Annotated in this window: 212 protein-coding genes, 1 tRNA gene, 3 pseudogenes and 1 riboswitch (2 of these 217 only partly in view); of the genes and pseudogenes, 102 read left to right on the forward strand and 114 right to left on the reverse strand. The window is 71.9% G+C overall.

Annotation, left to right across the window (positions count from 1 at the left end; genetic code table 11):
• Positions 1–816 carry the 3' portion of a hypothetical protein gene (locus QUY26_RS27385; protein WP_289951171.1) on the forward strand. It extends 825 nt beyond the left edge of the window, so only the last 816 of its 1,641 coding nucleotides appear in the window; its start codon lies off the left edge, out of view; its stop codon occupies positions 814–816.
• 357 nt (positions 817–1,173) lie between these two features.
• Here the strand turns inward: QUY26_RS27385 and QUY26_RS27390 are convergent, their stop codons facing one another.
• The 3 genes from QUY26_RS27390 to QUY26_RS27400 all read right to left on the reverse strand — a co-directional run bounded on the left by QUY26_RS27390 (position 1,174) and on the right by QUY26_RS27400 (position 3,125).
• On the reverse strand, positions 1,174–1,905 hold the full coding sequence (locus QUY26_RS27390) for a hypothetical protein (RefSeq protein ID WP_289951173.1): 732 nt from the start codon (positions 1,903–1,905) through the stop codon (positions 1,174–1,176).
• 351 nt (positions 1,906–2,256) lie between these two features.
• On the reverse strand, positions 2,257–2,481 hold the full coding sequence (locus tag QUY26_RS27395) for a helix-turn-helix domain-containing protein (protein ID WP_289951175.1): 225 nt from the start codon (positions 2,479–2,481) through the stop codon (positions 2,257–2,259).
• Positions 2,481–3,125 (reverse strand): DUF2975 domain-containing protein, encoded by a 645-nt coding sequence (locus tag QUY26_RS27400; protein ID WP_289951178.1) that lies wholly within the window; start codon positions 3,123–3,125, stop codon positions 2,481–2,483. The genes QUY26_RS27395 and QUY26_RS27400 overlap by 1 nt, the downstream gene beginning before the upstream one ends.
• Positions 3,126–3,291: 166 nt before the next feature.
• Between QUY26_RS27400 and QUY26_RS27405 the strand changes: the two genes are divergently transcribed.
• Genes QUY26_RS27405 through QUY26_RS27415 form a run of 3 tightly spaced genes read left to right on the forward strand, consistent with a single transcriptional unit; the run spans position 3,292 to position 4,765 of the window.
• On the forward strand, positions 3,292–3,612 hold the full coding sequence (locus tag QUY26_RS27405; RefSeq protein ID WP_289951179.1) for a hypothetical protein: 321 nt from the start codon (positions 3,292–3,294) through the stop codon (positions 3,610–3,612).
• A 36-nt stretch (positions 3,613–3,648) separates the two neighbouring features.
• A complete protein-coding gene (locus QUY26_RS27410; protein WP_289951180.1) occupies positions 3,649–4,494 on the forward strand; it encodes a peptidoglycan-binding protein in 846 nt (281 codons plus the stop codon).
• Between the two features lie 28 nt (positions 4,495–4,522).
• The gene (locus QUY26_RS27415) at positions 4,523–4,765 is read left to right on the forward strand and encodes a hypothetical protein (protein WP_289951183.1); all 243 of its coding nucleotides are present in this window, start codon (positions 4,523–4,525) and stop codon (positions 4,763–4,765) included.
• Positions 4,766–4,846: 81 nt separating this feature from the next.
• Here QUY26_RS27415 and QUY26_RS27420 read toward each other — a convergent pair whose 3' ends face one another.
• Complete coding sequence (locus QUY26_RS27420) at positions 4,847–5,050, reverse strand: hypothetical protein (RefSeq protein WP_289951185.1); 204 nt, start codon at positions 5,048–5,050, stop codon at positions 4,847–4,849.
• Between the two features lie 113 nt (positions 5,051–5,163).
• Here QUY26_RS27420 and QUY26_RS40970 point away from each other — a divergent pair, with 113 nt between their 5' ends.
• From QUY26_RS40970 to QUY26_RS27555, 27 genes are all read left to right on the forward strand, one after another.
• On the forward strand, positions 5,164–6,084 hold the full coding sequence (locus tag QUY26_RS40970; RefSeq protein WP_354670709.1) for an Eco29kI family restriction endonuclease: 921 nt from the start codon (positions 5,164–5,166) through the stop codon (positions 6,082–6,084).
• 212 nt (positions 6,085–6,296) lie between these two features.
• A complete protein-coding gene (locus QUY26_RS27430) occupies positions 6,297–6,809 on the forward strand; it encodes a hypothetical protein (RefSeq protein ID WP_289951188.1) in 513 nt (170 codons plus the stop codon).
• Positions 6,810–7,034: 225 nt separating this feature from the next.
• Positions 7,035–7,367 carry a hypothetical protein gene (locus QUY26_RS27435; RefSeq protein ID WP_289951190.1) on the forward strand — a complete coding sequence of 111 codons (333 nt, stop codon included), beginning with the start codon at positions 7,035–7,037 and terminating at the stop codon, positions 7,365–7,367.
• Between the two features lie 23 nt (positions 7,368–7,390).
• Positions 7,391–8,482, forward strand: coding sequence for an AAA family ATPase (locus QUY26_RS27440; protein ID WP_289951193.1), 1,092 nt, complete (start codon positions 7,391–7,393; stop codon positions 8,480–8,482).
• 31 nt (positions 8,483–8,513) lie between these two features.
• Positions 8,514–9,644, forward strand: coding sequence for a PD-(D/E)XK nuclease family protein (locus tag QUY26_RS27445; protein WP_289951195.1), 1,131 nt, complete (start codon positions 8,514–8,516; stop codon positions 9,642–9,644).
• An 85-nt stretch (positions 9,645–9,729) separates the two neighbouring features.
• Positions 9,730–10,740: a helix-turn-helix domain-containing protein gene (locus QUY26_RS27450; protein ID WP_289951196.1), complete on the forward strand. Its 1,011-nt coding sequence runs from the start codon at positions 9,730–9,732 to the stop codon at positions 10,738–10,740.
• Between the two features lie 104 nt (positions 10,741–10,844).
• The gene (locus QUY26_RS27455; protein WP_289951198.1) at positions 10,845–11,291 is read left to right on the forward strand and encodes a hypothetical protein; all 447 of its coding nucleotides are present in this window, start codon (positions 10,845–10,847) and stop codon (positions 11,289–11,291) included.
• A gap of 70 nt (positions 11,292–11,361) precedes the next feature.
• Positions 11,362–12,015, forward strand: coding sequence for a hypothetical protein (locus QUY26_RS27460; RefSeq protein WP_289951199.1), 654 nt, complete (start codon positions 11,362–11,364; stop codon positions 12,013–12,015).
• Positions 12,012–12,224, forward strand: coding sequence for a hypothetical protein (locus QUY26_RS27465; protein ID WP_289951201.1), 213 nt, complete (start codon positions 12,012–12,014; stop codon positions 12,222–12,224). The genes QUY26_RS27460 and QUY26_RS27465 overlap by 4 nt, the downstream gene beginning before the upstream one ends.
• Complete coding sequence (locus QUY26_RS27470; RefSeq protein ID WP_289951203.1) at positions 12,221–12,370, forward strand: hypothetical protein; 150 nt, start codon at positions 12,221–12,223, stop codon at positions 12,368–12,370. The genes QUY26_RS27465 and QUY26_RS27470 overlap by 4 nt, the downstream gene beginning before the upstream one ends.
• A gap of 64 nt (positions 12,371–12,434) precedes the next feature.
• Positions 12,435–12,917: a hypothetical protein gene (locus tag QUY26_RS27475; protein WP_289951206.1), complete on the forward strand. Its 483-nt coding sequence runs from the start codon at positions 12,435–12,437 to the stop codon at positions 12,915–12,917.
• 73 nt (positions 12,918–12,990) lie between these two features.
• Positions 12,991–14,490, forward strand: a complete 1,500-nt coding sequence (locus tag QUY26_RS27480) for a DNA cytosine methyltransferase (protein WP_289951209.1) — start codon at positions 12,991–12,993, stop codon at positions 14,488–14,490.
• The gene (locus QUY26_RS27485; protein WP_289951211.1) at positions 14,487–14,906 is read left to right on the forward strand and encodes a hypothetical protein; all 420 of its coding nucleotides are present in this window, start codon (positions 14,487–14,489) and stop codon (positions 14,904–14,906) included. The genes QUY26_RS27480 and QUY26_RS27485 overlap by 4 nt, the downstream gene beginning before the upstream one ends.
• 339 nt (positions 14,907–15,245) lie before the next feature.
• Positions 15,246–15,431: a hypothetical protein gene (locus tag QUY26_RS27490; RefSeq protein WP_289951213.1), complete on the forward strand. Its 186-nt coding sequence runs from the start codon at positions 15,246–15,248 to the stop codon at positions 15,429–15,431.
• Positions 15,432–15,658: 227 nt separating this feature from the next.
• Positions 15,659–15,886 carry a hypothetical protein gene (locus tag QUY26_RS27495; RefSeq protein WP_289951215.1) on the forward strand — a complete coding sequence of 76 codons (228 nt, stop codon included), beginning with the start codon at positions 15,659–15,661 and terminating at the stop codon, positions 15,884–15,886.
• A gap of 123 nt (positions 15,887–16,009) precedes the next feature.
• Complete coding sequence (locus tag QUY26_RS27500) at positions 16,010–16,318, forward strand: hypothetical protein (RefSeq protein WP_289951216.1); 309 nt, start codon at positions 16,010–16,012, stop codon at positions 16,316–16,318.
• A 74-nt stretch (positions 16,319–16,392) separates the two neighbouring features.
• Complete coding sequence (locus QUY26_RS27505; protein WP_289951217.1) at positions 16,393–16,872, forward strand: hypothetical protein; 480 nt, start codon at positions 16,393–16,395, stop codon at positions 16,870–16,872.
• 102 nt (positions 16,873–16,974) lie between these two features.
• Positions 16,975–17,322 carry a hypothetical protein gene (locus tag QUY26_RS27510; RefSeq protein ID WP_289951218.1) on the forward strand — a complete coding sequence of 116 codons (348 nt, stop codon included), beginning with the start codon at positions 16,975–16,977 and terminating at the stop codon, positions 17,320–17,322.
• Positions 17,323–17,353: 31 nt separating this feature from the next.
• Positions 17,354–17,626: a hypothetical protein gene (locus QUY26_RS27515; protein WP_289951220.1), complete on the forward strand. Its 273-nt coding sequence runs from the start codon at positions 17,354–17,356 to the stop codon at positions 17,624–17,626.
• A 29-nt stretch (positions 17,627–17,655) separates the two neighbouring features.
• The gene (locus QUY26_RS27520; protein WP_289951222.1) at positions 17,656–18,219 is read left to right on the forward strand and encodes a hypothetical protein; all 564 of its coding nucleotides are present in this window, start codon (positions 17,656–17,658) and stop codon (positions 18,217–18,219) included.
• Between the two features lie 101 nt (positions 18,220–18,320).
• Entirely contained in the window at positions 18,321–19,376 is a 1,056-nt protein-coding gene (locus tag QUY26_RS27525) for a hypothetical protein (protein ID WP_289951224.1), read from the forward strand.
• A gap of 111 nt (positions 19,377–19,487) precedes the next feature.
• Entirely contained in the window at positions 19,488–19,676 is a 189-nt protein-coding gene (locus QUY26_RS27530; protein ID WP_289951225.1) for a DUF4314 domain-containing protein, read from the forward strand.
• 60 nt (positions 19,677–19,736) lie between these two features.
• Positions 19,737–20,249 (forward strand): hypothetical protein, encoded by a 513-nt coding sequence (locus QUY26_RS27535; protein ID WP_289951227.1) that lies wholly within the window; start codon positions 19,737–19,739, stop codon positions 20,247–20,249.
• Between the two features lie 500 nt (positions 20,250–20,749).
• Positions 20,750–21,727, forward strand: a complete 978-nt coding sequence (locus QUY26_RS27540; RefSeq protein ID WP_289951229.1) for a trypsin-like serine peptidase — start codon at positions 20,750–20,752, stop codon at positions 21,725–21,727.
• A 1,055-nt stretch (positions 21,728–22,782) separates the two neighbouring features.
• Entirely contained in the window at positions 22,783–23,016 is a 234-nt protein-coding gene (locus tag QUY26_RS27545) for a type II toxin-antitoxin system VapB family antitoxin (protein ID WP_289951230.1), read from the forward strand.
• Complete coding sequence (locus tag QUY26_RS27550; RefSeq protein WP_289951232.1) at positions 23,013–23,420, forward strand: PIN domain nuclease; 408 nt, start codon at positions 23,013–23,015, stop codon at positions 23,418–23,420. The genes QUY26_RS27545 and QUY26_RS27550 overlap by 4 nt, the downstream gene beginning before the upstream one ends.
• 345 nt (positions 23,421–23,765) lie before the next feature.
• Positions 23,766–24,242 (forward strand): NUDIX hydrolase, encoded by a 477-nt coding sequence (locus tag QUY26_RS27555; RefSeq protein WP_289951235.1) that lies wholly within the window; start codon positions 23,766–23,768, stop codon positions 24,240–24,242.
• A 69-nt stretch (positions 24,243–24,311) separates the two neighbouring features.
• Here the strand turns inward: QUY26_RS27555 and QUY26_RS27560 are convergent.
• A pseudogene (locus QUY26_RS27560) lies at positions 24,312–25,262 on the reverse strand (MFS transporter).
• Positions 25,263–25,267: 5 nt separating this feature from the next.
• Complete coding sequence (locus tag QUY26_RS27565) at positions 25,268–26,623, reverse strand: NAD(P)-binding domain-containing protein (protein WP_289951237.1); 1,356 nt, start codon at positions 26,621–26,623, stop codon at positions 25,268–25,270.
• Between the two features lie 62 nt (positions 26,624–26,685).
• Here QUY26_RS27565 and QUY26_RS27570 point away from each other — a divergent pair, with 62 nt between their 5' ends.
• The 4 genes from QUY26_RS27570 (at position 26,686) to pstS (ending at position 29,081) form a co-directional block, all read left to right on the forward strand.
• On the forward strand, positions 26,686–27,207 hold the full coding sequence (locus tag QUY26_RS27570; RefSeq protein WP_289951240.1) for an NAD(P)-binding domain-containing protein: 522 nt from the start codon (positions 26,686–26,688) through the stop codon (positions 27,205–27,207).
• The gene (locus QUY26_RS27575; protein ID WP_289951242.1) at positions 27,198–27,335 is read left to right on the forward strand and encodes a hypothetical protein; all 138 of its coding nucleotides are present in this window, start codon (positions 27,198–27,200) and stop codon (positions 27,333–27,335) included. The genes QUY26_RS27570 and QUY26_RS27575 overlap by 10 nt, the downstream gene beginning before the upstream one ends.
• Before the next feature lie 50 nt (positions 27,336–27,385).
• Positions 27,386–27,763: an ArsR/SmtB family transcription factor gene (locus QUY26_RS27580; RefSeq protein ID WP_289951244.1), complete on the forward strand. Its 378-nt coding sequence runs from the start codon at positions 27,386–27,388 to the stop codon at positions 27,761–27,763.
• Positions 27,764–27,992: 229 nt separating this feature from the next.
• Entirely contained in the window at positions 27,993–29,081 is a 1,089-nt protein-coding gene (gene pstS / locus QUY26_RS27585) for a phosphate ABC transporter substrate-binding protein PstS (protein ID WP_289951247.1), read from the forward strand.
• An 18-nt stretch (positions 29,082–29,099) separates the two neighbouring features.
• Here the strand turns inward: pstS and QUY26_RS27590 are convergent, their stop codons facing one another.
• From QUY26_RS27590 to QUY26_RS27600, 3 genes are read right to left on the reverse strand one after another with little or no spacing between them, the layout of a single operon-like run.
• On the reverse strand, positions 29,100–30,164 hold the full coding sequence (locus QUY26_RS27590) for an ArsO family NAD(P)H-dependent flavin-containing monooxygenase (RefSeq protein WP_289951248.1): 1,065 nt from the start codon (positions 30,162–30,164) through the stop codon (positions 29,100–29,102).
• Positions 30,161–31,255 carry an ACR3 family arsenite efflux transporter gene (arsB, locus tag QUY26_RS27595; RefSeq protein WP_289951250.1) on the reverse strand — a complete coding sequence of 365 codons (1,095 nt, stop codon included), beginning with the start codon at positions 31,253–31,255 and terminating at the stop codon, positions 30,161–30,163. The genes QUY26_RS27590 and arsB overlap by 4 nt, the downstream gene beginning before the upstream one ends.
• A complete protein-coding gene (locus QUY26_RS27600; protein ID WP_289951251.1) occupies positions 31,252–31,560 on the reverse strand; it encodes an ArsR/SmtB family transcription factor in 309 nt (102 codons plus the stop codon). The genes arsB and QUY26_RS27600 overlap by 4 nt, the downstream gene beginning before the upstream one ends.
• Before the next feature lie 91 nt (positions 31,561–31,651).
• Between QUY26_RS27600 and QUY26_RS27605 the strand changes: the two genes are divergently transcribed.
• Complete coding sequence (locus QUY26_RS27605) at positions 31,652–32,074, forward strand: arsenate reductase ArsC (protein ID WP_289951253.1); 423 nt, start codon at positions 31,652–31,654, stop codon at positions 32,072–32,074.
• A gap of 586 nt (positions 32,075–32,660) precedes the next feature.
• Here the strand turns inward: QUY26_RS27605 and QUY26_RS27615 are convergent.
• Positions 32,661–33,047: an ArsR/SmtB family transcription factor gene (locus tag QUY26_RS27615; RefSeq protein WP_289951255.1), complete on the reverse strand. Its 387-nt coding sequence runs from the start codon at positions 33,045–33,047 to the stop codon at positions 32,661–32,663.
• A 165-nt stretch (positions 33,048–33,212) separates the two neighbouring features.
• Here QUY26_RS27615 and QUY26_RS27620 point away from each other — a divergent pair, with 165 nt between their 5' ends.
• Entirely contained in the window at positions 33,213–33,893 is a 681-nt protein-coding gene (locus tag QUY26_RS27620) for a low molecular weight phosphatase family protein (RefSeq protein WP_289951257.1), read from the forward strand.
• A gap of 7 nt (positions 33,894–33,900) precedes the next feature.
• On the opposite strand, the gene QUY26_RS27625 is transcribed toward QUY26_RS27620, so the two are convergent.
• The 11 genes from QUY26_RS27625 to QUY26_RS27675 form a co-directional block, all read right to left on the reverse strand.
• A complete protein-coding gene (locus QUY26_RS27625; protein WP_289951259.1) occupies positions 33,901–34,701 on the reverse strand; it encodes a winged helix-turn-helix transcriptional regulator in 801 nt (266 codons plus the stop codon).
• Positions 34,702–34,759: 58 nt separating this feature from the next.
• A complete protein-coding gene (gene pstB / locus QUY26_RS27630; RefSeq protein ID WP_289956087.1) occupies positions 34,760–35,611 on the reverse strand; it encodes a phosphate ABC transporter ATP-binding protein PstB in 852 nt (283 codons plus the stop codon).
• 83 nt (positions 35,612–35,694) lie between these two features.
• Positions 35,695–36,606: a phosphate ABC transporter permease PstA gene (pstA, locus tag QUY26_RS27635; RefSeq protein ID WP_289951262.1), complete on the reverse strand. Its 912-nt coding sequence runs from the start codon at positions 36,604–36,606 to the stop codon at positions 35,695–35,697.
• Positions 36,606–37,556 carry a phosphate ABC transporter permease subunit PstC gene (gene pstC, locus QUY26_RS27640; RefSeq protein WP_289951263.1) on the reverse strand — a complete coding sequence of 317 codons (951 nt, stop codon included), beginning with the start codon at positions 37,554–37,556 and terminating at the stop codon, positions 36,606–36,608. Before pstC ends, pstA begins: the two co-directional genes overlap by 1 nt.
• Positions 37,553–38,530: a PstS family phosphate ABC transporter substrate-binding protein gene (locus QUY26_RS27645; protein ID WP_289951265.1), complete on the reverse strand. Its 978-nt coding sequence runs from the start codon at positions 38,528–38,530 to the stop codon at positions 37,553–37,555. The genes pstC and QUY26_RS27645 overlap by 4 nt, the downstream gene beginning before the upstream one ends.
• Positions 38,531–39,364: 834 nt before the next feature.
• Positions 39,365–39,664 carry a hypothetical protein gene (locus QUY26_RS27650; protein WP_289951269.1) on the reverse strand — a complete coding sequence of 100 codons (300 nt, stop codon included), beginning with the start codon at positions 39,662–39,664 and terminating at the stop codon, positions 39,365–39,367.
• Positions 39,665–39,856: 192 nt separating this feature from the next.
• Positions 39,857–41,173 (reverse strand): Na+/H+ antiporter NhaA, encoded by a 1,317-nt coding sequence (nhaA, locus tag QUY26_RS27655; RefSeq protein ID WP_289951272.1) that lies wholly within the window; start codon positions 41,171–41,173, stop codon positions 39,857–39,859.
• A gap of 288 nt (positions 41,174–41,461) precedes the next feature.
• On the reverse strand, positions 41,462–41,836 hold the full coding sequence (locus tag QUY26_RS27660; RefSeq protein ID WP_289951273.1) for a GNAT family N-acetyltransferase: 375 nt from the start codon (positions 41,834–41,836) through the stop codon (positions 41,462–41,464).
• The gene (locus QUY26_RS27665) at positions 41,833–43,026 is read right to left on the reverse strand and encodes an acyltransferase family protein (protein ID WP_436840414.1); all 1,194 of its coding nucleotides are present in this window, start codon (positions 43,024–43,026) and stop codon (positions 41,833–41,835) included. Before QUY26_RS27665 ends, QUY26_RS27660 begins: the two co-directional genes overlap by 4 nt.
• A 136-nt stretch (positions 43,027–43,162) precedes the next feature.
• Positions 43,163–44,191, reverse strand: coding sequence for a hemolysin family protein (locus QUY26_RS27670; protein WP_289951274.1), 1,029 nt, complete (start codon positions 44,189–44,191; stop codon positions 43,163–43,165).
• Positions 44,188–45,522, reverse strand: a complete 1,335-nt coding sequence (locus QUY26_RS27675; protein WP_289951276.1) for a hemolysin family protein — start codon at positions 45,520–45,522, stop codon at positions 44,188–44,190. Before QUY26_RS27675 ends, QUY26_RS27670 begins: the two co-directional genes overlap by 4 nt.
• A gap of 668 nt (positions 45,523–46,190) precedes the next feature.
• On the opposite strand from QUY26_RS27675, the gene QUY26_RS27680 reads away from it, so the two are divergent.
• Positions 46,191–46,646 carry a tellurite resistance TerB family protein gene (locus QUY26_RS27680; protein WP_289944824.1) on the forward strand — a complete coding sequence of 152 codons (456 nt, stop codon included), beginning with the start codon at positions 46,191–46,193 and terminating at the stop codon, positions 46,644–46,646.
• Between the two features lie 199 nt (positions 46,647–46,845).
• Positions 46,846–47,130: pseudogene (locus QUY26_RS27685) on the forward strand (TerD family protein); the annotation flags it as partial.
• 313 nt (positions 47,131–47,443) lie between these two features.
• Here QUY26_RS27685 and QUY26_RS27695 read toward each other — a convergent pair.
• The gene (locus QUY26_RS27695; RefSeq protein WP_289951278.1) at positions 47,444–48,361 is read right to left on the reverse strand and encodes an ion transporter; all 918 of its coding nucleotides are present in this window, start codon (positions 48,359–48,361) and stop codon (positions 47,444–47,446) included.
• A 409-nt stretch (positions 48,362–48,770) separates the two neighbouring features.
• On the opposite strand from QUY26_RS27695, the gene QUY26_RS27700 reads away from it, so the two are divergent.
• The 4 genes from QUY26_RS27700 to QUY26_RS27715 all read left to right on the forward strand — a co-directional run bounded on the left by QUY26_RS27700 (position 48,771) and on the right by QUY26_RS27715 (position 57,671).
• On the forward strand, positions 48,771–49,385 hold the full coding sequence (locus QUY26_RS27700) for a hypothetical protein (RefSeq protein WP_289951280.1): 615 nt from the start codon (positions 48,771–48,773) through the stop codon (positions 49,383–49,385).
• A 78-nt stretch (positions 49,386–49,463) separates the two neighbouring features.
• On the forward strand, positions 49,464–51,476 hold the full coding sequence (locus QUY26_RS27705) for an SPFH domain-containing protein (protein WP_289951282.1): 2,013 nt from the start codon (positions 49,464–49,466) through the stop codon (positions 51,474–51,476).
• 133 nt (positions 51,477–51,609) lie between these two features.
• The gene (locus QUY26_RS27710; RefSeq protein ID WP_289951283.1) at positions 51,610–56,478 is read left to right on the forward strand and encodes a DNA repair ATPase; all 4,869 of its coding nucleotides are present in this window, start codon (positions 51,610–51,612) and stop codon (positions 56,476–56,478) included.
• 131 nt (positions 56,479–56,609) lie between these two features.
• On the forward strand, positions 56,610–57,671 hold the full coding sequence (locus QUY26_RS27715) for a PucR family transcriptional regulator (RefSeq protein WP_289951284.1): 1,062 nt from the start codon (positions 56,610–56,612) through the stop codon (positions 57,669–57,671).
• A 137-nt stretch (positions 57,672–57,808) separates the two neighbouring features.
• Here QUY26_RS27715 and QUY26_RS27720 read toward each other — a convergent pair whose 3' ends face one another.
• The 16 genes from QUY26_RS27720 to QUY26_RS27795 all read right to left on the reverse strand — a co-directional run bounded on the left by QUY26_RS27720 (position 57,809) and on the right by QUY26_RS27795 (position 78,636).
• The gene (locus QUY26_RS27720) at positions 57,809–59,728 is read right to left on the reverse strand and encodes an NAD(P)-binding protein (RefSeq protein ID WP_289956091.1); all 1,920 of its coding nucleotides are present in this window, start codon (positions 59,726–59,728) and stop codon (positions 57,809–57,811) included.
• Between the two features lie 427 nt (positions 59,729–60,155).
• Positions 60,156–61,115, reverse strand: a complete 960-nt coding sequence (locus tag QUY26_RS27725) for a sigma-70 family RNA polymerase sigma factor (protein WP_289951287.1) — start codon at positions 61,113–61,115, stop codon at positions 60,156–60,158.
• Positions 61,116–61,136: 21 nt separating this feature from the next.
• Positions 61,137–62,336: an NAD(P)/FAD-dependent oxidoreductase gene (locus QUY26_RS27730; RefSeq protein ID WP_289951289.1), complete on the reverse strand. Its 1,200-nt coding sequence runs from the start codon at positions 62,334–62,336 to the stop codon at positions 61,137–61,139.
• A gap of 172 nt (positions 62,337–62,508) precedes the next feature.
• Positions 62,509–64,029, reverse strand: a complete 1,521-nt coding sequence (locus QUY26_RS27735) for a medium chain dehydrogenase/reductase family protein (protein ID WP_289951290.1) — start codon at positions 64,027–64,029, stop codon at positions 62,509–62,511.
• Positions 64,030–64,416: 387 nt separating this feature from the next.
• Positions 64,417–64,809, reverse strand: coding sequence for an STAS domain-containing protein (locus tag QUY26_RS27740; RefSeq protein ID WP_289951292.1), 393 nt, complete (start codon positions 64,807–64,809; stop codon positions 64,417–64,419).
• Positions 64,810–65,678: 869 nt separating this feature from the next.
• Positions 65,679–66,242: a hypothetical protein gene (locus QUY26_RS27745; RefSeq protein WP_289951294.1), complete on the reverse strand. Its 564-nt coding sequence runs from the start codon at positions 66,240–66,242 to the stop codon at positions 65,679–65,681.
• 367 nt (positions 66,243–66,609) lie between these two features.
• The gene (locus tag QUY26_RS27750; protein ID WP_289951297.1) at positions 66,610–69,729 is read right to left on the reverse strand and encodes a hypothetical protein; all 3,120 of its coding nucleotides are present in this window, start codon (positions 69,727–69,729) and stop codon (positions 66,610–66,612) included.
• 81 nt (positions 69,730–69,810) lie between these two features.
• Positions 69,811–70,203, reverse strand: coding sequence for a hypothetical protein (locus QUY26_RS27755; protein ID WP_289951299.1), 393 nt, complete (start codon positions 70,201–70,203; stop codon positions 69,811–69,813).
• A 59-nt stretch (positions 70,204–70,262) separates the two neighbouring features.
• Positions 70,263–71,501 carry a DNA-binding protein gene (locus QUY26_RS27760; protein WP_289951300.1) on the reverse strand — a complete coding sequence of 413 codons (1,239 nt, stop codon included), beginning with the start codon at positions 71,499–71,501 and terminating at the stop codon, positions 70,263–70,265.
• A gap of 81 nt (positions 71,502–71,582) precedes the next feature.
• Positions 71,583–72,692, reverse strand: a complete 1,110-nt coding sequence (locus tag QUY26_RS27765) for a pyridoxal-phosphate dependent enzyme (protein ID WP_289956095.1) — start codon at positions 72,690–72,692, stop codon at positions 71,583–71,585.
• Positions 72,613–73,854, reverse strand: a complete 1,242-nt coding sequence (locus tag QUY26_RS27770) for a GHMP family kinase ATP-binding protein (protein WP_289951302.1) — start codon at positions 73,852–73,854, stop codon at positions 72,613–72,615. The genes QUY26_RS27765 and QUY26_RS27770 overlap by 80 nt, the downstream gene beginning before the upstream one ends.
• Complete coding sequence (locus tag QUY26_RS27775) at positions 73,851–74,672, reverse strand: Rossmann-like domain-containing protein (protein WP_289951304.1); 822 nt, start codon at positions 74,670–74,672, stop codon at positions 73,851–73,853. Before QUY26_RS27775 ends, QUY26_RS27770 begins: the two co-directional genes overlap by 4 nt.
• A complete protein-coding gene (locus QUY26_RS27780; protein WP_289951305.1) occupies positions 74,669–75,583 on the reverse strand; it encodes a methyltransferase in 915 nt (304 codons plus the stop codon). Before QUY26_RS27780 ends, QUY26_RS27775 begins: the two co-directional genes overlap by 4 nt.
• The gene (locus QUY26_RS27785) at positions 75,556–76,461 is read right to left on the reverse strand and encodes an ABC transporter ATP-binding protein (RefSeq protein ID WP_289951307.1); all 906 of its coding nucleotides are present in this window, start codon (positions 76,459–76,461) and stop codon (positions 75,556–75,558) included. Before QUY26_RS27785 ends, QUY26_RS27780 begins: the two co-directional genes overlap by 28 nt.
• The gene (locus QUY26_RS27790) at positions 76,458–77,612 is read right to left on the reverse strand and encodes a FecCD family ABC transporter permease (RefSeq protein WP_289951310.1); all 1,155 of its coding nucleotides are present in this window, start codon (positions 77,610–77,612) and stop codon (positions 76,458–76,460) included. The genes QUY26_RS27785 and QUY26_RS27790 overlap by 4 nt, the downstream gene beginning before the upstream one ends.
• Positions 77,602–78,636, reverse strand: a complete 1,035-nt coding sequence (locus tag QUY26_RS27795; RefSeq protein ID WP_289951312.1) for an ABC transporter substrate-binding protein — start codon at positions 78,634–78,636, stop codon at positions 77,602–77,604. Before QUY26_RS27795 ends, QUY26_RS27790 begins: the two co-directional genes overlap by 11 nt.
• Before the next feature lie 329 nt (positions 78,637–78,965).
• Here QUY26_RS27795 and QUY26_RS27800 point away from each other — a divergent pair, with 329 nt between their 5' ends.
• From QUY26_RS27800 to QUY26_RS27820, 5 genes are all read left to right on the forward strand, one after another.
• Positions 78,966–80,204, forward strand: coding sequence for an MFS transporter (locus tag QUY26_RS27800; RefSeq protein ID WP_354670767.1), 1,239 nt, complete (start codon positions 78,966–78,968; stop codon positions 80,202–80,204).
• The gene (locus QUY26_RS27805; protein ID WP_289951315.1) at positions 80,197–80,976 is read left to right on the forward strand and encodes a TauD/TfdA family dioxygenase; all 780 of its coding nucleotides are present in this window, start codon (positions 80,197–80,199) and stop codon (positions 80,974–80,976) included. The genes QUY26_RS27800 and QUY26_RS27805 overlap by 8 nt, the downstream gene beginning before the upstream one ends.
• Positions 80,977–81,212: 236 nt before the next feature.
• Positions 81,213–81,608, forward strand: coding sequence for a TOBE domain-containing protein (locus QUY26_RS27810; RefSeq protein ID WP_289951317.1), 396 nt, complete (start codon positions 81,213–81,215; stop codon positions 81,606–81,608).
• Positions 81,609–81,639: 31 nt separating this feature from the next.
• Complete coding sequence (modA, locus tag QUY26_RS27815) at positions 81,640–82,509, forward strand: molybdate ABC transporter substrate-binding protein (RefSeq protein WP_289951321.1); 870 nt, start codon at positions 81,640–81,642, stop codon at positions 82,507–82,509.
• Positions 82,510–82,624: 115 nt separating this feature from the next.
• Entirely contained in the window at positions 82,625–84,691 is a 2,067-nt protein-coding gene (locus tag QUY26_RS27820; protein ID WP_289951322.1) for an ABC transporter permease, read from the forward strand.
• Positions 84,692–84,867: 176 nt separating this feature from the next.
• Here the strand turns inward: QUY26_RS27820 and QUY26_RS27825 are convergent, their stop codons facing one another.
• Both QUY26_RS27825 and QUY26_RS27830 read right to left on the reverse strand, forming a co-directional pair.
• On the reverse strand, positions 84,868–86,370 hold the full coding sequence (locus QUY26_RS27825) for a GAF domain-containing protein (protein WP_289951323.1): 1,503 nt from the start codon (positions 86,368–86,370) through the stop codon (positions 84,868–84,870).
• Between the two features lie 47 nt (positions 86,371–86,417).
• Positions 86,418–87,455, reverse strand: a complete 1,038-nt coding sequence (locus QUY26_RS27830) for a rod shape-determining protein (RefSeq protein WP_289951325.1) — start codon at positions 87,453–87,455, stop codon at positions 86,418–86,420.
• A gap of 257 nt (positions 87,456–87,712) precedes the next feature.
• On the opposite strand from QUY26_RS27830, the gene QUY26_RS27835 reads away from it, so the two are divergent.
• The gene (locus QUY26_RS27835) at positions 87,713–89,062 is read left to right on the forward strand and encodes an MFS transporter (protein WP_436840415.1); all 1,350 of its coding nucleotides are present in this window, start codon (positions 87,713–87,715) and stop codon (positions 89,060–89,062) included.
• Positions 89,063–89,069: 7 nt separating this feature from the next.
• Here the strand turns inward: QUY26_RS27835 and QUY26_RS27840 are convergent, their stop codons facing one another.
• A complete protein-coding gene (locus QUY26_RS27840; protein ID WP_289951327.1) occupies positions 89,070–89,306 on the reverse strand; it encodes a hypothetical protein in 237 nt (78 codons plus the stop codon).
• 71 nt (positions 89,307–89,377) lie between these two features.
• Here QUY26_RS27840 and QUY26_RS27845 point away from each other — a divergent pair, with 71 nt between their 5' ends.
• Positions 89,378–93,175, forward strand: coding sequence for a S8 family serine peptidase (locus QUY26_RS27845; protein WP_289951328.1), 3,798 nt, complete (start codon positions 89,378–89,380; stop codon positions 93,173–93,175).
• Between the two features lie 422 nt (positions 93,176–93,597).
• Here the strand turns inward: QUY26_RS27845 and QUY26_RS27850 are convergent, their stop codons facing one another.
• Positions 93,598–95,139, reverse strand: a complete 1,542-nt coding sequence (locus tag QUY26_RS27850; protein ID WP_289951329.1) for an acyl-CoA synthetase — start codon at positions 95,137–95,139, stop codon at positions 93,598–93,600.
• A 397-nt stretch (positions 95,140–95,536) separates the two neighbouring features.
• On the opposite strand from QUY26_RS27850, the gene QUY26_RS27855 reads away from it, so the two are divergent.
• Positions 95,537–95,908: an acyltransferase family protein gene (locus QUY26_RS27855; RefSeq protein WP_289951331.1), complete on the forward strand. Its 372-nt coding sequence runs from the start codon at positions 95,537–95,539 to the stop codon at positions 95,906–95,908.
• Between the two features lie 324 nt (positions 95,909–96,232).
• Here the strand turns inward: QUY26_RS27855 and QUY26_RS40975 are convergent, their stop codons facing one another.
• Entirely contained in the window at positions 96,233–96,505 is a 273-nt protein-coding gene (locus tag QUY26_RS40975; protein ID WP_354670710.1) for a hypothetical protein, read from the reverse strand.
• A 69-nt stretch (positions 96,506–96,574) separates the two neighbouring features.
• Complete coding sequence (locus QUY26_RS27860; RefSeq protein ID WP_354670711.1) at positions 96,575–97,852, reverse strand: serine/threonine-protein kinase; 1,278 nt, start codon at positions 97,850–97,852, stop codon at positions 96,575–96,577.
• A 216-nt stretch (positions 97,853–98,068) separates the two neighbouring features.
• Here QUY26_RS27860 and QUY26_RS27865 point away from each other — a divergent pair, with 216 nt between their 5' ends.
• On the forward strand, positions 98,069–98,980 hold the full coding sequence (locus QUY26_RS27865) for an ATP-grasp domain-containing protein (RefSeq protein ID WP_289951332.1): 912 nt from the start codon (positions 98,069–98,071) through the stop codon (positions 98,978–98,980).
• Between the two features lie 41 nt (positions 98,981–99,021).
• On the opposite strand, the gene QUY26_RS27870 is transcribed toward QUY26_RS27865, so the two are convergent.
• From QUY26_RS27870 to QUY26_RS27915, 10 genes are all read right to left on the reverse strand, one after another.
• Positions 99,022–99,741: a hypothetical protein gene (locus tag QUY26_RS27870; protein WP_436840416.1), complete on the reverse strand. Its 720-nt coding sequence runs from the start codon at positions 99,739–99,741 to the stop codon at positions 99,022–99,024.
• Positions 99,722–100,546 (reverse strand): FkbM family methyltransferase, encoded by an 825-nt coding sequence (locus tag QUY26_RS27875; protein WP_289951337.1) that lies wholly within the window; start codon positions 100,544–100,546, stop codon positions 99,722–99,724. Before QUY26_RS27875 ends, QUY26_RS27870 begins: the two co-directional genes overlap by 20 nt.
• On the reverse strand, positions 100,543–100,800 hold the full coding sequence (locus QUY26_RS27880; protein ID WP_289951340.1) for a Trm112 family protein: 258 nt from the start codon (positions 100,798–100,800) through the stop codon (positions 100,543–100,545). The genes QUY26_RS27875 and QUY26_RS27880 overlap by 4 nt, the downstream gene beginning before the upstream one ends.
• Positions 100,800–101,717, reverse strand: a complete 918-nt coding sequence (locus QUY26_RS27885) for a hypothetical protein (protein ID WP_289956102.1) — start codon at positions 101,715–101,717, stop codon at positions 100,800–100,802. The genes QUY26_RS27880 and QUY26_RS27885 overlap by 1 nt, the downstream gene beginning before the upstream one ends.
• A gap of 14 nt (positions 101,718–101,731) precedes the next feature.
• The gene (locus tag QUY26_RS27890; protein ID WP_289951342.1) at positions 101,732–102,517 is read right to left on the reverse strand and encodes a class I SAM-dependent methyltransferase; all 786 of its coding nucleotides are present in this window, start codon (positions 102,515–102,517) and stop codon (positions 101,732–101,734) included.
• A complete protein-coding gene (locus QUY26_RS27895) occupies positions 102,514–103,941 on the reverse strand; it encodes a condensation protein (RefSeq protein ID WP_289951344.1) in 1,428 nt (475 codons plus the stop codon). The genes QUY26_RS27890 and QUY26_RS27895 overlap by 4 nt, the downstream gene beginning before the upstream one ends.
• Positions 103,938–108,611 carry a DUF3367 domain-containing protein gene (locus QUY26_RS27900; protein ID WP_289951346.1) on the reverse strand — a complete coding sequence of 1,558 codons (4,674 nt, stop codon included), beginning with the start codon at positions 108,609–108,611 and terminating at the stop codon, positions 103,938–103,940. Before QUY26_RS27900 ends, QUY26_RS27895 begins: the two co-directional genes overlap by 4 nt.
• Positions 108,608–109,327 (reverse strand): class I SAM-dependent methyltransferase, encoded by a 720-nt coding sequence (locus tag QUY26_RS27905; protein ID WP_289951348.1) that lies wholly within the window; start codon positions 109,325–109,327, stop codon positions 108,608–108,610. Before QUY26_RS27905 ends, QUY26_RS27900 begins: the two co-directional genes overlap by 4 nt.
• Complete coding sequence (locus QUY26_RS27910) at positions 109,324–110,496, reverse strand: glycosyltransferase family 4 protein (RefSeq protein WP_289951349.1); 1,173 nt, start codon at positions 110,494–110,496, stop codon at positions 109,324–109,326. The genes QUY26_RS27905 and QUY26_RS27910 overlap by 4 nt, the downstream gene beginning before the upstream one ends.
• A gap of 302 nt (positions 110,497–110,798) precedes the next feature.
• Complete coding sequence (locus QUY26_RS27915; protein ID WP_289951354.1) at positions 110,799–111,830, reverse strand: DUF3068 domain-containing protein; 1,032 nt, start codon at positions 111,828–111,830, stop codon at positions 110,799–110,801.
• Between the two features lie 251 nt (positions 111,831–112,081).
• On the opposite strand from QUY26_RS27915, the gene QUY26_RS27920 reads away from it, so the two are divergent.
• The 3 genes from QUY26_RS27920 to QUY26_RS27930 all read left to right on the forward strand — a co-directional run bounded on the left by QUY26_RS27920 (position 112,082) and on the right by QUY26_RS27930 (position 114,570).
• Positions 112,082–112,234 carry a hypothetical protein gene (locus QUY26_RS27920; protein WP_193560699.1) on the forward strand — a complete coding sequence of 51 codons (153 nt, stop codon included), beginning with the start codon at positions 112,082–112,084 and terminating at the stop codon, positions 112,232–112,234.
• 50 nt (positions 112,235–112,284) lie between these two features.
• Positions 112,285–113,547, forward strand: coding sequence for a helix-turn-helix domain-containing protein (locus QUY26_RS27925; RefSeq protein ID WP_289956104.1), 1,263 nt, complete (start codon positions 112,285–112,287; stop codon positions 113,545–113,547).
• Positions 113,548–113,775: 228 nt separating this feature from the next.
• Positions 113,776–114,570, forward strand: a complete 795-nt coding sequence (locus QUY26_RS27930; protein ID WP_289951357.1) for an SCO2400 family protein — start codon at positions 113,776–113,778, stop codon at positions 114,568–114,570.
• A 55-nt stretch (positions 114,571–114,625) separates the two neighbouring features.
• Here QUY26_RS27930 and QUY26_RS27935 read toward each other — a convergent pair whose 3' ends face one another.
• Complete coding sequence (locus QUY26_RS27935; protein ID WP_289951358.1) at positions 114,626–115,072, reverse strand: MarR family winged helix-turn-helix transcriptional regulator; 447 nt, start codon at positions 115,070–115,072, stop codon at positions 114,626–114,628.
• Between the two features lie 132 nt (positions 115,073–115,204).
• Here QUY26_RS27935 and QUY26_RS27940 point away from each other — a divergent pair, with 132 nt between their 5' ends.
• Both QUY26_RS27940 and QUY26_RS27945 read left to right on the forward strand, forming a co-directional pair.
• Complete coding sequence (locus QUY26_RS27940) at positions 115,205–116,239, forward strand: NADP-dependent oxidoreductase (protein WP_289951359.1); 1,035 nt, start codon at positions 115,205–115,207, stop codon at positions 116,237–116,239.
• Positions 116,240–116,362: 123 nt separating this feature from the next.
• A complete protein-coding gene (locus tag QUY26_RS27945) occupies positions 116,363–116,791 on the forward strand; it encodes an organic hydroperoxide resistance protein (protein ID WP_289951360.1) in 429 nt (142 codons plus the stop codon).
• A 191-nt stretch (positions 116,792–116,982) separates the two neighbouring features.
• Here QUY26_RS27945 and QUY26_RS27950 read toward each other — a convergent pair whose 3' ends face one another.
• The 4 genes from QUY26_RS27950 to QUY26_RS41220 all read right to left on the reverse strand — a co-directional run bounded on the left by QUY26_RS27950 (position 116,983) and on the right by QUY26_RS41220 (position 120,713).
• Entirely contained in the window at positions 116,983–117,342 is a 360-nt protein-coding gene (locus QUY26_RS27950) for a hypothetical protein (RefSeq protein ID WP_289951361.1), read from the reverse strand.
• A gap of 130 nt (positions 117,343–117,472) precedes the next feature.
• A complete protein-coding gene (locus tag QUY26_RS27955; RefSeq protein WP_217171192.1) occupies positions 117,473–117,688 on the reverse strand; it encodes a hypothetical protein in 216 nt (71 codons plus the stop codon).
• A 254-nt stretch (positions 117,689–117,942) separates the two neighbouring features.
• Positions 117,943–119,066, reverse strand: a protein-coding gene (locus QUY26_RS41215) for an IS630 family transposase (protein WP_436840417.1) whose coding sequence is annotated in 2 segments (ribosomal slippage) — positions 117,943–118,619 and positions 118,619–119,066 — 1,125 coding nt in all. Because the reading frame shifts where the segments join, the coding sequence is not laid out codon by codon here.
• A 1,374-nt stretch (positions 119,067–120,440) separates the two neighbouring features.
• A complete protein-coding gene (locus QUY26_RS41220; protein ID WP_436840418.1) occupies positions 120,441–120,713 on the reverse strand; it encodes a DUF7848 domain-containing protein in 273 nt (90 codons plus the stop codon).
• A gap of 271 nt (positions 120,714–120,984) precedes the next feature.
• Here QUY26_RS41220 and QUY26_RS27970 point away from each other — a divergent pair.
• Positions 120,985–121,089, forward strand: a pseudogene (locus QUY26_RS27970) (ATP-grasp domain-containing protein); the annotation flags it as partial.
• A gap of 126 nt (positions 121,090–121,215) precedes the next feature.
• Here QUY26_RS27970 and QUY26_RS27975 read toward each other — a convergent pair.
• Entirely contained in the window at positions 121,216–123,789 is a 2,574-nt protein-coding gene (locus QUY26_RS27975) for a M14 family zinc carboxypeptidase (protein ID WP_289951368.1), read from the reverse strand.
• 167 nt (positions 123,790–123,956) lie between these two features.
• Here QUY26_RS27975 and QUY26_RS27980 point away from each other — a divergent pair, with 167 nt between their 5' ends.
• Entirely contained in the window at positions 123,957–124,784 is an 828-nt protein-coding gene (locus QUY26_RS27980; protein ID WP_289951369.1) for an EI24 domain-containing protein, read from the forward strand.
• Here QUY26_RS27980 and QUY26_RS27985 read toward each other — a convergent pair.
• Both QUY26_RS27985 and QUY26_RS27990 read right to left on the reverse strand, forming a co-directional pair.
• Positions 124,771–126,054, reverse strand: a complete 1,284-nt coding sequence (locus QUY26_RS27985) for a pyroglutamyl peptidase (protein ID WP_436840419.1) — start codon at positions 126,052–126,054, stop codon at positions 124,771–124,773. The two genes, QUY26_RS27980 and QUY26_RS27985, sit on opposite strands and share 14 nt — an antisense overlap.
• A 137-nt stretch (positions 126,055–126,191) precedes the next feature.
• Positions 126,192–127,151, reverse strand: coding sequence for a LysR family transcriptional regulator (locus QUY26_RS27990; RefSeq protein WP_289951372.1), 960 nt, complete (start codon positions 127,149–127,151; stop codon positions 126,192–126,194).
• A gap of 58 nt (positions 127,152–127,209) precedes the next feature.
• Here QUY26_RS27990 and QUY26_RS27995 point away from each other — a divergent pair, with 58 nt between their 5' ends.
• Positions 127,210–128,181 carry an NAD(P)-dependent oxidoreductase gene (locus QUY26_RS27995; RefSeq protein ID WP_289951374.1) on the forward strand — a complete coding sequence of 324 codons (972 nt, stop codon included), beginning with the start codon at positions 127,210–127,212 and terminating at the stop codon, positions 128,179–128,181.
• Positions 128,182–128,236: 55 nt separating this feature from the next.
• Positions 128,237–128,626, forward strand: coding sequence for a RidA family protein (locus QUY26_RS28000; RefSeq protein ID WP_289951377.1), 390 nt, complete (start codon positions 128,237–128,239; stop codon positions 128,624–128,626).
• Here QUY26_RS28000 and QUY26_RS28005 read toward each other — a convergent pair.
• The gene (locus QUY26_RS28005; protein ID WP_289951379.1) at positions 128,601–129,512 is read right to left on the reverse strand and encodes an SGNH/GDSL hydrolase family protein; all 912 of its coding nucleotides are present in this window, start codon (positions 129,510–129,512) and stop codon (positions 128,601–128,603) included. The genes QUY26_RS28000 and QUY26_RS28005 overlap by 26 nt on opposite strands.
• Before the next feature lie 352 nt (positions 129,513–129,864).
• On the opposite strand from QUY26_RS28005, the gene QUY26_RS28010 reads away from it, so the two are divergent.
• Positions 129,865–130,359: a DUF3145 domain-containing protein gene (locus QUY26_RS28010; protein ID WP_289951381.1), complete on the forward strand. Its 495-nt coding sequence runs from the start codon at positions 129,865–129,867 to the stop codon at positions 130,357–130,359.
• A 144-nt stretch (positions 130,360–130,503) separates the two neighbouring features.
• Here the strand turns inward: QUY26_RS28010 and fabF are convergent, their stop codons facing one another.
• The 5 genes from fabF to QUY26_RS28035 form a co-directional block, all read right to left on the reverse strand.
• Positions 130,504–131,766 (reverse strand): beta-ketoacyl-ACP synthase II, encoded by a 1,263-nt coding sequence (fabF, locus tag QUY26_RS28015; RefSeq protein ID WP_289951383.1) that lies wholly within the window; start codon positions 131,764–131,766, stop codon positions 130,504–130,506.
• A gap of 117 nt (positions 131,767–131,883) precedes the next feature.
• The gene (locus QUY26_RS28020; RefSeq protein ID WP_030358543.1) at positions 131,884–132,132 is read right to left on the reverse strand and encodes an acyl carrier protein; all 249 of its coding nucleotides are present in this window, start codon (positions 132,130–132,132) and stop codon (positions 131,884–131,886) included.
• Between the two features lie 72 nt (positions 132,133–132,204).
• Complete coding sequence (locus tag QUY26_RS28025) at positions 132,205–133,206, reverse strand: ketoacyl-ACP synthase III (RefSeq protein WP_289951388.1); 1,002 nt, start codon at positions 133,204–133,206, stop codon at positions 132,205–132,207.
• Positions 133,207–133,228: 22 nt separating this feature from the next.
• Positions 133,229–134,140, reverse strand: coding sequence for an ACP S-malonyltransferase (locus QUY26_RS28030; RefSeq protein WP_289951389.1), 912 nt, complete (start codon positions 134,138–134,140; stop codon positions 133,229–133,231).
• An 89-nt stretch (positions 134,141–134,229) separates the two neighbouring features.
• Positions 134,230–135,456, reverse strand: a complete 1,227-nt coding sequence (locus QUY26_RS28035) for a PucR family transcriptional regulator (RefSeq protein WP_289951391.1) — start codon at positions 135,454–135,456, stop codon at positions 134,230–134,232.
• Between the two features lie 61 nt (positions 135,457–135,517).
• Between QUY26_RS28035 and QUY26_RS28040 the strand changes: the two genes are divergently transcribed.
• Positions 135,518–136,171 (forward strand): pirin family protein, encoded by a 654-nt coding sequence (locus QUY26_RS28040; protein ID WP_289956110.1) that lies wholly within the window; start codon positions 135,518–135,520, stop codon positions 136,169–136,171.
• Between the two features lie 32 nt (positions 136,172–136,203).
• Here the strand turns inward: QUY26_RS28040 and QUY26_RS28045 are convergent, their stop codons facing one another.
• Entirely contained in the window at positions 136,204–137,019 is an 816-nt protein-coding gene (locus QUY26_RS28045; protein ID WP_289951392.1) for a serine hydrolase domain-containing protein, read from the reverse strand.
• A 234-nt stretch (positions 137,020–137,253) separates the two neighbouring features.
• On the opposite strand from QUY26_RS28045, the gene QUY26_RS28050 reads away from it, so the two are divergent.
• Positions 137,254–137,709, forward strand: a complete 456-nt coding sequence (locus tag QUY26_RS28050) for a MerR family transcriptional regulator (protein WP_289951394.1) — start codon at positions 137,254–137,256, stop codon at positions 137,707–137,709.
• 147 nt (positions 137,710–137,856) lie between these two features.
• The gene (locus QUY26_RS28055; RefSeq protein ID WP_289956112.1) at positions 137,857–138,798 is read left to right on the forward strand and encodes an aldo/keto reductase; all 942 of its coding nucleotides are present in this window, start codon (positions 137,857–137,859) and stop codon (positions 138,796–138,798) included.
• Positions 138,799–138,934: 136 nt separating this feature from the next.
• Here QUY26_RS28055 and QUY26_RS28060 read toward each other — a convergent pair whose 3' ends face one another.
• The 3 genes from QUY26_RS28060 to QUY26_RS28070 form a co-directional block, all read right to left on the reverse strand.
• A complete protein-coding gene (locus QUY26_RS28060; RefSeq protein ID WP_289956114.1) occupies positions 138,935–139,810 on the reverse strand; it encodes a DUF4429 domain-containing protein in 876 nt (291 codons plus the stop codon).
• A gap of 66 nt (positions 139,811–139,876) precedes the next feature.
• Positions 139,877–141,088 (reverse strand): alpha/beta hydrolase, encoded by a 1,212-nt coding sequence (locus QUY26_RS28065; RefSeq protein ID WP_289951396.1) that lies wholly within the window; start codon positions 141,086–141,088, stop codon positions 139,877–139,879.
• Between the two features lie 337 nt (positions 141,089–141,425).
• Positions 141,426–142,058 carry a TetR/AcrR family transcriptional regulator gene (locus QUY26_RS28070; protein WP_289951398.1) on the reverse strand — a complete coding sequence of 211 codons (633 nt, stop codon included), beginning with the start codon at positions 142,056–142,058 and terminating at the stop codon, positions 141,426–141,428.
• 142 nt (positions 142,059–142,200) lie between these two features.
• On the opposite strand from QUY26_RS28070, the gene QUY26_RS28075 reads away from it, so the two are divergent.
• Together QUY26_RS28075 and QUY26_RS28080 are read left to right on the forward strand one after the other, a co-directional pair.
• Positions 142,201–143,835: an MFS transporter gene (locus tag QUY26_RS28075; protein WP_289951399.1), complete on the forward strand. Its 1,635-nt coding sequence runs from the start codon at positions 142,201–142,203 to the stop codon at positions 143,833–143,835.
• A gap of 252 nt (positions 143,836–144,087) precedes the next feature.
• A complete protein-coding gene (locus QUY26_RS28080) occupies positions 144,088–144,501 on the forward strand; it encodes a peptidase inhibitor family I36 protein (protein ID WP_289951400.1) in 414 nt (137 codons plus the stop codon).
• Here QUY26_RS28080 and QUY26_RS28085 read toward each other — a convergent pair.
• Positions 144,482–145,291 (reverse strand): potassium channel family protein, encoded by an 810-nt coding sequence (locus QUY26_RS28085; RefSeq protein ID WP_289951401.1) that lies wholly within the window; start codon positions 145,289–145,291, stop codon positions 144,482–144,484. The two genes, QUY26_RS28080 and QUY26_RS28085, sit on opposite strands and share 20 nt — an antisense overlap.
• A 102-nt stretch (positions 145,292–145,393) precedes the next feature.
• Positions 145,394–148,141: a pyruvate dehydrogenase (acetyl-transferring), homodimeric type gene (gene aceE, locus QUY26_RS28090; RefSeq protein WP_289951404.1), complete on the reverse strand. Its 2,748-nt coding sequence runs from the start codon at positions 148,139–148,141 to the stop codon at positions 145,394–145,396.
• Between the two features lie 452 nt (positions 148,142–148,593).
• Here aceE and QUY26_RS28095 point away from each other — a divergent pair, with 452 nt between their 5' ends.
• The 6 genes from QUY26_RS28095 (at position 148,594) to QUY26_RS28120 (ending at position 153,553) form a co-directional block, all read left to right on the forward strand.
• Positions 148,594–149,025 (forward strand): DUF3052 domain-containing protein, encoded by a 432-nt coding sequence (locus QUY26_RS28095; RefSeq protein WP_289951406.1) that lies wholly within the window; start codon positions 148,594–148,596, stop codon positions 149,023–149,025.
• Positions 149,026–149,424: 399 nt separating this feature from the next.
• The gene (locus QUY26_RS28100; RefSeq protein WP_030358528.1) at positions 149,425–149,883 is read left to right on the forward strand and encodes a peroxiredoxin; all 459 of its coding nucleotides are present in this window, start codon (positions 149,425–149,427) and stop codon (positions 149,881–149,883) included.
• A 115-nt stretch (positions 149,884–149,998) separates the two neighbouring features.
• Positions 149,999–150,574: a TerD family protein gene (locus QUY26_RS28105; protein WP_289951411.1), complete on the forward strand. Its 576-nt coding sequence runs from the start codon at positions 149,999–150,001 to the stop codon at positions 150,572–150,574.
• A gap of 147 nt (positions 150,575–150,721) precedes the next feature.
• Positions 150,722–151,297 (forward strand): TerD family protein, encoded by a 576-nt coding sequence (locus QUY26_RS28110; RefSeq protein WP_030358526.1) that lies wholly within the window; start codon positions 150,722–150,724, stop codon positions 151,295–151,297.
• Between the two features lie 145 nt (positions 151,298–151,442).
• Positions 151,443–152,585, forward strand: a complete 1,143-nt coding sequence (locus QUY26_RS28115) for a DUF475 domain-containing protein (RefSeq protein ID WP_289951413.1) — start codon at positions 151,443–151,445, stop codon at positions 152,583–152,585.
• Positions 152,586–152,806: 221 nt separating this feature from the next.
• The gene (locus tag QUY26_RS28120) at positions 152,807–153,553 is read left to right on the forward strand and encodes a TerD family protein (RefSeq protein WP_289951415.1); all 747 of its coding nucleotides are present in this window, start codon (positions 152,807–152,809) and stop codon (positions 153,551–153,553) included.
• Between the two features lie 43 nt (positions 153,554–153,596).
• Here the strand turns inward: QUY26_RS28120 and QUY26_RS28125 are convergent, their stop codons facing one another.
• Positions 153,597–154,493 (reverse strand): TerD family protein, encoded by an 897-nt coding sequence (locus QUY26_RS28125; RefSeq protein WP_289951417.1) that lies wholly within the window; start codon positions 154,491–154,493, stop codon positions 153,597–153,599.
• A gap of 345 nt (positions 154,494–154,838) precedes the next feature.
• Between QUY26_RS28125 and QUY26_RS28130 the strand changes: the two genes are divergently transcribed.
• The 4 genes from QUY26_RS28130 to QUY26_RS28145 all read left to right on the forward strand — a co-directional run bounded on the left by QUY26_RS28130 (position 154,839) and on the right by QUY26_RS28145 (position 159,853).
• The gene (locus tag QUY26_RS28130; RefSeq protein WP_289951418.1) at positions 154,839–156,005 is read left to right on the forward strand and encodes an HpcH/HpaI aldolase/citrate lyase family protein; all 1,167 of its coding nucleotides are present in this window, start codon (positions 154,839–154,841) and stop codon (positions 156,003–156,005) included.
• A 29-nt stretch (positions 156,006–156,034) separates the two neighbouring features.
• Positions 156,035–158,707 (forward strand): phosphoribosyltransferase, encoded by a 2,673-nt coding sequence (locus QUY26_RS28135; protein ID WP_289951419.1) that lies wholly within the window; start codon positions 156,035–156,037, stop codon positions 158,705–158,707.
• Between the two features lie 119 nt (positions 158,708–158,826).
• Positions 158,827–159,570 (forward strand): HAD family hydrolase, encoded by a 744-nt coding sequence (locus QUY26_RS28140; RefSeq protein ID WP_289956116.1) that lies wholly within the window; start codon positions 158,827–158,829, stop codon positions 159,568–159,570.
• A 61-nt stretch (positions 159,571–159,631) separates the two neighbouring features.
• On the forward strand, positions 159,632–159,853 hold the full coding sequence (locus QUY26_RS28145; RefSeq protein WP_289951420.1) for an FmdB family zinc ribbon protein: 222 nt from the start codon (positions 159,632–159,634) through the stop codon (positions 159,851–159,853).
• Positions 159,854–159,936: 83 nt separating this feature from the next.
• Here QUY26_RS28145 and QUY26_RS28150 read toward each other — a convergent pair whose 3' ends face one another.
• The 5 genes from QUY26_RS28150 to QUY26_RS28170 form a co-directional block, all read right to left on the reverse strand.
• Positions 159,937–160,911, reverse strand: coding sequence for a sugar kinase (locus QUY26_RS28150; RefSeq protein WP_289951422.1), 975 nt, complete (start codon positions 160,909–160,911; stop codon positions 159,937–159,939).
• 17 nt (positions 160,912–160,928) lie between these two features.
• Positions 160,929–161,552 (reverse strand): bifunctional 4-hydroxy-2-oxoglutarate aldolase/2-dehydro-3-deoxy-phosphogluconate aldolase, encoded by a 624-nt coding sequence (locus QUY26_RS28155; RefSeq protein ID WP_289951424.1) that lies wholly within the window; start codon positions 161,550–161,552, stop codon positions 160,929–160,931.
• Positions 161,553–161,610: 58 nt separating this feature from the next.
• Complete coding sequence (locus QUY26_RS28160; RefSeq protein WP_289951427.1) at positions 161,611–162,132, reverse strand: DUF4383 domain-containing protein; 522 nt, start codon at positions 162,130–162,132, stop codon at positions 161,611–161,613.
• A gap of 204 nt (positions 162,133–162,336) precedes the next feature.
• Positions 162,337–163,797, reverse strand: a complete 1,461-nt coding sequence (locus QUY26_RS28165; protein ID WP_436840420.1) for a hypothetical protein — start codon at positions 163,795–163,797, stop codon at positions 162,337–162,339.
• 71 nt (positions 163,798–163,868) lie between these two features.
• Entirely contained in the window at positions 163,869–164,651 is a 783-nt protein-coding gene (locus tag QUY26_RS28170) for a DUF4097 family beta strand repeat-containing protein (protein ID WP_289951429.1), read from the reverse strand.
• 270 nt (positions 164,652–164,921) lie between these two features.
• Between QUY26_RS28170 and QUY26_RS28175 the strand changes: the two genes are divergently transcribed.
• Positions 164,922–164,993 (forward strand) — tRNA-Val (locus tag QUY26_RS28175).
• Positions 164,994–165,669: 676 nt separating this feature from the next.
• On the opposite strand, the gene QUY26_RS28180 is transcribed toward QUY26_RS28175, so the two are convergent.
• Positions 165,670–165,978, reverse strand: coding sequence for a hypothetical protein (locus QUY26_RS28180; protein WP_289951431.1), 309 nt, complete (start codon positions 165,976–165,978; stop codon positions 165,670–165,672).
• A 94-nt stretch (positions 165,979–166,072) separates the two neighbouring features.
• Positions 166,073–167,143, reverse strand: a complete 1,071-nt coding sequence (locus QUY26_RS28185) for a GlxA family transcriptional regulator (protein WP_289951433.1) — start codon at positions 167,141–167,143, stop codon at positions 166,073–166,075.
• Between the two features lie 176 nt (positions 167,144–167,319).
• Here QUY26_RS28185 and QUY26_RS28190 point away from each other — a divergent pair, with 176 nt between their 5' ends.
• Entirely contained in the window at positions 167,320–168,189 is an 870-nt protein-coding gene (locus QUY26_RS28190) for a S1 family peptidase (RefSeq protein WP_289951435.1), read from the forward strand.
• Positions 168,190–168,258: 69 nt separating this feature from the next.
• Entirely contained in the window at positions 168,259–169,299 is a 1,041-nt protein-coding gene (locus tag QUY26_RS28195; protein WP_289951439.1) for a GlxA family transcriptional regulator, read from the forward strand.
• Here QUY26_RS28195 and QUY26_RS28200 read toward each other — a convergent pair.
• The 3 genes from QUY26_RS28200 to QUY26_RS28210 form a co-directional block, all read right to left on the reverse strand.
• Positions 169,250–169,888 (reverse strand): hypothetical protein, encoded by a 639-nt coding sequence (locus tag QUY26_RS28200; protein WP_354670712.1) that lies wholly within the window; start codon positions 169,886–169,888, stop codon positions 169,250–169,252. The genes QUY26_RS28195 and QUY26_RS28200 overlap by 50 nt on opposite strands.
• A 108-nt stretch (positions 169,889–169,996) precedes the next feature.
• Positions 169,997–170,329, reverse strand: coding sequence for a hypothetical protein (locus QUY26_RS28205; RefSeq protein ID WP_289951441.1), 333 nt, complete (start codon positions 170,327–170,329; stop codon positions 169,997–169,999).
• A gap of 245 nt (positions 170,330–170,574) precedes the next feature.
• On the reverse strand, positions 170,575–170,931 hold the full coding sequence (locus QUY26_RS28210) for a hypothetical protein (RefSeq protein WP_289951442.1): 357 nt from the start codon (positions 170,929–170,931) through the stop codon (positions 170,575–170,577).
• A 134-nt stretch (positions 170,932–171,065) separates the two neighbouring features.
• On the opposite strand from QUY26_RS28210, the gene QUY26_RS28215 reads away from it, so the two are divergent.
• A complete protein-coding gene (locus QUY26_RS28215) occupies positions 171,066–171,290 on the forward strand; it encodes a DUF2277 domain-containing protein (protein ID WP_289951445.1) in 225 nt (74 codons plus the stop codon).
• A 127-nt stretch (positions 171,291–171,417) separates the two neighbouring features.
• Here the strand turns inward: QUY26_RS28215 and QUY26_RS28220 are convergent, their stop codons facing one another.
• The gene (locus QUY26_RS28220; protein WP_289951447.1) at positions 171,418–172,047 is read right to left on the reverse strand and encodes a DedA family protein; all 630 of its coding nucleotides are present in this window, start codon (positions 172,045–172,047) and stop codon (positions 171,418–171,420) included.
• Between the two features lie 275 nt (positions 172,048–172,322).
• On the opposite strand from QUY26_RS28220, the gene QUY26_RS28225 reads away from it, so the two are divergent.
• Entirely contained in the window at positions 172,323–172,865 is a 543-nt protein-coding gene (locus tag QUY26_RS28225) for a superoxide dismutase family protein (protein WP_289951448.1), read from the forward strand.
• Positions 172,866–173,018: 153 nt separating this feature from the next.
• Here QUY26_RS28225 and QUY26_RS28230 read toward each other — a convergent pair whose 3' ends face one another.
• The 4 genes from QUY26_RS28230 to QUY26_RS28245 all read right to left on the reverse strand — a co-directional run bounded on the left by QUY26_RS28230 (position 173,019) and on the right by QUY26_RS28245 (position 178,486).
• A complete protein-coding gene (locus QUY26_RS28230; protein ID WP_289951449.1) occupies positions 173,019–173,480 on the reverse strand; it encodes a DoxX family protein in 462 nt (153 codons plus the stop codon).
• Positions 173,481–173,551: 71 nt separating this feature from the next.
• A complete protein-coding gene (locus tag QUY26_RS28235; protein WP_289951450.1) occupies positions 173,552–175,660 on the reverse strand; it encodes an FAD/NAD(P)-binding protein in 2,109 nt (702 codons plus the stop codon).
• A 316-nt stretch (positions 175,661–175,976) separates the two neighbouring features.
• Positions 175,977–177,728: a DUF7800 domain-containing protein gene (locus tag QUY26_RS28240; RefSeq protein WP_289956123.1), complete on the reverse strand. Its 1,752-nt coding sequence runs from the start codon at positions 177,726–177,728 to the stop codon at positions 175,977–175,979.
• A gap of 110 nt (positions 177,729–177,838) precedes the next feature.
• The gene (locus QUY26_RS28245; RefSeq protein WP_289951454.1) at positions 177,839–178,486 is read right to left on the reverse strand and encodes an HNH endonuclease family protein; all 648 of its coding nucleotides are present in this window, start codon (positions 178,484–178,486) and stop codon (positions 177,839–177,841) included.
• Between the two features lie 576 nt (positions 178,487–179,062).
• On the opposite strand from QUY26_RS28245, the gene QUY26_RS28250 reads away from it, so the two are divergent.
• Both QUY26_RS28250 and QUY26_RS28255 read left to right on the forward strand, forming a co-directional pair.
• Positions 179,063–179,641: a TMEM165/GDT1 family protein gene (locus QUY26_RS28250; protein ID WP_289951456.1), complete on the forward strand. Its 579-nt coding sequence runs from the start codon at positions 179,063–179,065 to the stop codon at positions 179,639–179,641.
• 205 nt (positions 179,642–179,846) lie between these two features.
• The gene (locus QUY26_RS28255) at positions 179,847–180,503 is read left to right on the forward strand and encodes an HAD-IA family hydrolase (RefSeq protein WP_289951458.1); all 657 of its coding nucleotides are present in this window, start codon (positions 179,847–179,849) and stop codon (positions 180,501–180,503) included.
• A 70-nt stretch (positions 180,504–180,573) separates the two neighbouring features.
• Here the strand turns inward: QUY26_RS28255 and QUY26_RS28260 are convergent, their stop codons facing one another.
• Complete coding sequence (locus QUY26_RS28260) at positions 180,574–181,626, reverse strand: peptidoglycan-binding domain-containing protein (RefSeq protein ID WP_289951460.1); 1,053 nt, start codon at positions 181,624–181,626, stop codon at positions 180,574–180,576.
• A gap of 123 nt (positions 181,627–181,749) precedes the next feature.
• Here QUY26_RS28260 and QUY26_RS28265 point away from each other — a divergent pair, with 123 nt between their 5' ends.
• Positions 181,750–183,792 (forward strand): MDR family MFS transporter, encoded by a 2,043-nt coding sequence (locus QUY26_RS28265; RefSeq protein ID WP_289951461.1) that lies wholly within the window; start codon positions 181,750–181,752, stop codon positions 183,790–183,792.
• A gap of 223 nt (positions 183,793–184,015) precedes the next feature.
• Here the strand turns inward: QUY26_RS28265 and QUY26_RS28270 are convergent, their stop codons facing one another.
• The 4 genes from QUY26_RS28270 to QUY26_RS28285 all read right to left on the reverse strand — a co-directional run bounded on the left by QUY26_RS28270 (position 184,016) and on the right by QUY26_RS28285 (position 186,119).
• Positions 184,016–184,522, reverse strand: coding sequence for a GNAT family N-acetyltransferase (locus tag QUY26_RS28270; RefSeq protein WP_289951462.1), 507 nt, complete (start codon positions 184,520–184,522; stop codon positions 184,016–184,018).
• Positions 184,523–184,654: 132 nt separating this feature from the next.
• On the reverse strand, positions 184,655–185,146 hold the full coding sequence (locus tag QUY26_RS28275; protein WP_289951464.1) for a hypothetical protein: 492 nt from the start codon (positions 185,144–185,146) through the stop codon (positions 184,655–184,657).
• A 187-nt stretch (positions 185,147–185,333) separates the two neighbouring features.
• Positions 185,334–185,651, reverse strand: a complete 318-nt coding sequence (locus QUY26_RS28280) for an antibiotic biosynthesis monooxygenase family protein (RefSeq protein ID WP_289951465.1) — start codon at positions 185,649–185,651, stop codon at positions 185,334–185,336.
• Positions 185,652–185,714: 63 nt separating this feature from the next.
• Positions 185,715–186,119, reverse strand: a complete 405-nt coding sequence (locus tag QUY26_RS28285) for a DUF1992 domain-containing protein (protein ID WP_289951466.1) — start codon at positions 186,117–186,119, stop codon at positions 185,715–185,717.
• Positions 186,120–186,225: 106 nt separating this feature from the next.
• Between QUY26_RS28285 and QUY26_RS28290 the strand changes: the two genes are divergently transcribed.
• Positions 186,226–186,627, forward strand: a complete 402-nt coding sequence (locus QUY26_RS28290; protein WP_289951467.1) for a hypothetical protein — start codon at positions 186,226–186,228, stop codon at positions 186,625–186,627.
• Between the two features lie 31 nt (positions 186,628–186,658).
• Here the strand turns inward: QUY26_RS28290 and QUY26_RS28295 are convergent, their stop codons facing one another.
• Together QUY26_RS28295 and proP are read right to left on the reverse strand one after the other, a co-directional pair.
• A complete protein-coding gene (locus QUY26_RS28295; RefSeq protein ID WP_289956124.1) occupies positions 186,659–187,333 on the reverse strand; it encodes an O-methyltransferase in 675 nt (224 codons plus the stop codon).
• 324 nt (positions 187,334–187,657) lie between these two features.
• Positions 187,658–189,091: a glycine betaine/L-proline transporter ProP gene (gene proP, locus QUY26_RS28300; RefSeq protein WP_289951469.1), complete on the reverse strand. Its 1,434-nt coding sequence runs from the start codon at positions 189,089–189,091 to the stop codon at positions 187,658–187,660.
• 468 nt (positions 189,092–189,559) lie between these two features.
• Between proP and QUY26_RS28305 the strand changes: the two genes are divergently transcribed.
• Positions 189,560–191,842, forward strand: coding sequence for a bifunctional glycosyltransferase 87/phosphatase PAP2 family protein (locus QUY26_RS28305; RefSeq protein WP_289951471.1), 2,283 nt, complete (start codon positions 189,560–189,562; stop codon positions 191,840–191,842).
• Here QUY26_RS28305 and QUY26_RS28310 read toward each other — a convergent pair.
• Positions 191,799–193,430 (reverse strand): hypothetical protein, encoded by a 1,632-nt coding sequence (locus tag QUY26_RS28310; protein ID WP_436840421.1) that lies wholly within the window; start codon positions 193,428–193,430, stop codon positions 191,799–191,801. The two genes, QUY26_RS28305 and QUY26_RS28310, sit on opposite strands and share 44 nt — an antisense overlap.
• 222 nt (positions 193,431–193,652) lie before the next feature.
• Positions 193,653–194,897 carry a cytochrome P450 gene (locus QUY26_RS28315; RefSeq protein ID WP_289951474.1) on the reverse strand — a complete coding sequence of 415 codons (1,245 nt, stop codon included), beginning with the start codon at positions 194,895–194,897 and terminating at the stop codon, positions 193,653–193,655.
• A gap of 342 nt (positions 194,898–195,239) precedes the next feature.
• Here QUY26_RS28315 and QUY26_RS28320 point away from each other — a divergent pair, with 342 nt between their 5' ends.
• A complete protein-coding gene (locus tag QUY26_RS28320; protein WP_289951477.1) occupies positions 195,240–196,409 on the forward strand; it encodes a steroid 3-ketoacyl-CoA thiolase in 1,170 nt (389 codons plus the stop codon).
• 170 nt (positions 196,410–196,579) lie between these two features.
• Here QUY26_RS28320 and QUY26_RS28325 read toward each other — a convergent pair whose 3' ends face one another.
• The 6 genes from QUY26_RS28325 to QUY26_RS28350 form a co-directional block, all read right to left on the reverse strand.
• Entirely contained in the window at positions 196,580–196,999 is a 420-nt protein-coding gene (locus QUY26_RS28325) for a transglycosylase SLT domain-containing protein (protein ID WP_289951479.1), read from the reverse strand.
• A gap of 346 nt (positions 197,000–197,345) precedes the next feature.
• Positions 197,346–198,167, reverse strand: coding sequence for an ECF transporter S component (locus QUY26_RS28330; protein ID WP_289951481.1), 822 nt, complete (start codon positions 198,165–198,167; stop codon positions 197,346–197,348).
• Entirely contained in the window at positions 198,160–199,893 is a 1,734-nt protein-coding gene (locus tag QUY26_RS28335; protein WP_289956126.1) for an ABC transporter ATP-binding protein, read from the reverse strand. The genes QUY26_RS28330 and QUY26_RS28335 overlap by 8 nt, the downstream gene beginning before the upstream one ends.
• Before the next feature lie 2 nt (positions 199,894–199,895).
• The gene (locus tag QUY26_RS28340; protein WP_289951482.1) at positions 199,896–201,092 is read right to left on the reverse strand and encodes an energy-coupling factor transporter transmembrane component T; all 1,197 of its coding nucleotides are present in this window, start codon (positions 201,090–201,092) and stop codon (positions 199,896–199,898) included.
• Complete coding sequence (locus QUY26_RS28345) at positions 201,085–201,786, reverse strand: SCO2322 family protein (protein ID WP_289951484.1); 702 nt, start codon at positions 201,784–201,786, stop codon at positions 201,085–201,087. The genes QUY26_RS28340 and QUY26_RS28345 overlap by 8 nt, the downstream gene beginning before the upstream one ends.
• Complete coding sequence (locus QUY26_RS28350; RefSeq protein ID WP_289951487.1) at positions 201,783–203,021, reverse strand: prenyltransferase/squalene oxidase repeat-containing protein; 1,239 nt, start codon at positions 203,019–203,021, stop codon at positions 201,783–201,785. Before QUY26_RS28350 ends, QUY26_RS28345 begins: the two co-directional genes overlap by 4 nt.
• A 138-nt stretch (positions 203,022–203,159) precedes the next feature.
• Positions 203,160–203,233, reverse strand: a riboswitch (cobalamin riboswitch).
• A gap of 263 nt (positions 203,234–203,496) precedes the next feature.
• Between QUY26_RS28350 and QUY26_RS28355 the strand changes: the two genes are divergently transcribed.
• Positions 203,497–204,264, forward strand: a complete 768-nt coding sequence (locus QUY26_RS28355; RefSeq protein WP_289951488.1) for an SDR family oxidoreductase — start codon at positions 203,497–203,499, stop codon at positions 204,262–204,264.
• A gap of 65 nt (positions 204,265–204,329) precedes the next feature.
• Here QUY26_RS28355 and QUY26_RS28360 read toward each other — a convergent pair whose 3' ends face one another.
• Positions 204,330–205,394: an MBL fold metallo-hydrolase gene (locus QUY26_RS28360; protein WP_289951491.1), complete on the reverse strand. Its 1,065-nt coding sequence runs from the start codon at positions 205,392–205,394 to the stop codon at positions 204,330–204,332.
• A 137-nt stretch (positions 205,395–205,531) separates the two neighbouring features.
• On the reverse strand, positions 205,532–206,173 hold the full coding sequence (locus QUY26_RS28365; RefSeq protein ID WP_289951492.1) for a DUF6461 domain-containing protein: 642 nt from the start codon (positions 206,171–206,173) through the stop codon (positions 205,532–205,534).
• Between the two features lie 255 nt (positions 206,174–206,428).
• On the opposite strand from QUY26_RS28365, the gene QUY26_RS28370 reads away from it, so the two are divergent.
• From QUY26_RS28370 to QUY26_RS28395, 6 genes are all read left to right on the forward strand, one after another.
• Complete coding sequence (locus tag QUY26_RS28370) at positions 206,429–207,907, forward strand: aldehyde dehydrogenase (protein WP_289951494.1); 1,479 nt, start codon at positions 206,429–206,431, stop codon at positions 207,905–207,907.
• Positions 207,907–208,140: a ferredoxin gene (locus QUY26_RS28375; protein WP_289951497.1), complete on the forward strand. Its 234-nt coding sequence runs from the start codon at positions 207,907–207,909 to the stop codon at positions 208,138–208,140. The genes QUY26_RS28370 and QUY26_RS28375 overlap by 1 nt, the downstream gene beginning before the upstream one ends.
• Positions 208,141–208,343: 203 nt before the next feature.
• Entirely contained in the window at positions 208,344–211,160 is a 2,817-nt protein-coding gene (lanKC, locus tag QUY26_RS28380) for a class III lanthionine synthetase LanKC (RefSeq protein WP_289951499.1), read from the forward strand.
• Between the two features lie 66 nt (positions 211,161–211,226).
• Positions 211,227–211,352, forward strand: coding sequence for a SapB/AmfS family lanthipeptide (locus tag QUY26_RS28385; protein WP_289951503.1), 126 nt, complete (start codon positions 211,227–211,229; stop codon positions 211,350–211,352).
• A 108-nt stretch (positions 211,353–211,460) separates the two neighbouring features.
• A complete protein-coding gene (locus tag QUY26_RS28390) occupies positions 211,461–213,383 on the forward strand; it encodes an ABC transporter ATP-binding protein (protein WP_289951505.1) in 1,923 nt (640 codons plus the stop codon).
• Positions 213,380–215,245: an ABC transporter ATP-binding protein gene (locus tag QUY26_RS28395; RefSeq protein WP_289951508.1), complete on the forward strand. Its 1,866-nt coding sequence runs from the start codon at positions 213,380–213,382 to the stop codon at positions 215,243–215,245. Before QUY26_RS28390 ends, QUY26_RS28395 begins: the two co-directional genes overlap by 4 nt.
• Here QUY26_RS28395 and QUY26_RS28400 read toward each other — a convergent pair whose 3' ends face one another.
• Entirely contained in the window at positions 215,246–215,857 is a 612-nt protein-coding gene (locus QUY26_RS28400; protein WP_289951511.1) for a response regulator transcription factor, read from the reverse strand.
• Positions 215,858–216,187: 330 nt separating this feature from the next.
• On the reverse strand, positions 216,188–216,826 hold the full coding sequence (locus tag QUY26_RS28405) for a TetR family transcriptional regulator (RefSeq protein WP_289951516.1): 639 nt from the start codon (positions 216,824–216,826) through the stop codon (positions 216,188–216,190).
• 280 nt (positions 216,827–217,106) lie between these two features.
• Here QUY26_RS28405 and QUY26_RS28410 point away from each other — a divergent pair, with 280 nt between their 5' ends.
• The 3 genes from QUY26_RS28410 to QUY26_RS28420 are packed head-to-tail and all read left to right on the forward strand — an operon-like array spanning position 217,107 to position 220,407.
• Positions 217,107–218,573 (forward strand): glycosyltransferase family 4 protein, encoded by a 1,467-nt coding sequence (locus QUY26_RS28410; RefSeq protein WP_289951518.1) that lies wholly within the window; start codon positions 217,107–217,109, stop codon positions 218,571–218,573.
• Entirely contained in the window at positions 218,567–219,337 is a 771-nt protein-coding gene (locus tag QUY26_RS28415; RefSeq protein WP_289951520.1) for a class I SAM-dependent methyltransferase, read from the forward strand. Before QUY26_RS28410 ends, QUY26_RS28415 begins: the two co-directional genes overlap by 7 nt.
• Entirely contained in the window at positions 219,334–220,407 is a 1,074-nt protein-coding gene (locus QUY26_RS28420) for a prenyltransferase (RefSeq protein ID WP_289951521.1), read from the forward strand. Before QUY26_RS28415 ends, QUY26_RS28420 begins: the two co-directional genes overlap by 4 nt.
• A 42-nt stretch (positions 220,408–220,449) precedes the next feature.
• Here the strand turns inward: QUY26_RS28420 and QUY26_RS28425 are convergent, their stop codons facing one another.
• Positions 220,450–220,677, reverse strand: a complete 228-nt coding sequence (locus QUY26_RS28425; protein ID WP_289956129.1) for a hypothetical protein — start codon at positions 220,675–220,677, stop codon at positions 220,450–220,452.
• 285 nt (positions 220,678–220,962) lie between these two features.
• Between QUY26_RS28425 and QUY26_RS28430 the strand changes: the two genes are divergently transcribed.
• The 4 genes from QUY26_RS28430 (at position 220,963) to QUY26_RS28445 (ending at position 224,312) form a co-directional block, all read left to right on the forward strand.
• Positions 220,963–221,490: a hypothetical protein gene (locus tag QUY26_RS28430; protein ID WP_289951523.1), complete on the forward strand. Its 528-nt coding sequence runs from the start codon at positions 220,963–220,965 to the stop codon at positions 221,488–221,490.
• A 253-nt stretch (positions 221,491–221,743) separates the two neighbouring features.
• Complete coding sequence (locus QUY26_RS28435; RefSeq protein WP_289951525.1) at positions 221,744–222,256, forward strand: hypothetical protein; 513 nt, start codon at positions 221,744–221,746, stop codon at positions 222,254–222,256.
• A gap of 161 nt (positions 222,257–222,417) precedes the next feature.
• Positions 222,418–223,596: a sensor histidine kinase gene (locus QUY26_RS28440; RefSeq protein WP_289951528.1), complete on the forward strand. Its 1,179-nt coding sequence runs from the start codon at positions 222,418–222,420 to the stop codon at positions 223,594–223,596.
• The gene (locus tag QUY26_RS28445) at positions 223,593–224,312 is read left to right on the forward strand and encodes a response regulator (RefSeq protein WP_289951529.1); all 720 of its coding nucleotides are present in this window, start codon (positions 223,593–223,595) and stop codon (positions 224,310–224,312) included. The genes QUY26_RS28440 and QUY26_RS28445 overlap by 4 nt, the downstream gene beginning before the upstream one ends.
• Positions 224,313–224,767: 455 nt before the next feature.
• Here the strand turns inward: QUY26_RS28445 and QUY26_RS28450 are convergent, their stop codons facing one another.
• The 4 genes from QUY26_RS28450 to QUY26_RS28465 all read right to left on the reverse strand — a co-directional run.
• Positions 224,768–225,781, reverse strand: a complete 1,014-nt coding sequence (locus QUY26_RS28450; RefSeq protein WP_289951531.1) for an LLM class F420-dependent oxidoreductase — start codon at positions 225,779–225,781, stop codon at positions 224,768–224,770.
• 151 nt (positions 225,782–225,932) lie between these two features.
• A complete protein-coding gene (locus QUY26_RS28455) occupies positions 225,933–226,820 on the reverse strand; it encodes a hypothetical protein (RefSeq protein ID WP_289951532.1) in 888 nt (295 codons plus the stop codon).
• Positions 226,821–227,101: 281 nt separating this feature from the next.
• A complete protein-coding gene (locus tag QUY26_RS28460; RefSeq protein WP_289951533.1) occupies positions 227,102–228,127 on the reverse strand; it encodes an N-acetylmuramoyl-L-alanine amidase in 1,026 nt (341 codons plus the stop codon).
• 10 nt (positions 228,128–228,137) lie between these two features.
• Positions 228,138–228,716, reverse strand: partial view of a class I SAM-dependent methyltransferase gene (locus QUY26_RS28465; RefSeq protein WP_289956132.1) — the 3' portion only. 27 nt of this gene lie beyond the right edge of the window; the window shows 579 of its 606 coding nt (coding positions 28–606); its start codon lies beyond the right edge, outside the window — the gene reads right to left on this strand; the stop codon is at positions 228,138–228,140.

The raw sequence follows: 228,716 nt of genomic DNA on the forward strand, positions 1-228,716 counted from the left end.
GACTGGGTGTCCGTGACCGCGGTGCAGACCGGGCTTGTCACCGTCGACAACCTCGCCGTGGGCTCCGTCCGTGCCGAACACCTGGACGCGGACGCCATCAACGGCAAGACCGTCACCGGCGCCGTCGTCCAGACAGCGACCAGCGGGCGGCGCCTCGTCATGAACCCGGCGACACGCGACGGCCAGCCCGCCCTGGAGATGCACTCCGGATCCCGGGCTGAGATCGCACCCGGACGTGTGCGCTCAGAGGTCCTCGACATGGGGTCCTGGCTCCAGCCGGAAATCTCCGTCGAGTCCCCTCTTGTCGGTGGATCACGCGCTGGCATCACACTCCGCTCGCCAGAAGTGGACGGGCAGGGCCGGGTGAGGATTGAGCCCTCCGGCCAGACCGACGGGCACGCCCACGTCACCGTGGAGAACGGTGGCCCCGGCGCCGACTCGACAGTCACGCTGTATGGATCACGAGGCAGTAGAGCGGGACGCGGCTACCACTCCGTCATCGTCAAGGGCAGCGGCGTCACCGTTCACGGCGGCACGCGCCAACTGCGCTACGTCGAGGGAGTACTGAGCGTGCCCAGCATCGCGACGGGTGCCGTCACGATCACGCCGACTCCGAACGTGCCGACATCGGTGACCGTGAGCGGCCTCGACGTCGCAGGTAAGGCCCATCACGGGTTCGTGACCGCGGCCTCTTCCGTGCCCGGCACCGTCGAGGAGTGCACGGTTACCAACGTGAGCGAAAGGGGCCTGACGGTGTGGGTGAGACGCAGCAACAGCACGGCCACGAACATTGCCTACCTGATTATCGGGAGCTGACAGCGTGACTTACGCCGCCGAACTGCACGACTGGCCTTCAGTCCTCTTGGTAGCCACCTGCCGAACACTCGGCTGTCCGGCGGAGGGCACCCCTTATGAGGGCCTGTACTACGAGAACCGGGAGCCTCCGACATATCGAGGCCAGTGCGGTCAGTGCCAGCGCCCCGTCAATGACCTGTCCCCACCGAGAGGGACGCCAAATCGCCTACCTGGAGCATGAGTTGAGCTAGGCTCGGCGAGTGGTTCTCATGGGCGTCTGTTAGCCCGCCCTATTCCAGGCACCCGCCATGGAGCGGGTGCCTGGAATACAAAGGATCAGGTTGCCTCGGGTGAGACACCGGGGCAACCGATGAGAGGTTAGGCGTTCTTAAGGTAGTCGTATCGGAAGCCGGTCTCATCGCACCGTACGTGCTGCCGCTTGTCGACTTGAACCGTAAGACCAGAAACGGTGATCTTCCCATTCCAGGTAACGTATGCAAGGGCGTTACCCGCCTTGGAGATCCACTGCTCCTCTGGCTGGTTGTCGATAATCACGCCAGGGTTCCAGTTCTTTATCCTGGCTGCCACGTTGTAAACCTTGGTTACCTTGCTTGAACTTGCGCGGTACCACTGGTCCAACTTGTATGTGGTCACCTTGATGCCGAAGACCTTCTGGCTTCGGTGGGACCAGCATTGCCAGTCGCCAGCCGTCCCTGCGGCGCTCAACTCGCCCTGGCTCGGCGCTGCAGTCTGCTTCGCGCCGGTCTCCGCCTCTAGGGTGACGTCCCCGCCGGCGAGCTCGACCTTAGAGGCAGGGGCAGCCTCCGTGGCGGCATCCGCCATGGCCTTGGCTATCGCTGAATCGTTGAGGTAGCCGAGGAACTTCTGCTGATTCTGCGGGGACAGTTCCTTGAACTGGCGCGCGATCTCGTCGGCTTCGGTGGATTGCTGAGCGGCAAGCCAGGCGACATATGATGCCGATTCGGCAGACATCGGGCTGTCAGCCGCCGAGGCTGGCGCGACGGAGGTCGCGACACTAGCGACGAGCGTAGCGGCGATGAGGGCTGCCTTGCCTGCAGCGCGGGGACGTGCGATGGTGCTGACTCTCACGGGTGCCCTTTCAAAGGGGTGTCTGTTGCCCCGTGGCGTCCTACCGCCACGGGGCCCTTTTTGCTCGCACGACGAGATGAAGGGCATTCCAGGGCGCAGGACGCGCGGCAGTGCACGCACGTATCCCGAAGCTTCGATGTATCCCCCTCACCCGGCCGGTCGTGCCGAGCAGGGAAAACTTAACTCACGGCCTAGTCCGTGGTGAAGCTTTTGTGAGAGAAGCGGCTTGATCTTAATGATCTTTCCTGGCGATCTTGGACAAACTCCCCATCTGGTGGCGGTGTTACCTCAAGGGGGCCTCAAATAGTGGTGTCTGGATGGCCGATTCAACTCTTTCGGACCGCGAAGCGTTCAACGTTGATGGCTGAGCAGATCGCCGGGCTGGCAGTCCAGCACCTCGCAGAGGCGGGTCAGGGTGCTGAATCGGACAGCCCGCGCGTGGCCGTTCTTGAGGATCGAGAGGTTCGCGTGCGTGACACCTACATGGTTCGCAAGCTCAGTGAGAGTCATGCCTCTCTCTTCGAGCAGCCTGTCCAGATGGACCTCTATCCCGTGCTCCTTCTTGTCCTGCCCCATCAGACTGTTCCGGCAAGGTCTTCACGCATGCTCACCCCGATGCGCATGATTCGGGCGAACGAAAAGATGCCGAGCCCGGTGAAGATTGCCGTGAGCGGGAGGTCCCACATCCATAGTCCGGAAGCGGCGAGTACGCCGCTGTCGCGGCTCAGCGAAGCGGCAAGGGCCGTCTCGGTCACGGAGCCGACAATCGCGGCAAGCACGCTTCCGGCCAGTAGCCACCATCCGAGTGTGCGCAGCCGTCCCGCAGTCTGCGCGGTGTAGAGACCGTCTCGCTCTGCCCCTCTGATCAACCGCGTGATCAGCAGGAGGGCGCCAAAGAAGTAGACGAGGGGGGCCAGTTGATGTGCCGAGCTGAGCAGGCCCTGGAGTGCGCTGGGGTCTTTCGTGCAGTAGCGGGGGTGGGCGGAGAGGGTCACTGATGCTCCGGGGGCTGGCTGGACATCATCAGTGAAGGGCTTCTGGCCGGTGCTGATTTTAGTGGCTTGATCAGTGGCGCAAACGGATTCGCCGCCGATGCCGAGCACGGTGATGTTGACGAAGGGTGCAGCCAGCAGAGTTGCGACGATCAGGGTGGCAACCACGGTCACAACGATCCTCACTGTCGTTGACATCGGCTCCAGTGGATTGCGCGGCGTTGTCATCGGGCCACTCCATCACTCTATCGTTTTTCGATGTTATCGATAAACGATAGAGCGTCGTGGGTGTCGCTGACAACCTCTGGTCCTGCTGGACGTGGGCTTAGCAGGTTGGGCTGCTCGTGAGAGCCCCTAAGCTGAGAGACGGCGTGGGGCGCGATGGAGGGCTCACGTGACTGCGCCTAACCAAGACCCCACCCCTTGGGAGCTGCTGCGCGCCATGCAGCAGATGCGCGACGACCTGCGTGCCGACTTTGCTGAACTCGGGGCACGGCTCGCGGAGATGGTCACGAAGATCCAGTACGACGCCGACCGGCGTACTGACGAGATCCGGATCAAGAACCTCGAAGACGACGTGGCGGATCTGGGGCGTGCCTGGGAGGCAGAGCGAGAGGCCGCCCGCGGCGCTCGCCGCCTGGCGCTCACTGCCCTCGTCGCCCCGGTCGTCGTTGGCGTTGCCGTGGCGATCCTCGTCAGCGTGCTCGAACTGTAAGTCCACACTCGGCGCGGGGGAGAAGCAGGACGCGCCATGCCGGAGCTCTGGCTCCCCAGCGCCGAGCGGCATCCGCTCGGCGACACCGCACCGACCGACGCCCAGTACGACCCCCGGGTGATCTGGCACATCACCTGGGACAAGAACGGTTCGCCCACGAAACCGCTGGACCGTGTGCCGTTCGACAACCTCGTCCGGTACTTCACCGGCGCAGGCAAGAGCGCCGCCCCGCACCTGCTGTGGGACCCCTTCACCGGCCGCACCGCCCAGTTCTACCCCGCCAACAGCCGCTCGAAGTCCGTCGTGGACACCGCCGGCGGCACCCGCACCAACCGCACAGGCCGCGTCGTCCTCCAGGTGGAGACCCTGTTCTTCCCCTACTGCCGAGTGGGAGGCATGACCTACCGCACCGTCAGAGAAACCCCCGGCAAGGGCCTCGACGAGATTCTGAAGTGGGCCCGGAGTTGGGGAGTGCCCGACGTGTGGCCGATGGGCACGCCCACCTGGAGCGCGAAGCGGAGCGAGAGTGTCTGGCGGCGCCAGGGCGGTCACTACGCCCACGCTCACGTGCCCGAGAACAGCCACACCGACCCTGGTCCGATGCCGAAGTGGCCCACCAAGGGACCTAAGCCCAAGCCGGGGAGGCCTGCGTTCCCTGGCCGGGACTCCTTCGGACCCGGCAAGTCGAACGCCTCGGTGCTCCTCCTGGGGAAGCAACTCGTCCGCCGGGGCTTCGGCAAGCACTACCGCGTCGGCCCCTCCCGTGAGTGGGGCGAGGCGGACCGGCGCAACGTCAGGGACTTTCAGCTTGCTCAGGGGTGGAGCGGGGCGGATGCCGACGGGCTCCCGGGGCCCGAGACCTGGCGCCTGCTTTTTGCCTGACCGGCCCTACCGAACAAGGAGACACCCTGTGAACCTCTACGCCTCCCTCATCCGAACCGGGGTCCCTGCCGTCGCCGGCTGGCTCGTAGCCGTCGCTTTGCGGTACGGACTCAATCTGGACGAGGCCGCTGTCACCAGTGTGATCACGCCGGTAGCGATCTTCATCTACTACGCCGTGTTTCGTTTCGCGGAAATGCATCTGTCCCCGCGCTTCGGGTGGCTTCTCGGCTACGCCCGCCCTCCAAAGCAGGAGCTCCCCGCGATCCGATAAGACGCCTGCTGGTGGGCGTCCGACGGTGAGGGCCTGTCCAGTGAAGCCTGGACAGGCCCCGCCTGGTCTCGTGGTCAGCGATCAGGCCATGCGGATCACGAGGCCCGCCATCGAGGCGCTCAACGCCAGACAGGCCCCAAACGCGGTACCAGCCTTCATCAGAACCGCTGGCAGGCGGTTGCCGCCGAGGTGGTGCAGGAAGCCTGCGATCCCTCCGCAGATCAGAGCCAGGAGCAGGGCCACTACCGCGCTCAATACCCAGATAGCGACGTACTCGTGCGACACCATTGCCTCCTTCGTCGATGTCCGGACCCACCCTCCCCCCGAGATCGGCAGTTTTTGTTCACGGTGTGCAATGCTGGACAGAATTGAACACGGTGAGGCCGCAGGGAAGGTGCATGGAGAACGACCCGCTGTCTCAACTGGCAGATCGGCTCACGGAGTTGCGGCTCAAGAGAGGCTGGAACGTCAAGGAGCTCGTTGCCAGGTGCGCGCCCCTGAGTCGCGGGACAGTCAGCAAGGCTCTCAACGCCGGTAGTGGGGGAAAGGTCCCAACAGCGGATACGGTCGTCAGGATCTGCCGAGCTCTCGGAGCTGACTCGGCTCCCTTGCTTGAGCTGGTCAGGCAGGCTAGGGAGGATCGGCGGACCCCTCCCCCCGGGCCGCGGGCAGAAGACCGCAGTAGGCAGTTCACGCGAGAGCCCGAGGTGGAGCCCGATGGCACGGAAGGCGCCTTCGCCCTCTTCAATCCGCTGCGACGTGAGAATTTGGAACGAGCGGTTCAGTGGGCGCTTGAAAGCGCGCCCCCCGTTCCACTCGTCTCGTTTCCAGAAGCGCCCATCGACGGTCTCTACGCGCTGTACTACACGGGGCCACACCCGCTGTACCGCCCGGTGTCGTCGCCAGCCTGCACTGTCCCTGTCTATGTAGGCACGGCCAGACCGGGGTGGAACTCTCGTGGCCAGCTGGGCCTGCGAGGCCATATGGGCCGAAGACTGGAGCAGTACCGTAAGTCACTCGATGAGGTCGAAGACCTCGATGCTCAGGATTTCCAGGTGCGCTACCTGCCTGTGGAAGAGATCTGGATGGATGGCCCAGAGCGGCTCATGCTCGGTGATCACCGCCCGGTATGGAACATCGTCGTACGCGGCCTGGGAGTCCACCCCCACGGTGCCGGGGCACGAGCGGGCCCTCGGACGCAATGGGATGAGCTGCACCCGGGCAGGTCGCGGAGTAAGGGGCAGGGTGTGGCCAGACTTAGCCGCGCGGAGCTGAGGCAAGCGGTACGGCAGCACTTTGCCAGGACAGCGAAAGAGTAAGGGCTGAAGGAAGAGGGCCCCCGCCTCACGGCGGGGGCCCTCGACCTCTTGGAAGCTCCAGGGTACCAACGGACGAGAGACGTAGGACACCACTCGGCGCCTGGTTACAATCTATATGCATAAGGCATCTTGACTGGGAGGCAACGGTGGCAAGCGGGGACGCGAGGATGGGAAGGAAGCCGTACCTGGCGGGTGGGGCTGAATTCGCTGCCTTGTACGGCGTCAAGCGGCTCCAGGTCAGCCAGTGGATCAGCCGGGACCAGACGCTCGACTACCGGTACGCGAAGATCATCAGCGGTTCGCCCTACTGGCTTCTCTCCTTCGCCCGGCGATTCGGGGAGACGACTCCGCGCCCGCGGCAGCTCAATACGGTGGAGCTCGCGCGCCTGGAGGCGGAGCAGTCGCCCGGTCGCTGGGTCAGTGAGGTCAGTGAGCTTCCCCCGCTCGTCGGTCAGGCCGAGCTGGTGGAGCTGTTCCGTCTGCCGTCCAGCGCGCTTCTGCGGAACGCCGTGAAGTCGGGCCGGTTCCGGCCTGCCGACTACACGCTGTCGGGGTCGCCGATCTGGCTTCTGGAGCCCATCGTCGACGACGTGCCAGCTCTCCAGGCAGGGGCGCGTGCGGTGGACTGGTCCATGGAGGAGAAGATCCTTGCGGTCTTGCGAGATGGGACCTATGACGGTCCCGGCTCGAAGATCATGCCGCGCGGCCGCGCGGCGAATCGCTGAGTAAATAATCGCAGGTCAGGATCATTTGATCTTGATCTGTAACCTCTGTGCATATAGAATGAAACTGCACTGGATGGGGTGCTTGCTCGCTCGTATGGAGGGGTGTCGTGTCGCGCTGTAGGGGTCCGCCGGGGACTGGTTCGGTTGGTTGCTGATCGACATTCCGCCTGATCGAAGATAGATTCCAACACTCCACGGAGTGCGTACTATCTCTGAGGGGGAGCCGTGATTGACCAGCCTCCGTTGTTCGGCACGATCCAGCCCGTTCGTCATCCCGAATCCGCCGGTATCCAGCAGCGGTTCGAGGCCTTCCATGCACTGAACCCCTGGGTCCTCAGGGCGTTGGCCCGGCTGACCGCCGACTGCGCCGACAAGGGGTTCGGCCGCATCAGCATCGGGATGCTCTTCGAGCTCCTGCGCTACCAGTACGGGGCGGCGACCAAGGGTGACGAGTTCGCACTGAACAACGACTTCCGCTCCCGGTACGTGCGGCTCCTGCTGGCCGAACACCCGGAGTGGGCACCGCTTTTCGAGGTCCGCGCCCTGCGCGCGGACTGACCACGACCTCTTGGAGCCAGATCGTGAACGCACCAGCGGGCAGCGCGACACCGCCCGCCATCAAGATCAAGTCCCGCAAGCCGACCGGCATCGTCCCGTGGCCCCTTCTGCTTATCGAGGGCGAGGAAGGCGCAGGCAAGACGTACGCGGCCGCCGAGTTCTCCCGCAGTGACCGAATCGGGCAGATGTACTGGATCGACCTCGATGAGGGATCGGCCGACGAGTACGCCGCCATCGAAGGTGCCAACTACCTGATCATCGTGCACGACGGCACGTACCGAGACATCCTCGAACAGGTGGAAGCGGTACACGCCGAGGCCCGCCGCGTCGCTGCTGCGGGGGAGCCTCCGGTCGTGCTGGTCATCGACTCGGGATCCGCGCTATGGCGCATGCTCACCAACTGGACCTACGAGCGCGGCCGCAGGACGCGGAAGAACCGCGCGCTGCTCCAGGAGGACCCGGACGCTGCCTACGACATTGGCCGGAACCTGTGGAACGACGCACTGGAGCGGTGGAGCCGGGTCATCTACCTGTTGCGCACTCTGCCGGGCATCGCCATTGTGCTGGCCCGGGGCAAGCAGGTCAGCGCAACGGATGACAATGGACAGCCGATCCAGAACAAGAGTGAGTGGAAGGTCGCGGCCCAGAAGGACCTGGGCTTCGACTCCACCTGCTGGGTGCGGATGAAGCGCAACGCGGACCCGCAGATCATCAAGGTCCGGTCCCTGCGGATGCGCGTAGAGCAAAGGAAGCCGCTGACGATACGGGACTTCAGCATCGAGGACCTGGTCTTCAACGGTCTCGGCTGCTCCATCGAGTCCCAGCCGCGCATCATGCCCGCGCTCTCCGGTGACCTGGTCCAGCCGTGGCTGAGCCGCATCTCCGAACTCAAGGACAAGGAAGCCCTCGGCGCCCTGTGGCGCTCCGTCCCGGACCCGGCCAACCACCTCAGCCGGGAAGAGATTGCCACTGTCCGGGCCGCCGCCGAGCAGAGGGCCGCCGAACTGGACAACCCACGCCCAGAGATGGGTGACGGGCCACTGACCGACGCCGACAAACTCCGCGCGGCAGCCAAACGCAAGGCCGCTGAGCAGGACGCCGCCGCCGAGCAGTGATCAGTCCGCCCTCACCTCTTGGAGTACTTCCATGCCTGTAGTCACCATCGCTGACGGCGGCGCCCCGTCCATCTGGAGTGCCGCACACGACGTCGACGCCCGCCGCCCTCGCTCGCGGCAGACCCAGCTCGGGGCGTCCGACACCGTGTGCGGTCGACGCGCCGCGTACATCCTGCACGGCGCCACGCCGACCGATCACCCCGACAAGCGGGCCGCGATCCTCGGCACCTACATTCACCACGGTCTTCTGGAATCGGCGCGCACCGAGTACGGATGGCTGGTCGAGCGCAGTGTCCAAGACGCCCTGATCCGAGGGCACGTCGACGTCGTCCAGCTCGACAAGGCGACCGCGGCCGATCTGCCCGCCCGCCACAGACCGGCTGTGCCCGCCGACGTGCTCACCGTGGAGGACGTGAAGACGAAGTCCACGTACATGTGGGACCGCGTCCGGCGCTACGGCGCTACGGTCGCCGAGCTCCGGCAAGTCCACCTGTATGCCGGGGCGTTGTTTGAGGTCGGGTTCGAGGACATCCCAGGCCAGAGGTACCTGTCGCGCCTTGGTCCTCTCGACATCCAGCGACTGCGCTTTCGCTTCATCAACCGCGACAGCGGCGAGGAGCACGTCCAGGAGATCGAATTCGACCCCCAGCGCGCGGCGGAGGCCCAATGGTGGGTGGAGCGTGTACGGGAGATCAGCGATCCCGAGGAGATGCCCCGTGACTTCCACGGCCCGGGCCTGGACACCATCTGCGACTACTGCCCCTTTCGTTCCAAGTGCTGGCCCGGTACGGCGCCAGGAGTGCCGGAACAGGCCGCCCTCATCCACAACGACGTAGACCGCGCGCAAGCCCTCGCCGACTACGTGAAGGGACACGAACTGGCCAGCGAGGGCGACCGGATCAAGAAGTTCGCCCGCAAGAAGCTCGACCAGTCCCCAGCCGGAACCTACGGCACCAACAAACTCTCCTGGCGTGGCGGCAACGACGAGGAGAAGGACGACCTGGAGGCGATGGTCGACCTCCACGAGGTCGCCGACATACCGGTCCCGATGAAGCCGGACGCCGACCGCATGGTGAAGAACCTGAAGGCGGCAGGCCTGCCCGTCCCGCGACGGAAGACCGGCAGGAAGACACCCGCGGTCATCAGCATCGCGCCGGCCTGACCCCGGTGTTCGCTTCAGCCCCGCCCGGCAGGACCGGGCGGGGCGCCCTGTCCTGCCGCCACTCCCGCACCGCCCAAGGGGACCCGTGTCCATCCAACTGATGATCGCGGCAGCGTACTTGCCGCCCGACGTGCTCAGCCAGAGCCAGAAGCTCGCCCTCATGAAGATCGCCGACAGCGCCGACGATGAGACACGCCTCGCGCGGCCCGGCCTGACCCGCCTCGCGGCATGGGTCGGTGTGACGGACAAGCGCGCCATCACCATCGTCACTGAGCTGGTAGCCAAAGGCCTCGTCGAACGCGTCGAGACAGGAAAGGCGGGGCGCGCAGCGGTGTATCGCGTCTTCCCGCTCGGTGTACCGCCCACGCCCACGACTCCGGAGCTCAAGTCGGCCGCGGAGGCGCGCAGGGCAGCCCCGAAGAACCCTTCCAAGGCTCGCTCCGGCGTGACGCGCTCAGCCCCGGCCAAGCCTGCCATGACCTACCAGGACGTCGAAGCCAGGCAAGCGGCCCGCGCGCAGAGCACCGAAGAGCCGCAGACCCCGGCAGGGTTCCACCAGGAGCACCCTGTGAGCGGGCAAGGGTTCCACTCGGGGAACCCGGCCGAACCAGGGTTCCACGGCGGGAACCCAGAGGCCGAGAGAGACAGGGTTCCGCCGGGGGAACCCGAGAGGTTTCACGGGGAGAACCCACTGGGTTCCTCGGGTGGAACCCCTTCCTTTCCTGGTCCTTCCTCTGATCTTCCTGTCCCCCCTACCCCCACGGCTGGCGCCGTAGGGGAGCCTGCTGCCGCTGGCATGAGCAGAGGGGGCACCGGCGGTGAGGTGGTGGCGATTGGGTGCGAGCGTCACAGAGGGCGTCCCGCCGCTTCCTGCCGTGGATGCGGCACGAACCCACGCGCAGGACGCCAGAGGCAGCAAGAGGCGCTCAAGACGGTGGACCGTGAGCGCGTTAAACGCTTCTGGGACGAGTGGCACCAGGGCGCGAGCAGCCGCCGCCAGCAGGCCGGGGAGCGCGCCGAGACCGCGGAGGCGGCGCGCCGGGAGGCGCGCGATGCACTGCTGCGGGCCAAGGGGGACAGGCGGAAAGAAACCTAGCCCTCTGGGCGATCTTTTCGCCAGGAATCTAGACATCCCCACTATTGCATATAGAATAGAAACATAAAGAGGGGGAGGAGCCCCCTCTTCGGCGGAAGGATGACATGACCTACCTGCCCACAATCCGGCGCGAACACAAGGGTGCGCTCGTGCTCGATGGCGGCGCCGCCGCCCACGAGCAGATCCGCCTCCTCGCCGACCTGTACCGCGAAGACCCTGAAGGTGTCGGCGACGCGCTCACCGAGATCGCCGACCTCGAGAACCAAGTCGAGCGTGAACGCTGCCTCGACGGACTCGGCCACGCCGAGCACAGGCGAGACGAGATCGTTCAGGAGCTCCTCGACGAGATCGGCGGTGCCGAACTCCACCTCGACCCCCGCGAAAGCCATCACGCGCTCATGCAGGCGCGCAGTCTCGCCCACCATGCCCAGTTCATCGCCGACGCCGCCCGGCGTCGCGCCGACGAGCTGGCGGCACTGACCGCCATCGCCCGGCAGGTGCGAGAGCAGGGGCGCCGTCCGCTGCCCCTGGTCCCTCGCCTCGCCCGCTGAGTGTTTCCGACTGTTCCAAGATAGATCCCAACTCTGTACTGTTCGTGGCACAAGACCTCTTGGAGAACCCGTGAGCAACTTCCTGATGGCCCCCCTGCCGGAGCACGGCCAGACCAGCGACCCGCTGTGGCTGAAGCTGTGGCACGCCTACGAGCCGCTCATCACCTCGCTGCGCTGCCTGCCGCTCCTCACCAACGTGGAGATCAGCGGCGGAATGTTCGGCATCACCACCGAACTCAACGACGGCTCGCACCTGTGGATCTCCTCGGTCGCGGACCTTCCCCTCAACCCGGCCGAGGCCGAGGGCTTCCAGGTCACACGGCGACACTTCGACAACCCGACCGTCGACGAGCTGATCTACGACTCCACAGAAGACGGGGCGCAGTCCGAGCACCGCAACAACCCGGTGCCTCTCCTGCAGGCCGTCGCCGCCTTCGTCAGGGACCGTCAATTCGGGCCGGAGATCATCGACCTGTACTCCGTCTACCTCCAAGCGGTGACGGCGAAGCACGAGCCGCTGAACACGGTGGTGTGCGGGCGCGCCGACGACCGTCAGCAGGCGTTGGCCTGCTACGAGGGCTTCATCGACAAGGAGATGACCCCAAAGGGCTGGCGCCGGATCCACGAGCAGGGCGGCACCGAGTGGCCCGTGTCCGTGTGGGAGTGCGAGGGCGAAGTCGTCACCGTGTCCATCGTCCGCGACGGCGAGGCCATCCTTCGATGAGCGCCGCAGACAAACAGGAGACCGCAGCGGAATCCGTCGGCGGGCGCTGTCACTGCCTCATCGCGCACGCGCAGAACGACAAGGAGCGCGCCGAAGTCCAGACAGGCTTGGACAACGCGCTCCGGACGAACGACGCCCACGCCGTCCTGGTCGCCTGCCTTCAGCTCATGGCGCCCTGCCCGGCTCGCGACGAGCAGGTGACGCGGTGAACGTCATACACGCGCTGCTCGTGCTCGCCGTAGCCACTGCCTCTGGCCTGCTCGTGCTCGTCGCCGACGAACTGCGCTGGCAAGCCCGCAACCGGCGCCCCCGCTGCACATCGTGCGGCCAGCACCACCGCAACTCCCACCGCTGAACCCCTGTCCGGCCCGGCCCCGAACAGCCCGGGCCGGACAGGCCCACCTCTTGGAGAACACCTCGTGGGATACGCCATTTACATCCAGACCCCCGACGGCAAGGACGCTGAAGGAGACGAGAACTACTTCTGCTTCGCCTCGACGGCGATGCCGCGCACTCTCGACGCGATGACCAACTTCGGGATGCTCGTCGACCTGCCCATCCCGACCTTCCCAAAGCTGTCCGAGTACCAGCTGAAGCGAGCGGACTTCCTGCCCCGCACAGAGCCCGACAAGGACATCGCCGGCCGCGTCGCCGCGTACCGAGCCGCATACCTGGCGGTCAAGGACGCCTCGGAGCCCGAACCGACGGGCATCCCCGCGTACAAGCTGGAGCACAACGACGGCTACCTGGTCACCGTTGCGGAGATTACCGCCGCGCTGACCAACTACGAGGCGAACGCGAACGTGGACATAGCCGAGATGCCCGTAGGCGACCTGACATGGCCGACCTGGACGGCCTTCCTGCGCCGAGCCAAGTCGCTCGGCGGCCTGCGCACCTACTGACCCGGCTTCTTCGCCCGGCCCCGCCGACGCGGGGCCGGGCCCCCGCGCGAACTCTTGGAGAACGACCACCACCATGGCCACAGTCATCGACCTGCTGTGTGGCGCCGGAGGCAGCAGCACCGGCCTCGTCGAAGCCGGGTACGAACTGATCCTCGGGATCAACCACTGGCAACTCGCGATCGACACCCACTCCGCCAACCACCCCAACGCCGAACACGCGACCATCGACATCTCCGGCTTCCCCATGCGCTACCTGCCCAACGCCGACGTGCTCTGGGCGTCGGTCATCTGCACGGAGATCAGCCCCGCGGGCGGACGACGCAGGGAGACCCACCAGCTTGACCTTCTCGATCTGCTCCAGGAGGAGCAAGACGAGTGGGCGACCCTGACCAAGGACGCCTTCGAACGGACCCGCGTCACCGGCTGGTGCGTCGTACGCGCCGCCGAAGCCAAGCGGTTCAAGGCGATCGTCGTGGAGAACGTCGTCGAGTTCGGTCTCGAATGGATCCTGTTCCCCAAGTGGCTCGAAGCCATGGAACTGCTCGGCTACCAGTACCAGATCGTGTGCGTGAGCAGCGCACATATCGGCGACGACACCAACATGCGCGCCCCTCAGTGGCGCGACCGCATGTACATCGCCTTCACCCTCAAGACCATGCGCAAGCCCGACCTGGAACCCAGGCCCCTCGCTCCTTGCGCCGACTGCGGCGAGGACGTGCACGCCGTCCAGTCCTGGAACGTCGAGGGAGTCCGCATCGGGAAGTACCGTCGCGACTACCTCTACCGCTGCCCCAACACCCGCTGCCGCCACGCCATCGTCGAGCCGTACGTGCGACCGGCCAGCGACATCATCAACTGGCACGACCTCGGCACGCGGATCGGCGACCGCAAGAAGCCACTGGCGGACACCACGATGGACCGCATCCGCGCAGGCCTCGCCAAGTTCCCCTACCGGCCCAGCTCCATCACCCTCACACACGGCAAGGACGGCGGAGACAGGGCATACGCCGTCGAGGACCGCCCTCTCCCCACCCGCACAGCCAAGCAAGGCGACGCCCTCCTGGTGCCGACCGGCGGCTCGTGGAACACCGACGCGGCGCCGGTCGACGTGCCGCTGCGCACCCGCACCACCCGCGAGAGCGAAGCTCTCGTCACGGTGAACCCGTTCATCGTGGAGTTCCGCAACCACTCCACCGCCAGTCCGGCCAGCAACCCGCTGGCCAGCGTCACCGCCCAGGGCAACCACCACGGCCTGGTGACCCACAACGGCCGCGTCCCCGACCAGGCGAGCGCCACCCTCGTCGTCCCCTACCGCAAGGCCGCCGTCAAGACGGCCGCAGAGCCCGTCCATACCCTGTCCACCCGCGACTCGGCCGCCCTCGTGCGCAGTGCCCCGACCATCGACGACTGCTATTTCCGGATGCTCAAGCCCCGCGAACAACTCCTTGGACAGAGATTCCCGGAGAAGTACGTCGTCTACGGCAACCAGGCCGAACAGACCATGCAGGCAGGCAACGCGGTCAGCGTCAACGTCGCCAGGTGGATAGGCAAGCGATTGGAACCCGTCCTGTGACCGGATTGCGCAGCGCCCTGCACGGCACCCACGTCACCGAACACGCCCCCTGCTGGGGCGACCCCGACTTCGCCGTGGCCGACGACCGATGGAACACCAGCGAGGACCTAGTCGCCATCTGTGAACCCGTCCTCTACGTCTGCGGACACTGCCCCTACCGCGCTGCGTGCATCCGGCAAGTCATCCCGGCGAAAAGCGGGTTCACCGGTGTCTGCGGCGGCCGCATCTGGCTCAACGGGACGATCATCGACGCCCTGCCGGAGGCGGCCCACGGCGAACTACCGCCGCCCGTGATCCGCAAGTCGTGCGGCACGGCAGCCGGAGTCCGCGCTCACCGGCGCGCCGTCGAGCAACAGTGCCGCGAATGCCTGCACTTCCGCGATGCGCCCAACCAGCTCGAACTCCCCACTCCTTGACCGACACGGAAGAGACCACATGACACACCACCGCCCGATACGCGAACTCCTGGGCTCTGTCGCGGCCGTGGCCCTGCCCGTCACCGCCTGCACATCCCTGGACCCGGCGCTTCTGCCGGCGTGCCTGGGCACCATGCTTGCCGCGACCGGGGGAGCGGTCTGCGTGCTCGCGCAGGGAGGCCGCCGTTGAACAGCCCGGCGACGTACACACAAGATGAACTCCGGCACGATGTCGCTGACCCCCACGCGTGGACAGTGCGCGTCTGCTCGGACCGGTGCAGCACCTGCATCTTCCGGCCGGGCAACCTCATGGTCTTGGAACCCGGGCGAGTCGCGGGCATGCTCAAGAAGGCCCTCGCCGAGGAGGGGCACATCGTCTGCCACAAGACCCTCGACACCGTTGCCCCGGCGATCTGCTCCGGTTTCGCCACCCATCCCCACGGAATCGCAGCGTCGCTGGCGCTGCGTCTGGCCCAAGCCGGAGTGCTGAGGATCGTCCCCATCCAGCCGGATCAGAAGGGGTGACGATGACTCGGACACGCACGAGCAGCGATGGGCCTGCGCCCGAAGAGGCCCCCGCCGAGGAGTGGTTCGAGGGCTTGCCCGGCCGACGGTTCAGGGTGGCCCTGCCCCCACGGCTGCTACTGCTCAACGCGAACCAACGGTTGAGTCCGTTCAGGCGCGCGGAACTCACGAGAGTCCTGCGCCGCGCGAGCTGGGCAGCCTCACGCGGCGTTCCACCTCTGGAGCGTGTGCACATCATCGGCGTACTCCACCCGCAGAACCGGCAGCGGCGAGACCCGGCCAACTGGTACCCGAGCTTCAAGGCATGCGTCGACGGGCTCGTGGACCAGGGGATCTTGGAGGATGACGATCACACCCGTGTCGTGGGACCGGACATGCGGCTCGGGCATGTGGTGGAAGGCGCGCGCCTCGTCCTCCACATCCGCGAGCTGCCACCGGCGGGAACAGGGCCGTGACCTGCAGAAATAGGGTCATCCTTGATCGAAAATCTCTCCGGAAATCTTGCCTTCACCCTCAATGCATATAAAATAGAAGCAGAAGGAAGGGGGAAGCCCTTCCGATATCCCATGGGAGCGACCGTGACCGACCCCTTCAGCCTCGCGGGCATCCGCCAGCGGCTGAGCGCCGCCCACATCAGCTCGGACCAGGCCGACCGACTTGCTGAAGTGATCGTGGCCTCGCTCCAGGAAACGTGTGCCAGCTCCTTCCCGGGTGCCAACTACGACAACTGGCGCCAGATGCTCCCCGAATCGCTCCTTGACCTCCTCGTCGAGGTCCTCGCCTGGACCGACGACGGACTGATCGCAGCCGACCCGATGCCGACCGGAGCGGCCAGTCGCATCCTCGAGGACCTCTGGACTAAAGGACTCATCTCCCCGGCCTCCTGACCCCGCCGGGAAATCCCGGCGGTCGGGAGCGGCCACTCCCGACCGCCGGGCGACCCCGCACCAAGGAGGTGTGCATGTCCCCGCTAGACCCATGCCCTCTCGCTGACCGCCAGGTCTGCCAGGCCACCCGTGACCTCGCGCGAGCCGTCCTGCGGCGCCTCGGCGAGACGGCGGCCAAGGTCGAGCCGCGCATCAAGACGATCGTCGTCACCAGGATCGACGCGCCCTCGCGCCACGTACTGTGGCGCCTGCACGGTGATGACGGGCGGCTCCTGCTCAAGTTCGACCCCCTCCGGACCCCCGGTGCCGTATGGGGTGGGCTTGCTGCCGACGCGTCCTTCCTCGCTGCGCTGGCCGACCTTCGGGCCCATCCGCCCGGCTACTACTACGTGCACCCCATGCCCGACCCGCGCGATCTCGCGATCCCGCTCCCCGACAACCCGCGGGGCCTCGCCCCGCGCTCCGTGGGGCTGCTCAATGGGCTGACCGCCTTCGATGAGGGCGAACGCGCCGCTGGCGTCGTCGTCACCCGTGCGGACTGCCCTCGCGCCTGATCCGCTCTGCCGCCTCGGGGGAGGATACCCATATCTCGAATGCATATAGAAAAGAAGTTTTCGAGGGTGTTCGCCCCCCTCACTCACACACCTGGAGAACCCATGCCCCCGCGCCCCGCGATCCCGACGATCGAGACACCCGACCACCACGTCGGCGCCATGCTCCTGCTCTTCCTCACCCGCGCCCCCGACGACGACCTCCTCCGCGACGCAGCCCGCCTCGTGGACCACGCCACGACCGCTGCATGGGCCCTGCGCCCGGGCGACCTCGCGACGCTCACCGTCGAGCAGTACCGGCAGCTCCTCAACTACACCGGCGCACCCCAACTCCTCGACCTGGCCCTGTACCTGCGCGGAGACAAGCGCCGCATCCGCACGCTCATCGACCACATCACCCGCGCCATGGCCGACTTCCTCGCCCACTACCCCTCGCCGCCCACACAGGGCTGAACCCGCCCTACCCGACGCCCCAAGGAGAACCGTGAACAACCCGAACACAACGCAGTGGTGGGTCACCTACCGCGAGCCGAACCCCGCCCAGATGGACATCGTCGCCGTCGAGCCCGCCCCGGAAGACGACACCGCACGAGACGAGCGCAACGCCGAACTGGAACGGACCGGACAGTCCGCCTACAGGGTCACCGCACCCGACAAGGACACCGCGGGCGACATCGCCGCGCGCCTCTGGTCGGAGGACCTCGTCGCCAACCCCGAACGACGGGCCGCCGCAAACGCCCACATCGCTCAGCAGTAACACCGCGACACCGACCTCTTGGAGACCCCGTGAACCACAACTCGATCGCACTGAAAGCCCTGCGTGCCCGCATCGCCCGACGGCACGGCATCCACCCCGACATCGTGGAGAACGCACAGCGCATCACCCTCAAGCACTTCCACGCCGAAGCCCAGGAACCCGCCGTCGCCCTCGCCGGACACGCCTGCGACCACTACCTCCGCCTGGCCATACCCACCACCCGCTTCGCCGCCACACTCACCTCCAGCTCCCTGCTGATCGCGGACCGAGAGGCCGATGGCCGCCTGCACTGGGAGGCATACGTACAGCGGGAAGCCGCCGCCGCGACAGCCATCCACCGCGCCCTACCCAAGACCGCGCTCCTCGGCAACTCCGAAGCCGTCCACCGCATCGGTCGGACCTTCGGCCTCACCAAGGAAGCGACGAACGAGCTCACCGCCGAGATTGTGCTCACCCTCGCCGTGGGGCACCCCTACCGCCCCGCAGACCAAAGACACCTCACCCTGGCGGACACCCTCACCCAGATCACCGACGACGACCTGGCCGCGCTACTCGTCCAGGGCGTCCTGATGGCTCTCAGGCGCACCGACTAGGCCCGCCGCGCCGAACGCGCGATGGGAAATCACTGACCGCTAGCCCGTGTCGGCCCGTACTCGGCGGGCCGACACGGGCGCTCACCGCGAGGAACCGTTGCATGAGCCAGCTCGACCTGTTCGCCGAAGACTTCGACGAGCCACCTCCGTCACCTTCCGCCCCCGCCGCCGCGCCCCGACGATCCCTCGTCGACCTTCCGCCGGCGCCCGCCCCCGTGACCATCGACCCACCACGCCGGCCGAACCTCACACCGGTCAGGACCAATCTTGGGCACTACCGCCCCGTGCACCGCAACCCCCACGAGACCGCCTTCGACATCGCCGAAGCCGTCAGCTACGCCTGGCACCACAACCAGGGCGGCGACAGCATCGCAGTCCCCCTGGGCGTCGTCGCCACCCTCGCCCTGTGGCCACTGCGGGGCCCGGACGCGTACCTTGCCGCCGACTGGTGGCTCAGCCTCGACGACACCCAGCTCCTCACTGCCTTTCGCGAGTGCTGGGCCCGCTGGTGGATCATTCGCCCCGACCTCATCGACAGGGCCACCCCCCTGCACAGATGGGTCGACGATGAGGAGCCAGACTCCAGGCGCACCTGTGCCGTACGAGCAGTCGTCGAAGCCGCCGTGACCCGGGGCCTCCTGCACCTCACCACCAGCGGCGACGCCTACCTCCGCTCCACCACGGACATTATGGGCGCCCTGCTGACCATCATGCGCTCACCGGGTGCTCACGACTCACTCGCGGAAGTCCACACGCCGCCCGACATGGCCGAACTGATGGCGCGAATGATGCTCGACGTCAAGGACATCCAGACCAGCATGACCTTCGACGAACCCGCGGGCGGGACGGGCGGAATGTACCGAGCGGCTGCGCAGGTCCTTCGGGACAACGGTGTCGATCCGCACGGATTCGGGTGGTCGCTGACGGACATTGACCCGCTCGCTGCGGCCGGGGCCGCGGTCAACGCAATCCTGTGGGATCTCGGACCGCACGTGCTGGTCGCGTGTGGCGACACGCTGCACGAGGGCAACGTCTACGCGAGAGCATCCAAGGAGGCACGCGAGTCCCTGGAGCGGCGCGACCAGCTGCAAGCGCAGGCGGCCATCCTCACGGCGGTGCGGAAAGTCCAGGCGCTGCTACAAGGTATAGCTGCCTGACCTGCGGAAATCTCAAGAATTGCTTGGAGAAGATCTTGCCCCTGCCCGCAATGCATATAGAATAGAATCGGAAGGAAGGGGGGAACCCCTCCGTGAATCAAGGAGCGACACATGCCCTACCAGCCCGGCGACCGCATCGCACTTGTCCGCACTGCCGACCGATACACCGAACTCGCTCCGGGGGACGAAGGCACCGTCAAGAGGTACAGCGCCACCCTCCGCCAGCTCGACGTCGACTGGGACAGCGGCTCCACCCTCTCGATGCTCCTCAGTGAGGGCGACAAGGTACGCCCCGCCTAGCAACACAGGGCCCGCCCGAACAGGGCGGGCCCACCCCAGCAGACCTCTTGGAGGAGCGCCATGCTCATCACCGACGCCGCAGTCCGAGAAACGGCGATCACCCTCACCCAACGCCTCGAAGGCGACTGGACCCTCGACCCCAACGCACCCAACGACGGCGCAGCCCACCTGATCTACACCGACGGACGAGCCATCAGCTTCCGCCCCGTCTTCGGCGGAACCGCCGTCCAACTGTGGATCACCGGAAGCGCCGTGCCCGCGCAACAAGACGCCCCCGCCCCAACCAAACGAGCCACTCACGAAGCCCGCACAGCCGCCCGCCTTCCCGAAGGGCACCGGTACAACAAGGCGACTTCCCTCCTCAGCGAGGACGACGAGGATCCCACCGACATCATCCTGCGCACCCTCGAAGACCACCTCCTCCCCGCCTTCGAATACAAGCCCCGCTACGTCGGCCACCGGCCATGGGTCGACCTCTTCGACAACGCCTTGGCCACAGTCACCGCCGGGCGTGGCAGCCCTCCGGCCGTCCCCGGGGAGGGGGGGCGAAGCCGAGCCCGCACCAGAGTCTGACGGTGAACCCAAGGTGCAGTTCGATTCCGAACCGAACTCCGTAGCCAGCGCGTTGAGCGAGAGTGTGCGTCTGGGAACCGATTAGAACGCGGGAGCGCGCGCGGCAGCGGGCAGGGGGAATGAGAGCCACCAGCCTGGCCACAGGCCAGGCTGGTGAGGTGCCGCTGCAGCTGTGCCGCTTCGATCGACCAGTCACGGCGCCGCTGTCTCGTTCAGGCCATACCCATACCTGCGGGAACGGTCGGACTCCGCGCTGCTCACGGGGCGTCGGCATGCCCGGCTCCTACGTTGCGGGGCATGCCGCGACGTGCCGACCGGCCGAGTTGCAGTCTTGGAGCTGCGGCGGATTGACGCGATCGCCCACTGCGTACGTTCGAACGATTTCGCTACGTTACGGATGCGAAGCACCTGTCGGCTCGTTCAAGAGTCGCCGTCCTGCCCTCTATTGGAAAGGTAAGGCTCAAGTGCGCCGATTAAGACATGCCCTCTTGTCTCCCTTCGTGGCTACACTGCTCGTCCTCGGGTTAGGGGGACCCGCCGCCTCTCAGCCGAGCGCCGAGCCACCGTCTCTCGGATCAGACACAGTCGAAGCCGTTCCGGAACTCTCAGATGGCACCGACGTCGACACAGTCGATGCCGCGCAGTCGGTCGAGAAGTATTGGACTCCGGAGCGGATGGAGAACGCCATCCCTGCCGACGCCCCGTCGGCCGACGCCTCGGATCCGTCGATGAACGACGATCAGGAGGATACTGACGGAACCCCAGAATCTACGCCTCCCGCACCGCCAGTCGCCGATGCTGGCGACTCGATAGCCCTGGAGGAGACGAGTTCCGTTGGCAAGGTGTTCTACACCAAGTCTGACGGCAAGGAATACGCTTGCTCGGCAAGTGCCGTCAACAGCCCGTCGAAGCAGATGGTTGTGACTGCCGGACACTGCGTCAATGAGGGCGGCAAGAACGGTCGGAAAGGGAAATGGGTAAAAAACTGGACCTATGTCCCCCAGTATCGAGCAGGCGCACGCCCCCATGGCACATTTGCGGCCAAGGAGTTCAGGGCCTTCAACGGCTGGATTGAAAAGAGCAACCTGCACTGGGACCTGGGTATGGTCACCACTTGGCCTCGAAATGGCAAGAAGCTCATCAACGTCACCGGCGGAAATGGGTTATCGTACAACTATAGTCGCAACCAGAGCGTAACTGCTTGGGGGTACCCCATCAATCGTGACTTCGGAAGAATTCAGTGGTGGTGCAAAGACACCACGAAGCGTGTCGGCCTCTTGGATGGCCGAATTGAAATTGATTGTAACTTCGGGGGTGGGGTGAGCGGCGGGCCATGGCTGCGCGAATACAACGCTAGTACTGGGCTGGGATACATCAACGGTGTATTCAGTACGACGGTCAGTACCGGCTGGAACCGAAGCCCCTATTTCGGTAAGAGCGTCCACAAGATGTTCAAGGCGCAAGGAAGCGAAACCTAACCCCGACCGCAACAGCCAGCCGTCATGACGGTCTCGTCAGTGGCCACGCGCGCACCCTGACACTACGCTGTCAGCGGCCCACCCGGGAGGAAAGCCATGGGACCCTCCAAAAAGCGAAAGATCGCTCTGACGGCAGGAGTTGCTGTCGCGCTGGTCACAGCAGGAGTGCTTTGGCGAGCGACAGCAGTCGGCACCAACGGGAACACGCCCCCATCGCCTGACAGCGGCAGCACAAGTGTACGCACGAACCCCGACCCCGACTCTGTCGAGAGGTACTGGACGCAGGAGCGGATGGATAGGGCCGAGCCGGCCCCCATGCCGGAAGACGACTGAGGGGCGCAGCGTGTTCTTGTAGTCTGGTTAGGCGAACTTGGCCTGCTAGAGCAGGCATTGAGGCTCCGCCCGGTGACCCAGGGCGGAGCCTCTTCGCTTTGGAAAGGGAATCCGCCGCGCGGAGGTTCATGACCCCTGGCTCATCGGGAGCGATGCCCGTGGCCTCCACGCGAAGGCGTCCAGCCAGGACGTATTCGGGACACGTTCCGGACGCAAGGAGAGGAGCAGACCGACAAGGGTCCATGAGGGCAGGAACAGCGCATGCCTTCTGACCTGGTAAAACGGCCAGTTTCGGCGATGATCGACAAGAGCCGCCAAGATCCTCGAAGGACTCATAATCCGTCGGCCGTGGGTTCGAGTCCCACCCGCCCCACAGAAGTACTTACGAAGAAACGTTCTGACCTGCGGAAATGCGGCAGGGCGGTTGTTTTGCGTGAGGCAGTTGCCTCACCTCGGTGAGGCAATCGTGCGCCTGTGCGGCCTGCCGGGTCTCTGATCCCCTTGTGGCCTGGGGCTTTGGGGGTACACCTCGGTGGGGGCTGTGGTTGACGGTCCCACGGCTCATCCATGAAACATCTGTGCCCCCGGCCCTTCCGGTGAAATGGCCGTTTCGTCCGGGCGGTCGGATCGCGTCTGTCTCGTGCGTGGGGGGCTGTCGCGAGGAATGTTGGTGATGTAGCTTGGTTATGTACATCATGGACTCGCGGTGAAGGGTGGCCGGTATGTCTGTTACCCAGATCGATCTCGATGACGAGGCGCTGGCCGAGGCGATGCGGCTGATGGGTGTCTCGACGAAGAAGGAGACCGTCAACACGGCTCTGCGGGACTACGTGGCGCGGATCAAGAGGCTTGAGGCCGCCGAGAAGCTGGCCGCGCGGGGTGAGCGGGGCGAGTTCGAGGCCGCTGCTGCTGCTCATGGCGCCGCCAAGGACGCCCGGCGGGCAGCCTTCGAGTGATCACGTACCTTCTCGATACTTCCGCCTTGTGGCACCTCTTCCGTACGCCGGGGGCGTTGCGGCCCTGGGAAGGGCACATCGCCGCCGGCGTGTTCCATATCTGTGAGCCCACGAGGGCGGAGTTCCTCTACTCGGCGACCAGCCCGGCCCACCGGGATGAGCTGGCCGAAGAGCTGGACGCTCTCTGCCAGTTCTCGCCGGTGCCCAAGAACGCGTGGCGCTGGGTCGATACGGCGCAGTACAAGCTCACCCAGCGGGCACAGCACCGGGCCGCCGGAGCCGTCGATCTTCTTGTGTGCGCGACAGCGGTCCATCACGGCCACACCGTGCTCCACGTGGACAACGACTTCGCCACCGTGGCGGCGGTCCTCAAGGAAGTGCAGCAGCGGGACGTACGCGCCTGACCGCTGGCCATCTGCTCATGGCCGGCGTGGGTCGACAGGAACTCACGGACCGCGAGAGGCGGTTGCTGGCCCTGCTCATACCCTCACGCTGGGATCGGTCGCTCACCTGTGGACGACGGGAAGATCCTCAACGGCAGAGTCTCTTGGGGCCCGTCATCCGCGCGATGGGATCGCCGCGCCCGGGGCCGCAGCGGCGATCGCGCCCTGTGCCCCCGGCCCGCGCGCCGAACGTAGATGGCTGATCACTTCCCTGATCAAACCGCCCGAGCTGAGCCGTGCTTGAGATGTCGATCAACGCAGCTCAGGCCTTGATCGATGTTTCGAGTGCCCCATAGCGTCAGGGTGGTGGAAACAACGCACCGGCCCGCGGCCCGGGTCATCTGTCTGGACGCCGCCCATCGCCTGCTTCTTCTGCGCTGGCGTGATCCGTTCGACGGGACATGGCTCTGGGAGCCGCCCGGTGGCGGCATGGAGCCGGGCGAGACGCCGCTGGAGGCGGCACGACGTGAGCTGGGCGAAGAAACCGGACTCGATCCGGCTGCGGTACGTGATCGGTATGTGCTGGTTGACCGTGATGTGCGGTGGAACGGCAAGCGGTACACCGGGACGGAGTATTTCTTCGTCGCGCAGTTCGCCGGCGAACGACCCTCGCTCGTGCGGACCGGTCTGCTCCCCGATGAGCAGACCAATTTGGACACGCACGTGTGGATAGCGTGGTCGGATCTGGGCTCGCTGGCAGACCCGGTTGAGCCGCCGCAGTTGCTGGCCGTGCTGGGCGCCCTGGTGCCGGGCGGCCCGTGGGTTGATCGTGCTCGTGCATGACCAGCGGTCCCACCAGGCTGCCGACCCGATGGCATTGATCGTTTATGAGGCCGGGGGTTCGCTGGGGCGTCATCTGCGCCCCCGTGTGTTTGCGGCCGTCGCGAGTGCCGCACCGGCGGCGGAGACACCGGCGAGGAGAGCGAAGAGGCCGGGGTGGCCGCCGAGAGGCCCGGCGATGGCCGCACCCGCGAACGGGGCGAGGGCCGCACCCGCGAACGGGGCGAGGGCGCTGGCGATGGTGACGGGTGCGGCGGGGATGCCCGAGAGGCGGCCGTAGTTGGTGGTGCCCCAGCGGTCGGTGACGGCGGTGGCGTGGAGGCGGGTGAGGTTGCCGCGGACCAGGCCTGCTGTGATGGCCAGGAGCAGTAGGAGTGGGTACGGGCCCGGTGTGATGGCCAGAGCTGCCGTGGTCATGCCTCCTGCGGCGATGAGGGCGTGGGCGGGGACGGTCACGACGGCGAGGATCAGGGCGAGGACGGTGTACGTGGTGCGCCGGCCCGGGTGTTCGGCGAGCACGGCCGTCAGGGTGCGAAGGCGGTGGAGGCCAGGCCGCCGGCGAGGGTGACGACCGTGAGCGCGCGGACGCGGTTCTCGCCTCACCGGCCGGTGAGGGCGGCGAAGGCGGGCTGAGAGAAGGTGGTGGCCATGGTGACGCCCGCAAGGAGCCAAGCCGCTGTGAAGACCGCCAGGTTGGGAGCGCGCGCGAGGCTGAGCACGGTGGTGACGCCGAGCACGGAGCCGGTGGTCATCACGGCGCGCGGGCCGCGGCGGTCGAGGACGCGGCCGGCCCGCCGGGGTGCCGACGGCGGCCGAGCCCAGGAGCGCCGCGGAGAATGCCGCGGTGGTGCTGGTCGCGGACCAGCCGGTGTCGGCGGTGATGCGGGCGTTGAGGACCGGGAAGGCGTGGTGGACGATGCCCCAGCTCGTGATCTGCGTGGCGCAGAGGGCGGGCAGGGCGGCGCGAGGGCGCGACCGGTCCCCCGTTCCGGTCGCGTCCTCGCGGGTGCCGAGGTCGGTCACGACGGTCAGCAACTCCCAGAGGTGCCGGCCGCGCCGCCGATCTGCAGGGTGGCGGGAGCGGCGCAGCAGCCCCCGGCCTGCTCGGTGTTCTCGGGTTCGTCGAAGAGGCCCGCTCCGCCGCAGACCCCGGTCTCGGGGAGGGTGAGCTCGACGCGCTCGGCGGCCTCCTGGTCACCGGCGAGGGCGGCGGCGATCGAGCGCACCTGCTCGTAGCCGGTCAGGGCCAGGAAGGTGGGGGCGCGGCCGTAGGACTTCATCCCGACCAGGTAGAGGTCCTTCTCCGGGTGGGAGAGCTCCGCCACGCCGTGGGGGTAGACGGTGCCGCAGGAGTGGACGTTGGGGTCGATCAGCGGGGCGAGCGCGGTCGGTGCCTGGAGGCGTTCGTCCAGGCCGAGGCGGACTTCGGAGAGGAAGGTCAGGTCGGGGCGGAAGCCGGTGAGGACGATGACCTCGTCGACCGGGTCCAGGCGGCGGCCGTCCTCTGCGACGAGTACGACCTGGTCGCCGTCCCGGTCGACTGCCTCGGTGCGGAAGCCGGTGACCGCCGACGCGTGTCCGTCGTCCACCGCGGCCTTGGCCCGCAGGCCGAGTGCGCCGCGAGCCGGGAGCTGGTCGGCCGTGCCGCCGCCGAAGGTGTCGGCGCCGAGCCCGCGGCGCAGGATCCACACGGCGTGCGTGTCCGGCTCCTGCTCGGCCAGGTCGGCGAGGTAGGCGAGGGCGGTGAAGGCGGAGGCGCCGGAGCCGACGACGGCGGTGCGCTTGCCCGCGTAACGGGCGCGCACGGCTGGGTCCTTGAGGTCCGGGACCTGGTAGGAGACATGGTCGGCGGCCGCGCTCTCGCCGAGGGCGGGCAGGCCGTTCGCGCCGAGTGGGGAGGGTGTGGACCAGGTGCCGGAGGCGTCGATGACGGCACGGGCGCCGATCCGCTCCTCGCCGCCCTCGGCGGTGCGGATGTGGACGGTGAAGGGCTGCTCGGCGCGGTCGGCATCGACGATCCGGTCCCGGCCCGCGCGGGCCACGCCGGTCACCGTCGCGCCGCAGCGGACCCGCTCGCCGAGGACGTCGGCGAGCGGCTGGAGGTACTGCCCGGCCCAGTCGCCGCCGGTCGGGTACGTGGCGCCGTCCGGGCGCACCCAGGTGGTCGGAGCCAGGAGCTTCTCCGCGGCCGGGTCGACCACCTCACTCCAGGGGGAGAACAGCCGGACGTGCGACCACTCCCGCACGGCGGTGGCCGCCGACGGTCCCGCCTCCAGGACCAGCGGTTCGAGGCCGCGCTCGACGAGGCGGGCGGCGGCCGCCAGGCCGACCGGTCCGGCACCGATGACCACGACGGGCAGCTGATCGTTAGTGGGCGCGCTCACGAGATTCCCCTTTGTTTCGACTTCTGTCGATGTCTTGCGCGGTCAGCATGCCACCTGATTCGATGAGCGTCAACATAGACATCTATCGAATCAGCGAGGTGTGCTTCATGGGGCACGTGGACGTGGTGGTGATCGGGGGCGGCCAGTCGGGGCTGGCCACCGAGCACTCCTTGCTCGGGGTGGGGCTCGAGCCGGTGGTGCTGGAGGCGTCCGAGCGGGCGGCGGGATCGTGGCCGCGCTACTACGACAGCCTCACGCTCTTCTCTCCCGCCGGGTGCGGTTCCCTGCCCGGGATGCCGTTCGGTGGCGATCCGGATCGCTACCCGCACCGGGGCGAGGTCGCCGCCTATCTGCTGCGCTACGCGGACCGCCTGGACGCTGACATCCGGACGAGGGCCCGGGTGCGCGAAGTCCATGCCGAAGGCGGCGCGTTCACGCTGGCGCTGGAGGACGGCGAGCGGCTGTCGGCCCGGACTGTGGTGGCCGCGTCCGGAGCCTTCGGGCATCCGTACCGCCCGGCGCTCCCGGGCCTGGAGGGCTTCACCGGCACCCTGCTGCACGCCATCGCGAAGGGGTGTCGCTGACGCACCCCGGCCTCGCGTACGTCGGCCTGGAGTGGCAGCGCAGCCTGTCGTCGAACTCCTTGCGCGGGGTGGGCCGGGACGCGGAGCGGGTCGCCCGCCGCCTGGCCGGGTACCTGCGCCGGGGCTGAGAGGGCGCCGGTCCTGGGCGCACTAGTTCGACATGTGTCAACATAGATGTATGTCGAACACCAAGGTGCTGCCGCTGTTGGGACCCGACGCCGACGCCGACGCCGCCGAGGTCGTGGCGCCGTGCTGCCCGCCGCTGACCGAGCGCCCGTTCACCGCCGAGGAGGCCGAGCGGACGGCGCCGATGTTCAAGGCACTGGGGGATCCGGTCCGGCTGCGGCTCTTCTCGGCGGTGGCCTCGCACGAGGGCGGCGAAGCCTGCGTGTGCGACATCTCCGACGTCGGGGTCTCCCAGCCGACCGTCTCGCACCACCTGAAGAAGCTGAAGGAAGCCGGACTGCTCACCTCCGAGCGGCGCGGGACCTGGGTGTACTACCGGGTGGAGCCGTCGGTCCTCGCCGCGATGGGGAACCTGCTCACCCTCCGCTGAGCCTGCGTCACATCAGCACCCCCGGCGCGACAGGAACGTGTCAGCAGACGTTCGCCTGAGCGTCGCCCCCACCGAGACTGCATAGGCAAACATCTATCTCCTGGTACGTGGCGGCGTGAGTCGACGGCCGGTTCATGACGTTGTCCCCATCCGCCACCCGTACGCCTTCCGAAGGGGGCCAGGGGTGCAGCATCGGCGCGGGAAACGGAATCGTCTTCTGCCGGTCGGCGTGGCCGCGGCCGTGGTCGCGGCGACCGGCGGGGTGCTGAGCTGGCGGTGGCAGGCCGACGACGGCGGCTCCGGCGCATCGGCTGCCTCGTCGGCCGTGGCGCGGGCCGACTGCGCCAGGAGCGGGAAGGTGCCGGGCTCGGGGTCGACCGCTCAGCAGAACGCGATGAAGTACTGGATCGGGCAGTACGAACGTGCCTGTCCGCCGGTGCGCATCGCCTACAACCCCCTGGGCTCGGGCGCCGGAGTCGCGCAGTTCATGCGGGGCGCCACCGCGTTCGGCGGCTCCGACACCCCCGTCAAGCCGGAGAACGCCAAGCCCGCGCAGGGCGTGTGTCCGGGCGGCCGCGCGATCAACCTGCCGATGCTGAGCGGCCCCATCGCGCTCGGCTACAACGTGCCCGGTGTCGAGGACCTGGTCCTGGACGCGCGGACGCTCGCCAGGATCTTCGACTCGAAGATAACCACCTGGGACCACCCGGCCATACGCAGGCTCAACCCGAAGTCCGTGCTGCCGTCGATGCCCATCCGGGCGGTGCACCGCTCCGACGACTCGGGCACCACTCAGAACTTCCAGGCGTATCTCGCGGGCGCGGCCCCCGAGGTCTGGTCGCATCCGGCGGAGAAGGCGTGGCAGGGGCGCGGGGGCGATTCCGCCAGTGGTTCGGATCTCGCGGCCAGGACGGTGAACTCCACGACCGGTTCCATCGGTTACTTCGAACTGTCCTTCACGACCAGGTTCCATATGAAGAGCGCGCGCATCGACACCGGGGGCAGCGAGCCCGTGCCGGCGACGACGAAGACCGCGTCCGCGGGCATCGCCGCCGCCGAAGTCGTGGGCGCGGGCAAGGACATGACGTTGAAGTTCGACTACCGGACCTCGGCCGCCGGTACGTATCCGATCGTCCTGGTGGCGTACGAGATCGTGTGCGACAAGGGCAACGCGCCCGACACCCTGCCCGCCCTCAAGTCGTTCCTGACCTACACCGCCAGCCGTGCCGGACAGCGGCCCCTGTCCAGGATCCACTACGCGCCGCTGCCGGAATCCGTCGCCGCCGAGGTGCGCGAGGTCGTCAGGACGTTGCGGTGAAGCCCTCCGACGCGTTCGTCACCGCTCGGTGAGCAGTTCTGCGATGGAGCGGGCCGTATCCCGCGCCGGACGGCCGACGCCGATGAGTGTGGCGGAGGCGGGTCCGGTCCAGTCGCCGTAGCCGAGCAGGTACAGGCGGGGCTCGTCCACAGCCCGCGTCCCTACGGTGGGGATGCGGCCGCGCGGGCCCCGCAGCCCCAGGGGCACCAAATGCCCGAGCGTCGGGCGGAAACCGGTGCACCAGATGACCGCGTCCGCGTCCGCCCGCGTTCCGTCCGCCCACACGACGCCGTCACGGTCGAGGTGCGCGAACGTCGGCGACGCCTTGAGCAGCCCCGCGTCCCGGGCCTCACGCACGGGCGGTACGGCGACGATGTCGCCCAGCGAGGCGACACCGCCGCTGTCTGCCCGCCCTTGGTCGAGGGCGCGGCGCCGCGCGGTGGCGGCGTCGAACAGGGCGCGGCCGTCGATGTCGTCGGCCAGGAAGCGTGGTGGGCGCTGGGTGGCCCAGGTCAGCTCGGTGTCGTACGCGAGGTCGGCGGCGATCTGCGCGCCGGAGTTGCCGCCGCCGACCACGACCACCTGCTTCCCGGCGAAGTCGCGCGGGCCGCGGTAGTCGACGGTGTGCAACTGCCGTCCACGGAAGCCGGACCGGCCGGGAACAGCGGGCAGGAAGGGGCGCCACCAGGTGCCGGTGGCGCTGATGACGGCCCGGGTCCGCCAGGTGCCGGAGTCGGTCTCGACGCGCAGGAACGCGTCTTCCTCCCGGTGGACCGCGGAAACCCGGACGGGCCGGTGTACCGGCAGCTCGTACCGGTGCTCGTATTCGGTGAGGTAGCCGACCACATGGGCCGCGTCGGGGTACATCTGCCCCGTCTGCGGGGGCATGGGGCGCCCGGGCAGGGAGGAGTACGCGGCCGGGGAGAACAGGTGCAGCGAGTCCCAGGCGTGCTGCCAGGCGCCGCCCGGCGTGTCCTGGGCGTCGAGGATGACGAAGTCGACGCCGAGGCGGCGCAGATGGTAACCGGCGGCGAGCCCGGCCTGGCCGCCGCCGATCACCACCACGTCGACGTGCCGCGTCATGAACCCAGTTGGTCGGCCGTGAACTTCTTCCGCCACGCCAGCGACACGTACACGAGCGCCACCAGGACCGGCACCTCGATCAGCGGGCCGACGACGCCGGAGAGCGCCTGGCCGGAGGTGACGCCGAAGGTGCCGATGGCGACCGCGATGGCCAGCTCGAAGTTGTTGCCCGCCGCGGTGAAGGCGAGGGTCGCGGTGCGGTCGTAGGCCAGACCGATCGCCTTGCCGAGGGCGAAGGCGCCGAACCACATCACCGCGAAGTACACCAGGAGCGGCAGCGCGATCCGTGCCACGTCGAGGGGCTGCGAGGTGATCGTCTTTCCTTGCAGGGCGAAGAGGATGACGATGGTGAACAGCAGGCCGTACAGGGCCCACGGGCCGATCTTCGGCAGGAAGTCGGCCTCGTACTTCTCGCGCCCGAGCTTCTGCTCGCCGATGCGGCGGGTCAGGAAGCCTGCGAGCAGTGGGACGCCGAGGAAGATGACGACGTTGAGGGCGATCTTCCACAGGGAGATGTCGAGGTGCTCGCCGTCGCCCAGGCCGAGCCAGCCGGGCAGCAGGTCGAGGTAGAACCAGCCGAGCAGGCCGAAGGCCAGGACCTGGAAGACGGAGTTGAGGGCGACCAGGACGGCGGCGGCCTCGCGGTCGCCGCAGGCGAGGTCGTTCCAGATGATGACCATGGCGATGCAGCGCGCGAGGCCGACGATGATCAGGCCGGTGCGGTACTCGGGGAGGTCGGCCAGGAAGATCCAGGCGAGGGCGAACATGATCGCCGGGCCGAGCACCCAGTTGATGACCAGCGAGGAGATCATGAGCTTGCGATCGCCCGTGACGGCGTCGAGCTTGTCGTAGCGGACCTTGGCCAGGACCGGGTACATCATGACCAGCAGGCCGAGCGCGATCGGCAGGGAGATGCCGCCGATCTCGACCTTGGCGAGGGCGTCGTCGAGGCCGGGGATGAGCCTGCCGAGCCCCAGGCCGACGGCCATGGCGATGAGGATCCAGACGGCCAGGAAGCGGTCGAGCGTCGACAGCTTCTGGACGACCGACGACTCCCCGGTGGTGGTCGCGGGTGCTTCGGTGCGGGTCACGGGCAGGCCCTCTTGTTGTCGGCGGCGGTGCGGGCGGTCTCGGCCAGGTCGGCGAACTGTCCGGCGAGCGAGGCGATGACGTCCGGCCGCAGCCTGTAGTAGGTGAACCGGCCGCAGGGCTCTGTCTCGACGACCCCGGCCTCGCGCAGGACTCTCAGATGGTTGGACAGGTTCGTCTGCTTCGCGCCGGTCTCCTCCACCAGGTGGGTGGTGCACAGCGTCTCGCGGGCCAGCAGGGTCACGATCTGGAGCCTGAGCGGGTCGGCCAGGACCCGGATCAGTTCAGTGTCGACTGACGTCATCATGGGCTGATACTCTCACATCAGTCGCACCTGATACCACTAGATACTGACGTCAGTCACACCTGATGTCCTCTTGAGGCGAGAGAGGCCCCTGATGCCCGAGAAGCCCTCCGTGCTGTTCGTCTGCGTCCACAACGCGGGCCGTTCCCAGATGGCCGCTGCGTGGTTGAATCACCTGGCCGGGGACCGGGTGGAGGTCCGCTCCGCCGGTTCTGCCCCCGGGGACCGGGTCAATCCGGCCGCCGTCGAGGCCATGCGCGAGGTCGGCATCGACATCTCCGCCGAGTCCCCGAAGATCCTGACCGTCGACGCGGTCAAGGAGTCCGACGTGTGCATCACGATGGGGTGCGGCGACACCTGCCCGGTCTTCCCCGGCAAGCGGTACCTGGACTGGCAGCTGGACGACCCGGCCGGTCAGGGAGTCGAGGCCGTGCGCCCGATCCGCGACGAGATCAAGGAGCTCGTCGAAGGGCTGATCAAGGAGATCGCGCCGGAGCGGCCGGAGCCCAAGGTGTGAGCGTGACCCGGGGCGTCCGCGAGGTCATCGTCATCGGCTCGGGCCCCGCGGGCTGCGCCGCCGCGCTCCACACCGCCCGCGCCGACCTCCAGCCTCTCGCCTTCGGTGGCGCCGTCTTCGTCGGCGGCTCTCGTCGACGCACCCGCGACGGCGGAGCCCGTCACCGCCTGGCGGCGAGGAGGGGATCCACGCCCGGTTGCCCGAGGACGGTGCCGGACATGGCGCCGTGCCTGAGGGGGGAAGGCCGGTGGGAAGTGGCGACCGCATCGGAACAACCATGGGTCAAGCGGTATGCGGACGTCGGTGAGGCCCGCGTCGCATGCGTCGATGAGGGCGCCGGACCGCCGGTGGTCCTGCTGCGCGGCTGCCCGTTCTCGTCCTTCGTCCGGCGCCGGGGCGTCCCGACGCTGAGGTCGCGCTTCCGGTGCGTGGCCCCCGACCTGCTGGGCCTGGGCGACACGGAGACCCCGCCCGAGGCGGACTTCTGCCGATGGAGGGCAGGTCGAGCGAAGTCGCCGCGCTCATGGGGGACTTCGTCAACGACCACGCGAGGTGACGGCCCGTGGCGAGCACGGCCGTGGCGGGGTCATGCCGTGGCGGCGGCCACGGCCGACGGGTTCAGGATCGCCCGCACCCTGTTCAGGCCGTCGTAGTTCACCGAGTACCAGGCCCATGTGCCGCGGCGTTCGCGGTTCAGCAGGCCGGCCTCGGTCATCAGCTTCAGGTGGTGGCTGACGGTCGGCTGCCGGAAACCCAGGCAGTCGGCCAGGTCACAGACGCACGCTTCGCCCGCCGGTGCGCGCTCGATGATGCGGAAGATCTGCAGCCGGGTGGGGTCGGCGATGGCCTTGAGCATGAGGGCCAGACGCTTGGCCTCGTCGCGCTCGATGAGCAGGCACGCGAGGCCGGGACTGCAGGTCTCGCCCTGCGTCTCGTCCGCCCCCGCTGTGGCGCCCAGTTCAGTGATAGCCATCTATTCACCATAAGCGCGACTCTGACCCCACCAAGTGTTCGAGAGTGCATGCGGGGGCGTTGTTCACCGGGCGTTCACTTGGGTCGCCCTCTGTCCAATAAATAGATACACATCTATTATCAATGGCGGCGGGGTGCGCCAGGCCGCCGACCAAGGAGGTGCCCCATGCGCGAGCCGAACCCTCCCAGCGGTCCCCACCGCGCCGCCCCGCCCCTGCGTGACCTCACCCCCGTACTCGAACGCCTCACCGCCCGCTTGGCTGCACGCCACAGCAGGTCCTTCTCCCGGGAAACGGTCGAGAACTACGTCGAGGAGTGCTCCTGGCTGCTCGCGGCACGCGCCCGTGTGGAGCTCCATCTGCCGGTCCTGGTCGAGCGGTTCGCCGATCAGCGGCTCGGTGCGCTGGCCCGCGGCATGGGGCTCTCGCCGAAGCCGGTGCCCGAGGTGCTGTTCGTCTGTACGGAAAACGCGGGGCGTTCGCAGCTCGCCGCCGCCCTGATGCGCCGCCGTGCGGGCGCCGCGATCCGGGTGCTGTCCGCCGGCTCCGCTCCAGGCACGGACATCGCCCCTGTTGTCCGGCAACTGCTCGCCGAGCAGGGCCTCGACGTGGGCGAGGAGTTCCCGAAGCCGCTGACCGCCGAGGTCGTCACGGCTGCCGACGTCGTCATCACGCTGGGCTGCGGCGACGCGTGCCCGATCCGGCCCGGGCGCCGCTACCTCGACTGGAACATGCCGGATCTGACCGGCCTCGACATCGAGAGCGCGCGGGCGGTGCGGGACGGGCTGGCCGCACGGATCGACGAACTGGCGCGGGAGCTGCTGCCAAGCGGAGTGATCCAGGAGTGAGCGCGACCTACGCGGTGGGAGCCGGGGTGATCGACGGTGTGGGCGGAGCTGCCGGGGAGCAAGCGTTGCCGCACTCCAGGCGGTAGCCCATGCCACGGATGGCGTCGATGGTGCAGCAGCTCTTGCCGTCCTGCCTCAGCCGGATGCGGACCCGGCGCACATGCACGGTGAGGGTGTTGCTGTCGAGGGCGTCGGTGCCCCACAGCGCGCGGGTGAGCTCGGCCCGGCTGACGACTCGGCTGGCGTTCTCCATCAGGTAGCGCAGGAGCATGAACTCACGGACGGGCAGGTGCAGCGATTGCCCGCGTACGTAGACGTGGAAGCCCGCCGGGTCGAGCTCGATGTCGCCGACCATGAGCGGTTGGCCCGCCCCCGCACCCTCCCGGCTGCCGGACACGACCAGGGGGACGATCTCCGCTGCCCGGTAGGGGCGGGCCACGAAGGCGATCGCGCCGGCCACCACCGCGGCCGCCGCCTCCTCGGCCCCCTCCGGCCCGGCCCCGACCAGGACCGGCACCGGGTGGAGCCGGGCGATCAGCTCGGTGACCCGCGCGGCGCTCACCACCGGCAGCGGGGCGCCGAGCAGGACAGCCCGGGGGCGGCAGGCGCCGACCTGCAACAGGGCCTCGGCGCCGTCGTGGCAGAGGACGGTGCGGATGCCCGCGCTCTCGAAGCGGGCCAGGGCCTCGGCGGCCAGGTCCTCGTCGGGCTCGGCGAGGAGCAGATCGGCGGTATTGCCGTCGCCCGGGCCGCTCGGAATGCTGATGCGCGCGACGGGCTGAGCGGCCCGGTGTGCGTCGGGTGTCACCCGTGAAGCTCCTTCACGTGGGGGGTGCGCAAAGGGAGGCGGCACACGGGACCTCGTCTCAGCCGAAGCGGCCGGAGATGTAGTCCTCGGTGCGCTGGTCGGAGGGATCGGTGAAGATGCGTGCCGTCTCGTCGTACTCGACGAGCCGCCCGTGGCGGTCGCCGGTGGCCTCGTCGACGGCCGCGGTGAAGAAGGCCGTACGGTGCGAGACCCGCGCGGCCTGCTGCATGTTGTGTGTGACGACGATGATCGTGAATTCCTGGGCGAGGTGCTCCATCAGGTCCTCGATCTTGGCGGTGGCGATCGGGTCGAGGGCCGAGCAGGGCTCGTCCATCAGGATCACCTCTGGGCTGACCGCGATGGTGCGGGCGATGCACAGCCGCTGCTGCTGGCCGCCGGACAGGGCCAGGGCCGAGGTCTTGAGCTTGTCCTTGACCTCGTCCCACAGGGCGGCATGGGTGAGGGTCTGCTCCACCAGGTCGTCGAGACTGCCCTTGAAGCCGCCGACCCGGGGCCCGTAGGCGATGTTGTCGTAGATGGACTTGGGGAACGGGTTGGGCTTCTGGAAGACCATGCCGATGCGGCGGCGCACCTCGATGGGGTCGACCTCGCGGCCGTAGAGGTCCTCGTTGTGGTAGCGCATCTTGCCCGTGACGCGTGCCCCTTGGATGAGATCGTTCATGCGGTTGAAGCAGCGCAGGACGGTGGACTTGCCGCAGCCTGAGGGGCCGATCATCGCGGTGATCTGACGGTGACCGATGTGCATGTTCACATCGCGTACGGCCTCGTGGTCGCCGTAGAACACCGACAGGCCGCCTATCTCGAAGACCGGGCTGGCCAGAGGCGGCGCGTCACGGTAGACGACCTCCGGGGTGCGGGTGCCGCCGGGGGCGTCGGAGGGCTGGTTCATGGCGGTCTCCTGGCCGGACTGGGTGAGCTTGTCGGCGGGGCCGGATCGGTCGGCTGCCGGGGGAGGGGGAGAGGTCATGGCCGTCACCACTTGTGGCTGTAGCGGTTGCGGAGCCAGATCGCCAAGGAGTTCATGGCAAGGAGGATCACCAGGAGAATGACGATCGCGGCGGAGGCCAGAGCGACGAACTCCGAGCGCGACTGGCTGATCCAGTTGAAGATCTGGATGGGCAGGACGGTGAACTGGCTTTCCACACCGGTGGGGTTGAAGGTGATGAAGGTCAGCCCGCCGAGCAACAGCAGCGGCGCGGCCTCGCCGATGGCGCGGGACAGGGCGAGGATCGAGCCCGTGGCCATGCCGGGCACGGCCGCGGGCAGGACCTGGCGCCAGATCGTCTGCCACTGCGTCGCACCGAGCGCGAGCGAGGCTTGCCGGATGGACTGCGGCACCGCGCGGATCGCTTCCCGCGAGGAGATGATCACGACGGGCAGGACGAGGAGCGACAGGGTGAGCGAGGCGGTGAGGACGGTCTGGCCGAAGCCCAGCCCGCGGGAGATGACTCCGAGGCCGAGGATGCCGTAGACGATCGAGGGCACGGCTGCCAGGTTCTGGATGTTGATCTCGACGGCGCGGTTGTACCAGCGGTTCTGATCGGCGTACTCCTCCAGGTAGATCGCGGTGAGGATGCCGGTCGGCAGGCAGTACAGCGCGGTGAAGCCGATGACCCAGAGCGTGCCCATGATCGCCGACTGGGCGCCGCCGTTGGACGGGGTGATCAGGTCGGGGAAGTTCGTCCAGAGCCGGGAGTCGAGCCGTGACCAGCCCTCCACGACCACGTACGTGATCAGGCCGACCAGGAAGACGACACCGACAGCGAGCGAGGCCCACAGGCTGAGGTGGAAGAAGCGTTCGCGCCACGGGGTGCCGCGCCCCTTGAGCCGAGGCGCCCCGGGCGCACCGGCGATGGGGTCGCGTTCGAGGACCTTGGAGCTCATCACTCGTACACCTCCCGGTACTTGCGCACCAGGCGGATGCTCAGCAGGTTCATCACCAACGTCATGACGAACAGCAGCGAGCCGACGGCGAAGATCGTCTGGTACCCGGTGGAGCCCGTGGGCAGGTCGCCGATACCGGCTGCCGCGATGAAGGCGGTCATGGTCTGCATGCCTTCAAGGGGGTTGAAGGACAGATTGGGCTGGCCGCCCGCGGCGATCGCGACGATCATCGTCTCGCCGACCGCACGGGAGATGCCGAGGACGATGGCCGCGACGATGCCCGAGAGCGCGGCCGGGAAGACCACCCGGGTCGAGACCTGCATGCGCGAGGAGCCGAGCGCGAAGGCACCGTCGCGCAGGGCGTGCGGGACGGCGCTCATGGCGTCCTCGGCGAGGGAGGCGATCGTAGGGATGATCATGATGCCCATGACGAACCCGGCGGACAGCGCGTTGAAGATCTGCGGCCCGTCCCCGAACGGCCAGTGGTCCTGCAGCGCCGGCGTGATGGCCTTCAACGCGAAGAAGCCGTAGACGACCGTGGGGATGCCGGCCAGCACCTCCAGCATCGGCTTGAAGACCGTACGGGTGCGGGGACTGGCGTACTCGCTCAAGTACACGGCCGCGCCCAGGCCCAGCGGCACGGCGACGAGCAGCGCGATGAGGGTCACCATCAGCGTGGCGCCCACCAACGGCAGAACACCGAAGTGCGGCGGCTTGAACAGCGGGGCCCAGTTGGTGCCGGTGATGAAGTCGCCGAAGTCCACCTTGCCGAAGAACTCCCCGGCCGGGGGAATCAGGGCGATGACGATGCCGACCGTCGTCAGCACCGAGACCAGCGAGGCGGCCACCAGGAGCACCTTGATGACCTTCTCGCCGTAACGCGGTTGGGACTGCTTCAGGAAGCCGGGGCCGCCTGAAACAGTCCGCTGTCCCGGAGCGCCGGACTTCATGACTTGTGCTGCTCCCGCAGCGTGTCGAGGTCCTTCTTCAGCTCCGTCTCCTGCGCGGAGTTGAGCGGTACGAACAGGGACTTCTCGGCGATCTCGGCGTGCTTCTCGACGTAGAACTCGACGAACGCCTCGACCTCGTCCTTCTCCAGGGACTTGGCCTTCGGGTAGATGAACAGCGGCCTGGAGAGGGGCTTGTAGCTGCCGTCCTGCACGGTCTTGCTGGTCGGCTCGACGCAGCCGTCGCCGCCGTCGACCTTCACGACCTTGAGCTTGTCCTTGTTCTCCTCGTAGTACGACAGGCCGAAGTAACCCAGGCCGCCCTTGGAGCCGGACACACCGCGGACGGTGACGTTGTCGTCCTCGCTCGGGTTGTAGTCGGTGCGTGAGGCGCCCTCTTCACCGTTGATGGCTTCGGTGAAGTAGTCGAAGGTGCCCGAGTCGGTGCCCGCGCCGAAGAGTTCGAGCTTCTGGTCGGGGAACTTCGGGTCGACCTGCTTCCAGTTGCTCACCTTCGACTCGGGACCCCAGATCTTCTGGAGCTGGTCGACGGTGAGGCACTCGACGAAGTCGTTGTCCTTGCTGACCACGATCGACAGGCCGTCGTTGGCGACCTGGAACTCCTCGTACTTCACGCCCTTCTTCTCGCACGCGGCCTTCTCCTCGTCCTTGATGGGGCGGGAGGCGTCGGAGATGTCGGTCTCGCCGGCACAGAACTTCTCGAACCCGCCACCCGTGCCGGACGTGCCGACGGTGACCTTGACGCCGGAGTTCTCCTGTTGGAAGAGCTGAGCCGCCGCCGTGGACAGCGGGGCCACTGTGCTGGAGCCGTCGACCCGGATGTTCCCGGCCAGCTTGCCGTCCTTGCCGTCGCCCGAGCCCGCGTCACCACCGCCACACGCACTCGCCGCCAGTACCGCGGCCGCCGAAAGAGCCAGGGGTGCCTTGGCCCGCCACAACGCAGAGGAAATGTTCACGAGTCTCGACCCTTGTGTCAGCCGGGGTGCCCCGGCGTGTGGATCGGCGCGCAACGCGCTCCGTTCGGACACCTTGGATCGAAGTCTGACTATATGAACCTGGGGTGTACGGACGGGACTTCGCCCGTGAACTATAGGCACCTATCTATATAGATGAATCCTGATCAATGTGACCTGGGGGCACTCCGAGCTGAGGGGTGAAATCCAGACACCCAAGAGGCGTCGAAGCGGGGCCTGGCGACGCGGCTCGGCCGGACTTCGCCAACCCGGGACCATGGGTCGAAGGCGGCGCCACAGGCACTCTCACTGCAGGGAGATCTCCCCGTCCGGGAGCCTGCCGTCCCGGTACCCGTCGATGAAGTCCGGCGGGATCACGGGCTCCACCACGGCACGGACTGTCCGGAGCCGGGCGGTTGTCCACCAGCGCTCCGCTGTGCCGGGCGGTGCGGGAACACGTGTTGGCCAGGCGGGGGAGGGCGGCGGCGCGAGGGCGTCGTATTCGGGAGGCCGCCGCTCCCCACCGGCAGGGACACGTCGTATGAGGGTGAGTTGGGCGGTGGCTTCGTGGCGGACGGCGAGAGTGTCGTAACGCGGCAGCTTGCCCACAACGCCGAAAGCGTCGGCCGCTTCCGCCGGGGCCCCGGGGCCCCGCGCCCGGCGAGGAGCGGGCGTCGGGGCGGCGCGGCGGGAAGGGCAGCGTGATGGACGCCGAACGGGGCGAGTTGGAGACTGTGGCTTGCTGCTCATGCCGCCGTCAAGGACGCCCGGCGGGCCGCCTTCGAGTAGTCGGCGGCGCGCGCTGTCCACTCGACTGCTTGCGCCTGCTGCCCTCACTCAGGACGCGGAGTCGGTGAGGACTGCGAGCCCCGCCAGTAGTCCTATGTAGGCCAGGACCACGAGCAGGCTGAAGAGGATCAACAGCCAGCCGGTCACGATGCCCAGGAGCGCGGCGCCTCGGTCGACGCCGCCCAGGCGCTTGCCCCGGCGGCGGCCGAGGTGTCCGGCGGGCACCGCGACAAGACCGGACACGAACACGAAGAACGTGTAGAACCCGCCGTACATCAACCAGAACACCGGTGTCAGGAAGATGCCCGCGATCAGGCCGACACCCAGGATGGCAGCCCAGATACTCACCCGTGCCGGTGTGTTCCGAGGAGCAGCACTGGCCGCACCTATGCCGTGAGCACCTTCAGTCACTTCTACCTCTCCCTGTTTCATATCAGCGGGCCACTCTACGAGAGGGACCTCTCACCACCGGCTCAGCGGCCTGCTCGCCGTCACTGCCTCGCTGACCCGACGGTTGATCTCGGCCCGGTTGTCGGGCACTCATGCCGCGCTGCCGGGGGTCTGCTGGTAGATGTCGGGGATGCCGTCGCCGTCCTGGTCGAGGTTCTCGGCCTCGTACAGCCTGCGGTAGATCCGGTCACGCCGTTTCAGGAGCACCGCGGCCAGGGCGGCGGCCGTCAGGGAGCCGGTCAGCACCGCGGCCTTGACGTGCTCGACGTCGGCGGGTGCGGGGAAGGCCAGTTCCCCGATCAGCAGGGAGACGGTGAACCCGATGCCGGCCAGGACGGCGAGGGCGAAGACGTCGGCCCAGGCCAGGTTCGGGTTGAGCCGGGCGCGGGTGAACCGCGCGGCCAGGTACGTCCCGGCGAAGATGCCGACCGTTTTGCCCAGGACCAGGCCGAGCGTCACGCCGAGCGGTTCGGGCCGGGTGAAGACCTCGCCGAGTACGGGCAGGGAGATGCTGACTCCGGCGGAGAACAGGGCGAACAGCGGGACGGCGATCCCGGCGGACACGGGCCGCATCAGGTTCTCGGTGCGCTCGGCGGGTGAGGCGGTCTCGGCGGTCCGGCTCGCGGTGGCGGGGTCGCGGGTGGTGCGGAGGAGCAGGCCCATCGCGACGCCGGCGACGGTGGCGTGGACGCCGCCGTTGTACATCAGCGCCCAGATCACGATGCCCAGCGGCACGTACCACCACCAGCCGCGCACCCGGAGCCGCTGGAGCAGGTAGAACACGACGAGCCCGGCAACCGCCCCACCGAGGGCGAGGAGGTTCAGGTCGGCGGTGAAGAAGACCGCGATGACCAGGATCGCGCCGAGGTCGTCGACGACGGCCAGGGTCAGCAGGAAGGCCCGCAGGGCCGAGGGGAGGTGGGTGCTCAGGACCGCCAGGACGGCCAGGGCGAAGGCGATGTCGGTGGCCATCGGCACCGCCCACCCTTTCAGGGAGCCGCCGCCGGCCGCGGCGGTGGCGGCGTAGAGCGCGGCGGGTACCGCCATCCCGCACACGGCTGCGACCACCGGCAGTGCGGCGGCGGCCGGGGTGCGCAGCTCGCCGACCACCAGTTCGCGTTTCAGCTCGATCCCGGCGACCAGGAAGAAGACGGTGAGCAGACCGTCGGAGGTCCAGTGCCCCACCGACAGGTCCAGTCCCAGCGTGGGTATCCCGAAGTGCAGGTCGCGCACGGTGTCGTAGGCGGCGGACCAGGGGGAGTTCGCCCAGGCCAGCGCCAGGACGGTGGCGGCCAGCAGGACGAGACCGCCGACGGTTTCGGTGCGCAGGGCCCGGGAGACCGCACTGCGTTCGGGCCAGGGCAGCAGGCCCAGGAAGACGGAACGGTCACGAGGGGCGGCGCACATGGCAAGCCTCCCGGCGATCGGGGAAACGGACATAGCTGTCCCTGCCCGCCGACCAGACTTCCCGGCACACCCCGCTCGTCTTGACGCGTTCTTTACACTTTATCGGGGCCCGGCTCCAGGCGCCTTTGCCAGGCCCGCACGCCCCGCTGCCCGGCCGGCCGTTCAACGACCTGTGGAAGAAAGACCACCGGAGGCGGCGGGTGAGGTCTCAGGGCGGCCTCGGCACAGGCAGGGGGCCGACGCCGGGGAGGGCACTCGCGTACGTCGCCCCTCACGCCCCTGGGACGGCTATGAAGTGTGTATGTGCGCGCACTTTGTGGCGTTCGCGGGGAAGGCCACGTCGGTCTCCTCCTCCATGGCGGTGAAGAAGTGGCGGCCGTCGGAGGTCTGTCGGGTGGTGGACCAGGCATAGTGCGCGCGTCGTTCCTGGGCCAGCGCGTGGTGCAGCGCCTCGCGGGCGATGCCCTGGTCCTGCCAGTGGACGGCGACGGCGATGTTGCGGATGAGGCCCCGTCGGCAGGTATGGCAGATCTGGAAGTCGAGCCGGCCGACTGGGCGGTCGTGGGGGTCCAGAGCGGTCAGGGTCTGGCGCCCCGCGGCGGACTCCCTGTCCGGTGCGATGCGGGCGAAACGGACCGTGGGGAGCCGCGCCGGGCCGCTCATGACGTAATCCCTGCTCGCTCCGTTCGCTCCGTTCGCTCCGTTCGCTCCGGGCTTCCTGTTCTTCTCGTTCTTCTCGGGCCGCCCGCGTGCCTGCCGCCTCTGGACTGCCGACTGTCCTTGAAAGCCCATTCCATCTTCGGTTCCATCGCGAAACGGAAGAGGCGTTGGACGGGCGGGGTGCACAGCAGGGTGACGACCGTGATGGCGACAAGGGTCACCGTGATCTCGCCGAGGGGCTGGTGGATCCAGTCGTGCTCGTACCAGTCCCAGAAGCGAGAGCCCTTGGCGAGGAAGCCGTGCAGGAGGTAGCCGTACAGGGTGCCCGCGCCCAGGGCGGTGAACCACAGCCTGCGTCCCGGGACCCAGGCGAAGAAGCAGGCCACCAGGACCAGGGAGCAGCCGAACATCGCCAGGGTCATGACCGGGCCGGTCCAGCCGGGGGCGGCCAGTTCCTGGGCGCTGTCGCGGCGGTAGAACCAGGCCGCGTTCATGTGCGGGGCCGCCCAGTACGCGAAGGCGAGGGCCAGGGCCGCGATGGGCAGGGCCAGGAGGCGGGCCTCGCGGCGGCGCACGATGCGGAAGTGCTCCGGCTTCAGGCACAGGCCGAGGACGAAGAAGGGCAGGAACTGCAGGACGCGCTGGAGGTCGAGGTCGTCGCCGATGTCGGGGGACGTGGAAGCCAGCGCGGCGATGGCGAGCGCGATGGGCAGTGGCCAGCGCAGGACCTTCCACAGCGGGGTGGTCAGGCGCCAGATGAACAGGGCTGCCAGGAACCAGGTGAGGTACCAGGGGTCGAGGAGACTGACGGGGTACGTCGGGTCGTCGTCGGCCCATCGTTTGAACAGGGTGTAGGCGACTTCGAAGAGGACGTAGGGCACGGCGATGCCGGTGACCAGCCGTCGCAGTCGTCCGGGGCCGGCGTCGAAGCTCTTGGAGAAGTAGCCGGAGATGATGATGAAAGCCGGCATGTGGAAGGTGTACACGGCGACGTACAGGGCGGCCGCGGCCCGGCTGTCGTCGCGCAGTGGCTCCCAGGCGTGCCCCATCGCGACCAGGACGATGGCCAGGTACTTGGCGTTGTCGAAGAAGGAGTCCCGCTTCGGCGGGGCCGGTCGGACCGGTTGGGGCTCTGGTGCGTGCCGGTCCGGCGTGCGTGCCTCGACGCGGGACAGGCGCAGTGTGTCAGTCACCGGCCCTCCTGAAGGAACCCAGGACCCGGTTCTCGCGTCTTAGCTGATTTGTGGGTGTGGGGAGGGTGCTGGACATTCCCAGCACCCTCCCACTCCCCTTACGGCGCGTTCAACCCTCGTGCGTGTGACCCGCCGCTCACATGTTGGCCAGGGCGGGGTCCGGGCCGACGAGTTCGGACAGGACGTCCTCCATCGTGACGAAGCCGATGACGGTGCGCTTGTCGCCGGTGACGGCGGCCAGGTGGCTGTCCATGGCCCGCAGCGCGGTGAGGGTGTCGTCGAGCGGGGTGTCGATGCTCACCCGGGTGAGCGGATGCAGCGCCGTGCGCGGGAAGGGCTTGTCCCGCTCGGTGACGCCGAGGGTGTCCTTGATGTGCAGGTAGCCGAGCAGGGCCCCGCCCTTGCCGGTGACCGGGAAGCGGGAGAAGCCGGCCTGCGCTGCCACCTGCTGGAGGCGGGCCGGGGTGACGGTGTCGTCGACGGTGCGCATGCGCGCGGCCGGGACGAGGATCTCGCCGACCGGGCGCGTGCCGAGCTCCAGGGCGTCCCGCAGCCGTTCACCGTCGGCCGCCGACAAGAGGCCGGCCTGGCTGGAGTCCATCACCATGCGGGCCAGTTGGTCGTCGGTGAAGACGGCCTCGACCTCGTCCTTCGGCTCGACCTTCAGCAGCTTCAGCAGGGTGTTGGCGAAGGCGTTGATGCCGAAGACCACCGGCCTGAGCGCCCGGGTGAGGGCGACCAGGGGCGGCCCGAGGACCAGCGCGGTCGGTACGGGGGCGGCCAGCGCGATGTTCTTGGGGACCATCTCACCGATCAGCATGTGCAGATACGTGGCCACGGTGAGCGCGATGGCGAAGGCGATCGGGTGCACCAGGGCACCGGGGACGTGGGTGGCCTCGAAAGCGGGCTCCAGCAGATGGGCGATGGCCGGTTCCGCGACCGCGCCGAGCACCAGCGAGGAGACGGTGATGCCGAGCTGGGCGGTGGCCATCGCCGCGGAGATGTGCTCGATGCCCCACAGAGTGCTCCGGGCGCGGCGGTTTCCCGCCTGGGCCCGGGGCTCGATCTGGCTGCGGCGCACCGAGATCAGGGCGAACTCCGCGCCGACGAAGAAGGCGTTGGTCAGCAGCGTCAGAGCGCCGATGAGGAGCTGGATCGTGGTCATCGGGCCTCCTCCAAGGCTGTATCGCCCTGGCGGACGGGCGCGGTGATGCGGACGCGGTCGGCACGGTGGTGCTCGACCGCCTCGACGGCCAGGCTCCAGCTGTCGAGGTCGACGGTGTCGCCGACGGCCGGGATGCGGGCCAGGCGGGTGGCGATGAGTCCGGCCACTGTCTCGTACGGGCCTTCCGGTGCCGCCAGCCCTATTGCTCCGAGCTGGTCGACGCGGACGCCGCCGTCCGCCTCCCACACGGCACGGCCGTCCTGGCCGGGTGCGGCGGGCACGAGGTCGGGAACCTCGACGGGGTCGTGCTCGTCGCGGACCTCGCCGACGACTTCCTCCACGATGTCCTCCACCGTGGCCACGCCCGCCGTGCCACCGTACTCATCGATGACGACCGCCATCGTGCGGGCGGCGCGCAGCCGCTCCAGGAGTCGGTCGGCGGGCAGGCTGTCAGGCACGAGCAGCGGTTCGCTGGTCAGGTCGGTGACCGGGGTGAGCTGCTGCTTGTCCGGGTCCAGGGCGAGGATGTCGCGGATGTGGACGGTGCCGATGACCTCGTCCAGGGTGTCGCGGTAGACCGGGAAGCGGGACAGGCCCGTGGCGTGGGTGAGGTTCGCCGCGTCCGCCGCTGTGGCGTGCGCCTCCAGTGCCCGTACGTCGACGCGCGGGGTCATCACGTTCTCGGCGGTCAGCTCGCTCAGGTGCAGGGTGCGGACGAACAGTTCCGCGGAGTCGGCCTCCAGGGCCCCCTCGGCGGCCGAGTGCCGGGCGAGGGCCACCAGTTCGTCCGGTGTGCGGGCGAAAGCAAGCTCCTCGGCGGGCTCCAGGCCGAAGCGCCGCACGAAGCGGTTGGCGGTGTTGTTCAGATGGTGGATGAACGGGCCGAAAGCGGCGGTGAAGCCGCGCTGTGGAGTGGCCACCACCTTGGCGACGGCCAGCGGGCGCGAGATCGCCCAGTTCTTCGGCACCAATTCGCCGACGACCATCAGGATCACGGTGGAGACCGTGACGCCCAGGACGGTGGCCGCAGGCGAGGCCGCGACACCGAGGCCGGCCGCTTCGAGCGGCCCGCGCAGCAGCGCCGCCAGTGACGGCTCGGCGAGCATGCCGATCACCAGCGAGGTGACCGTGATGCCGAGCTGGGCGCCGGAGAGCTGGAATGTCAGGCGGCGTACCGCCCGCAGCGCGCTGTGCGCGCCCCGCTCGCCGGCCTCGGCGGCGCGCTCCAGGTCACCGCGCTCGACAGTGGTCAGCGAGAACTCGGCGGCGACGAAGACGGCGCAGGCCAGAGTGAGCAGCAGGGCCAGGAGCAGCAGCAGGACCTCGGTCACCGTGCCACCCCCGTTCCCTCAACCTGTGGCTGCGGGCAGGCAATGGCACGGCTGGTACTGGGAGGCTCACCCATCGTGGGTCCGTGGCTCCTTCTGATGTCTCGTACGTCATTCAAGATCAGCGGGCACCGGCGAGGCGCCCGCTTCTACACCCACTGTAAAGGAATGGCAAACCCGCGCGACAGAGGCCATGGCCTCCGTCACGCGTCGCGGTCGTGCGGCAACCGAGTGGTGATGGTCGGCAGCACCTCGGCGTCCGCGGTCACGAGCGCGAGCGGGGGTCGGGTGGCGAGGGGGTCGGCGGTGATCACCGCGGTCGCGGCCCCGGCCGAATGTCGCCGGCCTCAAGGTCGGGCCCGGGGCGTCCGCGACTGTGAGCGGTCCGGCAGCCTCGGAGCCGGCGTGTTTCCCGCCCCGGTGTGGGGGCACCTCCGGCGGCGCGATCGAGCAGCGGCGGTCGGCGGCGGGGTCAGGGGTCGCGCGGAGCACCGGGGATCGTACGAGCATGGCGACGGGTACGGGCACGACTTCCACGGGCAGGGCCATGGGCGCGGGTCCGTCGGGCACGCTCCTGCTAACTTCTACTTTGCTGTAGAAGTCGAGTGTCGCCCGGACCGTGCCTCTGCGGCCCGGGCAACGCTCCTCACCACGTCAGGAGTTGAGCGGGCATGGCCCTGTGGGACCGGCTCAAGGAATCCGCGTCGCAGATGCAGACGCAGCTCATGGCCAAGAAGAACGACCTGAAGAGCGGCGCCTTCCGGGACGCCAGCATGGCGATGTGCGCCCTGGTCGCGGCCGCCGACGGCTCGGTGGACCCCTCCGAGCGCCAGCGCGTCACCGAACTCATCCTCACCAACGAGGTGCTGCGCAACTTCCCCTCCGAGGACCTCCAGCGCCGGTTCGAGGCGAACCTCGACCAGCTGGCCGCCGACTTCCAGCTCGGCAAGGTCAGCGTGCTCCAGGAGATCGCCAAGGCCAAGAAGAAGCCCGCCGAGGCCCGCGCGGTCATCCAGATCGGCATCGTCATCGGTGGTGCCGACGGCGACTTCGACAAGGACGAGCAGGCCGTCGTGCGCGAGGCGTGCTACACGCTCGACCTGCCGCCGCACGAGTTCGACCTCTGAGGGGCACTCGCCCGGCCGCCGTGGCCGTGGGGCCGCGGCGTGCCCCCTTCCCGTTCCGGACCCGCGTCGGGCAGGGGAGGGGGCGGCGGTCGGCACACGCCGCCGCCCTCGGCGTCTCGGAGACCCGGGGCATCGACTGGATCGAATGGGCGATCCAGTCGCGCTGGGCGCAGCGGGTGTGGCCGGGCTCCAGCGGTTCGATCTCGCCGCGGTTCCCGCCGACGTCACCAGGATCACGTTCCCGGTGTCCATCCACGACGCCGAGGCCCGCCAGCAGCCCTTCGGCCAGGTCCGAGGCGCCTTCATCCGTGTCGTGAACCAGGCCGACAGCCAGGAGATCGCCCGCTACGACCTCACCGAGGACGCCTCCACCGAGACGGCCATGGTCTTCGGGGAGCTGTACCGCAACGGCGAGGAGTGGAAGTTCCGCGCGGTCGGCCAGGGCTACGCCAGCGGCCTCGCCGGTATCGCCGCCGACTTCGGCGAGTGGGTCCTGAACCTCGCCAGCGAGGACGGGTCCGTGCGTCACACCGGCGACAACCTGGGCGGCGGCGCGGGTCAGGGCGGCGGCGACGAAGCCATCCTCGTCGACCTCGCCTCATGCCCGCCATCGCCGAACAGTCGACCTCGCCTCATGCCCGCCATCGCCGAACATCTGTGACCCGCGGGCGCACACGCCGGACGGCCGGCCCGGACCAGGGCAAGGGCTGATCGGTGCCCGGCTGGTGAAGTGAGCGCCCGGTGAAGTGAGCGCCCCCGAGCGGGTGTTGGGGCGGTATCGGTTGTGGGCGTCCTCGTTACGGGCGCCTGCCGCCCGCCGAGGCGCTCTGTTCCGCGTCCCGCGGTGGAGGAGGCAGTGCCTGTTCGAGGCTGTCGAGGGCGCGACGCGCCGTGGCGATGCGTTCGCGGAGCAGCTCCGGGTCGACGGGCGCCGCTGCACCGGAGGGAGCCACGGCGTCACCTTCCGCATCGCGCTTCTTCTCCATGTCGCGCGCTTCCTCCAGCGAGGTGATGACCACGCCGATGAGGACGTTGACCAGGACGAAGGAGGCCAGCAGGACGTACGAGGCGTAGTAGACGAAGCTCCAGCGGGAGATCTCCAGACCCGCGCGGACCGCGTCCCCCAGGCCGTCCAGGGTCATCAACAGGAACAAGGTGAGGACGGCACGGCCGATGGAGCCGAAGTGCTCGGGGTCGTGGTCGGCGAAGAAGACCCAGCCCACCATCGCGTACAGATACAGCAGCAGCGCGCCGACGAGCAGGAAGCTGACCGTACCCGGCAGGCTGCGCCCCACGGCGACCATCACCACGCGCAGCTGCGGCAGGAAGCGGGCCGCGCGCAGGATGCGCGCCAGGCGCAGCAGCCGCAGGACGGTGCCGTTCTCGCGGATGACCGGCAGGAACGCGGACAGGAGGACGGCCAGGTCGAAGAGGTTCCACGGGTCGCGGAAGAAGTCCCTGGGCCGGTCGGCGTGCGCGGCGGCGCGCAGGAGTATCTCGATGGTGAAGGCGGCCACACAGACGTGCTCGGCGAGGCTCAGCCACCGGTGCCAGTCCGCCACCAGACCCGCGTACGTCTCCACGCCCAGCAGAGCCGCGTTGGCGAGGATCAGCGCGAAGACGGTGACCGCGAACCAGCGCGCCTCGGTGACGGCCCTGCAGCGCGCCGCGAGAACCTCGCGGGAGCATAACGCCCCGGCCGTGGGGTCCGACATCCTGCTTCCTCACATCTCGACGGTGCGGCGCCCACCACCACCGGCCAACAGAACGCAAAGGCGGGGATGTTGAGACACCCCGCAAGGGGAGACACTTCTACAGGATTGTAGATACAGGCGCGTCGTGCGCCGAACCGTTCGCGGCGTGGGTCGGCGGAACGCTGGTTCTTGATGACTTGCTGACGTTTCCTTAGCGACATCCTGGCACGAACGCCCGTACCAACACTGCCGGAAACCGGCAATGCGGCAGACGGCGATCCCGGGCATGATGGACGTGAGGGAAGCGCTGCGGATCGCCCTGATGCCGGATACCGGCACATTCGGAGCCATGCCGGGATCAGGGCCCTCGGCTGTCGTGCACGGACCGGCGTGCACCGAGGAACGGGATGAATCGGGGGAGGGGACGGGCATGCGGGCGTTCGTCGAAGCCAGCGTGGGGTTCCCCACGGCCGTGTTCACGGCCGCCCTCGCCGTGGTCGTGGTCTTCTGGCTCCTCGTCGCCGCGGGCGTCACCGATTCCGACGGCTTCGACGCGGACGCGAGCTTGTCCGCATGGGGCCTGGGCGGTGTGCCCGTCACGGTCGCCGTCTCGTTCATGACGGTGCTGTCCTGGTTGTTGAGCCTGTCCGCGAGCGTGCTCTCGTCGGCGGTCGCTTTCTCGGGCACGGTGCGATTCGTCGCCGGTGCCGTCGCGCTCGTCGCCGTACCGCTGTTCGCCTGGCGGGTGACGAGGGTGGCCGTGCGCCCCTTCGCGCGCTTCTTCCCTGACGAACCCGGGCCGTCCCGGCAGGACTTCATCGGGTCGGTCTGCTCCATCCGCACGGGGCGGGTGGACGCGGACTTCGGCCAGGCCGAGGTCGCCGCCAGGGACGGCTCCACCGCCGTCGTCCAGGTCCGGCAGTACGGCACCGACTCCCTGAGCCGGGGCAGTACCGGGCTGCTGTACGCCTACGACGACATCGGCGAGTTCTTCTGGGTCGCGCCCTACGACGCGGCGCTCGATCCGCAGCCGCACCGCGACTGAACCGCCGCCCACCACCTCTTCTCACCTCACCGGGGCCCGGCCACGTCCACGCCCCAGGAATCACTAGGACGTCACCACATGGATGCCATCACCGTGGGCATAGGCGTGTCCGTCGCCGTTGTCCTGCTCATCGTCATCGTGCTGCTGCTGGTCCTCACCCGACTGTTCCGCAAGGTGGAGCAGGGCAAGGCGCTCATCGTCTCCAAGATGCGCAAGGTCGACGTGACCTTCACCGGGCAGGTCGTCCTGCCCGTGCTGCACAAGGCCGAGACCATGGACATCTCGGTGAAGACCATCGACATCACCCGCACCGGCCGTGACGGCCTGATCTGCCGGGACAACATCCGCGCCGACATCCGGATCTCGTTCTTCGTCCGCGTGAACAAGACCGTCGAGGACGTCATCCGGGTCGCCCAGGCCATCGGCACGGCGCGCGCCAGCGATCAGAACACCCTGCAGGAGCTGTTCAACGCCAAGTTCTCCGAGGCCCTGAAGACCGTCGGCAAACAGATGGACTTCTCCGACCTGTACACCAAGCGCGACGAACTGCGCGACCGCATCATCCAGGTCGTCGGGACCGATCTGAACGGCTACAGCCTGGAGGACGCGGCGATCGACTACCTGGAGCAGACGCCGCTGAACCAGCTCGACCCGGCCAACATCCTGGACGCCCAGGGCATCCGGAAGATCACGGAGCTGACGGCCGTCGAGCACGTGCGCACCAACGAGTACACACGGAACGAGGAGAAGGAGATCACCCGGCAGAACGTCGACGCCCGCGAGGCCATCCTCGAACTGGAGCGACGCCAGGCGGATGCCGAGATCAAGCAGAAGCGCGAGGTCGACACCGTACGGGCACGGGAGGAGGCGGAGACCGCACGCGTGGCGGAGGAGGAGCGGCTGCGCGCGCAGAGCGCCTTCCTCGCCACCGAGGAGAAGCTCGGTGTCCTGCGTGAGAACCAGGCCCGCGAGGTCGCCGTCGCGCAGAAGAACCGCGAGCGCGTCATCGCCATCGAGAACGAGCGCATCGAGAAGGACCGCCTCCTCGAAGTCATCGCCCGCGACCGGGAGACCGAGCTGACCCGTATCGCCGCCGAGAAGGAAGTCGAGGCGGAGAAGCGGGAGATCGCCGAGGTCGTCCGTGAGCGCGTCGCCGTCGACCGCACGGTCGCCGAGCAGGAGGAGTCCATCAAGAAGCTGCGGGCGGTGGAGGAGGCCGAGCGCAAGCGGCAGTCCGTCATCATCGCCGCCGAGGCCGAGGCACAGGAAGGCCTGGTCAAGAACATCAAGGCCGCCGAGGCAGCGGAGCAGGCCGCCACACACCGCGCCGCGGAGGAGCTCACGCTCGCCGAGGCCCGGCTCAAGGCCTCCGACCTGGACGCGCAGGCCAAGCAGCGCCTCGCCGAAGGTGTCCAGGCCGAGCGCGCCGCCGAGGGGCTCGCGGCCGTCCAGGTACGGGAGAAGGAGGCCGACGCGATCGAGAAGGCCGGGCGCGCCGAGGCCGGGGCCACCGAGGCCCGTATGCGCGCGGAGGCCGAGGGCGTCCAGGCGAAGCTGACGGCCGAGGCCGCCGGGCTCACGGAGAAGGCGGCCGCGATGGCGGCCCTGGACGAGGCGTCGCGCACGCACGAGGAGTACCGGCTGCGCCTGGAAGCGGACAAGGAGGTCCGGCTCGCGGGCATCGAGGTGCACCGCCAGGTCGCCGAGGCGCAGGCGACCGTCCTGGCGACCGGCCTGGAGAGCGCCGACATCAGCATCGTCGGCGGCGAGTCGGTCTTCTTCGACCGCCTCGTGTCCTCGATCGCCCTCGGCAAGGGCATCGACGGCTTCGTACAGAACTCCGAGACCGCACAGGCCCTCGCCAGGCCGTGGCTGGACGGCAGCGCCAGCTTCACCGACGACCTGACGCGGCTGCTCGGGTCGGTCTCCACGGCCGACGTTCAGAACCTCACGGTGTCCGCCCTGCTGATGAAGCTCATGAAGGGTGACGGGGAGCGGTCCGGGCAGGTGCGCGAACTGCTCGACAAGGCAGGGCAGCTGGGGCTCGCGGACATGCCGCTCGCCGAGCTCAACGGCTCGCTCAAGAGCTGACTCGGACCGGGCCGGGGCCGCTCCACGGGGGTGAGCGGCCCCGGCCCCTGCCCTGCTCACGGACGACCCGCCCCCGCACGGCACGAACACCATCTCCCGCACAGCGCACGGAGCCACAGGAAAGAAGGCGGACATGGAGACCGGGACCGGTCTGGACACGGGAACGTACGAGGTGCTGCGCGACCGGCTCGCGGGACAGGCCCGGCAACTGGCCGAGCGCGCCACGGCCCTCAACGACCGTCGCACAGCCGCCTTCGGATCCACCGAACTCACCCTCACCGGCACCCGGAGCCTGCGCACCGACCGGGCCTGCGTGCCACGCGACATCGTCGCCGTCGGCGAGGCCCTGCTGTTCGGCTCCAACGTGTTCACCGGCCGCAGCACCGAGACCGCCGTCGGCGATGTCTTCGCCCTGTACGACCGCGACCTGAACCGGCTGCCCGACGACGCCGTCCCCGGCCTCCTCGACGATCCCGCCTTCGCAGCCGAGTTCTCCGCTCTCTTCCGCTATTACCGTGACGCCCACCTGCTGCAGCTGCGCAGGACCGAGGGCAAGCTGCTCGCCGTCTTCCAGACCGGTGAGAAGGCGGCGGACATCCGGGTACTGCGCTGGGCGCTGACCGGCGAGGGGCACGCGGAGTTCCTGGACGCGCGGGGCGAGCGCGATCACGCCTTCCCGCCGTCCCACGACTTCACCTGGACCCAGGCGACCCGCGAGGACCACGTCCTGGGCCGCCACCCGCACATCTCCGTCGCGGGCGAGGCCTTCGTGGCGACGGTCGGCGGCACCCTCACCGTCAAGACCGAGAACGACACCGAGACCGACAAGGGCGTCTACGCGGAGCCGGTCGACGAGCCGCTGCAGTCCCTGGCCGACGCGGACGTCGCCCACGCACGCGTGGGCCCCCTGATCCTGCTGCGCGTGCGCCCGTACAAGGAAGACACCTGGCGCCACCTGGTCCTCAACACCCTCACCGGTGCCGTCGTGCGTCTCGACGGCATCGGGCAGGCGTGCCACCGCCTGCCCGAGGACCAGGGCATCGTCTTCCCCGGCGGCTACTGTCTGGCCTCGGGGGCCCACAAGACCTTCGACGGCCTCGACACCGCCGACCTCGAGTTCGAGCGCACGGTGCGCTCACCCAACGGCGAGGACGTGCTGTACGCGTACCACGCGCGCGAGCAGGGCCGTGGCCTCCTGCTCTCGTACAACCTGATCCGCAAGGAAGTCGCGACCCCGCTGTCCTGCCACGGGCACGCGCTCTTCGGCGACGGCACTCTCGCCGTGCTGCGCGCCGAGGCCGAGGAGCACACCCGTCTGCACCCGGTGCAGACCTGGCAGTCGCCCTACGTCTCGGACACCCACGCCGCCGCGCTGCCGACCGGCGACGACGCCCTGGCCCGCATCGGCAACGCCGACCTCGTCCGCGGCATCTCCGACTGCCTGTCCCTCGCCCACGCCGCCACCGAGGTCACTCCGACCGTCGAGGTGTACCGGGCGCTCGCCGCGTCCTGCGTGCGCGCCGCCGACTCCCACCACTGGCTGGGCCAGTCCGAGGCGGGTGATCTGTGGGCCCCGCTGGACGCCCTGCGGGCCACCGCCGAACAGGTCCTCACCGAGTTCGAGACCGTCCGGACGCTCACCCGGCAGGCCGCCGACGCCCTCGCCGAGTCGGCCGTGACCATCGCCACCCTCGTGCGCCGCATCCGGGGCGAGGCACCGCGCACCGCCCCCGAATGGGTCGAGCGCCTCACCGAACTCCGCCGCGCCCAGGGGCATCTGCTCACGCTCAAGGACATGCGGTACGCCGACACGGACCGCATCGACGAACTCGCCGACGACCTGGCGGGGGACATCGCCGCGGCAGGACAGCGTGCCGTCACCTTCCTCGGCCGCTCGGACGCCTTCGCCACCCACCACGCCGACATCGAGCGGCTCACCGCCGACGCCGCCACGATCGACACGGCCGCCGAGGCGGATCCGCTCGCGGACCGGCTCCAGGAGCTGACCGAGGGGCTCCAGACCGTCACCGAGGTGATCACCGGCCTGGACATCGGCGACGCCACCGTCCGCACGGCCATCCTGGAGCGGATCGCGGAGGTACTCGCGGGTGTCAACCGGGCCCGCGCCACGCTGGAGGCCCGGCGCCGCGAACTGACCGCGCACGAGGGGCAGGCCGAGTTCGCCGCCGAGTTCTCCCTGCTCGGGCAGGCCGTCACCGGCGCGCTCGCCGTCGCGACGACAGCCGAGGCATGCGACGACCAACTGGCCCGCCTGCTGCTCCGGCTGGAGAACCTGGAGTCCCGTTTCGCGGACTCCGACACCTTCCTCTCCGACCTCGACGGCAAGCGCACCGAGGTCTACGAAGCCTTCGCCTCCCGCAAGCAGACGCTCGCCGACTCCCGGGCCCGGCACGCCGAACGCCTGGCGACCTCCGCGGCACGCGTCCTGGACACGGTGGCCCGACGCCTGAGCACGCTCACCTCCGCCGACGAGATCAACACCTGCTTCGCGTCCGACCCCATGGTCGCCAAGGTTCGCCGCGTCATCGACGAGCTGCGCGACCTCGACGACCAGGTGCGCGCCGAGGAACTGGCGGGACGGCTGAGGGACGCGCGCCAGGAAGCCGCCCGCTCCCTGCGCGACCGCACCGAGCTGTACGCCGACGGCGGCGACACCATCCGGCTGGGCCGGCACCGCTTCGCCGTCAACAGCCAGCCCCTCGACCTCACACTCGTCCCGTACGACGACGGCATGGCCTTCGCTCTCACCGGCACCGACTACCGCGCGCCCGTCACCGACGCCTCCTTCGCCGAACTGCGCCCCTACTGGGGCCAGCTCCTGCCGTCCGAGAACGCCGACGTCTACCGAGCCGAACACCTGGCCGCCCGCCTCCTGGAGGAGCACGGCGCACAGACGCTCCTCGCCACCGACGATCTGCCCGGCCTCGTGCGCGCGGCGGCCGAAGCCGCCTACGACGAGGGCTACGAACGCGGCGTGCACGACCACGACGCGACCCGGATCCTCACCTCGCTCCTGCGCCTGCACGACACCGCGGGCCTGCTGCGCCACACCCCCGAGGCCCGGGCCGACGCCCAGCTCTTCTGGACGTTCGGGACCGACAGCGAGGAGCGCGCGCTGTGGACCCGGCGAGCGGTGTCCCTGGCGCGCGCTCGCGACACCTTCGGACTCGCTCCGGCCATCGATGAATTCCGCGCCGAACTCGCCACGCACATCGGCGCACCGGCATCCGCCTACCTCTTCGAGGAACTCACCACCGGACCCGCAGGATTCGTCACCGCGGCGACGGCACGCACCTTCCTCGACAAGTTCCACCGCGCGGTCGACAGCTCGGCGTACCGGAACGACCTGGCGGACGTCACCGACCTGGCGCCGCGGCGCCAGCTCGTGGAGGCCTGGCTGTCCGCCTACGCGGCGGCCACCGGCGAAGGCGGCGACGACCTGGCCGAGGCGGTGGCCGTCGAACTCTGCCCGGGACTCGACCGCTACGACTGCGCGGCTCCCGTCGCCGAGACCGTCACGGGACTGCTCGGCACCCACCCACTCCTCGACGGCGGCCGCCTGACCGTCCGGATCGACGAACTCCTGGCCCGCACCAGGCGGTTCCGGGAGGAGACCGTACCGGGCTTCCGTGCCTACCAGGCCCGGCGCTCCGCGCTGGCCGCGGCCGAGCGCGCCCGTCTGCGCCTGGACGAGTACCGCCCCAGGACGATGTCCACCTTCGTGCGCAACCACCTCGTCGACGAGGTGTACCTGCCGCTCATCGGCGACAGCCTCAACAAGCAGCTGGGCACGGCGGGCGGCCTGCTGCTGCTCGTCTCACCGCCCGGCTACGGCAAGACGACGCTCATGGAGTACGTCGCCGACCGCCTCGGCCTGATCCTCGTGAAGGTCAACGGCCCCGCCCTCGGCCACCGCGTCACCTCGCTCGACCCCGCCGAAGCACCCAACGCCACCGCGCGCCAGGAGGTCGAGAAGATCAACTTTGCTCTGGAGGCGGGCAACAACGTCCTGCTGTACCTGGACGACATCCAGCACACCTCCCCCGAACTGCTGCAGAAGTTCATCTCCCTGTGCGACGCCCAGCGACGCATGGAAGGCGTGTGGAACGGCACGTCACGCACGTACGACCTGCGCGGCAAGCGCTTCGCCGTCTGCATGGCGGGCAATCCCTACACGGAGTCCGGCGGCCGCTTCCGTATCCCGGACATGCTCGCCAACCGCGCCGACGTCTGGAACCTCGGCGACGTCCTGACCGGCAAGGAGGACGCCTTCGCCGCCAGCTTCGTCGAGAACGCCCTGACGGCGAACCCGGTGCTCGCCCCGCTCGCGGGACGCGACCGGGCCGACCTCGACCTGCTGATCCGACTCGCCGAGGGAGAGCCCACAGCGCACGCCGACCAACTCACCCACCCCTGGGCCCCGGCTGAACTTCAGCAGATCGTCGCCGTTCTGCGGCATCTGCTCACCGCCCGCACCACGGTCCTCGCCGTCAACGCCGCCTACATCGCCTCCGCCGCCCAGGCGGACGCCACCCGAACCGAGCCGCCCTTCCAGCTCCAGGGCTCCTACCGCAACATGAACAAGATCGCCGCGCGCATCGACCCCGTCATGAACGACGCCGAACTCACCGCCGTCATCGACGACCACTACGCCGGCGAGGCCCAGACCCTCACCAGCGGCGCCGAGGCCAACCTGCTCAAACTCGCCGAACTGCGGGGCACTCTCACCCCCGAATCGGCGGCCCGCTGGGCCGAGGTCAAGAACGCCCACGCCCGGGCGAGGACTCCCGGCGGCGCCGAGGAGGACCCTTCCCCAAGCTCTGAACTCCGTTCGAACAGGGGAGACCCCGTTGTCCGTGTCGTGGACGCACTCGGTCTGCTCGCCGACCGCGTCCTCGCCGTCGAAAAGGCCCTCACCCGCGCCGCCGACCCCCGCCACGCCCTCACCAACCCCAACGCCCGGCACGCCGACCGCCCATGACAGAGCGAGCCACAGATGATTCCCTGAGGTTTCCGGGATCCGGCAGCGTCCCGCTGCCCTGCCGCTCCCCACTCGCACGAAGCGCGATAGAACGGCGTCAGGGAATCATCAAGAACTACGTTGGGGCGGACATGGCCGATCACGACATACCCGAGGAGTATCTGGACGGGTTTGCCCGCATTCTCACCGAAGCCTCGGCCACGGGGCGCAGGCTGACCCGGGACGAACTCGACTCCCGTCGCGCCCTCGGCGAACGGGCCGCCGAGGCGGGCCACGGGCTGCGTGCCCTGGTCGCCGCGCATCTGGCAGCGACACGCGAGAACCTGCCCGGCGGCGGCAGCGCCTCGGCCGACCAGATCCTGGCCACCGTCGAGCAGGCCGTCGACGCCTTCGCCGAGGGGTACGAGCGGGCCCAACGTGTCGCCGTACGCCAAGAGAGCACGGCGCGACGGGAGTTCATCGACGACCTGCTCTACGGCCGCAGCGACCTCGGACTGCTCGCCCAGCGCGCCGAGCGCTTCGGCCTGCGGCTCTCCTACGAGCACGCCGTCGCCGTCGCCCGGGGAGAGGTCGCCCATGACGAAGGCGATGCTGTGCCCCGCGAGGTGGAACGCGCCCTGATCAGCCGCTTCGGCGACCGCAGCATCCTGCTCACCACCAAGGACGGCCGCCTGGTGTGCATCGCCCCCGGCGACCAGGACGAGATCCTCACCTACTTCGCCAAGCAGGCCCATGCCGCCACCGACGGCGGGCGGGTCGCCATCGGCCGCCCGCAGCCCGGGCCCGGCGGCGTCGTCCAGTCGTACGAGGAGGCGCTGAACGCCCTCGACCTCGCCGAGCGCCTGGAACTGGACGATCCCGTCCTGCGCGCCGCAGACCTCCTCGTCTATCCCGTGCTCACCCGCGACCGTCAGGCCATGGCCGACCTGGTGCGGAGCACCCTCGGCCCGCTGCGCGACGCCCGCGGCGGCGCCCAGCCACTCATCGACACCCTCACGGCGTACTTCGACTCCGGCTGCGTCGCGGCGGAGGCCGCCCGGCGCATGGCATTGAGCGTGCGTGCCCTGACATACCGCCTGGAGCGCATCCACCGGCTCACCGGCGCGGACCCGGCCGACCCCGTGCACCGGTACATGCTGCAGACCGCCGTGATCGGGGCGCGCCTGCTGGGCTGGCCGGACGACGACTCCTGAGACGGCTGTTCCCGAGGCCGGCGGGCCTCACTTCCGGGAACCGGCGCGGGTCCGTCTTCCAGGTCGCCGACGATCGCCAACAGGATCGCGAGAACCCCCAGGGCGACGGCAGCGCAGGCGCGGCCGGAGCGGGGCGCCTATGTCTCCGGGGTGTGTGCTCGGGTCCGGCGCGGCCGCCCGAGGAGTTCGGCCAGGCCCTGGCGGGTGGCGGCGAGGACGACCCGGTCCTGTGGACGCAGTACGTAGCCGGGGTGCAGATCCCAGACCAGACCGACGGGGTGCTCGGCGCCGTCGCCGGAGGGGGCGGACGCCAGGTCCGGAAGCCGCTCGTCCGGCGCGGCGGAGTCCAGGGCCAGAACGCGCCAGGCCCCGGCCCTGAACGACTCGTCGATGGTGCGCCCTTCGAGTTGGGGGTGCCCGCCGACGTCGAGGGCGGCGACGAGCAGCACCCTGCGCTCGACGGGGATCGCGCCGAGGATCTGGCGGCCCATCATCGCTCCGGCGAAAGCGGGCGCGGCGAGGGTGGAGACGCTGCGGCTGCGGGTGAGGGCCTGGGGGTGGGCGGCACGCAGCGTGCGATACACCGCGGTGGCGAACCCGTCGTCGTACAGACGCAGCACCGCGCGCAGGTCGGGCTTGACGGAGCGTGCGTACAGGGCCGCTTCGAGATTGGTGGTGTCGCTGCTGGTCAGGGCGAGCAGGGCGTGCGCACGGTGGATCTTCGCGGCTTCCAGTACGCCCTCGTCGGTGACGTCGCCGATCACCGTGGGCACGCGCAGGCGGCGGGCCAGGGGGACGCCGCGAGCCTCAGGGTCCTCTTCCACGCACACCACGGGGATGCCGAGTTCGCGCAGCCGGGCGAGTACGCGCGTGCCGACCTTGCCGAGTCCGAGGAGGACGACATGGCCGGAGAGCCCGCGGGGCGGTCGGCGCAGGGCGGCCGCGCTGCGGAAGGTTCCCAGGGCTTCCAGGACGGCGGCGAGGAGGACGGGCAGGAGCAGCAGCCCCGCCAGGCCGGAGAGGAGTTGAAGGACCTGGCGGGTGGCGGATTCACCGAGGGCGGGGTCGTCGATGGCGAAGAGGTCGAGCAGGGTGAGGTAACCCGCATGCAGCGGGTGGGTGCGGGGAACCGTGAGCCAGTTCGCCACCGCCAGGCCGAGCACGCAGGCCGCGAGCCCGGCGAAGGACCAGCGCAGCCGAGGCGAGAACAGCGAGCCGAACGGCAGGCCGCGACCTGCCAGACGGCCCGGAGGAAGTGCGGGACCGGCGTGCGAGATGGTCTCGAGGACGACGGTGCCGCGGCCCGTGGCGGCGGCCACCGTGCGGTCGTCGGGCAGCAGTTGGGGACCCTCCCCTTGGCCGCTGTCGTCCGAACCTTCCGCTCCGCCCGGGTCGTTGGTGGTGGCCGACAGGAGAGCGAGGGTGCACAGGCCGGGGTCGGCGACCTGATCGCGGCGCGGCGGGGTGCGTTCCACGGCGCGAAGGAGGAGCCCGTCGGCCTGGACGACCTTGTTCGTCCCGGCGACGGCGGTGGCCGCGAGGGCGGGGGCAGCGGTGTCGGCGTCGGACAGGACGGTGGTGGAGGTGTCGAGTGCCGTCAGGTCGAGCCCGGGAGCGGCGACAGCCGCGGCCTGGTCGAGGAGCTGCGCCAAGTGCTGGCCGAGCTTGCGGTTGTAGAGCCGGATCACCAGGCGCAGCCGGGGATTGAGCCTGCGGGCGGCCAGGGCGGCATGGATGTTCGTCTCGTCGTCGTCGTGGACGAGGGCGAGCGCGGCTGCCTCGCGCACGCCCGCCCGCACCAGGGTCGCCTCGTCGGGGCCCGGGGCCTCAAGGACCCGTGGCTCCAGTGCGCCCCCGCCGTCGGGGACCCGGGCCGGGCGGCCCACGACCGCCTGCATGCGGCCGAGCAGAGCGGCGGCTGCCCTGCCCGCCGAACCGGTACGGGCTCCCGCGCCCACCCGCGTGGACGGTACGACGACGGTGACGGCTTCGCGGTAGACGGCATGCAGCTCTGCGGCCAGCCGTTCGGCGAGCGCGTCATCGCCGCACACGATCATGTGGCCCGCGGACGGCACCTGCTGCGTCTGGTGAGGAAGAGAGGACACATCACGTGGAGCACGGTGGGGGGCTCGCTGGTTCCCGTGCTCCGCCACTTGCCCGATGGCCCCCTGCGCGGCGGTCGGCAGCCAGCCGGGAGCTTCGCTCCGTTCACCGTCCGCGCTGTCGGCCGAGGGCGCGGTGCTGTCCGCCGAATCCCCTGGAACAGCCGTCGTACCCGGGAGGCTTCGGGGGCGTCGACCTGTGACTGGATCTCTCGGGTGCGGGGGGCGACACGCGCGTACCCGGGACGGATCTCCGTCCGGGCGACGGGTGCCGGGTGCCGGGCGACGGTGCCGGGAGCTTCTGCACCGGTGGAGCGGACCAGGCCGGGGCGGTACCTGCTGGGTGACGCGGGCGCCGTACCCGCCCGCTGTCGCTGTCGGGTCACCACTGGGCGAGGAGCGGCGCGTCCGGGTCGTGCTGCCGCCAGGCCTCGGTGAGGCGGGCGAGGCGGGTGGGGGCGGCGATGCCGCGCACGGTGGCGATTCTGCCCCCGGTGAGGTCGAACGTCACGGCGCCGATGACCTGGTCGCCGATGACGAAGAGGACGGCGGGGGCGCCGTTGACGAGCGCGTAGTGGATGGCGGGCGTGCCGCCGGCGAGTCGCCGTTTCGCGGGGGTGGGCTTGAAGCCGGCCCGTGCGATGGCGGCGATTCGCCGCGGGGTGTCGAACTGCAGCAGCTTCTCGGTCAGGCCGGCGCCGTCGGAGATCGCGGTCGCGTCGTCGGTGAGGAGTGCCACCAGGCGTTCGGTGCGGCCCGAGGAGGCGGCGGCGAGGAATTCCTCGACGATCCCGCGGGCGGACGCCGGGTCGACTTCGGCGTCACCACCGCGGCGGCGCGCGGCGGTGACGCGCTGCCGGGCCCGGTGGAGGTGCTGCTGGCTCGCGGAGGCGGTGATGTCGAGGATCTCGGCGATCTCGGCGTGGCTGTGGGAGAACGCTTCGCGCAGGACGTAGACGGCCCGCTCCAGCGGTGACAGGCGCTCCATGAGCGTCAGCACGGCCAGGGAGACCGATTCGCGTTGCTCGAACGTGTCGGCCGGGCCGAGCATCGGGTCGCCGTCGAGGAGCGGTTCGGGCAGCCAGGCGCCGACGGCGCGTTCGCGGCGGGCCTGCGCCGAGCGGAGCCGGTCGAGGCACAGGTTGGTGACGACCTTGGCCAGCCACGCTTCCGGCACCTTGATCCGATGCCGGTCGGCGGCCTGCCAGTGCAGGAACGCATCCTGCACGGCGTCTTCCGCGTCGGCGGCGGAGCCCAGCAGCCGGTACGCCAGCGAGGCCAGTCGGTTCCGGCCGGCCTCGAACCGACGGGTGTCGAAGCGATCAGTGGCGGTGTCGTCCACGCGAACCCTCTCGTCAGGCGGCTACGCCACCGTCTTCTCGGCTGACGCATCCGGTACGGCGGCCAGGCGGCGCTTGAGCTTGGGCAGGCCGAAGGTCGGGTGGGAGGTGGTCCACAGCGACATCCTGAGGATGCCCCCTTTGATCCGCGCGGCTTTCCGGCCGCTCACATAACCCGGCTTCGCCCGCGCTTCGTCGTCGACCATCTGCAGGATCCCGTCCCGCCGCCCGAGACTGATGTGGTTGCCCAGGTACGCCAGTTTGGTGTTCCGCATGCTGCGGCCGGTCAGGCGCCCCACGATCGCGGCCGTGGCCTGCATGGCGGTGCAGCCGGCCGAAGCGCAGGACATCGGCAGCGGCCTGCCGTTGTCGCCGAGGGCGTAGGCACTGTCGCCGACGGCGTGGACGTTCGGGTGCGAGAGCGAGCGCATGGTGCGGTCGACGACGATCCGACCGGTCCCGGTGACCTCGAGCCCGCCGTCGGCGGCGATGGGGCTGACCGCGAACCCGGCCGTCCACACGGTCGCGTCGGACGCCAGGGCGGTGCCGTCCGCGCACAGCACCCGCGCCGCTTCGACGGCTTCGACGCCGGTGTGCTCCAGGACGGTGATGCCCAGCCGGTCGCAGGCCCGGCGCAGATGGCCGCGGGCCCCGGCGGCGAGCGAGGCGCCCAGTTCACCGCGGGCGACCAGCGCCACCGACAGGCCGGGCCGGGATTCGGCGATCTCGGTGGCGGTCTCGATGCCGGTCAGCCCGTCTCCGACGACGAGCACACTGCCGCCCCCGTCCCGCCTGCTGAGGCTGTCCAGGCGCTCGCGCAGGCGCAGCGCCGCCGGACGACTGGTGACGTGGAAGGCGTGCTCGGCCACGCCGGGGACGCCGCGGTCGGCGACGTGGCTGCCGAGCGCGTAGAGGAGGGTGTCGTAGCCGAGCTCGGCGATGCCGTTGGAGTCGGCCACGGCGACGACCTGCCGCTCGGGGGCCACGGCGGTGACACGGGCCAGGCGCAGCCGTATCCCCGTGCCCGCGAAGACGTCGTCGAGCCGCGGGGCCTCGATCTCCTGGCCGGCCGCGAGCTGGTGCAAGCGCAGCCGCTGGACGAAGTCCGGCTCGGCGTTGACCACCGTGATGTCGGTGTCCGCCGGGGACAGCCGACGGGCCAGGGTCCCGGCCGCGTAGGCCCCGGCATAGCCGGCGCCGAGGACGACGATGCGGTGCTTCATGCGATGCTCCTGTCAGTTGCCTGCCTTCCTTGACTTGAGCGGAGCAGCGCCCTGATTCCTGACAGGAAGTGCGTGTGACACGGGTCACTGGGCGCGGGGGCGGGGGGCTGCTCCCCGGCCGGGTCGAGCAGCCGAAGTCGGCCGGGCGACGCCATGCGTGTCCCCGGCGTGCTCAGTGATCGCCAGGCCGTTGGGGGTCGGCCAGGGCGTGCCTCGGCCCGATCGAGCGGCACGGATGGCACAGGAGCACGTACTTGCCGCTCAAGTGCCCTTGGCCGAGGCGCCGATGGGCCTGTGCTGCCCGCGCGAGGGGCAGGGCCGTGACCGGGGGCGGGCTGATCTCGCCCGCGTCGAGCAGCCGGAACAGCTCATCGAGGTCCTGGCGGTACCAGTCGGGGTGCCGGTCACGGAGTTCGGCGATCCGGTACGTCGTCACGTGCTTGTGGCTCGGCAGCGCCGTGGCCGCGAAGAGCAGGGCGCCCACGGCGTGGAAGCCGAGGGTGCGGGCCAGGCTGCGCCGGCCGTGGGAGAGCGCGGCGTGATGGCCGAACAGGACCAGCCGTCCGCCGGGGCGCAGGGCCCGGAACGAGTCCCAGGCGGTACGGCCGCCGATGCCGTCGAGCACGACATCCGCGCCGCCGTCGGTCAGCGCGCGCACCCGCGCGGCCACGTCCTCGCGCGTGTAGTCGACGGGTGTGGCGCCGAGGGCCGCGACCTGCTCGGTGGTCGCGCCCGCGGCCGTGCCGTACATCTCCAGGCCGTCGCGCGGCCCGAGTTGGAGGGCGGCGATGCCCACCGCGCCCGCGGCGCCCTGGACCAGGACGCGCTCCCCCTTGCGTACGCGGGCGACGCGGTGCAGCAGTTGGTACGCCGTCACGTAACTGAGCAGGAGCCCCAGTGCCCGAAGCGGGTCCAGGCCGGACGGCAGTGGCACCAGGCGCTGGGTGGGCAGGCAGATGTGGCCGGTGTAGGCGCCGTACACGGTCAGCGCCGCGACTCGCTGCCCGGACGACCATCCCAGGACCCCCGGGCCGAGCTCGTCGATGACACCGACCAGGTCGTAGCCAGGCGTGAACGGCGGCTTCGGCCCGCCCGGGTAGACGCCCTCACGCAGGAGTGCGTCGGTGAAGTTGACCTCCGCGGCCGTGACGGCGACCCGGACTTCTCCGTACCCGGGCTCCGGGACGGCCTCCGTGATCAGCTGGAGCGTCCGGGGGCCGCCGTGGCGTGTGACGACGATCCGGTGATTCGCTGCCTCACCGGCATGGGGCGCGGGGCCGGGCCTGTGCGGCCGCAGCCGCACCACTACCACCCCGCCGTGGGGGACCCGGGCCCAGGGAAAGCGGCGGCGGTACAACCGCAGGGCGTCGCGGGCCTCGTGCGGCAGGACGGCGCTGTCGAGAACGTCAGCGGTGGCGGCGACCTCGCGGTCGCGGAGGCGGAGTCGGACCGGCGCCGACGGACGCAGGGCGCGCCACCAGCTCTCGAGGCGGGCGTCGCCCACGAGGACGTGGATGACGTCACCGTCGGTGGAGCGCGCGTAGCGGACAGGGACGGTGCGGACGGGCCCGCTCGGGTGGCTCGCGTAGCTGATCAGCAGCAGCCTGCCGCTGAGCAGCCAGTGGGCCCGCGAGCGCAGCACGATGCGGGCGACGGCGTGAGCAGCATGGGTCGTACGGGTGGGCAGACGCATGGCGTCTTCCTCCTTCGCCGCCTTCCGGTCCTTCCGGTTCCTTCCGGTCCTTCCTGTGCTTGCTTCCAGCCTGCGCGGGGGCGGGCATCAGTGTCGCGGGGCCGAAGGGCTCGTGGCGGGGTGCGGACGGCTCTGCCCTCGGCGTCAGGGCTGACGGTGTCAGGGCTCACGGCCGTCGCCACCTCGGCGCCCGAGCCTCCTCGGGGGCAGCTCCTCCGGAGGGACTTGAACCGGCCGGAGGAGGCTGTCGGTCGGGACGGAGCAGTCCGGCAAGGTGCTGTCTCGCCTCCGCGGGGTGGAGGCCCAGCGGGTTGAGATCATGTGCATTCCCGTCCACAGGACGCGCTCCACCCGGGCGACCGGTGTCTTCCCCTCACGCAGTGTGGCTCATCCGTGCACGATGGGAGTCCCGTGGTGGGGTGTGTGCCGACCCAGTGCCTCGGCGAGGGTGTGTACGGGGTCGAAGACGGAGTCGAGACGGGTGATGTGCAGGACGCGGCGTATCAAGGGGTGCGGGCAGACGAGTTCGAGGTTGCCCTGGCGGGTGGTGACGCGGCGGTGGGCGTGGCACAGCAGCCGGAGTCCGGAGCAGTCCAGGAAGGTCACGAGGGTCAGATCGATGACCACGAACTGTTCGGGCGTCTCGGTCGCCGCGTCCACGTGCGGCATCAGCTGGAGGAGGGCGGCGATGTCGATCTCGCCGGTCAGCTCCAGGACGGTGTGACCGTGAGCGTGGTAGCGGCGCAGCCGCTCTGGCGTGGGCGGAGAGGGTGGAGTCATGTCGGTGGACCTGGGGAGGCGGGCTGCGGGAAGGGCCGTGGGCGGGGCCAGTAGCCGAGGGGTCGCCGGGGTCTGGGGCGGCATGACACGGTACGGGTGGGGGGAAGGGCGCGGGGCGAAGCAGGTGGGCAAGGGGCCTCACCGGCATGGATGCCCCGCGTGAAGAAATTGCAGCACCGCGCGCCGCCGGTGTCAGCAGGCAAGAGGGGTGAACTTTCTGTGAGTTGGGGCCTGCCCCGGTAGTTCCGGGAAACGGGCTCCCGCGCGTGTGTCGTGGGACCGCACGATGCGCGCTGCCATGGCCCCCGGCCGAGGCGGGACCCACCCCCGCGAAACGGTGAGACTCACCGCGTCGCGAGCGCCCAGGACGGAACGGAGGACCGGGCGCCCGCAGCGCCCGCCCTTCCCGTCGGGACGGGAAACGCAGGGCGGACCGTGCTCACCGCCTCGCAGGCTCCTCTCCTCGTCTTCAGCGTGGCCCGGGACCGAGCCTTTCCGGGAACGGGCTTCTGGCCCTCAGCAGGCCGCCGTCCGGCTTTACTTGGCGACCGGCGTGCCACACGGCCGGTCCCGCCCGAGCGTTGGCCCCTCATGGCCGATGCGCTGTGGGGGAGCGGCCCGCCGCCGATGCGGAGGATGCGACGGGCCGCAGCCGGGAAGACCACACCCCCCTCATCGAGTCGGCCTTCCCGTGCCGCCCGCGCGGGCTCGGGGACGTCGGGAGGGCTGATCCCGGACGTACCGCGCGGGCGGTGGGGCCGAAGCCGCCGCATCCTGCCCGATGAAACGGCTCTCCGCCGTATCGGTTGCCCGGCCGACGAATTCCCTCAACCCTCGTCGGCCGGGAAACGGCCCTCACGCCGGCTGCATCACGGGGTCGCGGCGCGGGGCTGGGGGAGGGAGCTGTCGCGATGCTGCCGACGTGGCATCGCCTGCTCCCACGGGGCATGCGTACCGAGCCGTATGTGTCCGTCGGGCGTGCGGTGCAACTGCAGTCCGTCGGCGTGCGGATCGGCCGTCAGAGGGTCGACACCCGGCCGCACGCCATGGAGATGGAGGGTGTTGTCGGCGGTGACCGGCAGCCAGGCCGGAGGGCCGAACCACACTGGTGCGCTGTAGTCGGTGACGGCCAAGGTCACCGTCGTCCCGTCAGCTGTCACGGTGAGGCTGATGCGCGGTGTGCTGCTGTGGCCGACGAGGTAGTGGGCCGCGATCCTGACCGTGTCCTCCGTACGCTTGAGCAGCCACCTGGAGGCCCCGGCCCTGGCCAGGGCCGCGACCGCCACATCCGCCAACAGCGCCAGGTCCCTGGAGGAGCGTCCGGCCTCCACGGTCAGCGACAGCCTGTGATCACTTTGCGGCGCCGACTGCTGCCCGGCGGCGTCGTCCTCAAGAAGGCGGGGCAGCCCACGCACCTCAACGGTTCGTCCCATCGACGCCTCCCCTGCGCCTTGAGCACGTAACAACGCGGACGCAAGACGACCCGTGGGGGCATGGCCTCGCGTACAAGCGGCACGAGCCTGGGTCCAGGGCGTACCCGGGAGGCTACGACTCCACCGGCAGCCGGTCCAGGTGCCTCGGGCCACAAGTACGGGACCTCTGACCCATTGACCGCGTAGGGGCGCTCGGCCACCCGTGGGCCGACGACACCTCTGCAGGCTCCGGAGCGAATCGGGGTGGGGGCGGGCATGTCCGGCTCCCCGGTGAAACCGGAGGGGAGACGGGTCACCGCTTGGGGTCGAGCCCCACCCGCCCCCTGGTTCGGGGAGGGGTGGGGTCGGCGCACCACGAGGGCCCACCTCACTGGTGGTCGCGTACCTCTCGCCGCCTGTGGGCGATCGCCGCGAGCAACGTCCCTGCCGCGAGCAGCGCCGCAGCGATTCCCGACGCCATCCACATGCCCCCCGCCCCGGTGTCCGGCAGCGGCGGCGTCGGGGTCGACTCCGACGGTGAGGGGGACGGGGAGTCGGAGGGGGAGGGGGAGTCGGAGGGGGACGGCGACGGGGAGTCGGACGGGGACGGTGAGGGGGAGGGGGAGTCCGACGGTGAGGGGGACGGCGAAGGTGAGTCGGACGGGGACGGGGAGGGGGAGGGGGAGTCCGACGGTGAGGGGGACGGCGAAGGTGAGTCCGACGGGGACGGGGACGGGGAGGGGGAGTCCGACGGTGAGGGGGACGGCGACGGGGACGGGGAGTCCGACGGCGAGGAGGACGGCGAAGGTGAGTCCGACGGAGACGGCGACGGCGAAGGTGAGTCCGACGGGGACGGCGACGGAGAGGGCGACGGGGGCCGGTGGATCTCGTCGACCACCCAGGGGGCCTCCGTCGCGAGGAGGCGGCGGGTCGTGCCGTCGGGCTGGCGGCGGTCGCCCGCGATGGCGATCTTGTTCCAGGTGCGTTCGCCGCCCTCGAACGGCTCGTCGTCGGGGCCGCGCTCGGGCACGGCCATGGTCCAGCGGAGCGTGTAGCGCTCGCCGGCCGAGAACACATGGTCGCCGAAGTCGAAGCGGACCGAGCGGATCCGGCTCCAGTCGGTGACTTGGCCCGCTGGTACGAAGGACGGGTCGGGGCGGCCTTCGCACTGGAAGGGGGCGCTGTCGTCCGGGGTGTTGTCCATCTCGGGGCGGCACGGGTCGGCCTTGTCCGAGTAGGTGATGGTCACAGGGGCCGAGCCCGCGTCGATGGGCCCGGTGAGCCGGGGGCGCCACTCGCTCGTGACGTCGTCGCCGTACCGCCCGCTGGTGACGCCGGTGGTGTCGGGGGCGGGCAGCAGGTCGTAGGCGACGACGTTGGTGAGGGCGGTGTTGCCCATGTTGCCGAGGACGGTGCGGTACTCGACGGTGCCGCCGATCGCCGACTGTCCGACCTCGTCCTCCTTGCCGGGGACCTCCGCCGAGCCCTTGAACGCGTCGTCCTCGTCGCCCTTGACCTCCTTGGTCACGAACAGCGCGGAGGACTCGGCGATCGCGAAGTCGTCGGTGGCCTCGGCGACGTTCTCGCCGGTGTTCCCGTCGCCGTCGATGTCGTGGCGGTCGGTGGTGCGGGTGTTGATGGGCCGCTCGGCGTCGTAGAGGCCCGCGCGGTTGCCCGCGTAGTCGGCGTCGCCGGGGGAGCCGCCGTAGGTGCCGCTGGCGACGCCGGGCTCGACGGTCGTGCGGAAGGTGTAGACGCAGGAGGAGTCGTCGGCGGGGATCTCGGCGCCGGGTTCGGCGGTCAGCTCGACGCGGGTGCGGCCGTCGGGGATCTCGGGGCCCGCGGTGACCGTCTCGGTGAAGCGGTCGCCCGCGGGGCAGTGGTCGGGCTGGTCGTCCGCGAGGGCCCAGGAGCCCTTCACATAGGTGAGCTGGCGGGGTACGAGGTCGACGAAGCGCGGGCGCAGCGGTGAGGAACCGGTGCGGTAGCGGTCGTTGGTGAGCGTCACCGTCCAGGTGTGGCTGCCGCCGGGGCCGACGGGCGCCGGGTCGGTGGACTTGGCGAGCTCGGGCTGGGAGACCTCGGGTTCGATGTGGAAGCTCGCGCAGGACTCCTCGTCGGCGCTGCCGCTGCCGCCGGTGAGGCCGAGGCGGGCGCAGTTGTCGACGTCGCCGCTGCCTCCGGGGATCTCGGAGCCGTCGGCGCGGCCGGAGACCTGCACGACGAGGTCGGTGCCCGCGGGCAGGCGCGGCACGTCGACGCGCACGGAGACGAGGTCGCCCGAGCCGCGCAGGTCGATGCTCTGCCCGGACGGTGTGAGGGTCTCGGTGCTGCCGTCGCGCCGGGTCACGACCACCGACCAGTCGCCGCCGTAGGCTCCGCCGGACGGGGTGGACAGGCTGAGGACCTGGGGGTCGAACCCGGCGGGCAGGGGGTCGCTGAGGCGGGCGTCGGCGGCGTCGGTGCCGGTGTTGGCGAAGCGCAGCACGTACGACACGCGCTGGCCGTCGGCGGCGAGCGGCGGGTCGACGGACTTGTCGAGGGTGCCGGACACCTCGCCGCCGCCGGAGCCGACGACGGTGTCGGCCGTGTCGGTCTTGGTGATCTTCTCGGTCTCCGGCCCGTACGGGTCGCCGGTGACGGACGCGGTGTCGGTGAGCGTGGTGCCGTCGGCGACGTCAGCGCGCACCTTCACGCGGATCTCGTGCACGACGCCGTAGGGGTAGCTCTTGACCTGCGCCAACTGGTCGCCGGGCCGGTCGGGTTCGGTGTCGACGGGCCAGCTGACGGTGCGGGTCGCCGCGTCGTAGGTGTAGCCCGCGGGGGTGGCGTCGACGAGGTCCACGCCCTCGGGGAGCACGTCGGTGAGGACGGCGTTCTCCAGGGCGAGGTTGCCGCGCGGCCGGTTGGCGTTCCGGGGGTCGTTGGTGGCGGTGACCTTGTACGTGATGGTCTCGCCGGGCCGGGCGCGGGAGGGGCCCTCCTTGCGGACGGCCGGGTTCGGCTCGGCGGTCACCTCGACGACGGCGTCGTCGGTGCTGGGGGTGCCGTCGCCGTTGCCGGCGGTCGCCGACATGCCCGCCCTCTGGTCGCCGGGCGGCGTCCAGTAGTCCTCGGTGGGCCAGCTGACGGTGAGCTGGGAGCTCTGCCCGCTGGCGATGGAGCTGTACGTGACGGTCACGGTGCCGTCGTCGGCCGCGCTCACACCGGTGACACCCGGCGGGTACGGCTGCGACACCACGCCCTTGCCCAAGGCGCCGGGCGGGGGCGTGAAGGTGACGGTCACCGCCTGGCAGTCGCCGGGGATCGAGCACTGGATGAACCCGTTGTACGTGACGTGGTCGCCCGCGGGCACCGGCGACGTGCCCGGGTCGAGCCGCACGCTCATCCGGGGGTCGACGCGGGCCTCGCTGTCGTGGGGCACGAGGGCGAGCGCCGCGAGGGCGGCGACGAGGACGGCCACCGCGGCGACGAGCGCGCGACGGTACCGATGGGCGATGGGGACCACAGCACTTCCGACCGCGAGGGGACCTGAGGACGCGTCAACTGTGCGGTGGCGGAGGGCGGCTTCGACCGCTACGACAAGGCGTTAAGCCCACGTTTCACCTGAAAGGCCCCGTGTCGGGGGCTGCCCCGCGGCCCACGCCCACGCCGGCGCCGGTGCCGGCACTGGCGTCGGCGCCCTGCGGGGACACGCGGGCGGCTGCGCGAAGCGCACATCCAAGGGTGACGTCCCGCACGGCTCCTGCTGTGCCTTCAGGAACGCCAGGCCCACGAGGAAGGCCGTCCCGACGAGGATCACGTGGGTGAACGCGGTCCGCCAGAAGCGGAGCAGTGCGGCGACGCGGAATCCGCCGGCCGCCAGCAGTCCCACGAACATGAGGACGCTGTCCTCGAAGGTCTCCGCGTCCCGAGCGCCTTCCGGGGGCGACGCACCGATTCCGGACGCGACGATCGCGTAGCCCGCGACGAGCAGGACCATGAGGTCGAGGACCGCCGCGGCCACGGCCAGCGGTCAGTCGCTCCGGCCCGGTTCACGTCTCATGCGGCGATTCTTCTCGCTGGGGCCCAAGGAGGGCTGAGCAGGCGTACTCCGAAGGGGGCGCAGGGGGTGCAGGGGGTGCAGGGGGTGGGCCGGGTGTCCGGGAGGGCCTGGGCAGGGGCTTGCGGCGGCAGCGACTCCAGGAGGTGCACCGCCGCGTCCCGCGCGGACGCCGGGACGCGGTCGGGGCCGTGCAGGACGCGGCGCGCGGTGCCCCGCAGGCGTTCGGTGGTGCGGGCGGAGCCGATGTCCGCCGCGCGCGGGGCGAGGTCCGCCACGAGCAGTTCCGCGTCGGTCCACGCGCCGGCGCCGGTCAGGGCGGCCAGGAGGTGGGCCGTGAACAGGTGCCGGTAGGACGGGTCGCCGGAGGCGGTGGCGGCGCGGCGCAGCAGCGGGACGGCGCGGCCGAAGTCCCCCAGGCGGGCGGCGACCCAGCCCCGGTGGCCGGTCAGTTCGCGCTCGTCGAGCCACCACGCCCACGCGGGATCGCGCCCCGAGACGCCGTCGAGGAACAGGCTTCCGGCGCGGGCCATGAGCTCCGCCGGCTCGCGCCGGGCGCCCCGCATCGCCGTCGCGTGGGCCTCGCGGATCCGTACGAGGGCCGCGACGCGCGGCGGCAGCGGGCGGGGGCCCCGGGCCCGGGCGGCGGCGGCGAGGGCGGCCCGGGGCTGCCCGATGTGGGCCAGGAGCATGCTGTCGTTGAGCAGGGTGAGGCGGGCCGTCCAGCGGTCCCCGCACAGCTCGGCGAGGGCGAGCGCGCGGGCGTTCATCCGGTGGGCGGCCCCGTGGAGCCCGGCGTCGAAGAGCACCCACCCGATCACCTCGCACAACTCCGCGAGCACGGCGAGCCGGTCACTGCCCGCGCCCGCGAGCGACGCGGGGTCGGCGGTCACCTCGGGCACCGCGCGTACGACGGCCCGGGCGAGGGGGACGGCGGTGACCCCGCCTCCGGCGGAGTCCAGGCCGATGAGCCGCCGGGTGACGGCGCGGAGCGCTTCGAGGCCGGGGCGGGGGTGGCCGCAGCGGTCGTGGTCGGACAGGCCGAGGCCTGCGCCCGGGTCAAGGGCTGCGCCCAGGCCGAGGCCTGCGCCCGGGTCAGGGGCTGCGCCCGGGTCGAGGCCTGCGCCCGGGTCAGGGGCTGCGCCCGGGTCGAGGCCTGCGCCCGGGGCGAGGCCCGTAGCTGGGCCAGAGGCTGCGCTCGGCGCAGATCCTGCGCCCGACCTCAAGTCCCGTCCCATGCCCGTACCCAAGCCCTCGCCCGCCCTCACACCCGCCCTCCCCACCCCGCGCTCATCCCCGCGGCCCCCGCCCTCCCTCGATCATGCCAAACCCCGGCCCCGTCCCCGGGAGACCGCATGGACGGGCCCCCGCCCGGTCCCGTCCGGCGTCTCCGCCTGGGCGGGCGCCTCCGCCCCGGCCCACTCCATCCGCGACCACGGCAGGGCCAGCTCCGCCGCCGACGACACCGTGCGGGGTGCGAGGCCGTCCAGGTCGGCGGCCTCGGCGTGGCGGGCGAAGACCGTGTCGACGTAGCGGTGGCCGGTGTCGGCCGCGAGGAACACCGTGGTGCCGCCCGGGACCCGGGCGTGCTCCCAGCGGGCCGCCGCGTAGCTCGCGCCGGTGGACAGGCCCGCGAACACGGCGTGGCGGCGCAGCAGGTCGACGCTCCCGGCGAGGGCGGTGTCGAACGACAGCCAGTGGACGGTGTCGTACGCCGTGTGCGACACGTTGGCGAACGGGATCGAGCTGCCGATCCCCGCGATGATGATCTCCGGGTCGGCCACGTGCTCGCTGCCGAACGTGACACTGCCGAAGGGCTGCACGCCCACGAGCCGCACCGGCCCCGCGCCGTCCGCCCGCCGGATTGGACCCGTACCGTCCGCCCGCAGGTACCGGGCCAGCGCACCCGTCGAAGCTCCCGAGCCCACCCCGCCGACCAGGGTGAGCGGTCCGCCGTCCGCGGGCGCCGCCGCGCGGACGCGGTCGGCGATCGCGCGGTAGCCGAGGTAGTGGATGTCGTCGTGGTACTGCCGCATCCAGTGGTAGTCGGGGTGCGCGGCCAGGATCTCGTGCACGCGGGCGACCCGCCGCTTCTGGTCCAGCTTCAGGTCGGAGCTCGGCGGCATCTGCTCCAGGCGCGCTCCCAGGACGGCGAGTTGGGTGCGCAGGGCGCGGTCGACGGTGGTGGAGCCGACGATGTGGCAGCGCATGCCGTAGCGGTGGCAGGCCAGGGCGAGGGCGTACGCGTAGATGCCGCTGGAGCTGTCGAGGAGGGTGTCGCCGCGGCGTACCGCGCCCGTGTCCAGGAGATGGCGGACCGCGGCGAGCGCCGACACGACCTTCATGGTCTCAAAGCGCAGGCAGATGAGCCCCTCGTCGACACGTATCAGGTCGGGGCGGCCGATCGCCTCCGCGATGTGCTCGTCCATCCCGTCCATCCCGTCCATCCCGTCCACCTCGTGCATCTCGCCCGCTTCGTCCGTCTCTGCTGTCTCTTGTGTCGCTACCGTCTCTTCCATGCGGGTGCTCCTCCGTGAAGATGTGTGAAATGGCGGTGTGGGGGCGGGAGTTCGAGTGGCCTGGCAGGGGAGCGGTCCGCCTCGGGTCCGTCGCGAAGGTGTACGTGGCCGGGATGCCCGCCGCCGCCAGCGCCTGGGAGCAGCGGCGCAGCCGCCCCCGCAGGTCCGCGGCCGCCGGGTCGAAGAGCAGGCCCGCCACATTGCCGCTGTGCGCGACCTGCACGCCCACCGCGCCGACCCGGCCCGCGATGGCCGTGAGCTCCCCGAACTCCTCGTGCGGCAGGACGCGTTGGCCGCGCCGTGCGCTCTCGGTCGCGACATGGCCGAGCAGCACCGGGTCCGCGGTGGCGACGGCCCGCCGCAGCAGGGCGCGCAGCCGCTCGTACGCGCGCACGTCCTCGTCGTCGTACCCGCGCGTCGGGAGCGCCAGGGTGTCCACGGGCCGCCCGCCGCCGAGCGCGCAGCCGACGACGACCGCTGGCGGCAGCGCGGCGCCGAGCTCCTCAAGGACCCGGCCCTCCCGCTGGGCGAAGAGGAGCGGGCGGCCGTCCAGCATCAGCGGATCCGACGCCCGCTCGGCGCGCACCGCGAGCCGGGCGATGGCCTCCGGCGCGAGGAGCACCCCGAACGCGTCCGCGACCGCGCGCACCGCGGCGATCACGTCACTGCTCGACGAGCCCATGCCGAGCCCCACGGGTATGGCGCCCGACAGCCGCAACTCGCCGCCGCACAGGGGCTCCTGACAGTGCGTCGCGCATTCCGCCATCGCGTAGGTGGCGGCCCGCAGCGCCTTGGTGCGGTCGGCGGGCACCACCGTGACGTCCTCGGCGTCCGGGCGGCGCACGAACTCCGCCCGGGTGCCGAGCGCGGGCAACGGCAGGGTGACCAGGCCCGCCCGCCGCCGCCCGCGCTCGTCGAGGAAGACCCCCTGGAGGATCTCGCCGTGGTGGCAGGCGGCGTGCCCGGTGCCGGTGCTGGTGCCGGTGCCGGTCGTGGTGCCCCCGCTGGTGGTGGTGCGCGGGTCCGTGCGTGTGCCGGTGCCGGGCCCGTCCTGCGGCGCCGCGCCCCTCACGACCCGCCCTTCGCGCGCGGCTCCGCCCGGTACCGGTACAGCGCCGTCGGCTCGGCGCTGAACTGGGAGAACGGGAACGGCTCCGCGGACAGCGCGGTCACCCCTGCGCCCAGGAACGCCCGCGCCACCGCGCTGCCAGACTGCGCGTACACGATCAGCGGCACGCCGCGCTCGCGGCAGCGGGCGAGGATCGTGTCGAAGGTGCCGTTGCTGAGGGTCATGCCGGTGGCGACGACGGCGTCGGCCGTGGCGAGCACCTCGTGCATGTCGTCGCTGACGGGGTCGCCCCACTGGGTCGTGCGCAGGTTGAGGTCGCAGGGCAGCGGGTCGCCGCCGCGTTCGCGGATCGCCGCCACCAGCGGGTTGACGACGCCGATCAGGGCGACCTTGGCGCCGGGCTCGATGTCGAGGAGGCCCGCTATGGCCGTGTCCCGCGCCACCGCGCGGACCTCGGGCGGCCCGGCGGGCAGCGTCACGGGCTCGGCGCCCGCGGCCTCGCGGTGCGGTGAGACGGCGGCCAGGTAGGCGTCGAGCGCGGCCGTCCGCAGCGCCCGCGGCGCCTGCCGGAGCAGCGTGGCCAGCGAACTGCCCGAAGCGTCCCGGCAGATGGCCGGGTCGATCTCGCCCGCCTCGAAGGCGCAGCCGCCGAAGGCTCCGCCGACCCGCACGAGGACGTACTGGTTGAGGTAGGTGACGTCGCCGCCCGCGAGCCGCGTGCCGTGATGGATCCAGAACACGCTGGTGGCAGTCAACTCGGCGGGATCCGGGCCGAGTTCACCGGCGAGGACGGCGGAGAGGAGTTCGTCGACGGTCTTCACGCGAAGCCTCCGGGGGTCGGCTGAGAAGAGGATGGGGACTGGGGAGGGGACGAGGGCTGGGAGGGGGACGAGGGCTGGGGAGGGGATGCGAGCGGGGAAGAGGACGAGGGCCGGGAAGGGGATGCGGCCTGGGACGGGGGCGGGGACTGGCGCGAGGACGTGAGCTGGAATTTGAGGAGGAACGTCAGGACGCCGTCCTCCCAGTCGTGCAGATGGTCGACCTCCGTCGTGAAGCCCCTGGCCAGCGCGTCCCCGACGATGGCGCGCAGATCGGCGGTGTTCGACACGATCACGTACACCTCGCCGCCCGGCGCGAGCAGGTCCCGCTCCGCGAGCTGCGCGAAGAAGCGCGCGAGCAGTGGCGCCCCCACGCACACGTTCCGTACGACGTCGGGGTCCTCGCTGACCGGCTGGCTGACCGCGGGCGGGTTGAACGTCACGACGTCGAGCCGGACGCCCGCGGGCAGCGCCTCGAAGACGTCGCCGACGAGGGGGAAGAGGCGGGTGCCGGGGCGCTCGCCGACCAGGCGGGCGTAGTGCCGGGCCGTCGTGGCGACGCTCTCGGGGTGCACGTCGAGCGCGTAGATCTCGCGGGCCCCGCGCACGCCCGCGGCGACCGCCTCCACGCCGAGTCCGGCGCCCATCGCCGCGTACCGGCGAAAGCGCGTCTCGATGCGGCCGTCGAGCAGCCGCTCGTGGATGAGGCGGCTGGTCCAGCCCGGTATGAACACGCCGGGCGGCACGTCGAAGGCCCAGCCGTTCCAGGCGTAGGAGCGGGAGGTGTGCAGGTCCGCCTTGGGCTGGTTGAGCGCGATGACGCGCGCGGCGGGCAGCGGCGGCGGCAACTGGTCGAGCAGGGCGGCTCCGGTGGCCGTGGCGTCCATCAGGCCTCCTTCGGCCGTGCGGTCCATGAGGTCTCCTTCGGGGTGGGGGAGTCGGCGGGTTCGGGGGCGGGGGCGGGGCGGGCCGCCGGGACGAGAGGCGCGGGGGCGGGGGACGCGGGCGTGCCCGCGGGGGTGGCGGGCGCGGCGACACCCCGGTACGCGACCGCGAGGTGCCCGAGCGCGTCCGGCCCCGTCACCGCGTCCACCTCGAACACCTCGGCGAGCAGCGGTGGCGTCAGGACCTCCCTCGGCGCCCCGTCGGCGACGAGGCGGCCGTCGTGCAGCAGGAGCAGCCGGTCGCAGTAGCGGGCGGCGAGGGACAGGTCGTGCAGCGCGACCAGGACGGTCTGGTCGGTGGCCGCGAGCAGGTCGAGCAGCTCCAACTGGTGCTTCACGTCGAGGTGGTTGGTCGGCTCGTCGAGCAGGATCGCGTACGGCTGCTGGGCCAGGGCGCGGGCGATGTGGGCGCGCTGGCGCTCGCCGCCCGACAGTGCCTTCCAGGGGCGCTCGCCCAGCTCGGTGAGGCTGAGGCGGTCGAGGGCCGCGGCCACGACGGCCCGGTCCCGCGCACCGAAGCCGCGCCACCGGTCGCCGAAGGGCGTACGGCCGAGCGTCACCACGTCCACGACCCGCAGGTCGCTGTCGGTGTCGGCGGCCTGCTCCACGAACGCCACGTGGCGGGCGATCCGGCGCGCGCTCCACGACCGGATCGGCTCCTTGTCGTACGAGACCGAGCCGGACGTCGGAGCGCGAAGACCCGCGAGACAGCGCAGCAGCGTGGACTTGCCGGAGCCGTTGGGGCCGATCAGGCCGACCGTCTCGCCCGGCGCGATGTCCAGGCCGACGCCGTCGACGACGCGTCTGCCCGCCACGGACCAGCCGAGGCCTTCGGCGGTGATCCTCACAGTTCCCCCCGCTTGCGCAGGACCAGCAGGAACAGCGGCACGCCGAGCAGCGCCGTGAACACCCCGACGGGCACCTCTTGCGGTGCGAACGCGACCCGCGCGAGCGCGTCCGTCCACACCAGGAACACCGCGCCGACCAGCGCCGACAGCGGGAGCAGCGTCCGGTGCGGCGGCCCGACGAGGAACCGCACGCCGTGCGGCACGATCAGGCCGACGAACCCGATGGCGCCCACGGACGCCACGGCCACCGCCGTCATCAGGGACGTCACGACGAGCAGCGTCCAGCGCGTCCTGCGGACGTCCACCCCGAGGGACGCGGCCGTGTCCGTACCGAACGAGAAACCGTCCAGGGCAGCCGAGTTGAGCCACAGGACGAGCAGCCCCGCCGCCGTCACCGCCGCGGTCACCGCCGTGGTGTCCCAGCGCGCCGGGGCCATCGAGCCGAGCAGCCACTGCGTGATCGCCCGGATCGCCTCGGAGTCGCCGGACGCCATCAGGACGAGCGAGGTCAGCGCCGTGAAGAGCTGCGAGACGACCACACCGGTGAGCACCACCCGGACCGAGTCCAGGCCGCCCTTCCTGAGGAGCAGCATCAGCAGCCCGAACGACACCAGCGCGCCCACGAACGCGCCGCCGGTCACCCCGAGCGAGGCGGACCCGACCCCGAGCACGACCACCGTGACCGCGCCCGTCGACGCCCCCGAGGAGATGCCGAGGAGGTAGGGGTCGGCGAGCGCGTTGCGCGTGATCGCCTGGAGCGCCGCGCCGCACACCGCGAGCGAGGCCCCCACCAGCGCCGCCATCAGCACCCGCGGCACCCGCAGGTCCCAGATCAGCGAGTCCACCAGACGCGGCAACGGCTCGACGTCCAGGCCCAGATGGAACCCGGCGGTGCGCACCACGTCGGCGTACGACACGTCGGTGGTGCCGATCCGGACGGACGCCACGAGGGAGACGGCGAGGGCGAGGCCGGTGAGGAGGTGGAGGGACACCGCCGAGGGGGCGGACAGACGCGCGCGGCGCGCCGTCCGCTCCGGGGCCGGGCCCCGCGGAACCGGTGGCGCCGCGGTGACACGGGCCGCGATGTCACGGGCCGCGATGTCACGGGCCGAGGGGTGCAGCAGGTCGAGGGAGCCCGGGCTAGCGGGCATACCCGAGGTCCTTCATCCCGGCCGTGAGGCGCGGCAGCGCGCCGACGGTGCGGACGGACGGGTCCATCTCCGTGCCCGGGATCTCGATGAACCGCTTCTTCTCGACGGCGTCGAGCTTCGCCGTCACCGGGTTCGCACGGATCGCCTTGAGCTTGTCGGCCGCGCTGTCACCGGGCTTGCCGCGCTCCGACAGGTCGCCGATCACGATGAAGTCCGGGTTCCGCTCGGCGATCTGTTCCCAGGTGACGGTCGGCCAGTCCTCGTCGATGTCGTCGAAGGCGTTCTTCGCGCCGACGGTCCTGCTCATCTCGCTGGGGATCGCGCTCCTGCCCGCGACGTACGGGGTGTCGCCGTAGACGGAGTACAGCCAGACGACGGTGGGTTCGCCCTTGACCCGGTCCTTGGTCCGCGCCGCCTCCGTGAGCGTGGCGCGCTGCTTCTCGACCAGCTTCGCGGCCCGCTTCTCCACGCCGAAGATCCGGCCGAGGTCCCGGTAGTCCTGGAAGAGCAGCTCGAAGGGCGACTTGGCCTTCTGCCCCGCCCCGGCGTTCTGCTTGGGGCAGTCCACGGCGCTCACGAACGACGGCAGACCGAGCCCCGCGAGCTCCTCGCGGGTGCCGACGCGGTCCTTGGTGAAGTAGTCGGTGAAGCCGCCGATGGTGAAGTCCGGTGTCGCGGCGCGCAGTTGCTCGCTGGTGAGGATCTTCGGGCTGAGCACGTCGACGGTGTCGTACGCCTTCCGGTACTCGGGCGCGATCTTCGTCTTCAGGTTGGACGTGCCGGCCATGCGGCCCTGGAGGCCGAGTTCGAGCAGCACCTCCGTGGCGGACTGGTCGAGGGCGACGGTGCGCTCGGGCGGTCCGTCGAAGCTCAGCTTCCGGCCGCAGCTCGTGACGGTCGTCTCCCGGCCGCCCGCCCTGTCGTCCGAAGCGGAGCCGCCGCCGTCGGACGACGAACAGCCGACGGCCGTGAGGGCGAGCGTGAGGGCGGCTATGCCGTAGCGGGCGGGGTGGCGGTGGCGCATGGGACCTCCGGTCTGGGGTGGGACGCGATAAGGGTACTGTAATGGCAATCATTTTCATTAATGGGTTCCGGGGTGTCCGCCGCCGCCCGGTGACGGGTCACCGGCCCTCTTCAACTGCCTCTCTTCGCAGGTCGGTTGGGTGGCGGTAGCGGGCCCCATAACGATTTCGAGATCCGTACGCGGGCCGTGGGAGGCCGGTGCGGACCGTCAGGAGAGGAGTGCGTGACGTGGCGACTACGCCGATACGGACGGGGGCCGACGAGGCCCAGGAGGACGGCGCCGCCGAGGAGGCGGCCCGGGGGCCCGGTGTGCTGCGGGACCTGGCCTTCCTGCGGCTCTGGTGCGGGACCACCGCGTCCGGGCTCGCGACCTGGGCGCTGCCGTTCGTCCTCGGGCTCGCCGTCCTCGACCGGACCATCGGCGCGGCGACGCTCGGCCTGCTGCTCGCCGCCCGTACCGCAGGCTTCCTCGTGGCCGTCGCCGTCGGCGGGGTCCTCGCCGACCGGTACTCGCGGCGCGGCGTCGTCCTGTGGGCCGGCCTCGCCGCCGCGACCGCGACCCCGCTGCTCGCCCTCGGGCTCGGGCGGTCGCTGCCGCTGATGCTCGCCGCGGCCGTGGTCGCGGGCGCGGGGCAGGGCGCGTGCCGCCCCGCCTTCCAGGCGCTCACCGCCGAAGTCGTCGACGAGGACCGCCGCCAGGCGGCCAATGCCGCGATGACCCTGTCGGTACGCGCCACCACCCTCGCCGGTCCCTCCCTGACGGCGCTGCTCGCCGTCGTCCTCGACACCTGGACGCTGCTGCTCGGGATCGGGGCGCTGTGGCTGGCGGCCGCGCTGGTGCCGGGACCCGGGGCGGGGCGGCGGGGGACCGCGGAGGCCGCGACCGGGAGCGGGGCCGACACCGACGGGGAAGGCGTGGGCGACCGCCGACGGCCCTCGTTCTTCGCGGAGTTCGCGGAAGGGCTGCGCGAGGCGCGGCGCCACCCCTGGTTCCTCGCCGGGCTCGGCGCGCTCACCGTCGTCATCAGCACCGGCTACTCGGCGACCGGCGTCGCGCTCCCGCTGGTCAGCCGCGACAAGTACGACACCGGCTTCGTCCTCGCCGCCGCCATGACCGCGTACACGCTGGGCGCGCTCGGCGGAGCCGTCGTCGTCGCGCGCTGGCGCCCCCGCGCGCAGGGCTGGGCCGCGCTCGCGGGCCTCGGCCTGTACGGCTTCGCGCCGCTGAGCCTGCTGCTTCCCGTGCACTGGGCGGTCGTCGTGGCCGCGTACGTGGTGGCGGGGATCGGCATCGAACTGTTCAACGTGCCCTGGTTCACGGCGACGCAGCGCGAGGTCGCCCCCGACAAGCTGGCCCGCGTCTCGTCCCTGGACTTCATGCTGTCCTACGGCCTCGCGCCCGCCGGGCTCGCCCTGATCGCCCCGGCCATCGAGCAGTTCGGGCCCCGGCCCGTGCTCGCCGTGTGCGCGGTGCTGTGCTTCGCGGCGCCCGCGGCGGCGGCCCTGGTGCCGAGCGCGCGCGGGTTCGCGCGGCGGGAGCCTGTGGAGGCGGGCGCACGCGATGCGTGACCCGCTCCCGGGCGCCGCGCCCGGCCACGGCATCGTGCCGCCCCGCGTCCCGCCCGAGCGCGTCGACGAAGCCCCCGGCCTGCTCGCCGAGCACGGCGCCGTCGTCCTGGCCGCGTACGACGGCGGCGGCGCCGACCCCCTCACCCTCGCCGCCGCGCGGGTGCTCGGGGCCCGGCTGCGCGAGCTGTACCCGCAGCGGCTGCGGACCTCGCGGGACGGCGGCCCCGTCCACCTGCACGCGGACAGCTTCGACGTGTCGGTGGACGTCGGCGGCGTACCCAGCAGGCGCCGCCACCCCGACGAGGACCACGTCTTCGTGCGCTGTCTGCGTCCGGCGCCGTCCGGCGGGCACTCCTTCGCCCTGGACGCGGGCCGGTTCGTGGACGGCCTGGCCGCGGCCGACCCCGAGCTCGCGGACTTCCTGACGGGGTGCGACGTGGATCTGTACGGGGCGTGGGCGGGCCTGCGCGGGCTGCCCGCGACGCCGCGCGTCGGGCGGCACGTGGAGTGGACGCGCACCGGGCGCCGGATCGTGCGGCGCACCGACGGCGCGGTGCCCCTGCACCGCGACCCGGACGCCGAGCGGGTCACCGCCCTGCTCGACCGCTTCACGCGGACCGTGCACGGCCTCGAAGGCGCGCTGCCGCGCTTTTGGCTCGACGCGGGCGACATCCTCGTACTCGACAACTACCGCTGCTGGCACGGCCGGGACGGGCACGCGGGGGAGCGGGCGGTGCGGATCCTGACGGTACGCAGCACGGAGGCGCGGTGACGGGACGCCGGACCGGGACCCCGGGCCGACGGGTTTCTCCGGGACCCCGGGCCGGCGGGTCTCTCCGGGCCACCGGGCCTGCGCGTCTCTGGGCCACCTGCCACCGGGCCACCTGCCACCGGGCCTCCGTGCCGCCTTGGCGCTTCGTCCAGCAGGCAGAAGGCCGCCTCGCATCTGCGATGTAGGTTCGCCCGAACTTTTACAACTGCCAGGCAAACGGGCTTATCGTGCTGCACATGCAGTCCTACACCATCGGTCAGGCCGCCCGGCTCCTCGGCGTCAGCCCCGACACCGCCCGCCGCTGGGCGGACGCCGGGCGGGTCGTCACGCGCCGTGACGACGCCGGGCGCCGCGTCATCGACGGGCGCGACCTGGCGGCGTTCTCCGTGGAGCTGGCCCGGGCCGGGACCACCGGGGACGAGGACACGTACACGTCCGCGCGCAACGCGTTCCCCGGCATCGTCACCGCCGTGAAGCTCGGCGACGTGGCCGCGCAGGTCGAGATCCAGGCGGGCCCGCACCGCCTGGTCTCGCTGCTCACCCGCGAGGCGGTGGAGGAGCTCGGCCTGGAGGTCGGCATGGAGGCCACTGCCCGGGTGAAGTCCACCAGCGTGCACATCGACCGCGTCTGAACCCCTCGAACGCAGACCAGGAGCCCCGCTCATGCCCCCCGTTTCCCCTGCCTCGTCGCTCTCCCGTGCCGTCCGCTCCCCGCGGACCCGGACCCGGACCCGGACCCGGCGCCGTGCCGCCGCCGCGGTGGCCGCCGCCGCGCTGCTCCTGCCGCTCGCCGCCTGCGGTGACGACGGCGACGGCGGCAGCGAGAAGGACAAGGGCGGTGAGGGCGGCACGGCCGGTGCCGTGCCCAAGGCCGATCTGACCGTGCTCGCCGCCGCGTCGCTCACCGACGTGTTCAAGACCGTCGAGACCGCGTACGAGAAGAAGCACCCCGGCACGAAGCTCACCTTCTCCTTCGCCGGTTCGCAGGAACTGGCCGCGCAGGTCAAGCAGGGCTCGCCCGCCGACGCGCTGGTCACCGCCGACACCAAGACCATGGACGGCCTGAAGTCCGACGTCGGCTCGCCGACCGTCATCGCCAAGAACCGCCTCGTCATCGCGACGCGCGACGGCAACCCCAAGAAGATCAAGAGCCTTGAGGACCTCACCGACAGCGACCTCAAGGTCGTGCTCGCCGCCCCCGAGGTGCCCGTCGGGCGCTACAGCCAGCAGGTGCTCGACGCCCAGAAGCTCAAGGTCGAGCCCGTCTCGCAGGAGGCGAGCGTGCGCGGTGTGCTCAGCAAGGTCGAGCTGGGCGAGGCCGACGCGGGCGTCGTCTACAAGACGGATGCCGCGACCGCCCCCGACAAGGTCGACGCCGTCACCATCCCCGACGCGCAGAACGCCGTGGCGTCCTACCCGGCCGCCACCCTCAAGGAGTCCGGGCACAAGGAGGCCGCGGAGGCGTTCGTGAAGTGGCTGAGCACGCCCGAGGCGCAGAAGATCCTTCAGGAGGCGGGCTTCCAGAAGCCGTGACCACGGGACGGGCCCGCCCCGCCCCGCCCCGCTTCGCGCAAGCCCCGCTCCGCCTTGTCCGTCCCTGCCGTCCCCTCCGTGACCCGCTGATCCCTCCCGTACGTCAGGACCACCGATGAACCGCTTCCGCAGCCGACCCCGGCCGGGCGGGGGCCGTGTCCGCGCGCCGCTCGTGCTCGCGGTGCCGGCGCTGCTCGCCGTCTCGTTCCTGCTGATGCCCCTCGTCGGGGTCCTGGCGCGTACGGAGTGGGGACAGCTCGGCGATCACCTGACCAGCCCCGGGGTGACCGAGGCGCTCCAGCTGTCCCTCGTCGTGTCCTTCTGGGCGCTCGGGCTCTCCCTGCTGCTCGGCGTGCCGCTGGCCTGGCTGCTCGCGCGGGTCCCGTTCCCGGGGAAGGCGCTGGTCCGGTCCCTCGTCCTGCTGCCGATGGTGCTGCCGCCGACCGTCGGCGGGGTGGCGCTGCTCCTCGGCTTCGGGCGGCGCGGGCTCCTCGGGCCCTGGCTCGAGGACACCTTCGGCGTCGTCCTGCCCTTCCACACCTCCGGCGCGGTGGTCGCGGCGACGTTCGTCTCCATGCCGTTCCTCGTCATCAGCCTCGAAGGCGCGATCGCCGGGCTGCGGCCCAGCTACGAGGAGACGGCCGCGTCCCTCGGCGCCTCCCCGGCCCGGGTGTTCTGCACCGTCACCCTGCCCATGGTCGCGCCCGGCCTCGCCGCCGGGGCCGCGCTCACCTGGGCGCGGGCGCTCGGCGAGTTCGGCGCGACGATCACGTTCGCGGGGAACCTGCCCGGCACCACGCAGACCCTCCCGCTCCAGGTGTACCTGCTCCTCCAGGACTCGCCGGAAGCCGCCACGTCGGTGTCCCTGCTGCTCCTGGCCATCGCGATGGCGGTGCTTGTGGCGCTGCGGGGGCGGTGGACGGGGGGAGGCGGGGCCTCCGAGGGCGCGCGTGGTTCGGGTGCCGACGCCGCGGGTGGGCCGCGGTCCGACGCCGACCAGGTGGCGAGCGGCGGCCCGGTACGGGATCCGAGCGGCGGCCCGGTACGGGATCCGAGCGGCGGCCCGGTACGGAATGCGAGCGGCGACCCGGTACAGGACCCGCTCGCCGTCGACCGCCTCACCGGGGCGACCGGACCCGGTGGGAGCTGGGCGCTGCACGCCGACGTCACCGGCTTCACCCGCCTCACCCTCGACGCCGAACCCGGCACCACCATCGCCGTCGTCGGGCCCAACGGCGCGGGCAAGACCACCCTCCTGCGCGCCCTCCTCGGCCTGACGCCCCGCGCGCACGCCGCCCTGCGCCTCGGCGACGCCGACGTCACCCGGCTCGCGCCGCACCGGCGCGGGGTCGCCTGGGTGCCCCAGGACGGCGCCCTCTTCCCGCACCTGAGCGCACTCGGCAACACGGCGTACGGGCTGCGGGCCGCGGGCGTACCCCGCGCCGAGGCGCGGCGGGCCGCGCAGGCGTGGCTCGACCGGCTCGGCGTCGGGCACCTCGCGCACCGCAGGCCCGCGCAGCTCTCGGGCGGGCAGGCCGGGCGGGTCGCCCTCGCCCGGGCCCTCGCCGCGCGGCCCCGGCTGCTGCTCCTCGACGAGCCCCTGGCCGCGCTCGACCAGACGACGCGGGCGCACGTCCGGCACACCCTGCGGGGGCACCTCGACGGCTTCGGCGGGGTCTGCCTCATCGTCACGCACGACCCGGTGGAGGCCGTGTCCCTCGCCGACCGGGTCCTCGTGCTCGACGAGGGCCGCGCCCTGCAGGACGCGGCGCCCGCCGAGGTCACCCGGCATCCGCGCTCGCCCTGGGTGGCCCGGATGCTGGGGCGCAACGCGTGGCCCGGCACGGTGGCCCCCGACGGTGCGCTCGTCCTCGCCGAGGGCGGGCGGCTCGTCGTCGCCGATCCCCTCGACGCGGGCGTGCGGGCGCTCGCCGTCATCGCCCCCGAAGCGGTGTCCGTCCACCGGGAGAAGCCCGCGGGCAGCCCGCGCAACGTGTGGCCCGGGACCGTCCGCGAGATCACCGCGGCCGGTAGCCGGCTGCGCGTGCTCGTCACCTCCCCGGACGCCCCCGACCTCGTCGCCGAGATCACCCCCGCCGCCGCGGCCGAGCTCGCCCTGGCGGACGGGGGCGCCGTCTGGACGAGCGTGAAGGCGACGGAGGTGTCCGTGGTGCCGCTGTAGCCGTGGGCCGGACGGCGTGCGGATGCCTCCACCTGGGCCACGGCGCCCCCGATCGCGGCCTGCGGCCTGGCTCGTCCTCAATCGCCGGACGGGCTTTTCCCCCCGCCCACCCCCGCTCGCCCTCCGGGCAGGGGCGGGCTGTCCCACCCGAAGGGGACACTCACGCCCCCGGAGGGTCAGAGTGGGGCCTGCCACGTCACCGTGGTCCCCGCGCTCACCCCGTCCGTCTCCCCGTCGTCGTACACGGTGAGCCGCACCCCGCCCCGCCCGTCGGGCAACCCGACCCCCGCGTCGACGGCGACGTCGACCCGGGTGACGGCGACCCGCCGGGACGCCGCGGCGAGGGCCCGGCGCAGGGCCCGCAGGAGCCGCCCCGCGACCGGATCGGTCACGCGGGTGTCCACGGCACCGCTGAAGTGGACGGACGGCTGCACGCCGAGCAGCGCGGCCGCCCCGGCCGTCTCCTTGAGCACCTTCCCCCGGAACGTCGTCGGCGCGTCGGCAGGCGGCTGCTGCAACGCGAAGATGGCCGTCCGCACCTCCTGGATGGTGGACTCCAGCTCGTCCACGGCGTGGTCGAGCGCCGCCCCCACCGGCGCCGAACCGGCCCTGCGCCGCGTCGACTCCAGCATCATGCCGGTGGCGAAGAGGCGTTGGACGACGAGGTCGTGCAGATCACGGGCGATCCGGTCACGGTCCTCGAAGACGGCGAGGCGCTGCCGGGACTGCTGCGCGTCGGCGAGGACGAGGGCGAGCGCGGCCTGGGAGGCGAACTGGGTGGCGAGGAGCCGTTCGACGGCCGTGTAGGGGCGGTCGCCGCGGCGGCGCGGCAGCGCGAGGGTGCCGATGAGGCGGCCGCCCGCCTGGAGGGGCAGCATCATGCTGGGCCCGAAGCGGGACCGTACGTGCGTCGTCATGCGCGGGTCGGTCGCGGAGTCCTCGATGAACACCGGTTCGCCGCCGAGGAGTTGTTCGAGGACGGCGCTGCCGGGCTCGATGGTGGTGCCGATGAGGTCGTTCTGGGCGGCAGCCGCGGGGTGCCTGCGGCGCTCGGGCGGAAGTCCGCCGCCCGCGGCGTCCGTCGCCGCGGCCACGATGGTCATGCCGCCCGCGGGCGTGGGCTGGAGGACGACCCCGGCGGCCGCGCCCGCGAGCAGCCGGGCCTGCTGAGCCACCGTCATCAGGGCGTCCGCGGCGGCCTCGCCGGTGAGCAGCGCGGTGGTGACGGCCGCGGCACCTTCGATCCAGCGTTCGCGCTGGCGGGCGGTCTCGTACAGGCGGGCGTTGCCGACGGCGATCCCGGCCTGCCCGGCGAGCACCCGCAGCAGCCCGCGGTCGGCGTCGCTGAACCCTCCGGCGCCCCCGGGGGTCAGGTGCAGGATCCCGAACTCCTCGTCGCGCACGAGGATGGGAACGCTCAGGGTGCCCGGGGCGACGCCCGGCGCGGACGCCTCGCCGCCCTCTTCGGCCCCCGCTCCCACCTCCACCCCCGCCGTGAACACCTCGCCCACCCCGCCGCCCGGCCCTTCGCCGACCTCGAGTACGCCCGAGCGGGCGCCGCTCAGGCGTACCGCGCTGGTCACGATGTGCTGGAGCGTGGCGTGGAGTTCCAGCTCGGTGCCGACGCTGAGGACGGCGTCGAGGAGGAGGGGCAGCGGGGGTGTGATGTCCTCGGGCATGTCGGCGGCGCGCTTCCCCGTCGGTTCGGGGCCCCGCCCGCTGGCGGTCAGCCGGCCAGCGGGTCGAGGACCAGTGGTTGGATCTTGCCTTCGAGCATCGCACCCAGGCCGAGCACCGCGCACACGTCGGGCCGCTCCGCGATGCGTACGGGCATGCCCGTCGCGTTCACGAGCATCTGGTCGAGGCCGGGGAGCAGCGCGCTGCCGCCGACCATCATGATCCCGCGGTCGGCGAGGTCCGCCACCAGGTCGGGCGGGCAGTCCCGCAACACCTTGCCGATGCCGTCGAGGACCGCGGTCAGCGGCGTGTGGATGGCGTCACGGACGGCAGCCGTCTCCACCTGCACCGAGCGGGCGAGGCCCGTCGCCACGTCCCGGCCGTGGATCTCGGTGGACTCCGGGCCGTGCGGGGTCAGGCCGTTGCCGCTGAGGGCGAGCTGGAGGGGACGTACCGACTGCGAGGGCAGCATCAGCTCGTGCTGGTGGCGCAGATGCTGCACGATCGCGTGGTCGATGGCCTCGCCGCCGACGGGGATCCGCTCGGCCGTCACGATCGAGCCGAGGGAGAGGACGGCCACCTGCGTGGTCGCGGCCCCGCACACCAGGATCATGGTGGCTTCCGGGCGCTCCACGGGCAGCCCGCAGCCCACCGCCGCCGCGATGAGCGTGTCGACCAGCTCCACGCGGCGCGCGCCGAGGCCCACCATGGTCTCGACCGCCGCCCGCTGGGCGAGGGGGTCCGCGTCGTGCGGGGTGCACGCGGCGGCCCGCAGCCGCGGCTTGCGGCGCAGCGTGCGGCGCAGCTTCTCGCCGAGCAGGTGCCGCAGCATCCGCTGGCACATCTCGATGTCGACGACGGATCCGCCGGACACGGGCCGCACGACGCGGATGTATCCGGGCGTACGCCCCGTCATCTGCTCCGCGAACTGGCCCACCGCGATCAGCGCACCGGTGCGGGTGTTGACGGCGGCGGCGCTCGGCTCGTCGACGACGAGGCCCGCGCCCTTGACGTACACGCGGGTCCGCGCGGCCCCCAGGTCGACGGCGATATGGCAGCGGCGCAGCTGTTCCAGGCTGACGGTCATGGCAGATCCTCCCGAGAGCGCAGACCGTGCGGGCCGCCGGACGGCGGCCCTGTCTCGCATCGTGCGGCGGCCCGCGGCCGGGCGCGCGCTGGGGTGCGCCGGGCGGGGCGCCGCCGGGCGGGTGATCTTCCACCGGAACCGGGCCGCCGCAGTCCAGGACAGCTTCGGTCCTGGTCGTGGCGGGTTCCGTCCCCGGTTCTGGCGCCCGCGTCGAAAAGGCCTTGAGGGGCACGCAGGTGTGCCGGTTAGCATCCCGTGTGACACGAGCATCCGAGGAAGACGCACCTGGCGGCCGGACGAAGCAGGACGACCCTCCGGCAGCCGAGCCGGGCGACCCCCTCATAAAGCGGCGCCTCTTCGCCGACCTGACCCCGCTGCGCACCTCCGTCGACTACCGGCGGCTCTGGGTCGGCAACACCATCTCCTGGATCGGCCAGGCGATGACGTCGCTCGCCGTGTCGCTCCAGGTGTACGACATCACCCGCTCCAGCTTCGCCGTCGGCCTGGTCGGGCTCTTCACGCTCGTACCGCTGGTGGTGTTCGGCCTGTACGGCGGCGCGGTCGCCGACACCGTGGACCGCCGCAAGGTGGGCCTGTACTCGGCGGTCGGCCTGTGCGCCCTGTCGATCGCGCTCGCGGGCGGCGCGCTGCTCGACTACCAGCACGTGTGGTTCCTGTACGCCGTGGTCGCGCTGCAGGCGGTGTGCGCCGCGCTGAACGCCCCGGCCCGCGCGTCGATGATCCCGCGCCTGCTTCCGGCCGAGCAGCTCCCGGCCGCGAACGCCCTGAACTCCCTCACCATGACGACGGGCATCACCCTCGGCCCGATGCTCGGCGGCCTGCTCGTGGGCCTGTGGGGCTATCAGTCGGCGTACCTCATCGACGCGGTGGCGTTCACGGCGGCGCTGTACGCGATGTGGCGGCTGCCCGCGATGCGCCCCGGGAGCGACGACGCGGCCGGGGGCGGCGCCGGGGCGGCCGATGGCAAGCGGCAGCGCGCCTCCGTCATGGACGGCCTGCGCTTCCTCGCCACCCGCCCCAACCTCCGCATGACCTTCTTCACCGACCTGTGCGCGATGGTCCTCGCGCATCCGCGGTCGCTGTTCCCGGCGGTCGCGGTGGTCTGGTACGGCGGTGACGCGAAGACGGCGGGGCTGCTCGCGGCGGCGCCCGCGGTGGGGGCGATGCTCGGCGGGGTGTTCTCGGGCTGGCAGGGCCGCGTGCACCGCCACGGGCTCATGATCGTGGTGTCGGTGGCGGCCTGGGGCACGGCGATCGCGGTGTTCGGCCTCACCCGGAACCTGTGGCTCGGTGTCTTCTTCCTCGCGGTCGCCGGGTGCTCGGACATGATCTCCATGGTGTTCCGCAACACGATGCTCCAGGCGGCCACCCCGGACGCCATGCGCGGGCGGCTGCAGGGCGTGTTCATCGTGGTCGTCGCGGGCGGGCCGCGGCTCGGCGACTTCCTGGCCGGGTCCGTCGGCCAGGCGGTCTCGCCGCGGGTGGCGATCGTCGGGGGCGGCGTCGCGTGCGTCGTCGCCGTGGCCCTGCTCGCGGCGCGGTGGCGTGCCTTCCTGCGCTACGACGCGCGCTCACCGGAGGCCTGACGGCGCCTCAGGGCCGCGCCACGGCATCGACGACCTGGGAGCGCGCGCTCACCGTGTGCCGGGCCCCGGCGGCGAGCAGCCGCTCCCGGGTGCGGTCCTCGGGGACGTACCCGGCGAAGGGCACGTCCAGGGCGCGGGCCGCGGCGATCCCGTGCTGACGCAGTTCCAGGACGGCCGGCCGACCTGGCGGGAAGCCGCCCTGGCAGCTTCCCGCCAGTCCCCGGCAACTCTCCCGCAACATCACGCGCCTGACACTTCTTCGCAGCACCCGGGAGCCACCCCCCAACCCGGAGCCGACGAAGAGAGGTCGCGTTGATGCCGAGACCCCGAAGCGCACCCAGCCGACGAAGAGGAAGCACCCCCGGCGGCCGAAGGGCCCGTGGGGCCGGACTCCGGCTCCTGCCCGCCGGACTCGCCCTTGCCCTGCTCCCGGCGACCCTCGCGGCGACCGCCACGGCACCCCCGGCGGCCGCCGCCGAGTCCGCGGACCGGGCCCCGCGCCCGCACGGCGGGGGCAAGTCCGAGACCGCCCCCAGGACCGTCACCCTCATCACCGGCGACGAGGTCACCGTCACCCCGCTCGGCGGCGGCAAGCGGACCGTCACGGTGGAACGGCCGCGCGGCGCGAACGGCGCCGTCCGCACCTCCGTGACCGGAGGACGCATCACCGTCATACCGGACGAGGCGCGCCCCTACCTGCGCGCGGGCGTCCTGGACGAGCGGCTCTTCGACGTCACGGGACTGCTGCGGCAGGGCGCCGACCGCCGTGGCGCCAAGGCGGCGACACCGCTGATCGTCACGTACGACAAGGCCCGTACCGCGGCGGACGCGCGCACCCCGCGCGGCGCGGCCAAGGTCCGCTCGCTGCCCAGTGCGCGCGCCGCCGCGTTCAAGGCGGCCAAGGGCACGGCTTTCTGGCGGGCCGTCACCTCCGCGGACGGCGATGCGGCGCGGGGGAGCGGGCGCCGCTTCGGCGGCGGCATCGCGAAGATCTGGCTCGACGGCCGTGTCGAGGCCGACCTGGCCGAGAGCAACGCCCAGATCGGCACGCCGAAGGCCTGGGAGGCCGGGCTCACCGGCAAGGGCGTGCGGGTCGCCGTCCTCGACACCGGTGCCGACCTCACGCACCCCGACCTGAAGGACCGCGTCGGCCCGACGAAGAGCTTCATCCCGGGTCAGGAGGTCGCCGACCGGGGCGGCCACGGCACCCACGTCACCTCCACCGTCGGCGGCAGCGGAGCCGCGTCCGACGGCAAGGAGAAGGGCGTCGCGCCGGGCGCGGACCTCGCCGTCGGCAAGGTCCTCAGCGACGAGGGCTTCGGCAGCGAGTCGGAGATCATCGCGGGCATGGAGTGGGCCGCGAAGGACGTCGACGCCAGGATCGTGTCCATGAGCCTCGGCTCGCGCGAGCCGAGCGACGGTACCGATCCGATGGCCGCCGCCGTCAACACGCTCTCCAAGGACACCGGCGCCCTCTTCGTCGTCGCGGCGGGCAACACCGGCGCGCCCTCGTCGATCGGCTCGCCCGGCGCGGCCGACTCCGCGCTGACCGTCGGCGCCGTCGACTCCGACGACCGGGCCGCGTACTTCACCAGCCAGGGCCCCCGCTCCGGCGACAACGCCCTCAAGCCCGACCTGTCCGCCCCCGGCGTCGACATCCTCGCGGCCCGCTCCCAACTCACCTCGGGCCAGGGCTACTACACCTCCATGAGCGGTACGTCGATGGCGACCCCGCACATCGCGGGCGTCGCCGCGCTGCTCGCCGAGCGCCACCGCGACTGGAGCGGACAGCAGCTCAAGGACGCCCTGATGTCCACGTCCCACGGCCTCGACGCGTCCGTGTACGAGCTGGGCGCGGGCCGCGTCGACGTGCCGCAGGCGATCGACGCGGAGATCACCGCGACGGGCGGCGCCGACTTCGGCTTCCACCGCTGGCCGTACGCCGGGAACAAGCCGGTGACGAGGACGCTGACATACACGAACTCCACTGCCTCGCCCGTGAAGTTGACCCTCGCCGCACGGGGAGCGGCCGACGGCGTCGTCACCCTCGCGGACACCGCGCTCACCGTCCCCGCGCACGGCACCGCCTCGACGACCGTGACCGGCGACGGCGCGCGGGCCGCCGTCGGCGCCACCAGCGGCGCCGTGGTGGCGAGTGCGGGTGGCAAGGAGGTCGCGCGGACCGCGTTCGGCCTGGTCAAGGAGGAGGAGCGGTACACGCTCACCGTCAGGGTCAAGGACCGCGACGGCGCCGCGACCCCGGCCGACCTGGTCGTGCAGCCGCTGACGAAGGGCGTCGACCCCTACCCGGCGGCGGTGGGCGGGTCCGGCGAGCTGAAGCTGCGCCTGAAGCCCGGGGCGTACGCCCTGTCCTCGTTCCTCGACGTGCGCGGCGCCCACGGCAAGGACTCCCTCGGCATCGGTTTCCTCGCGGCCCCCGAGATCACCCTGGACCGCGACCGCGAAGTGACCCTGGACGCGGGCAAGTTGCGGGAGATCACGGCCGAGGTGCCGCGAAGCGCCGAGACCCGCCAGCTCGTCATGGAGTACGACCGCACCGCGAACGGCTCCGCCTACCAGGGGGCCGTGCAGGTGCCGGTGAAGTACGACAGCGTGTTCGCGGCGCCGACGCCGAAGGTGGCCGAGGGCCGCTTCGAGTACCGCACGGTGTGGCGCCTCGGCAAGCCGCTCCTGGACGTCAAGGGCATCGGCGAGGCCGTCGCGCAGCCCGGCTCCACCCTCGGCGAGGGCCGCTCACGGCTGCGGCTCGTGGACGCGGGGGACGGCTCCCCGGCCGCGTACGAAGGAAAGGACGCACGGGGCAAGGCGGTTGTGGTGACCCGCACGGGCGCGGCCGGGCAGCCCACCCCGCCCCAGCTCGCGCAGGCCGCGCAGGACGCGGGCGCGAAGGCGCTGTTCGTGTCGGACGGCGTGCCGGGCCGACTGAACGCCTGGTTCGGCACGGACGACAACGCGGACCGGCCGCTGCGGATCGCCACGGTGAACGCGGCGGACGGGGCGCGCCTGCGGGACGCGGCGCGGCACGGCCGCTCCGTCGAGACGGAGGCCACCCCCTACGCGCCGTACGTCTACGACCTGGAGGACGGCCACGCGGGCGCGATCCCGTCCCGCGAGCTGACGTACCGCCCGTCCGCCCGTGAACTCGCCGTCGTGCCCACCAAGTTCCACGCCCCGACGCGCCGCGCCGAATCCGGCGGCGAGTTCCGCTACTCCCTCACCGACACCTTCGAGATCGGCCTCGGCTTCCCCGAGCGGATCTCCTACCCCGCGACCCGCACCGACTACGTGGCCGCCGGCAAGGGCCGCCACTGGCACGAGTCGCTGCGCTACGGCCCCGACGCCGTCGAACAGCGCAGCGGCCTCGTCGACTACCGCCCCGGCAAGCGCACCCCCCTCGACTGGTTCAAGCCCGTCTGGCACCCCTGGCTCGGCACCGGCCTCGGCTGGGGGCAGCAGCGCAGCGGCGACAACCTCGACTTCAACGCGCCCGGCTGGGGCGACTCCGGCCCCGACCACACCGGCTTCGGCGACGTCTGGAACGACGACTCCCTGACCCAGACCACCGCGATCTACGCCGACGGCCGACTCGTCGACCGCGGCACCAGCTCCGCCGTCCACGTCACGGGCGCGGCCCCCGAGGAACGCCCCTACAAACTGGTCACCGACACCACCATGAACCCCACCCGCTGGCGCCTCGCCACCAAGGCCCACTCGGAGTGGACGTTCCGCTCGGCCCGCACCCCCGCCGACCGCAAGACGTTCCTGCCCCTCCTGAACCTGGGCTTCGACGTCCCCACGGACCTGTCCGGCGACGTCCGGGGCGGGCGGACCGTGCCGGTGGGGCTCTCGGCGGAGTACGTGCAGGGCGCCGTCGGCACGGGCCGCATCGGAGCGGCGGCGCTGTCGGTCTCCTACGACGACGGCAAGTCCTGGCGCGACGTCCACCTCGACCGCTCCGGCCGCTCGGCCGCCTGGACAGGCAGGCTGAAGGTCCCCGGCGACGCGGAGGCCATCTCCTTCCGGGCGTCCGTGCGGGACGACCGGGGCGGGTCGGTCTCGCAGGAGGTGGTGCGGGGGGTGGGGGTGCGGTAGCCCTCGCGGGGCGCCCCGGTCCCGCCCCTTCACCGAACCCGGGGGCTGCCGCCCCCTGGGCCCCCGCTGTCGGCGCCCCGCGCCTCGTCCTCGATCTCCCCAAGCTCTCAAGGAGCAGGGGACACCCCCACGAGGGGCTGAAGCCACCCAGCCCCTCCGGCGATTGAGGCCCCGGCCGGGAGAACGTCCTTTCGTCCGCGCCGTGATGCCCTGACGGACTGCCCCGTGTGTCCGGAGTGCGTACGACGGGTGCGCGGACGTCAAGGGTGACGAGGCGGCGGCAACGGTGCGGGCCGACGTGAAGCTTCGGTACGAGGGCGGTGCCGTGCCCGGCCTCACCGACGAGCAGGCCGGGCAGATCGTGACCGCTGCGCGTTCGTCGTTCTGCGCGTGAGACCCGGGGCCCCGCAGGGCCCCGGGTCTCAGTCCTTGCCCAGCGCTCGCTTCAGGATTTTGCCCATGTCGTTGCGCGGCAGCGCGTCCACGAGGTGCAGCACCCGCGGCCGCTTGTGCGGGGCGAGGCGGGTCGCGACGTGGGCGGCCAGGTCGTCGAGGGCCGGAGGCGCGGCCGGGTCCGCGGGGGCGATCCAGGCGACGACGCGTTCGCCGAGGTCGGGGTCCGGCTCGCCGGTGACCGCGGCCTCGCGGACGGCGGGGTGTTCGAGGAGCGCGTTCTCGATCTCACCGGCTCCGATCTTGTAGCCGCCGCTCTTGATGAGGTCGGTCGCCTTGCGGCCGACGATGCGGACGTACCCGTCGGCGTCCCGCACGGCCATGTCCCCGGTGCGGAACCACCCGCCGGAGGCGAAGGCGGCCTCCGTCGCGTCGGGCCGGTTGAGGTAGGAGGTGAAGAGGTTCGGGCCGCGGACCTGGATCTCGCCGACCGCCTCGGGCCCCGCGTCGCGCGGGATCTCGGTGTCCGCCTCGTCGACGAGGCGGAGTTCGACGCCGGGCAGCGGTACGCCGACGGTGCCCGCGCGCGGTTCTCCGTCCGCGCGGACGCTGGTGTTCATGAGCGTCTCCGTCATGCCGTACCGCTCGACGACCCGCCGCCCCGTCGCCGACGCGATCCGCTCGTGGTCGTGGACGGGCAGCGCCGCCGAGCCCGAGACGAGAAGCCGCGCCCCGGACAGGGCCTTCACCAGCTCGGGCTCGTCGGGCAGCGCCTCGGCGATCCGGTGGTACATCGTCGGCACCCCGAACAGCATGGTCCCGCCGGTGGCCAGCTCCCGGGCCACGCCCTCCGTGCTGAACCTGCCCAGGTGCCGCACGGAGCCGCCGCGCCGCAGCGGGCCGAGGATGCCGAGGATCAGGCCGTGCACGTGGAAGAGGGGCAGGCCGTGCACGAGGACGTCGGCGTCGGTCCACTGCCAGGCGTCCTCCAGCGCGTCGAGGGTGGAGGAGATCGCCCGGCGGGAGAGGACGGCGCCCTTCGGGGGTCCTGTGGTGCCGGAGGTGTAGACGATGAGGGCGGGGGAGGAGGGGTCCTGGGCGTCGAGGGAGGAGGGTGCCAGGGCGTCGGGGGAGGGGGCGGTCACGGCGTCCGGGGCGGTGGGGCGCGGGGCGTCGGCGGCGGTGGGGTGCGCGGCGGCAGCGGTCGCCTCGGCCTCCACATCCACCCGTCCCAGCCCCGCCAGGGCCTCCGGCAACTCGTCCCCGGCCCCCGCGAGCACCAGCGACGGCTCGCTGTCCGCCACGATGTGACCCAGCTCCGCAGCCCCCGACTTCGGGTTCAGCGGCACCGCGGGCACCCCGGCCCGCAGCGCCGCCACCACGGCCACCGCCGTCTCCAGGGTGGGCGTGGCCCAGACGGCCACGCGCGTCGCGCCCGCCGCGGTGAGGCGGGCGGCGAGGGCGGTCGTCGCCGCTGCCAGGCCGGCGTAGGTGAGGGCGCGGGGGCCGAAGGCCACGGCGGGTGCGGGGCCCGGCGCGGCCAGGGCGGGGAAGAGGGGTTCGGAATCCACGGGTCGTACTCCTCGGTGTGTGCACGGCGACTCAATGAGAGCGTTACGCCGCCGAAGGTGCGGTGTCACAGTGATCGTTGAGGCTGACGCGGCCGTTCGTCCCCGGTTCGATGGGCTGTTCGGCGATGCGGAAATCGAGAAGTCAACAGCCGGTGACCGGTGGGCAGTCGCCCCCGTCCCGCGCTCCGGTCGACTCAACCGGTCCTCCCCCCCCACGATCCGCAACAGGATGGGACCACACGCTTTGCTCACTTCGTACTCTTCATTCGGATCCACTCCGACATCAACCCCTACCGCCCCCACTCCGGCCACGCCCGCAAGCACCACCAACCTATCCACCGCTCCACCCCCGCACGCCCCCGGCGGGCGGCGCTGCGGGGGCGAGGTCATCACGGAGGTGCGCTCGGAGCCGGCCGGGCAGGCGCTGCCGCTGGTCCTGGTGGGCGCGGCGCGCGAGCCCGACGCGGCGGAGTCCTCGCCGTGGCGCGGGGCGCCGCGGGCGCGCTGGGTGACCGGCGTCGGCCTGATCAGCTACAGCCTCTACGTCTGGCACGAGCCGGTGATGCTGGAGCTGGACCGGTGGGGGCTGCTGCCGCGCGGTCCGCTCGGCTTCGCGGCCGGGACGCTGACCGCGCTCGCCGTCGCGGTGGCGGGGACGGTGAGCTACTGGCTCGTCGAGTATCCGGCGGGGCTGCTCGGCCGGGCCCGGGACGCGCGGGGCGCTCCGCGCGAGTTCTCTCCGGAGCGGGGCCGGGCCGGCCGGGGCTGAACATGACGGCGCCGCCTCCCCGTGGGACGAGGGGAGGCGGCGCCGCGGCTCGTTACCGCTGACGGCTACGCGGCCGTCAGACCAGCCAGCCGACGAAGTGGACGACGCCGGCGAGGATGTCGGTGAGCAGGTTCATGGTGGTGCTTCTCCTTGGGACATGGTGATGCGTGTACGAATGGGACCGCGCCAACTACGGTCTGCAGCCCGCCGCTTGCGCACCGTAAGCATCGTCAATCACACGTGCCGCACGCAATCCCTGCGGCGACGATCACCTGTTCCAGGGAACAACTGCTCCCCTGTTCGCATGGGGCGCCGGACGGCTCGTCAGCGGGTCGGCTTGAAGGAGGCGAGTGCCCGGTCGAAGTGCCGCTTCCCCAGGGGGCGGTTCTTCGCGGGCGCCGAGACCCACAGGTCGTGCATCCTGCCGTTCTCGTTCCAGCTCAGGTCGAAGGTGACGCGGGGTTCGCCGTCGCCGCCCGCGCCGTTCCAGGTGAAGGTCCACAGGGCGGCGGGGCGGCCGTTGTGGGTGGTGCGGGTGACGGAGCCGGAGCGGTAGCCCGGGTAGGTCGACGGGCCCTTCTCGTGGGCCTTGCGCATCACCGCCAACGGGCCTTCGGGGGTGAGGGGTTGGGGGTGGACGCCGATGCGGAACCTCTTGGCGTCGGATTAGTAGTAGACGCGGGGTGGTTCGGGGGAGCGGGTGAAGCCGTCGGGGACGGTGAGGGTGAAGCCGGCCGGGTCGTTCACCGTGCGGTAGCCCGCGGGGGGTTTCGGCTCGGGGGCGGGCTTCGTCGGGGGTGGGGTCGGGGTCGGGGATTCGTTCCCGTCGGGGCCCGCGGGGGTGGCGTTCTCGGGTGGTGTCAGGGGCTTCTCGTCGGCTGCCTCGTCCGTCCGCTTGTCGCGGTCGTCCGAGTCGTTCCCGTTCGTCACGAGGAACCAGGCCGCCGTGGCCATGCCGCCGGTGGCGAGCACGACGGCTGCGGTGGCCAGGGCTGTGGCCGTGCGGGAGCGGGGGCGGGGGCCGGGGTTGCGGCGAGTGGGACGCCCGGCGTCGGAGGGTCCGTCCGAGCCCGCCCCCGTCGCGCCCTGGGCGGGCTGGGGGGTCGGTGACGGTGGCGGTATCGGGTCGTTCAGGGCGGCGCGGAGCGCCTCTTCCGCTGTTGCCGTGGTGAGGCGTTCGTCCGGGTCGCGTTCCAGGAGGCCTCGGGCCACCGGGAGGAGGGGGCCCAGGGCGTCGGGGAGGGCGATCTTGTCCAGGACCACCGCGTGCAGCACCCCGGCCACCGAGTCCCGGTGGAACGGCGACTCGCCCGCCACGGCCGCGCACAGCAGCACCCCGAGCGACCACAGGTCCGACGCGGGCCCGGACCGCCGGCCCGCCATCCGCTCCGGCGCGGTGTACTCGGGTGAGCCCACGAACGCCCCGGTCCGCGTGAGCCGTGTCTGCCCCGCGACCTGCGCGATGCCGAAGTCGGACAGGACGACGCGGCCGGTCTCCGCCTCCAGGAGCACGTTCGCGGGCTTCAGGTCGCGGGGCAGCACCCCGGCCGTGTGCGCGGCCCGCAGCGCGCCGAGGAGCGCGAGCGCCACCCGGCCCGCCTCCGTGGGCGACAGCGGCCCCTGCGCCGCCACCCGGTCGGCGAGCGACCAGCCGTCGATCAGCTCCATCACCAGCCAGGGCCGCTCCTCGTACCGCACGACGTCGTGCAGCACGAGGATGCCCGGGTGCTTCACCTGCGCCACCGACCGGGCTTCGTGCAGCGTTCGCTCCTGCTGGCGCTGCGCGTCCTCGGGGGGCAGCGCGTCGTCGACGTGCAGTTCCTTGAGCGCGACGGCCCGGCCGAGGAGTTCGTCCCGCGCCCGCCACACGGTGCCCATGCCGCCGCGGCCGAGCCGGGTCTCGATGCGATAGCGTCCGGCGACCAGTTCCCCCGTGCTTGCCATGGGCGCATCATACGAACTCCCTTCGTCCGCCTGGCGATTGGGCCGTGGGCGGCGCAGCACGCTCCCGAGCCGGGCCGCCTCCGCGCGCCCGTCACGAAGGGGGCCTGATCCAATGTGTTGGGTGCCCTGTCGGGTCGTGCGGAGCGGCCCGTGTGGCGGGCGGGGCCGGGTTGTTAGCCTGCGGGGGCTCTGACCGCGTACGAAGAAGGAGTCTCCGTGCCAGGCCCCCGCATCGCGCTCGTCACCCGCCGCCCGCAGCCCGAGCACGACCGGGATCTGCCGGTCCTCGCGCGGGCCCTCGGTGAGGCGGGCGCCGAGGTCGGGATCGTCGGGTGGGACGACCCCGGCGTCGACTGGGCCGGGTTCGACCTCGCGATGATCCGCTCCACGTGGGACTACACCTGGCGCGCCGAGGAGTACGTGGCGTGGGCCGAGCGGTGCGCCCGGCTCACCCGCCTCGCCAACCCCGCGGACGTCGTGCGGTGGAACACCGACAAGCGGTACTTGGGCGAGCTGGCCGCGGCCGGGGTGCCGACCGTCCCGACGGCCTACCGAGCGCCCGGGGATGGCGACGAACTCCCGCCCACCGACCGGGAGTTCGTCGTCAAGCCCACGTCCGGGGCCGGGGCGCGGTACGCGGCCAGGTACGGCGCGGACGAGCGGGACGCCGCCCGCGCGCACCTCGCCCGCCTGCACGAAGAGGGCCTCACCGCCATGGTGCAGCCCTACATGCGGCACATCGACATCACCGGCGAGCGCGCCCTCGTCTTCGTCGGCGGCCAGTTCCTGCACGCCATACGCAAGGGCGCGGTCCTCGCGCCCGGCATCGCCTACGACGCCGACAAGGTGTCCCACCCCGACCCGCGGCCCTGGCGGCCCACCGACGCCGAACTCGACGTCGCCGAGCGGGCGTTGGCGGCGATACCCGGCTCGCCCGAGCTGCTGTACGCGCGCGTGGACCTCGTGGACGGGGGCGCCGGGGGCGCCGGGGACGCCGGGGACGGGGGTGAGCGGGGTGGTGGTCCGCGCGTCATGGAGCTCGAACTCGTCGAGCCCAACCTCTTCCTCCGCTTCCACCCGGACTCCCTGTCCCGGGTCACGGAGGTGATCCTCAAGGCCGCCCAGTAGGACTCGGCTCAGCGGCCCCCGGGAGGCCGGGGCCCGCCGCCTCACTCCTCCGGGAACGAGAGCCGCTGCAGCAGCCCCCACGTGAACTCCGCGACACAGCGCCGCCGTTCGCCCGACTCCGCGTCCGGCGCGGTGAACGCGAGCCGCCAGCGCGTCGGCGCCGTGCCCTCCATCGGGCGTGCGGGCGCGAAGGCGTGGGCGGCCTCGTCGACGGTGCACGACCAGGGAGTGAGGTCGGCGAGGGTGCGCAGGGCGGGACCCGGCGCACCAGGGGCGCGGATCAGGCTCCCCCATAGCTCTGAAAGCAGGGGAGGTGCCCCCGTGTTCCGCACCGCCGCGTTCGGCCCGAGCAACACCTCGAAGCGCAGGTCGGGCCAGAGCGGCACCGGCCACAGCAGCGCCTCGCAGTCGAGATCGCCGATCTTCCGGGGAATCGTCGCCTCGGGCGGGCCGAGGACCGAGCGGATGGGGGTACCTCCCATGCCCTTGAGGCCATGGGGGAGGGAGACCGCCGCGCGTTGCTTGCGCGCGTGCAGCATCGCCTGCCAGCGGCGGTTGGCCTCGCGCATGTCGGCGATGGACGCGCCGAGCGCGCGCCGGGCGTCCGCGACGAGGTCCGGATTGTGGTCGGCCATGCGGCGCAGCAGGACCAGCTGGAAGTCGAGGGGCGTGAAGGGGCCGGACGGGCCGGACGGCGGCCCCGGCGGACGCGAGGAACCCGGCCCTGACCCGGCGGCGGAGCTAGCGGACATACGCCCCATGGTCCCGCACGGTCCGCCCGGCCGGACGCCGCCCGTCCGGCAGGAAGAGGACCGAGTTCACATACCGCGGCCGCCGCGGCGTCAGCGCGCGCCGCACCAGGCCCTGCGACACGACGTACGAGGTGGCGCGCTGGTGCGCCTCCAGGTCGAAGGCGTCCAGGGGCAGCCAGACGTCGTCGGGGAGGACCCAGCCGCGGTAGCCGTGCGCGTGCGCGAGGTGGTCGACGACCGGGGCGATGGGCTGGATGCGGGCCTCCAGCTCGACGAAGAGCGCGGGGCGGTCCCGGTCGAGGAGTTCACGGGCGCCGCGCAGAACGGGCAGCTCGTGGCCGTCCACGTCGATCTTGATGAAGTGCACGTCGTGCAGGCCGAGCCCGTCCAGCGTCAGACACGGCACGTCGAGCGCGGTGCCGTGCACGCCGTCCCTGCGCACCAGCGAGGACACCCCGCGGTCACCCCGGTCGTCGTGCGGCAGCCAGAGCCGGGCCGTGCCGGGCTTCTCGCCCGCCGCCGCCTGGATCACCCGGACGTTGCCGGGCGTGGCCGAGGCGAGCAGCCGCGCCAGATGCGGCACCGGCTCCACGGTCACGACCCGCCGGGCCCGCCGGGCCAGCCGGCGCGACCAGGGCCCGTACCAGCCGCCGACGTCCACGGCCGTGCCGCAGTCGGGCGGGCACAGCTCGCCGAGGCGGGCCAGTTCGGGCTCGAAGCGCGGATAGACGAGCCGGGCGAGGGCGGCCACCGCGCGGGTGGGCAGCCGGGGCGCGACGCGGGCGGCGAAGGTCTTGCGGGCGGCGGGCGTCACGGCGAGATCAGCCTGAGCAGGCGCTCGTGCTCGTCCTCAGGGACCTGTTCACCGGAGGACGGCAGGAGCTGCGGGATGCCGTCCACGATCGGGTAGCGGCGGTGCAGGCGCGGGTTGTAGAGGGCCTGTTCGGGCAGCGGGGCCGGGTCCGGCGGCGGGTCCGCGGGGAGGGCGGCCTCCGGGGGGAGCAGGACCAGCGGGCCCTTGTCCAGGGGGCAGGCGAGGATCTTCAGCAGCGGGTCGTCGGGGTTCATCAGGGCATCAACTCCTTGGGTGGCGGATTCGTTTCGGCGGGCTGAGCGGGGGCGGGGGCGTCGTGCTTGGGCATCACCAGGAGAACCGCCACCGCGAGCACCGTCCCCGCGACCCGCAGCGTGAGCCGCACCGGGTCGTGGGGCAGCGCCTCGCCGAACGCGAGCGTCCCGAGCACGGCGGTGAACAGGGACGTCACCGTCGTGCACACCGGGACGATCAGTGAGGCCCGGCACTTCTGGAGCGCCGCCTGCGACATGATCAGGCCGAACGCGCCGGTGAAGAGCAGCAGGTAGGGGTACGGGGAGCGCATCAGGTCGAGCAGGGCGCCGCCGAGCCCGTCCGAGGTCAGATGGCTCGACACACCCTTGATGGCCAGCGAGCTCACGCCGTAGAGCAGCCCCACGGCGACGCCGTACTCCACGCCCGTCGTCGGCTGGCGGTGCTTGCTGCGCGTGCGGCGCTCCGCCGACGCGTACAGCCACAGGCCGGCCGCGAGCGACGGCAGGCAGACCGTGAGGACGAGGGGCGCGGGCGCGTCACGGCCCACCGTGTCCGTGCCCTCCTTCAGGGAGAGCACGACCATGAGGAGCGCGGCGAGGATCGCGCCGACCGCGTACCGCTCGCGCCCCGACGTGCGCTCGCCGAGCAGCTTCGCCGACAGGAGCAGGAGCAGCACGAGGCCGGAGACGAAGATGCCCTGGGCCGCCGCGATCGGCAGCGTCCGGTAAACGATCAGCTGCGCGCCGAAGCCCGCCGCGAGGGCCAGCGAACCGCCGATCCACAGCGGACTCGAGATCACCTGGCGGAGCAGCCGGGCCGGGTTGCGGACGCTGACCGACGGCATCGCGGTGAGCGCCCGCTTCTCCAGGACGAAGCCGGTGCTGTAGAGCAGGTTCGCGAGCAGCGCCGCGGCCACACCCCACCACATGGCTACGCCTTTCGGGCGTGCAGCAGCAGGATGGAGGCGGCGCCCGGCACGGCGCAGGCGAGTCGGTCCAGGGCGCGCAGCGGCCGCGGCACGCCGTGGAAGGGCGCGCCCGCGAGCCGTACGACGTCGAAGCCGGACGCGGCCACGAACTCCCGGAGCGCGCGGGCGGTGTAGAGCCGCAGATGGCCCACCACCTCACGCCCCGGGCGGCCGTGGATGCCGCGCAGGCTCACCTCGGAGAACACCGGCTGCACGCCCGCGAGCAGCAGCCCGCGGTTGTACCAGGCGGCGAGGTTGGGCGTGGACAGCATCAGGTGGCCGCCGGGCCGCAGCACGCGGCGCAGCTCGTCGAGGGCGCTGTCGGGGTCCACGAGGTGCTCGATGACCTCGCTGAACAGGACCGCGTCCGCCGATCCGGTGGCGAACGGCAGCCCGCCGTCGGTGAGTTCGCCGCGCACGACGTACGGCAGGTGGCCGCCGGCGCGGCGCAGCGCGTCCTGGGACCAGTCGACGCCGATCACGCGGTGCCCGGCGAGCAGCGGCGCCGCGACGCGGGCGGCGCTGCCGTCGCCGCAGCCGATGTCGAGGACGACACCGGCGCGCGTGGTCGAGGGGCCGAGGGCGGCGGCGAGCATCCGCGCCTGGCGCAGGCTGCGGGCGTCGCCGGAGGCCACCGGCACGTCCGGGTTCTCGTAGAAGTCGCGCAGTTCGTAAGGCCGCCGGGCCTCCTGTGTGCCTTCCGTCCCCGCCGGTCCTTCCTCACGAGAGGTGGTGCGTGTGGTCGTCATGAGCCGTCGTCCTCCGGGGTCGGGTGGAGGTCCTGCGTGGCGCGCAGGTAGTGCTCGAAGAGGTCGCGGAGGTGAGCGCCGTCGCCGGGGCTGAGCAGCGTCCGCGACCAGCGCAGGGCCAGGTGCAGCCGGCCCGCGGTGGACGCGGTCGTCACGGTCAGGCCGCGCGGCATGCGGGCGGGCGCGGAGAACCACACGGCGGTCGCCGCCCCGGCGTCCCCGAAGTCGAGGGCGTACGGCACCCGCCCGATGTTGCTGAGCAGCGTCGTCGACGTCCACGGCCCGGCGGCCCTGCGCAGGCCGCGGGTGACGGCGGCCCGCATCGTCACCGGCAGGACCGGCGCGGTGAGCAGCGCGGCGCCGTGGCCGAGCTGCGGGCGGAGCAGGGCCTTGAGGGCGCGGGTGCGATCGGAGGTGCGGCGCAGTAGCGCGTGGATCTCCTCGGGCCCCAGCCCGTCGGGCCCGGACCGCCCGGCACTTCCCTCGGGCAGCAACTCGCCCGCGCCGAAAGGCACTTCGACGAGGCGGGTGCCGTTGCCGATGGGCATCGTCATGTCGCGAGGACGGTCGTCGACGGGCATCGTGATGCGCAACGGCCGCGGCTTGGAGCCGTGTTCGTGGTTCCAGTGCGCGATCATCAGGGCGGTCGTCACCATCAGCTGGTCGTTGACGGTGTACGGCGCGCCCTTGGGGCGGCGCGGCACGGGCAGCTCGGCGACCAGCATGCCGTTGCCGGACAGGCCGGTGCCGGGCACGCCGGGGCGGGCGGCCGGGGCGCGCTCGGGGGCGCCGCGGGCGACGCGCGCGGGCGCGGCCCACGGCGAGGGCAGCCCGGAGGGGCCGTGCGCGGGAGCCCCGGACGCGTCGGCGGACACGGGCGTACGGGTCGGGGGCGCGGCGGGCGCGTTGTCCCGGCCGCCGTACAGCTCGGCCGCGGTGGCGAGGACCCGCAGACAGGCGGGGCCGTCGAGCGCGGTGTGGTTGATGGTCAGGAACAGCACGCTGGAGTCGCCGTCCGCGTCGGTGACGACCTCCAGGCGGATCGGCGGGGACGCGGTGAGGGGCGGCGCGTCGCACAGGGCGCGCTCCCGGGCCCGCTTCAGGGCGTCCGGCACCGGCGCCGGGAACGTGACGACCTCCACGTCCGGCCCCTCGGTCAGCTCCCACTCGTAGCGGCGCCGGTACCAGGGCCCGCGCGCCTCCCGCACCAGGATGCGCGGATGGCGCCGCAGCGCCTCGCCGAACGCCGCCTTCAGGCGGTCGGCGTCCGGCGTGCCCGGCAGGTGCACCTCGATGTGGACGGTCTCCGGCTCCTCCTCCTGCAGGCAGTGCCGGGCGACCTCGTCGACGACGGGGAACGGCACCCGGCGCGGCGGACGGCCGGGGCCGTCCGCACGCCGGGCCGGGTGTTCCAGGGCGGTCATGGTGCGTTGTCCTCTCCCGGGCGCGGGCCCTCACCCGAGCGCGTACCCCGGCCGGGGGTCCCGTCATCGGTGGGAGCGTCGTCGGCCGGTTCGGGCGTGTCCTTGCGCAGCGGGTCCGGGCCGCGGGCCGACAGGGTCGGGCTCGCGCTGTACGGGGGGACGGCCGGGGGCGCGGCGGCCTCGGCCCCGCCGCCCTCCGCGCCGACGCCGTCCCCGCGGTGCGGCAGCGGCGGCGCCGTCGGCCCGCCCAGGTCCCGGTCGGGTCCGAGCGGCATGGTCACGGCGTCGGGGGAGCCCTGCGGGTGGGGCGGCGCGGGTGTGGCTCCGCCCGGACTCCCCGGCCCCGCGGGACCACCGAAGCCACCGGCACCGGCCGGTCCACCGGGACCACCAGGCCCACCGGGACCACCAGCCCCCACAGGACTGCCCGCACTCGCGGCACCCCCGGGCCCACCGGTGCTCCACGGATCCCCGGCACCACCAGGGCCACCAGGATCACCGGAGCCTCCCGCCCCAGCGGCGCCCGCGGTCGCGGCACCCTGTGCGTCGGCCCCGTCCCGTACGCTCACCAGCGCGGCGAACAGCGCGACGAACGCGAGGAGTTGAGCCGTGTGCCCGAAGGCGCCCCGGTCCGCCGTGGCGGCCTCGCCCGCGCCGGTCGCGGCGGCGACGCCGGCCCCGGCCATCGCGAGGAACGCGAGCGGCACGAGCAGGCTGTGGCGGCGCCAGGCGAGCAGCGCGAGGACGGGCACGAGCACGGCGAACCAGCCCGCGACGACCACGGCCACCAGCGTGAGCGCCACCGTGCCGAGCACCGGACCGGGACCGGGCGGGGTCACGCCGGCTCCGTCCGGGTTCGGGTCGCGGCGCCGCACGAACACGAAGGCCACCAGGGCGAGGACGCCCACGCCGCCGCCGATGAGCCCGGCCTCGTACACCGTGGACGGCTCGTAGCTGAGCTTGATCGTGCCGCCCTCGCCGGCCGGGACGAGCCAGCCCTGCTGCCAGCCGTCGAGCCGCACCGAGCGCAGCTCCTTGCCGTTCAGCGTGGCCTTCCAGCCGTCGTTGGCGTTCTCGTACGTCGTCAGGTACTGCGAGGCGCCGTCCCCGACGGTCACCTCGCGGCGGTCGCCGAGCCAGTCGTTGATCTTCAGCTCGCGGGCCTTGGTGACGAGCGTGCCCGGGGTGCCGCGCGTCAGGGACACGTCGGTGACGGCGAGGGGACCCTCGTCACCGGCCTCCACGCGGTGCTGTCCGGCGGCGAGGTCCACCGAGGTCCGCTTCTTGTTGTCGTCGCACAGCGTCAGGTCGACGGGGCGGCGGTTCACCAGGTCCCGCACGGTGCCCTCGGCGCTCGTCGCGTACAGCTTGCCGTCGACGGACACCGCGGGGCCCTCGCCGCAGGCGAGTTCGAAGGTGCGGTCGGGGTCGGGCTGCTTGGTGCGGAACTTGTCGAGCGCCGGGACGTAGGCCTCGGTGAGGCCGACGGGCAGCTGCAGCTTCTCGTCCGCCACCGGGTTGTGCAGGGTGAGCGGCGCCGTCTTCGTGATCTTGATGTCGAGGCGGTCGGTGGTGATCGGCGCGAAGCGGGCGTTGCCGTTCTCGTCGACCCCGGCGGTCGCCGCGCCGTCCGGAGAGCTGATCTCGATCTTCTCGGGACGGGTGGAGAGTCCGCCCGCGGGCGGCAGCACGATCTCGCCGACGGCCACCTTGCCCGGCCACCGCAGATGGATGACCGGCTTGTCGCCGGCGATCCACGCGGTCGTCAGATCGCCGTCGGTGAGGTTGCGCGGCGAGAGCCCGCCGAGCTCGGACGTCGAGTCGGCGGTGGCGATGATCTGCTCGCGCTGGTCGGGCGCCACCTTGTAGAGGAGCTCGTCGAGCTTCTGGCCGGGGACGGCGACCGCGCTCGCCTTGACCTTGTAGCTGCCGTCGCCCGTGGTGGTGAAGCGGCGGTGCAGGCCGGCCTCGGAGGTTACCGGCGACAGACCGGACTGGTCGGCCGAGCGGTGCATGGAGTACGTCGTGGCGTCGGCGTCCGCGCCGTCGGTGCCCTCGGTGTCGGCGGGCATCCGCAGCAACTTGGTGACCTGCACCTTGGGGATGCTGATCTCCGAGAACCCGGCGCCGGTCAGGCCCTTGTGGGCGACCTGCGCGTCCAGGATGGTCAGCTTCAGCCACGAGGACTCGCCCGGCTTGACCTTGACGCGCTGCGTCTGGCCGTCGGTCCGCAGGTACGAGACCGCCGAGCCCTGCTCGGTCTCCACGCGCACCTTCGTCGGCGCGGACCGCACGCCCTGCTGCGGCAGCGGCGTCACCTTGATCGACGACGGGATGGCGGTCTTCTTCGTGAACTCCGCCTTGATCCACTCGTCGTCCGGGCTGCCCGGGTTGCCTTCGGTCCAGGCCGTGTTCGGGTTGCCGTCGAAGGCGTTCACCGGGTCGAACTGCGGCAGGTGGAACAGCCAGTTGCCGTAGCTGGACGCCGTCACGGACTTGGCGCCGCGCAGCTCCGCGACGGTCTGGTGCTTGACGCCCTTCGTCGGCAGGATCTGCCGCGGCTTCTTGCCGCCGTCCTGGAGCGCGTCCGGCGCGTTCTTCTCGTCCTTGGTGTACGGGTACGAGGTGTTGGTGTTGACCAGGCCGAAGCGCGTGTCGGCGCGGCGCAGCCCGTCACCGACCGCCTGCAGGGCGGGCGGCGAGCCGAGGCCCGGGTGGTTGTCGCCGGTCAGGACGGCCGGGCGGTCCTTCATGTCCGGGTCGGCGGACAGCGGGAGCAGCGCCTCGGGGCCGCCGCTGACGACGGCCGTGTTGGCCACCGGCTTCAGGCCGGCCTGGCCGGGGCGCTGGGCGCCCTCGCCGGGCGCGTAGATCTCGACCGCGCGATGGCGCGGGTACAGGCCCTCGACCTGCACCGGCGTGTCATCGGCGATCCGCCCGCCGGTCTCGGTCGGCCCGAACCCGGTGACCCGCTTGAACCCGGACTCCTCCAGGGTGCGCTTGACGGTCGCGGTCGGGACGTAGCCGATCTGGTCGGGGTCGAGGTCGTTGCGCACGACGACGTAGTAGAGCCCCGCGCGCGTCAAGTAGTCGCGCAGGCCCGGGACTTGGCCGCCGGTCATCAGGGCCTGCTCGACGGCGTCCATGGCGCGCCGGTTGCCCTTGGTGCCGAACGGCACGTAGTCGCGCTGGGCCCAGCGGGATTCGGCGAGCACGTCGAGCGGCTGGTCGATGGGGGAGCCCCAGGTGTAGATGCCGTGCGCGGTCGCGGGCACGACCAGGGCGCGCGAGTCCGGGGAGTACTTGTCCAGCCAGTCGGCCGTCGTGTCCCAGTAGTCCGGCAGCTTGTTGAACGAACCCGGCTGCAGGATCGAGCCGTTGAGGTAGGGCCAGGCGAGCCCGGGGAGCACCAGGACGGCCGCGACCAGCGGCGCGTACCGCCGCCCGCGCACCGGCCGCGCCCCGCGCGCCCGCGCCGCCACGCCCACCAGGTGCGCCAGGCCGAAGGCGAGCGCGAGGGCGAGCCCGGTCTGGAACTTGTAGATGTTGCGGAACGGTACGAGTCCGCCGTCCAGCCAGTCCTGCACGGTGCCGTGGAAGGGCGCGCCGAACACGCCGCCGTACCCGGCGAGGGTGACGAGCGCGACGGACAGGACCGTGAGCACCAGCCAGCGCCGCTCCGGCAGATCGCGGCGGGCGAGCCCGGCGAGGCCGAGGGCCGCGGCCAACGCCGAGCAGACGATGGTGATCACGGCGGTCGCGACGGTCCAACCGGCGGGCAGCCAGGCCTCACCGAAGTGGAGGTACGCCACCCAGTTACCGGCACCGCGCAGTGTCTCGGTGGCCGACATGGTGCCGGTGGTGGTCGCCGAGTTCTCCACGTACGGCAGGAAGTTCTCGCCGTAGATGCCGAGCAGGAGCAGGGGCACCACCCACCACGCGGTGGCGAGGAGGACGCCCGGCACCCACCAGGTGATGAGCTTGCGCTTGCGCGGCCCGTTCGGGCGCGAAAGGAGGTAGAGGCCGACGGGCAGCAGCGAGGCCAGTGTCGAGGCCGCGTTCACGCCGCCCATGAACGGTATGAAGAGGGCCGAGCGGAACGCCGCGATCCGCGCGGTCACGCGGTCGTTGGTCAGCGGGATGAGCACCCACGGCAGGAACGCGCCGGGCAGTGCCGCCGCCGACGTCGACCCGACCACGACGGTGAACGTCGGCCACAGCGCGTACACGACCGCGCCGAGCAGCCGCGAGCCGCTGCTGCCGATGTTCAGGCGCTCCGCGAGCCGCAGCGCGCCCCAGAAGGCGGCGGCGACGATCAGTGACATCCAGAGCCGCTCGGCCAGCCAGACCGGGAGCTGCAGGAGGTCGGTCAGGGCGTAGTACGGCAGCATCGGGAAGGCGTAGCCGATGTACTGGTCCTGGATGCCGCCGAAGCCGCCCCGGTCGTGCCAGAGCTGGCCGAGGTCGGAGAGGAACTGCCAGGGGTCGACGGCGACACCGAGCTTGGTGTCGAACGTCATCCGCCCCGGTTTGACGGCGAGGAAGCACACGAACACCACGGCCCAGAACCCGGCGAGCCAGCGCCGTGAGCGCGGCCCGCGCCCGGGTTCGGGCGCGGGCGCCGTCGGCTTCAGGGCCGCCGGGGGTGGGGACTGGACCGTGGTGGTCATGGACACCGCCTGAGGATGAGGAGGAGGTTCCAGGTGGCGACTTCGCGCACTCCTGGGACCTTCGCGACCGTTTCGGCCCAGAACGGCCAGTACCGGGAGCGGGCCGAGACGACCTTGACGTCGTCGCGGGCCCGCACCTGTCTGAGCGTGGGTCCGACGTGGTGGGCGAAGAGGTTCTCGCCGAGCTTGTGCTTGGCGGGTTTTCCGGTGCGGCGCTCGTAGCGGGCGCGGGCCCGTTCGGCGCCGAAGTAGTGCAGGGGCGCCCACTCGTGGCCGCCCCAGGGGGAGTACCAGTTGGTGAACGCCACGTAGATGAGACCGCCGGGCCGGGTGACCCGCGCCATCTCGCTGAGGAAGGTCTCCGGGTCGTCGACGTGCTCCAGGACGTTCGAGGAGAACGTGACGTCGGCGACGCCGTCCGCGAGGGGCAGCAGGTAGCCGTCGGCGACCACGGAGCCCTCGGGCGGCTTCGCGCCGAGTTCGTGCGGGTCGGGCTCGAAGAGGTAGGCCTGCGCGCCGCGCCGCTGGAACTCCTCGGTGAAGTAGCCACCGCCGCCGCCCACGTCGACGACCACCCGGTCCTTGACGGGCAGGTACCGCTCGACCTGGTCGGCGGCGTCCTTGGCGAGCAGCGCGTAGACCTTCTCCGGATCCTGCTGTTCGCGCAGGAAGGCCCGGAAGAGGGTCACGGAGCGGCGCAGTGACGGGTCCCTCACGCAGACGACCCCTTCACCGGCGGTTCGTGGGCGGCGACGGCCTCGGCGGCCACCGCGCGGAACTGGCGCACCGTGTTCGCCCAGCGGAAGTGCGCGGCGCGCTCCGCCGCGGCCTTGCCGAAGGCGCGGCGCCGTTCGGCGCTGAGGGCGAGCGTGCACCAGTTGGCGGCGAACGCGCTCTCGCCGTGCGCGAGCAGCCCGGTCACCCCGTCTTCTATGGAGTCGCGTACTCCGGGTACGTCGAAGCCGATCGCGGGCGTCGCGCGCGCCGCGGCCTCGGTGACGACCAGGCCCCAGCCCTCGACGGCCGAGGGGTGCAGGAGCAGCCACGACTCGCACAGGAGCCGGTGCTTCTCGGCCTCCGAGACATGGCCGGTGAACTGCACGCCGGGGCCCGCCATCCGCTCCAGGCGCTCTCGCTCGGGGCCCTCGCCGACGATCACGAGGCGGCCGCCGGTGACCGGGCGGACCCGCTCCCACAGGCGCAGCAGAAGATCGATGCGCTTGTACTCGACCAGCCGGCCCATGGCCAGGAACAGCGGTTCGTCGGAGCGCTCGTGCAACGGCCCCGGCTCCTCCACGCCGTTGTGCACGACGCGGATGCGGTCGGGCTCGACGCCGAGGTCCTGCAGGGCCGTCGCGGTCGACGGCGACACGGCGACCAGGAGGTTGCCGCGCTGGGCGCCCGAGAGGGCCCAGTGCTCCAGGCGCCGCCCGAGGCGCGCGGCCGGGGCGAGCGGTCCTTGGAAGCGCATCGACCACAGCTCGGTGTGGACGTGGTTGACCAGGCACAGGGTGGGGCCGCGGTGCCACAGCGGGGCGAGGTAGGGCATGCCGTTGCACACCTCGACCAGCAGGTCGGTGGCGCCGATCTGGCGGGTGAAGGCCGAGCGGGCGCGCAGGTAGTGGCCGAGGTCGCCGCCGGCCGACACCACGCGGTAGTCGCGGTAGGCGGCCGGGCCGCCGCACAGCAGCGTGACCTGGTGGCCCTGCGCGGTCAGTCCGTCGGCCAGCTTGTCGACCAGGAGCTCGGAGCCGCCTGCGGCCGGGTTTCCCAGGTCGCGGCGGGCGAGGAAGGCGATCCGGCGCGGCTGTGGGGGGAGCGCCGGATGGGGCCACGCGGGCCGTGATGCGACCGGGCGCAGCGACGACGGCACGTGCTGGGGCATGGGTGCTCCAACTCGTCTCGGGGTGCGGAACTGTGGGGGAGTTCGGGTGGATCCGGGGTGGGGCCCGGTGGTGCGGGTGGCGCGAATGGCTCCGTGGTGCGGGGTCGAGCCGGGTGCTACGGGGTGGTGGTGCGGGGCGGGACTCCGGTGCTCCGGGGACGGAGCACCAGGGGTTTGCGCAGTCGTTGTGCTGGGACTGTGCGGGGACTGTGTCTGGGTGGAGTGGATAGTTTTCGCCGCACCGAACGGTGCGGCTACTCACCGGGGTGACAATTTCGGCCCTTCTTGACGCTGACGTCTCATCACATCGTGGTGGGTTGCAGGGAATTTGGGGACGTATCGGAATGTGGACCCATCGAATCCGGTCCTTCACCGTCCCTCCCCGATCCGTTCGCGTCCTTCTTCCGTCCGCGCACCACGAGGATCACGCCCGCGATCGCGAGCACACCGCCGAGGACCCCGGTGACCAGCGGCAACGTCTCGCCGACCAGCTTGAGCCGGGAGCTGTCGTCGTCCGCCAGGTCCACCTGGGCCTGCTGGGTCTTCTTGGTGAACGCGATCCGCTCGCTGTCGAGCAGTACGGTCACGTCCTTCTTGCCGTCGGGGGCGCGCAGCGTCTTGCGGGGGCCGATGGCGGCGAAGAGGATCCGGCCCGTGCGCTGGTCGGCGACCAGCTCGATGCCGTGGTTGGCGTACCACTCCTCGGCCATGACCTGGCTGCGTTCGGGCTGGCCGACGAGGCGCCCGGGGACCTGGCGGGTGCCGGTCCTGGTGGCCTTCACGGTGCCGGTGAAGCGCAGGCCCTCGTAGCCCTGGATCTTCTTCTTGCCCTGGTAGGACAGCGGCACGGTCGCGCCGAGCGTGCTGTCCCACCACAGGTAGGTGCGCTTCTCGACGTCGAAGGGGAACTTCAGGTACGCCTCCCCCTCGAAGTACGGCTTCTCGCCGCAGCAGTGCACCGGTTTGTTGGTCTTCCGGTCGGTCACCCAGCGCTCCAGGCTCCACTGGAGCGAGTCGTGCGGATCGGCTGCGGGCAGCGTCTTGTCCGGGTCGACCGAGGTCGACACGTCCCAGATCGCCCGGCCCGACTTCTCGCTGTCGGCGACGTCGCCGCGCACCTGCCGGGTGATGGTCAGGTTCTGGTCGCGGACCGTTTTGATCTTCCCGGTGTCGAAGTAGCTGCCGGTCCCCTTGAAGACTGTTATCTGATCGACATCAATGGGCGTGCGTTTCGCACGCGGCTCCACGTACCAGGCCAGCATCGGGGCCAGGACGAGCAGGAAAGTGCCCAGGCCGAGCAGGATCAGGGACAAGGGTGAAGCTGTACGGCGCATCCGGCGCTCCTGCCGTGAGGGCGAACAGGGGTCGGTCGGTCAACTGTGCTGGATTACCGACGAGTTGTGGGACTGGTGCGGTGCTGCGGCCGCCGGATTGCCCGAAATGATGCGGCGCTGTTTCCACGGGGTTACTGACCCGTATGGGCCGCGAACGTAGGCGGACCCTTGACGCAGTGTCAATGCATTGTCGACACTGTCCTCCTGCGGAGCGGGGTGGGGACGACCTCCAGCAGAGAGGCTGACCCTGTATGCACCGACTGCTCGCCGCCACACTGACCGTCGCGGCCGCCGCGGCTCTCGCCGTGGGCGCCGCCCTCGGCATCGTGGCGCTTCTGAACGCCACGCCCGACCAGCCGAACCGGCCGCTCGTGCACTACGAGTCGCCCGAGCGGGACCAGTGACCGACGTGGCCGCCATCTCCGAAAGCGTCTCCGAGAGCACCCCCGAGAACATCGCGGACGGTGCTCCCGGAAGCCTGGGCTCCGCGCACAAGGGCTCCGCCTGGCGCGATGTCCCACCGCTTCAGGTGCGCAGATTCGCGGCGCTCGCCTTGGAGGAAGTGCCCATCCTCGCCCAGGACATCCTGCGCGAAATCCGGGCAGAGTACCCCGGCCTGCCGGTCGTCCTCGACGACTCCGGCGAGCCGATGGCGCTCATCGGGATCCGCCGCGCCCTGGAAGGGTTCGTGCAGCAGCTCGCCACCCGGGAGGGCCGGCCGCGCTACCACCCCGAGGTCTTCCAGGAATTCGGCCGCGGCGAGGGCCTGCACGGCCGCAGCCTCGACTCCCTCCAGGCCATCTACCGCCTCGGCGTCCGCCTCGCCTGGCGCCGCCTCGCCGAGATCGGACAGCAGACCGAGATCCCGCCCCCGGCGATGTACGAGTTGGCCGAATCCGGCTTCGAGTACCTCGACGGCCTGGTCGACCAGTCGGTGCGCGGCTACGCGGAAGCCGCGGCGCGGCAGGCCGGCGAGCGACTGCGACTGCAACGCAAGCTCATGGAGCTGCTGCTTTCCGAGCGCCGCCCCGACACCTCCGCCGCCTCCGCGCTCGGCGCCGAGAACGGCCTGGACGAGCGGGCGGCCCGGGTCGGCTGGCAGCTGCCCGAGCGGGTCGCCGTCGGCGTGCTCCTGCGCCCCGCCCGCGAGGCCGTGGCCCCCGCCGTCGGTGAGGGCGTGCTGCTCGACATGGAGGCCGAGCAGCCCCGCATGGTCGTGCCCGACCCCGAGGCCGCGGGCCGCCCCGAACTGCTGCGCCGCGCCATGACCGGCTGGTCGGGCGCCATCGGTCCGCCCGTGCCGCTCGCCGACGCCGCGAAGTCGCTGCGCTGGGCGGAGGCCGCGGTCGCCCTGATGGGGCGCGGACTGCTGCCCTCCGGCGAGGTCCTCCACTGCACCGAGCACACCGAGGCCCTGGTCCTGCTCCAGCCCGAGGAGCTCATCGAGGACCTGTCGCGGCGCTGCCTCGCCCCCCTCGACCACTGCGGCCCCGCGCACGGCCGCCGCCTCGCCGAGACCCTGCTCGCCTGGCTGGAAACCCGCGGCGGCGCCCCCGAGGTGGCCGCCCGACTCGGTGTGCACCCGCAAACCGTGCGCTACCGCCTTCGCCAGATCAGGGAGCTGTGGGGCGACGAGGTCGACGACCCCGACCGCCGCTTCGAGCTGGAACTGGTGCTGCGGGCGCGCAGGCTGCGGGGGGAACTGGGAAGGGCGTGAGGGGCCGTCGGTCGACGGCGGGGCGAAGCGTGCCCCGACCCCGGTCGCACCCCCGCCGGAGCCCGTCCGACCCCGCCCCCACGTGCGGCAATTCGGGCGAAGCCCGCCCTGCCGTACGCTGCCGGGCCCGGCCCGACGCGGGGGACACGCCGGACGGTTCGACTCCGCACACAACATTCACAGCTTCGGCTTCCTCAGTACCGGCGCGGGACCTAGCCTCCATGCCTCATGGACTACTGCCACGCGTGCCACCGGCACCTCAACGGCGCCCTCGCCTGTCCGGGGTGCGGCACCCCGGCCGAAGCCTGCCGTGAGTACGCGGAGGCGCTCGCCACCCAGGACGAGCCCGACGACCTCGACCAGACGGACGAGGAGCCCTCGCCGCGCGGTCGGGCCCGGGGCCGCGGCCGCCGCAGGGAGCGGAGCCGCCGGGCCGCCCAGCACCGTCGCAGGCGCCGCAAGGTCATCCTGATCGCCGCGGGCGTCGCGCTCGCCGCGGGCGGCCTGAGCCTGGCCGAGCTGGGCACCGAGTCCGCGTCGGACGACTCGAAGGCGACGTCCGCGCGGGACCGCGAGGAGTCGGCGGGGGAGTCGGCGGGCGCCGCGGCCACGGAGGGCGCGCAGGGGGCGGGCGCGTCGGCGGAGCCGGTGTCGGAGTCGACGGACGGTTCGCCGTCGGCGTCCGCGTCGGAGTCGGCGAAGAAGAAGGACAAGGGCGGCAAGGACGGCAAGGACGGCAAGGACAAGAAGGACGCCGAGGACGACGGGAGCACCCGGGGCGCCGAGGGCGACGCGGGCGGCGACGCCGAGGGCGACGCCCAGGGCTCCGGCGGTGGCCCCGGCGCGGCGACCGGCGGCACCGGCACCTCCGGCGGCCCGGACCCGGACCCGACCTCGGGCGACCCGACCACGAGCCCGCAGGAACCGGACCCGCAGCCGTCCACCACCAAGCCCCCGAGCGACCCGGACCCGGACCCGAGCCCGTCGGAGACGTGTGACCGGTTCCTGTGGTGGTGCACGTAGGGCGAGCCCCTACCGACGCGTCCAGGACACGTTCCCGCACCGGCGCCCGGAGGGCTCAGCCGCCCAGCATCCGCCGCAGCAGATCCCGCAGCGACTCCCGCTCCGTGCGGGACAGCTCGGCCAGCGGCTCCCGGGCGAAGTCCAGGGACTCCCGCAGGCTGCGCGCGGTCGTGAGCCCGTCCTCCGTCGGCGCGGCCAGCTTCACGCGCCGGTCGGCGGGGTCGGGCCGCCGCTCGACCAGCCCGCGCGCCTCCAGGCGGTCCACGATGCCGGTCACGTTCGACGGCTCGCACTTCAGCTTCTGCGCGATGCGCCGCATCGGCATGGGTTCGAGCGAGAGCAGTCCGAGCACCCGCGCCTGCGCGCCGGTCAGCGCGTGCTTGCCCGCGGCGACCTCGTACTCCTCGTAGTAGCGCGCGACCACGTCGCCGATCAGCTCCACGACCTCGAGGGTCAGCGGGTCGGCGCGCGGGGCGGGGGTGTCCGGTTCCTGGGTGGCCATGCCTCCAGGCTACCCATTTACTTGACAACATGAAATATCGAAGCGCATGCTTATTTCAGAACATGAAGCATTAGGGGTCGGAGCCGACCGCTCCGGACCCCGTCGCCCCCCAGCCTGAGGAGGACACCCCTCATGTCCGCAGCCCCCGAGCAGCTCCCGGCCACCGGCCGCGCCTGGCACCTCGTGCGTCGCCCGCACGGCTGGCCGGTCCCGGAGGACTTCGCGCTCCGCGAGGTCCCGGTCGAGGCCCCCGCGGAGGGCCGCGTCCTGGTCCGGAACCTGTACTTCTCGGTCGACCCGTACATGCGCGGCCGCATGAACGACGTGAAGTCCTACATCCCGCCGTTCCAGCTGGACCAGCCCATGGACGGCGGCGCGGTGGGCGTCGTGGTGGCGTCGAACGCGGACGGCTTCGCGGTGGGCGACCACGTGCTGCACTTCGGGGGCTGGCGGGAGTACGCCTCCGTGCCGGTGACGTACGCGACGAAGGTGGACCCGGACGCGGCGCCGCTCTCGGCGTACCTCGGCGTGCTCGGCATGACGGGCCTGACGGCGTACGCGGGGCTTCTTGAGGTGGCGTCCTTCAAGGAGGGCGACACGGTCTTCGTCTCCGGCGCAGCGGGTGCCGTCGGCAGTGAGGTCGGCCAGATCGCGCGGCTCAAGGGCGCCGCGCGCGTCATCGGGTCGGCGGGCTCGGACGAGAAGGTCAAGCTCCTGACCGAGGAATACGGCTTCGACGCGGCGTTCAACTACCGCGACGAGCGCCCGGTCGTCGACCAGCTGAAGGAGGCCGCCCCCGACGGCGTCGACGTCTACTTCGACAACGTCGGCGGCGAGCACCTGGAGGCCGCCATCAGCCGCATGAACGTGCACGGCCGGATCACGATCTGCGGCATGATCGCGGGCTACAACGACACCGAGCCGACGCCGGGCCCCCGCAACATGGCCATGATCATCGGCAAGCGGCTCCGGATCCAGGGCATGCTCGTCCAGGACCACCAGGATCTGCAGCAGCAGTTCGTGCGCGAGGTCGGGGCCTGGGTGCGGTCCGGCGAGCTGAAGTACAACGAGACGTTCGCGCACGGGATCGACAGCGGCGTGGACGCCTTCCTCGGCATGCTGCGCGGCGAGAACACCGGAAAGATGATCGTCGCCCTGGACGCGTGATCCTGCCGAGCCCTCGGGGGAGGGTCACCCCCTCCCCCTCTTCCGTAATCCGATAACCTAATTCCACAATCGCCGGGTCGGGCGGGCGCGCGACACGGCACACCCCAGGAGGGATCGGCAGTTATGTCCATCCAGAACATCGACGTCAAGTACACCGCCGTGGCCACCGCGGAGAACGGCCGTGACGGCCGGGTCGCCAGCGACGACGGCAAGCTCGACGTCGTCGTGAACCCGCCGAAGGAGATGGGCGGCAGCGGCGCGGGCACCAACCCCGAGCAGCTCTTCGCCGCCGGCTACAGCGCCTGCTTCCAGGGCGCGCTCGGCGTGGTCGCCCGCCGCGAGAAGGCCGACATCTCCGGCTCCACCGTCACCGCGAAGGTCGGCATCGGCCCCAACGGCGACGGCGGCTTCGGCCTGGAGGTCGAACTCATCACGTCCATCCCGAACGTGGACGCCGCTACGGCGCAGTCCCTCGTGGAGAAGGCCCACGAGGTCTGCCCCTACTCCAACGCCACCCGCGGCAACATCAAGGTGGACCTGAAGGTCGCCTGACGCGCGGAACGCACAGCGCAGGCAGGGGCGGGACCGGGGCACCCCGGTCCCGCCCCTGCCCGCCTCTGGGGTCGGGGGCGGTCTCTGGTAGGCGATTTCAGTTTTGGCGCTACTGAACTTGAACTCGTGATGTCGGTCGACTCGTGGTGGCGGCGTCAGGGTCCGAGACGTCGGCTGTTACCGGCTCGGGTTCAGGACGACGGCTGTAGCCAGCGCCGCGCCGCGGAGAGGTTCACCTCGCCGTCATCGCTCCAAGAACAGACCTCCAGCCATGAGAGGTAGCCGCCTTGCGCGAAGACCAAGACCTCACCAGGGCACTCGCCGGTTTCGGTGAACAGCTGTACGTCGGCCACGACGGTGCCGGGGCCCGTTGGTGCGGGCTCCAACGCGTCGGCGTCAAGGTCGAAGTAGGCAGTGCCGCACCCACACTTGCAGCGGGATTGCACCCTGAGTTGGGGCACCTGCCGTCGGAGGGCGACGTGAATCGGCTCGTCCGGGTTCAGGACGAGGCCAAGCACGTCGGCTACATCCTCGGGCAGACTTTCAGGCATGCCGCCACCGTAGCTGACCAGCAGCTTCGGGCTTCGACGATTTTGGGTCCGTCGACCCGACGCTCACAGGGCCAGGTCGGTGCCGCCGGCCAGCTGTGAGGCGAACGGCACCGACATCACTCAATCGAGTTCAGTAGCGGGCGAGGGTCCAGTTCGTGAGGCGGTCCACGATGTCGAGAACCGACCTGCGTGCCCCGGCGGAGATGAACGCGAAGACGACGAACGAGGGGATGAGCGCCACGATCACGACCAACGCGGGCAGCAGACGGACCACGATGGTGCAGAAGTCCAGCAGGGCGCGGAGGGTCCGGGTCTGAGACAGGAGGTCGATCAAACGGTCCAGCAAGGTGTACTCCTCGGATACGCGAGCGGGGTCACCTGGTGTCCGACTGAGGGCATACGTCTCCCTCGGACGGTGCCTTGTCAGGGCAACCAAGCTAATGAAGAACCCCGCTGGCCCGCGTTTCACGAGTCAGCGGCAGGTTCGAAACCTGCTGCGCATCCCTATCTCCCTGCATATCGACCTACGGCGCCGGACAACAGTCCGGCGGGCAGCTGAATTTACTGACCGCCGCACTGTCATTCAAGGGCGAATTTTAGTCACTGTCTAGAAATGCTCGAAGCTACTGCCTGAGCTTGAATGCGTGATGCCGGCCAGTCGTCCGTGATCAGGCCGGTGCTGGTCAGGCAGCCGTCGACCAGGTCCGGACGGTACTGGATCTGCTTGAGCCTGCGCTTGACGGCGCGAGTGATCTGGCCGAGGTCGGCTGCGGCGAGGTTGCCGATGTCGCGTTTGACCAGTGACCAGATGCCCTCTTGTGGGTTCAAGTCCGGTGCGCAACTCGGAAGTTGGAAGACGGTGAGCCAGTCCGCGTGGTCGGCGATGAATCGGCGCATCGCCTCGACCAGGTGCATGCGCAGGTTGTCCCAGACCAGCACGATCGGGCCGCCGAGCTGGATGTGCGCTCTGATCAGCAGGTCGCACAGGTCGCGCCAGCCGATGCCCTTCGGCTCGCCCTTGCGGCCCCGGTACTCGCGGACCGAGTAGAACGTCCGGGACCGCTTCCCCGGCTTGTAGCAGGTCAGCCCGGCTATGGACACCCGGCCCGAGCCCCGGCCACGGACCCGGACCCGGACCACTGGCGTTGAGCCCTTGCGTCCCCAGCTTCTCGCTCGCGGCGGCGTCATCGACTGCCCGGCTTCGTCCTCGAAGACGATCCAGCCGTCACATGCCGCCGGGGTGCTCTTACCCGCGGCCAGGTCTCCTTCTTCCAGACCTCGACCGCCGCGTCGTCACGCTCGATCGCCCGCCGAGCCGGCTGCTGCCAAGACCAGCCGTGCCGCTTCAGCAGCAGCCACGTGCCCTCCACGGTGTAGCTCACGTGGAACAGCCGGCCGATCAGCGTCTTGATCCGGGCCAGTGCCCACCGCTGGTCGGCCCAGCCGTGGACCAGCGGCCCACGCTCCAGTTCCCGTTCCAGCCTCGCGATCTGAGCTTCGCCGAGCCTCGGCCGCCCCGGCGATCCCTTCGACAGGACCCCCGCTTCACCGCGCTCGCGCCACTGGCGGCGCCACCGTTCCTCAGACCGCTCACTGACCCGCAGCGTCGCAGCGATGTCCCTGTTCTTCTGCCCGCCTTGGAAGCGTGTCACGGCCTGCAGCCGGACCCGCTCCCTCGCGGCCCTTCCGATGTCGGTCAACCCGCCGCCCTGCGCGTATCTCACAGTTCAGGGCTACCGGAACGGACCGACCACCATCAGGCGAACGGTCCGACATCACCCAATCAAGTTCAGTAGCTGAGTGGATCGGACACCTCTGGGATCATGGTGGTTGTGCTGATGAAATTTCCGCCAGGTGTCAGGAGAGTAAGTTTCACCCGCAGATCGGTGACCTGTGAGCTTTCCACCAGCCCCGTAGCATCTCCAGTTATCTGCAGGGACTCCGAGTGGTGATTTCCGGCGACCGATATAACAGATCTTGTATATCCCGGTACTTCGATTCTGCATGACACGGATCGCGTCCTCGGTGTTTCGCTACTGCCGCCTTTGCTTGATGCCACGGAGTGGCTAAAAACTGCCCCGGACGGGAATGTGTATGTCACGGCCGAGCGGGCGGAGTGATCTGCCTCAATTCGCCATGAGAACGAATCGACCCAGGAAACCTGGTACGTGGTGAGGAACTGAGGAACCATTTCGGACTCTTGTCCGTAATTCTCGACTTCGTGATCGTGCAGCGAAGCCTCGGTAACGGTTTCGCTGCACTCGTAGACCAGGTTAATTATTCCTCGTGCTCCAAGCCGCTAACGGTACGAGGTGTGACGCTCGCCGCGTAGGTTCAAGGGCCGGTGCCTGCGGGGCAAGTCTTCTTGGCGCCCACGACAAGCCAGGCCGGATACTTGATGCTGCGGATGTTGATTGCTGTCTGTCCAGGCTTTATGCAGTACTCGTCCTCTTCCTTTTACACGTTCTTGTGTACCCATACTCGGCGATCGCGGCCCGAGTTATTGATCATGTTGATCGGCCGCCGAGGAAAGCCTTGATCGTGGTCGTAACAGTAGTACGTGTCGAGCTTTTCGTAGCGGGGTGGATTCGTGGGGGTCCTCTCGTAGGTGATAACCCAGTTCGGCTCCTGGTCGACCGCCTGCGCCGAGGCTGAAGTGCCGACCGTCACGAAAGCGGCGACGGCGAGAGCAATTCGCAGTAATCGCCTTCGTTTCATAACTCAACCTCTCCGTAGGGGATCTCTGAGGCGTGAGCATGTAACGTAATGTCGACCAGTTCGAGATGGGGGAGCGATGGGGTAAGTGGCGGGATTCATTCCGCACGAAGCCCCCAGTGCGGGACGTGCCTCACGCTCCGCGCGCGTGCGGGGTGAACAGCGCGTCCTTCGTGCCCGCGGCAGTCGCTACCGCCACAGGGCCGGATGCGGTGCAGGTGAAGGGTTCCGGGGCTGAGGCGGCGGATGGCACCTCTTGCCGGGCGCCAACATGCCGCATTCGGGGCATGCGTCGGATGGAAGGCTTTCAACTCAGTTGCCTGCTCAGCCGATTGGCTGCTGCCACCCGCTAGGGGCGAATTTGAGGTGCTGGTCTTTGTCGCCTACCGTCCCCCGACCACCGCCCGTCCCAGGCCCGCCCGGCGGCCAGATCGTGCGCGCCTACGAATGCGCCGGACCGATGCGGGTGGGCGGGAACCGCTCGCTGTCGAGTCGGCCATCGTCGCGCTGAAGGACTTGAACGCCGACAGCTCGTAGCTCCCGTGGTGTGTCCGTTCCGCGTGCTTGAGGCACCACATCTGTGCGGCGTTGGCGCTCGCCGCGTCGTCGGAGAGTTCCCCGCACGTGAGGCACCGACCGACGCACCGCAGCGGCACGTCCGGGGGAGGGGTTCCTCACGACGGACCCGTACGAGGAGGGCCTGTACGGCGCCGACCGTGTGCAGACCAGTTTCGCCCTGCTGTTCGAGCTGTGTGAGGTACCTCATGCGCCCCAAGGGTGGGAGGACTGCTACGCGGGGGAGAAGTCCCGCCGACACCACGTACCGTTCATGTCCGTACCGGAACTCCTGCCCTTCGCGGACCTGGGCACCGGCACCTGCGTCGGATGGGTGGTCCCCGCCCCGGAACGCTCCGCGAGGCGTAAGTCATGCGCCGCCCCGCGTTCATCAAGTCCCCCAATGGCAAGGGCATTCGGGCACGCGTGTACGCCGACGGCTCCCGGCTGCCAGGCCCGGACCAACTCGCGACCGCCCCTTCCTGCGCCGGAGGGGCTGGATAATGGGCCGGCAACTTTCAGCCCCTCCGGCGTTTGAGGAGTGGGGTCTGGGGCGGAGCCCCGGTTACGGGAAGGGGTGGGCCTGGGGCGCACCCGCGAGGCCTACCTCACCCCGACCACAGCCCGCCCCACCTGAGCGAACACCCCCTTCGGGTGCCCCCGGAACAAGGGCTCGGTGCCGAAGAGGACGACCCGCGTGGAGCCACGCGCACCGCTCACCACGGACGCCTCCCCAGCCGCGTCGGCCGGCCCACCCGCCCCGGAGGCGTCGGCGCGCCAGTGCCCCGACACCAACGGCTTCCCGTTCGCGTACGCCTGCTCCACACGAACCCCGTCCCCGAGCCCCGTGAACCACATCGGCGCGTAGACGAAGCCGTACCCGGCGCCGGAACCGGCCACGGGCCCACCGGCGTTGCGCACCCGGACCACGCCGTTGGCGTCCCCGTTGCCCTGGACGGCCGTGACGGGAAGGAGCCCCGCGGCCTCGTTGAGGGCGGCGCCTGCGGCGCCCCGCCCGACGAACCCGCCGCCCTTGGCGAGGAACGCGTCGAGGCGCTTGCGCGCGGCGGGCTTGAGCTTGGCGCGGTCGAGACCGGAGGACACGAACAGGACGTCGGCCTTGCGCCAGTCGAAGCCGTCGTTGAGGACGGCGGTCGACACCGGCACCACGTCGAAGTTCATCTCCCGGAGCGCGAACAGCTCTCCGGGCGTCACGGCCGCCGCGACCCGCGTGCGCCGCACCACGTCCTTGCCGCGCGCCTTGGTCGCGGAGAACGCCACGTCGTACTTCTCGGCCGCGTCCCGTGCGGCCCGGCGCGCCGAACCCGGCACGATGACGCTGCCGCCGTCGGCGGCCCGGCGTACCGAAACACCCTTGGCGGTGAGGGAGTTGAGGGCGGCCACCTCGCGGGGGTCGTCCAGGCGAAGGCGCAGGTTCCCGCGCGGGGCGACGTAGCCGACGCGGGCGGCCGAACCGACCGCGCGCGACGGCACGGCGGCGGGGTCGCCCTTGCGGGCGGACACCACGGACGCGCCCCACAGCCGGCCGAGGCTCCAGCCCGAGATGTCGTACATCGCCGACACCTTGTCGCTGATGTCCCGCCCGTCCGCGAGGATCACGTTCGCGATGCCCCGCTTGGGCTGGCGCATGTCGACGACGTAGGAGCCCTTCTCGTACGAGGCGCCGCCGAGCCGGAAGTCCCGGGTGGCGCGCCGGACCCGCACGTCGTTGGCGCGGAGGTGGTCCACGAGCCGGGCCGTGGCGGCGGCGGAGCGCTGGCGCTTGCCGGCCGGGATGACGTACGCGCGCGGGAACTTCGTGGTGTAGACGTCCTCCGGGCCGATGCCCGGCACGCCCGGCACTGTCTCCTCGGAGATCTCCACCGACTTCGCGCCCGTGGCCCCGCGCCGGAACACCTCGATCTGGTCGGCGATCAGCGACGCGCGGTGGCCGCGCGCGTAGTCGAGGGTCGCCTTCATCGCCGCGCCCGCGATGTCCACGTTGATGGCGGAGCGGCGGCGCAGCTCGGCGGCGGGCTGGGAGTCGTACTCCTCGTTGTTGACCTGCATCGGGAACTCGATGGTGTGCGCCGCGACCGCGCCGTGGAACGGCATGTACTGCGGCGTGAAGATCGGCGGCCAGTCGTCCCAGCCCTCTTGCTGGTCGCGGAAGGGGATGACCGCGGGCAGCACGCCGTCCTTCTGCTCGGTGTAGCCGAGGCCGTTGACGGCCTTCTCCATGCCGAGGGCGTTGGCGTAGCTGTTCTTCAGGAACAGGTCGTACTCGTAGTTCTCGCCGTGCGGCGGGGTGGTCGGCTCGATGAGGGTGCCGTTCACGTACCCGTGCAGGTCGAGCATCATCGTGGGCTGCTTGTCGATGGCGATCCGCCGCACCGCGCGCGTCTCGGGCTGGGTCGCGGTGATGAAGTCCCGGTTCAGGTCGAAGCCGTTCGCGTTCTCGCGGGTGCCCGCGATCCGCCCGTCGGGGTTCATGGTGACGTTGAAGTAGAGGCGGTGGTGGGCGAGCAGCTCGCGGGTCTTCGTGTCCTTGGCCTTCGCCAGCTTCTCGATGAGCTTCAGGGCCGCGTCGGTGCCCTCCCACTCGTTGCCGTGGATGTTGTTGTTGATGAACACCGGCGCCTTGTACGCGGACTTGAGTGCCTTGTCCTTGGCGGCGGCCGCGGGCGCGTTCTCGATGCGGTCGCGCATCCTCTCCTGCCGGGCGGTCTCGCGCGCCGACTCGGGCGCGGTGACCGTCACCAGATACAGGTCGTGCCCGCCGGCCGACCGCCCGGCTGTCTCCACGCTGACCCGGTCGCCGATGCCCTGGATCCTGTTCAGCCTGGGGGCGATGGCGTGGTACGGGGTCAGGCCCAGCTTGATGGACTTGTCGGCCGGGTTCTTCGGCACCGCGGGCAGGCGCTGTTCACGCGGATAGCCGCGGCCCTTCGCGGCGAGCGCGGCACCCGCCCCGCCGCCGTCGAGCGCGCGCTCCGCGGCGCTCTCGGGGGCCCGCGCGGCCCGGTCGGGCGAGTCCAGCGGGGCCTCGTCGCGGATCACCGGGCGGGGCGCGGGGTCCGCGCTCGCGCCGCTCGGAGTGAGCGCGGTGAACAGCAGCGTGCCCGCGGCGGCCGATGCGGTCAGGAGCACGGGTCTTGATGGGCGGGATATCCCCATACGTACCTCCGAAGCGTGGGCCGTTGGCCGACCCGAGAGATCAGTCGAGAGATCAGTAGGGGAGGTCTACAGGGTGAAAACGCGCGCAACAAGGGGGTATTCACGAAACAGCCACCCCACCCGCACCACTCCCGGGCCGCAGCCGGGGGCCGGATAGGGTGTGCCGCATGCGTGAACTGGGTCGTGGATTCGGCTATCTGGTGAAGGGGCAGCGCTGGGTCGCCCAGCACGGCAAGCAGTTCGGATGGGGGCTGCTGCCAGGACTGATCACCCTCGTCCTGTACGCGGGCGCGCTCGTCGCGCTCGCGCTGTGGGGCACGGACCTCGTCTCCTGGGCGACGCCGTTCGCCGACGACTGGTCCAACCCGTGGCCGGGCCTGTTCCGCGGCTTCCTGACGGTGCTGCTCTTCGCCCTGGCCCTGCTCCTGTCCGTGGTGACGTTCACCGCGGTGACGCTGGTGATCGGCGAGCCCTTCTACGAGTCCCTCTCCGAGCAGGTCGACATCTCCGTGGCGGGCTTCGCGCCCGAGTCGGGCCTGCCGCTCTGGCGCGACATCCTCATCTCCATCCGCGACAGCCTCCGCATCGTCGTACGGGCCGCGATCTGGGGCGTGCTGCTCTTCGGCCTCGGCTTCCTGCCGGTCGTCGGCCAGACCGTGATCCCCGTGATGGGCTTCTTCGTCACCGGTTTCTTCCTGGTGGAGGAGCTGACGGCGATCGCGCTGCAGCGGCGCGGGGTGCGGCTGCGCGACCGCCTGGCCCTGCTCCGGGCCCGCAAGTCCCTGGCGTGGGGCTTCGGCGCCCCGCTCGCGGTCGTCTTCCTGGTGCCGTTCGTCGCCGTGTTCCTGATGCCGGGCGCGGTCGCGGGCGCGACCCTGATGGCACGGGACCTCATGGGCGAGGACACGGGCTCCGATGACGACGACGCCGAGGACGCCGACGACGCGAGCGGGACTCCCCGGCCGGACGGCCGGGGCGCGCCTACCGCCGGTTAGCCTCCGCTGCCGTCACCGCCGTCACCACGATCTGCCGCACCTGCCCGATGATGTCGACCCGGTTGCGGACGAACTCCGCGTCCGTGACCGTGCCCGTCGCCGGGTCGGTGTTCCCCGCGCCGAACTGCAGGACGGGCGTGTGCACATGGCCGCCGGGCAGCCGGTCGCGCAGCCCGAGCCGGTCGCGCAGCAGCGTCGCCCGGTACGCGATCTCGTTGGACAGGTAGTCCCCGCCGCCGCCCGCCCGCGCCGCCGACCCCGGAGTCGGCCCGTCCGGCCGCTGCACCGGCGTGCTGCCGCCCGCCGGGATCTCGGTCACGGCCGTGTTGTCGTACACGGGGAAGCGCCCGGTGTCCGCCGCCACGATGTCCTTGTACGGGAGGGTCGTCGTCGTCCACTGCGGCTGCGAGGCCGGGTCGGTGACCGGGACGACGCCGGTGCTCGACAGGTTCTCGTTGTCCCCGAACCCGCCCCGCCAGGCCCCGTTGGTCCGCTCGATGTCGAACTTGCCGACCCGGCCCTGGCTCACCGTCGTGAACAGGTCGACGCGCGGCAGCTGCCGCCGCAGGACCCGCTCCACCTCGCCCTCGGCGAAGTCCGTCCAGCGGACCGGGAACACGGCCGTCTCTATGCGCACCGGACCCTCGGCCGTCCTCACGACGGTGCCGTCCAGGGCGAGCGCGGAGGCCCCCGACGGGTTGCTGATGCGGGTGTCGCGGTCGAGCGTGAACGGGTCGAAGCCGGTCACGAGGACCCGCTTCATCCGGTGGCCCTTGGGATAGCTGATCGTGTCCTGGCCCCGGGACGTCGTCTCCAGCTTGTCGAGGAGCCGCTTCCGCCCGGCGTCCCCCAGCTCGAACCCGCGCGGCTCGAAGGTCCGCAGCGCCCGCGTCATCCCGAGCCGCGCCCAGTACAGCGGCCGGTCGTCGTCCCGGCTCAGGCCCGCCCGTCGCCCGCCACCAGGAAGCGCTTCGCGCCCCTCCATTTGGGGACCCCGCCCCTGCGCCCGGTCCACGGCCCGCCGCCACAGCGCGTGCCCCTCGCGCACGACGAGCCGCTCCGCCTGCTCGTAGGAGCGCACCCGGCCGAGGCCCCGCTCGAATCCGGGCGCGACCCGGTCGAACCCGGCGCGCCGCAGGATCTCCTGAGGCGCCGCGCGGTCGAGGCGCTGCTCCTCGACGGTGGGCGCGCCGGCCCGCACGGTGTCGGCGGCCGACGCGGAGGGCACGGTGGCCCCGGCGAGGAGCAGGGCGCCCAACACGCCGTGCACGCCGATCCTTCGACCTGATATCCCGGGAGTGGGGGACGTAGCCACGAGAGTCCTTCCGTTGCAGGTGAGGTGGCCGAAGTATCGCGGGACGGGGGTGGTCGGCGCCATGCCCCACGGGGAGCTTTCGCCCTCGCTCCCTACGCCGAGTCCGCGCACGCCTCCCGCAGCGCCGCCAGGAACGGGGCCACCGCGGGCGGCGGCGTCCGGCCCCGCGCCGTCGCCGCGTACACCACCCGCGCCGGGGCGCCCTCGTCGCGCACCGGCACCAGAGCGATGTCGGGCCGCGCCCCCTGTGCCGCGAGCGCCGGGACCAGGGTCACGCCGAGGCCCGCGGCGACGTACCCCTGCTTGGCCGTCCACTCGCCGACCACGTGCGCGATCCGGGGCCGGAAGCCGTGCCGCAGCGCCGCGTCGAGCAGGGTGCCCGCCGGTTCGGCGCTGCCGGAGATCCAGTCCTCGTCGGCGAGCCGGTCCAGGCCGACGCGCGGCTCGGCCGCCAGCGGGTGGCCGGCGGGCACGGCGACGTACAGCGTCTCGTCGAGCAGGTGGTGCAGCTCGTAGGCGTCGTCGGCGAGCGGGCCGCCCGTCGTCGACACGACGGCCAGGTCCAACTCGCCCTCCGCGAGCCGCCCGAGCAGCGGTCCGGTGAAGCCCTCCTCGCGCGCGAGGACCACGCCGGGGTGGCGGGCACGGAACCGCGCGATGGCCCGCGGCACCAGCGCCGCGTCCGCGGTGGCGAACGCCCCGAACCGGAGGAGCCCGCCCGACACGTCGTCCAGGTCCGCCAACTCCCGCCGCAGCAGCGCCAGTTGGCGCAGGGCGGCCTCGGCGTGCGGCAGCGCGGCCCGCCCGTGCGCGGTCGGCCGAACCCCGCGCGGCAGCCGGTCGAACAGCGGCGCGCCGCCGAGCGCGCCCTCCAGGGAGGCGATCTGACGGGACACGGCGGACTGCGTCCAGCCCAGGTGCCGCGCGGCCACGGTGAAGGAGCCGTGCCGGGCCACCGTCACGAAGGCGCGGAGCCAGACGGTCGACACGTCGGCCGCGAAGGTGCCCGGCACATCGCCCGTGGTCCCGCTCAAGGCATGCGGATCATGCATGTCTCCCATGCTAGGCATTCGCTTGTGGCATCGTCTGGCCGGACCTAGCGTCGTACCCATGGAACGGAACAGGGAACGGAACAGAGAACAGAGCACGGAACAGAGCACGGAACAGAGCACGGAAGAGGGCACGGAAGAGGGCACGGGGCTGCCCTCGGCGTCCGGCGCCGATCGGAAGGACGAGGCCGCCCCCGCCCCGCGGCAGCGCGTCGCCTTCCTCGGACTCGGCCACATGGGCGCCCCCATGGCCCGCCGCATCCTGGCCGCCGGGCACCCGCTGACCGTGTGGAACCGCACCGCCGCGAAGGCGGAACCGCTCGTCGCCGAGGGCGCGCGCCCCGCCTCCTCGCCCGCGCAGGCCGTGCGGGACGCCGACGTCGTCATCACGATGCTCGCGGGGCCGGACGCGCTGCGGCACGTCGCCGACGAGATCCTGCCGGTGCTGCGGGAGCGCGCCGGCGTCCACTGGGTGGAGATGTCGACGGTCGGGCCCGACGCCGTACGGACGCTGGGGGAGCGGGTGCCGGACGGCGTCACGCTGGTCGACGCGCCCGTGGCGGGCAGCACGGACAAGGCGGCGGCGGGGCGGCTCGGCATCCTCGCGGGCGGCGACGCCACCGCCGTCGAGTCGCTGCTCGGCCACCTCGGCACGGTCACCCGCACCGGACCGCTCGGCTCGGGTGCCGCGCTCAAGGTCGTCGTGAACACCGCCGTGCTCGGCGGCGTCGCCCTGGTCGCGGAGTCGATGGCGCTCGCCGACGCGCTCGGCCTCGACCCGGAGGTGGCGCGGGGCGTCCTGGCCCAGGGGCCGCTCGGGGGCGCCGTCGCCCGCGCCTTCGCCACCGACGTGCACTTCGGCAACGGCCTCGCCGCGAAGGACGTGGCCCTCGCCACGAGCACGACGTGGCTGCCCGCGATGGAGGCGGTCCTCGGCCACTACGAGGCCGCGGCGGCGGACCCGGCCGTGGCCGACGAGGACATCGCCGCGGCCGTCACCCGCGTCCGCCGCACCCGCGAGCCCCGCACCTGAGGCGGCATCAGCCGACCCCACCCTCCCCGGAACTCACCTTCAGGAGACCGAGTACATGCACGTCACCCTCGACGACCCCGCCGCCGCGCCCCCGCCCCTCGGCCCCTACTCCCAGGTCGCCCGCGTCCAACTCGCCGACGGCAGCGCTCTGTTGTACCTCTCCGGGCAGATCGCCGAAGGCGCGGACATCGCCGAGCAGAGCCACGGCGTCTTCGCGGCCCTCACCGCCCTCCTCCAGGCGCACGGCGCGACGCTCGCCGACATCATCAACATCCGTACGTTCCTGACGGACATGGACGACCTGCCCGGCTACGCCGCCGTGCGCCGCGCCTACCTCACCGGGACGCCGCCGACCAGCACCACGGTGTCGGTCCCGCGGCTGTTCAAGCCGGAGGCGCTCATCGAGGTGGAGGTGGTCGCTACCCGCCCGGCCGGGCGGCCGTGACGCCCTTGTGGGCCATCTCGGCGAGGCGCGCCTGCCCGTCCTTGCTGGGGTGGAACCAGTCCCAGTGGCTCAGCTGGTCCCCGTCGAAGCGGAAGTCGAAGACGGCCCCGCCGTCGTAACGGCAGCGCTGGTCCTTCGCGCAGACGTCCTTGAGCACGCCGTTGTACGCCACCACGCGGTCCTGCACCGACTGGCGCCGGGCGGTGGCCGCCCGGTCCATGTTGTCCGCGTCGGCCAGCATCGACTTGCAGATGCCGAGCTTCCACACCTGCTTGCCGAGCTGGTTGGTGCGCCCCGTGGACCACAGCCGCTTCAGGTCCGGCACGCTCACCACGTACACCTGCGCCTTGGGCTGGGCGCGGCGCAGCGTGCGCAGGGCGTCCTGGAAGTCGGCGCGGAACTCCGCGACGGAGGTCATCTCGTCGGCCGACGAGCGGCAGGCGTCGTTGGCGCCCGCCATCACCGTCACCAGCTCGGGCTTGCGCGCCGCAGCCCGCGCCATCTGCTCCGGGACGTCGGCCATCCGCGCGCCGGTCTTGGCGTAGTTCCAACTGTGCGTCGCCGCGCGCTGCTTGCCGAGCAGCCGCCGCGCGAGGCTGCGCACCCCGTCGTCGCTGCCGGTCGCCCAGGACGCCTCGGGGCAGTCCGAGAGCACCGAGCAGGCGTCGAAGCCGCGCGTGATGGAGTCGCCGACGGCGGCGAGGGAACGAGGGCTGGTGTCCCAGGCGGGAGGCTGCTGGGGAGCCGCTCTGTCCTGGGCCGACGAACCGCCCGGCGCCGCGGAGTCGCCGCCCGAGGCGTCACACGCGGTGAGCGTGGCGAAACCGGTGAGAGCCGCCGTCGCGAGGGCGACGGCGGCCCGTGCGCGGTGCCTTGAATTCCGCATCCTCGTCCCCTCTGTCGTCCAACGTGACGTCGTGCGGGCCGTTCAGGTTGCGTCCCGCCGAGTGCTGATATGTCCAGTCCGCGGCTCCGGGACACCCAACCGGGGGTTTCCGGGCCTCCCAGCGAGTGAAACCCAGGGGATTCCCGGCATGCGGACCGACGGTACGTCACACTCCTTGCCTCGCCGCACGGTAGCCTCGCCACCCAGTGGCACTCGATTTTCTCGGTTCCGCTAAATTACATCACGTCACATCTGTCCCCTTTTTTGACTTTCCTCGTTTTCGGGGAATATCGCTCGGCACGGGCGCGAGGCCGCTGGGGAAGGCGTACCTCGTCCCACACTGGAGGTCCCGGTGACGACACGTGGAGTTCTGTACGTGCACTCCGCACCGCGCGCGCTGTGCCCGCACGTCGAGTGGGCCGTCGCGGGCGTGCTCGGCGCACGCGTCAGCCTCGACTGGATCCGACAGCCCGCGGCACCCGGGACCTGGAGATCCGAGTTCTCCTGGCAGGGCTCGGCCGGCACCGCCTCCAAGCTCGCCTCCGCGCTGCGCGGATGGGACCTGCTGCGCTTCGAGGTCACGGCCGAGCCGTGCGCCTCGGCCGAGGGCGAGCGCTACAGCGCCACCCCCCGGCTCGGCATCTTCCACGCCGTCACCGGCATCCACGGCGACATCCTGATCCCCGAGGACCGGCTGCGCGCCGCCCTCGCCCGCTCCCAGGGCGGCGAGAGCGACCTGGCGGCCGAGCTGGCCAAGCTGCTCGGCAAGCCCTGGGACGACGAACTGGAGCCGTTCCGGTACGCGGGCGAGGGCGCGCCGGTGCGCTGGCTGCACCAGGTCGTCTGACTTTGCGCCCAAACCGGCGCCGCTCTCGCGGACCCGGTTGCTCGCCGTCGGGGTTGCTCAATTGATGGTTGCGGTGCTCTTCGCTCAAAAAGATGGCCCGCCCGGAGAGTCCGGGCGGGCCATCTGCGCGCAGGCAGCGGTGTGTCAGACCGTGCGGAAGGCCAGGACCACGTTGTGGCCGCCGAAGCCGAACGAGTCGTTCAGCGCCGCGATCGTGCCCTCGGGCAGCGGGCGGGGCTCGCCGACGATGATGTCCGCGTCGACCTCGGGGTCGAGGTTGTCGACGTTGATCGTGGGCGGGGCCACCCGGTGGTGCAGCGCGAGGACCGTCGCGACGGTCTCCACGCCACCGGCGCCGCCCAGGAGGTGACCGGTCATCGACTTCGTCGAGGCGATCGCCATGTGGTCGACGTCGTCGCCGAACGCCTGCCGCAGCGCCTTGATCTCACCGACGTCGCCCTGCGGGGTCGAGGTGGCGTGCGCGTTGATGTGCACGATCTCGGCGGGCTTCAGGCCGGTGTTGTCGACCAGGTTCTGCAGCGCCGCCGCGATGCCGTTGCCGGACGGCTCGGGCTGCGTGATGTGGTGCGCGTCGGCCGAGATGCCCTGGCCGACGGCCTCCGCGTAGATCCGGGCGCCGCGGGCCTTGGCGTGCTCCTCGGACTCCAGGACGATCACGCCCGCGCCCTCGCCGAGCACGAAGCCGTTGCGGTCGCGGTCGTAGGGGCGGGACGCGCCCTGCGGGTCGTCGTTGTTCTTCGACATCGCCATCATGTTGCCGAACGCGGCGATCGGCAGCGGGTGGATGGCCGCCTCCGTGCCACCGGCGATGACGACGTCGGCACGGCCGGTGCGGATCATCTCGATCGCGTAGCCGATGGCCTCCGCGCCGGACGCGCAGGCCGAGACCGGGGTGTGCACCCCGGCGCGGGCGTTCAGGGTGATGCCGACGTTCGCCGCGGGCGAGTTGGGCATCAGCATGGGGACCGTGTGCGGGGAGACGCGGCGTACGCCCTTCTCCTTCAGCACGTCGTACTGGTCGAGGAGGGTCGTCACGCCGCCGATGCCGGAGGCGATGACCGCGCCGAGGCGGTCGGGGTCGACGGCGGTGTCCTCGCCCGCCTTCGCGGTGAAGCCCGCGTCCTTCCAGGCCTCGTCGGCCGCGACGAGCGCGAACTGCGCCGAGCGGTCGAGCTTGCGGGCCTGCGGGCGCGGGATGGTCTCCGTCGGCTCGACGGCGATCCGGCCCGCGATGCGGACCGGCAGCTCGGCCGCCCAGTCCTCCTCGATGAGGCTGATCCCGGAACGGCCTGCGAGCAGACCCTCCCAGGTCGATGCCGCGTCGCCACCCAGCGGTGTGGTTGCGCCGATACCGGTGACGACCACGGTGCGATTGGTCGAGTTCACTGGATTTCTCTCTCCACGATTTGGTTCAGATGCGGATGCGGCGGCGCCACCGCCGGGTGGCGGCTGGCAAGAGCCCCGGCCGGTACGAGCCTGCGGTCGTCAGGCTCGGACCTGATGTCAGGCCTGGTGCTCGAGGATGTACTTCGTCGCGTCGCCGACGGTCTTCAGGTTCTTGACGTCGTCGTCCGGGATCTTGACGTCGAAGCGCTCTTCGGCGGCGACGACGACCTCGACCATGGACAGCGAGTCGACGTCCAGGTCGTCGGTGAAGGACTTGTCCAGCTGGACGTCCTCGACCGGGATGCCGGCGATCTCGTTGACGATCTCCGCGAGACCGTCGACGATCTCCTTCTCAGTGGCGGCCATCTTGGCGCTCCTTCGTATGTATCCAGAGGGTGTGGCGGCAACCGCGTGGATCCGAAGATCCGCAGCAGGTGCCTAGGGGAGGGTAACGACCGTGGCGGCGTACACGAGACCCGCCCCGAAGCCGATGACGAGCGCGGTGTCGCCGCTCTTCGCCTCACCGGTCGCCAGGAGCCGCTCCATCGCGAGCGGGATCGAGGCGGCCGAGGTGTTGCCGGTGGTGCGCACGTCACGGGCGACCGTGACGTGCTCCGGCAGTTTCAGAGTCTTCACCATCGAGTCGATGATCCGCTCGTTGGCCTGATGCGGAATGAAGACGTCCAAGTCGTCCGCGGTGATCCCGGCCGCGTCCAGCGCCTGCTGTGCGACCTTCGCCATCTCGAACACGGCCCAGCGGAACACCGCCTGGCCCTCCTGCGTGATGGCAGGGAACTTGTCGGGGGCGCCGTCGCGGTACGCCTCCCACGACTCGGTCTGCTTGATCGTGTCGGACTTGTCGCCCTCCGAGCCCCAGACCGTCGGACCGATCCGCGGCTCCTTGGCGGGGCCCACGATCACCGCGCCGGCACCGTCGCCGAACAGGAACGCCGTCGCCCGGTCGTGCAGGTCGGTGAGGTCGCTCAGCCGCTCCACGCCGATGACGAGTACGTACTCGGCGGAGCCCTCGACGACCATGCCCTTGGCGAGGGTCAGGCCGTAGCCGAAGCCGGCGCAGCCCGCGGAGATGTCGAACGCGGCGGGCTTGCCCGTGCCGAGCTTGTCCGCGATCTCGGTGGCGATGGCCGGGGTCTGCTTGAAGTGCGAGACGGTGGAGACGATCACGGCGCCGATCTGCTCGGGCGTGATGCCCGCGTCCGCGATGGCCTTGCCGGACGCCTCGACGGACATCGCGGCGACGGTCTCCTCGTCGGAGGCCCAGTGCCGGGTCTGGATGCCGGAGCGGGAGCGGATCCACTCGTCGGACGAGTCGATCGTCTCGAGGATGACCTCGTTCGGTACGACACGCGTGGGCCGGTAGCCGCCGACGCCCATGATCCGCGCGTACGGGGCGCCCTGGCTGGGCTTGATCTTCGACATGCGCTACGGCTCCTTGTCTCGCTCAGGAATGCTCGGCGACGAGCGTGCGGGCCGCGTCGAGGTCGTCGGGGGTCTTCACGGCGAGCGTCTTGACACCCTTGAGCGCGCGCTTGGCGAGACCGGTCAGCGTGCCGCCGGGGCACACCTCGATCAGCGCCGTCACGCCGAGCTCCTGGAACGTGTCCATGCACAGGTCCCAGCGGACCGGGTTGGCGACCTGGCCGACCAGGCGGGAGACCACCTCGGCCCCGCTCGCGACGGCCTTGCCGTCCCGGTTCGAGAGGTACGTCAGGCGCGGGTCGGCGGCCTCAAGGCCCTTGGCGGCGTCCTCGAGCGCGGCGACCGCGGGTGCCATGTGGTGCGTGTGGAACGCGCCCGCGACCTTCAGGGGCACGACCTTGCGGACGCCCTCCGGCTTGTCCTCGGCGAGCGCGGCGATCTGCTCGGCGGTGCCCGCGGCGACGATCTGGCCCGCGCCGTTCACGTTCGCCGGGGTCAGGCCCAGCTTCTCCAGGTGCGGCAGGGTGACCTCGGGGTCGCCCCCGAGCAGCGCCGCCATCCCGGTCTCCGTCACGGCGGCCGCGTCGGCCATGGCCAGTCCGCGCTTGCGCACGAAGCGCAGGGCGTCGTCCTCGGTGAGCACACCGGCGTACGCGGCGGCCGTGATCTCGCCGACGCTGTGCCCGGCGACGGCGCCGGGCGCGATGTCACCCAGTGCCGCGGCGGAGAGCAATCCGGCGGCCACGAGCAGCGGCTGCGCCACCGCGGTGTCACGGATCGCGTCCTCGTCCGCCTGCGTTCCGTAGTGGGCGAGGTCGAGCCCGATGGCGTCCGACCAGGCGGCGAGCCGGTCGGCGGCGCCGGGGAGGTCGAGCCAGGGGGTCAGGAAGCCGGGCGTCTGAGCGCCTTGGCCGGGAGCGACGAGTACGAGCACTCTCACACTCTCTCTTGTGGACAGTACGAACCGCCCGTGGGGACAGGGACGAAGAACCGCTGAGGGAATTGTAGGGCCCCGACAAATGCCTAGGCCTGGGGATCACCGTCCGCGAGACGTCCCAGGATCAGCGCGATGCGCAGAGTGAACGCCGAGCGCACATCCGAGGGGGACCAGCCGGTGACGTCAGTCACACGTCGAAGCCGGTAGCGCACGGTGTTGGGATGCACAAAGAGCATCCGTGCGGCACCCTCCAGGCTGCTCGCCTGTTCCAGGTAGACGCTGAGGGTCTCAAGGAGCGCCGAACCGGCCTCCTCCAGCGGTCTGTAGATCTCCTCCACCAGCTGTTCGCGGGCCGCCGGATCGCCCGCGATCGCCCGCTCCGGCAGCAGATCGTCCGCGAGGACGGGGCGCGGCGCGTCCTGCCAGGCACCGCACGCCTTCAGACCCGCGGCGGCCGCCTGCGCGGAGCGGGTGGCGGCGAGCAGGTCGGGCACGATGGGCCCGGCCACCACGGGCCCGGCCGCGTACGGTCCGATCAGGGCCTTCGCCACCGCCAGCGGGTTGTCGTTGCCGCCCGCGATGACGACCAGGCGGGTGCCGAGCACGCCGGTGAGGACCTGGAGCTTGGCGTGCCGGGCGGCCCGCCGGATGGCCTCCACGGTGAGCTCGCTGTCACCGTCAGGGGCCGTGCCGAGCACCACGCACACGTGGTCCGGCGAGTTCCAGCCAAGGGCGGCGGCCCGGGAGACGGCACCCTCATCGGCCTCCCCGGAGAGCACGGCGTTCACGACGAGCGACTCCAGGCGCGCGTCCCAGGCACCGCGTGCCTCGGCGGCCTGTGCGTACACCTGCGCGGTGGCGAACGCGATCTCGCGGGCGTAGACGAGCAGCGCCTCGCGCAGGATCGACTCGTCGCCGGGCGCGGCGACCTCGTCGATCGCCGACTCCATGACCTCGATGGTGGTCCGCACCATCTCCACGGTCTGGCGCAGCGTGATCGCCCGGGTCAGCTCGCGGGGCGCGGTGCCGAAGACGTCCGTCGAGATCGCCTGGGGGGCGTCGGGGTGCCGGAACCACTCGGTGAACGCGGCGATGCCGGCCTGGGCGACGAGGCCGATCCAGGAGCGGTTCTCCGGTGGCATGGCCCGGTACCAGGACAGCGTCTCGTCCATGCGCGCGATCGCCTGCGCCGCGAGGCTGCCGGACGACTTCTCCAGGCGCTTCAGGGTCGCGGTGTGCGCGTGGGCGCGGCCGCCGCGCCGGGCGTCCGCTCCGGCGTCCTGGTGGGCTGAGTTCGCTTCAGGTTCGGGCACGGGGACAAGACTGCCTTATCGGGACGGCGGTGTGCGGGGCCGGGTCTACGGTGGGGGCGTGATGGAAGTACGACGTGCCGGTGAGCGGTATCCCGGGGGTGACCCCATGGCGGGGATCGACTCCTTCCACGCCTTCTCCTTCGGGCCCTACTACGAGCCCGACAACCTCCGCTTCGGCGCGCTCCTCGCCTGCAACGAGGAACACCTCGCGCCCGGCGCCGGGTTCGAGGAGCATCCGCACAGCCACACCGAGATCGTCACCTGGGTCGTCGCGGGCGAGCTGACCCACCGCGACTCCGCGGGCCACGAGTCCGTCGTCCGTCGCGGCGACGTCCAGCACCTCAGCGCGGGCGCGGGGGTGCGGCACGTCGAGCGCAACGCGGGCCCCGAGCCGCTGACGTTCCTCCAGATGTGGCTGGCGCCCCGGGACCCCGGCGGCCCCCCGTCCTACGACATCGTCCGCGGCATCGCCGACTCCACGCCCTACGCCGTTCCCGCCGCCTCCGCCCTCCTCCACGTCCGCCGCCTCGGCCCCGGCGAACGCACCGCCCTCCCCGACGCTCCCACGGTCTACGTCCACGTGGTCGACGGCGAGGTGGCCCTGGCGGACGAGGAGCTGGGCCCGGGCGACTCGGCCAGGCTGACGGGGGAGGCGGGGCTCGACGTGGTGTCGTACGACGGGCGGGCGGAGCTGCTGGTGTGGGAGATGGGTTAGGCGGTCTGTGGGCGGCCCGGGCGTGCCCGTACCTACAGTTCGGCCAGCACCGCGTCCGTGAACGCGGGCCAGACCTCCGCGGCCCACGGCCCGAACGCCCGGTCCGTCAGGGCCACGCACGCCGCCCCCGCGTCGGGGTCCACCCACAGAAACGTTCCCGCCTGCCCGAAGTGCCCGAAGGTCCGCGGCGAGGAGGAACTCCCCGTCCAGTGCGGCGACTTCCCGTCCCGGATCTCGAATCCGAGCCCCCAGTCGTTGGGGTTCTGATGCCCGTACCCGGGCAGCACGCCCTTGAGTCCGGGGAAAGTCACGGTCATGGCCTCGGCGACGGTCCGGGGGTCGAGCAGCCGGGGCTGCTGCACCTCGGCGGCGAACCGCACGAGGTCGTCCACGGTCGACACCCCGTCCTTGGCGGGCGAGGCCCCGCCGTCCAGGAACGTCGAGGTCATCCCGAGCGGCTCCAGGACGGCCTGGCGCAGATAGTCCGCGAAGGGGATCTCGGTGGCCTTGGCGATGTGGTCGCCGAGCACCTCGAACCCGGCGTTGGAGTACAGCCGCCGCGTCCCCGGTGCCGCCGCCACCTGGTGCTCGTCGAAGGCGAGCCCGCTGGTGTGCGCGAGCAGGTGCCGCACGGTCGACCCCTCGGGCCCGGCGGGCTCGTCGAGCTCGATCGCCCCCTCCTCGTACGCGACGAGCGCCGCGTACGCCGCGAGGGGCTTGGTCACGGAGGCGAGGGCGAACCGCTGCCCGGTGGGCCCGCGGGTCCCGGCGACGGTGCCGTCCGCGCGGACGACGGCGGCGGCAGCGGTCGGGACCGGCCAGTTCTCGATCAACGCCAGGCTCTGCATGCGTACGAGCCTAAGCGCCCGTGAGTTCCAGCTGCGTGGAGGGGTCGGACTCGCGGACGAACCCGAGCGAGGCGTACAGCGGCCCGGCGTCCGCCGCCGCGGCGCGTCGTACAGGATTCACGGGCCGCGCGGAAGCCACCGCACCCGGGCGCCGTCCCGTGGATTGCGCCCCGCCCGACGATCTTTCGGAACACCCTTGCTTGGAGTGCGCTCCAAGGTTCTAGCGTGGGGGCCATGACGGTGATGGAGACCACCCCCGCACCCGCACCCGCCTCCGCCCACGACCCGGCCGCGCCCGAGATCTGCGCGCCCCCGCCCGCCCATCCGCGCCCGGACGGGCAGGACCACTACACGATCAGCGAGGTCGTCGCGGTGACCGGTCTGACCGCGCACACCCTGCGCTGGTACGAGCGGATCGGCCTGATGCCGCACATCGACCGCTCCCACACGGGCCAGCGCCGCTACCGCAACCGCGACCTGGACTGGCTGAACTTCGTCGGCAAGCTGCGCCTGACCGGCATGCCGGTCGCCGACATGGTGCGCTACGCGGAGCTGGTCCGCGAGGGCGACCACACCTTCGCGCAGCGCAGGGAGCTCCTGGAGCGCACCCGCAGGGACGTCCGGGCCCGCATCGCGGAACTCCAGGGCACGCTCGCCGTCCTGGACCACAAGATCGACATCTACTCCTGAGCCGGCGGCCCCGGCATCCCCAGCAATCCCTGGCTCCGGTATCCCCCAGCAATCCCTGAACCCCAGCGGAGGCACGACCCAGTGAAGATCAACACCGCCCGGCTCGGCACGGCAGGCCCCGAGGTCGGCGTCCAGGGCCTCGGCTGCATGGGCATGAGCTTCGCGTACGGCCCGACGGACGCCGACGAGGCCCGGTCCACCCTGGAGCGGGCACTCGACCTGGGTGTCACGCTATACGACACCGCCGACGCCTACGCGAGCGGCGAGAACGAGAAGTTCCTCGCCCCCTTCCTCGCGGCGCACCGCGACGAGGTCGTCATCGCCACGAAGTTCGCCCTGGCCATCGACCCGGCCGATCCCACGAAGCGGATCATCAACAACGCGCCCGAGTACATACGGGCCTGCGTCGACGCCAGCCTGAGCCGCCTCGGCGTGGACGCCATCGACCTCTACTACATGCACCGCCGCGACCCGGGGGTGCCGATCGAGGACACCGTCGGCGTGATGGCCGAGCTGGTCGCCGCGGGCAAGGTCAAGCACCTCGGGCTCAGCGAGGTCACCGGCGACGAGCTGCGCGCCGCGCACGCCGTGCACCCCATCGCCGCCCTGCAGTCGGAGTGGTCGCTGTTCAGCCGCGACATCGAGCGCGCCGTCGTCCCGGCCGCCGCCGAGCTCGGCGTGACCCTCGTCCCGTACTCCCCGCTCGGCCGCGGCTTTCTGACCGGCTCCTTCGTGAGCGCCGACAAGGAGCTGACCGAGGGCGACTTCCGCCGCCAGCAGCCCCGCTTCACCGGCGCCAACGCCGCGGCGAACGCGGCCCTCCTCGACCCGGTCCGCACGGTCGCCGCCGCGCACGACGTGACCCCGGCCCAGGTCGCCCTGGCCTGGGTGCACCAGCGGGCCGAGGTCCACGACCTCCCGGTGGTCCCCATCCCCGGCACCCGCAAGCGCACCCGCCTGGAGGAGAACACAGCGTCCACCCGCCTCACCCTGACCCCCACCGAACTGGCCCTCCTGGACCCGATCGCGGCCTGGGTGTCGGGGGACAGGTACGCGGACATGACGTTCACGTCGGCGGGCAGGGAGTAGGAGGCCCCGCAAGGGGCGCGGCCGTGCCCCGTAAGGGGCGCGGGGGAACTGCGCGCCCAGCCACCGCGCACCCGCGGACGGCAAAGGCCAGAACCGCCCACCCGGACCCCGACGTCCCCCAAGGCCCAGGGGCCCGTCACAGCTCGGCCAGCAGTTCCGCCTTCTTGGCAGTGAACTCGTCGTCCGTGAGCAGCCCGGCCTGATGCAGCTCTCCGAGATGCCGGATCCGCTCGGCGATATCGGCGGGATCACGCCGGACGGCGGGCGCCGCCGCGGGAACCACGGCGGGCGCGGGCCCCGAGGCCCGCACGGCGGCGAGGACGGACGCGGCGAACGGCAGCGACTCGTGCACGGGGCCGTAGCCGAGGCCGAAGACGACGGCCGCCGGATCCTGGTCCGCCTGCGCGGGCTGGGCGACCGGCGACTCGCGGCGCAGCAGCCGCAGATGGCCCTCGAAGACCTCCGGCGAGCGCCACTCGACCCCGCTCAGGTCGGTGACCAGGAAGCTCTGGTCACCGGCCTTCCACTTCGCTGACGAGGCCCCCGTCCAGAACCAGCGGAAGGCCACCGCCTTGCCGTCGAAGGACGCCTTCCCGTCGTACGCCTTGAACTGCAGCGGCGCCTCGGGCGGGGCCACCAGATGGCGGTCCGCCGGGCCCGGTTCTGCCGCCGGGAGGGCGGCGCGCAGCTCGTCCGCGTAGTACTCGGCGAGCGTCTCGCGCTCTGCCGGGAGCACCAGGCGGTAAGGATCGGAGCCGTCCTTGAGCTGTCCCGCCGCCGCCTCCATGAGCGGATCGGCGCCCGGTCTCGGGACGGCGTGCAGGACGACCGTCCCGCGTTTGCCCGGTGAGAGCGTGACCCCCGCGATCGCCTCATGAGGGATGCGGCGCTCACCGAGAGCCTGGAACAGCTTCGGCGTACGGATCCCCCGTTCGAAGCGGATGAGCACGGAGTCGGACTCGAACTCCCAGGCGGCGTGAAATCCGGCCAGTACATCACCCATGCGGCTCATCGTATGCGGCACGCGCTTCTCCGTCTCTCCTGCGGCGGGCCGCTGTTTCGTCGATTTCTACGCGCGTCAGGCCGCTGTCGTACCGGACATACCTTCCCGGCAGGCCACGGACTTATGGGCGCAGCGCACCTTGTCGTACGCGCCGACCCCGATCTGGGCGAAGTTGCGCAGGCTGTCCGTGCCCGGCTCGAAGTAACCCGTGTGGCCGCGGGCGCGGTCGGCGGACACCACGCGCGCGCCGAAGCCCGCGGAGACGGGGTCGGCGCCGTGGCCGAGCCCGCCGACTTCCATGTGCGGCACATCCTGGATCCAGTCGTCGCTGTCCCGTGCGGCCCAGATCCGCGCGCGGCTGCCGAGGTCCGTGGCGCTGTCGGAGCGCATGCCGGGGCTGCCCGCGACGGCGATGTCGGTGACCCGCGACGGCAGCCGGGGGGCCGCGACCCCGCACACCACGGAGCCGTAGCTGTGGCAGTAGAGCGCCACCGCGGCCCGGCCGGGCAGCGCGCTCACCAGGGAGTCGAGGCGGACCGCCCCGTCGTCGGCGCGCATCGAGGTGGCCGCGTCCACGCCGAGGCCGACGGGCGCGGTGTAGTCGGCCCAGGCGATCACGGCGGTACGCACGCGCGGGTCCACCGCGCGCTCCGCGCGGTAGAGCGACTGCGCCATGCCGACGGGCGCCGCGTACTTGCGCTGGGTGCGCTCGAAGGTGAGGACGTTCGTGTCGACTCCGGGCACCACGACCGAGACCCGTCGGGCCCGGTCGAGGTCTCCGTAGACCTCGGCCATGCGCCCCGAGCCCATCGGGTCGAAGGCGAGGACCTGGCGTTCGGGGCGCATCATCACGCCGAACCGCTTCATCCTGCGCTCCGCCTCCTGCTTGCCCACGGGCGAGAGCCGGTCGTCGTGGACGCGTTCCTTCTCGATCGCGCGTGCCTGGTGCAGGGCGACGCGGTTCGCGCGGTATCGCAGTTGTACGGGGGCGCCGTTCATGTTGCCGACGGCGAGGGGATAGCGGGTGGCGAGCCGGGTGCGCTGCTGTGCGGTGAGCGAGGCGAAGAACTGCGCGATCCTGGCCGCGGGGGCGCCGGAGTCGGGCAGGTCACGCCCGTCGATGCGGCCCCGGTCCCAGGCGGCCAGGGTGGCTTCGAGGGGCGAGCCCGCGCCTCTGTGCTGACGTACCGCGGTCCAGCCGGTGGTCGCGAGCATGACGAACACCACGGTGAGCGCGAGCAGAGCGCGCCAGACGCCGAGTTGGGGGGAGGAGTCGAAGGAAGTCACTGCGGGACACCCTAGGAGAAGCGCGAAGCCTCCCGTGCACGGGGTGAGGCAGATCACGTTTCTGGAGGGGTAATTGTGGTGAAGCGGACACTTCCCTTGCGAGTTCGTCACGCTCTGTGCGTAAGGCGCGTACGAGGCGCGCGTGCGGCGCGCGGTCACTCGGGGTGTGCCGTGGTCACTCAATGCGGGTGCGCGGGTGGGGGGCGTCGGCCGTCGGTGCGGGAGCGCGGTGGCCCCCACGCGGTCCTCACGCGGTCCTCACGCGGTCCTCGAGCGGCCCCCGAGCGGTCCTCGGCGGGCCTCGTCGCCGACCCGGTCAGTCCTCGCGCCGGTCCGGTCAGTCCTCGCGCCAGTCCGCGGCGAGCGCCGGGCCGAGGTGGTCGAGATGGGACTCCGTGATCGCGCGGATCGAGTCGACGCTGATGTCCTCGCCCGCGCCCCACAGGCGTCCGGTGACCCGCATGACGCCGCTGAACGCCGCGACCGCCACCCGGGGGCGCGGGTCGACGGCGAGGTCGACGCCCTCGCGTTCGGCGATCAGCTGCGCGGCCTGCTCCTCCACCTCGATGGAGCGGCGCAGGTGGACGGCCAGGAGCGCGGGGGTCGACTCGATCATCCGGTAGGTGCGCATGTGGAGTTCGACCGGGACGACGGCCTCGACGGCCTCGCCCACCGCGTCCCAGGAGCCGAGCACCGCCCCGCGCAGCGCCGCGAACGGGGCCTCGTCCGCGGGGCGTTCGCGCAGCGCCCGCAGGAACCGCGCCTCCACCATCTCCTGCATGGCGAATGCGGCCTCCTGCTTGCCCGCGAAGTGCCGGAAGAACGTGCGCTGGGAGACGTCGACGGCCTCGACGATCTCGTCGACCGTCGTCTCCTCGTACCCCTTGGTGGTGAACAGCTCCAGTGCCGCCCGCAGCAGAGTGTCACGCGTGCGCTGCTTCTTGCGTGCGCGCAAGCCCGGACCGGTCACGCCCGACACCCCGTCTCCTCCGCTGTTCCCGCCCGTTTGGCCAGCTCACCATACCCGTGAGGGCGCGCCTGTGAGCTAAATGACAGCGACCGACTTATGTCGCCCCCTGTCAACTGTCAGCGACTGACATTAACCTCGGCGCATGACGAGTCAGACCACCGTCGACAAGGCGGACGAGGCGCCGGAACCCGTCCCGACTTCCGCTGAGCCCAGCGCACTTGACGGCCGGCGCGGCCTGCGCGGCCATCCGTGGCTCACGCTGTTCTCCGTCGCGATCGGCGTGATGATGGTCGCCCTGGACGGCACGATCGTGGCCGTCGCCAACCCCGCCATCACCAAGGACCTCGGCGCCTCCCTCGCGGACGTCCAATGGATCACCAACGGCTACCTCCTCGCGCTCGCCGTCGCGCTCATCACCGCCGGCAAGCTCGGCGACCGCTTCGGCCACCGCCAGACCTTCCTCATCGGCGTGGTCGGCTTCGCCCTCGCCTCCGGGGCCATCGGCCTGTCCGGCAGCGTCTCCCTGGTCATCGCCTTCCGCGTGCTCCAGGGGCTGTTCGGCGCGCTTCTGATGCCGGCCGCGCTCGGCCTCCTTCGGGCCACGTTCCCGGCCGCGCAGCTCAACATGGCCATCGGCATCTGGGGCATGGTCATCGGCGCCTCCACCGCGGGCGGCCCCATCCTCGGCGGCGTCCTGGTCGAGCACGTCAACTGGCAGTCCGTGTTCTTCATCAACGTGCCGGTCGGCGTGCTCGCGCTGGTGCTCGGCGTGCTGATCCTCAAGGACCACCGGGCGCGGAACGCGCCGCGCTCCTTCGACGTGCCCGGCATCGTGCTGCTCTCGGCGGCCATGTTCGCCCTGATCTGGGCGCTCATCAAGGCGGGCGACCCGTGGGGCTGGGACAGCGGCAGGACGTGGGCGTTCCTCGGCGCCTCCGCCGTGTGCTTCGCGCTGTTCGCCTGGTGGGAGAACCGGGTCGCCGAGCCGCTGATCCCGCTCGGCCTGTTCCGCTCGGTGCCGCTGTCCGCGGGCACCGCCCTGATGGTCCTGATGGCCTTCGCCTTCATGGGCGGGCTGTTCTTCGTCACCTTCTACCTGCAGAACGTGCACGGCATGAGCCCCGTCGACAGCGGCCTGCACCTGCTGCCGCTGACGGCCATGATGATCGTCTCCTCGCCGCTCGCCGGGGCCCTGATCACCCGGTTCGGGCCGCGGGTGCCGCTGGTGGGCGGCATGGTCTGCACCGCGGTCGCGATGTTCGGCATGACCACGATGACGACGGGCACCGGCACGCTGCCGATGTCCCTCTGGTTCGCCCTCCTCGGCCTCGGCCTCGCCCCCGTCATGGTCGGCGCCACCGAAGTCATCGTGGGCAACGCCCCGTTGGAGCTCTCCGGCGTCGCGGGCGGCCTCCAGCAGGCCGGCATGCAGGTCGGCGGCAGCCTCGGCACGGCGGTCCTCGGCGCGGTCATGTCCCACACCGTCGACTCCGACCTGAAGGGCGACTGGCAGGACGCCGGGCTGCCCGGGACCCCGCCGCCCGGCCTGGACAAGGCCGCCGCGACCGGGTCCGTGCCGGAGCAGGTCGGCCAGGCCCCAGGCGTGAACGAGCGCGTACTCGGCACCATCACGGACGTCGTGCACGACACGTTCATGTCGGGCATGGGCGTGGCCTTCACGGTCGCCGGGGTCGTCGGCGTCATCGCGGCGGTGGTGGCGACGCTGACCAAGCGCGGCGCGAACGCGGAGGCGGGTGCCGGCGCCGCGCACATCTAGGGCCGCGCGTTTCCAGTGCTGCGCACCTCTTTCCAGGGCTGCGCACCCCTTTCCGGTGCTGCGCATCTCCGGTGCTGCGCACCTCTAGGGGAAATCCCGTAGCCGGGGAAAGCCGTCTCAGGGAAAGCCCTCCGGGTCCGCTCGGGGGGCTTTCGCCTATCAGGGTGAGCGGGACGAGAACCCCTTTCCGGGCCTGTGTCCCCCGGTCGAGAGTGGCGACAAGTGAGCGATACGACACGGGGGTTGACACACATGCGGACGATCACGCGATCCACCCTGCCCGCCGCCGCGGCCGGAGCCACGGCCGTCCTGGCCTTGACCACGGCCGCCCTTGCCGCCGTGGTCCTGACACCCGCGCACGCCGGGGCCGCCGGGCCGCCACGGCTCGGCGGCTGCGGCCCCGGGGAGCTGTGCCTCTGGGAGAAGGGGGGCTTCAAGGGCCAGCGGCACACGTACGAGCTGGCCGGTACGGACATCGAGAGCTGTGTCGCGCTGCCGGAGGGGGGCAGCGCGCAGGCCATCGCCAACCGCACCGGCCGGCCCGTCACGACGTACCAGTCGGCGGAGTGCGCCGAGACGGGGGAGTTCAACACCTATCCGGGCAACGGCACCTGGGCCCCTCAGTCGCCCTACAAGGTGCGGGCGTTCAAGATCTGGGAGAGCTGACCGGCGGCCCCGCCTCGCCGACGGAGCCGTCGGCCGCGGCCCGGCGGGGCACGGTGGTCTGCACGGTCGCCCCGGACAGGGTGCTGACCTGCGCGCGCAGGGCGATGACCTCCGCGGTCAGGGCCTCGATCGCGGCGGTCTGACGGCGCTCCTCGGCGTCGTCCTTCTCGAACCGGGCGATGAACCACGCCGCGATGTTGGCGGTGACGACACCGAGCAGCGCGATGCCCGACAGCATCAGGCCGACCGCGAGCGCCCGGCCGAGCCCGGTCGTCGGCGCGTGGTCGCCGTAGCCCACGGTGGTCATCGTGGTGAAGGACCACCACACGGCGTCGCCCAGCGTCTTGATGTTGCCGTCCGGCGACTCCCGCTCCACCGAGAGCACGGCCAGCGAGCCGAACATCAGCAGACCGACCACGGCTCCCACGACATACGTCGTCAGCTGTATCTGTGACGCCATCCGGGCCCGCTGCCCGACAAGGAGGAGGGTGGACACGAGCCGCAGCAGCCGCAGCGGCTGGATCATCGGCAGTATCACGGCGCACAGGTCGAGCCAGTGCGTGCGCACGAACCGGGCACGGCGCTCGGCGAGCGCGAGCCGCACCAGGTAGTCGACGGCGAACGCGCCCCAGACGGACCACTCCACCGCGGTGCACGTGTTCGTCACGGACTCGCCCGCCCCGGGCCTGACTATGGGCACGGCGTAGGCGACCGCGAAGGCCACGGAGAGCGCGAGCAGCGGGCGCTGCGTCCGGCGCTCCCAACGGACCTGTGCCGACTGTTCCTTCATGACCGCATCGTAGAAAGCCCGAAGGGCGGCGGCCACGGGGCCCGCCACCCTTCGCGCGCTGATGAGGTGTTCATACGCCAGTCATGCCGGTTGTGCCGACCGTCAGGCGTCGCCCCCGGCGGCGCCCGGGTCGGCCGCCGCCACGTCCAGGAGCTGATAGCGGTCGATCGCCTGCTTCAGGACGGAGCGGTCGACCTTGCCCTCGCGGGCCAGCTCCGTGAGCACGCCGACCACGATCGACTGGGCGTCGATGTGGAAGAAGCGGCGGGCGGCGCCCCGCGTGTCCGCGAAGCCGAAGCCGTCCGCGCCGAGCGACTGGTAGGTGCCCGGCACCCAGCGGGAGATCTGGTCGGGCACGGAGCGCATCCAGTCGGAGACGGCCACGAACGGCCCCTCGGAGCCGGTGAGCTTCCGCGTCACATAGGGGACGCGCTGCTCTTCCTCGGGGTGCAGCAGATTGTGCCGCTCCACCTCGACGGCCTCGCGGCGCAGCTCGTTCCAGGAGGTCGCCGACCAGACGTCCGCCTTGACGTTCCACTCCGAGGCGAGGATCCGCTGGGCCTCGACGGCCCACGGCACGGCGACGCCGGAGGCGAGGATCTGCGCCGGTACGGCGCCCTGCTCGCCCGCCTTGAAGCGGTAGATGCCCTTGAGGATGCCCTCGACGTCCACGTCCTCGGGCTCGGCCGGGTGCTGGATCGGCTCGTTGTAGACCGTCAGGTAGTAGAAGACGTCCTCGCCGTGCGGGTGGTCCGCCGACGAGCCGTACATCCGGCGCAGGCCGTCCTGGACGATGTGCGCGATCTCGAAGCCGAAGGCCGGGTCGTAGGCGACACAGCCCGGATTGGTCGAGGCGAGCAGCTGCGAGTGCCCGTCGGCGTGCTGCAGGCCCTCACCGGTCAGGGTCGTGCGTCCCGCGGTCGCGCCCAGGACGAATCCGCGCGCGAGCTGGTCGGCCATCTGCCAGAACTGGTCACCGGTGCGCTGGAACCCGAACATCGAGTAGAAGACGTACACGGGGATCAGCGGTTCGCCGTGGGTGGCGTAGGCCGAGCCCGCGGCGATCAGGGATGCCGTGCAGCCCGCCTCGGAGATGCCGTCGTGCAGCATCTGCCCGGTGGGGGACTCCTTGTAGGCGAGCAGCAGATCCCGGTCCACGGCCTCGTACTGCTGGCCGAGCGGGTTGTAGATCTTCGCACTCGGGAAGAACGAGTCCATGCCGAAGGTGCGGTACTCATCGGGCGCGATCAGCACGAAACGCTTGCCGATCTCCTTGTCCCGCATGAGATCCTTCAGGAGCCGCACAAACGCCATGGTGGTGGCGATGGACTGCTGCCCGGAGCCCTTCTTCACGGATGCGTACGTCTTGTCCTCGGGCAGGCGCAGCGGCTCGGAGCGCACCACGCGGGTCGGGACGTAGCCGCCGAGGCCCTTGCGGCGGTCGTGCATGTACTGGATCTCTTCCGAGTCCCGGCCCGGGTGGTAGTACGGCGGCGCGCCGTCCTCGAGCTGCTTGTCCGTGATCGGCAGGTGCAGCCGGTCGCGGAAGGCCTTGAGGTCGTCGACCGTCAGCTTCTTCATCTGGTGGGTCGCGTTGCGGCCCTCGAAGTTCGGGCCGAGCGTCCAGCCCTTGACGGTCTGGGCCAGGATCACCGTCGGCTGACCCTTGTGGGCCTTGGCCGCGGAGAACGCCGCGAAGATCTTCTTGTGGTCGTGACCGCCGCGGCCCAGATGCAGGATCTGGTCGTCGGTCATGCCCTCGACCATGGCGCGCAGCCGCTGGTCGTCACCGAAGAAGTGCTCGCGGATGTAGGCGCCGGTCTCGGTGGCGTACGTCTGGAACTGGCCGTCGGGCGTGGTGTTCAGCTTGTTGACCAGGATGCCGTCCCGGTCCTGCGCGAGCAGCGGGTCCCAACTGCGGTCCCACACCAGCTTGATGACGTTCCATCCGGCGCCGCGGAACTGCGACTCCAGCTCCTGGATGATCTTGCCGTTGCCGCGCACCGGGCCGTCCAGGCGCTGCAGGTTGCAGTTGACGACGAAGGTGAGGTTGTCGAGCCCCTCGCGCGCGGCGATGGACAGCTGCCCGAGCGACTCCGGCTCGTCCATCTCGCCGTCGCCGAGGAACGCCCAGACGTGCGACTTGGAGGTGTCGGCGATCTCGCGCGCCGCCATGTAGCGGTTCATCCGCGCCTGGAAGATCGCGCCGAGCGGGCCGAGGCCCATGGAGACCGTCGGGAACTCCCAGAAGTCCGGCATCAGGCGCGGGTGCGGATACGACGAAAGGCCGTACGGCGCCTTGGACTTCTCCTGCCGGAACGCGTCGAGCTGCTGCTCGGAGAGCCGGTCGAGGAGGAAGGCGCGGGCGTAGATGCCGGGGGACGCGTGCCCCTGGAAGAAGATCTGGTCGCCGCCGTCGCCCTCGTCCTTGCCGCGGAAGAAGTGGTTGAACCCCACGTCGTACAGCGACGCCGAGGAGGCGAAGGTGGCGATGTGGCCGCCGACCCCGATGCCCGGGCGCTGCGCGCGGGAGACCATCACGGCCGCGTTCCAGCGGGTCGCGTTCAGGACCTTGCGCTCGATCTCCTCGTTGCCGGGGAAGAACGGCTCGTCCTTGGTGGCGATCGTGTTGACGTAGTCCGTGCTGCGCATCTCGGGCACGGCGACGCGCTTCTCGCGGGCGCGCTCGATCAGGCGGAGCATCAGATAGCGGGCCCGCTCGCGGCCGCGCTCGTCGACGGCGGCGTCGAGGGAGTCGAGCCATTCCTGGGTCTCTTCTGGATCGAAATCCGGGACCTGGCTGGGAAGGCCGCCAATGATGATCGGGTTGCGATCGGATCCGGAAGCCACGCTGTTCCTTCGCTGTGTCGTCGCGCGGTGCGCGCGTTTCGGTTCGTGCTCGGGCTTGATCTCTGCTCCGGCCCTGGCGGGGCTCTGCTCGGTCCCCGGCCGGGCTCTCCTGTGGACTCTTCGGGGTCGTGTGTACGACGCTCACCATCGTCTACCCCGGCGCGGTCTACGTCATCTCTACCTCCAGGTAACCGGGACGACGGCCGCCGTCCCTGGGGTAGGCTCGGCCAAATCGCAACGATACGCCCATCCCGCCCAACGGCTCCGAGGAGCCGTCCGGCCCCTTGCGGATGCGGCCACAGTTGCGGTGACACGGTCGGGAACGTCACCGTTTCGGCGGTCTTGACGGCTGGGTACTTGCGCGATCCGTTCCGCCCGTGTGGACTACGGCCAATGCCCCTCGCACGCGCGGGGCCGAAGGCATTCCCAAGAACAAGATCAGGAGGCAATCCGTGAGCGCGACCGCGGACCACGCGGAGACGAACCTCGCCGTAAGGCTGGGGTTCCAGCCCGACATGGTGGTCCAGGAGATCGGCTACGACGACGACGCCGATCAGGAGCTCCGCGAGGCCATCGAGCAGGCCACCGGTACAGAACTCGTCGATGAGGATTACGACGACGTGGCTGACGCCGTGGTGCTCTGGTTCCGAGAGGACGACGGGGACCTGACCGATGCGCTGGTCGATGCCATCGCGTACATGGAGGAAGGCGGTTCCATCCTCCTCCTCACACCGAAGACAGGGCGCGACGGGTACGTCGAGCCCAGCGAGATCGGTGAGGCCGCAACCACGGCCGGTCTGTCCCAGACCAAGAGCATCAACGCGGGCAAGGACTGGAACGGCTCGAGGCTGATCACGCCCAAGGGAGCGGCCAAGAAGCGTTAGCTGGCCCTAGGCCCTCCGCAGCCCCCGTGAGGCCCCCGACGGTTCGTCCGTCGGGGGCCTCACGCGTTCCGTCGCGCGCCCCGGATCGCGCTGCGCGCTCGTCCTCACGCGCCGGAAGGGCTCTCTTCCACCCACCGCCCTTCCTGGGGCCCCGCCCCGGACCCCGCTCCTCGAACGCCGGAGGGGCTGAAAGCCACCCGCACGCTCCCAGCCCGCCCCGGCGATCTCCCAGCCCGTCCGGCGCGTGAGGACGAGCCGCGGAGCGGCGATCGACGGGGCCAGGGGGCGCGGCCCCCGGTTTCGGGGAAGGGGTGGGCCTGGGGCGCCCCGCGAGGGCGCGACGGCCACCCGTACGCTGGGGGGCACCCCAATGGCCCAGGCGAAGGGAAGTGGCTCCTCGTGGCGATCGAGGTCGGCGTCAAGGCTCCGGAATTCGAGCTCAAGGACAACCACGGGCGCACGGTGCGCCTCGCGGACTTCCGGGGACAGAAGAACGTGGTGCTGCTCTTCTACCCGTTCGCGTTCACCGGGGTGTGCACGGGCGAGCTCTGCGCCCTGCGCGACGAGCTGCCGAAGTTCGTCAACGACGACACCCAGCTGCTCGCCGTGTCCAACGACTCCATCCACACCCTGCGCGTCTTCGCCGAGCAGGAGGGCCTGGAGTACCCGCTCCTGTCGGACTTCTGGCCGCACGGCGAGACCTCGCGGGCGTACGGCGTCTTCGACGAGGACAAGGGCTGCGCGGTGCGCGGCACCTTCATCATCGACAAGGACGGCGTCGTGCGCTGGACCGTGGTCAACGGCCTGCCCGACGCGCGGGACCTGAACGAGTACGTGAAGGCGCTTCAGAACCTCTGAGAACACCCGTGTGGAAGCCTGTGGCCACCGGGAACCGGTCACTAGGATCCACACGTTGATCCGATGGCAAGCACGACTGGGGCTCCCCGCCCCTGGACACTATTTGGGAGGACTCGTGGGAGTCAGCCTCAGCAAGGGCGGCAACGTATCTCTGAGCAAGGAGGCGCCCGGCCTGACCGCCGTCACGGTCGGCCTCGGCTGGGACGTCCGCACCACCACCGGTCAGGACTTCGACCTGGACGCCAGCGCCATCCTGACGAACGCGGAGGGCAAGGTCAGCAGTGACGCCAACTTCGTGTTCTTCAACAACCTGAAGAGCCCCGACGGCTCCGTGGAGCACACCGGCGACAACATCACCGGTGAGGGCGAGGGCGACGACGAGCAGATCAAGGTCAACCTCGCCGCCGTCCCCGCGGACATCGAGAAGATCGTCTTCCCGGTCTCGATCTACGACGCCGAGAACCGCCAGCAGTCCTTCGGCCAGGTCCGCAACGCCTTCATCCGCGTGGTGAACCAGGCCGGCGAGGTGGAGCTCGCCCGCTACGACCTCTCCGAGGACGCCTCCACGGAGACGGCCATGGTCTTCGGCGAGCTGTACCGCCACGGCGCGGAGTGGAAGTTCCGCGCCGTCGGCCAGGGCTACGCCTCGGGCCTGCGCGGCATCGCGCAGGACTTCGGCGTCAACGTCTGAGCCGAGCAGTATCCAGCCGAGCAGTCCGGCGCCGCACACGACAGGTGCGGCGCCGGACGTGCTCGGCATCGCAAGGCCGCCGTGCCCGGGCCCGCGCGCCCGGGCACGGCGGCAGCCACACGCAGCACCTCGGGGAGGACCAGCATCATGGGCGTCACGCTCGCCAAGGGAGGCAATGTCTCTCTGTCCAAGGCCGCACCCGATCTCACGAAGGTGATGGTCGGCCTCGGCTGGGACGCTCGCTCCACCACCGGAGCCCCGTTCGACCTGGACGCCAGCGCACTGCTGTGCCAGTCGGGCCGGGTCCTCGGCGACGAGTGGTTCGTGTTCTACAACAACCTGACGAGCCCCGACGGCTCCGTCGAGCACACCGGGGACAACCTCACCGGCGAGGGCGACGGCGACGACGAGTCGCTGATCCTCGATCTCACCAAGGTCCCGGCCCACTGCGACAAGATCGTCTTCCCGGTCTCCATTCATGACGCGGACAACCGGGGCCAGACATTCGGCCAGGTCAGCAACGCGTTCATCCGCGTGGTGAACCAGGCGGACGGCCAGGAGCTCGCCCGCTACGACCTGAGTGAAGACGCCTCCACGGAGACCGCGATGATCTTCGGAGAGGTGTATCGGTACGGCGGCGAGTGGAAGTTCCGCGCTGTCGGGCAGGGGTACGCGTCCGGCCTGCGGGGCATCGCTCTAGACTTCGGAGTCAATGTTTCCTAAAGGACTCTCCCCGGGATCCCCAAACGGCTGACGGTCCACCCGGCAGCCGACTGAGGGGCCCGGGGGCACCCCCTGGTGACGGCTTCGCGAAGCCCGAGCCGGGGACGGCGCGGGGGAGACCCGTACACACACGATTGGGTAGCCAGTGGTTCTGAAAACCTTCGGCTGGTCGTTCGCAGTTACTGCGCTCGGCCTGGTCGCAGCGGTGCTCTTTGGGGGGTGGACGGCGTTCGGGATCGTGGCGATCCTGTCCATCCTCGAGATCTCGCTGTCCTTCGACAACGCGGTGGTCAACGCCGGAATCCTGAAGAAGATGAATGCCTTCTGGCAGAAGATCTTCCTCACCATCGGCATCCTCATCGCCGTCTTCGGCATGCGCCTCGTCTTCCCGGTCGTGATCGTCGCCGTCAGCGCGAGCATGGGCCCGATCGAAGCGGTCAAGCTCGCGCTCAACGACAAGGACCAGTACCAGCAGCTGGTCACCGACGCGCACCCGTCGATCGCGGCGTTCGGTGGCATGTTCCTGCTGATGATCTTCCTCGACTTCGTCTTCGAGGACCGGGACATCAAGTGGCTCGGCTGGCTCGAGCGCCCGCTGGCCAAGCTCGGCAAGGTCGACATGCTGTCGGTGTGCATCGGGCTCATCGTCCTGCTCGTCTCGTCGATGACCTTCGCCAAGCACGCGCACCAGCACGGGGGCACCCACGCCGACAAGGCGGAGACCGTCCTGATCTCCGGCGTAGCGGGTCTCATCACCTATCTCATCGTGGGCGGACTCTCCAGCTACTTCGAGAACAAGCTGGAGGAAGAGGAGGAGCGCGAGCACGAGGCCGAGGAGGAGGCCAGGGCCAAGGGCAAGCAGGTCTCCGTGATCCGGCTCTCCGGCAAGGCCGCGTTCTTCATGTTCCTCTACCTGGAGGTCCTGGACGCGTCGTTCTCCTTCGACGGCGTCATCGGCGCCTTCGCGGTCACCAACGACATCGTCCTGATGGCGCTCGGCCTCGGCATCGGCGCGATGTACGTCCGGTCGCTCACGGTCTACCTGGTCCGCCAGGGCACCCTCGACGACTACGTCTACCTGGAGCACGGCGCGCACTACGCCATCGGCGCCCTCGCCGCGGTCCTGCTGATCACGATCCAGTACGAGATCCACGAGCTCATCACCGGCTCGATCGGCGTGCTCCTGATCGGAGCCTCCTTCTGGTCGTCCGTGCGCCGCAACAAGCGGCTCGCGGCCGAGGAGGGCTCCGGCTCGGACGAGAAGGCAGAGGTCCCCTCCGGCGTGTAGCGGTCCTGCCGCCCCGAACACCGCGATGGCGGCGTCCCCGACCCGGGGGCGCCGCCATCGGCGTACCCGGGGTGACGTACGGTGAGCCGACTTCGGGATCCGGACGTGTGGAGCCCGCTTCCGCGAGGAACGCTCTTGTGCGGGGCGGTGGTTGAGGCATGGCCCGGGGGCCGCCCCGAGACGTACGACAAGCAGCGCGGGGCCTTACTTGTGGGGGTGGCATGTCCTTCTGGGACGGTCTGCGGCCGGGGCGTTCGATGGACTTCGCATCGGGCAGCGCCGCGACCAACTCCATCGAACTGACCAAACGGCATCCGACGGTCTCCCTGACCAAACAGGGCGCCGCCACGGGCAATCTGCGCGTCACCCTGACGTGGCAGATGCGCACGTCCGACCTCGTCGGCAAGAAGCGCGGGGGCGGCAGCCTGCTGCGGCACCCGCTGAAGATGTTCCAGCCGGAGCCGGTGCAGGCGCACACCCAGAGCATGGTCAACGTGGACCTCGACCTGGGCTGTCTGTACGAGCTGGCCGACGGCAGCAAGGGGGTGGTGCAGCCCCTCGGCAACTTCTTCGGGAGCCTCAACTCCCCGCCGTACGTGAAGGGCAGCGGCGACGACCGGTTCGGCTCCGGCTCCGGCGAGACGCTCTACGTCAACCTCGACCACCGCGAGTCGATCAAGCGCCTGCTCGTCTTCGTCTACATCTACGACCAGACGCCCGCCTTCGACCGCACCCACGCCAAGGTGACGCTCTACCCCAGCAACGGCCCGCGCGTGGAGATCGACCTGGAGGAGCGCGCCCCGCAGGCCCGCTCCTGCGCGGTCCTCACGATCGAGAACATCAAGGACGAGCTGATCGTGCGCCGCGAGGTGCGGTACGTGTACGGCTTCCAGGCCGAGCTCGACCGGCTGTACGGCTGGGGGCTGCAGTGGGGCCGCGGCTACAAGACCAAGGTGGGCGGCACCTGAGCCGCCCCGCGGGACCGATCGAGCGGGGCGGGCGCCGCCCCGCTCAGCGCGGCAGGAACTGCGGCCCCTGCGGCGGCAGCCGGAAGTTCGGGTCGGGCACCGGCGCGGGCACGACCGGATGCGGGTAGCCGTAGGCCGGCACGGGGGGCTGGGTGGGCGCGGGCTGCGGGTAGCCGTAGGAGGGCTGGGGCGCGGGGTAGCGCGGCGGCTGGGGCGGGTAGCCGTACGCCGGCTGGGGGGCAGGGGGCGCGGGCGGTGCGGCGGCCGGGTACGGGACCGCGGGCTCGGCGGGCGGCAGGGAGTGCGCCGGGGGCACCGGGGCGGGGCCCGTCGTCCCCAGGCGCTGTGTCTGCGGCAGGGAGGCGTCGGGCGTCGGCTCGGGCACGGCCTCCGACTCGTCCACGGAGATGCCGAAGTCGGTGGCGAGGCCCACCAGGCCGTTGGAGTAGCCCTCGCCGAGGGCGCGGAACTTCCAGCCCTCACCGCGGCGGTACAGCTCCCCGCAGATCAGCGCGGTCTCGGCGCCCGTCTCCGGGGTGATGTCGAAGTAGGCGAGCGGCTCGGCGTCGGCCGCGGCCGGGGCGGCGTCGTACAGCAGGATCCGCAGGGCGTGGACGTGCTCGAAGGGCACGTCGTCGGCGGACGCGACGAGCAGCACCTGGCCCACCGCCGGGTCCAGGCCCGCGAGATCGGTCTGGACGGTGTCCGTCAGGCCCTCGGCGACCCGCTTCTTGCCCAGGCGCCAGACCTTGCCGGAGGGGTGGCGCGGCTGGTTGTAGAAGACGAAGTCCTCGTCGGAACGCACCCGCCCCCCGGGACCGAGGAGCAGCGCCGACGCGTCGACGTCGGGGGCGCCCTGGCGCGGCGTCCAGCGCAGCACGGCGCGGACGGCGGTGGCTTCGAGCGGGATGTTCGACCCCTTCGACATCGCGTGCGTCATGCGGTCATCCTGCCTTCCTGGTCCGGAGCCGGACAACGCGGGGCCCCGGGCTGCGCCCGCCCGGCAGCCCGGCCCCGCGACCGGGCGTACGCTTTCGGACACATGCCCCACACCGGCACCGCCCTGCCCGTGTCCTGCCCGTCTTGTGGCCTATGACACCTGCCTGTGCCGGTGTGGGGCACTCGTGTGCGACATGGCCGGGTTACCTGAATTTCATGCCCGGAGGGAACCTCCGACACCCGCCCCTACGTACTATTACCGGCCGCATCACTTCGGATCGCGTCGACGATACGTCGGGTCGCGTCGGCGATACGGGCGATATCAGGAGAATCCCAGGGGAACCCCATGCGTCATTTCGGGCACATAGCCCCAGAGGTGCGAGAGCGCCTCTTTCACCGGGAGCCGTGTGCCTTCACCGCGGACTCCCCGCCGCAGCTGCTCGCGGTGGCTCTCGGTGCCACGCTGTACAGCCCGGCCACCCGGCCGCGGCTCGCGGACGACATCCTCAAGCAATCAAGCCGTGGCGTGATCTCGATGGTCATCTGCCTGGAGGACTCCATCGGCGACGCGGACGTCGTGGCCGCCGAGGAGAACCTGATCCGGCACTTCGTGGACCTCGCCGAGCGCCCGGACGCCGAGCCGCCGCTCCTGTTCATCCGGGTCCGCACCCCCGGGCAGATCCCTGACCTGGCCCGCAGGCTCGGCCCCGCGATCCGCCTGCTGTCCGGATTCGTACTGCCGAAATTCACCGAGGAGCGCGGCGTCCCGTTCCTGGAGTCCCTCACGGCCGCCGAGGCCGCCACCGGGCGCCGCCTGTTCGCGATGCCGGTCCTCGAATCGCCCCAGCTGCTGTATCTGGAGAGCCGCGCCGAGATCATCGCCGGCATCTCCCGCACCGTCGACAAGTACCGCGACCGGGTGCTCGCGCTGCGCCTCGGCGTCACCGACTTCTGCTCCGCGTACGCCCTGCGCAGACCCCCGCACATGACGGCGTACGACGTCCAGATCGTCGCGTCCGTCATCGCCGACGTGGTCAACCACCTCGGCCGGGCCGACGGCACGGGCTTCACCGTCACCGGGCCCGTCTGGGAGTACTTCCGCGTCCAGGAGCGGATGTTCAAGCCGCAGTTGCGCCAGAGCCCCTTCCTCCAGGTCCGCGCCGAGGAGCTGCGCCAGGCCCTGCTCGAGCACGACCTGGACGGCCTGCTGCGCGAGATCGAGCTGGACCGGGCCAACGGACTGCTCGGCAAGACCTGCATCCACCCCTCCCACGTCCTGCCCGTGCACGCCCTGTCGGTCGTCAGCCACGAGGAGTTCAGCGACGCGCAGGACATCCTGCGCCCGGAGCGGGACGGCGGCGGCGTCATGCGGTCCGCGTACACGAACAAGATGAACGAGGTGAAGCCGCACCGCGCCTGGGCCGAGCGGACCCTGCGCCGCGCGGAGGTCTTCGGCGTCGCGCGCGAGGACGTCGGCTTCGTGGAACTGCTCAGCGCGGGGTTGCCCTCGTGAGCGGTGTGAGGAAGCACGGGGGTGCCCCCGTGACGGACGTGAGGAAGACGGACGACGTGGTGTGGTCGGGTACGTGGGTCGCCGAGCGGCTCGGGGTCGAGCTGGTCGAAGCCGGGGGTGCCGGGGGAGCGGGGGGTGCTGGGGGAGCCGGGCCCGTCGGGACCGGTGCGGAGGAGGTCGCCGGGCCGGGGCCGCTGAAGGAGCTGCTCGGGCTCGCCCTGCGCCGCAACCCCAAGCGGGCACACCTGCTCGTGTCGAACGTCCTCGGCAAGCACGTGCCGCAGCACCCTTCGGTGATCTGGCGCTCCGGGTACGACCTCGGTGTGCGCGTCCGCGACCTGCTCGGCCCGGACGAGGCCGCCCGCGCCGTCGTCCTCGGCTACGCGGAGACGGCGACCGGCCTCGGCCACAGCGTCGCCGACGGCCTCGCCCACGCCCCCTACCTGCACTCCACCCGCCGCCCCGTGCCCGGCGTCGAGCGCGCGGGCGGCTTCGAGGAGTCCCACTCCCACGCCACCTCCCACCTGCTGCTCCCCGAGGACCCCCGGCTGCTCGCGGGCGACGGCGCCCTCGTCCTGGTCGACGACGAGTTCTCCACCGGCAACACGGTCCTGAACACCATCCGCGACCTGCACGAGAGCTTCCCGCGCGAGCGGTACGTCATCGTCGCCCTGGTCGACATGCGCGCTCCCGAGGACCGGGCCCGCCTCGACGCCTTCGCCCGCGACCTCGGCGCCCGCGTCGACCTGATCGCGCTCGCCTCCGGCACGGTGCGGCTGCCCGCCGACGTCCTGGCGAAGGGGCAGGCGCTGGTCGCCGAGCACGAGACGGCGGCGGTGCCGGCACCCGCGCCCGCGCCGGACGACGGCCTGGCGCCCGTCACCCGCGTCGACCTGGGCTGGCCCGCCAGGGTGCCCGACGGCGGCAGGCACGGCTTCACCGCCGCGCACCGGGCGCGCCTGGACGCGGCGCTGCCGGACATGGCGGGGCGGATCGCGGCCGCGCTGCCGCAGGGGGCCCGCCGGGTCCTCGTGCTCGGCTTCGAGGAGCTGATGTACGCGCCGCTGGCGCTGGGCGTGGCTCTGGAGCGGAGGCTGGGCGGGGGTGCCGGTGCCGATGGCGTGGGTGGTGGTGCGGACGGTGCGGGTGCCGGTGCGGAGGGCGCGGGCGTGGAGGTCCGGTACTCCACGACCACCCGCTCGCCCGTCCTCGCCGTCGACGACCCCGGCTACGCCATCCGCACCCGCCTCGTCTTCCCGGCGCACGACGACCCGGCCGACGGGCCGGGCGCGCGGTACGCGTACAACGTGGCGGGCGGCGGCTTCGACGCGATCGTCGCGGTCGTGGACTCGGTCGCGGACACGGACCGGCTGCACGCGCCCGACGGCCTCCTTGCCCAGCTGTCCGCGCACACCGCGCAGGTGCTGCTCGCGGTCGTGCCCTCGTACGTCCCCGCGTACGCCCCGGACCTCGCGGACACCGACGCCCGCACCACCCCCCGCACCACCGAAAGGCCCTCCTCCGTGCTGCCCGACCCCCTCCGAGGCCCCGCCTTCTCCTCCTACGCGCCCGACGACGTCGGCTGGCTCCTTCAGGACCTGTCGGACGTCACGCTCGAAGCGCCGACCGAGGAGCGTGAGGAGGCCATCCAGAGCGGCGGCGCGCACTACGCCGAGTCGCTGCCGGTCGAGTACCAGCCGAGCCCGCGCTACCAGGAGCTGTTCCGGGCCGCGCTCGACACCTCGGCGGCCAGGATCGCGCAGGCCGTCGGCACGGTCACCGAGACGGTCCTCGCCGAGCACGCCTCCCGCCTCGGCGGCACCGGCCGCCCCGTCCTGGTCTCCCTGGCCCGCGCGGGCACCCCCGTCGGCGTCCTGATGCGCCGCTGGGCACAGCTCCGGCGCGGCCTGGACCTGCCGCACTACGCCGTGTCCATCGTGCGCGGCCGCGGCATCGACGCCAACGCGCTGCGCTGGCTCGCCGACCACCACGACCCGGCCGACGTCGTCTTCGTCGACGGCTGGACCGGCAAGGGCGCCATCACCCGTGAACTCGCCGCCGCGATCGAGGAGTTCGAGGCCGCGGGCGGCGCCCACGGCTTCGACCCCGCGGTGGCGGTGCTCGCCGACCCCGGCTCCTGCGTGCGCACCTACGGCACCCGCGAGGACTTCCTCATCCCGTCCGCGTGCCTCAACTCCACGGTGTCCGGACTGATATCGCGCACGGTGCTGCGCGCCGACCTGGTCGGTCCGAACGACTTCCACGGCGCGAAGTTCTACCGCGACCTCGCGGACGCCGACGTCTCCGGTGACTTCGTGGCCGCCGTAGCCGCCCGCTTCGACGAGGTGGCCGACACCGTGGACGTCCAGGTCAAGGAGCTCCTGGCCGCGGACCGCGAGCCCACCTGGGAGGGCTGGGCCGCCGTCGAGCGCATCAGCGAGGAGTACGGCATCCACGACGTGAACCTCGTCAAGCCCGGCGTCGGCGAGACCACCCGGGTGCTGCTGCGCCGCGTCCCGTGGAAGATCCTCGCCCGCCAGGGCGCGGGCGCCGACCTCGACCACGTCCGGCTGCTCGCCGAGCAGCGCGGCGTACCCGTCGAGGAGGTCGCCGAACTCCCCTACACCTGCGTGGGGTTGATCCACCCCAAGTACACGCGCGGCGCGACCGGCGCCGACGGCAAGGCGGTGACGAGCGCATGAGCACTCCGCGTACGCCTTCCGCCGCCGGCGCGGCCCTCGGCTCCGCGGGCCCCCGCCCGCTGGTCGCGAGCGACCTCGACCGCACCCTCATCTACTCCGCCGCCGCGCTCGGCCTGCGCATGCCCGACGCCGAGGCGCCGCGGCTGCTCTGCGTCGAGGTGTACGAGGGCAAGCCCCTGTCGTACGTCACGGAGGCCGCCGCCGCGCTCCTCGTGGAGCTGGCCGAGCGCACCGCCTTCGTGCCCACGACGACCCGTACCCGCGAGCAGTACCACCGCATCCATCTCCCCGGTCCCGTACCGGAGTTCGCGATCTGCGCCAACGGCGGGCACCTCCTCGTCGACGGCGAGTCCGACCCGGCCTGGCGCGCCGCCGTCGACCGCCGCCTGGCCGCCGAGTGCGCGCCCCTCGCCGAGGTCCGCGCCCATCTTCTGCGCACCGCCGACCCGTCCTGGCTCCTGAAGGAACGCGTCGCCGAGGACCTGTTCGCCTACCTCGTCGTCGACCGCGCGCTGCTGCCTCCCGGCTGGGTCAAGGAGCTCGGGGGGTGGGCCGCCGGACGCGGCTGGACCGTCTCCCTCCAGGGCCGCAAGATCTACGCCGTGCCGCGACCGCTCACCAAGAGCGCGGCCGTGCGCGAGGTCGCCCGCCGCACGGACGCCCCCGAGGTCCTCGCCGCCGGCGACTCCCTCCTCGACGCCGACCTCCTCGAAGCCGCCGCCCGCTCCTGGCGCCCGTCCCACGGCGAACTCGCCGACACGGGCTGGACGACGCCGGGCCTGACGGTGCTGCCGGAACAGGGGATCGCGGCGGGTGAGGAAATCCTCCGTCGCTTCCTGGGCAGGCCCCCGACGCCCGCGTAGCCCTGGCGGCAGCTGGTCCGCCCAGGCACGCAGGCCGCCCCCACCGCCGTACCCTGTCCCCATGCCCCGATACGAGTACCGCTGCCGCCCCTGCGGCACCACCTTCGAGCTGACCCGCCCCATGGCGGAGTCCTCCGCCCCGGCCACCTGCCCCTCCGGCCACGAGGACACGGTCAAGCTCCTCTCGACCGTGGCGGTGGCAGGCGCGGCCTCGGCACAGGCCCCGGCCCCGGCGGCCAGTGGCGGTGGAGGCGGCTGCTGCGGGGGCGGCTGCTGCGGCTGACGCGCGGACGCCGGACGGGCGGGTAGCCGGACGGGCGGGCAGGCGGACGGGAGCCGGACGGGCGGGTGGACAGGCGGGCGGGGCTAGCGCAGCACCGTCCCGTCTCCGCCCTCCAGCATCCCCAGCTCCCCCCGCGTGGGCGCCCCTTCCCAGTCCCCCCGAGAGGCCACGGCGAACGCCCCCGTGGTGACCCCCCGCTCCAGCCGCTCACCCACACCCGCCCCGTCGAGCAGCGCGGACAGATACCCGGCGACGAAGGCGTCCCCCGCCCCCACGGCGTCCACGGCCCGTACGGCCCGCGCGGGGCAGTGGAGTTCCCCGTCCGGGGTGTACGCGGTGGCCCCGCGAGAGCCGAGCTTGACGACGACCTCGCGCACGCCGAGCCCGAGCAACAGCCCGGCCCGGTCGGTGATCTCGCCGGGAGCACCGTCGGCGGGCAGGCACAGCGGCAGTTCGTCGTCGGAGGCGACGAGCACGTCGACGTAGTGGACCCAGTCCCGAAGGGCCGCCCCGGCCTCTTCGTGACTCCACAGCCGGGAGCGGAAGTTGACGTCGAGGCAGACCCGCACGGAGTGCTCCTTGGCGAGCCGCAGCGCCCGCTCGCAGGCGGCCCGCGGACCGGCCCCGAGCGCCGGGGTGATCCCCGTCAGATGCAGCACCCGGGGCGGCGGCCCCGCGGCGAAGGCGTGCTCCACGGCGTCAGGGCCGAGCCGCGAACCGGCGGACCCGGCACGGTAGTAGTGCACCCGCGTCACCTCGGGCAACCGCGGCTCGAACAGCAGCAGACCTGTCGGCGCGCCGGCGTCCCTGGCCGCCCCGGAGATGTCCACGCCCTCGGCCCGCAGCGTGCGCAGCACCAGCTCACCGGCCTCGTCGTCGCCGACGGCCCCCGTCCAGCGGACGGTGTGCCCGAGCCGGGCCAGGCCGATGGCGACGTTCGACTCGGCCCCGGCGACGGACACCGTCATCGACCCGCCGAGCTTCAACGGCCCGTCGCCGCGCAGGGCCACCATGCTCTCGCCGAACGTGAGGACGTCCGCCCCGCCCGGGGCGCTCACGCCACCACCGGCGGCCCTCACCCGCACACCGTCACGAACCGCGCGGCCCGCGCCCGCAGCGCCCCGACGTCCCCGCCGTCCGCCGCGTCACCGACCAGCGGCGAGCCGACGCCGACGGCGACCGCGCCCCGTTCCAGGTACTCGGCCGCGGCGGTCGCGTCCACGCCGCCGACCGGCACGAACGGCAGATCGGGGAACGGCCCGCGCAACGCCTTCAGATACGCAGGGCCGCCCACGGCCGACGCCGGAAAGATCTTCAGGGCACTCGCGCCCGCCGCCTCGGCCGCGATCACGTCCGTCGGCGTGAGCACCCCCGCGAGCACGGGAAGCCCCCGGCCGACGGCGGCGTCGACGCCCGGTCCGAGCCCGGGCGTCACCACGAGGTTCGCGCCCGCCTCCGCCGCCCGCGCCGCGTCGTCCGCCGTGAGGACCGTGCCCGCCCCCAGCCACGCGTCCGGCCCCAGCTCGGCCCGTGCCCGGCGCAGCACACCCAGCGCGTCGTAGCCGCTCAGCGACACCTCGACCAGCGGCACACCGCACTCGACCAGCGCCATGACCGTACGGAACGACGCGTCCGCGTCCGTGCCGCGCACGATGGCGACGAGCCGCCGCGCCCGCAGCTCCTGCATGAAGTCGACCATGCCCTCAGGCTCGCACAGCGCCGCGGACGTATCTCGGCGCCCCAGGGCCACGACCAGGTCAGGTTCTGTCCGGGTGCCGCGCCTTCCAGTACGGGTTGTCGTGCGGCAAGGTCGCGCTGACGCGCCCGTACATCCCGAAGAACATCAGGAGCACGCCCACCACAAAGCTGAACAGCACGTTCTGGATGCGGAACGCGAGGAAGTTGAAGCTGCTCTCCAGCAGGGCGAGATTGACGAAGCCGCTGAGGATGAAGGCGATGCCGAGGACCATGTTCAGCGTCGACGCGAAGTTGCCGCCGATCACCATGCCGGCGAACAGGAGCAGCCCGACGCAGATCGAGAGGACGCTCAGCGCCCCGTTGGTGTTCAGGCCCGCCACGGTGTCGCCGCGGGTGTCGAAGAACCCGATCTTGTCGATCAGGCCGAGGACGCCGAACGCGAGCAGGACCAGGCCCATGAGTCCGGCGCCGAAGCGGTAGATCCGGCTCAGCCGGTGGTCGACGGGCAGCTGCTCGTCAAGGGTGACGTGCCGCCTGCGGCCCTTGGACCGAGAGCCGGGGTGAAGTACGTGCGTGGCCATGTCCGCCTCCCTGAATGCGCGCGGAAGACCCGTCCTTCGTCCTTCCAGGATCCGCCCGGAGGCCGCAGAGCGCCAACAAGAGGACGGTTGACCAGCGCATTCGCGGTTTCACGCCGGGGCCGGGGCCGGGGGCGGGGCGGGGCGGGGGCCGGGGCCGACCGGACGGGTCGGCGCGCCCGCAGCCCTGCTGGACCCGGCCGTGCCCTAGGCGCCCTGCCCCCGCTCCTCCCGGATCTGCGCGACGACCCGCGCGACGGTCGTGCGCACCCCTTCCGTCTCGGTCAGGAAGTGCCAGTAGTCGGGGTGGCGGCCCTCCAGGGAGGCGACGGCGCGGTCCAGACGGGCCACCGAGTCGTCCAGGGGACGGGCGTGGCGCGGGTCGGGCTTCTGGCGGCCCGCCATGGCGAGGCGCTGGGCGTCCCGGACGGCGAAGCGGGTGCGTTCGATCTCCGCCTGCGGGTCCTTCGACACGGCGTTCAGACGGCGCAGCCGGTCGCCTGCGGCGGACACGGCCTCGTCGGTGGAGTTCAGGAGCGCCCGCACGGTGGAGAGCAGGGCCGTGGCGTCCGGCCAGCGCTGGTCCTCGCGGGCCCGCTGCGCCTCCTTCAGCTTGGTCTCGGCCTGCCGCACGCTCTCCTCGGCCTGCTGCGGCACCCGCTGGAGGTCCTGCCAGCAGGCGGCGGTGAACCGGCGCCGCAGCTCGCTGAGGATCGGCTGCACCTGCTCGCTGCGGGTGGTCAGGGCCTGCGCGCGCGTCCGCAGCGACACCAGACGCCGGTCGATCTCGCGGGCCCGCTCCGGCAGCCGCTCGGCTTCGGCACGGACCGCCTCGCCGTCCCGTACGACACGGTCGGCGCGCTGCAGGGTGTCGGCGACGCCGTGCTGCCCCGCGCCCTGGTTCAGCTTGGTCAGCTCGGGGGCGAGCGCGGCGAGGCGGCCCGCCAGGTCGTCGGCCTTCAGGCCGGCGGCCCGGACCGCGTCCAGGGCGTTGCTCGCGGCGAGCAGGGTCTGCCGGGCGCGCTCCACGGCCGGGGCCAGGCGCGCGAGTTGGGTCTCGGCCCTGTCGAGCAGCGGCGAGAGGCCCTGCGAGAACCGGTCCAGGTCGTTCTTGGCGTTGCCGAGCGCGTCCTTGGCCTGGGTCAGCTCGGCGCGGGCACGCGCGGCGGCCGACGTCTCCAGGTCGTCGCGGTCGAGGTCATGGGCGTCGACGGCGGTGATGTACTGGTGGCTCACCTCGTCGATGCGCCGCCCGAACGCCTCGAAGTCGGCGGCGGCCTTGCGGGCGGCGGGGGAGGAGTCCACGGCCGCGATGGTCTCGATGGAGATCCGCAGGTCGCGCTGCGCGGTGTCCAGCTCGTAGAACGCGGCGGCCGCGGCGTCCTTCGCGGCCTGCGCCTCGGCCCGCACGCTCTCGCCGCGCCCGCCGAACCAGCGCCGCGTACCGCCACCGGCGAAGGAGGCGGGCAGGGTGGCGGCGAGCAGCGGGAGGGGTAGCAGGACCAGGGCGAGCGTGTCACCGGCGGCACGCAGGGTCGGGCGTGGCCGCTGCCGAGTTCGGCCACCGCCGGCCGCGCCGGCGCAGCGCGAGACGACGGCATCCGCGGCGTCCACCGCCAACGACGTCCATCTGTTCCCTGTGTACGGCCGCGGAGGTGTCGCCGTCACTGTCCCTCTCCCGTGCTGTTCGCCCTGCCCGGTTCATTCTCCCACCGGTTAGAGACGAACACACGGGCCGGTCAGTTCGCGCTGCGCACTGTGACGTTGCCGTCGGCGCTCCGCACGGACACGCGATGAGGGCTGCGGTCGTCGCGGGGGACGGTGATGTCGGTGCCGCCGTCGACGGTCTCGGTGTCGACGGCGTACGACACGGCTCCACCGCGCCCGCCGCCCTTCCCCACAGGCAGTGCGATGTCCACGGACCCGTCCTGGCTGCGGGCCCGGAGCCGGTCGGGCGCGGAGGAGAGGTCGAGCCGCACGGAGCCGTCCTGGGAGGTGGCGCTGACGCGCTTCGAGGTGACGCCGACGGCACGCACGGACCCGTCGACGCTGCGCAGGTCGAGGGGCCCGCTGACGTCGCGCAGGCGCACGGACCCGTCCGCCGTCCGCACCCTCAGCGGCTCGCGGAACCCGGTGGCCGTCACCGAGCCGTCCTTGTTGACGACGTTCACGGCGGTGCCGCGGGGGACGACGACGCGGTGCTTGGCGGAGCAGTTGCTGATGACGCCGCTGCACTTCATGCGCAGCGTGAGCCGGTCCCCGTCCATCTTCCACGTCACCTTCGGGCTCTTCCCGAGCACGGTCCGCCCGTCGAACCACCGCGTCACGCGCACGTCCTCGGCCCCCGCGTCGCCCGCGACCACCAACTCCAGGGCCGAGTCGTCGGAATCCACCGTGAGGGTCCGCCCCGACAGCGCGAACGACCGCTGCTCCGGATCGGTGTCGTCCGAGGCGTCGGCCCCGCACGCCGCGACGAGCCCGACGACGGCACTCATCGCCCCCATCGCGACCAGAACCCGCATCCCACGCGGACTCCGCCCCTGCCCCGGATTCCGCCCCTGCCCCGGACGACGACTGCGGACGGCCATAACGCTCTCCCCTGCTCTCACCCGCCCACAGCCCTTGCCGCGAGCACAGGACGACGCTACGAACCCCCGCCCGCCGACCCCATCCGGCCGCCTACCGCATCCAAGGTGGGGCCAGCCCCCGCACGACCCGGGACCCTCCGCCCCCACCCCCGCCAGCGGTTTGCGAGCCCGACCCACCGGCAAGGTAGGCTGTCGGAACATTCCGGGCGCGTAGCTCAGGGGTAGAGCGCTGCCCTTACAAGGCAGATGTCGGCGGTTCGAAACCGTCCGCGCCCACCCGGAACGAAGACCCTCGGCCGCTCAGGGCTGGGGGTCTTCGGCGTTCGGGTCCGATGTCAGCGCACCCTGCCCGGCCCCCGACAGGCGCGGCACCGCTCGCTGCACACCGTTCCTCTTCTTCGGCATGTTCCACACGTGCCAGGGGAAGTGGGCTGCCGTATTCCACGATCGAGCCGATACCGGCAAACACGATGAGTGAGATATCGATCGATGCGGCCAGGGTGAAGGCGCCTCGAGAACCTGCGGACCGGCCCAACGAGGACGGAGCGCGGAAACCGGCGCGGCCGGGCTGCTTGGGTCCTGAGCGTCCTTCACGATCCCCGGCGCGACGGTGGCTTCGTACCCTCGCAGCGTCGAGGTGCGTCGGTATACGGCGACGTACCTCTCCTGTACGCCACGATGGTCGGCAGCGAGTTGCCGACGTCAAGTCCGCTGCTGCGAGCGGATGCCCCGCAGCCGGCTCTTCAGGTCGGCCGCCGGGCGCCTCGTTCGCGATGTCCTCTCCGGCCTTCCACCGCCCCCACTTGGCGTATCCGCGGTGCGTATCCAGGCGCCACGCGGTGTGCTCGCAGTCGGTGAAGAGGCAGGCGATCTCGTCGAACGGGATCAGGCCCGGCACCCCGGCTACTCCTTGTCCTGCGGTTCGTCGGACGGTTCGGCGTCACGGGGCGCGCTACGGGCCGGTGACGTCGTCGGGCAGCTTGCTCTCGTCGGTGTCCCCGGCCTGCTTGCCGCTCGACCGCTTCTGGTCACCGCGTGTGGCTGCCGCGTCGGTGACCAGCGTGGTGTAGTCGTCCTCCTTGACCCCGTCGCACGTGCCCGGTCGGCCCGTGCCGCCCTCCGCGTACTGCTGCTCCAGTGCCCGGGCGCAGTCCTCGACGCGGTCCTCGTACGAGGAGTGGTTCAGCCAGAGGATGAGGCCGGTGATGCCGGCGGCGATGGTGAGGGTGGAGGCGGGGATGAAGATGGTCGAGCGGCGCATGGGTCCCCCCGGGGGCGGGTGTTGAGGGCCCGGAGCGTAGCGGCGCGGTCGGTGTGATCGGGCGGGAACGGCCCCAAGGCGTACGGCTCGACGGTCAGTTCGGGGGGCGGGGCGGCTCGGGGGCCGGGGTGAACAGGTCCACCAGGGTGCGGAACGCCGTGCGGTACGCGGTGGGCGTGGTGCCGTTGAGGCGTTGGAAGTGGTGGCGGAGGTTCGCGGGGGTGCCGAGGCCCGTGCGGGTCGGGATCTGTTCCACGGGGGTGTCCGTGTGTTCCAGGAGCCACTGGGCGTGGCGTACGCGGGCGCGCAGGAGGTACTGGAGCGGGGTGAGGCCCGTGTGGACGCGGAAGCTTCGGTTCAGGCTGCGGACGCTGGTGTGCGCGTGGGCCGCGATGTCCGCGAGTGTCAGGGGGCGGTGGAGGTTGGCCTCCAGCCAGGTGGTGGTGGGGGCGAGGGCGGTGGTGGTGGCGTCCGGGGGCGGCGGCTCTTCGGCTCGTGGGGTGGGGTGCGCTTCGGTTCGCGGGGTGGGGTGCGTTTCGGTTCGTGGCTGTGTGGGGGTGTCCGCGCGCAGTGCCTCCGACGGGTTCGGGAGCATCAGGAAGAGCTGGCGGTCCGCCTCCCGCGCCGCCTCCTCGCCGTGGTCCTCCTCGATGATGCACACGCAGACGTCCTTGCCGCCGAGCACGCCCGCGGAGGTGAGGAACTGGCCGTCGGCCACCGGCCAGTCGGTGAGGTCGACCTTGATCCGGGGGTGGCGGCGGGCCAGTTCGGGCGCGTGGGACCAGGCCGTGGTGGCGCGGCGGCCGTCGAGGAGGCCGGTCGCGGCGAGGGCGAAGGTGCCGGTGCCGATGGTGGCGACGCGGGTGCCGCGGTCGGCGGCGGCGCGCAGGGCTTCGACCACGGCGGGGGGTGGTGGGGCCGGGCAGTCGCCGTACCCCGTGACCAGTACCGTCCCCGCGTCCTCCAGGCCGTCCAGGCCCCGCTCCGGCGTGACGCGGACCGGGCCGGGCGGAGCGGTGGTGACCGCGTCCCGCACGGCGCACACCCGCAGCTCGTACGGTGGGCGCCGGTAGAACGTGCGCGACGCCGCGCCGAACAGCAGCGCAGGGGTGCTGAGCTGGGGTGCGGGCACCCCGTCGAGCGCGAGCAGCGCGACCACGGTCATGGCCAGAATTTAGCCCAGGGTGGCAGCAGACCGCTTTTTCCGGGCCTCCGGGCTCACGGAGCATGGAGCACACACGGGGGAGACCACGGCGACGCCTGGTCCCACCGCACGTGTGTTCCACACGTTTACTCCGCACGTTCGTTGCGCATTCCGCGTACCAGGTGAAGGGCACCTCCATGTCTGCTTCCGCCACTCCGGCCACTCCCGCCTCCCGCCGTCCGTCCCGCACCGCACGCCGTGTCCTCGGCGGTCTCGGTGCCCTCGGCGCGGCCACCGCCCTGTGCGCCACCGGCCTCACCGGCAGTGCCCAGGCCATCGTCGGCGGCAAGGACGCCACCAAGAAGTACCCGTTCATGGTGTCGATCCCGATGACCTTGGAGAAGGAGGACGGCACCAAGCTGAAGGGCGTGTGCGGCGGGACCCTGATCCACCCCCGGTGGGTCGTCACCGCCGCCCACTGCGCCCAGGACGACTTCGTGGCCAAGCCCACCGGGAAGGTCCGCATCGGCAGCGACCGGCTCAGCTCCGGCGGCACGGTCCGCACCATCGTCAAGAAGGTGGTCAACCCCGCGTACGACATCGGCGGCGACAAGCGTTCCCACGACGACATCGCCCTGCTCCGCCTCGACCGGCCCGTCACCGAGTACGCCCCGATCCGCATCGCCGACCGTGCCCCGAAGGTCGGCGCGCACACCCGGATCCTCGGCTTCGGTACGACGGTCGACAGCACCGACCTGGAGGAGTGGAAGTTCTCCGAGCGCCTCCAGGAGCTCGACACCCGCAGGGCCGCGGCCGACAAGTGCCTCGACATCAAGGGCGAGACCGAGCTGTGCACGCAGAGCCGCGTCCGCAACGCCATGGCGTGCAACGGCGACTCCGGCGGACCGCAGGTCCAGCGCATCGGCGGCCGCTGGCAGCTCGTCGGCGCCACCTCCGGCGACGGTGACGCGGCCGTCGACCGGCGCTGCGCGGGCGGCCCCGGGATCTACACCTCCGTACCGGCGTACAAGAAGTGGATCGAGAAGACGATCGCCACCCAGCGCTGACGTCGAGCGGGCGGCATGCCCGGTGGCCTCCAGCGGATGCGGATCTTGCGGATGCGGATAATGCCGGGTATGTCAGTCATCGCGCTGCTCGTCCTCGACGGCGTCCCCGCCCACCAGCTCACCACCCCCGGCCTGGTCCTGGACGCCGTCGCCCGCAGCGCCCCCGGGGCCGCGTACGAGCTGCGGGTCTGCGCGGTCCCGCGCACCGTCACCACCGCGAGGCCCGCCCCGCTGACCGTCACCGCGGACCGGGGTCTCGACGGGCTGGACGGGGCCGGGACCGTGCTGGTGGCCGGGCACGACGGGTTCAGGGACGAGCCGCCGCCGGGCGTGGCCGAGGCCCTGCGCGCGGCGGTCGGCCGGGGGAGCCGCGTGCTCGCCGTCGGCACCGGCACGTTCACGCTCGCGGCGGCCGGGGTCCTCGACGGCCGCCGTGCCACGACCGAGTGGAGCCACGTCCCCGAACTGGCCGCGCGCCACCCGCAGGTGGCGGTCGACCCGGCGGGGACCCTCGTCGTGGACGGGCCGTTCCGCACGTCGGCCGGGTTCCTCGGCGGGCTCGACCTGTGCCTGCGGTTCGTCGAGGAGGACCACGGCGCCGACGTGGCCGCCGCGACCGCACGGCAGCTCGTCCTGCCCGTGTACGAGGACGCCGGGGCCGCGCGCGCCGAGCTGGACCGGGCCCTCGCCGAGACCGGCGGCCTGGAGCCGACCGTCCGGTGGCTGGAGGCGTCGTCGCACGGGCCGCTCACCCTCGCCGACATCGCCACGCACGCCCGCCTGAGCCCCCGCACGCTCGACCGCAGGTTCCGCGCGCACACGGGCCTCAGCCCGCTCAAGTACCTGCTGCGCGTGCGTCTGGACCGGGCGCGCGACCTCCTGGAGCACGACGACGCGACGATCGAGGAGATCGCCGCGCGCGTGGGGTTCGGCTCGTCGGCGAGCTTCCGCAGGCACTTCCGCGACGCGACCGGGCGCACGCCCCGGGACTACCGCGCGGCCCAGGACCCCGGCACGCCCCGCGGCCCGGGGGGCGGCGCACGGCCCGGGGCCCCGGCGGCTAGCGGACGGCCCGCGCGGACTCCGACTGAAGATGGGCCTTCGCGTTGATCAGGGCCCGGGTGCGCAGCCGGCGCCACTCGGCGAGGTCGCCGCGGTGGCGGGCGCGGACCTCGGTGAGCGGCTGCTCGCGGAACGCGGCTTCCGGCTTGAGGTTGTTGACGACCGTGGAGACGCGGAACCAGCGCCGCTGGTCGCCGTAGAGGGTGCGCTGGGCCGAGGCGAGGCAGCCGTCGGTGTGGGCGCGTACCGAGTGGCCGGTGGGCAGGGTCAGGGACAGCTCCGTGCGGCCGGTGCCGAACAGGGCCCGTGCCACCCGCTGTTGCTCGGCCGCGGACGCGGGGCGGCTGCCCGGCTGCGGCGGGGTCAGGCCCTTGCGGGTCAGACAGGTGTCGGTGAGCCGCTGCTGCGCCGTCTTGATCGTGTCGTCGGGGGTGAGCGCGGGCGTCCGCTCGGCGGGCGGGGCGCAGCCGACGGCCAGGAGGGTGAGCAGCAGGAGGGGGAGGGCCGCGAGGGCACGCAGGCGCGGTACGGGCAGGTGCGCCCCGGCTTCTCGGGCCTCTCGGGCCCCTCGGACCTCACATCCCTCACGGACCTCATATCCCTCACGGCCCTCTGGTGGGGTGGCTTCTCGGCGCATGCGGGCGGCTCCTGGGGCTGGTTCGGTGCGCGGTGCATGCGCACCCTCCCCACGGACCGCCGGGCCAATCGCCTTGTCACCCGGACCGGTGAGCGGCCGGTCCGCACGTCAGCCGCGGCGCTGCTGCGCCGACGGGTGCGTGCGCCGGTACCTGCGGTCCCAACGCTCCTGCCGGGCCCGCCGGATGCGGTAGTCGCGGTACGAGGAGGGGATGCCCCCGCCCCCGGCTCCGCCGCTCGCGCCGCCCGAGCTCCCGGCGCCGCCCGCGCCGGGCCCGCCGCCCGCGCCGGGCCCGCCGCCCGCGGGTCCCGGCCGGGCGGAGCCCTTGTCGTGGTGGCGGACGAGGAAGTAGACGAGCGCCGCTGCGGCCACCCACAGCAAGGGCTGCTGGAAGCCGAGGGCGATCAGGACGGCCAGTACGGCGACGATGAATACGTTCATGGCTGAACCTCCGCTCGCTGGACGCGGGCAGCCGGGGTCGCGGGACATCAGCTGGGACCGATGACAGCTGTGACGGATGACGGCCGTGATCGATGACAGCTGCGGTCGATGACAGGGACCGCACAGGCCGCGGGGCGGGGCGGCTCCGGAGCGCGGGCCCGCTGTCACGGGGTCGTACGAGGGCTCGTTCGACCCTTGTACCGGGAGTCAACGCCCGCTGACACCGCCTGTCAATGCTCCTGGGCTCAGGCGTCGGGCGAGGCTTCCCGGGGGTGTTCGTGCGCGTGCTTGAGCAGCATCCGAGTATCCACCGTGTCCGGGCCCGAAACCTGCTCCCAGAAGCGGTGGCAGCTCACGAACACCGCGAGCTCCCGCTCCCGCGCGCGCAGTTTCTCGACCTCGGCCTGCTCGTCCGGCGTCCAGCCGGGGGAGGCGGGACGCTCGACCTTCCGCCAGCCGTTGTCGTCGCTGAAGCCGTCCAGGGGCTCGACCGACCAGGGCAGCCGTCGCAGCAGGGCGTGCAGCTCCGACCTGACCTGGTGCAGTTCCTCCTGGCCGGCGAGGAGGTCGCTCGGGAACTCGTACGCAGGGGTTGCGGGCACGCCGCAATGGTACTCCTGTTCGAATTCATGAGGCGAGGGGTGCGGTGGCGTGTCGGCCGAGCCGGGTGGTGCGTGTGTCGGTGCGTTTGTGTGAGTGGTTCCCGTCGGGGCCGCGTACGCGCGAAGCTGGAGGCATGTGCCGCAGCATCAAGACCCTTCGCCCGCCCGCCCTCCCCGAGAAGGCCACCGACGACGAGATCCGGGCCGCCGCGCTCCAGTACGTGCGCAAGGTCTCCGGGTTCCGCGCCCCGGCCGCCCACAACCGCGAGGTGTTCGAACGCGCCGTCGACGCCGTCGCCGAGGCGACGGCGGACCTGCTCGCCCACCTGGAGGTGCGAGGGGCGCGCGCGGCGTCCTAGAAGAAGGCGCCGCGTGCGTGGCGCCGTGAGCCGTCGGGGGGTTGTCCGTCAGCGGTCGTCGGGGGGTGTCCGTCAGCGGTCGGGTGGGGCGTCCGCCGACGGTCGGGCGGGGATGCCCCGCCGGCGGTCAGGCGGGGGCGTCCGCCGCGGTCTCCCGCGGCCGCCGCACCAGGAAGGCCGCGCCCGCCCCCGCCAGGAACAGCGCGAGGACCGAGACGCCGGTGGCGAGCCACGTCGCGCCCAGCCACTGGCCGCCGAAGTAGCCGAGCCCCACGCTGTAGCCGGCCCAGGCCACGCCGGCGAGCACCGACCAGGGCAGGAAGTCGCGCACCCGGCGGTGCGCCGCGCCCGCGCCGAGCGAGACGATCGAGCGGCCCGCGGGCGCGAAGCGGGCGATGACGACGAGGACGCCGCCGCCGCGCGCGAGCGCCGTGCCGAGCCGTTCCTGCGCGCTGGTCAGGCGCCGGGAGCGGGCGATGGCGCGGTCGAGGCGTTCGCCGCCGCGCCAGGCGAGGCGGTACGCGACGAGGTCGCCGAGCACGGACGCCGTCGCGGCGCAGAGCATGAGCAGCAGGATGTCCGGCACGTCGTGCGGGACCCGCCCGGTGCCGGAACCGGCGGCGGCCGCCGCCGTGGCCGCGGTGATGACGAGCACGCCGCTCGGCAGCAGCGGCAGAAAGACGTCGAACAGCACGGAGAGGGCCACGACCGCGTAGATCCATGGGCTGCCGGTCAGCGCCCCCACACTCTCCAACACCGAAACTCCCCCGTTGTTTCTCCCCGGTCGGCAACTCGTCGCCGCGATGTCGCGGGGAGCGGCGGGTGGCGGCCTGACAACAGCTGTACAGCGTACGCCGGACCCCCGGCCGTAGATCCACTGGGGGCTCAGATGTTCGCTACATCACGTTCACCCGGCTGCCCTCTCCGACGCGGCACGCACCTCTGAAGTCCCGTACGAACGGAGCAGAAGCGCACACAACGGGCGCCCAATCACAGACAAGTCGACAAGTAGGAGAAGGGGAGAACTCGACAATGGTGGCAGGGATACTCACCGCGGCCGTGGCGGCCGCCGTGCTCGCCGCGAGCGGCGGAGCACCGGCCGACGGCGGCGACTGCGTGCGCGCGAAGGGGCGGTTCGCGCCGTCCAAGGCGCTGTCGCCCGCGCTGACCTACGACCGGAACCTCGTGCCTCCGGGCGCCCGCATCGAGGTGACGCAGCGCCACGAACGGTCCGGCACGCGAGTCGCCCTGCGGGTGCGTGGCCTGAAGCCGGGACACGCGTACGGCGTGCACGTGCACCAGAAGCCGTGCGGCACGGACCCGGCCGCGGCGGGCGGCCACTACCAGCACCGCCGTGACCCCGTGCAGCCCTCGAAGGACCCGGCCTACGTCAATCCGGCCAACGAAGTGTGGCTGGACTTCACCGCACGCCCCGACGGCTCGGGTGCGGCCGCCGCCGTCCACTCCTGGGGGTTCAGGCCGGGGCAGGCGTCGTCGGTGGTGCTCCACCGGGAGCAGGGCGGCGCCGGGGACCGGGTGGCCTGCTTCACGGTGCCGTTCGCACCGCGCGCCTGAGCGGACCGCGCGCCTGAGTGGACCGTGCGTGTGAGCGGACCACGCGCGCAGCCGGGCGGCGGCGCGCTGAGCGGAACGGACATGAAGGCGCCCCCTCCTCCGTACCGGGAACCACATACGGAGAAGGGGGCGCCGCTCACGCGGACCTTCGGGTCAGGCCGCGATGGGCGTGCGCTCCGCGTCCGCCGTGTCCTTCGCCTCGCGCTCGCCGCGGGCCGCCGCGATCACGCGGTCGAGGCTGAACGCGCCGGACCCCGTGAAGACCAGGAGCAGGAAGACCCAGCAGAACATCGCGGAGGCCTCGCCGCCGTTCTGTATCGGCCACAGGGCCTCCGGCTGGTGGACCTTGAAGTACGCGTAGGCCATCGATCCGGACGAGACGAGCGCGGCGCCGCGGGTGCCGAGGCCCAGCAGGACCAGGCTGCCGCCGACGAGCTGGATGACGGCCGCGTACCAGCCGGGCCAGGTGCCCGCGTCGACGGTGCCGCCGCCGCCGTCCGTGCCGCCGAGGACGCCGAAGAGCGAGGCGGCGCCGTGGCAGGCGAAGAGCAGGCCGACGACGATGCGGAACAGGCCGAGGGCATAGGGCTGGGCGCTGTTGAGACGTCCAGTCATGGTGGGGGACTCCTTCGGTCTTGACTCGGTTTGGGGACGGGAACCGATCGAAGACCCAAGATTAGGTCCGCCTAATTAGTACTTGCAACTTCAACATCTGAGTGTTTCGTGAGAATCGGCCGTATCCAGCCGTCGCGGGCGTCCCCGGCGTTCAGCGGCCCGGCCGGAACCGCCGTGGCCCCGGCCGGAACCGCTACCTCGCCCGAGGCCCCCGCCCCGCCCGAGGCCCCCGCCCCACCCGACCCGACCACCCCACCCGACCCGACCGCCCCGCCCGAGACCGCCGCCCGCAGCGCGGCCCGCGCCACCGCGTCCGCGTCGGACAGTGTGACCGAGTCCACCCCGGGCCTGGCCCCGGCCGCCGTCACCCAGTGCACCCCCTCTGTCGGCACCCCGAACGCGAACACCCGCGCGTGGGCCCGGCCCCGGCTGTCGAGCACGCGGTAGGGGCGGGGCGTGACGTCGAGGCCGCCCGTCTCGTGGCCGTCGACGGTGTGCGGGCGGCACCGGCCCGACCGCAGCAGGCCCGCGAGCAGCGCGTCCCCGGTGCGCCGCAGATCGGGCTCGGGAAGGCGCGCCTCGACCAGCGTGGTCACCCGCACCCCGGACCCGGGCACGTCCGGCGAGTACGCGTGGAACGCCCCAGCGGACTCATCGCCTCCGCCCTCGACTCCCGCGCACCGCACTTCGAGGCGCGGCCCCAGCACCTCCACCACCCCCGCCTCGATGAGAGCCGTCAGCTCCTCGATGCGCCGCCGGGGCGGGCCGATGGACAGGAACGCGTTGAACGGCGTGTACCAGCCGTCCAGATGGGCCCGGCGCGAGGCGCCCGCGAGGCCGCCGTGGTCGACCACGAGCCGCAGTTCGTTGCGCAGGTCGCGGAGCACGTCGAGGGCGGCCTTCAGGGGCCCGGCGACGTTGCCGAGCGCGGCCTGCGCGGCGTCCTCGCGCAGGTGCCCGAGCAGCCAGGAGCGGAAGTCGGCGGGCGAGCGGAAGACCTGCCCCGCGTACGGGCGGGCGAGGCGCTCCCAGGACCACCGGTCGTCGCCGGAGAACCCGAACGCGTCCAGGACCAGGGACTCCTCGGGGCTGCCGTGCGCGGTGTCGAGGAAGCGGTCGCGGAAGGCGGCGGCCCGCCCCGCCGCACCGGCCGCCGCGAGGCGCGCCTCGTAGTGGACGGTCTCCACCTCCTTGGCGACCAGCGGCCAGACCTCGGCCAGGAAGTCCGGCGCGTCCCCGCTGTCGGCGCGCTTGCGGAAGCGGGCGATGGCTTCCGGGGTGAGCACGGCGGGCCGGTGCCGCCCGTAGGGGCCCTTGGCGTTGTCGCCGCGCGCCTGGTACGGCACGCCGCGCCGCGAACCGGCGTACAGGCGCGGCTCCTTGCCGGACGCCGCATAGCGCAGCCCGCCCCGCTCGTCGGGGACGAAGCGCCCGCCGCGCCCCGACGTCAGGAGCGCCATGTGGTCGAAGAAGTTCAGGCCGAGGCCGCGCAGCAGGACCGGCTCGCCCGGGGCGACGGAGGTGAGGTCGACGTCGGCGGGGTTGGCGGGCGGGACGTGGCGCAGGCCGTGGCGGTCGGCGTACGCGGAGAGCGCGGCCCGGTCGCGGTCGGCGGTGTCGGGCAGATGGCCCTGCGCGAGGACGACGGCGGCGAGCCCCGATATCTCCCGGGAGTCGTCGAGGACGAGGGTCTGCGCGCCCCGGCCAGGGACGCCGTCGGCCTCGTCGGACTCGTGGAGGCCGACCGCGCGTGCCGTGTGCGTACGGACGCGGACGGAGCCCGGGGCGGCGCGCACCGTCTCGGCGAAGAACCACTCCAGATAGCGGCCGTAGTCGGCGCGCGTCGGGTAGTCGTCCGGGCCGAGCCCCGGTATGTGCCCGCGCGCGGCCCACTCGTACAGGCTCGGGCCGGACCGGATCGGCCCCGCGCAGTCGACGCTCGCGTCGGTGAACAGCGTCACCTGGGAGGCGACGGTGTTCATCAGGAGCTCCCGCGACTGGGCGGTGCGCCACACCCTGCCGGGCCCCGGCGGCGCCGGATCGACCATGTGCACCGTCAGCCGCGCCCCCGGTGGAAGCAGCTCGGCGGCCGAGGCGCACAGGCGCTCAAGGACGCTGGTGCCGCGCGGCCCCGCGCCGACGACGGCTATGGAGTGGTCGACGGTCGCAGCAGCAGACAAGAGCGTGACTCCCGGTACGGACGGGGCGAGGACCGGCTCATCATGCCGCCGGGAACACCGTTGCCGAAGCCCGCTTCGGAGGATCTCCATCCGGTTGTGTCCTGAGTCACGGCCAAGGCGGACATCTCCGCTGCCCGTAGGAGGTTCGCCCCGTCACACGCGTACCTGCATCAACACCACACACAGGACGCGCGGAACTCCCGGGAACGGAGCGCGGGCCCCGGCCGGACTCGCAGACCGGACGCACCTGAGATCCCGGACGCACCTGAGATCCCGAACGCACCTGAGGTCCCGAACGCAACCTGACGCTCCGGACTCAAGGCGCGAGGGTCGTCCGCTCCACTGTCTCAAGGCGCTCCCCGCCGCCCTTCTCCGCCCGCGCCCGGTCCAGGCGCAGCTCCGCCGCACGCCCGCGCAGCGTCAGCGTCATCAGGTGGTTGCCGAACCAGGGGCCGCCCGTCCTGCGCCAGTCCACGGCGGAGCGCGGGAGCCGTCCGTGCCGCGCGAAGCGGCGGCCGAGGGCGCGGCCGACGCGGCTCCAGCCGAAGCGGAAGCCGAGCCTTATCGAGGCGGGGATGGAGTTGTGCACCGGCGAGCAGGTGAGCTGCAGGACGCGGGCGTCGGGGTCGGTGCCCGTGGGCCAGGTGGGCTCGGCGACGTACGCGTGGTGGACGTCGCCGGACAGGACGCAGACCGTCGCGGGCGCGTCCGCGCCGGAGCCGGCGTCGGCGATCAGGGCGGCCAGGGCGTCGAAGGACGTCGGGAAGGCGGCCCAGTGTTCGAGGTCGGCGCGTCTGCGCAGGTCCTCGCCGAAGCGGGCCCAGCGGGCGCCGCGCTCGCCCCGGCACAGGGCGGCGTTCCAGCCCTCGGCGTCGTGGATGAGGTGGGGGAGCAGCCACGGCAGGGACGTCCCGATCAGGAGGTGGTCGCAGCCGCCCTCCAGGGCCTGCTCGCGCAGCCAGGCCGCCTCGCCGGGGGCGAGCATGGCGCGCCTGTCCTCGTCGAGGACGCGGGCGGCGCGGGTGTCGACCATCAGCAGGCGCACGCGGCCGAAGTCGCGGCGGTAGCTCCACCGGGATCGAGCGGGGGTCGGCGCGGAGCGCCACGCTTGAGGGGCGGTGGTCGGGTGCCGGGCGGGCGGGTCGGCGTCGGCGGTGGCGGCGTGGGCGCGCAGGGCGTCGGTGCCGTCGGGGGTGGCGCGGACGGCCGCGAACAGCTCGTCGCGCTCCAGCTCCTCGGGCGGCAGGTTGCCCAGGTGCTGGTACACCCAGTACGACATCAGGCCGCTGAGGACGCGCTCGCGCCACCAGGGTGTGGCGCGCATCTCGGCGAGCCAGGAGGCGCTGGTGTTCCAGTCGTCGATGACGTCGTGGTCGTCGAAGATCATGCAGCTGGGGACGGTGGAGAGCAGCCAGCGCACCTCGGGGTCGAGCCAGGACTCGTAGTAGAGGTGGGTGTACTCCTCATAGTCCGCGACCTGGTCGCCCGGGGGCTCGGAGAGGTCGCGGCGGGCGGCGAGCCAGCGGCGGGTGGCCTGGGAGACCTCGTCCGCGTACACCTGGTCGCCGAGGAGGAGCAGCACGTCGGGGCGCGGGGCTGCGGGGTCGGCGGCGATGCGGGCCGCGAGGGTGTCGAGGGCGTCGGGGCCGACGGGGTCGTGCTCCTTCCCCTTGCCTGCCGTGCCCCGGTGGCCCAGGTCGTGCAGGTGGGACGTCTTGGCGGGCGGCGCGGCCCACCGGCAGGAGCCGAAGGTGACGCGCAGGGCGGCTGCGTCCTCGCCGTCCCCGCCCGGCGTGCGGATCGTGCTCGCGGGGAAGGGCGAGTCGGGCAGCGGCCACACCGGAGTGGCGTCGAGCGTGACCTCGTAGGCCGTGTCGGTCCCCGGGCGCAGCCCCTCGACCGTCACCAGGGCGTAGTGGTGCCCGGCCACCTGGAAGGTCCTCGCCGTCCCGCGCGTGCCGTCGGCGCAGCGCACCTCGGCCGTGCAGGGCCGGTCGGCCTCGACCCAGACGGTCGCCCGCGCGCCGTCGACGTACCTCAGCAGTGGACCCAGACGCAGCCGCGCCACAGTGATCACCCTCCTCCGTCGCCCCGTACGGTACGGAACGACGGAGGCGGGCGGGACGGTTCCGCACAAGCGGGCCGGTCCCGAGCGGGATCAGCGACCGCCCGGGCGGGTCAGCAGCCGTTCAGGATCGAGCTGAGCGCGCTCTTCTCGGCGGAGTCGACGGTGAGGCCGTAGTGCTGCTTCACGTCCACCCACATCCGGGCGTAGAAGCAGTGGTACGAGGTGGTGGGCGGCAGCCACTCCGCCGGGTCCTTGTCGCCCTTGGCCTGGTTGACGTTGTCGGTCACGGCGATGAGCTGGGGCCGGCCCAGGTCGTTGGCGAAGCCCTCGCGGCGGGAGGTGGTCCAGCCGCTCGCGCCGGACCTCCAGGCCTCGGAGAGCGGGACGACGTGGTCGATGTCGACGTCGGATGCGGCGGTCCAGGTGCCGCCGTCGTAGGGGGACTTCCAGGTGCCGGAGACGGCGGCGCAGCTGCCGTCCTGCTGGACGTTCTCGCCGTCGCGCTTGAGGACGACCTCGCGGGTGTTGCAGGCGCCGGACTGGGTGGACCAGTGCGGGAACTTGTCGCGGCTGTAGCCGTCGGACGAGCCCTCGGGGGCCACGGTGAGCTGGCCGAGGTAGGTGCGGGCGGTGGCGGCGCTGACCGGGGTGGGCGGGGCGGCCTGGGCGGGGGAGCCGGACAGGAGGGTCGCGGCGGCGGCGAGGGCGGCGACGGCGCCCACGGCGGCGAGGCGGTGACGCGCGTAGATTGCGGGCATGCGAACTCCCTTGGTGTGGGGGGACATTGACCGGTGGGGCGGCCATGCTGGTGCGCTCGGGTTGCCCCGAGGTGTGCATCGGGCGACAGGGTCGCGTCAATCACCTGTAAACATCAAGGGTTCTGGCGCCGCGTCATGGAGGCGCGCCGGGGCGGAAGTTGGTACTTCGGGGGAATCGCCCCGCGCGGGGTGCTCCGGTTCGTGGGGGTTCGCCGGGGCGGGCACCGGGGCGGATGTGGCTCCGGTCACGGCGGTCCCGGGTCGAAAGTCCCTGGCCGGGGCGGTGTGCGGGTCGCGTACGATGGCCGGAGCAGAAGGGGAGTAGCTCTTCGCCGGACCGTCGACATACTGCCCGGCCGTCACCCGACCACCACCCCTGGTGGAGCGCTTCACGCGCGGGTCGACGGTTGAGCCGGCGCCCGGAGGCAGCCCGCGTGAGCGGGCGGCCAGCGAGACCTTCGGCCAGCAGTGCCCGCGTACACGCATCCGTGTGCGTCACCGAGCGCTGCCGTGCCGAGGTGTCGTACGCGAAGGCTGCGGAACTCTCGGTGGGGCGGCCCGACCGATTGAGGAACCTTGATCAGCATCAGCGTGACGGCGCTCGTCTTCGGCGTCGTCTTCCTTGCCGAGCTGCCCGACAAGACAGCGCTGGCCGGACTCGTCCTCGGCACCCGCTACCGCGCCTCGTACGTCTTCGTGGGCGTCGCCGCCGCCTTCGCCGTGCACGTGGTGCTCGCCGTGGCGGCGGGCAGCGTGCTCACCCTGCTGCCGCAGCAGCTGGTGCACGCCCTCACCGGCGTCCTCTTCCTCGGTGGCGCGGCGATGCTCCTGATGAAGAAGGACGAGGGCGACGAGCAGGTCAAGGGCCCCAAGGACCAGAGCTTCTGGCGGGTCTCCGGGGCGGGCTTCATGCTCATCCTGGTCGCGGAGTTCGGCGACCTCACCCAGATCATGACGGCCAACATGGCGGCGCGGTACGACGACCCGCTGTCCGTGGGTCTCGGCGCGGTGCTCGCGCTGTGGGCGGTCGCGGGCCTCGGGATCGTGGGCGGCAAGGCGCTGATGAAGCGGGTGCCGCTGGCCCTCATCACCAAGATCGCGGCGATGCTGATGCTGGCGCTCGGGGTGTGGAGCCTGTACGAGGCGATCGCCTAGGGCGCGGGTGCCGCAGGGGGCGCCGGGGTGTGTACGGAGATGTGTGCCGGGGGTTCCTCGGGGTGCTGACCTGCGGTGTTGGCGCTCTGGGGGCTTGTTTTGTACCGTAGAGGAACAAAGTGGCTTCGCCCGTACTCCCTGACCGGCGGGCGGAGCCGCCTTGTCTTCCTCTTCCGTGTGCGGGCCCTTCCCTTGGAGTACGCCGATGACGGCCGTGAACGTACTGACCGCCCGAGCCCTCCTCCTGGACATGGACGGCACCCTCGTCAACTCCGACGCCGTCGTCGAGCGCTGCTGGCGGCAGTGGGCCGCCAAGCACGGGCTCGACGCCGACGAGGTGATGAAGGTCGTGCACGGGCGCCAGGGGTACGCCTCCATGGCCCTGCTGCTGCCCGAGCGGCCCATGGCCGAGAACCACGCCGAGAACCGCGAGATGCTGGCGCGCGAGACCGCCGACATGGACGGCGTCGTGCCCATACCGGGGGCGCCGGAGTTCATGGCCTCCCTCGCGGGCCTGCCGCACGCCCTCGTCACGTCCGCCGACGTCGCGCTCTCCACCGCGCGGATGGCCGCGGCGGGGCTCGCCCTTCCCGAGGTGCGGGTGACCGCCGAGAGCGTCGGCGCCAGCAAGCCCGACCCCGAGGGGTTCCTCAAGGGCGCCGCCGAGCTGGGCTTCGACCCCGCCGACTGCGTGGTCTTCGAGGACTCCGGGGCCGGGATCGCGGCGGGGCGCGCCGCGGGGATGCGGGTCGTCGGGGTCGGGCCCCGGGCCGGGGAGTACGAGCCCACGGTGTGGGTGGACGACCTCAGGCAGGTGCGGGTGGCCGCCGACGCGGGGGTCTTGAGGCTTTCGTTCGGGTGAGATGGGGCGCTGCCGGGGCTTTCGTTCGGGTGAGGCGGGGCGCTGCCGGGGCCCGAGCGGCCCGCCCGACCTACGAGGGGTCGGTCTCCGACTCCAGGGATCTTCTTGTCGCCGGGCCGTAGGTGCCCTGGGGGTCCGTCCTGATGCCTCGGGCCCCTTGGTAGCGGGACACGGCGTCGGTCACCGGGGGTGTGTAGTGGCCGTCCAGCGGTCCCACGTACAGGTACAACTGGCGTAATCGGCGCTGGAGTTCGGCCACCTCGGGGCCGCGGTCGCCGCTGCGCAGGGTGGGCGCGGCCGACGGGGTGCGGGACGGGGGCGGGCCCACCGAACCCGTGGCGCGGGCCGTCGTGCGCGAGGGCGAGGGCGCCGGGGACTCGCGCACCGACGTGCGTACCGGAACCGAGCGCGGTGCCGTGGCCGACGGGGTGCGGGTCGGTGAGCTGCGCGGGTGAGCCGAGGCCGAAGGGGCCGGTGCGGCCCCCGGGGCGTCGCGCGGAGCGGGCTCCTTCGCGGTCCTGTCCGGGGTTCCGTCCGCCAGGTCCGGCAGCGCGCGGTCCCTGCCGCCGCCCCCGTCCCCGCCCGCCCCGTCACCGGCGTCCCCGGACATCACGCCGCCCGTGAACACCGCGGCCGCCGCGACCACGAGGCCCGCCCCGGCGTACAGCGCCCCCCGGCCCCGCCGCGCGGACCGCTCCGGCCCCGAGGCGGCCTCGGTGGCACCGGAGTCCGTGCCCTGGGGCAACTGCGGCGGCAGCGGTGCCGACGACAGCGCAGGCAAGGGAGCCGACGGCTCCGGCAGCGTCACGTAAGGGCGTATGCGTATCGGATCGAAGTCCTCCGCCGCGGCCGCCTCCGCGGACCGGGTCTCCAGGGCGGCGTCCGCGGCCTCGCGCGCGCAGCCGCAGGAGGGGGCGGCCCACGGCGGGCGGGGCGTACCGCAGCCGGGGCACACCGGCCCGTCCGCGCTTGCCGCGCCCGCGGCGCCCGCCGCGTCCGTCGGGCCTGCCGTGCCCGTTGCCCCGTCGGGCTCCCCGGCGCCCCCTGTCCCCGCGGGCCCCCCGGTGCCCCAGGCCCCCTCGGGCCCCCGACGTCGTCCGGCCCGTCCGTTCGCCTCGCTCATCGCGTGCTCCCCTCCCTCGCCGGCCCCGCAGAGCTCTGAAGGAGTATGCAGCGACTCGGCTCGACAGGCCATAACGGATGACTCGGACCACGATGGAAGGTGGAAGCACCGCAGGAGGTGTCCATGACTCAGGACGTGAGCACCCGCCCGGCCGGGCCGCGGCCCGGCGGGGGACCTCCGGAGCACGTGGGCGGCGGCGTGCTGGTCTCCATCGGCGCACTGCTCCTCGGCATGCTCCTCGCCGCCCTCGACCAGACCATCGTCTCCACCGCGCTGCCGACCATCGTCAGCGACCTCGGCGGCCTGGACCACCTGTCATGGGTCGTCACCGCGTACATGCTGGCCGCGACCGCGGCCACCCCGCTGTGGGGCAAGCTCGGCGACCAGTACGGCCGCAAGAAGCTCTTCCAGACCGCCATCGTGATCTTCCTGATCGGTTCGGCGCTGTGCGGCGTCGCCCAGAACATGCCGCAGCTCATCGGGTTCCGGGCGCTGCAGGGCCTCGGCGGCGGCGGTCTCATGGTGCTCTCCATGGCGATCGTCGGCGACCTCGTCCCGCCCCGCGAACGCGGCAGGTACCAGGGCCTGTTCGGCGCCGTCTTCGGCGCGACCAGCGTCCTCGGGCCGCTCCTCGGCGGGCTCTTCACCGAGCACCTCAGCTGGCGCTGGGTCTTCTACGTCAACCTGCCCATCGGCGTCGTCGCACTCCTCGTCATCGCCGCCGCCCTGCACATCCCGGCCGGCCGGGCCCGGCACGTCATCGACTACCTGGGCACCTTCCTGATCGCCTCCGTCGCCACCTGCCTCGTCCTCGTCGCCTCCCTCGGCGGTACGACCTGGGGCTGGGGCTCGCCGCAGATCATCGGGCTCGCCGTGCTCGGCGCGGTGCTCGCCGTGTGCTTCGTGGCGGTCGAACGGAAGGCCGCGGAGCCCGTCATCCCGCTGAAGCTGTTCCGGATCCGCACCTTCACCCTGTCCGCCGTCATCAGCTTCGTCGTCGGCTTCGCGATGTTCGGCGCCATGACCTACCTGCCGACGTTCCTCCAGGTCGTCCGGGGCGTCTCGCCGACCATGTCCGGCGTCCACATGCTGCCCATGGTCGCCGGGCTGCTGATCGCTTCCACTGTGTCCGGGCAGATCGTCAGCCGTACCGGGCGGTGGAAGGTGTTCCCCGTCGCGGGCACCGCCGTCACCACCCTCGGCCTGCTGCTCCTGCACCAGCTGAACGAGAACAGCCCCACCGGCGAGATGAGCGCCTACTTCTTCGTCTTCGGCCTCGGCCTCGGCCTCGTCATGCAGGTCCTCGTCCTCATCGTGCAGAACGCCGTCGGCTACGAGGACCTCGGCGTCGCCACCTCCGGCGCCACGTTCTTCCGGTCCATCGGGGCCTCGTTCGGCGTCGCCATCTTCGGGACCGTGTTCACCAGCAGGCTCGGGGACAAGCTCACCGACGCCCTGCGCGGGCAGCAGCTGCCCCCCGGCGTCACCACCGACTCCCTCAAGGCCGACCCGCGCGGCATCGCCGAACTGCCCGCCGGGCTGCGGCCCGGAGTGCTGCACGCCTACTCCTCCGCCATCACCGACGTCTTCCTGTACGCGGCGCCGGTCGCCCTCGTCGCCTTCGTCCTCGCCTGGTTCCTGCGCGAGGACCGGCTGCGCGGGGCCGTCACCGCGCCCGACCCCACCCAGACGCTCGCCAGCAACCCCGTCGAACGGTCCTCCTACGACGAGGTGGCGCGCGCGTTGTCCCTGCTCGGGACGCGGGAGGGGCGGCGCGAGGTGTACGTCCGCATCACCCGGCGGGCCGGGTACGACCTGCTGCCCGCCGCCAGCTGGATGCTCCTGCGCATCGCCCGGCACGGGCACGTCGAACCAGCCACGCTCGCCGAGCGCAGCGCCATTCCCCTCACCGTCGTCACCCAGGCCTCCCGACAGCTGGAGGAGCGCAGGCTCGCCCTCCGCGAAGGGCTCGGCCTGCGGCTCTCCGACTCCGGGCGCGTGGTCGCCGAGGAGCTGGCCAAGGCCCGGGAGGCGGAGTTGGCCGAGCTGCTCGGGGACTGGTGGGGGCCCGGGCGGTCCACCGATCTCATGCGGCTGGTGGAGGAGCTGGGGGCGGAGATGTGCGGCTCCGACGCGGAGCGGCCTCGCGGCCTGCCCCGGGTGTAGGTCGGCCTGCTGCCCCTGTCGGCCTTGTCGCGTCCGGCGACGGGGTGCCCCCCGGGGCGTTCGCGTTGCCCTGTGCCGGGGTGGGCCCCGTGGTCGCGCTGTCGTTGGCTTGCCCGGGCGCGGGCGCCCCGCTCCGCCGGGCCCCGCCCGCGCAGCGGTTGTCCTCGGGTGGCCGCTGGGGCGGGCGGGGGGGGCGGGGAGCCGCCGCGTCGCGGCGGTGCGGTCACATGGTTCGGGGGTGGAGGGGCTTGTGGAACCAATGGTCCGCGTAGAGGGCGGAGTTGTGGGGCGCGCCCTCCTCGTAGCCGTGCCGCGCGTACAGCGCGCGCGCCTCGACCAGGTCGTTGCGGGTGTCGAGGACGACTCGGGCGGCGCCGAGGCCGCGGGCGGCCTCCTCGGCGGCGGTCAGGAGGACGGGGCCGCCGCCCTTGCCGCGGAGGCCGGGGGCCACGAAGACGCGGGTGAGTTCGGCGGTGGCGGCGTCGAGGAGGCGTACCCCGGCCGTGCCCGCGGGCTCGCCGTCGTAGCGGGCGAGGAGCAGGACACCGGCGGGCGGCACGAGCCCCGCGCCGGTGTCCGCGGCGATCTCGCGCTCCAGCTCGGCGGGGTCCGTGGAGCGCCCCTCGTGCAGCTCGTACCACCGGTCGCTGACCTCGGTGTAGTACGCGCGCCACAGCGCGACGGCCGTCGCCGAGTCGACGGGCTCGGGGGCCACGGTCCAGGACGTCAACGGACGCTCCGTCCAGCCGACACAGCAGGTCTGTGACTACGCACTGCGACTCACCGTCCTTCTAGGTCCAGGTAGGCGCGCCGTTCTTCACCTCCCCTGCAGCGAACGGCACCCCGGAAGGAATCGATCATGTCAGCTCGGTGTAGGGGGCGTCACCGTAATTGAATCCACCTGCAGCGACGGAACGGTCGTCTCCCCGCCGAGCTGAGTCTCGTATGTGATCGTTCCGAGCACTTCGACCTTTGCCACGAAGACGTCATCCGCCACTACGTCCGCGAACGCCTTCGCGTCTCCGGTCAGCACGGTGTTGGTCGGATATTCGTAGGCATAGGTGTGCCGGATTCCATCGACATCGGCGCGGAGAAGCTCGGCACCCGTCACCGCGTCGGCCTGCGTGACCACCCCGTACACGACGTAGCGCTCGCCGACGTGCGCGTCGGGATCCTTGGCGATCAGCGCCCATTCACGTGCGGTCAGGTCGTCGTACGTCGCTGTGGGCGCCGGGCGCGGCGCCTGGGCCGATGCGGTCGGCATACCCGACAGGGCGAGGGCGGTGCTGCCGGATGCGGCCAGGATCAGCCCGAGTGCCGCCGAAATCACTGCGGTGATCGCTCGGTTCTTCATCGGATCTCCTGGGGACAGCTCCCCGTTCCATGATAGATCCGGATCCGCGGAGCCGTCGGCCTTGCCCCTCCTCGACGCCCGGCTCGGCGACCACGAGAAGACGTGATGTGCCTCCGTACCCAGCCATGGGGGTACTGGGTACGGGGCCACATCACGAACCCGGGGCAGCAGGCTGCCGCCGTGCGGCCTACGCGTTCTTGGGTGCCGCCTGCTGCACGACCTCGAACGACCACACCGAGGACCCGCTCGCGGCGGGCTTGGGGCGCTCACCCCCGCCCTGGTGCGCCGCCTTCATCGGGCCCTCCATCCATGCCTGGAAGGCCGCCTCGTCGCGCCACCGCGTGTACACGAGGTACTGGTCGGTGCCCTCGACGGGGCGGAGCAGCTCGAACCACTCGAAGCCGTCCGAGCTCTCGACGGCTCCCGCGCGGGAGGCGAACCGGCGCTCCAGGACCTCGCGCTGTTCGGCGGGCACGGTCAGGACGTTGATCTTCACGATGCTCATGGGCACCATCGTCGCGCACGCCCGCGCGGACGCGACGACGGCCCCGGTGATGCCTCGCGGGCCTCAGGTCCCGTGCCGCTCCCGCCAGTCCCGGGCGACCTCGTCCACGTCGAAGGGGCGCAGGCCGAGCGGTGGCCCCGGGGGCGGGGTGCGCAGGGCCTCGCGGATCTTGTCGTTGAGGTCGGTGACCAGGCGGCGGGCCATGGACTCCGAGGGCGCCCCGGCGGCGGCCGCGAGGACGTCCTCGGCCTCCTTGCGGAGGGCCAGGGTCGGGGAGAGCGCGCCCATGCCCTCGCGGGCCAGCTTCCGCTTGACCCACCACAGTTCGTCGTACGCCGCGCCGGGATCCTCCGGCAGGGGCTTGCCGCGGCCGGGCAGGGCCGCGAAGTCGCCCCGCTCCTCCGCCTCGCGGATCTGCTTGTCGACCCAGGACTCGAAGTTGACTCCCGGTGGCTTCCGTTCAGTCATACGACCATGGTGGCAGAGGGTCCCGGCGGCGCGGAGCCACGGGCCCGCCGCCCCGCGGGGCTAGGATGCGGCCGGTTGTCCGGACTTCGGGTCAGGGGGTACCCAGGTGCTTGAACTCACCATGGCGATGGTGTCGGGGGCGTCGGACGAGGACGCGGGAGCGACCGCGGGGATGCTGCTCGCGGAGGAGCCGAGCGAGCCCGGCGCGGTGCTCCGCGTGGGGCGCGACCGCACCGTGTGCCGGCTCGCGCCGCCGCAGGACTGGCTGTTCGTCTCCCGTACGCACCTGGAGTTCCGCTGCCGCATCGACGGCGCGTGGACGGTGACGTGGGTGCGCGGCTCCCAGCCCGACCCGGCGTCGGAGGTGCGGATCCTGGCCGGGGGAACGGCGGTGTCCCTCGCGTACGGAGGGACGACGCCGTTGCCCCGGGGCGGCTCCGGTGAGGTCGTCGTGCAGGACCGGTCGGGGCCGCGCAGCGTCAACGTGGGCTTCTTCCACGAGGATTGAGCGGCCACGAGGGCTGAGCGGCCCGCCGGGCTCAGTCCAGTACGCGGGCCAGCGCGAAGCCGTCGTAGCCCTTCGTGCCGACCGTCTGCACCGCCGTGCCGTCCAGCTTCGGGTGGCTCGCGATGAGGGCCAGGGCGGCGCGGGTGCCGCGGACGCTCGGGTCCTCGCTGGCGTCGTCGGTGACGGCGCCGCCGCGTACGACGTTGTCGATGATGATCACGCTGCCCGGGCGGGTCAGCTTGAGGGACCACTCCAGGTAGTTGGCGTTGTTGGCCTTGTCCGCGTCGATGAAGACCAGGTCGAAGGGGGCGGAGTCCTCGTCGTGCAGGGCGGCCAGTGAGGTCAGGGCCGGGCCCGTGCGGATCTCGGTGATCTTGTCGAGGCCGGCGCGGGCGAGGTTGGCGCGGGCCACCTCGGCGTGCTCCGGCTTGTACTCCAGGGTGATCAGGTGGCCGTCGGCGGGGAGGGCGCGGGCCAGCCAGATCGTGCTGTAGCCGCCCAGGGTGCCGATCTCCAGGATGCGGTGGGCGCCCTGGAGCTGGGCCAGGAGGTGGAGGAGTTTGCCCTGGTTGGGGGCGACGGCGATGGCCGGCAGGCCGGCCGCTTCGCTGTCCTGGAGTGCGGAGGTCAGGGCGGGGTCGGCGGGGGTGAGGAGGTCGGTGAAGTAGTGGTCGACGGTGTCCCAGGTGGTGGCGTTGTGGGGCATGCGGGTGGGCTCCTTGGGGTCGGGCAGCGCTGCGCTGAGCATTCCCCAACCCCGCCCCATCCCGAAACCGGGGCTCCGCCCCTGGACCCCGGGGGTGGGTCTCCCGTCGCCGTGGGACGGCCCGCCCCCGGATCGGCGCTCCGCGCCTCGTCCTCAAGCGCCGGACGGGCTTTTTCCCACCCGCCCGCCCCCACGGTCCGTTCGGCCACGGCGGGCGGCACCGTCTGCTCGGCCCCCCCTGTTCGGGAAGTCGACCCCAGTGAGCGACCGGTCCGTTCGGTGGCCGGTTCGGGGGCAGGGGCAGGGGCAGAGCCGGGCCCAGGCTCAGACGTGGTCGGGCCGGGGCTCCAGCGCCGGGGGTGAGCCCGGGAGAGGACGGCCCGCCGATTCCTTGAGGTACCAGACGGCGACGCCGCCGATCACCGCCGCGGCCATCATGTAGTACGCGGGCATCATCACGTCCCCCGTGGCCCCGATCAGGGCCGTGACGACCAGCGGCGTCGTCCCGCCGAAGACCGAGACGGAGACGTTGAAGCCGATGGAGAGGGACCCGTAGCGCACGGGGGTGGGAAAGAGGGCGGGGAGAGTGGCCGGCATGGACGCGGTGAAGCAGACCAGGAGCAGCCCGAGCGCCGCCATGCCGAGCCCGATGGCCCACAGGGAGCCGTTGCGGATCAGGAGCAGGGCGGGGACGGAGAGCACCAGGAAGCCCGCGCAGCCCGCGGCGATGACCGGGCGGCGGCCGACGCGGTCCGTGAGGGCGCCGACGAACGGCTGGGCGCACATCATCAGGGCCATGACGACGAGCACGACGAGCAGCCCGTGCGTCTCGTCGTACTCCAGCTCGCCGGTGAGGTAGGTCGGCATGTACGACAGGAGCATGTAGTCGGTGACGTTGAAGACCAGGACCAGGCCGACGCACAGGAGCAGGGCCCGCCACTGTCCGGTCACCAGCTCCCGGAGCCGGACCTCGGGCCGGGACTGCTCGTCCTCGTGGGCCTTGGCCAGCTGCGCGGCGAACGCCGGGGTCTCCTCCAGGCGCATCCGCAGGTAGAGGCCGATGAGGCCCATGGGCCCGGCGATCAGGAACGGGACGCGCCAGCCCCACGACTGCAGGTCGTCGCTGGAGAGCAGCGCCGTCATCAGGGTCACGAGGCCCGCGCCGCCGATGTAGCCGGCGAGGGTGCCGAACTCCAGCCAGCTGCCGAGGAAGCCCCGCTTCTTGTCGGGCGCGTACTCGGCGATGAAGGTGGCGGCACCCGCGTACTCGCCGCCCGTGGAGAAGCCCTGCACCAGCCGGGCGGCCAGGAGCAGGACCGGCGCCCACACGCCGATGGCGGCGTACGACGGGATCAGGCCGATCGCGAACGTGCCCGCCGCCATCATGATCATGGTGAGGGCGAGGACCTTCTGGCGGCCCACGCGGTCGCCGAGCGGTCCGAAGACCATGCCGCCGAGCGGACGGATCAGGAAGGCCGCGGCGAAGGCGCCGAAGGTCGACAGGAGCTGGGCCGTGGGGTTGCCGGAGGGGAAGAAGACCTTGCCGAGCGTCACCGCGATGTAGCTGTAGACGCCGAAGTCGAACCACTCCATCGCGTTGCCGAGCGCGGCCGCCTTCACGGCGCGCTTGACCAGCGCCGGGTCGGTCACGGTGGCGCCCGCGGCGGGGTCCTGCGGCGCCGCCGCGCGGGCGGGGCCGCAGCCGGTGGGGGAGGGGGCCGCGGGGGTGCGGGGTCCGACGTGTTGCGCGGTCGGCAAGGGCTCGCTCGCCTGCCTTTCGTGGACGACAAGGACCCGGTGACCTTAGGTGCAGCAACCATCATTACGGGGGGTGGGGGAGTGATCGCACAGTGTTCGCAATCGTGCTGTATTCAGGCCAAACGGGGGTAGTTCCGGCGGGGGCGGCATGAGTCCCATGTGATCTATGTCGCGTCCGGGCGGGGGAACCGGGCAGGGGGGTTCCCGCCGTCCCTGCCCGAATGAGTCCCGTGGAACCGGGGGAACCGGGCCTCCCGCCTGCTCGGGTAGCGGCCACCGGGCGGCACGGCCGCAGCGGGGCGGTTGGGCACCGACGCCCAAAAGCCGGTAGAAAGCGGGTGTGGCTGCCAGGCGAACCGGGGGTTGCGCGCGTCTCACCCAGGGGCATGCGAGCCTCTTTGGGTGAGATCAGGAATCTCCTGGCACTTTGATCAAGGATGACGGATGGGGCGGGAGGGCCGACAGGGCGTGGCGAATGTTGAGCACAGGGGACCGGGGAATGCCTTGGGCGCGGGGGCATCCGGGACACCCGAGGGGCGCGTCGGAGCAATCCGCGTCGCCCTCTGGCTGATCGCCGCCGTCCTCGCCGTCCGGCAGGTGGCCGTCGTCCTGCGCACCCCCAAGGGCGACCGCCTGACCGACTGGGAGACCTGGGTCGGGCCGAACGGCGTGCTGCACGTGAAGGGCTCGCTGTACGACGCGGACAAGTTCACCGGCACCCCCTTCGCCGGACTCGTCCTCAAGCCGTTCGCCCGCTTCGCCGAGGACGCCCTCGGCTGGGCCTGGACCTTCGGCACCCTCGGCCTGGTCGTGGTCCTCGGCCTGGTCGCCGCCCGCGCGGTGCCGCAGCCGATCTCGCGCCGCACCTCGCTGCTCGCGGCCCCCCTCGCGATCTCCCTCCTCATGCTGTCGCTGCCGGTGCGCAACACCCTGCACCTGGGCCAGACCAGCATCATCCCCGTCCTGCTCGTGCTGCTCGGCTGCTTCGCCGTGCGCGGGGAGCGGGCCAGCGGCGTCCTCATCGGCCTCGCCGCGGCCCTGCAGCCCACCGTGCTCCTGTTCGCGCCGCTGCTGTGGTTCACCGGACGCAGGAAGGCCGCCCTGTCCACGGGCGCCACCTTCGCCGCCGCCACCGCCGTCGCCTGGGCGGCCCTGCCGCACGACTCGTGGACGTACTGGATCCACCACCTGGCGGGCGCGGGACTCGGCGCCAACCCGGACGCCAACGCCAACCAGTCGCTGCACGGCGCCCTGCTCCGCCTCGGCCTGGAGGGACCGCTCGAGATAGGGCTCTTCCTGGCCCTGAGCGCGGGCGTCGCCTTCGTCGGACTGCGGCGGGCCGTGACGTACGCGCGCGACGGACAGCTCCTGCTCGCCGTCGCGCTCACCGGCTGCGTCGCCATCGCCGTGTCCCCGACCAGCTGGCAGCACCAGCTCCTGTGGCTGCTGCTCGCCGTCGTCGGCCGGGTCGGCAAGCGGGCGTCGGACCGGTACGTGTGGCCGATCGCCGTCGTCCTGGTGATGACGCTGCCGTCGAAGATGATGCTCCCGAACATGTCGATCCTGGAGCCGCTGCGAGACAACGTCATCCTGCTCGCCGCGCTCGCCTCCGCGCTGATCGTGCCGTTCCTGTCCCGGACGGCTCCGGAGTACCAGCGGCCGATCCCCACCTCGTACGCCGATCCCGTCCCCGCGCGCTGGAAGTGGGTGCCGCTGTTCCCGTTCTGGCGGCGCGTCCTGACCCGCCCGAACCTGCTCCTCGAACTGCTCCTCATCCGCGTCGGCTACTCCGCGTACCAGCAGACCCGGCTCGCCGCGACCGGCGGCACCATCTCGGGCGGCCGGGAGCGGGCCGAGACGCACGGCGAGCAGATCCACTCCATCGAGCAGTTCCTGCACATCGACATCGAGCACTGGTTCAACCATCTGACGGCGCGCACGCCGTGGATGGAGAGCTTCTTCAACTTCTACTACACGTCGTTCCACTTCGTGGTGCCGCTGAGCGTCCTCGCGATCCTGTATCTGCGCCGCCCCGCCCAGTACCGCTGGGCGCGCTCCGCGCTCGGCTTCGCCACGCTGCTCGCCCTCGTCGGCTTCTGGGGCTACCCGCTCGCGCCGCCGCGCCTGATGGAGGACCTCAACTTCATCGACACCATCCACGGCGTCCAGGACTTCTCGCAGCCGGACTACGGCACGCTGACGAAGCTCACCAACCAGTACGCGGCGATGCCCTCGCTGCACTTCGGCTGGTCGCTGTGGTGCGGCCTGGTCATCGCGATCCTCGCGCCCAAGTGGTGGATGAAGGCCCTCGGCCTGCTGCACCCGTTCTTCACGGTGTGCGCGATCGTGGGCACCGGCAACCACTGGATCCTCGACGCGGTGGGCGGCGCGGCCGTCGTCGGCGCCGGGTTCGGGCTGACCTATCTGCTCCAGGGACCGCGCGTGAAGCAGGTCCTCACCAGCGGGACGGCGGGGCTCGGGAAGGGCTTCGGCAAAGGCTTCGGGAAGGGCCTGGGCAAGGGGCTGCGGCCCGCGGTCGCGGGAGCCGAGGTCGTGGAGCCGAAGGGCATCGAGGCGAAGGCCGCGAAGCCGAAGGCCGCCGCCTCGAAGGCCGCCGCCTCGAAGACCGCGAAGGCGAAGGCCGGTGCCGATGAGCCGTCGGGTGCGGGGGACGACCCCGACGACCCCGCTGCCCCGGACGGCCCGGTCAGCACGTCGAAGGACGCGGAGAGCGACCGTACCCCGAGCTGATCCGGTACGTGCCGGGCGTCCGCACCGTCAGCTCCGTGAACTCGCCGTGAGGCCGCAGGCACGCACCCTCGGCCCGGAGCCACGGCGAGTACACGATCCGCACGGTCACCGGGCCCCGCTCCGGCACCCGCACCACCACGTCGGTGCTGCTGGAGCGGACCACGGAGGCGGGCGCCGACGCCATCGGAACGGCGTTGCGGACGCGGAAGATCCGCCAGTGCTCGTCCTTCCACACCGGCTCGAGCCACTTCGGTCCGCTCCTGACCAGCGCGGCCTCGTCGAGCGCGGGCCCGTCGGGCCGCCCCGAGGGCAGCACGACGAAGCCGACCGCCCACTTGTCGAGCCAGGCGCGGTAGGTCGTGGCGGAGAACGAGCCGTCGTAGAAGAGGCGGCCGCGCTCGATGTCGAGCTGTCGGTTCCAGCCGCGCGCCATGTTCACGTACGGCGCGAGCGCCGTGGCCTCGCGGTGGTTGCGGGCCGGGACCACCTCGACCCGGCCCCGGTCCGCGCCGAGCCGCTTCAGTTCGCGGACGACGCCCTGGGTGTCCGTCGCCCAGGCCGGGACGACGGTGGACACCTCCAGGTCGTCGGCCGTCTTCTGCGCGACCCACGCCGTCGACAGGACCAGGGCCGTCACCAGGGCCATCCGCCGCATCACGGGCAGCGCGGGGGTCAGCAGCGCCGCGAGCAGCAGGGCGGGCGCGACGAGTTCGGCGAGGCGCTCGACGTTCGTGCCGATCGGCGACGGGATGAGGTACGTCAGGACGGTCCCCGCCGCGTACACCCCCGCCCCCCACCGCAGCACCCGCCACTCCCTGGGCCCCGCCACCACCAGGACGAGGCTGAAGAACACCGGCGGGAAGATCCGGTCCGCCCACATCAGGTGCTCGCCCTTGAAGGGGAAGAGCAGCGTCGTCAGGCCGACCACCACGACCGGCGGCGCGAGCAGCGCGGCGGCGCGCCCCCAGTCCCGTACGAAGAAGTAGCCCGCCCCCACGACCAGCAGGAACAGGCCCGCCACCGGGGAGGCCATGGTGGCGAGCGCCGAGCACGCCACCGCGGTCGCCAGGCGCTTCGCGCACAGCAGCGCGAGGACCGCGCCGAGCCCGAAGGCGAGACCGAGGGCGAACGTGGTGCGCCCGGAGGCGACGTTGCACCACACGGCGAGGGAGGCGAGGACCGCGGGCCACAGCGGGCGGCGCACGCCCGCGCGCTCGATGAGCACGGCGACCAGCCAGGCCCCCGCGACGCCGGACAGGACGGTGACGGTCTTCACGCCGATCGCGGCCATCAAGTACGGCGATATCAGGCTGTAGTTGGCGGTGTGCATGCCGCCGTACCAGAACAGGCCGTACGCCGCGGAGCCGTGGTCGGAGGCGAATCTGGCCCAGGCCTGCTGGGCGGCGAGGTCGCCGCCGCCGGTGGCGAGGAACGCCGCCCACACCGCGTACAGGGGAAGGGTGGGGACGGTGGCGAGGACCGGGATGCGGTGGCGTCGGTAGAAGGAGCGGACGGCGCGGCGGAAGGGATTCTTCCGTTCGGTGGGCGCACTGCCGGTCGGGAGGATCGAGAGGTCGGCAGAGACCACGGTCACCGTTTCCGTTCGCCGTCGTGGAGGGCCGGAGGGCTCAAGTACACCTCCCAAGACGCTCTGTTCGACGAAAACGTTGGCGGTGATTGCCGATCAAGTGAACATTTGGCGGATTTCTTCGGCCCGTTTCCGGACGGAAACGGGAGGGGAAGCCGGGGCGGGCGCGGCGGAGGCAGGGGCGGGGCGTAGGGGTGTGCCCCTGCCTCCGGTCAGCAGGGGTCAGCGGGTGCTGACCTGGAGTTCCTTGACTCCGTTGAGCCAGGCCGAGCGCAGCCGGCGGGGGTCGCCGACCAGGCGGAGCGTGGGCATGGCCTCGGCGATGGCGTGGAAGATCAGGTCGATCTCCAGGACGGCGAGGGATTTGCCCAGGCAGAAGTGCGGGCCGCCGCCGCCGAAGCCGAGATGGGGGTTCGGGTCGCGCGTGATCCTGAAGACGTCCGGGTCCTCGAAGACCTCGGGGTCGTGGTTGGCGGAGGAGTAGAAGATCCCGACGCGGTCGCCCTTCTTGATCCGGGCCCCGCCCACCTCGGTGTCCTGGGTGGCGGTGCGCTGGAAGGACACCACGGGCGTGCCCCAGCGCACGATCTCCTCGGCGGTCGTCGCCGGACGTTCGCGCTTGAAGAGCTCCCACTGGTCGGGGTGGGTGAGGAAGGCGTGCATGCCGTGCGTGATGGCGTTGCGGGTGGTCTCGTTGCCCGCGACGGCCAGCAGGATCACGAAGAACCCGAACTCGTCGGAGGAGAGGTTCCCTTCGTCCTCCGCCGCGACGAGCCGGCTGACGATGTCCTTGGCAGGGCACTCCTTGCGGGCGGCGGCCAGGTTCATCGCGTACGACACGATCTCCATGGCGGCCTCGGCGCCGACCTCCTCGGTGATCGCGTACTCCGGATCGTCGTACGCCGCCATCTTGTTGGACCAGTCGAAGATCTTCGAGCGGTCCTCCTGCGGTACGCCGATCAGCTCCGCGATGGCCTGCAGCGGGAGCTCGACCGCGACCTGGGTGACGAAGTCGAACGAGCCGTCGTCGGCGGCGTTCTCCAGGGCGGAGGCGACGATGCGGTGCGCGCGGCTGCGCAGCGCGTCCTCCAGGGAGCGGATGGCGCGCGGGGTGAACCCGCGCTGCACGATCTGGCGCACCCGGGTGTGCTCGGGCGGGTCCATGTTGAGCATGATCAGCTTCTGGACCTCGATCTGGTCGCGGCTGATCGACTCGTTGAAGCGGATGACCGCCGTGTTGAGGTTCGAGGAGAACAACTCCGGGTGCGTGGAGACGTACTTGACGTCGGCGTGCCGGGTCACCGCCCAGTACCCCGCGTCCCCGAAACCGGCGACGCCGGGCCGCTGGGCGATCCAGCGCACCGGCTCCGACTGCCTTAGCCGCGCGAACTCCGGGAAGGGCACGCGGTCTTGGAGCACATCGGGATCGGTGAAGTCGAACCCGTCGGGCAGCGCTGGACAGGGCATCGGCAACTCCAGGTGCTTCGGACGTGCGTGACTGCGGATGCTGTGGAGCCGGATGGTGCGGGGGCGTGCTGCGGTGTACTGCGTGGTGCTGCGTGGTGCTCGGGTGCGGTCGCGTTGTCTGACGGTCCATCAGGAGATGCGTCGCAACGTAATAACGGGTTCTACAAGTCGCAAGGCCCATGACGGGATCCCTTGCGGCTCCAGTCGAACGGGCGGTGCGTGCACGACCCTTGCGGGGGTGGGGTCGGGCTCAGCAGACTGGTGGGATAACTAGAACGCGTACTAGTTATCGCGTGCGGGATACCGGGATGCCCCGTGGGCTGTGGAGGAGAGGACGAGTCTGTGGCCGCTGAACCTGTGATCGTCGAAGCCGTACGCACGCCGATCGGCAAGCGCGGGGGCGCGCTCGCCAACCTCCATCCCGCCTACCTCCTGGGCGAGACCTACCGCGAACTCCTCGGCCGCACCGGCATCCCCGCCGACTGCGTCGAGCAGATCGTCGGCGGCGCGGTCACCCAGGCGGGCGAGCAGTCCGCGAACCCGACGCGCACCGCGTGGCTCACGATGGGCCTGCCGTACGAGACCGGGGCCACGACGGTCAACTGCCAGTGCGGCTCGTCCCAGCAGGCCTCGCACCTCGTCGCCAACATGGTCGCGGGCGGCGTCATCGACGTCGGCATCAGCTGCGGGGTCGAGTCCATGTCGCGGGTGCCGCTCGGGTCCGCCTCCAAGCACGGGCCCGGCAAGCCGTTCCCCGACGAGTGGAACGTCGACCTGCCCAACCAGTTCGAGGCGGCCGAGCGGATCGCCCGCAAGCGGGGGCTCAGCCGGGAGAACGTCGACTCCCTCGGGCTCATCTCGCAGGAGCGGGCGGGCGTCGCCTGGGCCGAGGAGCGGTTCAAGCGCGAGACGTTCGCCGTGCAGGTGCCCACGAACGAGGCCGAGCAGGCCGCCGGGCAGGGGATGTGGCGGCTCGTGGACCGCGACGAGGGGCTGCGCGACACCTCCATGGACGCGCTCGGGCGGCTCAAGCCCGTCATGCCCACCGCCGTGCACACCGCGGGGAACTCCTCCCAGATCTCCGACGGGGCTGCGGCCCTCCTGTGGACCTCCAAGCGGATGGCCCGGGCGCTGCGGTTGCGGCCGCGGGCCCGGGTGGTCGCTCAGGCGCTCGTCGGGGCCGATCCGCACTTCCACCTCGACGGGCCCATCGACGCCACGCGAGCCGTGCTCGGCAAGGCGGGGATGTCCCTGAAGGACATCGACCTGGTCGAGATCAACGAGGCGTTCGCCTCGGTCGTGCTGAGCTGGGCGCAGGTCTTCGGGCAGGACCTGGAGAAGGTGAACGTCAACGGTGGGGCGATCGCCCTCGGGCATCCGGTCGGGGCGACCGGGGCGCGGTTGCTCACCACCGCCCTCCATGAGCTGGAGCGGGCGGACAAGGAGTTCGCGTTGGTGTGCATGTGTGCGGGGGGCGCGGTGGCCACGGCGACGATTCTGCAGCGGTTGTAGGCCCTGCGGGGCTTTCCCCGGTCCCGCCCCTTTCCCGAAACCATGGGCTTCGCCCCTGGACCCGGGGGCGGGTGCCCCCTTCGGGTGGGACGAGCGCGGAGTGCGAAAAGAGGGCGGCACCCCGTCGGGGGTGCCGCCCTCTTTCACCGGTCAAGGCCCAGGGGCCAGGCTCAGTACCAGCCGTTCGCCTGCCAGTGGCTCCACGCGCCGCACGGGCTGCCGTAGCGGTCCTTCATGTACGCGTGGCCCCACTTGATCTGGGTCTCGGGGTTGGTCTGCCAGTCGGCGCCCGCGGAGGCCATCTTCGAGCCGGGCAGGGCCTGGACCAGGCCGTACGCGCCGGAGGAGGCGTTCTTGGCGTTGACGTCCCAACCGCTCTCGTGGGAGACGATGCGGTCGAAGCACTGGAACTGCGCGTCGTCAGTGATCATCCGCTGAGCCACGGCCTTGGCCGAGTCGGAGGTCGCGGCCGCCGGAGCGGCCTGGGCGGGGGCCGCAGCGAAGACCATGCCGGTGGCGGCAGCCGTGACGGCGCCGGCGGCGAGGGCCTTCTTCGGGGAAGCGATGCGGCGGAGGAGCGAGACGGACACAGAGGACCTTCCGGTGGGGAACAGGGCGGTCGCGGGCACACCGTGGTCACGCGGACCGTGGGGGGAATGCCTCGGCGCCGCGGCCCGGGTGGGCTCGTCGGCGCCGTGCGACTCATCCAGAGAAGCAGGGCTGTTACGCCGCCGCAATGACCCCTCTTACTAGTGGCACTCGCACCCGCGCCGGAGGGCCCTCGTGTGATCTGGCTCTCAATCCGCAGGTCAGAGCCAGGATTGGCGCGGACATGGCAAGGGTGGGCGGGTGCTAGCCCCGGTAGTAGAGGACCAAAGTCCTGTGGGCCGCCTCACCCGCCACCCACCCGTTTCATCACAGAACGCGCAAGACCGTTCACCGCTGTGAGGGCTCGAATGTGACCGGCGTCTCGAACGCGGCCCGCCGGGTGGCCCGGCGCAGCGCCTTCAGGACGGCCGGGCCGAGCGTGACGCTGAGGACGACCGTGACGACGGCGCGCGGCAGGTCCCAGCCGAGCGACGTGGCCAGGCAGTACGCGACGAAACGGGCGAGGTTCTCGCCGACCGGGTCGCCGGGGACGAAGGAGACGCCGGTGGCGAGGCCGCCGATATAGGGCCAGCCCTGGAGGTTCATCACGGTGCCGTAGAGGACGGAGGACACCGCTCCGTACGCCCCGAGGACGTACAGCTCGCCCCGTCCGCGCAGCGTGTCGGGCCCGGGCAGCAGCCCCGCCCCCATGCACACCCACCCCATGGCCAGCATCTGGAACGGCATCCACGGGCCCACGCCGCCCGTGAGCAGCGCCGACGCGAACATCGACACCGCGCCCAGCACGAAGCCGAACCCCGGCCCGAGGACCCGCCCGCTCAGCACCATCAGGAAGAACATCGGCTCGATCCCGGCCGTCCCCGCCCCCAGCGGCCGCAGGGCCGCCCCGGCCGCGGCGAGCACGCCCAGCATCGCGATCGCCTTCGCGTCCAGGCCGACGTCGGCGATCGTCGCCACGACCACGCCGAGCAGGAGCGGAAGGAGCGCGGCGAACAGCCACGGGGCGTCCTTCGCGTGCGCGCTGAGACCCGAGTCCGCCCCGGCGAGCAGGGGCCACCCGAAGGCGACGACTCCGACGGCGCTCACCAGGGCCAGCGCGGCGATGGACCGGCGCCCCAGCCGCACGGGACGCACCTGCCCGCTACTCATCGGTCGCCTCCAGGGCTTCCCGTACCTGCGTCACCGTCAGCCACGGCTGCGGCGCGAGCACCTTCGTCACCTGGGGGGCGAACGACGGGGACGACACCACGACGTCCGCCGTGGCGCCGTCGGCCACCACGTCGCCGTCGGCGAGGATCACCACCCGGTGGGCAAGCTCGGCCGCCAGTTCCACGTCGTGCGTGGCCAGGACGATCGCGTGGCCGCGGGCCGCGAGGTCGCGCAGGATCGTGACCAGGCGGGCCTTGGCCGCGTAGTCCAGGCCGCGGGTCGGCTCGTCGAGCAGGAGCAGGGGCGGGCGCGCGGTCAGGACGATCGCGAGGGCGAGGGCCAGGCGCTGGCCCTCGGACAGGTCGCGCGGGTGCGTGTCGTCCGCGATCCCGGGGACCAGCTCGGCCACCAGGGCCCGGCAGGTGCCGGGCGCCGCGTCCGCGTCGCGGTCGGCCGCGGCGCACTCGGCCGCGACCGTGTCCGCGTACAGCAGATCGCGCGGCTCCTGCGGTACGAGGCCGACGTGCCGGATCAGTTCGCGCGGCGGCATGCGGTGCGGAGCGGAGCCGCCCACCCGCACGGTCCCCGAGGTCGGCGGCAGCAGGCCGACCAGGGTGGACAGGAGGGTGGACTTGCCCGCGCCGTTGCGGCCCATCAGGGCGACGGTCTCACCGGGGGAGACGTCGAAGTCGACCCTGCGCAGCGCCTCGATCCGGCCCCGGCGCACGCCGAGCCCCCCGACCCGCGCGGCGGGCGCACCGGCCGGTGCGGCCTCCCCGGGCTTCCCGGCCCCGGGCTTCCCGCGCTCGGGCCGACCGGCATCGAACGTCCCGGCCCCGGCCCTCGCGGCGCCCGGCCCATCGAGCCGACCGGCACCCGCCCTCGCGGCGCCCGCCCCACCAGCCCCCGCCGCCGCCAGCCGCTCCCGCAACCCCCCGGTCCGCCGCCGCGCGTCCCGCACCGTCAGCGGCAACGGGGACACCCCGGCGAGCCGCCCCAGGGCCACCACCGGCGGGAACACGGGGGAGACGGCCATCACCTCGGCCGGGTCGCCGAGGAGCGGGGGCTCGCCGGGGGCGGCGAGGAGGAGGACCTGGTCGGCGTACTGCACGACGCGTTCCAGGCGGTGCTCGGCCATCAGGACGGTGATGCCGAGGTCGTGGACGAGGCGCTGCAGGACGGCGAGGACCTCCTCCGCGGCGGCCGGGTCGAGGGCCGACGTCGGTTCGTCGAGGACGAGGACGCGGGGGTGCGGGGTGAGGACGGAGCCGATCGCGACCCGCTGCTGCTGGCCGCCGGAGAGGGTGGTGATGGGGCGGTCGCGCAGGTCGGCGAGGCCGAGCAGGTCCAGGGTCTCCTCGACGCGGCGGCGCATCACGTCGGGGGCGAGGCCGAGGGACTCCATGCCGTACGCGAGCTCGTCCTCGACGGTGTCGGTGACGAAGTGGGCGAGCGGGTCCTGGCCCACCGTGCCGACCACGTCGGCCAGTTCGCGGGGCTTGTGGGTGCGGGTGTCGCGGCCCGCGACGGTCACGCGGCCGCGCAGGGTGCCGCCGGTGAAGTGCGGGACGAGGCCGCTGACCGTGCCGAGCAGGGTCGACTTGCCGACACCGGAGGGGCCGACGAGCAGCACCAGCTCGCCCTCGGGCACGTCCAGGTCGACGCCCTGGACGGTGGGCCCCGCGGCACCCTCGTACCGCACGGAGACGTCCTCGAACCGGATCATGGTCATGAGGTCTTCTCCTCGGCGGCGCGGGTGGAGCGGGCGGTACGAGCGGCGGCGCGGGCGGACACGGGCGCCTCGGCGGGCGGGGGCACCGGCGCCACGAACGCCGGGAGCAGGCCGATCAGGACGGCCGCCGCGGGCAGCAGCGGCAGGGTGGGGGCGACCAGCGGGACCACCCCGGGGTGCAGGGCGTTCCCGGCGGCCGAGTTCGCGGCGATCATCAGGGCGGCGACCGCGGCGCCGGACCCGGCGACCAGCCAGGCCCGCACCCCCCACCGGTCCGGCCGGTAGCGCGTGCGCACCGAGCGCCGCCCGCCGAGCCACAGCCCGCCCAGCGCGGCACCGAGCCCGACGGCGAGAACCGGCAGGCCGTACGTCGAGCCGTCCGCGGTGAGCAGCCCGTACGTCCCCGCGCAGACCCCCATGAGACCGCCGAGCGTCAGGACCGCCGTCGTCCCGCGCACCCGCGCGGGCACGGCGGCGGTGCGGCCGAAGCCGCGCGCGTCCATCGCCGCGGCCAGCGCGACGGAGCGCTCAAGGGCGCCCTCCAGGACGGGCAGGCCGACCTGGAGCAGTCCTCGTACGCCCTTGTCCGGGCGTCCCCGCAGGCGGCGCGCGGCGCGCAGGCGCTGGACGTCGGCGATCAGGTTCGGCGCGAACGTCATCGCGACGACGACGGCCACCCCGACCTCGTACAGCGCCCCCGGAAGGGACTTGAGGAGGCGGGCCGGGCTGGCGAGGGCGTTGGCGGCGCCCACGCAGATCAGCAGGCCCGCGAGGCGCACCCCGTCGTACAGCGCGAAGAGGACGCCCTCCGCGGTGACCCGGCCGCCGATGCGCACGCCCTGCGCCCACTCCGGCAGCGGCACCTCGGGCAGCGTCACGATGAGGTGGGTGCCGGGGATCGGCGAGCCGAGGACGATCGCGAAGACCAGCCGGATGCCGATGACGACGAGGGCGATCTTCACGAACGCGCCGTAGGAGCGGGCCCACGGCGCGGACGTGCGCCGGGCCGCGACGACGTACCCGGCGACGCCGATGAGCAGCCCGATCAGGAGCGGGTTGGTGGTGCGGGACGCGGCCGTGGCGAGGCCGAGCGCCCACAGCCACCAGGCGCCCGGGTGCAGCGCGTTGGAGCGGTGCGCCTGCGGCGCGAGGCGCCGGCGCGGGGCGAGCCGGCCGGGGGCCGCGTCAGCCACGGCGGCGGCGGGCCTGCCAGCCGGCGGCGGCACCGAGCGCGACGATCGCCGCGACCCCGGCGAGCAGGCCGACGGAGGGACCGCCGTCGTCCCCGCCGGACCCACTGTCCTTGGCCGACTCGCCCTTGTCGCCCTTGCCCCCGGACTCCTTGCCGGAGACCTGTTCGCCGCACCCCCGCTCCGGATAGCCGGAGATGGCGCACAGCAGCGCGGAGCTGTTGTAGCGCAGCGGCTTGGCGACGGCGGCGAGCGCGTCGGCGCTGGTCGCGTCGGAGTCGACCCGCGCGCATGCCGTACGCCGCTTCGGGGGCCGCTCGCCGCCCGGCGCGTCGTCCGGCGTGCCGAAGTCGATGACGAGCGCGAGGCGCTTGTGGCCGTCCTTCGCGGGTGTGTCCGCGCAGATCGTGTCGAAGTCGGCGGCGCCGCGCGGCTTCGCGGCGCTGCCGGAGTTGGCGGACACGGCGAACCGGAAGCCCTCGACGTCACCGTCGTCGGGCCGGGCGATGGAGGGCCCCTGCGTCGCGTACACCCACGCGCCGTCGCTGCTGCCCTCGCCGCGCTGCCAGAAAGACCAGTAGCGGTAGTCGGCGGCGTGGGAGGGGCCCCCGGCGAGGAGCGCGGCGGGCAGGGAGAGCAGCGCGGTGAGCAGGGCGGCCACCGTGAGGCGGCCGCGCCCCTGGTGGCGCCGGCTCACAGCTGGTTCTTCTTCTTGCGGCCGCTGAGCAGGAAGCCGATGCCCGCGCCCGCGACCAGGCCGACGCCGACGATCCACCAGACGCTGACGCCGGAGCCGTCGTCGTCCTTGTCCTCGTCCTTCTCCTCGGCCCCGACCGTGACCTCGCTGACCGCCTTCGGCTTCGGGCCCTGTGCGTTGAGCTGCTTGACGAGGTCGGCGCCGCCGAAGTCGCGTGCGTCCATGCCCGTGGCGAGGGCCGCGAAGACCAGTTGGGCGTAGGCGGCGGGGCCGTTCTCCTCGGCCCAGGCCGCGGAGTTCTCCGACAGCCACTCGCCGGACTTCTTCGCCTGCTCCTGCTGGCCCGCGGCGGCGAGCGCGACCACCGCGTCGGCGGTGTTGCCGACGTCCGGCTGGTCCTCGGAGCCGGGCATGGCGGAGGTGAGGTGGCCGGACTCGGCGAGGGTCTTCAGGAGGTAGCCGGTGCCGTTGTCGGCGGCCTGCTCGGCCGTGTCGGGCTTCGCGCACTTCGGCGCCGCGTCGGTCTCCTTGCCCTTCGCGGGCACCAGGCCCTGGCCGAGGGCGCCGAGCACGCCGGCCGCGGTCGCGTCGGCGTTCGGGGCGAGCTTGCCGGACTTGGCGTCGGCGAGGCCGAAGGCGCCGCCGTCCTTGCCGCAGTCCATGGCGAGCTTCGTCAGCGCGTCGAGCGGGGACTTGCCCTTCTGGGACTTCACGGAGGCGGGCTTCTCACCGACGGCGGCGAAGGCGCCGACGACGATGCCGGTGGAGTTGGCGTCGCTGGGCAGGCCCGGGTTGTAGCCCCAGCCGCCGTCCTGGTTCTGCACGGACTTCAGCCAGTCCAGGCTCTTCTTCACCGTGGTCGACTCGTTGCCGAGGGCGTGCAGCGCCTGGATCGCGGCGGCGGTGGAGTTCGAGTCGACCTGCGTCTTGGAGTTGCAGGGCTCGCTCGCGTCCGCCCGGTACGCCGCGAAGCCGCCGCTCGCGCACTGCTGGCCGGTGAGCCAGTCCACGGCCTTCGCGGCCGGGGTGACCCCCACCGTCTTCTGCGCGAGCATCGCGTACGACTGCCGGAACACGCCGTCGAACTGCGGGTCCTTCTTGCCGTACAGGCCGGAGGGGAGCGGGCTGCCCTTGGGCGACGGCGAGGCGTCGTCGGCGAAGGCGGCCGGGGCGGCGGCGGTGCCGAGGGCGACGACGGCCACGGCCAGGGCAGCTGCGCTGCGGCGAACGTTCATGATGCGGCGGGTGCCTCTCCCTGCGGGGGGCCGGGCAGCACGGCACGGAGGGGCACCGGGCGGCTCCGGCTCCGTATACCTCGACGGTGCCGGCCATCGGCACGATCCGATGACGCGAGCCGGTCATGCGGCGTGCGAGGCATTCCGGCTTGCCGCGCGCTGCGACGCGGCTGTACGGCTGCGGGTCAGCGCCGGACTTCCACCGGCTTCCCCTCGTACGCGCATGAGACGACCCGCCCACTGTACCGGCCCGTAGCCCGCCGCCCGGGGCCCGGCACGGCCGCCCGCCGCTCCCGCTCCGGCGCGCGCCCCGGCGCCGCCCGTGCCCCAGGCGCGGTCTGGCAGGGGCCGCCGGGGCGGCGTTACGTTGGCCTGGGCCTCGGGGTACGGGAGTTGAGGGGGAGCACGCATGGCGGGCACTGCGACAGCACGGTCCTCTGGTCCTGGCGGGCGTGACGGTGCTCGTGTCTGTCTTGTGACCGGCGCCGCGTCCGGCATCGGCCGGGCCGTCGCGCGCCGCCTCGCCGGCCGGGGCCACCGCGTCATCGGCGCCGACCTCAAGGACACCGGGGGCATCGACATCCAGGCCGACCTGGGGACCGCCGACGGGCGGGCGCTGCTCGCCGACGCCGCCGCCGAGCTGGGCGGCGGGCGGCTCGACGCGGTGGTGGCGTGCGCGGGGGTCGGCGTGTTCGACCCCGTCACGGTGCGGGTCAACGCCTTCGGCGCCATCGCGACGCTCGCGGACCTGCGGCCGCTGCTCGCCGCGGGCCGCGACCCGCGCGCGCTCGCCGTGTCGTCCGTCGCCGCCGTCCACGAGACCGACCCGGCGATCGTCGCCGCCGTCCTCGCGGACGACGAGGAGGCCGCCGTGGCCGCCGCGCGGGCCGCCGTCGACCGGGGCGAGGGCCGGCTCGTGTACGCCTCCGCGAAGCGCGCGCTGGTCCGCTGGGTGCGCCGGGCCGCGGTCACCGACGCCTGGGCGGGCGCCGGGATCCCCCTCAACGTCATCGCACCCGGCATCATCCGCACCCCGCTCACCCGCGCCATGCTGGAGGACCCCGGACTGCGCGCCACCGCCGACGCGGGCGTCCCGATGCCCCTGCACGGCTACGCCGATCCCGAACAGGTCGCCCCGCTCGTCGACCACCTGATCGCGCCGGAGAACACCCACGTCACGGGCCAGGTGGTGTTCATCGACGGGGGCGCGGACGCGGTGCTGCGGGGGGACGAGGGCTGGTGAGGACGCCCCCTGGGCCTGGCTGAGGCGGTGGTCGAGTCGGCCGAGGGGACCGGGGGCACCGGGGCCTAGGCCTCGCACACCACGTACGTCACCGGATCGCTCCCCGCCACGGCCTCCGCCCGCCCCAGCTTCACCAGGCGCCGCAGGTGCGCCTCCGCCTCCGACACCGCGATGTTCCGGGAGCCGTAGGGGATGTCGGCCCAGGGCCTGTTCCACTCCATGCGCTCGGCGAGCTGCCAGGGGGTGCGGGGCTCGGTGAGCAGGGTGAGGAGCTGGGTGAGGCGCTCCTCGTGGTGGTCCCGCAACTCCCGTACGCGGGGCCGGGCTTCGGTGAAGGCGTGTTGGTGGGCGGGCAGCACCTCGGCGACGCCGAGCCGTCCGACCCGCTCCAGGGAGTCCAGATAGTCGCCCAGAGGATCATCGGTGACGGCCGTGGGGTCGTCCCGGTCCTCGTAAAGACCGATGTGCGGGGTGATGCCGGGCAGCAGATGGTCGCCGGAGAAGAGCCGCCCGCGACCGGCGAGCCCCGCGGGATGGTCCTCCTCCAGATGCAGGCAGACGTGGCCGGGGGTGTGCCCCGGCGTCCAGATCGCCCGCAGCGCCCGCCCCGCGAGGGGGACGAGCTCGCCGGGCGCGATGGACCGGTCGGGCAGGGCGGGGGCGAGGCCGGGGAGCCTCGGGGTGCGGCCCGCGTCCCGGGCGGCGAGCAGCGGGGCCACGTGCTCGGCGGGGGCGCCGGCGGCGGCGAGCTTGTCGGCCATGTACCCGTACCAGCGGGCGGGCGCGTGCTCGCGGGTGCGCCGCACGACGTCCGCGTCGGCGTCGTGCATGGCGATCCACGCCCCCGACGCCTCCCGCACCTTCGCGGAGAGTCCGTGGTGGTCGGGGTGGTGGTGCGTGATGAGCACCCCGTGCACGTCCCCGACGTCGGCCCCGCACGCGGCGATCCCCGCGACGAGCGTGTCCCAGGACGCCGGGTCGTCCCACCCGGTGTCGATCAGGACGGGCCCGCGATCGGTGTCCATGAGGTGCACGAGGGTGTGCCCGAGGGGGTTGTCGGGGATGGGCACCCGCATGCTCCACACCCCGCCGCCGTGCGCGACGATCCCCGCGCCGCTGCCCTGAGTCATCCCACGCCCCCGCTCGCCGCCGAGGGTGCCCACTATAACTAGAACTTGTTTCGATGGTCGCCCAAGTCGACTGCGATGAGGGGGGATCGGGGCACCGTTGCCGCGAGGGTCGCGTCACCCGCGCGGCGAGGGGCGCGTCATGTGAACGCGGCCGACGGCAGCTCCGCCTCCGTCTCCTCCCAAGGGATCGAGATGCCGAACCTGTCCTCCAGGAAGCGCAGGAACGCGACATCGCCCGCTTCGTCGCCGTCGTGCGTGAAGCCGAGCGCCTCCTCGGCCGGGACCCCGTTCGTCAGGTGCGGCAGGCCCGGCTCGAAGGAGGTCACCGCCTCGCCGCGCAGGGCGTAGTCGACACGGCTGAAGCCCGCCGCGCTGCGGTGCACGCACAGCGCCCGCCCTCGCCGGGACAGCGCCGCGATGTGCTCCCCCGTGTGGCAACTGAACTCTTCCAGCGCGTACGCCCAGCCCGCCACCGCACCCGCCCTGACGATGGCGTCCGGCGGAGTGGGCAGGAAGCCGCCGTCGGTCAGGCGGGCGACCGCCGCTTCGTCCTCCCGGTCGAGGAAGTCGAGGTCGCCGATGTGGTCCTCCTCGTCCCTGAGCAGCAGTTCGGACGCGGCGGAGCAGGACAGCGGGACGATGCGGTGCTCCTCGGCGCCGACGCCGCGCAGCAGTTCGTGCGGCGAGAGCCCCTCCCCGAGGGTGAGCGTGAAGCCGATGTCGTAGGCGTCGGCGATCCAGGACAGTCCCTTGTGCGTGTCCGTAGGGCCCTGCGTCATCGAACCGCTCCTTCTCTGTTGTGTGCCGCCGTGGTCGGGGCCTTGCGGACGGAACGCTAACGGTCGGCACTGACATCGCAATCGGCGAAGTAACCGCTGGTGAGAGCCCGATCTGTGCTGACCCTGGCCTCCTTTAACTAGAACTGGTATCAGTTCTGAAACGGCGTCAGGAGCAAGCGGCGTCGGGATCGAGGAACAGGCGGCGTCGGGAATCCGGTGTCGGAGCGGCACGCGTCCCGCAGGAGGCGGTCAGTCATGAGCGAGCTCGTGGAACACCGACAGCTTTTCATCGGCGGGGAGTTGGTCGACCCGCTCGGCAAGGACGTCATCGAGGTGGTCTCGCCGCACACGGGGGAGGTGTTCGCGCGGGTGCCGCACGCCTCGGACGCGGATGTCGACCGGGCCGTCGCGGTGGCGCGGGAGGCCTTCGACGAGGGGCCCTGGCCGCGGATGCCGCTCGCCGAGCGGATCGAGGTCGTGGAGCGGATCAAGGACGGGGTCGGGGCGCGGCACGACGAGATCGCGCGGGTCATCAGCTCCGAGAACGGCACCCCGTACACGGCGTCGGTGATGGTGCAGGCGCTGTCGTCGATGATGGTGTGGGACGCGGCGATCACCATCGCGCGCGGCTTCCGTCACGAGGAGGCGCGGGACGGGGCGCTCGGGCCGATCCTGGTGCGGCGCGAGCCCGTCGGGGTCGTCGCGGCCGTGGTCCCGTGGAACGTCCCGCAGTTCACCGCCGCCGCCAAGCTCGCGCCCGCCCTGCTCGCCGGGTGCCCGGTGATCCTGAAGACCTCGCCGGAGGCGCCGCTCGACGCGTACATCCTCGCCGAGATCGCGGCGGAGGCCGGCCTGCCCAAGGGCGTGCTCTCGATCCTCCCGGCCGACCGGGAAGTGAGCGAGTACCTGGTCGCGCACCCGGGCGTCGACAAGGTGTCCTTCACCGGGTCCGTCGCCGCGGGCAAGCGCGTCATGGAGGTCTGCGCGCAGAACCTCACCCGCGTCACCCTGGAACTCGGCGGCAAGTCGGCCGCCGTGATCCTCCCCGACGCCGACCTCGCGGGCGCCGTCGCCGGCATCGTGCCCTTCGCCTGGATGATCAACGGCCAGGCCTGCGTGGCCCAGACCCGCATCCTGCTCCCGCGCTCCCGCTACGACGAGTTCGCCGACGCCTTCGCCACCGCCGCGTCCGCCCTGAAGGTCGGCGACCCGATGGACCCGGAGACCGAGCTGGGCCCGCTGGTCGCCGAGCGCCAGCAGCGCCGCTCCCTCGACTACATCCGGATCGGGCAGGAGGAGGGCGCCAAGATCCTCGCCGGGGGCGGCCGCCCCGCGGGGCTCGACCGGGGCTGGTACGTGGAGCCGACGCTCTTCGGCGGCGTCGACAACTCCATGCGGATCGCCCGCGAGGAGATCTTCGGCCCCGTCATCTGCCTGCTCCCGTACGGCGACGAGGACGAGGCCGTGGCGATCGCCAACGACTCCGAGTACGGCCTGAGTGGCAGCGTGTGGACCGCCGACGTCGAGCGCGGCATCGACGTGGCGCGCCGGGTGCGCACCGGCACGTACTCCGTGAACTCCTTCAGCCTCGACATGCTCGGCCCCTTCGGCGGCTACAAGAACTCCGGCCTGGGGCGGGAGTTCGGACCCGAGGGGTACGGCGAGTTCTTCGAGCACAAGATGATCCACCTGCCCGCCGGGTACCAGGCCCCCGGTGCGGGAGGCGGTGCCTGATGGGCGACCGCTGGCACGTCGAGGTCGACCGGTCGGTGTGCATCGGCTCGGGCATGTGCGTGGGCACCGCCCCGGACGGCTTCACCCTCGACACCGCCCGTCAGTCGCACCCCACGCACCCCGAGACGGACGCCGCCGAGAAGATCCTGGAGGCGGCCGAGAGCTGCCCCGTCGAAGCCATCACCCTCACCCTGCTCGGCACCGGGGAGGTGGTGTTCCCGCCGGAGGACTGAAGCCCCCGCCCGCCGGGGCCGCGCGCACCGGCACTCACAGTCCTGCGCGGGCCACGTCCACCGGACCACCATCACCTGCTCGAAGTCCGCTCGAACGTGACTTAACGCATGAGTTCCGCATGGTGAGTCGATGACAGTCGTGACTGTCCGGCCCCCGGGGTGTCCTGGAAGTCTCATCGCGACACAGCGCGGGGAGGGGACCCATGGACAAGCGGTACGAGGTCTACTGTCTGGCCGACAGACACTTCTACGAGACCCCGGACCGGCTGTCCGCGCCCGAACAGGCCGACACGGTGTACGCGACCGCCCGCCGCCCCGTCCCCGACGGATGGCGCGCCGAGCGCGCCGGCGACTGGCTGACCCTGGTCCCCGTCGACGACGAGGGCACCGTGCTGCCCGCGCCCCAGCAGGGCTGGAAGATCCATGTCTCCGCCACGCGCGCCGACGCCGACGAGGTCGCCGCGGCCGTCTGGGACTACTGCGTGCCGCGCCGGGTGCCGTTCAAGTTCGTGCCGGGACCGGCGCTGCTCCTGCTGCGCAACAGCAAGTACGCGGGCCGCGACAAGAGCGGCAAGTTCGTCACCGTCTACCCCGCGGACGAGCAGCAACTCCACACGGTGCTGCGGGAGTTGGGCAAGATCCTCGACGGCCGTGAGGGGCCCTACGTCCTCACCGATCTGCGCTGGGGCGAGGGCCCGCTGTACGTGCGCTACGGCGCCTTCACGCGCCGCGTGTGCGACGACGGACGCGGCCGGATGGTCCCCGCGATCGAGGACGCCGACGGCCGGCTCGTGCCGGACTCGCGCGAGCCGGCCTTCAAGGTCCCCGCCTGGGTGACCCTGCCCGACTTCCTGAAGCCGCACCTCGACGCCCGTGACGCGACCAACGTCAAGGACCTCCCGTACCGCCTGGAGAAGGCCCTGCACTTCTCCAACGGCGGTGGCGTGTACGTCGGCACCGACACCCGCGACGGCCGCAAGGTCGTCCTGAAGGAGGGCCGCCCGCACGCGGGCCTCGCCGCCGACGGCGCCGACGCCGTCACCCGCCTCGAACGCGAGAAGGACGCCCTGGAGAAGCTGTCCGGGCTCGGCGTCGCCCCCGAGGTGCGGGACTGGTTCGAGCTCGGCGGCCACCGCTTCCTCGTCATGGACTTCCTCCAGGGCCGCACCCTCAACTCCTTCTTCGCCGACCGCCACCCGCTGTGCGTGCACGAGCCGTCCGCCGAGGACGTCTCCGCGTACACCCGCTGGGCGCTGCGGATCCACGCGCTCGTGGAGGAGGCGGTGGCGGCCGTGCACGCGCGCGGCGTCGTCTTCAACGACCTGCACCTGTTCAACATCATGGTCGCGCCCGACGAGCAGTCCGTCTCGCTCCTGGACTTCGAGGCCGCCGCCGGGGTGGACCAGCCGGGACGGCAGGCCCTCGCGCACCCCGGCTTCGTCGCGCCCGCCGACCGCAGCGGCACCGGCATCGACCGCTACGCCCTGGCCTGCCTGCGCCTGGCCCTGTTCCTGCCCGTCACCACGCTCCTGGTCATCGACCGCGAGAAGGCGGCGCACCTGGCCGAGGTGATCGCGACCGAGTTCCCCGAAGTGCCCCGGGAGTTCCTGGACCAGGCGGTCGCGGAGATCACCGGAGCAGCCGGGGACGCCGGGGCGGGCGCCGTCGGGGAGGCGAGGACCACCGCGGAGGCGGAGGGGGAGGGAGACGCCGAGGGGGAGACGTCCCGGGAGCGCCGGACCGGCTCGGGCCGACGCGTACGGGACTTCGTCGTCGAACCGCGGGACTGGCCCCGCAGCCGGGACTCCATGACCGCGGCCCTCCTCGCCTCCGCCACACCGGAGCGCGACGACCGGCTCTTCCCCGGCGACGTCGGGCAGTTCGCCGACGGCGGCGGGCTCGGACTCGCGTACGGCGCGGCCGGGGTCCTGTACGCGCTCGCCGAGACCGGCGCGCAGCGCTACGAGGAGGGCGAGCACTGGCTCCTGAAGCACACCGCCCCACCCCCCGCGGGCACCCCGCTCGGCCTGCACGACGGCATCGCGGGCATCGCCCACGTCCTGGACCGCCTCGGCCACCGCACCCGTGCCCTCGACCTCGTCGGCCTGGTCCTCGACGAGAACTGGGAGCGGCTCTCCTCCGACCTGTACGGCGGCCTCGCCGGACTCGGCCTCGCCCTGGACGGCCTGGCCCGCACCACGGGCGAACGGGACCTCGACGAGCACGCGCTGCGGGCGGCGCGGATCCTGACGAGCCGGATGGTGGCGGCGGAGGCGGCCGCGGCGGCGGGGCCGGGCACCCAGGCGGGACCGGGCACACCGGCCGGTTCGCGCCGGGCCGGGCTGCTGCGCGGCGCCAGCGGCCCCGCGCTGCTTTTCCTCAGGCTGTACGACCGCCACGGCGCCCCCGACTTCCTCGACCTGGCCGCCCAGGCCCTGCGCGCGGACCTCGCCCGGTGCGTGCCGCAGCGCGACGGGGGGCTCGCCGTCGACGAGGGCTGGCGCACCATGCCCTACCTGGGCGACGGCAGCGTCGGCATCGGCATGGTCCTCGACGACTATCTGACCTACCGCCACGACGAGCAGTTCGCCGCGGCCCGCGCCGACATCCTGACCGCCGCGAGCTCCCGCTTCTGCGCGCACCCCGGGCTCGTCCAGGGCCGCGCGGGAATGATCCTGCACCTGAGCCGCACGCAGCACGCGCCGGGGGCGGACGACGGCACCGGGCCGGGCACGGACGGCGCGAGCGGGGCGGCCGACGCGACCGCGACCGCCGCCCGCCTCGCCGGCCAGATCGACGGCCTCGGCTGGTTCGCCATGCCGTACGAGCGCCACCTCGCCTTCCCCGGCAACCAGTTGCTGCGCCTGTCCATGGACCTGCACACCGGCACCGCGGGCTGTCTGCTCGCCCTCGGTGCCGCGCTCGACACCGAACGGCCGCCCGGCGCCCGCGCCCACCTGCCGTTCCTGCCGCCCCTGAAGCGGCCCACAGACCGGCCCCGCCGCACGGCGGGGTCGTGAAAAACGCACCACCCGCACGGCAAGCACCACCAAACGCACCATGTCCCCAGAGAGAAAGGCACGACGATGGCGCTCCTCGACCTGCAGAGCATGGAGACCGACGAGATGACCGGTGGCGGCGGCCACGGTGGCGGCAGCCAGGTCAGCCTGCTGCTGTGCGCCAGCCAGGCGAGCGTCCTGCTTTGTCTGTGAGTTCACGTCAGTGACGGGCCCGGGCGGTGCCACCTCGGTGGGCCGCCCGGGCTCGACGGCTTCCGAGCCGCCCCGGGCCCGACAGCTTCCGAGAGGTCCCGCTCCGCCATGCCGACCGTCGAACAGGCCGCACAGCGCCGCCTCTTGACCGAGTCCACCCGGTACAACACGGCACGCTGCCTCGCCCTGTGCCTGCTCAGCCTCCTGGGAACGGGCGCGGGCCTGCTCCTTCCGCTCGCCATCGGACGCGCCCTCGACGCCGTGATCGCCGGGGACGACGCCAGCGGCTGGGTGCTCTGGTGCGCCGCCCTCGTCGGCGTCATGGCCGCCCTGGACGCCTGCGAGGAAGTGCTCTCCGCGACCACGGCCGCCCGCACCACCCTGTGGCTGCGCGGCCGCCTCGTCCGGCACGTCCTCGGCGTCGGACCGCGCGCCACGGCCCGCTTCCCGGCCGGGGACCTGGTGGCCCGCCTCGTCGGCAGCGCGGCGCAGGCCGGCACCGCGCCCGCCGTGTTCGCCGGGCTCTTCGCGGCCGTCGCCGCACCCGTCGGCGCCGTCGTGGCGCTCGGCCTCATCGACTTCTGGCTCGCGGCCGTCTTCCTCGGCGGGGCGCCGGTCCTGGTGCTGCTCCTGCGGGCGTTCACCCGGGCCTCGTCGGACTGCGTCGCCCGGTACCAGACCATCCAGGGCGACATCGCGGGCCGCCTCACCGAGGCGATCGGCGGGGCCAGGACCATCGCCGCCGCGCACACCGAGCGCAAGGAGGCCGCGCGGGTCCTCGCGCCGCTGCCCGAACTCGCCCGCCAGGGCCTGCGCATGTGGCACGTGCAGGCCCGCTCGCAGGCCCAGGCCGTGGCGCTCGCACCGCTCCTCCAGATCGGCGTCGTCGCCATGTCCTGCTACCTGATCCTCCACCACCGCCTGTCGGTGGGCGAGTTGCTCGCGGCCGTACGGTACGCGGCGCTCGCCACCGGCGTCGGCGTGCTGGTCGGCCAGCTCGGCGGCCTGGTGCGGGCCAAGGCCGCCGCGGGCAGGCTCGCCGAGGTCCAGAAGGAACCGGCGACGCGCCACGGCGACGCTCGGCTCCCGCAGGGCCCCGGAACCTTGGAGCTGCGGGGCGTCACGGCGCGGCGCGGCGGGCGCACCGTGCTCGACGACGTCGACCTGACCGTCCCCGGCGGGCACACCGTCGCCGTCGTCGGCCGCTCCGGCGCGGGCAAGTCGCTGCTCGCCGCCCTCGCGGGCCGCCTCGCCGACCCCGACCGGGGGACCGTGCTCCTGGACGGCGTACCGCTGCCGGACCTCAGCCGCGCGGAGCTGCGCCGCCACGTCGGCTACGCCTTCGAGCGGCCCGCGCTGCTCGGCGCCACGGTCGAGGACACCATCGGCTTCGGCGAGCCCCGGCCGGACCGCGAGAGCGTCCGGCGCGCCGCCGACGCCGCCTGCGCCGACGGGTTCGTGCGCAGCCTGCCCGAGGGCTACGCCACCGCCTGCGCGGCCGCGCCCCTGTCCGGCGGCGAGGCCCAACGCCTCGGCCTGGCCCGCGCGTTCGCCAGGGGCGGGCGACTCCTGATCCTCGACGACGCCCTCTCCAGCCTGGACACGGTCACCGAACACCGCGTCGCGGAGGCCCTGTTGCGCACCACACCGTCCCGTACCCGTCTGATCGTCGCCCACCGCGCCGCCACCGCGGCCCGCGCGGACGCCGTGGCCTGGCTCGACGGCGGCCGCATCCGCGCCTTCGACGCCCACGAACGACTGTGGCGCCTCCCGGACTACCGAAGGGCCTTCGAACAGCTCGAAGACGAGGAGGGCGAGGGGGCCAAGGGGGCCAAGGGGGCCAAGGGGGCCGAGGGGTCCGAGGGGTCCGAGGGGGCCGAGGTGGCTCAGGCGGGCGAAGTGGCCGGAATGGCCGAAGTGGCCGAAGTGGCTGAGAGGGCTCAGGTCGCTGAGGTGGGCGTCGGGGACGTGGGGAGCCAGGGCGGCGAGCGGGATCTGCGGGGCCGGCGTGGCCGGGAGGGCGGGGCGTGAGGCGCACGGGTACGGGCACCTACGCCCGCGGCGTCCGCTTCCTGCGCGAGCGCCGCTGGGTGGTCGCGCAGATCGGCTTCTGGTCCGTCCTGGAGACCGGCCAGACCTTCCTCACCGGGTACGCCCTGGCGCACGCGCTCGACGACGGGTTCCTCGCCGGGCGGGGGGCCGTCGGGCTCGGCTGGCTCCTCGCCGCCGCGGGCGGGGTCCTTGTCGCGGCGTACGGCACCGGGCAGGTGTTCCGCGCCGTGGCCCGGCTCGTCGAGCCGATGCGGGACGCGCTCGTGCGGCACGTCGTGGCGCGCGGCATCGAGGAGGCCGACAGCGCCGCCGTGTCCCGGCTCACCCAGCAGGTGGAGACCGCGCGGGACACCTTCGCGGGCCTGGTGATGGTGTCGCGGTCCTTCGTGTTCACCGCCGTCGGCGCGTTGATCGGCCTGTCCACACTGGCCCCACTGCTCGTCCTGGTGGTGGCGCCGCCCCTGGTCGCGGGCGTCGCCCTGTTCGTCCTGACCCTGCGCCCGCTGGCCCGCCGCCAGGAGGACTACCTGGCCGCCGACGAGGCCATCGCGGCCGAACTGGGCACTGTCTGCCCCGGGTTGAGGGACGTGACCGCCGCGGGCGCCGAGGAGCCGACCGCCGCCGCCGTCGAGGACCGCCTCACCGCCGAGTACGAGACGTCGCGCACCCTGGCCCGCTGGTCCGTCGTCCGCATCGCCTCCCTCGCGCTCGGCGGCCAGCTCCCCATCGTGCTGCTGCTGGCCACCGGCCCCTGGCTCCTGTCCCACGGCGTCTCCGCCGGCGAACTCGTCGGCGCCCTCACCTACGTCACCCAGGCCCTCCTTCCGGCCCTGCACAACCTGGTCCACGGCCTGGGTTCGGCGGGCACGCGCCTCGTGGTGATCCTGCGGAGGCTGGTGCCGGAGGGGACGGGGGAGCCCGGCGGTTCGCTGCCGCTGCCTGAAGCCGGGGCCGACGCTGGAGCGTCCCTCACCAAGGCCCCCACCGAACCCACCGAACCCATCGACCCCACCGAACCCACCGACCCTGCCAGGCCCATCGACCCCACCGGACCTACCGGACCCACCGGACCCACTGGCCTCATCGAGCCCGCTGACCCCACCCCGCCCCCCGCCCTCCACCTCACCTCCGTCACCTTCGCCTACGGCCCGCACGCCGAGCCCGTCATCCGCGACCTGGATCTGGTCCTGCCGCGCGGCGGGCACCTGGCCGTCGTGGGGCCGAGCGGGGTCGGCAAGTCGACGCTGGCGGGCCTGGTCGCGGGGATGCTGGCGCCGGGGAGCGGCAGCGTGCGGGTGGCCGGGCGGGACGCGCGGGACGGCGGGGCCGTGGCGCGCCGGGTGCTCATCCCGCAGGAGGCGTACGTGTTCAGCGGCACCCTCGGGGAGAACCTGCGCTACCTGCGGCCGGACCCGGTGGCGGACGCCGAACTCCTCGACGCCGCGCACACCGTGGGCCTCGGCCCGCTCGCCGAGCGCGTCGGCGGGCTCGGGGCGCGGCTCGACCCGACCGCGCTCTCGGCGGGCGAACGCCAGCTGATCGCCCTGACCCGCGCCTATGTCGCGCACGCGGAGCTGGCCGTGCTCGACGAGGCCACCTGTCACCTCGACCCGGAGGCGGAGTCCCGGGCCGAGCGCGCCTTCGCAGCCCGGCCCGGTGGCACCCTCGTCGTCGTCGCGCACCGCATCAGCTCGGCCCGCCGCGCCGACCGCGTCCTGGTCCTCGACGGACCGCGCACGGACTGCGGACGCCACGGCGAGCTGCTCGAGCGGTCGGAGCTGTACCGCGACCTGGCGGGCAACTGGGACCCGCAGGCCGTGTCGCAGCCGGTCCTGCCCTGATCACACCCATCCCTCCCCTAAGGAGATCCGGATCGCGTCGACCTTGTTGCGCGCCCCGGTCTTACGCGTGATGGCGGCCATGTAGTTGCGCACCGTGCCGATCGACAGATGCAGCCGGTTCGCTATCTCCGCGACGGACGCCCCACCGGCGGCTAACGACAGGACACTCAACTCCCTTTTGGTCAAGGGCATCTGAGAGGCCTTCAGGAAGCCGAAGCCGAGCGATTCGTCGACGTAGCGCAGCCCGGACGCCACCTGCCTGATCCCGGTGAGCAGTTGCTCGGGCACGCTCGCCTTGTCCACGAAGCCGACCGCGCCCGCGTCCAGGGCCCGGCGCAGCAGCCCCGGCCGGTGCGCCGATGCGAGGACGAGCAGCGGGCAGCGGGTGCCCGAGCCGGTCGCGGTCGTCTTCAGTTCGCCGAGTGGCGCCAGCGCGTACCCGGTCTCGCAGTCGAGGTCGGCGACGCACAGGTCGGGCCGCACCGAGCCGAGTCGGCGCCGGGCGGCGCCCCATGGCGTGTGGAACACCTCCAAGTCGGGCTCGCGGGCGAGTCGTTCCGCCAGAGCCGATCGCAGCAGACAGGCGTCGTGCACGAGAAGTACGCGGATCACGTTCTGCCCCTCCAGCACCGTGCTCCTCCAGATTCCGGTTCCGGGCCGCGTCACTCGCCCCTCCTGTCCGAGTCCCACCCGGACGCCGTCCGAACCGCACCTGGTGCCCCGGTCCCGGCCGTTCGCCGGGGTGCCGAGCGTTGCGCAGACCATTGAAAGACGAAGTGCGCCTGTCATGAACGCTGAGAATCGGCCAAGGGGATGCCAAGGGGGCGCATATGTCTGCACCAAGTGCGCCCCTCATGCGACAGTCCATCGGCCGGAGGGGCGCACTCCGCCCCTGCGCGAGGTCGCTTCCCCTACGATGCGCGGCGCCGCCGGCGGGCGCGGTCAGGCCTCCGGGTCCGGCACCGTGAGGTCGATCAGTCGGCACACCATCTCGATGTCGATCTTGACCTGGGCGATCGAGGCGCGGCCGGAGAGCCAGGTGATCAGGGCGGAGTGCCAGGTGTGCTCGATGACCCGCACCGCGGAGAGCTGCGCCGCCGTCGGCTGTCCTTCCAGGCCCATGGCGTCCAGGACGATCGCCGTGGTGAGCCGCGAGACCGTGTCGACCTCCGGGCTCACCGACCGGTCGGCGAAGGTGAGGGCGCGCACCATGGCGTCCGCGAGGTGCGGCTCGCGCTGGAGGGCGCGGAATGCCCGCATCAGGGTCTCCGCGACCCGCTCCGCCGGGCTCTCCCCGGCCGGGGGGTGTTTGCGCAGGGTGGTGTGCATGTGCTGGAGCTGGTCCTGCATCGTCGCGACGAGCAGGTGCACCTTCGACGGGAAGTAGCGGTAGAGCGTGCCGAGTGCGACGCTCGACGACTCCGCCACCTCCCGCATCTGGACCGCGTCGAAGCCGCCCCGGCTCGCCAGCTGGGCGCTCGCGTGCAGGATGCGGCGGCGGCGCGCCTCCTGGCGCTCGGTGAGGGGCGGCGACGCCGGATGTGCCGCGCTCGCTCCAGCCGTCTTCGCGTCAGCCGTCATAGTCCCGTCGCCCCGTCAGTCCCGTCAGCGGTGTCCATCGCTTCCGCCCAGTCCCCGTACCGTTCCCGTCCCGTTCCCGTGCATCGGGACCGCACAGCATGGCAGGGCGGCCGCCGTGGCGCGAATCACCTGATCCGGACCTTCCGGTCCGGCTACCTGCCGGTAGATTCGAGCGGGTCCGGCGATCAAGGGCGATCATGACAGGAACGAGTCTGAAACTTGTTCTACATTACCGTCCCGGCGTAATCTCGCGGACAACTGAAGGCAGAAGGGGGCCAGAGTGACCGCTGAGGCCATGGAGGCGGGTCCCCTGCCGGGGCCGGTGCCGGGTGCGACACCGGGCACGACGCCGGACGTGCCCCCGGGCGCGGCCGCCGACGGCGGCCGCCCGCTGCGCATCGCGCTCCTCACGTACAAGGGGAACCCGTTCTGCGGCGGTCAGGGCGTCTACGTCCGCCACCTCTCCCGCGAGCTGGTCCGCCTCGGTCACCGCGTCGAGGTCATCGGCGCGCAGCCCTACCCCGTGCTCGACGAGGGCGAGGACCTGCGCGGCCTCGGCCTGACCGAGCTGCCGAGCCTGGACCTGTACCGCTCGCCGGACCCCTTCCGCACGCCGAAGCGGGACGAGTACCGCGACTGGATCGACGCCCTCGAAGTCGCGACGATGTGGACCGGCGGCTTCCCCGAGCCGGTCACCTTCAGCCTGCGCGCCCGCCGCCACCTGCGCGCCCGGCGCGGCGAGTTCGACGTCGTGCACGACAACCAGACCCTCGGCTACGGCCTCCTCGGCGACCTCGGCGCCCCCCTGGTGACGACCGTCCACCACCCCATCACCGTCGACCGCCGCCTGGAGCTCGACGCCGCGCCCGACTGGAAGCGTCGCGCCTCGGTCCGCCGCTGGTACGCGTTCACACGGATGCAGAAGCGCGTCGCACGGCGGCTTCCGTCGATCCTCACGGTGTCCGGCACCTCGCGCCAGGAGATCGTCGACCACCTCGGCGTCCGGCGCGACCGGATCCACGTCGTCCACATCGGCGCCGACACGAACCTCTTCTCGCCCGACCCGGCCGTGCCCGAGGTGCCGGGCCGGATCGTGACGACGTCCAGCGCCGACGTACCGCTGAAGGGCCTGATCCACCTCGTCGAGGCCCTCGCCAAGGTCCGCACCGAGAACCCCGCCGCGCACCTCGTCGTCGTCGGCAAGCGCGCCGAGGACGGCCCGGTGGCGCAGGCCATCGAGAAGTACGGCCTCGAAGGCTCCGTGGAGTTCGTCAAGGGCATCACCGACGAGGAGCTCGTCGACCTGGTCCGCTCGGCCCAGATCGCCTGCGTCCCTTCGCTGTACGAGGGCTTCTCGCTGCCCGCCGCCGAGGCCATGGCGACGGGGACGCCGCTGCTCGCCACGACGGGCGGGGCGATCCCCGAGGTCGCGGGCCGCGACGGCGACACCTGCCTCGCGGTGCCCCCGGGCGACGCGGGCGCGCTCGCCGCGGGCCTCACCCGGCTCCTCGGCGACCCGGAGCTGCGGGCGCGGCTCGGCGCCGCGGGCCGGGCCCGGGTCCTCGCCAGGTTCACCTGGGCCCGCGCGGCCCAGGGCACCGCGGAGCTGTACCGCGCGGCGATCGACCGCTCCGCGGGCCGGGGCGCCGCCCGCGCGGCGGCCCGCGGCCACGCGCTGCCGACGGCCGGGGCCGCGGCCCGCGGCGAAGTTGCAGGACCTCAACCCGAAAGCAGGGCCACGTGCTGACCGTCGACTTCACCCGCTTCCCGCTCGCCGCGGGGGACCGCGTGCTCGATCTGGGCTGCGGGGCGGGCCGTCACGCCTTCGAGTGCTACCGGCGCGGCGCCCGGGTGGTCGCCCTCGACCGGAACGCCGAGGAGATCCGCGAGGTCGCCAAGTGGTTCGCGGCGATGAAGGAGGCGGGGGAGGCCCCGGCGGGCGCGAGTGCCACCGCCATGGAGGGCGACGCCCTCAACCTGCCCTTCCCCGACGAGTCGTTCGACGTCGTGATCATCTCCGAGGTGATGGAGCACATCCCGGACGACAAGGGCGTGCTCGCCGAGATGGTCCGGGTCCTCAGGCCCGGCGGCCGGATAGCCGTGACCGTCCCGCGCTACGGCCCCGAGAAGGTCTGCTGGGCGCTCAGCGACGCCTACCACGAGGTCGAGGGCGGCCACATCCGCATCTACAAGGCGGACGAACTCCTCGCCAGGATGCGCGAGTCGGGCCTCAAGCCCTACGGCACGCACCACGCGCACGCGCTGCACTCGCCGTACTGGTGGCTGAAGTGCGCGTTCGGAGTCGGCAAGGACGGTGACGACGCGGCGCTGCCGGTGCGGGCGTACCACAAGCTCCTGGTCTGGGACATCATGAAGAAGCCGCTGGTGACGAAGGTCGCCGAGCAGGCGCTGAACCCGCTGATCGGCAAGAGCTTCGTGGCGTACGCGACCAAGCCGCACCTGCCCGCCGCCACCCCCGACCCGGCCGCCGACGCGAAGGCCGGGGCGTGACGATTCCCGAGCGCACCGAACACCTGGTCCTGCCGGGTGTGCTGACGGCCGATCAGGCGACGGCCACGGTCCGCGGCATCCTCGCCGTCCAGCGCGAGGACGGCGCCATACCCTGGTTCCGCGGCCACCACCTCGACCCGTGGGACCACACCGAGGCCGCCATGGCCCTGGACGCCGCCGGCGAGCACGCGGCCGCCGCTCGCGCCTACGAGTGGCTGGCCCGGCACCAGAACCAGGACGGCTCCTGGTACGCGGCGTACGCCGACGGCGACCCCGACGACGTCACCGACCGCGGCCGCGAGACCAACTTCTGCGCGTACGTGGCCGTGGGCGTCTGGCACCACTACCTGAGCACCGGCGACGAGGCGTTCCTCGACCGCATGTGGCCGGTCGTCGTCGCGGCCGTCGAGTTCGTCCTCGAACTCCAGCAGCCCGGCGGCCAGATCGGCTGGAAGCGGGACCCCGACGGCACCCCCGTCCCGGACGCCCTGCTCACCGGCTGCAGCTCCGTCTACCAGGCGCTGCGCTGCGCCCTGGCCCTCGCCGACCTGCGCGACGACCCGCAGCCCGACTGGGAGCTCGCGACCGGCGCCCTCGGCCACGCCATCCGCCACCACCCCGAGCGCTTCCTCGACAAGGACCGCTACTCCATGGACTGGTACTACCCGGTCCTCGGCGGCGCGGTCACCGGAGCGCAGGCCAAGTCCCGCATCGAGGACGGCTGGGACCGCTTCGTCGTCCCCGGCCTCGGCGTGCGCTGCGTCCACCCCAACCCGTGGGTGACCGGCGGCGAGAGCGCCGAACTCGCCCTAGCCCTCTGGGCGATCGGCGAATCGGACCGCGCCCTGGACGTCCTCAGGTCCATCCAGCACCTGCGCGACCCCGAGTCGGGCCTGTACTGGACGGGCTACGTCTTCGAGGACGCCGCGATCTGGCCCGTCGAGCTCACCACCTGGACGGCGGGCTCGCTGCTCCTCGCGGTGGCGGCACTCGGCGGCGACGAGGCGACGTGCGGGGTGTTCTCGGGGACGGGGCTGCCGCTCGGCCTCGACCCGGACTGCTGCGGCTGAGGTCGCGGGCCCCGTGGGCGGCCCGACAGGTCGGCGCGGCGCTCAGCGCCGCCGCAGCCGCCCCGCGAGGAAGTGCCCCGCGACGAGGTAGACGACGGCCGCGAGGCCGTACCCCGCGACCACACGGGCCCAGCGCTCGTCGAACGTGAACAGGTCGTGCGACCAGCCCGCCAGCCACCTGGCCGCGTCCTGCACGACCTGCACGAGGTCATTGGCGCGGTTGGCGTCCGACAGGTCGATCAGGACCCACCGGGCGAGAAGGAAGGCCATCACATCCGCGATGACGACGACCTCCACGGCGTCCGTAGCGCGTCGTTCGTGTACGGGGGCATGGGGGGGCGGGTACCGGGGGAGGGGTGGCCGCAACCTGTGGGGCCCGCTCCGGTCGGTCGGGGCGGCCGTCATGGGGGCCGTGGGGTGCCTGGCGCGTCGGCTGCGGGGCGCCCGCCGCGTCGGCCGGAGCGCCAGGCACCCCGCTGGCCGCGCCCCGATGGCGGGCCCGGCCGCACCGGGTGAGGCTGGCGGCGGCCGCCCCCACCCCGCCCGGAGGTCACCGTGCCCCGCTCCCTGCTCCGCCCCCTCGTCCCGCTGCTCCTCTGCGCCCTCCTGGCGGGGACGGCTGCGTGCGGCGGCGACAAGGACTCGGCCGCGAGTCCCACGAGCACGGTCGAACGCCAGAAGCTCGCGAAGACGCGGTTCGTCGCCAACGCGGGGCTCGCCGCCGGGGCGACGTACCAGTGGATCGTGAAGCCCTACCGCGCGGGCACCTTCGCCTCCGGCGCCGACGGCCGCCGCTTCGCCCTCATCAAGGCGGGCCTCGCCGGGGCGTTCACCTACAACCGCCTCAAGGCCGCGCTGCGCAACGCCAAGGGCGACCCGACCCTGGCCAAGGCCGTCGCCCCGCTCACCGCCGGCATCGACGCCCTCAAGGACCTGCCGTCCAAGCTCCGCAAGGGCGACTCCACGGAGTCCGTGGTCAAGTCCTTCGACGGCGCCATCAACAAGGTGAAGGACGCGGGGAAGGGCGCGGGGGCCGAGGTGACGGACAAGGTGCCGTCGGCGGGGGAGCTGGCGAAGGGCTGAGAGCTGAGGGCTGAGGGCCGGGGGCCATGCGTCGGTCCTGGGCGTGCCTACCGAGAGGCCCTGTCTTCATGCGCGTACACGGGGCGGATCACCCTGGCGGGAAACCTGCTCGACCCGCACGTTCCATGATCAGTTGAGATACGGCTTCTCCGCCTTGCTGAAGCCGTCAACCCTCGGGTTGACGGCGTGCTCAACCCGAAGGTCGACTCACGGGCCGACGCCCCGATACGTCCCGCCCGGCAGGATCGCAGACATGACGACCATCGACTACCTGATCTCAGCCGCGCTGATCTGCCTGGTCATCCCGCAGATCCGCGGAACCCGCCAGACGCTGCGCAATGCGCTGCTGCCGGTAGTGGCCGTGGCCGCTGCTGCCGCGTACTACCTGAAGTCCTTCCCCACCCAGGGGAACGACCTCCGGCTCGATCTCGTCGGCGTGCTCGTCGGCGGCGTCCTGGGCGTGGCCTGCGGTGCCACCACACGCCTGAGTCGTGACTCGGACGGCGTCGCACTGGCCAAGGCGGGGGCGGCCGCCGCGGTGCTCTGGATCGCGGGCATGGCATTCCGTGCCGGCTTCGAGATCTGGGCCACCCACACCGGCTCGACGACGGTCGCGCGGTTCAGCCGGGACAACCTGATCACGGGGTCGGCGGCGTGGACGGCTGCGCTGCTCCTGATGGCCCTCGCCCAGGTCCTGTGCAGGCTCGCCGTGGTCCGTCTCAAGGCCCGTCGAACCACTGCTCGTACCGCGTCTGCGCATATCTGAACCCGATGCCGTTCCGTCTTCCTTCGAGCGCCGAGTCCCCCCGTCGGCCCGCGCCCGCCGGGCGGGGGCCGACGTCAAGAGCGCGGTTGACCGGCCACGTCCCTATCCTTCAGAACATGACGGACCTCCCGGGTAGCCCGTCCACAGCGGTCAGTCCGCGCATGGCCGCCGCTCTGAGCGGTGTACGAGAACGCCGCGCGCACCGGGCCCGCCGTCTGCAGCCGGTGCTGTGGGGCATCGTGGTCACCATCGTCGTGCAGTCCCTGTACGCGGAACCGGGGCCGGGAGTACACGGGGTGCATCTCGCGGTCACCTTGACCCTCGCCGGGTGCGTCCTGCCCCTGGCCGCAGTGGCCGCGGGACGCTGGCAAGTCCTCGGCCCTCGGAGCTGCACCGCCTTCTGCCTGCTGACCAGTGGCTTCGGGCTCGCCGTGGGGGTCCTGCAGCCCGGCTCGATGTCGGTGCTGCCCCTCTCGGTGGCCGTGCTCACGGCCTTCCTGGTGCTGAGCCGACAGCACGCCGTTGTTCTCGGGGGCGTCCTCATGAGCGGACTGGTGGCCGCCGCACTCGCCGGGGTGGACGGCGGCATCGGTACTCTGCTGAGCCAGCTGCTCTTCTGCGCGGTGCTCGCGCTGATGGCACTCAGCGTGCGTCAGGCGGGCGACAGTGAGGAGCGCGCAGAACTCCTGCTTGCGCAGTTGGCGGACGCCCGTGAGGCCGAGGCAGAGGCGGTGGCTCTGGCCGAGCGCACCCGCATCGCGCAGGAGCTGCACGACGTACTGGCTCAAACCCTCTCCGGACTTGCCGTACAGATACAGGCCGCACGGCGGATGGCCCGGCGGGAGCAGACCGATGAGGACCTGCGGGAGCTACTGGACAGGGCCGGAAAGCTGGCGAAGGAAGGTCTCGGTGACGCCCGCCGCGCGGTCGGCGCCCTGCGCGGCCGGCAAACGCCCTCGCTGGACCGCCTTCCAGAGCTGGTGGAGCGCTACCGGGTGGATCTGGAACTCGACGTCCGCCTCTCCGTCACGGGCGCACCTCGGCCCCTGCCGGCAGACGCCGACTGGGCCCTCTACCGCGGCGCGCAGGAGTCCCTGACCAACGCCGCACGGTACGCGCGCGGCGCCCACATTTCAGTTGCTCTGCGTTACGAACCGACGGGTACGGCACTGACCGTCGAGGACCGGCGAGATGCCCCGGGGCCGATGCCGTCGCCGCTGGTGGTGGGGTCCGGTCTGGGGCTCACTGGCATGCGTGAGCGTTTCGACGAGGTGGGCGGCAAGGTCGACGCCGGACCGACCCCAAAAGGTTGGAAAGTAACGATGGAGGTCCCGGCATGACGGCATCCGGAAGCCCCGCCTCTGGTGAACAGATCAGGGTTCTTGTCGCCGATGATCAGCAGGTTGTCCGCAAAGGGCTCGTCCTGCTGCTCGGAATGCTGGACGGCATCGAGGTGGTCGGAGCCGCCCGCGACGGTGCCGAGGCGGTGGAGCTGGCTGTACGGCTCCGCCCGGACGTCGTCCTGATGGACCTCACCATGCCGGTACTCGACGGCATGGCGGCCACCGCGCTGTTGCGGGAGAAGCTGCCGGACAGCGCCGTGCTGGTGCTGACCACGTACGCCGATGACGACTCCATCTTTCCCGCGCTGAGGGCCGGGGCGCGTGGCTACCTGACGAAGGACGCGGACGACGACGAGGTCGAAGCGGCCATCCTGCGTGTCCACGCCGGCCAGACCTGGCTCGACCCCGTCGTGCAGGCCCGTCTGGTCTCTGCCGTCCGATCGGGGGAAGCCTCCCCGCCGGCTGAGCCCTGGGTGCAGGGCGCGGAACAAGAGGAGCGCGCCACACCTCCCGACGGACTGACCCCACGGGAGGCCGAGGTGCTCACCCTCATCGCTCGGGGCCTGTCCAACACGGAGATCTGCGCCCAGCTCGTGGTGAGCCAAGCGACGGTGAAGACACACATCAATCGCATCTTCGCGAAGATCGGAGCCAAAGACCGCGCCCAGGCCGTGGGCTACGCCTACCGGCACAATCTCGCCGACAGCGACTGATGGACGGCGGGCGGCGGGGGCACGCTCTACTACGACCTCGACATGCGCGCGTTCTCGCGTTCGGGAAGAACGACAATCGGGCACCCGGTACGGAGCGCGGGCGAGGGTCGGCGCGCCGGGCGGGCGACGCCCGGTCCCAGATGTCGCCGCGCGGGTCAAGCCGCTGATCAACCTCCAGGGCATGGCCGCGGACGAACAGGCCGACAGCTGCGTCTCCGACGAGGGCGAGTCGATCGCGCCTTTTCCCTCGTCCACGCGCACCAGTTCCTGAAGCACCAGGTGGACCACCAGAAGAAGCACGGCGAGCAGCTCAACGCGTACCTGCGCGATCACGAGGTGCGGGTGCCGACGCCGAACCCGGACCGGACGAAGGCGGACGCCCCGACCTGAACGCCCTGGGGCGGATCATCAACCACGTGGGCGCCGACACGGCCGCCCGCACCACCCTGATTCGGCTACGCGTTCAGCTCCGCGAGCACCCGCAGCGTGTCCGGGTCCCGTGCGAGCACCAGCAGGTCCGTCACCGGCCCCTTGCGCCACTCCTGGAGCCTTTCGGCGATCCGCCCGCGCGGCCCGACCAGCGAGATCTCGTCGGCGAACGCGTCCGGCACGGCGAGCACGGCCTCCTCGCGCCGCCCGGCCAGGAACAGCTCCTGCACCCGCCGCGCCTCCTCCTCGTACCCCATCCGCCCCATCAGTTCGGCGTGGAAGTTACGGGCCGCGTGCCCCATGCCACCGATGTAGAAGCCGAGCATGGCCTTGACCGGGAGCAGCCCCTCGCGCACGTCGGCGCACACCGTGGCCCGCACGAGCGGCGCCACCACGAACCCCGGCCGCAGCCCGTCGCCGAGCGACGCCTCGTACACGTCCGTGCGCGTCGGCGACCAGTACAGCGGCAGCCAGCCGTCCGCGATCCGGGCCGTCTGCGCGATGTTCCTGGGCCCTTCGGCGCCGAGCAGGACGGGCAGGTCGCCGCGCAGGGGATGGGTGATGGACTTCAGCGGCTTGCCGAGCCCGGTGCCGTCCTCGCCCGGGTAGGGCAGCGGGTGGAACCGCCCGTCAAGGGCCACGGGGGACTCCCGCCGCAGCACCTGCCGTACGACATCCACGTACTCCCGTGTCGCGGTGAGCGGCGACTTCGGGAACGGCCGCCCGTACCACCCCTCCACGACCTGCGGTCCCGAGAGCCCGAGCCCGAGCAGCATCCGCCCTCCGGAGAGGTGGTCGAGGGTGAGGGCGTGCATGGCGGTGGTGGTGGGCGAGCGGGCCGCCATCTGCGCGACGGCCGTGCCGAGCCGGATCCGCGAGGTGTGCGCGGCGATCCACGTCAACGGCGTGAACGCGTCCGACCCCCAGGCCTCCGCCGTCCACACCGAGTCGTACCCGAGCCGCTCGGCCTCCTGCGCGAGCGCCAGGTGCCGGGCCTCGGGGCCGCGGCCCCAGTATCCGAGCGCGAGCCCGAGCCGCATATGACCTCCAGGGAGCGGACCGAGAGAGCCGGCCAAGTGAGCTGACGGTGCATCAGATCTGGATCGACTGGAGGAGGGTACGCCAGCGGCCCCCCGCCCGGAAGGGGCGAGGGGCCGCTGAGGTGCTGCGGGAGCGCGCGAGCGCGAGGGCTCAGCCGCGCTGGATTCCCGTGGTGTCCTGCAGGACGCCGCGACGGCCGTCCTGCGTCTGGGCCACCAGGCTCTGGCCGCGCTGCTCCACGGCCAGGTACCAGGTGCCGGGAGCCAGTTCCGCGATCGGGGTCGGCGAACCGTCCTCGGCGTACAGCGGACGCGGCACCGGCACGGCGAACCAGAACGGGGAGAAGTCCCCGGCCGGGGCGCCCGCCTGCTGCGCCTGGGCGGGCGGCGGCGTCTGGCCGCCACCCTGCGGCTGGCCGCCGTAGGGCTGTGCCGGGGCGGCGGGCTGGGCGCCGTACGGCTGGCCCGGCTGACCGCCCTGCGCGCCCGGGTAGCCGTAACCGCCCTGCGGCTGGCCGCCGTAGGGCTGCGGGGCCTTGGGGCCACCGCCGCCCGCGAGGGGGGCCTTGAGGGCGGGGACGATGTTCGTGGCGACGGCGGCGCCAGCCAGCACGAGGGCGGCGATCAGGCCGAGGATGAGGCCAACGCCCGCATCGGGGGACTCGGGGCCGCTGCCGTTCTGGCGACCGAGTCCGCCGCCGATCTTGCTGAGCGCATCGAAGAAGAAGCCGAACGACTGGTCCGTGTCGAAGATCGCGCCGAGCGAGCTCCATGCGGAGGCGATGGCGAAGGCGATGCCGATCTGGCCGAGGTCCAGGCCGACGATCTTGCGCTGCCCGCCCGTGGCACGGCCGAGAACGATGCACGCGGCGCCGATGATGCCGAGGAGGTACATGCTCATCAGCAGGTTGCCGTTGGCCCAGGCGTTGGGAGCGTCATCGCCTGCGTCGTCAAAGGTGTCGAGGAACGAGGCGATGAAGAGCAACACCGCTGCTCCGATCACCACGCCGTCGCCTCGAGTGAGGGAGCGGAAATTCACTTCAGGGTCCTTCGTCAGTCGTCTCGTCGGTAGAGGCGTCGCTGTCGCCGTAGTCGCGGTCGTGTCGCGGTGCGCGAAGCGCGGGGGTGGCCCCTCATCGTAGGGAGGACACTATCCTCCGGTCGGCCGGGATGTCTGCTCGGGATAAAGATCGTCACTCAGTGAAGATCTGCCGGTTGCCGTCCCGTGACGAGACGGCGTCGAACACATCACGACATGGGGCGATAGCCCGGAATCAGCCCCCTTCACGCACCGGAATCGCGCCCGGCACCCGCCTGTGTCTACCCGCGCAGGAAGCTCTCGATGCCGTCCGAGAGGCCCTGGGCCGCCTTCTGCCGCCAGGCGCCGCTCGTCAGCAGGGCCTCGTCCTTCGGGTCGCGCATGTTGCCGCACTCGATGAACACCTTCGGCACCTTCGAGAGGTTGAGGCCGCCGAGGTCGCCGCGGACGTCGAGGCCGGTGCCGCCCCCGACGTAGTTGGAGGGGGCGCTCTTGGTGGCGTTCAGGAACTTGCCCGCGATGCGCTCGCCCAGGTCGCGGGACGGCGCGACGATCGCGCTGGTGTCCGCGGCGCCGCCGCGCACCTTCGCGGGCAGGATGACGTGGAAGCCGCGGTTGCCGACGGCCGAGCCGTCCGCGTGCAGGGAGACCACGGCGTCGGCGCGGGCCTCGTTGCCGATCCGGGCGCGCTCGTCGACGCAGGGTCCGAAGGCGCGGTCGGCGTCGTGCGTGAAGCGGACCGTGGCACCCTGCCGGTGCAGCAGGTCGCGCAGGCGGTGGGCGAGGTCCAGGGTGAACCGGGCTTCCGTGTAGCCGCGGTTGGTGGACGTGCCCGTGGTGTCGCACTCCTTGGAGTTCGTCCCGATGTTCACCTGCCGGTTGATCTCGGCGGTGTGCTTGAAGTTCCCCGGGTTGTGTCCGGGGTCCACCACGACGACCTTGCCCTTGAGGGGGCCGGACGCGGCGGGGCGGCCGCCCGAGCCCTTCGTGGGGTCGGCGGACGGCTTGGGGGCGTCGGGATTGGATTTCGACGGCTCGGCCGGCTTGCCGGGCTTGTCGGAGTCATCGGGCTTGTCGGTCTTGCTCGCGTCCGCGCTCGGCTTCGAGGGCGAGCCCTGCTCCGAGCGGCTCGCGGACGGCAGCGTTCTGGCCGGTTTGCCGTCATCGGAGTCGCTCGCGGTGTCCATGAGGAGATACCCGGCGAGCGTGCCGGGCACGAGCACGGCGAGGGCGACCGCGAGCGGGCGGCCACCGCGGAAGCGGCGGGGCGGGCGCGGTGGATGACTGTCCGGACCTACGTACGACACGGAAGCGAGCCTAGTCCTGCCGCAGGGAGCCCGCGCCGGTTCGGCGCAGGACGCGGAGCGAGTCCGTGGCCGAGATCTCCGTGAATGCCCCGGATTCCAGGGCCCGCAGATAGATCCGGTACGGGGCCTGACCGGTCCACTCGTCCACCGGGTCGGGGAACACGTCGTGGATGACGAGCAGTCCGCCCTCCGCGACGTGCGGCGCCCACCCCTCGTAGTCCGCGTTCGCGTGCTCGTCCGTGTGGCCGCCGTCGATGAAGACGAGGGCGACCGGGGAGTTCCACACCGCCGCGACCTGCGGGGAACGGCCCACGACGGCGATGACGTGGTCTTCGAGTCCGGCCCGGTGCAGGGTCCTGCGGAACGTCGGCAGCGTGTCCATGCGGCCGATCTCCGGGTCGACCGTCGCCGGGTCGTGGTAGTCCCAGCCGGGCTGCTGCTCCTCGCTGCCCCGGTGGTGGTCGACCGTGATCACGCTCACGCCGGCGGCGCGGGCCGCGTCCGCGAGCAGGATCGTGGAACGGCCGCAGTAGGTGCCGACTTCGAGCAGGGGCAGCCCGAGCGCCGCGGCCTCGGTGGCCGCCGCGTA

It is taken from the genome of Streptomyces flavofungini, from assembly GCF_030388665.1.
Classification (GTDB): Bacteria; Actinomycetota; Actinomycetes; order Streptomycetales; family Streptomycetaceae; genus Streptomyces; species Streptomyces flavofungini_A.

Bases quoted from the DNA above. Each gene is read 5' to 3' on its own strand.
- QUY26_RS27705 (WP_289951282.1), top strand. From the start codon at position 49,464: ATGGATGCCATCACCGTGGGCATAGGCGTGTCCGTCGCCGTTGTCCTG.
- QUY26_RS28160 (WP_289951427.1), bottom strand. From the start codon at position 162,132: ATGGCCACGCACGTACTTCACCCCGGCTCTCGGTCCAAGGGCCGCAGG.
- QUY26_RS27915 (WP_289951354.1), bottom strand. From the start codon at position 111,830: ATGCGCCGTACAGCTTCACCCTTGTCCCTGATCCTGCTCGGCCTGGGC.
- QUY26_RS28040 (WP_289956110.1), top strand. From the start codon at position 135,518: ATGGAAGTACGACGTGCCGGTGAGCGGTATCCCGGGGGTGACCCCATG.
- QUY26_RS27870 (WP_436840416.1), bottom strand. From the start codon at position 99,741: ATGGGGCGTATGTCCGCTAGCTCCGCCGCCGGGTCAGGGCCGGGTTCC.
- QUY26_RS40975 (WP_354670710.1), bottom strand. From the start codon at position 96,505: ATGCGCAAGGCCCACGAGAAGGGCCCGTCGACCTACCCGGGCTACCGC.
- QUY26_RS27880 (WP_289951340.1), bottom strand. From the start codon at position 100,800: ATGAACCCCGACGACCCGCTGCTGAAGATCCTCGCCTGCCCCCTGGAC.
- QUY26_RS27755 (WP_289951299.1), bottom strand. From the start codon at position 70,203: ATGGTCCTGCTCGTCGCGGGCTACGCGATCGTCGCGTCCGGAATCGGT.
- QUY26_RS27525 (WP_289951224.1), top strand. From the start codon at position 18,321: ATGAGCCAGCTCGACCTGTTCGCCGAAGACTTCGACGAGCCACCTCCG.
- QUY26_RS27730 (WP_289951289.1), bottom strand. From the start codon at position 62,336: ATGAAGCACCGCATCGTCGTCCTCGGCGCCGGCTATGCCGGGGCCTAC.
- QUY26_RS28370 (WP_289951494.1), top strand. From the start codon at position 206,429: ATGAGCGAGCTCGTGGAACACCGACAGCTTTTCATCGGCGGGGAGTTG.
- QUY26_RS27660 (WP_289951273.1), bottom strand. From the start codon at position 41,836: ATGAGCGGCCCGGCGCGGCTCCCCACGGTCCGTTTCGCCCGCATCGCA.
- QUY26_RS28335 (WP_289956126.1), bottom strand. From the start codon at position 199,893: ATGATCCGGTTCGAGGACGTCTCCGTGCGGTACGAGGGTGCCGCGGGG.
- QUY26_RS27810 (WP_289951317.1), top strand. From the start codon at position 81,213: ATGCAGTCCTACACCATCGGTCAGGCCGCCCGGCTCCTCGGCGTCAGC.
- QUY26_RS27790 (WP_289951310.1), bottom strand. From the start codon at position 77,612: ATGCCCGCTAGCCCGGGCTCCCTCGACCTGCTGCACCCCTCGGCCCGT.
- QUY26_RS27510 (WP_289951218.1), top strand. From the start codon at position 16,975: ATGCCCCCGCGCCCCGCGATCCCGACGATCGAGACACCCGACCACCAC.
- QUY26_RS28170 (WP_289951429.1), bottom strand. From the start codon at position 164,651: ATGCGGGTTCTGGTCGCGATGGGGGCGATGAGTGCCGTCGTCGGGCTC.
- QUY26_RS27820 (WP_289951322.1), top strand. From the start codon at position 82,625: ATGAACCGCTTCCGCAGCCGACCCCGGCCGGGCGGGGGCCGTGTCCGC.
- QUY26_RS27530 (WP_289951225.1), top strand. From the start codon at position 19,488: ATGCCCTACCAGCCCGGCGACCGCATCGCACTTGTCCGCACTGCCGAC.
- QUY26_RS28435 (WP_289951525.1), top strand. From the start codon at position 221,744: ATGACGACCATCGACTACCTGATCTCAGCCGCGCTGATCTGCCTGGTC.
- QUY26_RS27710 (WP_289951283.1), top strand. From the start codon at position 51,610: ATGGAGACCGGGACCGGTCTGGACACGGGAACGTACGAGGTGCTGCGC.
- QUY26_RS27930 (WP_289951357.1), top strand. From the start codon at position 113,776: ATGGACTACTGCCACGCGTGCCACCGGCACCTCAACGGCGCCCTCGCC.
- QUY26_RS27890 (WP_289951342.1), bottom strand. From the start codon at position 102,517: ATGACGACCACACGCACCACCTCTCGTGAGGAAGGACCGGCGGGGACG.
- QUY26_RS28280 (WP_289951465.1), bottom strand. From the start codon at position 185,651: ATGAGCATCGTGAAGATCAACGTCCTGACCGTGCCCGCCGAACAGCGC.
- QUY26_RS28230 (WP_289951449.1), bottom strand. From the start codon at position 173,480: ATGACTGGACGTCTCAACAGCGCCCAGCCCTATGCCCTCGGCCTGTTC.
- QUY26_RS28440 (WP_289951528.1), top strand. From the start codon at position 222,418: ATGGCCGCCGCTCTGAGCGGTGTACGAGAACGCCGCGCGCACCGGGCC.
- QUY26_RS28275 (WP_289951464.1), bottom strand. From the start codon at position 185,146: ATGAAGAACCGAGCGATCACCGCAGTGATTTCGGCGGCACTCGGGCTG.
- QUY26_RS28000 (WP_289951377.1), top strand. From the start codon at position 128,237: ATGCACGTCACCCTCGACGACCCCGCCGCCGCGCCCCCGCCCCTCGGC.
- QUY26_RS27830 (WP_289951325.1), bottom strand. From the start codon at position 87,455: ATGACCGTCAGCCTGGAACAGCTGCGCCGCTGCCATATCGCCGTCGAC.
- QUY26_RS27620 (WP_289951257.1), top strand. From the start codon at position 33,213: ATGCGCGAGCCGAACCCTCCCAGCGGTCCCCACCGCGCCGCCCCGCCC.
- QUY26_RS28375 (WP_289951497.1), top strand. From the start codon at position 207,907: ATGGGCGACCGCTGGCACGTCGAGGTCGACCGGTCGGTGTGCATCGGC.
- QUY26_RS28195 (WP_289951439.1), top strand. From the start codon at position 168,259: ATGTCAGTCATCGCGCTGCTCGTCCTCGACGGCGTCCCCGCCCACCAG.
- QUY26_RS27945 (WP_289951360.1), top strand. From the start codon at position 116,363: ATGTCCATCCAGAACATCGACGTCAAGTACACCGCCGTGGCCACCGCG.
- QUY26_RS27780 (WP_289951305.1), bottom strand. From the start codon at position 75,583: ATGGACCGCACGGCCGAAGGAGGCCTGATGGACGCCACGGCCACCGGA.
- QUY26_RS27995 (WP_289951374.1), top strand. From the start codon at position 127,210: ATGGAACGGAACAGGGAACGGAACAGAGAACAGAGCACGGAACAGAGC.
- pstC (WP_289951263.1), bottom strand. From the start codon at position 37,556: ATGAAGTCCGGCGCTCCGGGACAGCGGACTGTTTCAGGCGGCCCCGGC.
- QUY26_RS28260 (WP_289951460.1), bottom strand. From the start codon at position 181,626: ATGAGCGAGGCGAACGGACGGGCCGGACGACGTCGGGGGCCCGAGGGG.
- QUY26_RS27900 (WP_289951346.1), bottom strand. From the start codon at position 108,611: ATGACCACCACGGTCCAGTCCCCACCCCCGGCGGCCCTGAAGCCGACG.
- QUY26_RS27950 (WP_289951361.1), bottom strand. From the start codon at position 117,342: ATGCCTGAAAGTCTGCCCGAGGATGTAGCCGACGTGCTTGGCCTCGTC.
- QUY26_RS27720 (WP_289956091.1), bottom strand. From the start codon at position 59,728: ATGATCGTGTGCGGCGATGACGCGCTCGCCGAACGGCTGGCCGCAGAG.
- QUY26_RS27990 (WP_289951372.1), bottom strand. From the start codon at position 127,151: ATGCATGATCCGCATGCCTTGAGCGGGACCACGGGCGATGTGCCGGGC.
- QUY26_RS28330 (WP_289951481.1), bottom strand. From the start codon at position 198,167: ATGAGTAGCGGGCAGGTGCGTCCCGTGCGGCTGGGGCGCCGGTCCATC.
- QUY26_RS27940 (WP_289951359.1), top strand. From the start codon at position 115,205: ATGTCCGCAGCCCCCGAGCAGCTCCCGGCCACCGGCCGCGCCTGGCAC.
- QUY26_RS27860 (WP_354670711.1), bottom strand. From the start codon at position 97,852: ATGGCAAGCACGGGGGAACTGGTCGCCGGACGCTATCGCATCGAGACC.
- QUY26_RS28450 (WP_289951531.1), bottom strand. From the start codon at position 225,781: ATGCGGCTCGGGCTCGCGCTCGGATACTGGGGCCGCGGCCCCGAGGCC.
- QUY26_RS27455 (WP_289951198.1), top strand. From the start codon at position 10,845: ATGACCTACCTGCCCACAATCCGGCGCGAACACAAGGGTGCGCTCGTG.
- QUY26_RS28225 (WP_289951448.1), top strand. From the start codon at position 172,323: ATGGTGGCAGGGATACTCACCGCGGCCGTGGCGGCCGCCGTGCTCGCC.
- QUY26_RS28025 (WP_289951388.1), bottom strand. From the start codon at position 133,206: ATGTCGAAGATCAAGCCCAGCCAGGGCGCCCCGTACGCGCGGATCATG.
- QUY26_RS28215 (WP_289951445.1), top strand. From the start codon at position 171,066: ATGTGCCGCAGCATCAAGACCCTTCGCCCGCCCGCCCTCCCCGAGAAG.
- QUY26_RS28205 (WP_289951441.1), bottom strand. From the start codon at position 170,329: ATGAACGTATTCATCGTCGCCGTACTGGCCGTCCTGATCGCCCTCGGC.
- QUY26_RS28185 (WP_289951433.1), bottom strand. From the start codon at position 167,143: ATGACCGTGGTCGCGCTGCTCGCGCTCGACGGGGTGCCCGCACCCCAG.
- QUY26_RS27795 (WP_289951312.1), bottom strand. From the start codon at position 78,636: ATGCGCCACCGCCACCCCGCCCGCTACGGCATAGCCGCCCTCACGCTC.
- QUY26_RS28445 (WP_289951529.1), top strand. From the start codon at position 223,593: ATGACGGCATCCGGAAGCCCCGCCTCTGGTGAACAGATCAGGGTTCTT.
- QUY26_RS27975 (WP_289951368.1), bottom strand. From the start codon at position 123,789: ATGGGGATATCCCGCCCATCAAGACCCGTGCTCCTGACCGCATCGGCC.
- QUY26_RS27700 (WP_289951280.1), top strand. From the start codon at position 48,771: ATGCGGGCGTTCGTCGAAGCCAGCGTGGGGTTCCCCACGGCCGTGTTC.
- QUY26_RS28255 (WP_289951458.1), top strand. From the start codon at position 179,847: ATGACGGCCGTGAACGTACTGACCGCCCGAGCCCTCCTCCTGGACATG.
- QUY26_RS28050 (WP_289951394.1), top strand. From the start codon at position 137,254: ATGACGGTGATGGAGACCACCCCCGCACCCGCACCCGCCTCCGCCCAC.
- QUY26_RS28125 (WP_289951417.1), bottom strand. From the start codon at position 154,493: ATGACGCACGCGATGTCGAAGGGGTCGAACATCCCGCTCGAAGCCACC.
- QUY26_RS27910 (WP_289951349.1), bottom strand. From the start codon at position 110,496: ATGCCCCAGCACGTGCCGTCGTCGCTGCGCCCGGTCGCATCACGGCCC.
- QUY26_RS27695 (WP_289951278.1), bottom strand. From the start codon at position 48,361: ATGTCGGACCCCACGGCCGGGGCGTTATGCTCCCGCGAGGTTCTCGCG.
- QUY26_RS27545 (WP_289951230.1), top strand. From the start codon at position 22,783: ATGTCTGTTACCCAGATCGATCTCGATGACGAGGCGCTGGCCGAGGCG.
- QUY26_RS27410 (WP_289951180.1), top strand. From the start codon at position 3,649: ATGCCGGAGCTCTGGCTCCCCAGCGCCGAGCGGCATCCGCTCGGCGAC.
- QUY26_RS28315 (WP_289951474.1), bottom strand. From the start codon at position 194,897: ATGCCCTGTCCAGCGCTGCCCGACGGGTTCGACTTCACCGATCCCGAT.
- modA (WP_289951321.1), top strand. From the start codon at position 81,640: ATGCCCCCCGTTTCCCCTGCCTCGTCGCTCTCCCGTGCCGTCCGCTCC.
- QUY26_RS27600 (WP_289951251.1), bottom strand. From the start codon at position 31,560: ATGATGACGTCAGTCGACACTGAACTGATCCGGGTCCTGGCCGACCCG.
- QUY26_RS27570 (WP_289951240.1), top strand. From the start codon at position 26,686: ATGAGCGTCAACATAGACATCTATCGAATCAGCGAGGTGTGCTTCATG.
- QUY26_RS27680 (WP_289944824.1), top strand. From the start codon at position 46,191: ATGGCCCTGTGGGACCGGCTCAAGGAATCCGCGTCGCAGATGCAGACG.
- QUY26_RS28120 (WP_289951415.1), top strand. From the start codon at position 152,807: ATGTCCTTCTGGGACGGTCTGCGGCCGGGGCGTTCGATGGACTTCGCA.
- QUY26_RS28080 (WP_289951400.1), top strand. From the start codon at position 144,088: ATGCGGACGATCACGCGATCCACCCTGCCCGCCGCCGCGGCCGGAGCC.
- QUY26_RS28390 (WP_289951505.1), top strand. From the start codon at position 211,461: ATGCCGACCGTCGAACAGGCCGCACAGCGCCGCCTCTTGACCGAGTCC.
- QUY26_RS28385 (WP_289951503.1), top strand. From the start codon at position 211,227: ATGGCGCTCCTCGACCTGCAGAGCATGGAGACCGACGAGATGACCGGT.
- QUY26_RS28200 (WP_354670712.1), bottom strand. From the start codon at position 169,888: ATGCGCCGAGAAGCCACCCCACCAGAGGGCCGTGAGGGATATGAGGTC.
- QUY26_RS27400 (WP_289951178.1), bottom strand. From the start codon at position 3,125: ATGACAACGCCGCGCAATCCACTGGAGCCGATGTCAACGACAGTGAGG.
- QUY26_RS28045 (WP_289951392.1), bottom strand. From the start codon at position 137,019: ATGCAGAGCCTGGCGTTGATCGAGAACTGGCCGGTCCCGACCGCTGCC.
- QUY26_RS28190 (WP_289951435.1), top strand. From the start codon at position 167,320: ATGTCTGCTTCCGCCACTCCGGCCACTCCCGCCTCCCGCCGTCCGTCC.
- QUY26_RS28245 (WP_289951454.1), bottom strand. From the start codon at position 178,486: ATGCCCGCAATCTACGCGCGTCACCGCCTCGCCGCCGTGGGCGCCGTC.
- QUY26_RS27490 (WP_289951213.1), top strand. From the start codon at position 15,246: ATGCTCAAGAAGGCCCTCGCCGAGGAGGGGCACATCGTCTGCCACAAG.
- QUY26_RS28350 (WP_289951487.1), bottom strand. From the start codon at position 203,021: ATGAACGTTCGCCGCAGCGCAGCTGCCCTGGCCGTGGCCGTCGTCGCC.
- QUY26_RS28295 (WP_289956124.1), bottom strand. From the start codon at position 187,333: ATGCCCCACAACGCCACCACCTGGGACACCGTCGACCACTACTTCACC.
- QUY26_RS27480 (WP_289951209.1), top strand. From the start codon at position 12,991: ATGGCCACAGTCATCGACCTGCTGTGTGGCGCCGGAGGCAGCAGCACC.
- QUY26_RS27605 (WP_289951253.1), top strand. From the start codon at position 31,652: ATGCCCGAGAAGCCCTCCGTGCTGTTCGTCTGCGTCCACAACGCGGGC.
- QUY26_RS28055 (WP_289956112.1), top strand. From the start codon at position 137,857: ATGGGCATGAGCTTCGCGTACGGCCCGACGGACGCCGACGAGGCCCGG.
- QUY26_RS28130 (WP_289951418.1), top strand. From the start codon at position 154,839: ATGCGTCATTTCGGGCACATAGCCCCAGAGGTGCGAGAGCGCCTCTTT.
- QUY26_RS27740 (WP_289951292.1), bottom strand. From the start codon at position 64,809: ATGACTCCACCCTCTCCGCCCACGCCAGAGCGGCTGCGCCGCTACCAC.
- QUY26_RS28360 (WP_289951491.1), bottom strand. From the start codon at position 205,394: ATGACTCAGGGCAGCGGCGCGGGGATCGTCGCGCACGGCGGCGGGGTG.
- QUY26_RS28425 (WP_289956129.1), bottom strand. From the start codon at position 220,677: ATGGCCTTCCTTCTCGCCCGGTGGGTCCTGATCGACCTGTCGGACGCC.
- QUY26_RS27920 (WP_193560699.1), top strand. From the start codon at position 112,082: ATGCACCGACTGCTCGCCGCCACACTGACCGTCGCGGCCGCCGCGGCT.
- QUY26_RS27735 (WP_289951290.1), bottom strand. From the start codon at position 64,029: ATGCGTCTGCCCACCCGTACGACCCATGCTGCTCACGCCGTCGCCCGC.
- QUY26_RS27895 (WP_289951344.1), bottom strand. From the start codon at position 103,941: ATGACCGCCCTGGAACACCCGGCCCGGCGTGCGGACGGCCCCGGCCGT.
- QUY26_RS28110 (WP_030358526.1), top strand. From the start codon at position 150,722: ATGGGCGTCACGCTCGCCAAGGGAGGCAATGTCTCTCTGTCCAAGGCC.
- QUY26_RS28285 (WP_289951466.1), bottom strand. From the start codon at position 186,119: ATGACTGAACGGAAGCCACCGGGAGTCAACTTCGAGTCCTGGGTCGAC.
- QUY26_RS27395 (WP_289951175.1), bottom strand. From the start codon at position 2,481: ATGGGGCAGGACAAGAAGGAGCACGGGATAGAGGTCCATCTGGACAGG.
- QUY26_RS28060 (WP_289956114.1), bottom strand. From the start codon at position 139,810: ATGAGCCGCATGGGTGATGTACTGGCCGGATTTCACGCCGCCTGGGAG.
- nhaA (WP_289951272.1), bottom strand. From the start codon at position 41,173: ATGTGCGCCGCCCCTCGTGACCGTTCCGTCTTCCTGGGCCTGCTGCCC.
- QUY26_RS27535 (WP_289951227.1), top strand. From the start codon at position 19,737: ATGCTCATCACCGACGCCGCAGTCCGAGAAACGGCGATCACCCTCACC.
- QUY26_RS28155 (WP_289951424.1), bottom strand. From the start codon at position 161,552: ATGGTCGACTTCATGCAGGAGCTGCGGGCGCGGCGGCTCGTCGCCATC.
- QUY26_RS40970 (WP_354670709.1), top strand. From the start codon at position 5,164: ATGGAGAACGACCCGCTGTCTCAACTGGCAGATCGGCTCACGGAGTTG.
- QUY26_RS28405 (WP_289951516.1), bottom strand. From the start codon at position 216,826: ATGACGGCTGACGCGAAGACGGCTGGAGCGAGCGCGGCACATCCGGCG.
- QUY26_RS27765 (WP_289956095.1), bottom strand. From the start codon at position 72,692: ATGGACGAGCACATCGCGGAGGCGATCGGCCGCCCCGACCTGATACGT.
- QUY26_RS27935 (WP_289951358.1), bottom strand. From the start codon at position 115,072: ATGGCCACCCAGGAACCGGACACCCCCGCCCCGCGCGCCGACCCGCTG.
- QUY26_RS28145 (WP_289951420.1), top strand. From the start codon at position 159,632: ATGCCCCGATACGAGTACCGCTGCCGCCCCTGCGGCACCACCTTCGAG.
- QUY26_RS27465 (WP_289951201.1), top strand. From the start codon at position 12,012: ATGAGCGCCGCAGACAAACAGGAGACCGCAGCGGAATCCGTCGGCGGG.
- QUY26_RS27445 (WP_289951195.1), top strand. From the start codon at position 8,514: ATGCCTGTAGTCACCATCGCTGACGGCGGCGCCCCGTCCATCTGGAGT.
- QUY26_RS28085 (WP_289951401.1), bottom strand. From the start codon at position 145,291: ATGAAGGAACAGTCGGCACAGGTCCGTTGGGAGCGCCGGACGCAGCGC.
- QUY26_RS28180 (WP_289951431.1), bottom strand. From the start codon at position 165,978: ATGCGCCGCTCGACCATCTTCATCCCCGCCTCCACCCTCACCATCGCC.
- QUY26_RS27505 (WP_289951217.1), top strand. From the start codon at position 16,393: ATGTCCCCGCTAGACCCATGCCCTCTCGCTGACCGCCAGGTCTGCCAG.
- QUY26_RS27670 (WP_289951274.1), bottom strand. From the start codon at position 44,191: ATGACCACGATCCAGCTCCTCATCGGCGCTCTGACGCTGCTGACCAAC.
- pstB (WP_289956087.1), bottom strand. From the start codon at position 35,611: ATGAACCAGCCCTCCGACGCCCCCGGCGGCACCCGCACCCCGGAGGTC.
- QUY26_RS27615 (WP_289951255.1), bottom strand. From the start codon at position 33,047: ATGGCTATCACTGAACTGGGCGCCACAGCGGGGGCGGACGAGACGCAG.
- QUY26_RS27745 (WP_289951294.1), bottom strand. From the start codon at position 66,242: ATGGGACGAACCGTTGAGGTGCGTGGGCTGCCCCGCCTTCTTGAGGAC.
- QUY26_RS28140 (WP_289956116.1), top strand. From the start codon at position 158,827: ATGCCCGACGCCGAGGCGCCGCGGCTGCTCTGCGTCGAGGTGTACGAG.
- QUY26_RS27805 (WP_289951315.1), top strand. From the start codon at position 80,197: ATGCGTGACCCGCTCCCGGGCGCCGCGCCCGGCCACGGCATCGTGCCG.
- QUY26_RS27715 (WP_289951284.1), top strand. From the start codon at position 56,610: ATGGCCGATCACGACATACCCGAGGAGTATCTGGACGGGTTTGCCCGC.
- QUY26_RS28265 (WP_289951461.1), top strand. From the start codon at position 181,750: ATGACTCAGGACGTGAGCACCCGCCCGGCCGGGCCGCGGCCCGGCGGG.
- QUY26_RS27580 (WP_289951244.1), top strand. From the start codon at position 27,386: ATGTCGAACACCAAGGTGCTGCCGCTGTTGGGACCCGACGCCGACGCC.
- QUY26_RS28005 (WP_289951379.1), bottom strand. From the start codon at position 129,512: ATGCGGAATTCAAGGCACCGCGCACGGGCCGCCGTCGCCCTCGCGACG.
- QUY26_RS27845 (WP_289951328.1), top strand. From the start codon at position 89,378: ATGCCGAGACCCCGAAGCGCACCCAGCCGACGAAGAGGAAGCACCCCC.
- lanKC (WP_289951499.1), top strand. From the start codon at position 208,344: ATGGACAAGCGGTACGAGGTCTACTGTCTGGCCGACAGACACTTCTAC.
- QUY26_RS28365 (WP_289951492.1), bottom strand. From the start codon at position 206,173: ATGACGCAGGGCCCTACGGACACGCACAAGGGACTGTCCTGGATCGCC.
- QUY26_RS27825 (WP_289951323.1), bottom strand. From the start codon at position 86,370: ATGCCCGAGGACATCACACCCCCGCTGCCCCTCCTCCTCGACGCCGTC.
- QUY26_RS28020 (WP_030358543.1), bottom strand. From the start codon at position 132,132: ATGGCCGCCACTGAGAAGGAGATCGTCGACGGTCTCGCGGAGATCGTC.
- QUY26_RS27980 (WP_289951369.1), top strand. From the start codon at position 123,957: ATGCGTGAACTGGGTCGTGGATTCGGCTATCTGGTGAAGGGGCAGCGC.
- QUY26_RS27760 (WP_289951300.1), bottom strand. From the start codon at position 71,501: ATGGGACGGGACTTGAGGTCGGGCGCAGGATCTGCGCCGAGCGCAGCC.
- QUY26_RS28075 (WP_289951399.1), top strand. From the start codon at position 142,201: ATGACGAGTCAGACCACCGTCGACAAGGCGGACGAGGCGCCGGAACCC.
- QUY26_RS27590 (WP_289951248.1), bottom strand. From the start codon at position 30,164: ATGACGCGGCACGTCGACGTGGTGGTGATCGGCGGCGGCCAGGCCGGG.
- pstA (WP_289951262.1), bottom strand. From the start codon at position 36,606: ATGAGCTCCAAGGTCCTCGAACGCGACCCCATCGCCGGTGCGCCCGGG.